Below are 230,686 nucleotides of genomic sequence, written 5' to 3'. Positions count from 1 at the left end.
ATCTAAGCCTGTTTTTACTGATGTAATGGCAACTTGTTATGCAGGATATGTTTTGGTAAAAATAAGAGATAGACGAACCACTTTAATGTGTGAATACGAATCAGTAGGAGAATGGTCAACGGTCAATAATGATACAAAGAAATTACATGATTTGTTAAAAACAAAAATCGATATTGCAAAACAGTAATATTTTTGATTATTGAAGTAAGCAAGTAATTTATAAATTGATAAAAGTAAATTGAAAAAACATATAAAATACTTAATCGCACTCTTTCTGACTTTTGTCGTGATTGCGGGCGATGGTACTTTAAATTCTCAATCTAAATCGGCAGAGTATTACGAGTCTTCGTTTGTAGTTTTAAAAAGAGAATTAAATTTTAAAAGCTCTCGTTTTTATAAATTCGGACAAGCTGTTTCTTGGAATGAAATAAGATTTTCAATTGTTTTGAATTTTCTCAAAACCAAAAATGTCTTTACTTTCCAAATCAAGAAATTGTTGAAACTTCAAAACCTGCTTTATCAAAACCTAACTTCATTTATAAAACAATGTGTTTTTATAAATGAAATAATCACTTCAAAAGACTTCGGTAAAAGTTTATACAGCGCTTAAAGAAATTTATTTCTGAGCATAGATGATTCAATAATGTCTAATCATTTATCATTTTCAAAATGTATAAACAAAATAAAAATTCTCGCTTGGAGCAATCTAGGCGACCGCTTCTTAATTGGATAAAAAGAAAATTTATAATCGTAATTACAGCCTTTATGCTAGGAATGGCAAACGGAATGCATACGGAAGATACCAGAATTAAAGGAAACCAAAATTATACTGAACAGCATAAAAAAGATTGATTTTTTAATTAGAAAATATGTCAATGAGATAATTAGAGAATTTCTTGTTGGAATTTAAATAATTAATCGGTTTAAATTTTAGCCGTGACCTTTGTCAAAGTTTTAAACTTTGACAAAGTTTTTTTTGCGCAATCTTGTCATTTCGACGAAGGAGAAATCTTCGCAAGTAACTCCGCAACGAAAATCAATCTTTGTAGAGCTACTAACTTGTCCTTCGACTTCGCTCAGGATGACAAACGGTATGGTATAAAAACAAAAAACCGAAGCAAGTGCTTCGGTTTTTATTTGGAATTTGGAATTTCAAATATTGGAATTTAATCCACCCATTTATAATATCTCGCTCCAATCAAAACAGGAATTTCTTTTTCGATTCTGTCTAAAACCCATTCGTTTTTAGGAGTTCTTACGCTTTGTTTTTGTTCTTTTTTATGAAGACTTTCGTAAGTATTGAAATCAATTTCAACGCTTTCAGCTAAATTTTTAAAAAGCTTTACATTCTCCAAAGCCGATTTCCATTCTGGCTGGATCGTTCCTTCAAAAACTTTCGATTTCGATCCGCTTCCGTAAGCTAAGAAACCGAATTTAGTTCCGGCAACTTCTTTGTTTGTATCATAAAAATGAGCCAAAGTCGATAACAATCCCATAAAGATAGAACCAGTGTAAAGATTTCCAATTAATGATGAAGCCAATTCGGCAGGTTGTAATTTCTCTGTTACAAAACTTCTGTAATCATCAGATTTTGATACGTCCTTAATTTTTGTCTGATAATCTGCTGGCGCAATATCATCGGCAATAATTTTTTCGGCACTATCTAAAGCGTAGATTTCAGATAACATTCTTCTTCCTTGGAAAGAATATGGCAAGTGCATTACAATACTATGCCAAGTGTTATATAACGTTTCGGTTGTGTTTTTTAATTTTTTGAATGAAAAGTAAGCATTTCGCGTACGATCCATATAACATTGATTTGAATATTGGCCGTCAAAAACTGGCTGATCTTTATGAATTTCAATTTCAGCTTCTAAATTATCAAACCAAGAATCGTTGTTGGAGTTTTTGGTGATTTCTTCTTTAGCAATCGTTCTATATGGTTTAAAGAAGTCGAAAACACCTTTTGTGCTTGTTGCCCAATTATCATCAAAAGCAATAATTTTCGGATCTGCAGTAATCAGCATTGCCACCGCTCCAGCACCTTGTGTGTATTCCCCTCCAGAATTTAAATCGTATTTTGCAAAATCAGACGTAACTACAATTGCTTTTTTATTTGGATTTAATTTTACAAAATCAAGACAGTTTTGCAAAGCGTCTACACCGCCAATACAAGCAAAAGTAAAATCCACAACATCGCATTCTGATAATGAATCTTCACCAAATTTCTGCTCCATTAAACTAATTAGATAAGAAGCAATGGGTTTAGAACTGTCAATGCCGCTTTCGGTACCAACATAGATTCGACTGATTTCTTTTAAGTCAATTTTATTATCAATGATAAGTTTTGTTAAAGCATTTGCTCCAAAAACAACCGCATCCTGATGTGCGTCTGGGAAAGTCATTTTTATTAGACCAAGACCTTTTTCTAGTTTATCGGGTTCAATATTTCTGGCAACAGCCAAAGTTTTTATGGGTAAATGTATGTTTGCTACGTCAAATGAAATAGCATCAATTCCTGTTTTCATTCTTATTTTTTTGAGCCGCTAAAGGTAAAACTATGTTGTGGAATGACAATTTTTTACTTTGATAAAATTTTGATGACCCTACACTTTTGAAGAAAACAAATCAAAACTTCCAATAAAATAATAATATCATAAATTTTTGGTAATCTACTTAGAGTCGAAATCCTTGATTCTGTTTTACAAAACAATGATTTGAGGTTTTCTATAGTGAATTATTTTTTATCAGTTTTAATTTTGTACGTAAAAATACGTAGAATTGCGCTATTTTAAAATCATTATAAATAACAGCGAAATGGTTGTAGTTCTTTTGTAATTGAGTTATTTTTGTCTAATTTTTTAAAACAAACTACTTAACACTTATGGCACAATCTGCACTATTGAATGCTTCCATCTTAAAGAAAGTAGCTATGGCTCTTTCGGGAATATTCTTAATCACGTTTTTAGCGCTGCATGTTTCCTTAAATTTTATTTCTATTTTGAGTGAAGATGTTTTTAACGAAGCTTCTCACTTTATGGGATACAATCCGCTGATACAATATGTAATGCAGCCAGTTTTGGCATTCGGAGTAATTTTCCATTTTGTAATGGGATTTATTCTTACCGCTCAAAATAGCGCGGCACGACCAATTGCGTACGCTAAATACAACGGAGCTGCAAACGCTTCTTGGAGTTCTAGAAATATGATTATTTCTGGATTGGTTATTTTGGCTTTCTTAGGATTGCACTTTTATGATTTCTGGTTTCCTGAAGTTAGCTATAAATATATAGCTGGTACGGCACCAGATGCTACGAGGTATTATGGTGAGTTAGTTCACAAATTTCATGACCCAATTCGTACGGCATTGTACTGTGTGTCATTTATCCTTTTAGGATTCCACTTGTGGCATGGGTTTGCATCTTCTCTTCAATCTGTAGGGATGCACAACAAGTACTCTAGATTTTTATCAAAAGTAGGTTACTGGTTCGCAGTTGTAGTTCCAGCGCTTTTTGTAATTATCGCTTTATTTCATCATTTCAATAATTAATATCAATTATAATGGCATTAGATTCAAAAATTCCAAATGGTCCTATAGCGGACAAATGGACAAATTATAAAGATCATATTAATTTAGTAAACCCTGCTAACAAACGTAATTTAGATATTATTGTAGTTGGTACAGGTTTAGCTGGAGGTTCGGCTGCGGCTACTTTAGCAGAGTTAGGATATAACGTAAAAGCATTTTGTTTCCAAGATTCTCCACGTCGTGCGCACTCTATTGCAGCACAAGGAGGTATCAACGCAGCAAAAAACTATAAAGGTGACGGTGACTCGATTTACAGATTGTTTTACGATACTGTAAAAGGTGGTGATTACCGTGCTCGTGAGGCAAACGTTTATCGTTTGGCTGAAGTTTCTGGTAATATTATTGACCAATGTGTGGCTCAAGGGGTGCCATTGGCTCGTGAATATGGCGGACTTTTAGATAACCGTTCTTTTGGAGGAACTTTGGTTTCTCGTACATTTTATGCACAAGGACAAACTGGACAACAATTATTGTTAGGAGCTTATTCTGCAATGAACCGTCAAATTGGTCGTGGAAAAATTAAAATGTACAACCGTCACGAAATGCTTGACATTGTAATCGTGAATGGAAAAGCGAGAGGTATTATCGCTCGTGACTTAATTACAGGAAAAATAGAAAGACATTCTGCTCACGCGGTAGTAGTTGGTTCTGGAGGATACGGAAACGTATTTTTCCTTTCAACAAATGCTATGGGAAGTAACGCAACAGCAGCTTGGAAAATTCATAAAAAAGGAGCGTTTTTCGCAAATCCTTGCTACACACAAATTCACCCAACATGTATTCCGGTTTCAGGAGATCACCAGTCTAAATTGACTTTGATGTCTGAGTCTTTACGTAATGACGGTCGTATTTGGGTGCCTAAAAACTTGGAAGATGCAAAAGCGATCCGTGAAGGAAAGAAAAAAGCAACAGATTTATCTGAAGACGAAAGAGATTATTTCTTAGAAAGAAGATATCCAGCTTTTGGTAACTTAGTACCTCGTGACGTTGCGTCTCGTGCGGCTAAAGAGAGATGTGATGCTGGTTTTGGAGTTAACAAAACTGGAGAAGCAGTTTACTTAGATTTCGCAGCAGCTATCAAACGTTACGGAACTGAAGATGCTTATGTAAAAGGTTTAGATGATAAAGATGCTGCTTTGGTAACTAAATTAGGAGCTGCAATCGTGAAAAGTAAATACGGAAACTTATTCCAGATGTATTACAAAATCGTCGACGAAGATCCTTATACAACACCAATGATGATTTACCCAGCAGTTCACTACACAATGGGTGGAACTTGGGTTGATTATAACTTAATGACGACAATTCCTGGATGTTTCTCTATTGGAGAGTCTAACTTCTCTGACCACGGAGCAAACAGACTTGGAGCTTCTGCTTTAATGCAAGGTTTAGCTGATGGATATTTCGTATTGCCATATACTATCGGAGATTATTTAGCTCCAGATATTAAAATGGGAGAAATTTCTACAGACTTGCCAGAATTCGTTGAAGCTGAAAAAGCGGTTGTAGATCAAATCAATAAATTTATCAATAACAACGGTAAACATTCTGTAGATTATTTCCATAAAAAACTTGGAAAAATTATGTGGAATAAAGTAGGTATGGCTCGTAACGCTAAAGGTTTAACTGAAGCTATCGAAGAAATTGCTGCTTTACGTGAAGAGTTTTATAAAGATGTAAAAGTGCCAGGAAGCGCTTACGAATTTAATCAGGAATTAGAAAAAGCAACTCGTGTTGCCGATTTCTTAGAATTAGGAGAATTGTTCGCGAAAGATGCTTTACACCGTAACGAATCTTGTGGAGGTCACTTCCGTGAGGAATACCAAACAGAAGAAGGAGAAGCACTTCGTGATGACGAAAACTTTGCATATGTTGCAGCTTGGGAATACAAAGGAAAACCAAGTGATGCAGTATTACACAAAGAACCTCTTAACTACGAAAACATTAAATTAGTTCAAAGAAGCTATAAATAGTATTTAGAAAAGTCTTAATACTTTTTTCTTAATACTTAATACTTATACAAAATGAAACTTACATTAAAAATATGGCGTCAAAAAAACGCTCAAGATAAAGGAGGGATTGTAGAATATCCTATTGACGGAATCGAGCCGGACATGTCTTTCCTTGAAATGTTAGATGTTCTTAACGAAGGTCTAATTAACAAAGGAGAAGAACCAGTAGCATTTGACCACGATTGTCGTGAGGGAATCTGCGGAATGTGTTCTTTATTCATCAACGGAGAAGCGCACGGACCAGACAGAGGTGTTACAACTTGTCAATTACACATGCGTATGTTTAAAGATGGAGATACAATTTTTATCGAGCCATTTAGAGCAAAAGCTTTCCCTGTAATTAAAGATTTAGTGGTTGATAGAAGTTCTTTTGACAGAATTCAACACGCAGGAGGATTTATCTCTGTAAATACTTCAGGAAATACAATCGACGCGAATACTATTCCGGTTAACAAAGACGATGCAGATAAATCATTTGATGCTGCCGCTTGTATTGGTTGTGGAGCTTGTGTTGCGACTTGTAAAAACTCTTCAGCAATGTTATTCGTTTCTGCAAAAGTTTCTCAATATGCATTATTGCCACAAGGTAAAGTTGAAGCAACGGATCGTGTTTTACACATGGTTCACCAAATGGATTTAGAAGGTTTCGGTAACTGTACAAATACAGGAGCTTGTGAAATAGAATGTCCAAAAGGAATTTCGCTTGAAAATATCGCACGTATGAACCGTGAGTATTTAGCAGCAAGCTTGAAAGGATAATACGCAATTTAGTATATTTTAAAAACGCTTCCGTTACGACGGAAGCGTTTTTTTGTTTCTATTCATAATACAATTGCGAAGCGCTTATTTCTTCTTTCTTTTGACCTTCTTTCTGAATGAAACAATTTAAAATTGTGCCTCCAGTTAAGTCAAAATAACTAATGTTGAGCTTGTGAAAACCTTTTTCTATTTTAACAGCGCCATAAGCTTCATTTGCCCAATGAATGTTGTCATTATTTACAATGAGCTCATCATCTATAAAAAGCTTCGATCCGTCGTCTGAAAGTGTCGAAAAAGTATAATTTCCTGTTTCTGGAATAAAGATATATCCATTAAATTTTAAGCCTATATAACGCTCTAATTTCGTTTTCCATTTTTCAGCACTTATTTTGCTTTCTAATATTCCTGAAGAAACAGGTTTTGAAAGTTCTAAATCTTGAACCTGCGAAAAATTCCCAGTAAAATATTCATATTTCAAACCATTCTTTTTAGGTTGAATTTTCAAAGCAGGTTTTAAATCTGGATTTCGAACAATGATTTTATTGATAGAACTTCTTTTGCCGCTTTCGCTAATTTGAATCGTTTTGATGATTCGATATTCTCCTTTCGGAATATTTATGGTGACAGGGTTTTGATACCAATTGGCTGTTTCATCAGGATTATAACCATCAATTGTATAAAATATCTTTCCGTTTTTGATGGTTGGTTTTAAATCTAAAATATATTTTGATGCAATTAAAGCCGTTTCATCAGCACCAAAAGGTGTTGTAACTTTATACAATCTATTTTGAAATTCCAATTTTTCTAAATGATAAGGCAGTTGATTTTGAATAAAATGGTTGTAGTCTTTGTTTTTTGGTTCTGTCCAAGCAATTTCTGCTAAAGCCAAAACACGCGGATAAAGCATATAATTCAATTTTGCTGGGCTAGTTAAATATTCAGACCAAAGATTGGCTTGAACTCCGATAATATATTTTTGTTCTTCAACAGATAAACTATCAACGGGAGTTGGATTGTAATGATACACTTTATCCAAAGTGCTCAATCTGCCTACGGTAAGCGGTTCGTTTGGCGAATAACCTTGATTGTAATCAAAATAAACCGTTCCTTCTGGAGTCATTACAACCGGATGTTTCAGTTTTGCTGCATGAATTCCGCCCGATTCTCCTCTCCAAGACATAACAGCTGCGTTAGGTGCGAGTCCGCCTTCGAGAATTTCATCCCAACCAAAAATCTGTCTTCCATTTGCATTCAAGAATTTTTCAATTCTTTTGATGAAATAACTCTGCAGTTCATGCTCGTCTTTCAAACCTAGATCTTTGATTCGTTTTTGACAATTTGGACAAACTTTCCATCTTGTTTTTGGACATTCGTCTCCTCCCACATGAATATTTTTACTTGGAAACAAAGCCATAACTTCTGTTAAAACATCCTCTAAAAAAGTAAAAGTTTCTTCTTTTCCTGCGCAGAAAACATCTTCAAAAACACCCCAAGATTCTACCACTTTATAATTTCGATCTGGAAAGCAAGCCAAATTTGGATAAGCAGTAACCGCCGCCGATGCATGCCCTGGCATTTCGATTTCTGGAATTACATTCACATAATTCTCTTCGGCAAATTTTACAACTTCTTTGATTTCTTCTTGCTTATAAAATCCTCCATAAGGATTTCCGTCAAAGAAAAAAGGAGTTCTTTCGAATTTATTTCCGACTAAAGTCTGATTTCTTTTCGATCCGATTTCAGTTAGTTTTGGATATTTTTTAATCTCAATTCTCCAACCTTGATCGTCGGTTAAATGCCAATGAAAATTATTTAATTTATAACTGGCCATTTGTGCAATAAAATCTTTTATAACATCAACGGAGAAGAAATGACGGCAGACGTCTAAATGTAAGCCTCGGTAAGAATATCGAGGGGAATCTTCGATAATTACGCATGGCAATTTTATTTCAGTATAAATTTTGTTTGGAAGGAGCTGCAATAAAGATTGAACGGCATAAAAAAGTCCTTCTTCTTGACCAGTAATTGTAATTTTATTCGGAGTAATTTCAATTTTGTATCCTTCTTTTGACGAAAGATTTTTGCTTGAATCAAATTCAATTTTAAGATTCGATTTTTTCGAATTGGCTTTCGCATTCAATACTGATTCTAAAATTTTAGCCGATTTTAATTCCTTTTCACTATAATTTTTATTTTTAAAATTAATCTGTACTTTTCCATTTATCCGAATGCTATCTCCAGTCAATTTGTACAAATTTGGAGCGGGGATAATAGAAATGTTTTGTTGGGAGTTTTGTGCTTTTCCGTTTAAAAAAGAAAGAACAAAAAATAAAAAAAGGAATTTTTTCATAGGAGAAAAACTTTAGATTTTTATTAAAAACAGTTTTAAAAACATTAAAATGCTTTTAAACTAATTTATTGAAAATTTTTATTGCCAATACGGCTTTTGGTTTCGATGAATTATTTGATGAAATGTTTATTTTTGTAATTAGAAAAAAACAATCGGCATGAGCACTGAAAATGAAGTTTTAAATTACAGTAAAGAAGAACGTAAAAATCATATTCTAAAAGAGATCAATTTGCACACGCGTGTGAGTTTTGAAACTCTTTCGGCTAAACTTGGTGTTTCCGAAGATACTGTTCGTCGTGATATTAATGAACTTGACGCTGACGCACTTTTAATTAAAGTAAAAGGCGGCGCCATGACAAAAGGATATCACTATTCTTCATCAAACCAGACTTATGCTGTCGAAGCTAAACAAGTTATTGCACAAAAAGCGGTTGGCCTTCTTCATGACGGAATGGTTTTAATTGTTGATGGCGGAACTACCATTCGAGAGTTCATCCGATTAATTCCAAACGATCTTAATTTAACTGTTTTTACGATTACGGCTTTAACTGCGGTTCAGCTTTTAGACAAACCTAATATTAAAACGATCATGATTGGAGGAAGCATTTCTTCTTATAGTCAGATGTGTGTGAGCGGAGAAGCTTTTCATCAATTGGCCAACATAAAAGCAGATCTTTTGGTTTTAGGAACAAATGCTTTAGACGTAGACGGCGGTTATTCTGATTCTGATTGGGAAACCGTTCAGGTAAAAAAAGCAATGATTCAGGCTTCTAAAAAAACGGCAGTTTTGACTATTACAGAAAAATTAAATACAGTTCTTAAAATGAAAATTGCTAATTTATCTGAAGTGAATTATGTAATTACCGAAGAAGAACCCAATCACGAAAAATTACAGAAATACAAAAGCGCCGTTCCAAGTCTGATTGTGATCTAATCCCAATGTTTTACTAAAAAATCAATCCAATTTTGATGAAAGATCTTTTTTAAATCTTCATCAGAATAACCATGATTTTTAAATATCAGAACCAATTTTTGTAAATCAGCAATCGTATCTAAATCATACGGACATTGTTCTGTTCCAAAAGCGCCATCCAAATCAGAACCAATTCCGATATGATTTGCATTTCCCGCAAGCTGGCAAATATGATCCATGTGCTGAAAAGCAGTTTCTAAGCTGCAATTCATTTTTTTAGGATCAGAAATTCCTCTTTCCCAATTTGGAACCATCATCCAAGCATCTAAAGCACCGCCAATAACGGCTCCTCTTGAAACTAAAGCTTGGATCATTTCATCGCTATATTGCCTATTATGATCAACTAAAGCCCTGCAATTGTTGTGGCTTGCCCAAACTGCGCCGTTAAAATGATTCAAGGCCTGCCAAAAAGCATCGTCGCACAAATGCGTTGCATCGAGAATAATATTTAAACGCTCCATTTCTTTCAACAAATCAATTCCGTTCTGATTCATTTTTCCAGTTGCATCCGTTCCGTTTGCATATCGGCCTGGACCATAATGTGCAGGACCAACAGCTCTCAATCCGTAATGATAAGCTTTTTCGAGATAAGAAACATTAATAATAGAATCGGCTCCTTCCAAACTTAATATATATCCAATTGGTTTTTTGTCGTTTGGAGTTCCATCATTCCATACATTAAAATGATTTAAAAGCGATTTTTTGTCTGTAATCTGCGTCATTTCTCCTGCTTCTTCCATGCTTTTATACCACGCAAGTTGACCTTGTGTTTGTGCCCAAGCTTGTTCTGGAGAATTCCACCCCGGAATTATGCTATCAGGTTTTACAAATCGTGCAATTTGAGTGGCGACCACAATTCCGATATTTCCTTTTCTAAGATCAGGAAAAGAAACCGTGGCGCGTTCGCGATCTGGTTTGTCGGTCATTCCTTTTTCTAAGTTTCGTAAAGTCGGAACATCGTTTCTCAGATCTCGATTCCATTCCATTGCATTCATGCTGAGATCTAAGTGGGCATCTAGTATAAACATAGGATTTAAAATTTAAATAGTATTTTTTCGGCCTCGGGCGCCAACTGGCCATTGCGCGTAAATTTGCTGTTTTTTGTTTACTGCCTGAAGATTATCGTACAAAGCAACAGTCGGGCAGACATGATAAGGTCCAGCATAAATAATGTCGCCAATTTCATATTCGTTTTGGCCTTTATTTTCAAGAATCAAATGTTCTTCTGAATGTGCGGTTGGAATCAAATTTTCATCATTTAGAATGGTCAATCTTTTGTCAATCGGATTTTCAGATGAAACGGCTTTATAACCAATATCTACGCAAAATGTGTTTTTAGTTGGTTTAGAAATAATAGTTCCAACGATTACTAAAGCAGGTTTGAAATCTTGTTCGGGTAAATGAATTTGATAATTCGAATCCCAAAAAACAAAAGTTCCTGGACTGCATTCTACATTTTCCTGCGCTGCATAAAACGGAAAAGTATTAGAACCGCCAGCGACAATTTTAAAGTGTTCTGCTTTATTAATAATCTGCTCAAAAGACTTAGAAGCTTCTAAATTTCGTTCTTCAACACTTCCTTTTATATGGCCGTCATAAATATGGATTCCTTCAAATTGAATATTTTTTAATTGTGAAATAGCATCAATTAACCCAGTCCAATTTTCTGAAATCGAAAAACCAGTTCGGTTCATTCCTGTATTTAAATCCAAATAAACAGAAAGAACGAGATTATTTCTTTTGGCAATTTCATTTAAATCCGAAGCTGTTTTCAGATTGTCTACAATAGTTGAAAAATGAGTTTCAGGGAATTTTTTAATTAATGAAATCCATCTTTCCGCTTTTAATCCAACAGGCTGATACGCTAAAAGAATGTCTTCAATTTGCTGATTTGTAGCAAGCTCTGCTTCCGAAATTGTGGCACATTTTATTTTCTTGATGTTGTAAATTTTAAAAAGCTCTAAAACTTCGGCATTTTTATGTGTTTTTATATGCGGACGCAATCTTTGCGTGTCGCCTTTCACATAAGAAATCAACTTTTCGATATTTTGACGTACTCGATCTTCGTAAACTGCTAAAAATGGAGTGTCGATAAGAGTTTCGGATTTTATTTCCCACCAGTTCTTTTGCATGGTTCATGGTTTTTAGCTAGTTGTAAAACATTGAGTTTATTTAAACACATAGAAACATAGATTTAGAGGCTGTTTAAGGCGTTTCACTTTCCATTAATAAGAAAATGACTTGTCTCATTTATTTCAACCTTTAAAAATTCAAATAATAAGAATCTATGTTTCTAAGTGTTTAAAATAATGTTTTAGAAAAAAATTAGTGCAATTCAAAAAGTGCCTCAACTTCAACAGGGATATTATCAGGAAGCGAACCAAATCCGACTGCACTTCTTACTCCGATTCCGTTTTCTTGTCCCCAAACTTCTGCAAATAATTCACTGCATCCATTAATCACATAAGGATGTTTTAAGAAATCAGATGTGCAATTCACCATTCCGAGAACTTTGATCACTCTTTTTACTTTGCTTAAGCTTCCAAAATTGGTTACGATTGTAGAAAGCATGGTTAGTCCAACTTGCCTTGCTGCTAATTTTCCTGCTTCAATATCCATATCTTCTCCAATGCGTCCGATGATTAATGATTTATCGTCTTGTACAGGTCCGTGTCCTGAAAGATACAAGTATTTGCCGTCTACTAAATAGGGTTTGTAAATTCCTAAAGGCTGTGGAGCAGGGGGAAGTGACAAACCTAGGCTTTCGAATTTTTCTTGCGGATTTAAACTCATGATTTTAATGTATTAAAGCGTTTAAAATAAATATAAATACAATTCCTAAAACAGAAACCAAAGATTCCATTACGGTCCAGGATTTAAAAGTGTCTTTTAGGCTAATGTTGAAATATTCTTTGAACATCCAGAAACTCGGATCGTTTACATGCGAACACATTAAACTTCCGGCACCGACAGAGAGTACAAAGAGATTGGGGTCGAGATCATTAGATTGTAGTAAAGGTAATAAAACACTCGCAGTCATTAAACCTGCAGCAGTTGCCGAACCAACACAAATACGAATGATGGCGGCCATCATCCAGGCTAATAAAAACGGATGAATATTGACTTGGTTTAAAGTAGCAACAATGGTTTCGTTTACGCCACTTACAATCATAACTTCTTTTAAACAGCCCGCGCCACCAACAATTAGGACAATTAAAGCAACATCTTTTATCGCTTGTGTATAATCGTCCATAACAGATGACATGCTTCTGTTCATTTTAATTCCTAAAGTATAAGTGCATAAAAGAAGAGACAAAAGCATAATGATACTCGGGTCTCCAATAATTTTGCAGATAGCGATTAGTTTTTCATTATCTGAAATTAAAGGTAATAGAGAAGTAATCGTTAATCCGAAAACAGGAAATAAGGCAGAGAATAAACTCAAACCAAAACTTGGAAGTTTGCCCTCGTTCGTTATTTCTTCGACATTTAAAATTTCATGATCCGATTCGGTTTTGATGTTTTTAAAGCGTGTTGAAAACCATAAACCTGCAATTAAAATGGTCGGAATGGCGATTATGATTCCGTAAATTAAAACCAAACCAATATCTGCTTTTAGAATACTGCTCAATGCCATTGGCGAAGGATGAGGCGGAAGAAAACCATGTGCCACAGAAAGCGAAGCCAGCATTGGAATCCCTAAATATACTTTTGATAATTTAAATTGATGTGCAACAGAAAAAATCAGCGGAACTAAAAGTACAAATCCAACGCTATAAAAAAGCGGAATTCCGATTATAAATCCAGTAATCATTAAGCCCAAACGAACGTATTTTCTTCCCGTCCAATTCATAACTGTTTTGGCAATGACATTTGCGGCTCCAGACGAAACGGCCAATTTTCCGATACATGTTCCAAAAACAATAATTAAAGTAATAGATCCGAGCATTTCGCCAAGACCTTTTTGCAAAACAGGTGAAATAGTTTCTATTGGCAAACCAAGAAAAAGTGCAGCCAAAAGGGAGGTAATGATAAACGCGATAAACGGATTAATTTTGAACCAAGCAATCTGTAAAATCAAGAAAATAATGCATGCAGTGAGTATGAGAATGCTCATGATTGGTGGTTGGTTTTTAGTTAGTTATAATTGTGGTTGGAATTCCAAATATATAAAATAATTCCACATGTCGCATTTTTTTTGCAAAAACTGCATTTTTTTTGCAATTGTAATGTTAAAATTATTGAGAGATAAAGGAGTAATAAGCTTATGTTTTCTACCTTTATATAAAAATTCATAAGATGAAAATTGCTTTAATCCAAACCGATCTTTTTTGGCAAGATGCCAGTAAAAACAGAGAAAATTTTGATTTGAAAATTGATGAAATTCAATCGGAAGTCAATCTCATTGTCCTTCCTGAAATGTTTTCGACCGGATTTACAATGAATGCTTCTGAGGTTGCCGAAACGATGCAAGGAGAAACGATTGAATGGATGAAATTGAAAGCAAAACAAAAAAATGCTGCCGTAACAGGAAGTGTTGTCATCACAGAAAACGAAAAGTTTTATAATAGGATGTTTTTTGTTTTTCCGTCAGGCGAATTTCAGTATTACGATAAAAGGCATTCTTTTTCTCTCGCCGGTGAAGACAAAGTGTACAGCTGCGGAAATAAAAAGGTAATTATAGATTATCTAGATTGGAAAATATGTCTGCAGGTTTGTTACGATTTGAGATTTCCGGTTTTTGTACGTAATGTAGAAAACTACGACCTTATTTTGTATGTTGCCAATTGGCCAAAAGTACGTACCAATGCTTGGGATGCTTTGCTAAAAGCACGTGCGATAGAAAATCTTTCTTATGTGGTTGGGGTAAACAGAATTGGTAACGATGCTCACGATTACGAACATATTGGCCATTCTCAAGCAATAGATTTTTTGGGCAATTATATTTTAGAGCCACAAGAAAAAAATGGTGTCTTTGTCGTAGAATTAGACAAAAACACCATGTATGAAACGCGTAAAAAATTAGACTTTTTAAGCGATAGAGATCAGTTTGAAATTAAGTTTTAAAAAGCTTTTCGTTTCTTTTCTGCTTCTTTTTTCTTTTTATCGTCTTCTTTCTTCTCCACTTCTGGATTAAAAGGAATGCTCAAGTCGATTGTTTCGTTCCGATCCCAATTGGCTCGGACATCAAATTCTTCTTGATTATAAAATACTTCTTCTGCGTATTTCTTTTCTAAGAAATTACCAGTGTCGTATTGTTTGTTTTTATTGTCGTCATAAATAATGCGTACAGTAAAAACATCAGGTTGCAAAAGGTTGAATTCTAAAGTAGTTGCCCCTTCAGAATATCCTTCGGCTAAAACTACATCTCCTTTTTTATTGGTCAATTCAACAATTATAGGAAAACGTTTGACATTTTTAAGAGTCAATATCAGATTTCCGTAATCGGCGTGTTCTTTAGTGCTGAGTTTATAGGATAAAGTATCATTTGTTTTTTCATAAAAATCGGTCAAAGCACCTGGTAAGAAAGTGAAACTATATTTATCCAATGGTTCTTTTTTGAAATCGAAATATAATTTCTGTTCAAATTCATCATATTCCGTTGTATAAGGAACAGCAACAGAATCTTTATTAACCAAAGCGATTTTAGATTTGTCAAATTTTACTAACGGAGTTTCGGTTTCCAAAGTAAAACGTTCTCTAAAATTAATCTGACCGTTTTGTACCGCTTTAATATTTAAAGTATCTTTTTTCAAGGCTTTAATCTTGAACGAAAATCTTTTTTTATAATCTCCTTTTTCAACTTCCATTGATAACGAATCGGCTTTTATTGGTTTGTACCAAACTTGAAGCGAATCTTTTTTAGGAAACTGCGTTACGATAGTTTCAAGAACTTCGTCGCCATTTTTAAGTGTAATTTTTGGTTTTGAATTTTTGAAATCCTGTTTTCCTTCATAAGGAAGAAACAAACGATTTCCTGAAGCCTGAATAGGTTTGAAAGCTTTTAATGGCAATGTTTCTTTAAATAGTTCCACCTCATAAACCGTGTCCGACGGAATTGTGATGTAGCTTTTCAAAAATCCGATTTTATCATCTTTTGGATTAAATTTATTATTTGAACCTTTATCTTTTAGTGCTACCAAAAGATATTTTCCTTCTCTTAAATTTTCAAACTGAAAAGTTCGCATACTGTCCAAAGTATTCGTAATGTAGCGCGGAAACTCTTTGTAAATGGTAGAATCTTTAAATTTATCATTTACTTCATATAACATTACAGAAACAAAATTGTCAACATACTTTCCGTACGCATCTTTAATTTTTCCGTTCAGTTTAAGTGAATCAATATGCGATCCAGTCGAAAACACATATTTAAACTGGTTTAGCGCGTTTCCTTCATTGTTGTCTGTAATCGCCTGTCCAAAATTTAAACTATAAGTTGTATTGGGCTGTAAAGTATCTCGAAGTTCGATCTTTATAAATTTGCTGACATTTGTAGGCGTAATTAATGGCTCATTTTTTAAAGGCGGAGAAATAATAAGCTGTTTATTGGTGTTTTTAAGTTTGACATATTCGTCAAAATTTAAAGTAATAGTATTTCCTTTAAAATCTGTACTGAAATTTTTAGGAAAACTAGATATTAAAACAGGAGGTAATGTATCTTTTAAACCGCCGGTAATGCTGCCTCTTTTCGCGCAGCTTATCATGGATATTAGAATTACAAATGCAATGTATTTTAAGGTGTCTTTCAACATAACGGTTTTTCAATTTGATTGCACAAAATAACGATTATATTTGCTTTAATTGAAATTTTTTATCCATTTATTAGGATTTGCGACTTTTGGAAATCTTCAAAAATTTTAGTGTTTAAAATGCTATAATTTCTTACTTTTGAATTAAAATGTAATTTTCCTAAGTTTTGTTCAAACGATTTTTCCCAGTTTTGTTTCTCTTTTTAATGCTGTCATGCACTAAAAATGAAAAGCCAGTAATCTCCTTTTATTATTGGAAAACAATCTTCAAGTTTTCTGAAACGGAAAAAGAAGCATTGAAAGAAAACAGTGTTCAGAAACTTTATGTACGATATTTTGACATTGGAATTCATCCAGAATCCAATTTTCCGATTCCCATCAGTCCTGTTCGTTTTGAAGAAAACCCGAAAGAATATGCTATTGTTCCCGTTGTTTTTATTCAGAACAAAGTGATGCTTCAGCCTAATCTTGATGTGAAGGATTTGGCGCAAAAAACCTTTGATTTTATCGAACAAATCAATTCTAAAAATAAAATTTCGTGTGAAGAGATTCAAATTGATTGCGATTGGACTTTAAAAAGTAAAGAGAACTATCTGAAATTTATAGAAGTTTTTAAAAAGCTTTCGCAGAAGAAACTTTCAGCCACCATTCGATTGCATCAGGTGAAATATTTCAAAAAAACAAAAATTCCGAATGTTGATTCGGGAGTTTTGATGTATTACAATATGGGATCGATTGCGTCCGATTCTCTAAATTCTATTTACGATAAGAAAGTGGCAGAACGATATCTTAAAAGTTTAAAAAGATATCCCCTTCATTTAGATTTTGCTTTTCCAATTTATTCTTGGGGAGTTCATATTAGAAATAATAAAGTGATCGGACTTCGTTCTAAAATGAATAGCGCAACATTAGAAAAAGATTCCAATTTTGAAAAAACAACTCCGATTTTTTTCAGGGTAAAACATTCCAATTATAAAAATGGTGTTTTTTATGAAGAAAACGATCTCTTGAAAATAGAAGAAATAAAACCAAAAGATTTAAAAGAAATGGCAGAAGATTTGCAAGATAATCTTGTAGAAAAGCCAAACGAAATTATATTTTACGATTTAGACGAATTCAATTTAAACACTTATGAAAAAAATACTTTTAAGCAGATTATTTCTTGCTTCTAGTGCCGTTTTGCTTTCTGCATTCGGAATTATATATGCCTGCGCAGATGGAGATTGGGATTATTTAGGATCTTATAATTCAAATTTTACTCCAGAAACTTTTGCTGATAAATCGTATTCGCCTTTGTTTTTATCTGGTGGTATTTTTTACGGAATTGGTTTTGACACCCAGCATAATTCTCGTTTTAATAAAAATATAAAATCAGATTGGGCAGATTATCTAAAAGGAAAAGTCGATACCACAACAGTCAATTATTTTTTGATTGGTGATGAAAAGCCTAAATATTATTCTGATGACAAAAATACCATCAAAAATAAAGAAGAAATAGAAGGTTTGCATGTTTATTATAAAACGAAAAAAGAAAATAAAAGCACGCAAAAATGGGGTAAAAAGTTGAATCTGAAAGATGAGAAAGTAAAAAACTTTGTTGAGTTTCTTTATTTGGCTCAAAAAATAGAAACAGTATCTATTGGAGACGATTATTGGAGCTACGATCCAGTTGTGGCAAAAACGTTCAATGATGCCAAAATGATTCAGTCGATAGAAAATGTATACAACACTTTGTCGGATCCGTTTTTGAAAAACAGATATTGGTTCTTGACCATGAAAGCACGTTTTTATAGTAACGACAAACAAAAAGCAATTGATTTTTTTAATAAAACAGAAAGTTCTGTTGCCAGAAATACTTTGTATTATCGCGCTTTAGCGTATGTTGCCGGAATTAATTATAAACAAAAAAAATACGCGACTTCGAACTATTTATATGCTCAGGTTTTTGATAAATGTCCAGAATTAAGAGTGGTTACAGCGTATAGCTTCAAGCCAAAAAACGAATCAGATTGGACTAAGGCTTTGGCGTTGGCAAAAGACAATAAAGAAAAAGCGGCGCTTTGGGCAATTCATGGATATTATAAAGACGAAAAACAAGCAATTGAAAAAATCTACGAATTAGATCCTAAAAGCGAACATTTAAATTATCTCGGAACAAGATTGGTTAATTCGCTAGAGCAAAAAATAAACAATTCGTTTCAGACCGACGGGCAAGGAGAAAATCAGAAACCAAAACCGCAAACTGTTGCTGAAAATAAAACAGAAAATAAGACGAAAGTTGATAATAGCGCTGTCGATTTAATTGCAAAAATTTCTGCTGCAGGAAATACCGATAAGCCTTATTTATGGGATATTTCACTTGGATATCTTCAAACGCTAAAAGGCGATTATGCTAATGCAGATAAAAATTACAGCAAAGCTGAAAAAACGCTTCCAAAAACAGAATTGGCGGGAATGCAGCTTCGTTTATTGCGTTTTGTAAATAATTTAAGCAAGATTGATAAGCTGACAGATAAAAATGAGAAAACAATTTTAGCTGATTTAAATTGGCTATACACAGAACTTCCTAAAAATTATAAAGGAGACACGTTTCGTTATCAAAATGCTTCTTCATGGAGCAGAAGCTATTTATCGCGTTTGTATAAAGAACAGGGCAATTTGGTTATGGCCGAGATTTACGGAGAATCACGCTATAGCTATTGGAATGATGGAAATGCATATTATGACAATGAAAAGAATTTGCTGGGAATAAAAAGCTTTTTGGAAAAATCGAATAAATCTGAAATTGAGAAAATTGGCGCAGGAATTTATAGTTTAAAACTGAAGGATATTAATAATTTCCAAGCAATTCAGTCCACTTTCAAAAACAAAATTCCAGAAGCAATTTCTTTTATGCAGCAAACAGATTCTGTTCAATATTATAAATTCTTAGGAAATCCGTTTAACGGAAATATAAAAGATTGCCACGATTGCGAGCACGCGGCGTATCAGAAAAGAAAATATACTTTTATGGATTTCTTGACCACTATAAAAGAAATGCAGGATAAATTGGCTCAGAAAGAAGATGTTTACACCAACAGCCTTTTGTTAGGAAATGCGTTTTATAATATTTCTCATTTTGGAAACGGAAGAACTTTTTACGAGATGAGTATTGTAGGTTATGGATCAGGCCCGTATTCGTTTAGAGATTCGATGAAAGAAATGATTACGAATAATTCGGTTTCTAAAATGTATTATCAGAAAGCTTTTGAAGCAGCTTCAAATAAAGAACAAAAAGCAAAATGTTTGTATCTGATTTCGAAATGTGAACGAAATGACTATTACAATAAAAAATACAATAAGATAAACAGCTATTGGGAAATTCAAGATGATAAAGTTAATTTTATCGCTTGGAACTCGTTCAAAGCTTTAAGAAAAGACTATTCGGATACGAAATATTATCAGGATGTAATTGCAGAATGCGGTTATTTTAGAACATATGTAAATCAATAATTTCGAAAAGATGGTAAATAAAATAGAACATATTGGGATTGCGGTAAAAAATATGGACGATGCTAATGTTTTGTTTGAAAAAATGCTTGGTGTTCCGTCTTATAAAATGGAAGCAGTAGAAAGTGAAGGGGTGTTAACGTCCTTTTTTCAGACGGGAAATAATAAAATTGAACTTTTGGTAGCAACAAATCCCGAAAGTCCTATTGCTAAATTCTTGGAGAAAAAAGGAGAAGGAATTCATCATATCGCTTTTGATGTTGATGATATCGAAGCCGAAATTGCACGTTTAAAAAATGAAGGTTTTGTCTTAATCAATGAAGTTCCGAAGAAAGGAGCAGACAATAAATTGGTTGTTTTTCTGCATCCGAAGAATACAAATGGCGTTTTGGTGGAGCTTTGCCAAGAAATTAAATAAAAAAATGTCATTTTAATTTTTGAATAAGATGTTGAAAATCAATTTCGTTTTTGAGATTCGGAGAAAGATTTAAAATTAAATTAAAATGATGTCTTAAAATATTTGGAGTGAATGAAAAATAGTAGTAATATTGCATCCTCTAAACCGGTCCTATAGCTCAGCTGGTTAGAGCACCTGACTCATAATCAGGTGGTCCCTGGTTCGAGCCCAGGTGGGACCACTTATTTTAGAACAGAAGCCTTTACAGAAATGTAAAGGCTTTTTTGTTTTTCGTGACGAGGATTTGACGACCTTCAAGTCTGGTTAATAGGTTAAAAAAAACTACATTCTATTCCATTTTTTTATTCTTTCAAATATCCGATGTTATATATTTTGGTAATTTAAACAATGAGCTAATTTATATTAACAGAAAAGGTGAAAAATATCATAGAAACGATGTTCTTGCCTGTGATTTTATTACAGCGAATAAAAATTTTAAAACTTTATCGAAGTAAAAAAAGATAAATTAGGTTATAAAATATTAGCGATATAATTTTACTTACGCGCTGATTGGTATTATTAAATATGTCAAAATAAAATAAATATTCACTTTTGCTAAGGTTTAATTTGAAAACGATGAATAAAAGACAAATTCTTGCTGTCATATATATTTTTTTTATACCCGGTTTTGTATTATTATCTGGGGCTTTTTATCTTTTTCAGCAGAAATCAAGTTTTATTGAAAAGTCAAATAGTGTTTATGGTACAGTTATAAAATCCATACCTCTTGCTGGAAATAAAAATGGATCGCTCTATTATCCCTACGTTTCATTTGTTACAAATTCAGGTAAACAAATAGAGTTCACGTCTAATAAGGGCACTTCTCTTCCTGGTTACATTGAAGGAACTCGGGTTAAGGTTTTGTACGATCCAACTAATCCGAATGAAGCTGAGATTGCTGGGGTGAACGGCTATTTTGTTCATCCGTCATTTTTGGTCTTTATTGGGGTATTTTTCGTTTTAATGGGGTTTTGGAAAATTTTTGAATCAGTATTTAAAAATAAGAAAAGTATAAAGGCTTTTACAGAGATGTAAAGGCTTTTTTGTTTTTAGTATTTTTTGAAGTGTGAAAATTGAAATTTTGCCTCATATTATTTAAACATCTATTTCTGTAAAATACCTTAACTTTATCCATCCAAAACAAATTTAATCTTCAGATGGATAGATTAACTCCCGAACAGAGGAGGAAAACTATGCAGGCGATAAAAAGTACTGCTACAAAAGGCGAAGTAAGGCTTGCTAAAGCATTATGGAAATTGGGTCACAGATACCGAAAAAACAATAAGAAAGTATTTGGAAGGCCTGATCTTACTTTTGCTAAATATAAAATTGCCATTTTTGTTGATAGTGAATTTTTTCATGGAAAAGATTGGGAAACGCAACAGCTAAGAATTAAATCAAATCAAGAATATTGGATTCCGAAAATTGAAAGAAACATACAGCGTGACGAAGAAGTTAATGCTTTTCTTATTTCTGAAAATTGGACGATTTTAAGATTCTGGAGTAAAGAGATTGAAAAAAATCTGGAAGTTTGTCTGGCAAAAATTGAAGGAACAATTATGCTTTTAAGTATTTAAACTTTTTCAGCTTTTAGCTGTCTAGCTTCAGCTTTCTCAATGCATTTGAATATTTCAGAAGCGAGCCTTTCTATAACAGGCATGCTTACAGAATTTCCAGCTTGTTTGTAAAGACTGGAATTTGAAATTTTGGGTAATTTGTAATGATCTGGAAATCCTTGAAAACGAAAACATTCTCTTGGGGTTAATTTTCTAAAGCCAAATTCAGTTGTAATGATTGGAACATTGTGGCCGCCGGTTCCCATGTTTGCAGTTAAAGTAGGGCAAACTTCTTTTTTGTTTTCTCGCACATACTGCCTCCTAAATTGATAAATTCTGTCTTCTCTCACAACGGCTTCCTTTAGCATGTTGTACATGTATTTGTCTTCGGTGTAATAGAATTTTTTATCGACTTTTTCTTTTGTAATTAAGTCGGTTACCTTTTTGGTTAATACTTCTTTCTCTGGGAAATTAAATCTAAACCCTTTTTTTACAAATTTTTTGTCAAAAGCAACCATGAAAATTCTCTCTCGATTATGCGGAATATTTCCAAAATCTCTAGTGTTTAAGATAGCACTGTCAAAAGTGTAGTCCCGTTTTTTGATTTCGCGCTGAATTACTTTCATTGTGTTTCCTTTATCGTGACCTTTTAGGTTTTTGACATTTTCAAGAAACACTACTTTAGGACGCATTTCGTCAATAAAATCTAATATTTTAAAAAAATGATTTCCTCTACTGTCTTTAAAGCCTTTTCTGTGGCCAGCTAGAGAAAAGGGTTGGCATGGAAATCCAGCTGTAAGAATGTCAATTTTATTGAGATCTTTTACGTTGAGCTGCATTACATCTCCTTCAATAAGTGTGTGCTCGAAATTGTTTCTGTATGTAACACAGGCTTTTTTGTCAAATTCATTTGCCCACTCTAATTTAAAACCTGCATTTTCAAAACCTAAACAAATACCGCCGACACCTGCGTATAAACTTCCGACTGTATATGGGTTTTTCATTTGATTAGTTAAAATTAAAAATAGATTTGAATTTGAATTTGTAAATCTTTTGGAATTGAGATGTATACGTACTTTGATTTTACAAATATATTAATTTGAGAACATTCTCTTGAATGTAATTAAAATTGAATCCAAACTTCTTTTTTTGACGTATATTCGATGAAAGACATTTTTTGAGAAAAAAATACTTTTTTAAGATAGGTAAATTCTTATAGACTTTTGAATGTTATGAATAATGTTGAAAATGAACGTTGTTCTTCTAGAACGTTTTCTGAAAAGGATTAGAAGTGTTTTTAAGAAAAATGTTAAAATTTGTTCTGGATTTTTGGTTTTAAAAGTTGGTTTTGTTTAAAAAACTTATACTTTTGTCCAAGATTTTGGAGATGGAAATGCGTTTGTGCGAAATTTCTATTAAAGAATATTTGTCAATAATTATCTAGAATTGCTGTTTGCAATAGCTTGAATTTATGAAAAATCTAAAAGCCCCATTTTTAGTAATTGCCTTATTTTTAAATGTTTTGTTAATGACTGCAGGACCTGCGCATCCGCCAGCTCCAGAAACTTCAGGAAGTACAGCTAAAAGTGCGAATGCTATGTCTACTACTGTTTGCGATGATCCAGCTTTTCCTGATTGTAATGATGGGGCGGGTTTTCCAATAGATCAACATGTTGTTTTTCTGCTATTAGGCGGTTTAGCTTTAGGTGCTACTGTAATATATAAAAATCAAATAAAAAAAGCTTCAATTTAATTGAAGCTTTTTTTTGTGGGATTCTAAACGTTACTTGTTTATTGAATAAAGTCTAGAGATGTATTTTCCAACTACATCAAATTCAAGGTTGATTTTTGTTCCGACTTTGAAATCTTTAAAATTAGTGTGTTCATAAGTATACGGAATAATTGAAACGCTAAATTCATTCGTTTTAGAATTTACAACCGTCAGGCTGACTCCGTTTACTGTAATCGAACCTTTTTCGATTGTGATATTGTTTAGGTTTTTATCGTATTCAAAAGTATAATTCCAACTTCCGTTTGCTTCTTCAATTCTAACACAGGTTCCAGTTTGATCTACATGGCCTTGTACAATATGTCCGTCTAAGCGGTCCCCAAGCTTCATTCCTCTTTCCAGATTTACAATGTCGCCAGTTCTCCAATCGCCAATATTGGTTTTTAGAATAGTTTCGTCGATTGCCGTTACGGTGTAAAGAGAATCTTTAATAGCTACTACTGTAAGGCATATTCCGTTGTGCGAAACGCTTTGGTCTATTTTTAATTCGTGGGTTATTGATGAGTCAACTGTTATGTGAAGATTGTTTTGATCTTTTTGAATTTCGTGAATCCTTCCGAGTGTTTCTATAATTCCTGTGAACATTGTGGTTTTATTTTACTAAATTTGCACATCAAAATTAGTAATAAATAAACTGAGCTCATGAATAAAAAAGCAGAAAATATAATTGTTGGAATTTCAGTTGGAGATTTAAACGGTATTGGAAGCGAAGTTATACTGAAAACATTCGAAGATTCTCGTATGTTGGAATTGTGTACGCCGGTTATTTTTGCAAATGCTAAAATTCTTTCATTCGTTAGAAAAAACTTTACGTCGACGATTCAATTTCATGGAGTTGATAAATTAGATCAAATCATTCCGGGTAAAGTAAATGTTCTGAATCTTTGGAGAGAAGGAGTTGATATTAACTTTGGAGTAAATGATCCTAAAATAGGAGAATATGCAATTAAATCTTTTGCGGCAGCAACAAAAGCTTTGAAAGATGGTGAAATAGATGTTCTGGTAACAGCTCCAATTAATAAATATAATATACAGTCTGAGGATTTTAAATTTCCTGGGCATACCGATTATTTGAATCAGGAATTAGAAGGCGATGCGCTAATGATGATGGTTCAAGATAATTTACGAGTAGGCTTAATTACAGATCATGTGCCCTTAAACGAAGTCGCTTCTCATTTGACAGAAGAATTGATAATTAAAAAAATAGAAACTATTAGAAAATCTTTGATTCAGGATTTTAGTATAGTGAAACCAAAAATTGCAGTTTTAGGACTAAATCCACATGCTGGTGATGGCGGTGTGATTGGAAAAGAAGATGATTTGATTTTGAAGCCAACTTTAAAGAAAATCTTCGATTCGGGAACAATGGTTTTTGGTCCATTTCCTGCAGATGGTTTTTTTGGAAGCAGTCAATATGAAAAATATGATGCTATCGTAGCAATGTATCACGATCAAGGATTAATTCCGTTTAAGACATTGTCTTTTGGAAAAGGCGTGAATTATACAGCAGGTTTAAATAAGGTTAGAACCTCTCCGGACCATGGTACAGCTTATGATATTGCTGGAAAAGATATGGCAGATTACAATTCTTTTAAAGAAGCAGTCTATCTTGCGATTGATATTTTTCGCTCGCGTAATCAGTATGAGGAGATTAGCCAAAAACCTCTTAAAATAAAAGAAAAACAGTTATAAACAAAAAAAGGTCAATAAGATTATTAGATTTGTAATAATTTTATATCTTTGCACCCCAATTCAGATATCTAGTTTTAGAACTGAATGGATCAAATTGATGTTGAAATGAGCAAAACAAAAGAATTTTTAATTCCTTTCGTAGGATTAAAACTAGGAAAACACCATTTTGAGTATCAAATAAATAACGAGTTCTTTAAGAATTTTGAATACGATGAGTTTCAAAGTTCGGATATTAAAGTTAATTTACTTTTCGAAAAGAAAAGTACGATGTTAGAGTTAGAATTCAAACACAAAGGAGCAGTAAATGTGCCTTGTGATCTAACAGGCGAAGATTTTGATTTACCTATAAAAGGGAAAATGAAGTTAATTGTTCGCTTTGGAGACGAATTTAATGATGATAATGAAGAATTGTTGATTTTGCCACATGGTGAACATGAGGTAGATGTAGCGCAATATATTTATGAAATGATCGCGCTTTCTGTACCTCACAAAAGAATTCATCCAGGTGTTAAAGACGGAAGTCTACAAACAGAAGCTTTGACGAAACTGAATGAGTTGAGTGTAAAAGAACAAAAGGAAGAGAGTAACAAAGAAGAAGATATTGACCCGCGTTGGGAAAAATTAAAGAAACTATTAACGGATAAATAATATAGTAAAATGGCACATCCTAAGAGAAAAACCTCGAAAACAAGAAGAGATAAGAGAAGAACACATTACAAAGCTACTGTAGCTCAAATCGCTACATGTCCTATTACAGGTGAGGCGCATTTGTACCACAGAGCTTACTGGCATGAAGGTAAAATGTACTACAGAGGGCAAGTTGTTATCGATAAATCTGAAGCGGTTGCTTAATACGTTTTTGTAAATTATACTAGAACTCTCACATAGTGAGAGTTTTTTTTGTTGATTATAATTTTCGTTTTTTAGGAAAATATAGACAAATTCGTTACGTTTTTTTTTGTAATTTTCGGGTCTTTTAAAAATTTTTCAAATTAATCATAATTTGAAAATAAATAATAGAATATAATGAATACAATCACAGCCGCCATTACCGCTGTTGGAGCTTATGTTCCTGACTTCGTTCTTTCGAACCAAGTATTAGAAACAATGGTTGATACCAATGATGAGTGGATTACCGCTCGAACAGGAATTAAAGAAAGAAGAATTCTTAAAGATGCTGATAAGGGTACATCTTACCTTGCTATACAAGCAGCAAAGGATTTAATTGCAAAAGCAAATATTGATCCGCTTGAGATTGATATGATTATAATGGCAACTGCGACACCAGATATGATGGTGGCTTCTACAGGAGTATTTGTTGCAACAGAAATTGGAGCCACAAATGCATTTGCTTACGATTTGCAAGCGGCATGTTCAAGTTTCTTATACGGAATGTCTACAGCTGCAGCATATGTTCAGTCTGGACGTTACAAAAAAGTACTTTTAATTGGTGCCGATAAAATGTCATCTATTGTAGATTATACTGATAGAGCAACTTGTATTATTTTTGGAGATGGAGCTGGAGCAGTTCTTTTCGAACCAAATTATGAAGGTTTAGGTTTACAGGATGAATATTTAAGAAGTGATGGTGTAGGGCGTGACTTCCTTAAAATACCAGCAGGAGGTTCTTTGATTCCGCCTTCTGAAGATACTGTAAAAAACAGACAGCACAATATTATGCAAGACGGTAAAACTGTTTTCAAATATGCTGTAACTAATATGGCAGATGCCAGTGAATTGATTTTACAAAGAAATAATTTGACAAATCAAGATGTTGACTGGTTAGTGCCACACCAAGCTAATAAACGTATTATTGATGCTACTGCTGGGAGATTAGAATTGGAAGATTCTAAAGTTCTAGTAAATATCGAGAAATACGGAAATACTACTTCTGGAACTTTACCATTAGTATTGGCTGATTTTGAAAATAAGCTTAAAAAGGGAGATAACATTATCTTTGCCGCTTTTGGTGGTGGATTCACTTGGGGATCTATCTATTTAAAATGGGCTTACGATAAAAAATAAATTAAAACTAAAAACGAATCATTATGGATTTAAAAGAAATTCAAAACCTAATCAAATTTGTTGCAAATTCGGGCGTTGCAGAAGTGAAGTTAGAAATGGATGATGTAAAAATCACGATCAGAACAACTTTAGAAACAAATGTAACTGAAGCAACTTACGTACAGCAATTACCTGCTCAGGCAGCTTTACCTCAAGCGGCAGTTCCACAAGTTACGGCTCCAACAGTTGTAAGTGTAACTCCAGAAGCACCAGCTGCTAACGATTCTAAATATATTACTATAAAATCTCCAATCATTGGTACATTCTATAGAAAACCATCTCCAGATAAACCAGTTTTCACAGAAGTTGGAAGCACTGTTTCTAAAGGTGATGTTCTTTGTGTAATTGAAGCAATGAAATTATTCAACGAAATCGAATCTGAAGTTTCTGGTAAAATTGTAAAAATTCTTGTTGACGATATGTCTCCAGTAGAATTTGATCAACCTTTATTCTTAGTAGATCCATCATAAATAAATTTAGATTTTAGATTTTAGATTTTAGATTGATCTGGCAGAATTAATACATCAGGCATCTAAAATTATCTAATTATCAAATTGTCTAATTATCTAATTAAAATAAGATGTTTAAAAAAATATTAATTGCGAATAGAGGAGAAATTGCACTACGTGTAATTCGTACATGTAAGGAAATGGGAATCAAAACTGTTGCAGTTTACTCTACAGCCGATGCAGAAAGTTTACATGTTAAATTTGCTGATGAAGCGGTTTGTATTGGCCCTCCTCCGAGTAACTTATCGTATTTGAAAATGTCAAATATCATTGCTGCTGCAGAAATTACAAATGCAGACGCAATACATCCAGGTTATGGATTTCTTTCTGAGAATGCTAAATTCTCAAAAATCTGTCAAGAGCACGGAATTAAATTTATTGGTGCTGCTCCAGAAATGATCGACCGAATGGGAGATAAAGCTTCTGCTAAAGCTACAATGAAAGCAGCAGGAGTACCTTGTGTACCAGGTTCAGACGGATTGTTAGAGTCTTACGAACATGCACAAAAAGTAGCTAAAGAAATTGGTTACCCAGTTATGATGAAAGCTACTGCTGGTGGTGGTGGAAAAGGAATGCGTGCAATCTGGAAAGAAGAAGAGCTTTTAAAAGCTTGGGAAAGTGCGCGTCAAGAAGCTGCTGCGGCATTTGGAAATGACGGAATGTACATGGAGAAACTTATTGAAGAGCCACGTCATATCGAAATTCAAGTTGTTGGAGATTCTTATGGAAAAGCATGTCACCTTTCTGAAAGAGACTGTTCAGTACAACGTCGTCACCAAAAACTAACTGAAGAAACACCTTCGCCTTTCATGACAGACGACCTTCGTGCTAGAATGGGAGAAGCTGCTGTAAAGGCTGCTGAATTCATTAAATATGAAGGAGCTGGAACTGTAGAGTTTTTAGTGGACAAACACAGAAACTTCTATTTCATGGAAATGAATACTCGTATTCAGGTTGAGCACCCAATCACAGAACAAGTTATTGATTATGATTTGATCCGTGAGCAAATTATGGTTGCTGCTGGAATTCCAATTTCTGGTAAAAACTACCTTCCACAATTACATGCTATCGAAGTTCGTATTAATGCTGAAGATCCTTACAACGATTTTCGTCCTTCACCAGGAAAAATTACTACACTTCATATGCCAGGAGGACACGGAGTTCGTTTAGATACTCACGTGTATTCAGGATATAGCATTCCGCCAAACTACGATTCTATGATTGCTAAGTTAATTACAACTGCGCAGTCTCGTGAAGAAGCTATCAGCAAAATGCGTAGAGCTTTGGATGAATTCGTAATCGAGGGTGTGAAAACTACAATACCTTTCCACAGACAATTAATGGATGATCCAAAATATATTGCAGGTGATTATACAACTGCATTTATGGATACATTTAAAATGAATAGTCCAGAATAATTATAAAGGCTTCCAAATTTGGAAGCCTTTTTTATTTTGTAAAGTTTTTATAAAATTCCAATCCTAAAGCTTCAGAATAAATTCCCAATTTTAGAACTTCTACTCCTCAATCTTGGAATTTGTGATTTTAAAATTTGGAATTTCTTTCGAAAGGTTACACTAAAAGTGTTTACTTATTACACACCTTTTTTCTCATTTACACACCTTTCGCGTTTTGTCTTTTTTTGTTATATTTGATGTAAAGTCTTTTAATACAGGTTTTTACGATCTTTGGCATGGCTCTTTTCTTTTACGGCATAATAATTTCATTACTTAAAGCGTAAACAACTATTAATTTAAATATATACGTTATGAAAAATTTATTTTTATCAGCCGCAATTGTTTTAGGAAGTTTAACTTCATTTGCTTCAACTACTCCAATTACTCATACAAATGTAAAAGTAGTATCTATCGCAGACGATTATACAGAAATCAAATTAGAAGAATTACCAGCTGCGATTAAAGAGTCTTTGAAAAAAGCATATCCAGAAGCAGTAATTACTAAAGCATATAAAAACGAAAAAGCACAGTATAAACTTGATGTAACTGTTGGCGACAAAGTAGGAAACTTATTTGCTAATGCAGACGGAACTTGGATTACACAATAATCTGAAAATGAAGTCTTGTGAAAATCCGGATCAAGAATACTAAGATCAAATTAACTATATTAAAAAACAACTATCATGAAAAATTTATTTTTATCAGCCGCAATCGTTTTGGGAGGTTTAACATCATTTGCTTCAACTTCGCCAATTTCAAATACAATCGTAAAAACAATCTCTATCCAAGATGATTATACAGAAATTAAATTGGAAGAAGTTCCAGCAGCAATTACAGATGCTCTTAAAAAAGCGTATCCAGATGCTGTGCTTTCTAAAGCATTTAAAAATACAAAATCTGAATACAAGCTTGAAGTAACTGTTGGAGATAAATCAGGAAATCTTTTTGCTAACGCAGATGGAACTTGGATTAAAAAATAATTAAGTCTAACCCTTAAAAACTATTACTATGAAAAAGTTAATCTTATCGGCAGCAATTGTTTTAGGCAGTTTGTCGATGAACGCAGAAACCCCTGTTGCAACCAATTTAATGGTGCAGACAGTAAATGATCAGGATGGATACAAAGAAGTAGATGGAGTTCCCGCAGCCGTAAAAAAAGGCTTAGATGAAGCTTATCCTGGTGTAGTGCTTGAGAAAGCATGGGTAAATGATAAAAAGGAGTACAAAATTGAGATAACCGTTCGAGGTGAAAAATCGATCGTTTATACAGACGCTTCTGGTAACATTCTTAAAAAATAATTAAACCACTAAATATTATGAAAAAGTTAATCTTATCAGCAGCGATTGTATTAGGAAGTTTTACAGTAAATGCTGCGGTTCTTCCAGCAGTTTCGATTTCTCAATCAGTATTCGTTCAAAGTGAATTTACTGAAGTAGCTATAGATGCCGTTCCGGCCGCTGTAAAGTCTACACTTGAAAAATCTTTCCCGAATACTAAGCTAGAAAAAGCTTATAAAAACGAGAAAAATGAATACAAACTTGAGATTTCAAGTGGAGAAAAGAAGTATACTATTTTTACAGATGCTTCTGGGAATATCATTAAGAAATAATTAAAATCAGCATCATGAAAAAACTAATCTTATCAGCAATAGTGGTTCTAGGAACTCTGTCAATGCATGCAAATGTATTGCCTGTTTCTCTAAGCACTAAAGCAACTGTAGCTATTCAGTCAGAATATACAGAAGTTACAGTAGATGCTGTGCCTGCACCTGTGAAAACAGCTTTGCAGACAGCTTATCCAGGTGCAAAACTGGATAAAGCATTTGTCAATGACAAAAAAGAGTACAAACTAGAAATATCAGTTGGAGACCAAAAGGCTACTGTTTACTCAGATGTCAATGGTAACTGGTTGAAGATATAATTAGGTGAATTTAGATTTATGTTTTTGGTGAAAAAGAGATTGCATTGTGCAATCTCTTTTTTTTTACATATTTTGCATAATTTTATGAAATAACAAGTTTAATAATATTATTTTAGCAAAAAGACCCTACAAACAAATGCCGAAGATATTACTGATAGAAGATGATATTGCGTTCTGTAAATTATTAGAGAAATTTCTAATCAAAAAAGCGTATGAGGTAACCACTACTTTCTCAGCAACAGAAGCGCGTGAAGCAGTTAAAAACGAATCGTTCGATTTGATTTTGACCGACCTTCGCTTGCCTGATTCTGATGGTATCGGACTTATGTCTGAATTTAAAAATTCTCACCCACATATTCCAGTTATTTTAATGACAGGATATTCTGATGTAAACACTGCTGTTAAAGCCATAAAAAATGGAGCGGCAGATTATATTTCTAAACCATTTAATCCAGACGAAGTTCTTCTTGTAATTACTAATGCACTACAAGCTCCAAAAGAGGAAGAAGAGCAAGCTCCTGTAAAAGAAAAAAAGACAGTAAAAAAACAGTCTTCATCAGGAGAAAATGAATTCGTGAAAGGAATTTCTGTTGCATCCAAAAAACTTCTAGATCACATTCAATTAGTAAGCCCGACAGATATGTCAGTTTTAATAATTGGTGAAAGCGGTACAGGAAAAGAAATCATTGCTAAAAGCATTCATCAGCAAAGCAGAAGAAAAGACAATAATTTTATTGCAGTAGATTGCGGAGCCATTCCAAAAGAATTGGCTGCAAGCGAATTTTTTGGACATCTAAAAGGATCTTTTACTGGAGCAATAAATGATAAAAAAGGATATTTTGAAGCTGCCAATGGCGGAACTTTATTTTTGGATGAAATAGGAAATCTTTCGTACGAAAATCAAATCCAGTTGTTAAGAGCGCTTCAAGAAAGAAAAATTAAACCGGTAGGAAGCAATAAAGAAATAAACGTCGATATACGCATTATTACGGCAACGAATGAAGATTTACGTGAGGCAGTAAAAAACGGCGATTTTAGAGAAGATTTATACCATAGAATCAATGAATTTTCAATTCAGTCACCATCTTTAAAAGATCGAGGCGAAGATTTAATGGTTTTTGCAGATTATTTCTTAGAAAAAGCCAATCAGCAATTGCATAAAGATGTGATTGGGTTTTCTCCAGAAGTGGTTTCTATTTTTCAGAACTACTCTTGGCCAGGAAATTTACGAGAATTGCAAAACTGTGTAAAACGTGCCACTCTTTTAACTCGTGGTGATTTTATCGAAAGTGATGTGCTTCCAGCAGAATTTTTTCAGATCCAAAATCAGCCTGCCGCAACTGCCGAAGTTTTCTCATTGTCTGAAAACGAAAAAGAAACTATTATTAGTGCCTTGTCAAAAACGCAAAATAATAAATCTGAAGCAGCAAAACTGCTGAAGATTACCAGAAAAACACTTTACAATAAATTGAAACAATATAATATTGAATAAAAAAAAGCAGTCTGAATTAGACTGCTTTTTTTTATTACTCCATTAAATCTCCTGTTTCAATTCCTTAAAAAGGACTTCTACTTTTTCAGATAAATCTGCGTACGTTGCTTTTATATCGATTGTATTTAAATCTTCTCTTTCTAAATTTTTTAAAATTTCGCCAATCTCATTTGCCTGAATTTGCTTGAACATGGGAGCAATACGATGCGCAATAGATTTTATTTCCTCATGATTTTGCTCTTGAACCGCAACTTTCAAAAAGCCTAAATTTTCGATCGATGTTTCTATAAAAGACTTTAGAACTTCTTTCAAAGCCAATTCATCCTGACCCAGAAAATCTTTCAAAGTTTCTAAAGAATATATTTGAGAGGCATTTTCGTTTGTATTCTCCGTAGATTCAGTTACAGGAATTTCTTCATGATCCAAAATATGCTGAATCGTTTCGAGCAAAATTTTTGGCGAGTAAGGTTTCTTTATAACGGTAGTAAAACCAGCATTTTTATAAACTGAAAGATCCAAATCGGTGCGGCCAGTCAATGCGATTACAGGCTGATTTTTGAAAATGGTATCCGGAAGTTCACGAAGTTTTTCTAAAAACAGAAATCCGTCGATTTCCGGCATTTGAATATCAGTAATAACAAAATCAAAAGGCGTGGTTTGAATGGTTGCTAAAGCTTTTGCTGGATTAGTAAAAGAATAAACCCTATGTTGTTCTTGTTTTAAAACCCCGCTTGTTAGATTCAAAAGATTAATGTCGTCATCAACAACAATAAAAGTTTGTGTTTTACTGCTTTTTGCCGTCTTAGGTTTTAGTTCGGTTGCAGTAAAGTTTTGGCTATTATCGAATAATAAAGGCAGTTTAATAATGAATGTGCTTCCTTTTCCAAAAATACTATCTAAAGTTAAATTACCGCCCAGAATAGAAATGATCTTCTGACAAATTGATAACCCTAAACCAGTTCCGCCATATTTCTTTTCAATGTTTTCATTCGCTTGGGCAAATTCTTCAAAAACCAATTTCTGATTTGCTTTTTCAATTCCAATTCCAGTATCTTGAATTGAAATGGTAAAAAACTGATCGTCATTTATGTAAGCTGCAATTCGAATATGGCCTTCCTCAGTAAATTTATAAGCATTTCCGATAATGTTAGTCAAGATTTGTTTTAAACGAAATGGATCGCCAACAATACGTTTCTGAAATTGTTCGTCTACATTTATAATAAGATCAATGTCTTTTTGCTTGTAAACCGTTTGAATATTTCTGGCAACATCTTCAATGATTTCTGGCAACGAAAATGGAACTTTTTCTATAGAAATTTTCCCTGCTTCGATCTGCGAAAAATCGAGTAAATCCTGAACCAATTGTGTAATATATTCAGACGAGTTTTTAATGTTTTTAATAAAATAGGATTGCTTCGTATTGATGTCTGAATTTCCTAAAAGTTCAGAATAACCAACAATGGTGCTCAAAGGCGTTTTTAAATCGTGACTCACTGTCGAGATTAATTGTTCACGGCTTTTTAGCAGATTTTTGGTTTTGAAATTCGCGATTTCGAGCTGTTTTTTATACAATTGAGATTTTGAATAATCGCTTACAATTAGAATCGAGAAAAAAACCGTCAGCAATAAACCGATAACTGCCGAAGCCGTTACAATTTCGTTGACTCTTTTTAATGATTTTTCTTTTAATGAATTGTTTTTGATCGAATTGATAATGATTTCTCGCTCAATAATTCGAAGTATTTTTCTAAGCTGATCTGAAATTGCAATTTCATTCTGAAGCAGTTTATTTTCTTCAAAATTTAAAGATTCTTTTTTCTTTTCGGCTTTTATTTTTACAGAACTCAAAAGCTTTTTAGAATTGGCCAAAATAGAATCGGAAGCTTTTTTGCTAAGTGTATTGGTGCTGTCGTCTGGAATATTCGAATTTAAATAATCAACATATTGCTGTAAAACACTTCGCTGATAACTCCCCAACTGATTTGGGTTTTTAGTGAAATCCTGAAGTTCGAGTTTTCTCAAATTAAACTCCATTTTCGTGATTTCATCAATAGCATTATTTACAGAAGTTTCATCGTCTGCTTTATTCTTGATTTCTCTTAACTGTTTAATGTTTTCTGTCTTTTCAGACAAAAAATATGTTACGCTATCTAGAAGTGTTTTCTGATATTCGGTAGTAACAACTTGTTTTAAAGTATCGATACGTTTGCGAAGAGAATCGGTTTCGATAAGATAATTTTTAAAATCTTTTTCGGAGTTGTTCTGAATTGTTTGCCTTGCTAAACTTTCGGTTTTATAAACATTAGAATACAATCTGCTGACTCTGATGATTTTGTTTTTTTCTAAAGCAATCTTGTCTTCCAGTTTGTTATAAACTACATTTTCAGAATAAAGAAACCATCCAACTGTAACAACCAAAGCTAATAATGCAACATAGCTGAATAAAACTTTAATTGCGGTGTAGCTTCTTTTTGTTTCCATATTTTGCTTGAAAGATTTGAGGGAATAGGGTATTATTAAAACATTGCAATTTATCTAAAAAAATCTGTTTTACGAAGCGTAAATCTACCCAATATGTTACATAATTGTAAGGTTTACAAAGAAAAACAGCCGTAGATTGTGTAAATCTACGGCTGTCAAAATATTCTTTTTATGAATTACAAAGTTTCATCTAACCATTTGAAGAATTCGCCTTGCCAAACCTGAGCATTCTGAGGTTTTAAAACCCAGTGATTTTCATCTGGGAAATAAACAAATCTACTTTTGATTCCTCTTAATTGAGCTGCTTGGAAAGCTTCCTGTCCTTGCCCGATTGGCACACGGAAATCTTTTCCTCCTTGGAAAATCAAAATTGGTTTGTTCCAATTCTGAACCAAAGTTGCAGGATTAAAAGTTGTATAAGCCTTTTGTGCTACGGCATTATCTTTTTCCCAATATGGTCCACCAAAATCCCAATTATTAAAGAAAACTTCCTCAGTAGTTCCTAACATAGAAACAGTGTTGAAAACTCCATCATGAGCAATAAATGTTTTGAAACGGTTTTTGTGAATTCCAGCTAAATAAAATACAGAATATCCTCCATAACTAGCTCCAACGCAACCTAAACGGCTTTTGTCAACATAGCTTTCTTTTGCCACATCATCGATTGCAGAAAGGTAATCGTCCATAACTTGTCCGCCCCAATCTTTACTAATTTGTTCGTTCCACTCAACACCGTGTCCTGGCATTCCACGACGGTTTGGAGCAACAACTACATAACCTTTAGCAGCCATTAGAGAGAAATTCCAACGGAAAGAATACGATTGTGTCAACGGACTTTGTGGTCCGCCTTGGCAGAATAATAAAGTTGGATATTTTTTTGAAGCATCAAAATTTGGAGGAAGAATCACCCAAACCAACATCTTTTTACCGTCGGTTGTGGTAACGTAACGTTTTTCTGTTTTGCTTAACGTTAAAGTTTTATAAGTATCTGTATTTACATTTGAGATTTGTTTCCAAGTATTTTTCTTTAAGTTGAAAGAATAAATTTCGCCTGCGTGATTCATATCCGTTCTTGTAACAATGATCTCATCGCCAGCAAAACCAACTAAATCATTTACGTCAAAATCTCCGTTAGTCAATTGACGAACATTGATCGCGATTTTAGTTAAACCAGGAAAATTAACCGAGAAAAGTTGTTTAGTTCCATCAACCGGAGCCACAAAAAATACCGTTCTTCCATCTTTACTCCAGATAAAATTATCTACAGTTCCATCCCAGTTTGCAGTTAAATTAGTTTTGATTCCTTTAAACTCGACAATAATATCGTTTTTATCAGACTCATAACCGTCGCGTTTCATTTGTAGCCAAGACAAATTTCCTGTTGGTGAAAATTGTGGCGCTGTATCATAACCTAAATTACCGTCGGTTTTATTAGTTGTTTTTTGAGTTTCTAAATTGTACTCATAAATATCTGTGTTGGTAGAAATCGCATAAGCAGTTCCTGCTTTTTTCTTGCTCACATAAAAAATACTTTTGCTGTCTGGAGACCAGATGTAATCCTCGTCACCACCAAAAGGCTTTTGCGGAGAATCAAAAGTTTCACCTTTCATGATGTCGGTTCCTTTTGCTCCGTCTTTGTTTTCTTTATAAAAAACGTGATTAAACTTTCCTTCGTTCCAAGTATCCCAATGACGGTAATCCAATCCATCATAGATTTGAGCATCAGATTTGTCAAGACTTGGGTAGAAATCTTTGCCTAGAACTTTGTCGATTTTTACTTCATCATTATAAACAACAAATTTTCCGTCAGGAGAAATATTTTTGTCTTTTAAAACGTCTTTAGTGTCTTTAATTTCAGTCGCATTACCTCCGTTTACTGGAATAATATAAAGTTTAGAAGTCGATTTGTTATCGGCTACAGAAGGTGTCGAAACCTTGTAAACAATATTTTTTTCATCTTTCGAAAGTCCGAGTGGAGTTACTCGTCCTAATTTCCATAACAATTCCGGAGACATTACATTCTGTCCGATAGCATTTAAACTCATCATTATTAAGGTTGTTACTACTACTTTTTTCATAATCAAATTATTCTTTTTTTTGTGGTGCTAAAAATACAACATTTAAAGGCCAAGTTGTTAAAATCCAAATCCCAAAAAATGTTAAAATTCCAATCTCTGCAAATTCCAAATTCCAAAGTTTGTGTAGTTTCACTTCTTGGAATTTGGAATTTTATATTTGGGATTTCATTTAGTTTTGTAATTTAACCCAAGATTGGAATTTGGAGTGTAAAGAATTTAAATTTATTTTTTAGAATAAAAAATTTATGGAACTAAGCTATTGGGAACTCAAAAATTGGTTTACGAATATAGATTATACTATTGTAGGAAGCGGAATAGTTGGTTTTCATACCGCATTACGCTTACGCGAAAGATTTCCTGATGCAAAAATTCTGGTTCTTGAACGCGGAATGCTAACACAAGGAGCAAGTACCAAAAATGCTGGTTTTGCCTGTTTCGGAAGTCTGTCTGAAATTATGGATGACTTAAAAATTCATTCAGAAGAAGATGTCGTGGCACTTATAGAAAAACGATGGAAAGGTTTGCAATTGCTCCGAAAAAGATTAGGAGACGTGGCAATCGATTTTAAACCTCACGGGGGCTATGAATTATTTTTGAAAGAAGATGAATTTGGGTTTAATGAATGTATTTCGAAAATTCCGTTTATCAATGAAATTTTAAAACCACTTTTTAAAGCTGATGTTTTTTCGAAAGAAATAGACCGTTTTGGATTTGGAAATAGTAACGAGTATTTAATTTTTAATCCATTTGAAGGACAGATCGATACTGGAAATATGATGCAAGAATTGCTGAAGCAAGCCATTGCAGCAGATATTTTAATCTTAAATCAGCAAACGGTAAAATCGTATATCGATGCAGGAAATCAGGTCGAAGTTGTAGTGAACGATTTTAGTTTTAAAACCCAAAAACTGCTTTTTGCCAACAACGGTTTTGCAGGAGAATTAACAAAAGGTGCGGTAAAACCGGCGAGAGCGCAAGTGCTTATTACAGAGCCTATTCGCAATTTAGACATCAAAGGAACGTTTCATTTAGACCGAGGCTATTATTATTTCAGAAATATTAATGACCGTATTTTATTAGGCGGAGGAAGAAATCTTGATTTTGAGGGAGAAACAACTACTGAATTTGGACAGACGAAAATTATTCAAAATAGATTGGAAGATTTACTGAAAAATGTAATTTTACCAAATCAGGATTTTCAGATTGCGCACCGATGGAGCGGTATCATGGGAATCGGAAATAGTAAGAATCCTGTCGTATCCCAACTTTCTGAGAATGTATTCTGTGGAGTGCGTTTAGGCGGAATGGGAGTGGCGATAGGAAGTTTAATAGGAACAGAATTAGCAGATTTAATAGAATGAAAGTAACCAAAAAACCGGCACCAAAAACAACTACAAACAAACCAAAACCAAAGACAGCTTCTTCAAAAAAATCGAATCGTTCTTTTGGAGAAAAAGTAAAATGGTTTTTTATCAAAGCCGCTTTATGGTTTTTTGGAATTTCAATAGGGTCGGTTGTGTTTTTTAAATATGTTCCTGTGCCGTTTACGCCATTAATGCTGATTCGTGCAATCGAAAATAAAATGGGAGGAAAAGAAGTTTACTTTGACCACGACTGGGAACCGATTGAAAAAATCTCAATGAATTTGCAAAAAGCAGTTATTGCCAGTGAAGACGGAACTTTTTTAACTCACAATGGTTTCGATTTTAAAGCATTGCAAAAAGCGTATAAAAGCAACGAACGCGGACGCCGAATTCGGGGCGGAAGCACCATTTCGCAGCAAACGGCCAAAAATGTCTTTTTATGGCAAGGAAAAAGTTATTTCCGTAAAGGTTTAGAAGCGTATTTTACAATTTTAATTGAAATTATTTGGGGCAAAGAACGCATCATGGAAGTTTATTTGAACAGTATCGAAATGGGAGATGGAGTTTATGGTGCTTACGCAGCAACAGAACATTGGTACCGCAGAGATGCTTCGAGTTTAACACCAATGCAGGCAGCAGGAATTGCAGCGATTCTTCCAAATCCAAGAAAATTTAAAGCTACAGGATCTTCAAGTTATATCAATAGAAGAAAAGAACGAATTGTACGTGAGATGCGTTACGTCGGAAAAATCAATTATAATGGAAAAGAAGAAAAGAAGAAGTAAAAAATCGCTTGTTGCTTTTCTGATATTGACCGTAACGCTCACTTTTGGACAAGGAAAAACTGCAGAAATAGGGTTTATATCTGATAACGATTTATATACATCGTCTAAGTATGATATGTATTATACCAATGGTCTAGAGCTTTTTTATCGTTTTTTATCAAAAAATGACAATCCAAAAATCAATAAAGAAATTACCGAATTTAGAATTGGACAATATCTTTACAATCCAAGGTTTTTAAACAAAGAAGCCGTTACGGTAAACGATCGTCCTTTTGCAGGTTATCTTTTTGCTGAAGTAGGAAAAAGCTTTTTTTATCAGAGCGAATCGGTTTTAAAGACCGATTTTCAAATTGGTTTTCTTGGACCGAATGCTTTGGGTGAGGAATTACAGGAAGGTTTTCATAAAATAATTGGCTACAAAAAAGTATATGGCTGGGAAAATCAGATTCATAATGCTTTAGGGGTTCAGGCTCACGCTATTTATTCTAAAAAAATGTTTCCCTCAAAACATAATGATTTTATAGATCTTCATTGGCAGTCGGAAGGTAATCTGGGAACAATTTTTTCAGGAGTTTCAACAGGATTTATGGCTAGATTCGGATTTAAAAAATTACTGCCAATTTATGACTCTAATATGCACGATGCTTCAGTAAGTGCACAAGCTCAACCAAACATTAGAGAATTTTATTTCTACGCAGCGCCAAATGTCAACTATCAGTTTTATGATGCTACAATCGAAGGAAGCATGTTTAATGACACAAGTCCGATTACTTTTGAGCTGGAACCACTTCGTTTTAATGCCGAAGCGGGTTTAAAATACCGACACAACAACTTCAATATTTCGTATTCTTTTCTTTATCGAGGAAGAGAATTGAATGATCCTGGAATTGATACTAATTCGGGATATTTTTATGGTTCGATAAGGATGGGGTTTTTATTGAGATAACGATATCTCATAGCGCTATGAGATAGTGATGTGGGGTAGTGCTATGAAATAGTGCGTTGCACTATTTTGATGTCTTTTAGGCTTTCAGCCTATAACTAAAAATAGCTCTGAAAGAGCGAAACCAATAGAATAGCGCAACGCGCTATTAACTATTAACAATAGGCCCAACCCAACCCAACCTGATATGAATATGAATATAGAGAGTTAGCCCTGAAAGGGCGAAAGCCTAATCCCAAAGATAACGTTCGTCATATTCAACATTATATTTGTTTAGAAAGGCTAAAAGTTCTTTTTTGAATGTCTTTTTTTTATGATGTTCTTCTTGGTTTTTAATGTACTTTATCACTATATCTAATTGAGAAGGATTAACAGAAAAAATACCATAACCGTCCTGCCAGTAAAAGTTTGCATAACGAGAATCTACTGTTTTTACCCATTTTGACGATTGTTTTTTTACTTCTTCAACTAATTTCATTTGCGTAATTTTTTTAGACAGCAGACATAAAATATGAACATGGTCAACATGTCCTCCTATTTGAATAGGGTTGCATTCCAAACCTTTGCAAATCCCTCCAAGATAGGCCCATAATTTTTCTTTCAGATTGTCATCAATAAATGGATAACGCTTTTTTGTGCTAAAGACTAGATGCACATATACTTTGTATAATGATTGTGGCATGTTTTTCTCTTTTGTAATTACATTTGATGAATTTTAAGCAGAAAGGTGATGATTTGAAATGCAAATATTGGATGCCTAAATATAGAATTTGGATCTTAAAAGTTTTATTTATGACACAATAGGGCATAATGTAAACTAGAACAAAAAGCCACTTCTGTTTCCAGAAATGGCTTTTTGTTATAATGAATAGATTGGCTTTTAATCCCAACGGCTCAAATTTCCTTCGGCACGTTCAAATAATTCTTCCAAAACATTTTCCAGAGATCTTTGGGGAAGACCAGATTCTAAAAAATCCAGTAATTGATCTGTAGTGGCTTTAATATTATCCTGATGGCAATAAATGTTGGTAAAGTTTCCGTTTCGATCAAAAATAACATATTCGCTGCTCTCCTCTATATCTTCTTCAGATGTCATCCAGCCAATACATTGAAAGTTTGAATTTATTTTTTCAGTTTCTTCTGGAGTAAGCAATTTGTATTTCTGAAGTTCTGGTCTGTCATTTCCCCAATAAGCAATAATCATATCGATAATACCTGTAGAATTAGGGGCAAAATCGGCTCTTTGCTTCATGTATCGGGTTAGATTTTCAGCAGAGGAAATACAAAAAATCTCATCAGATTCGATACCGCCAATGGTTTTATAAAAGTTTATTAATTCTTCGGGTAAAGGCAGAGAAAAATAAGAAGTCAATTCTTGTATTTCTTCGTCTGAAGCTGGAGACGACTCTTTTATTTCATCGTATTCAAGTTCACATTCGGCGATGCGTGTTTTTATTTGTTCCATGGTTATCTTAGAATTGATGTTGTTGCAAATGATTATTAATGACGATTATCGCATTGCAGAAAAATCTCCTCATTAGATTTGTCAATAATTGAAATATTTGGGCAGCCGAAAGACATATATTCGAAACCAAAAACAACTTCAGGTTTATTTTTAAAAAGTTTCCCTGTCCATTGGTCGATAGAATCTTCTCCATTTTCATAATTTAATGGAGAAGGAGATGTGCCTTCGCTTTGGCTGAAAAGTTTTTCGATTATAATATCTTTCGTTTTAGAATCGAGAACCAAAAGACGTCTGCCATAAATTATTTTATTGCTATCTAAGTAGTCTTGTAAAAAATATTCATAGCTTTCTGTTTTGTAAAAATACGTATTCCCTGTTACTGTGTTCTTTAGCAAAGTACGGTCGTTATTTTTCATTGCTTTTGATGGATAATCCTTTTTTGCAATTTTTTCCCACTTAATAGGCTTCAAACGTTCTTTTGAAAACGGATTTTCTTTCCCTACATATACCAAAGCATCTCTATAATATTCGCTGAACCCGCTTAAATATTTTTTGCTGATTTCAAACCCAATCATAAAATCATAATTTTGGTAGGGCCAATCTTCTTCAGAAGAATAACCATTTAACATCGCGGCGGTTTTTAGGTTTTTTACAGCAAAAGAAACGTGTTTGTTTTTAGCATAATCGATTATGAAAACAGAATCGGTTTCTGATATGTTTGTTTTAGACAAAAATCTTTTTCTGTAGTTTTTATCAAAAGTGAAATACACAGCATTGTACTTTCCTATTTTTTGGATGTTTGGTAAAGCAAGAGTATCTTTTTCGTCGTTTACAGGATAAATATCTGAAAGAGAAACAAAAGCAACATCGCTGCTGTCTTTTGGAGTAATTGTAAATAAATTGATGCTTTCTTTTCTTGTAGCATCTTCGGTTTGAAGAGTATCGGTTTCAGTTTCTGCGTGTTCTGTCACTTCAGGAAGTGCAGTTGTTGTGGTATTTTCTTTTTTATTGCAGGCAGATAATAGAATTAAAAAAGTGGTTGATAAAAAAAACGATCTTGTTGTCATTATTTAAATTTGATTTTGGATTTCGCTATGTACGAAAGTACTTTAATTTGTTTGAATTTGAAAATCAAAAGTTTAACGCTTGGATAAGTTTTAAAACTTGTTTTTATCTTTTTTCTTACAAATAAAAGGAAGCTTTTTCGTTACATTTGTTGCGACTTACATCTTTTATAGGGCGATTACTTTGCCACAATAAGGCGGATTTTTTATCTGCCCTAATAAATACGCGGTTTCGGTACCCCCGTGTGGTGCGTTAATGCGCCCACTGCCCTCTAAAGGTGTAAGTCAACGGGAAAGGCTGAAACCGTATTTTTTTGGCCGGCTAAAAAATTTCTGAAATGACTTACACAGAAAAAACAAGCAGTAAAGAGGTAGGAACTACAACTTCTAAAATCGAAAAAACCTCAAAAGTATTATCAATTAGGCGAATGAAAACTTATGCATTTTATAGGCTTTCGCGCTCTATAGGCATGTATAAAACTCAGCCTGTAATTGTACCGCAGATACGTTTGTGCGGTAATTGGCTCAAAGAAGCTGGATTTTTAATAGATGAACCTGTTGCGGTAACAGTAATGAAGGAAAACTGATTATACAGCCCATGCAAAAAGAATAAATAATAAAGCCGCTCAACTGAGCGGCTTTATTATTTTATCCCGAATGGTCAACATACAAATACCAAACGCCATTTATTTTTCGCATTATTCCTGAAAAGTTACCAGAACTGTTTTTGCCATTTGGAGCTTCGACATTAAATTTTGCGCTTACAAAAGCATCTTTTTTAGAAAGTGGTTCAACAACAAAATCGGTCATAGTTAATTTTCCCATTCTCTCTTTCGGCCAGTGTTTTTTGAAGAAATCGGCAATATTGTTTTTTCCGTATACCACACCAGCACTGTAAATCATTCGAACAGAATCTACGGGAGCATAAAAATCGAGGTAACCTTCGAGATCGCCATTGTTCCAAGAGGTTTGCTGTGCTTTTAAACGTTCGAGTACTTGTTGTGAAATTTTGTCTTGGCAAATGCCTTTAAAAGAAAGTATTAGCAAAAATGCAAGAAATAGAAATTTTAAGTGACGCATATAGTTAGTTTTTTAAGTAATTATAAAATTAATTGTTTTTTACTGCAGTAATTTTTCCTGTGTTTTTATCAAAAGTAACGGTTTTGTTTGGTCCTCCGTAAAATAAAGTGAGCGTTATTGTCGTGGCATTTTCACTTCTAAAAATGATATCTTTTGCCGTTCTGATTTTGATGTTCAAATTATCATTCATAAGCTGAGAGTCGGTGCATTTGATAATTCGTTTTTCGAATAATCCTTTCTTCTCAATTACTTCCAGCCACGGATGGCCCATCGCACTGTAACCCACAATTTGCGCTCTGTAATTTTTATTCAAATCTTTATTTTGGTACAAACCTAAAGATGTGCTTGAAAGCAATAAGGCGAAAAAAGGAAGCATCATAGCAATAATGCTAATAGCAAATGTTACAATTATTGTTGCCAAAAGAAGTTTTGCCAAGAGTTTTTTCCAAAAAACAATAATTATTACAAAGTTGCTTATCAGCCAGAGCCATGATAAAACTACATCGCTATAATAACCACGAAGACTAATTTCTTTAAAGTAATATAAAAGGCAGTCCAGCAAAAAAAGTGCCCAGATAATGAAATAGATTCGTAAAAGTATTTTTTTGCCAGAACTCATAATTTTCTTGAGATATAGTTTAAAGTAAATACTGTAACAATAGATAAAATTGAAATAGGAAGGAAGGAAAATTTAAAAGTATACCTTATTTCTTCTTTAAATAGATAAGTGCTCCAAGCAGATTCTCGATCTACAAAAATGGTGTAATTCCAGAAAAACCAAACAGTAATTAAGATTAGTAATTGAAGTATAATTTTTAGATTACTGTTTTTAATAAATGAAAGAGCCAGAAAAACTATGGATAAGAAAACAGTAGAAAATAAAGTCATTAAATAAGCATCGTCAAAAAAAGAACAATCTAAACAGCCACTTGATATTTTGTCAGAAAAGCTTCCCATTGCCCAATATATTTCAATTAAAGTAAAAACGAAAAGTAAAACTGCAATTATAAGAGGTTTCTTTATGAATGAGAATATTTTGTGTTTGAAGGTTTGATCCATTTGGAAATGTTTGATAAACTATTAAAAATAGCGTGTTTTGAATTTTGTCTCATGCAAAAATAGAAAACAGTTTTTTAAAGAAATATCTTTCAAAGAATATAATTGCATCAAAATAGGTTCTATTAAAAAATAAAATACTTAACTGTTTGATAACATGAAAGATATTTTTAATTATTTACTTTTAATTAAAAATTTAATTATGGATATCAATTGGAACATAATAGCGATTGTAGCAATATTGGTAGTTATTCTTGTTGTGCTAACAATCAGAAAAAATCAGTGGGAGAAAAAGAAATTGGAAAATTTGCTGAACAACGATTTTAAAAAAGCTGAGAAAGATAGAGTTGATGCAGATGATGCTGCGAATGAGAAATAAATTAGAAAATCTAAAAATGAACCCCTTGTAAAATTAAATTTACAAGGGGTTTTTATTTGTGGAGAATACCGGATTCGAACCGGTCACCTTCCCGATGCATCGGGATACTCTAGCCTTTTGTTTCTATTAGGGTTTCAATGTATTTCCGACTTTTCATTTTTTTTATTTGTAATTCTCTTTGATAAGCTTCACTTCTGGTAGCAAATGTTTCTGAATATTTTAATACCCAATCTTTGACAACTTTTGTGAATTTACTTCTGCTATTTAAATGATCTTTTAAACGCTGTTCAATATTTTGGCAGGAACCAACATAGTATTTGTCTAAGGTTTTTGAATATATGATGTAGATATAAAACATAAAATGTGTACTAAAAAAAATACCCAAACAGAATCAGTATCTGCTTGGGTATTTTTAAATTATTTGTGGAGAATACCGGATTCGAACCGGTCACCCCTTGCCTGCCAGGCAAGTACTCTAGCCAAATGAGCTAATCCCCCAAAGTGCTAACAAATAAAGTCAATTAATTCTCAAAAAACAAATTTCCAGAAGTTTCAAAAGAATTATTTTTCAAAAGCGTAACTTTACCTTTAAATGTAATTTTTATGAGCCTAGAAAATACAAATGGAAGCTTAGAAACTTCTTTTCAAAATAATATTGCAACTGTGCAATTTGGTCATCCTGCAAGTAATTCTTTTCCGCGTGAATTATTAAATAGACTTACAGCTGAAATTAATTCTTTAAGTCGAAATGAAGAAGTTTCGGTAATTGTTCTGAAAAGTGAAGGAGAAAAAACGTTTTGCTCAGGAGCCTCTTTTGATGAACTTTTGAAAGTTGAAAGTGAAGAGCAAGGTCTAGAGTTTTTTTCGGGTTTTGCACATCTGCTCAATGCAATGCGAAATTGTAATAAAATTATAATTGGACGTGTTCAGGGAAAAGCAGTGGGCGGTGGTGTCGGAATTATTTCGGCTTGCGATTATGTTTTTGCAACCCCGCAGAGTGATATTAAACTATCAGAATTGGCAATCGGAATTGGACCATTTGTAATTGAACCAGCGGTTTCTAGAAAAATAGGAAAAACAGCAATGACACAAATGACATTAGCGGCACATGAATGGAAATCGGCTGATTGGGCTTTTGAAAAAGGGCTTTTTTCGGTTTTATGTGACACTGAAAATCTGGATGCTGAGGTTGAAAGTTTTGTCAAAAAGCTAAGTTCATATAATCCTGAAGCTTTGTATGAGATGAAAAAGATTATTTGGGAAGGAACAGAACAATGGGAATCTCTTTTGTTTGAACGTGCAGCGATTACAGGAAAACTTGTTTTGTCTGATTTCACAAAAAACGCTTTGTTGCAATTTATAAAATAAGGTATGATATAAGTCATTGGTTTTGGACAAATAGGAACATAGTTTTGTAAAATGTTTTAAAATCAAATTTTCACTATATAAATTATTGAACATGACTATTATTTCGTTAATGCAAAAAGTTGACATTGCAGAGAAAATTAAAGATGCTCCAGACAGCGGTTATCAAATTGGCGTTGTCATTGGATCTTTCATTCCGTTTCTAGTTTTGGGCGGAATTGCTTTGTGGATGTATACTCGTGCTAAAAAAAGAGCTAAAAACGGCAATTAATTTGTAAATTTGCAAGCTTAAAATTAAAAATCGATGAGTAATATCAGAATTACAAAACAATTTAGTTTCGAAACCGGTCACGCTTTGTACGGTTACGACGGAAAATGCAAGAACGTTCACGGACACAGTTATAAATTATCGGTAACGGTTATTGGTTCGCCAATTACGGATCGATCGAATGTAAAGTTCGGAATGGTGATTGACTTTTCTGATCTAAAGAAAATTGTAAAAGAAGAAATCGTCGATCAATTTGATCATGCAACTGTTTTTAATCAGACAACTCCGCATATCGAATTGGCAAATGAATTGAAAAACCGCGGACATCACGTTATTTTGGTAGATTATCAGCCAACAAGCGAAAATATGGTGGTCGATTTTGCAGAGAGAATCGTGGCAAGACTTCCAGAAGGAATTTCTCTTTTCTCATTAAAACTTCAGGAAACAGAATCGTCTTTTGCAGAATGGTACGCTTCTGATAATTTGTAAAAAAGTTAAAAGTGAAATGTGAAAAGTAAATTGTAAAATGCTTTTTTATTTCACATCTTACATCTCACAATTCACATCTCACATTAAATGAAAAAAATATATTTTGCTTCAGATCAGCATTTTGGTGCGCCAACCCCAGAATTGAGTTTGCCGCGTGAAAAGAAATTCGTGGCGTGGCTTGATGAGGTTAAAGAAGATGCAGAAGCAATTTTTTTATTGGGAGATTTATTCGATTTTTGGTTTGAATATAAAACAGTTGTTCCAAAAGGTTTTGTACGCATATTAGGCAAGCTGGCTGAAATTCGCGACAGCGGAATTCCGATTTACTTTTTTGTCGGAAATCATGATTTGTGGATGAATGATTATTTTGAAACCGAATTGAATATTCCGGTTTATCACGATAATAAAGAATTTACCTTTAACGGAAAAACCTTTTTAATTGGTCACGGAGACGGAAAAGGTCCTGGAGATAAAGGTTATAAAAGAATGAAAAAGGTCTTTACAAATCCTTTTTCAAAATGGCTTTTCCGCTGGTTGCATCCAGATGTTGGCGTAAGTTTGGCGCAATACTTATCGGTCAAAAATAAACTGATTTCTGGTGACGAAGACGTGAAGTTTTTAGGAGAAGAAAACGAATGGCTGGTTTTGTATGCCAAACGAAAACTAGAAACCAAACATTATAATTATTTCATTTTCGGACACCGCCATTTACCAATGATTATTCCAGTTGGAGAAAACTCCGAATATGTTAATCTTGGCGATTGGATCGGGTATTTTACTTACGGTGTTTTTGACGGCGAAAAATTCGAGCTTAAAAAATTCGAAAAATAATTACTTCGCATTCGAATAAATTCCGATTTTATGCGTTCGCAGAATATATTCTGAAAGCTGTTTGCTGTTTGAAAGCTGAAATTTAATCGCTCCAGATGCTTTTTTCGGCATGTGGCATTCTACACAATTGCTCGTTAATAATTTCTCTGGCATTGTTTTTAAAGTGCTTTCTTTGTGCTTTAAGCCTTGATGACAGCTCATACAGATTTTAGAATAGGAAGCCAAGTTTTTAGAAGCATTTTCATGCGGATTATGGCAGGTAATGCAATCCATTTTATCACTTTTTATAAAACATTTACTCTGCGCCATCAATCGATATTGATTGCCATGAACATCAAAATTTGTTGTGTCATTAATGCTTTTGGTTTCGCGAAAGAACTCCGATAAATTATCTCCAGGCTTAAACTCAAAACGCGATTTTAGTTTCATTCCGTCATTTCCGGCATGGCATAATGCGCACGCATCTAACTTTTGCTGTCTGTTTAAGGTTTTATAACTCGTGATGCTATTAGCAATTTTTACGTTTGGATTTTTTAGATGAAAATCAACATGCTTTTTGGCAGGACCGTGACAGCGTTCACAGTCAATTCCATAAACAATTGTTTCTTTTCTGATGATATCTTCAACATCCATAGACATCATATTTCTTTCTTCAGAATTTTGATTCACGCTTCGACTGCTGGCATTTGAGGCGTGGCACGAATAGCAATCTTTTACTACCATACGGTCAAAATACGGTTTGTCTGCAGGAAAACCTGGACTTGTTGCCCAATTGTTTATAGAATGATAAAAAGAAACTGGCAGCTCATACGTATTATTGTCTTTCCAGTAAACAGAAGTCTGCGCGTGTTTGGTTCCAAATACAATTTCGAATTTATATTTAGCCGTTTCTTTACCGTTTTTATAAACAACTTCGTACAAACTGTCGCCACGTTTTTCCATGACTAGTTTGGTGTCTTTATCGTAAAAGAAGATGTGGTTTTTAGAATCGAAATCTCCTGAAACATTTCCTAAAATAGCTGGAGAGGTTGCTTTAAAGTGCGAACTTTTGAATGCCATTTCAGATTCTACTTTATGACATTGTATACAACTCTCAGATCCTGCATAATCGGTTCCGCGAGGATCAATATATTCTTCAGATTTGTTATTGCAACCGACAACGAGAATTGCCAGAAGTGTTAGAGTTAGTCGAAATACAGCTTTTTTCATTGCTGTAAATATACTTTTTTTTGAATTGAATCAAAATATATTTCAATAATGAAAAAATGCTGTTAAAATATTTAGAATGCTTCTTAATTCATGCCAACTCCGTAGACATATTCATCTAATTCGATTTTGAACAAAGAACCTTCAACCAAATCTTTAATCGATTTTAATTCGGTCATGTTTACAGCTAAATCTATAGAATTGCAAGGTGTTTTCAATAAAAACTTATGACAAGAATATTTCATTTCGCATGCTTCGCAACAAGCATTTTCTATCATGCTATCTTCAATCAAATCGCAAAAATGATTTAATTCCTGAACTGTAAAATAAAAGCCAGTTTCTTTAAAAACCAATTGCACTTTGTCGGAAATCGTAGTATTGTGATCTTTCCAGTAAAAAGCTATTCCAAAGTTGTTATGATATATCTGCTCAATTTCTCTCATCGTAAATCCTTTTATTTCAACAAATATAAATATTATTTATATTAATTCTAAATAAAAAAATCATAAAAGTTTGAAAAAGAATATTTGTTGAGAAAACTTTAGTTCATACCCGAACCGTAAATGTATTCATTAAGATTAAGTCGAAATAAAGAACCATCTACTAGGTCTTTTATAGAATTTAATTCAATTGGAGATATTTCTAAATCCAACGCAACATAAGGAGTCTTCAATAAAAATTTATCGAAAGCTCGTTCTACACCACGTGTATCATAATCATTATGGTCTGTTACGCAGTCTTCAATTAAATTTTGAAATTCATTTAATTCTTGAACCGAAAAATAAAATCCCATTTGTTTAAAAAGCAGTTGGATTTTATCTGATATAATTTCGTTGCCTTCTTTCCAATAAAATGAAATTCCAAAATCGTTTCGGTATATCTGTTCGATATCTTTCATGGCAATTTTTTTAGGCCACAAAGATACGCACTCTTTGTATTAATACTTGACTAAGAAAAGCATAAAAAAAAGCTAAAAAACCAATATGACTATTTGATTTTTAGTTATTTATGTAGTGTTTGTGGTTTTTCTTTTTTATGAAATCCTATCTCATAATAAGATTATTTCAGCCAATTTTTTAGCTTAGAAATAAATGCTGCCTGTTGGTCAACAAATAAATAATGCGAGCAATTATTAAGGAAAGCAAAGTGATTTTCTCCAGTAATTGCCTTAAGAGAATTAATTTGTGCCGATGAAAAAATACCGTCATCTTTTCCATAGATTCCATAAATAGGAACTCCAGCAGATTTGATTTTCTTTAAAATCGCGCGCGTATCGATGTTATTTTGTTTTTCATTTTGATAAAAAAGAAGTGGAGCATTTTTATTTCGAATATTCGTTTTATAAAATTCTCCAGCTTCATAATCAGAATAAAGCTTTTTAGATTCTGCTGTCGGATTTGGCATTTTAAAAAAGCCATTTTCACCAGCAAGTTCAAAACATCCTTTTCTATATTCGGCTGAATTTTTATCTAAGTTTTCTACAACATCGATTCGCTTTAATTGTTCAGAATCGTTGCTGTATTTTTTCTTCAGCGTATTTAATATGTGATCGTAGGTTTCCTGTTGAGAAAATAAAGCGCCAGCCAAAACCAAAGCGCTTACATTTTTAGGGTATTTATTGGTATAAAGTGTTGCAACTAAACCGCCAAAACTATGTCCTAAAAGAATTGCTTTTTTTAAATGGTATTTTTTATAAATCGAATTTAAATCCTGAAAAGCTTCTTCGTACGTGAATTTCGCATTTGGGTCTGCAGATCTTCCTTCGCCTCTTCGATCGTAAGCAATAACATAAAAACCTTGATCGGCCAGTTTTTGAGCTGTTGTTCCTTCAAATAAAGTAGCATTGCCACTTGGCCCTCCATGAATAAAAATGATGGTTTTATTCTTTTCGTTTCCGTAGGTTTTGATATAAAGATTTTGCCCTTTGGAGAAAAGGGAAAAGATTAAAAAGAAAGAGACTAAAAAGGATTTCATTTACTCCAATTTATGGTGTTCATCCATATCTTTTTTCAAATCTAAATTTCTAAATGTAGGTGATTTCAATGCAGTAAAAACTACAGTTAAGAGTGTAACACTTCCTCCAAAAACAACAGAGGTAACTGCCCCCATCAATTTGGCAGTTGCACCACTTTCAAAAGCACCTAATTCATTTGAAGATCCAACAAAAATCGAGTTTACGGCACCCACACGTCCGCGCATGTGATCTGGAGTTTTAAGCTGTAGAATAGTCTGACGGATTACCACTGAAATTCCATCAGCCAATCCGCTTAAAAATAAAGCGAAAACAGAAAGCCAGAAATAAGTCGATAATCCAAACAAGATGATGGATAAACCAAAAACAAAAATGGCAATTAAAAGTTTTTTTCCTGCATTTTCATACAACGGCACATAAGCCGAAATAAGCATCGTGATAAAAGCACCTACAGCAGGAGCGGCTCTTAAAATTCCGAAACCTTCAGAACCCACTTTCAAGATGTCTTGTGCAAACACAGGCAATAATGCAACGGCACCTCCAAAAAGGACCGCAATCATATCGAGTGATAATGCGCCAAGAACAATTTTGTTTCTGAATACAAATGTCAAGCCTTCCATAAGACTATCTTTTATAGATTCTCCCATTTTTGGGTTTACAATAGGTTTTTGACTGATTTGCGATAAGGCGATTAATGATAGAATTGAAAATCCAAAAACCAAACACATGGACCAGTGAACACCAATCCAATTGATAGAGAATCCCGCTAGTGCAGGTCCCATAACGGCTCCAATCTGCCAAACCGAACTACTCCAAGTTGCCGCATTTGGATATACTTTTTTAGGAATGATTAATGAAAGAAGAGAGAAAATTGTTGGTCCCATAAAAGAACGAACGATTCCGCCAAAAAATACTAAAGCGTAAATCGAATACAAAATAACATGTGTAGACCAGCCTCCAACAACTTTTGGCCAAGTCAATAAGAAAAGTCCAAAACTAATTACTGAAAATCCTAAAATACACTTCACCAATAAGCCTTTCTTTTCTCTTTGGTCAACAATGTGTCCTGCAAACAAAGACATTGAAACGGCAGGAATAATTTCCATTAAACCAATAATTCCTAAAGAAAGCGGGTTTTTGGTTAAACTATACACTTCCCATTCAATAACAATAAATTGCATAGACCAGGCAAAAACCATTGCAAAACGCAATAATAAAAATACGTTGAATTCTTTATATCGAAGCGCCTGATAAGGATCGGGTTTGTTGGATTTAATTTCTTCCATTTGTTCTAATGTCTTTCAGCATAAGCTGTGTTGAAACAGTTCCGTTCCATTCGTTTTCGGCAATGCAATATGCCAACTGAAACGGATTTTGATTTTTTACAATATTTAGTTTTTTTCCTAATCCGAAACCAATTGCGGCGATTCCGTCTGAGTTGTTTTGTTTGGCAAAAAGCCTTAAATGTTCTTCTTCTGCACCTAAAGTTTTAGCGTAACCTGTATCAAAAGCATTTTCAGTCATAAAAACAGGCGTCATATTCTGAGGGCCGAAAGGTTCGAATTGTTTTAGAATTCGAATTAATTTGGGTGTTATATCGGAGAAATTGATTTCGGCATCGATCTCAATTTCTGGAGTAAGCATTTCGGGTAAAATAGTTTCAGAAACCTGTTTTTCAAAAGCATCTTTAAAAGTTTGATAGTTTTCTGCTTTTAAAGTCATTCCTGCAGCGTACATGTGGCCTCCAAATTGTTCCAGATGTTCGGCGCAGGCGTCTAAAGCATTATAAACATCAAAACCTTTTACAGATCGGGCAGAGGCTGCATATTTGTCGCCGCTTTTAGTAAAAACCAACGTCGGGCGATAATACGTTTCAATCAATCTTGAAGCTACAATTCCGATTACGCCTTTGTGCCAGTCTTCTTGAAAAACGACTGTTGAAAAACGTTTTTCTTCGTTGTTTTCTATAATCTGCTGAAAAGCTTCTTTGGTGATTTTTTTATCTAAATCTTTTCGATCTGCGTTGTATTGCTCAATTTCCGAAGCAAATTGTTGTGCTTGTTCAAAATTGAATTCAGTTAACAATTCAACAGCGTGATTTCCGTGTTTGATTCTTCCGGCAGCGTTAATTCTTGGTGAAATAATAAAAACAACATCGGTAATATCGAGAACTTTCTTTTTTACCTGATGTGTTAAAGCTTTAATTCCGGGTCTTGGTTCGCTATTAATAACTTTCAATCCGAAATGTGCTAAAACACGATTTTCTCCCGTAATAGGAACAATATCTGCAGCAATTGCTGTAGCTACTAAATCTAGATAAGGAACTAAATCTTCAATCGTTTCATTTCGATTTTGTCCTAAAGCCTGAATCAATTTAAAACCAACTCCGCAACCGCACAATTCATCGTAAGGATAAGAACAGTCTTCTCTTTTTGGATCTAGAACAGCAATGGCATCTGGAAGAAATTCTCCGGGGCGGTGGTGATCGCAAACAATAAAGTCAATGTTTTTTGCTTTCGCGTAGGCGATATGATCAATCGATTTAATTCCGCAGTCTAGAGCGATAATTAAAGAAATTCCATTGTCATCTGCGTAATCAATTCCTTTATAAGAAACGCCATAACCTTCGGCATAGCGATCGGGAATGTAAGTGGCAATGTTGGGATAATGCGATTTTAGATACGAAGAAACCAAAGAAACGGCTGTTGTTCCGTCAACGTCGTAATCGCCAAAAACTAAGATGTTTTCTTCGTTCTGAATGGCTTGTTCAATTCGGGCAACAGCTTTATCCATATCCTTCATCAAATACGGATCATGTAAATGTTCTAAAGAAGGACGAAAGAAATTCTTCGCCTCATCAAAAGTTTCAATGCCACGCTGAATCAAAAGCGTTGCTACAAAATCTTCTACATTTAAGGCTTGTGCCAAATGTTTGACTTTTTCTTCAGAAGGTTTTGGTTTTAAGGTCCAACGCATTGTCGATTTTAGATTTTAGATTGTTGATTTTAGATTGTCGAAGCTATTGTTTATTAAGATTACCAAATCTTCAGGATTTTTATTTTGACTTTTTAAGTTGTGAAATTGATTATTTATTGATTCGTCCACTGCTTTTCCGTTACAGATTTTGATTAAATAAGGAAATCCTTTTTGATCGGAAACATTAAATAGCATATGAGAAATATATTCTCGATTGTATTCATTTTTAATGCTTCTACCTTCAAGAAAAACCAGTTCAATATCATCTTTAAGATTTGGAATAATATTTTTTTCTATATAATGATGATTATTTTTTCGATTATTATAACAGAAGAATTTCTTTCCTTCAATCGATACTAAATAATTACTATATCTTTTTTTGAACCGTTTTTTTTGAAAGAATTCAAAAACCGAAAAGACTATAATTAAGGGAAGAAATAATATAAACAAAGGAATTCCAATTATAAACAGAAAGAGTATAACCGCAATTTCTTTTAATTTTTCCTTCATAGATAATTAAGAATTTAAAAATATTTTTATTTCAATTCCAAAGCATTTCCTTCAAATTGAATTCCGTCCCAACCTAAATTGATGAAATTTCTAATGTTTTGGTGATTTGTTCCGTTTGGATCGCCTAAAACTTCTTCAAAATAAAATGCTCCAAAACACGCTAATGTTTCTTCTTTACTTAGATTCTGCAATTTCGCGAAAGAAAACAATTTGCAAGAACCTGAATTTTCGCCAGCTGCATTATGTTGTGTTCCGTTTTGAAAAGCGGTTGGAGTAAAGTTGTAATTTTCTTCGATTACTGCAATCGTTTCAGGAAATGTGATTTGTGTTGGAGTTTGTTTTACTTTTTCTAAAAAGGCTTGAATGCTCATGATTTATTCTTTATTTATATTTTTTGGTTCATATTTGTCACATCGAGCGGAGTCGAGAACCAAACGTGCATCTCGACTCCGCTCGAACTGACAAATGGAATTGAACTAACATTATTTTTTATTCTTCTTCGTCCTTAGAATATTTACTTTTCTTCGCTTCTTTTTCTATTGTTTTTCCAGCAACGACAACTACAATTTCGCCGCGTGGTGCTGTTTTTTCAAAATGCGCTAAAACTTCTTTTGCAGTTCCGCGTACATTTTCTTCGTGTAATTTTGATAATTCTCTCGAAACACAAACTTGTCGGTCTTCTCCAAAATATTGTACAAATTCGGCTAAAGTTTTAACGAGTTTATGCGGAGAAACGTATAAGATCATCGTTCGAGTTTCTTCGGCTAAAGCCAAAAAACGAGTCTGACGTCCTTTTTTATCAGGTAGGAAACCTTCAAAAACAAATTTATCATTTGGAAGTCCGCTGTTTACCAATGCAGGAACAAAAGCCGTTGCTCCAGGAAGACATTCTACTTCGATTTTATTTTCTACGCAAGCGCGCGTTAATAAAAATCCTGGATCTGAAATGGCGGGAGTTCCAGCGTCTGAAATCAAAGCGATAGTTTCGCCAGCTTTCAAACGTGCAATTAAGTTTTCGGTAGTTTTGTGTTCGTTGTGCATATGATGGCTGTGCATGTGCGTGCCAATTTCAAAATGCTTCAGGAGTTTTCCGCTTGTACGGGTATCTTCCGCCAAAATCAAATCGACTTCTTTCAAAACCCGAATGGCTCTAAAAGTCATGTCTTCAAGATTGCCAATTGGCGTTGGAACGATATATAATTTTGACATAATTGTTTATTCGTGAAATGTAAAATGTGAGATGTGAAAATGTTTTTAAGAGAATTTTTTCTCGATGATTCCCATAAAACGCTCTGCATAATCGTCTTTTCCTTCCCAGTTGTTATAATCAGGTTTTACCATGTTTTCGATAAACTCGTTTGCTTCTGCATAGGAATCAAAAGTTAAAAGCTGATTTAAAACACGGCTGTAATCTTCTGTGCTGTTGCCAAAAAGATTTTTAGTAAAAGCAATTCTGTCATTCAAATCAATATGAAAACCTCTTGCCAGTTTTTCGTTCAAACTTACCGATTTTGGCTGTGCAGGAGTTTCAAGAATAGCCGTTTCCACTTTTTTAGTTTCCTTAAAATCACTTATTGAAGGAGCTTGCGTTGACGGAACAGTTTCAAAACTTTCCACTTTTACAAATTGTGCATCGGCGTAATTAATGCCGAAATCTTCAAATTGAATAGTTGGCTGTGCAGGAGTTTCTGCTTTTGGCTCTTCTATAATTTCTTCTTTGATTTCTTCTTTTATCGCCTCGGTTTCTAATTCAAAAGCAGGTTTGAAATCAGGAATAGGCTTTAACTCATTTACAGTCGTAAACGAAAGATCATCGATAGGTTTTTCAGTTTCTTCTACTTTTTCAGCAATTGGCTCAACAATTTCTTCGACAATTGGCTCTTCAATAACTGCTTCTTCAATTTCGGCAGCAATTGGTTCAACAGTTTCTTCAATTACAGGTTCTTCAACTTCAACCACAGATTCAATGGCTTCGGTAATTTCTACTGGTTCTTCTTCCGAAATTTCAGGTTCATAAGATTCCTCAAGCGCAATAACTTTTTCTTCAGCAGGAGCTTCAAGTTCAATTATTGTTGGAACTGCATCTTCTTTTTCGAAAATAGTTTCCAATTCAGAAGTAATATCGCTTTGCCCAATTGTTGGTTTTGCAGAGTCGAAATTCTCTTCTACAAATTTTAATACCGTTAATTTCTCGTATAATTTCTGAGTTTCAAGGTACAATTGATTGATATCGGATTTATTTTTAAGTTTTAAAATTCGATGTGCAATGCTAATTAAATCAGCTTCCAATTTTTTTTTCATAACTGTTGAAAATTATAGTGAATAAGGTATTTTAGTGTATTTGATGTCTGAATGTTTCTATTCTCAAGGAAATTCAAAAGATAATTTTTTATTTCTGTTAATACGCTGTCGCGAATTTAAGGTTTGATAAAAATTTTCTACTTTTGAAAAAATGTAAAACAGTACATTTTTACATCAATTTATTGCCAGTACAAAGTAATAAAAACTATTCATTTTTAAAGGTAGAAAAATACAAAATGTTTCTCGAAAATACAGTAAATCACAAAGAACAATTTGGTTGGATTGAAGTTATTTGTGGATCAATGTTTTCGGGTAAAACCGAAGAGCTGATCCGAAGATTAAAGCGCGCCCAATTTGCCAAACAAAGAGTCGAAATTTTTAAACCCGCTATTGATACCCGATATCATGACGAAATGGTTGTGTCGCATGATGCCAACGAAATTCGTTCTACGCCAGTTCCTGCGGCGGCTAATATTTTAATTTTGGCCCAAGGATGCGATGTGATCGGTATTGATGAAGCTCAGTTTTTTGATGACGAAATTATTACCGTTTGTAACGATTTGGCAAATCAAGGAATTCGTGTAATTGTGGCTGGATTGGATATGGATTTTAAAGGAAATCCGTTTGGACCAATGCCAGGACTTATGGCAACTGCAGAATATGTAACGAAAGTTCATGCTGTTTGCACGAGAACTGGTAACTTAGCAAATTATAGTTTTAGAAAAACGGCTAATGATAAATTGGTAATGTTGGGTGAAACAGAAGAATATGAGCCACTTAGCCGTGCAGCGTATTTTAACGCCATGAAAAAAAATCAGGAAAAATAGATCTGTTTTCCTTGTACAAGCCTTAACAAAACAATATAAAATATGAGAAAATCGACTGGTTTATTGTTATTATTAATTGGAATTGCAGTTGCTTTTGTAGCTTATTTTCAATTTTATCTTGGCGAAAAGGAAGATGAAGTAAATACTGAAGTTAAAGAACTAGTTGTGAAATACAATAAAAGCTGTCCGCTAAATATTCAAGAAGGAATTCGTTTAGACAGTGTCACTTTGCCTCAAGAAAGAACAGTTCAATATAATTTAACCTTGATAAAGGTGGTTAAAGAAACTGCAGAGATCGGTGTAATTCAGGAAGAAATTAGAAAAAGTCTTTTAAGCACTGCGAAAGCAAATCCTGGACTGCAGGTTTTTAGAGAAAACGATTATACTTTGGTCTATAGTTACTCTGATAAAAAGAGATCTTTTTTGTTTGATGTAAAAATATTGCCAGACGAGTATAAATAATTTAACATCTTCGTAGATGTCGTTAAACCCGACAGGTTTTTTGAAACCTGTTGGGTTTGTTGTTTTAAAAATATATTTATTCATTCCGTAGGAATGTTTGGTTGGTAGATGTTTTTAATTTGATTCACCAGATACACGTTACGTAGGAACGTCTGATTGCGATTCAAAATATTCAATCGTTAGAATAATTCTCCCTACAGGACACAACCTAAATTCCGCAAATATTTTTTTCTACCGACGAGATATTCCTACGGAATATTATTTATTCTAACTAATTGATAAAAATAAAACCCGACAGATTTTAAAAATCTGTCGGGTTTGCTATTTAAATGAACTTATATTTCTTATATGGTAAAAAAGAAAAAATTAAATCTTCTTTCTCATTCTCGCCACTGGAATATCCAACTGTTCACGGTATTTTGCAATAGTTCTTCTCGCAATCGGATACCCTTTTTCTTTTAAGATTTCTGCCAGTTGATCGTCTGGAAGCGGTTTTCTCTTATCTTCTTCCTCAATTGTGTTTTGAAGAATTTTTTTGATTTCTAAAGTCGAAACGTCTTCTCCTTGATCATTTTTCATGGCTTCAGAGAAAAATTCTTTAATAAGTTTCGTTCCATATGGCGTTTCTACATATTTGCTGTTCGCCACACGCGAAATTGTCGAAATATCCAAACCAACCATATCTGCAATATCTTTTAAGATCATTGGTTTTAGTTTCGTTTCATCGCCGTCTAAGAAATATTCTTCCTGATAATGCATAATGGCATTCATGGTTACAAAAAGAGTTTCCTGACGTTGTCTGATGGCATCGATAAACCATTTAGCAGAATCCAGTTTTTGTTTGATAAACTGAACGGCATCTTTCTGTGCAGTCGATTTATCACGGGATTCTTTGTATGTCTGCATCATTTCCTGATAATCTTTAGAAACGTGCAAAGAAGGAGCATTTCTTCCGTTTAGGGTCAGTTCTAATTCGCCATCTACAATTCTTATGGCAAAATCTGGAACAATATTTTCTGTAACTTTATTGTTTCCGGTAAAAGAACCGCCTGGTTTTGGGTTCAAACGTTCAATTTCGTGAATTGCTTTTTTAAGCTGTTCGTTAGAAATGCTGTATTTCTGTAATAATTTATCGTAATGTTTCTTCGTAAAAGCATCAAACTGATTTTCGATAATGTCAATTGCTAAGTCAACATATTCAGTTGGAGTTTTATGTTTTAACTGAAGCAATAAACATTCTTGTAAATCACGCGCGCCAACACCTGAAGGTTCAAGCTCATGAATCACCGTCATCATTTTCTCGACCATTGCTTCATCAGTATAAATTCCCTGAGTAAAAGCCATATCGTCTACAATATCTGGAATACTTCTACGGATATAACCCATGTCATCAATACTTCCAACAAGGAATTCAGCGATTTCGCGCTCTTCATCATTCAAAATAAAAGTATTCAACTGATTGATTAAGTCTTGATGAAAACTGATTGGAGCTGCAAAAGGCGTTTCGCGTTCTTCGTCGTCACTGTAATTGTTTACCTGAGTTTTGTAATCAGGCATATCGTCGTCGCTTAGATATTCGTCAATGTTAATGTCGTCTGCTTCGATTCTGTCAGATTCTGCATCATCATAATCGTCGTAGTCTTCATTAGCGTATTCATCAGCTTCGTAATCGTCTTCTTTTCCAGCTTCAAGAGCCGGATTTTCGTTCATTTCTTCTAATAAACGCTGTTCAAAAGCTTGCGTAGGCAATTGAATTAACTTCATCAGCTGAATTTGCTGTGGAGATAATTTTTGGGATAATTTTAAATTTAAAAATTGCTTTAGCATTTGATTTTGTTAAAAGTTTCAAGTTTCAAGTTTCAGGTTGAGAACGTGCCGCAACTTGAAACTTGAAACCTGAAACAAATATTATTATTTTAGTTCACGCTCCAAATAACTTGAAACATGAAACCTGAAACTTTTTTAAACTAAATCGATTAAAACTCCGCGCTTCCAGGAGTTCTTGGGAAAGGAATTACGTCTCTAATGTTTGTCATTCCAGTTACAAACAATACCAAACGCTCAAAACCTAAACCAAAACCTGCGTGAGTTGCCGATCCGAATCTTCTAGTGTCTAAATACCAGTATAATTCTTCTTTATCAATTCCAAGTTTTTCCATTTTCTCAACCAAAACATCGTAACGCTCTTCTCTTTCAGAACCACCAACGATTTCTCCAATTCCAGGGAAAAGGATATCCATAGCACGAACTGTTTCTCTTCCTGGTTCAGTGTTGTCGTTTAGACGCATGTAAAACGCTTTAATGTTTGCTGGGTAATCGTATAAAATTACCGGACATTTAAAGTGTTTTTCAACCAAGAAACGCTCGTGTTCTGACTGTAAATCAGCTCCCCATTCGTTGATTAAATATTGGAATTTCTTCTTTTTATTTGGAGTTGAATCTCTTAAAATGTCAATTGCCTCAGTGTAAGAAACACGTTTGAAGTTGTTTTCTAAAACAAAGTTTAATTTCTCTAATAAAGGCATTTCGCTTCTTTCTGCCTGCGGTTTAGATTTTTCTTCTTCAAGAAGTCTTCCTTCTAAAAATGCCAAATCATCTTTACAGTTATCTAAAGCATATTTAATTACATACTGAATAAAATCTTCAGCCAAATCCATGTTGTCATCAAGGTCGTTGAAGGCAACTTCTGGTTCGATCATCCAGAATTCTGCCAAGTGACGAGAAGTATTTGAATTTTCTGCTCTAAAAGTTGGTCCAAAAGTATAAATCTGACCCAAAGCCATTGCGAACGTTTCACCTTCTAATTGTCCAGAAACCGTCAAGTTGGTATGTTTTCCGAAGAAATCTTTTTTGAAATCAATGTTTCCCTCTTCATTTTTTGGAAGATTATCCAAAGGCAAAGAAGTAACTTGGAACATTTCTCCAGCACCTTCAGCATCAGCTCCAGTAATGATTGGTGTGTTTACGTAAACAAAACCTTTTTGCTGGAAATAGCTGTGAACAGCATAAGACAATACCGAACGCACACGCATAATCGCACCAAAAGCATTTGTACGTACACGCAAGTGAGCGTTTTCACGTAAAAATTCTAAAGAGTGTTTTTTAGGCTGCATTGGGAATTTCTCCGCATCAGAATCTCCAAGGATTTCAAGTTTGTTCACCTGAATTTCATATTTCTGACCAGCACCTTTACTTTCAACCAAAGTTCCAATTACAGAAACCGCAGCTCCAGTAGTGATTCTTTTTAAAGTTTCTTCTGGTGTATTTTCAAAATCAACAACACATTGAATATTATTAATGGTAGAACCGTCATTTAAAGCGATGAACTGATTATTTCTAAAAGTTCTCACCCAACCTTTTGCATTCACTTCCTGTAACGTCGTCGTACTGTTTAATAAGTCTCTAACTTTTGTGTGTTTCATTTTTATATATAATTGATATTAAATAATATTCGTTTTGAACAACTGCAAATATAATCGATAATAATTAATTTTTGAAGCTGTTTCCCGCTCTTCGCTATATCTTTCTATTTTTAAAGGAAAAATAGAAAGGATGCCGCTTCGATCGGGGCTAGGGCATTTGGTTTCAAAAGAATCAATTTCTCTTGCTTTTGTCATTTCGATTTCTATGATAAAACCAAATCTTTTTCATAAAAGGTTTGGTTTTTTATTACTGCAAAAACTCTATGGATTATTTTGTTTCTCACAGCATTTAAAACACTCATTTTGTTTTTTCCTTCATCAACTTTTCTAATGTAATATCTTCTCAGATCATTATCGAATCTAATTGCACTCATTGCTGCCAAATGCAGAATGGTTTTTAGGTTTTTATCTGCAAGCATTGATACTCCGGGTCTTCTTTTTAATGATGTTCCAGATTGAAAATCAAAAGGCACGACTCCGCTGTAGCATGCCATTTTTCTTGGATCAGTTATAACTGTAAAACCTTCTGTTTTTGATAATAATGTCCATGATAGAACTTGGCCCACTCCAGGAACAGATCTTATCAGTTTCTGTTGCTGGCTTAAACTTTGGTCATTATGTATTACTTTTTCAATATCATTTTCAATAATCTTAATCTGTGCATCAATGCTTTTAATAAGTTTGATGTTTAAGCTTTTCAATTCTTTATCCATTGCAATGCCTTTCATTAATTTGTAGTCATGCTGCTGAACCATAAGCTGTTTTTTGATTTTTATTCTTAAAGCTCTTTCGGTTAATAATATTTTTATCTTTTTAATGGAGCAGGAACTTGGTTTCCATTCCCTATTTTCCTGATAATTTTTTTCAATAAAACTACAAATTCGCAACGCATCAATTTTATCATTTTTGCCTCTGACAAGACCTATGCTTTTCTTGATATGCAAAGCAGATATTACATAAACCTTAAAGTTGAATTTTTCAAGTGCTTCAAACAGATTCCAATTGTATCTGCCAGTATTTTCCATAGCGATCATTACATTTTCACCTGAATATTTTTTGAAAAAATGCTTTATTGCCTGAATCTTATTCTCAATAGAAAAATAATTTACTGATTCCTCTTTAACACAAATATCCAAAGTCTTGCTGCTGATATCAATGCCGATAATAATGTTTTTCATAACTTTGCTTTTACGATTCAACAAATGATTTGAGAAATTCATCATAAGCTCAACTCCTTAATAACGGGTCACTAGCCCAAATTTCTATCTGAGTCTTTGATGAAAAGGAAGCTAAAGTCTTAATCGAAATATGAGTCACAAGCTCGGAGGAACGAACAGTTTACTTTTGCTTCCTTTCTCAATCATAAATCTACTTAAAATTTCAAAAAACAAATCTAAAGGAGGAACAAGGAATCTCCGTAAGTAGCTCTACAAAGATTAGCGATCCTTGGAGCGGAGTTTCTTGCTGAGATTCCTCGTTCCTCGGAATGACAAACTATGTTTGACTTCCTAGTTTAATTCTTGTATTTCTTCAAATTTTGATTTAATACTTTCATAAGTTCAGCATGATTTATTTGCATTGAAACTGCTGAAAGGCAAAATGGCGAACCGTAATTGGTAAAATTAAATTGCGTTAATTTTTTCAGTATTAGATTCTTTTCATTTTCAATCCAATAATCGGGATTATTAATTTTAATAAGAACCATTTTTTGGCTTTGAATTTTTAGTTCTGAAAATCCTTCAATATTGTTCCATTTTATAAATTCTGATGAATTCTTTTCCGGATTAACATTGATTCCACTTTTATCAATAATAAGAAAAAGTTTGTTTTTTATTAATTGCCTAATAGCTATATAAACACCTAAGCCACAAAATAGGATCAAAATAATTCCTATTCCTTTTATAAACATTAGACTTTTAAATTTATAGGAAAGATAATGTTCAGCATTAATAAATAATTCGAAACCTAAAGCAGTGAACAGTGCACCAATAATTAACAATAAAGACGTCTTTTTTCTACTTGAATAAATTTCTATTCTCTCCATTTATTTTTAATTCGTGCCAATTAGTGAAATTAGTGTTTTACTTCTCCAATCCCTCCAATTCCTCTTTCTTAGTTTTCTTCTTCTCAAAAGTTAAAACCAATGAAGGCAATACAACTAAATTAGCAAACATCGCAAAAACCAAAGTACAAGAAATTAATCCTCCTAAAGCAATTGTTCCGCTGAAGCTTGATAGTGTGAAAGTCGCAAAACCTAAAATCAAAACCACAGAAGTATAGAAAGTACTTACTCCTGTTTCTCTCAAGGCGCTGAAAACAGATTTTTTTACTTTTCCTTTATTTTGAAGTAGATCATGTTTGTATTTCGCCATAAACTGAATCGCATTATCAACCGAGATTCCGAAAGCGATACTAAATACCAGAATCGTTGAAGGTTTTAACGGAATTCCGAAATAACCCATTAATCCAGAGGTAATGCAAAGCGGTAAAATATTTGTAATCAAAGAAGCTGCTACCATTTTGAACGAACGGAATAAATACAGCATCAAGATTGCAATAGTCAAAATCGCAAACAATAACGACTCGATTAAGTTGTGCGCTAAATAAGTTGTTCCTTTTTGGAATACTAAAGCTTTTCCTGTAATCGTAACTTCGTATCGGTCTTTAGGGAAAATCTCGTCAATTTTTTTGCGTAGTTTCCCTTCTACTTTTGCCATTTCATCTGTTCCAATATCTTTCATGAAAGTTGTAATTCGCGCGTATTGTCCAGTCGAATCAACGTAGGCCTTCATTAGGTTTTCTTTACTGTTTTTGGTTGCATTTTTAGCATAACCCAAAATAAAAGTCTGTTCCTGAGAAGTTGGCAATTGGTAATATTCAGGATTTCCGTTATAAAAAGCCTGTTTTGCATACTTAACCAAGTTTACAACAGAAACTGGTTTTGCCAGTTCAGGAATTTCAGAAATGGTATTTTGTAATTCATCCATTTTACGAATTGTCGCCGGTTTCATAACACCCTTTTTCTTTTTGGTGTCAATCATGATTTCCAGAGGCATTACACCGTTGAATTCTTTTTCGTAAAATAAAATATCTTTAAAGAAAGAGGCTGTTTTTGGCATTTCACCAATCAAACTTCCTGAAACTTTCATTTGTCTAACTCCATTCAAACTCACAATAAATAGAACAGCGTAAATGCAATAAACAATTGTCTTTTTACCTTTTACAATAGTTGTAACTGTGTTTAAAAGCGTCGAAATATAAGTTTTGTCTAAATGATATAAGTGTTTTGCTTTTGGCAATGGCATAAAACTGTAAATAATAGGCACGATAAAAAGTGTCAAAGTATAAACAGAAAGTACGTTGATAGAAGTGACCAATCCGAACTCAAAAAGAAGTTCGTTTCCAGTAATCATCAAGGTTGCAAAACCAATTGCAGCGGTTAAATTGGTCATCAAAGTTGAAGATCCAATTTTTGAAATCACACGCTGTAAAGCTTTTGCCTGATTGTTATGCAGCTTAATTTCTTGCTGGTATTTGTTAATCAGGAAAATACAGTTGGTAATTCCGATTACGATAATCAATGGTGGAATAATTGCTGTTAAAATCGTGATTTTATAACCAAATAATCCAAGCGTTCCAAAAGACCAAGTTACACCGACAATTAAAATGCAAATAGAAATAAAAGTTGCTCTGAACGAACGGAAAAAGAAAAAGAAAATTAAAGAAACGGTCAATAAAGACGCTCCAATGAAAAGTCCAATTTCGCCTTTCATATTGTCCGCATTGATCGTACGGATGTACGGCATTCCTGAAACTTTAAGATCGATTCCAGTTTCTTTTTCGAATTTATCGATTTTCGGAACTAAATCTTTTAAGATAAAAACCTTTCTTTCGGCTGTATTTACCAGCGCTTTATTCATGTAAATGGCAGAACGAACGCTTCCGCTTTCTTTGTTAAACAACAAGCCTTCGTAAAAAGGCAGATTGTGAAACAAATCATATTGTACGCTTTTTAAATAATTAGCATCCAAGATTTTACTTTCGTCAATAAATGGCGCTAGAACAAATTTTTGGTTTACGGTATCTTTTTCAAGTTTCTTTAGGTCATTTAAAGAAATTACTAAATCAACTTCTTTGGCTTTTTTTAAACCGTTCATTAATTCGGTCCAAGCCGCATAATTTTTTGGTGTAAAGAATTTAGAATCTTTGAAACCAATAACGATTAGGTTTCCTTCTTCACCAAACTTATCAAGGAATTTTTGATAATCTTTATTTGCAATATGATCTTTTGGAAGCAGGTTAGCTTCGGTATAAGTCATAGAAAGATTCTTCCACTGATAACCAAAGAAAATAGTTAAAGCAGAAAGTATAACCAGAATCGTAATTCGGTTTTTAAGTATGATTCGGGCTAACTTTTCCCAAAATCCAACTTGGATAGCGTTTTTCATAAAATCTTTAAAAATGGATGCAAATGTAGTGAAAAGTGCTCGAAATCATAAATATTCGATTCTATTTTACTTTATGTTAACACAAAATGCAAGATTTTTAAAAATGGGATAATTTACATGCTTTTTACCAATTAGTCGTTAGCTTTTGCCATATTTGCAATTCGTTTTACAGTAAAAAATACTGTTATTGTAATTTTGCACTAAAAAATAGATCAGCAACAATGCAACAAAATAATACTACAACTTTCATTTTTCTAACCATTCTTTTGCTTTTAATTGTTATTATTTGCTTTATGATTTATCAATTAATGCAAACCAAAAAAGCAAAAGAAGATGCTGAAAAAAGTTTTTATGCTTTAGAATCTAAGGTAAACGATTTGCAGTTGGAGAATTTAGAATCCAAACTAAATCCGCATTTGTTTAAGAATATCTTAAATTCAATTCAGTCGCATGCTTATCAAACTTATTTTGCTCTGGATAAATTGGCCAATGTTCTGGATTATATTTTGTACGAAAGCAAAAAGAAATTTGTAACGGCCAAAGAAGAAATAGATTTTGCATTGAATTTAATCGAAATCAACAAAATCAAAATTAGTCCGCTTTTTGAGCTTAAGGTTAAAACCAATATCAATCAAGAAGACAAATTGTACGATCAGCCTTTGCTAGCGCCTTTAATTTCGATTGATCTAATTGAAAATGCATTCAAACATGCCGATCTTCAAAGTGCAGATGCTTTTATTTCGGTAGTTTTTGAATTTAAAAACAATGCTTTTTTTATGACGGTTTCGAATAAAATATCAGATAAAAAAGTACTGAAAAAAGAACGAAGCGGTTTTGGCCATACAACGCTCGAACACCGTCTTCGCATTATTTATAAGAATAATTTTAAACTCGATAGGTTTATAGAAAACGATGTTTATATTGCCCATCTAAAAATTGATTTACTTGAATACAAAACTGAAATGCTTGCTTCTGGACGATGAACTTCCAGGATTGACTTACCTAAAAATGCTTTGCGAACAAATTCCGGAATTGGAGATCGTAAAAACATGTAATGATCCAGAGAAACTCCTGTCTGATTTTTCGAATCTTGATTTTGATCTGTTAATTTCGGATATCGAAATGCCCGGAATTGATGGGTTGCATCTGGCTGAAAAACTGCAAGATAAATTGGTGATTTTTTGTACGGCGTATAAAGAATATGCGGCCGAGGCATTTAATATCGATGCCGTAGATTATATTACAAAGCCTGTAAAATTGGAACGTTTGCAAAAAGCAGTCGCAAAAGCTTTGGAGCGTTTTGAAAAATCAAATTCAGATAAAAAATTCATTCAGCTGAATACAGACAAAGGGAAAACGCTGTTGTATTTTAATAAAATTCAGTACATAAAAACGGCCGCAAGTGATAGTCGAGACAAAACGGTACTGCTTACCGATGGAAGTTTTTTGAATTTGAAAAATGTAAAATTCGATACCCTTTTAAACGAATTGCCAGATGCTGATTTCTGTCGAGTTAATAAAAAAGAAATCGTGGCGGTAAAAGCAATTAAGTTTTTTAATCATAACGAAATTGTGCTGCACCATGTTGAAGAAAACGGCAAAAACACGACGCTAATCTTAAGCGAAACCTATAGAGCTGATTTTTTGAAAAAGGTGAAATTATAGCCATTTGCAATAAATTTATTTCTGTTAGGCTGACTATCATTTCTAAAACTTATTACAATTTTTTCCTGACTTGTTACATGTGATTGAAATTAACAAGTGAATTACTTTTTCACTAAATTCACAGTGCTGATATTTGCGTTAATTAAATCTAAAGAACGAGTTTATGAATAACGTTAAGAACTCTCTATTCTACATAACAGTTATTGGTGGTTTTACAGCGCTAATATATTGGGTAATTTCAAAAGGAGCTTCATTGGAAGTTGGGCGCAATATTGTAAAGAAAAGTGTTGAAAGCAATCATTGGAAAGACTTTCTTCATTCGATGGTCGAAAATCTACAGCATCCTTTGGCTATTTTATTAGCACAAATCGTAACCATCATTTTAGTTGCTCGTTTGTTTGGATGGTTTTTTAGAAAAATAGGACAGCCGTCGGTAATTGGTGAAATGATTGCGGGAATTGTGTTAGGGCCATCTTTGGTCGGAATGTATTTTCCAGAGTTTTCGGCTGCTTTATTTCCAAAAGAATCTTTAGGTAATCTACAGTTTTTAAGCCAAATCGGTTTAATCCTTTTTATGTTTGTTATCGGAATGGAACTGGATTTAAAAGTGCTGAAAAACAAAGCGCATGATGCAGTTGTAATCAGTCACGCCAGTATTGTAATTCCATTTGCTTTAGGTTTATCATTGGCATTTTTTATTTATGAAACCTATGCTCCATTGGGAGTTGAGTTTTCTTCTTTCGGTTTATTTATGGGAATTGCCATGAGTATTACAGCTTTCCCGGTTTTGGCTAGAATAGTTCAAGAGCGTGGCATGCAGAAAACAAGATTAGGAACCATTGCTATTACTTGCGCGGCTGCAGACGATATTACGGCTTGGTGTATTTTGGCAGTTGTTATTGCGATTGTAAAAGCGGGTTCGCTTTCGAGTTCACTTTATGTAATCGGAATGGCGATTTTGTATGTAATTATCATGCTAAAAATCGTTCGTCCGTTCTTAAAAAGAGTAGGAGATTTAAATGCAACGAGAGAGAGTTTGAATAAACCAGTTGTTGCCATTTTCTTTATAACACTTTTAATTTCGGCTTATGCGTCTGAGTTAATTGGAATTCATGCTTTGTTCGGTGCTTTTTTGGCTGGAGCGATTATGCCAGAAAACAATAAGTTTAGAAACATATTTATCGAAAAAGTTGAAGATGTTGCCATCATTGTTTTATTGCCATTGTTTTTCGTGTTCACAGGTTTGCGTACACAAATCGGATTGTTGAATGATCCTGAATTATGGAAACTTACCGGTTTGATCATTTTGGTTGCTGTAGTTGGTAAATTCTTTGGGAGTGCTTTGGCAGCGAAATTTATGGGACAGAACTGGAAAGACAGTTTAGCCATTGGAGCCCTGATGAATACAAGAGGTTTAATGGAGCTGGTTGTTTTAAACATTGGTTACGATCTAGGGGTACTATCAACAGAAATCTTTACTATGATGGTAATTATGGCATTGGTGACTACTTTTATGACGGGCCCGGCTTTAGATTTTATTGGATTCATTTTTAAAGATAAAATCACAGCCGTTCCAGAGGAAATTGGCACTAAAAGTAAGTACAAGATTTTACTTTCGTTTGCTACTCCAGAAAAAGGGAAAAAATTACTCAAAATTGCCAACAGCCTTGTTAAAAAGCAAACGGATAATTCGGTTGTAACAGCAATGCATATTTCTTTAAGTACAGAAATACATTCTTTTGATGTTAAAGAACATGAACGTAAAATGATCGGGCCAGTGGTGGAAGAATCGCAATTGTTAGATCAAAATTTAGAGAGCTTGTTTAAAGTTTCGAGTGATATTGATTCAGATATTATTGATACGGCAAACCATGGAGAATATGATTTATTATTGGTTGGTTTAGGACAATCTATTTTTGATGGAACTTTATTGGGGAAAATTCTCGGATTCACAACCAGAATTGTAAATCCAGATCGTTTGATCGATAAGTTCACAGGAAAAGAAGGTTTGTTTGAAAACAATCCGTTCGATGAGAGAACACGACATATTATTACTAAAGCGAAAATGCCAGTTGGTATTTTTATCGATAAGAATCTAGAAGAAGTAAACCAGATTTTTATGCCCGTTTTTAGTAAAGAAGATGCTTTTTTAATTGATTATGCTAAAAAGCTAATCAATAATAATGGTTCTCAGATTACAGTTTTAGATGCTGGAGGAGAAGTTAAAAATACAAGAGAAATTCAGGAAACAATTCGTTCTATCGAGCAGATTGCGCCAAATCATATCATGATAATGAATGATAGAACACTGAAGAAAGAATTTTTAGAAAGCCAAAATCTAATGATTATCAGTTTAGATAGCTGGAAAAAACTAATAGAATCTCAAAGTATTTGGCTGAATAATTCGCCATCGGTTTTAATTCTTAAACCTTAAATAGTTTTAAAATTCCAATTTAAAAATTCCAAAGTAGGGAATTTAAATAAACAAAATCCCAAATTCCAATCGACTATTGGAGTTTGGGATTTTTTAGAGGGCACAGAACTTTGTCAAAGTTTCAAACTTTGACAAAGTTTTTATGTTCAAAGAATGTAAGTTGGAATTTAAAAAAGATTTGGAATTTAACTTTTTATAGTCCCAAATCAAGAATATAAGAAATCTTAACCGCGATATTGTCTTCAAACTTCAATAACTGATTTGGTCCATATCTATAGAATCCGCCTAAACCAAAACCTTTAAAGATTCTGTTCAATTCGATTCCTGATTCAAAATAACCTTTATCCAAAGTTTTATAATCTGGGCCAACATGTTGTTCTGGATTTTCCATACTTCCCCAAGCCATTCTAGTAACTAAAACCAAAGATGGGCGAACTTTTCTCATAATTCTAATTCGGTCAAAACCGTGCTTAATTTGAAACATCAAATATTGGCTCGAGAAGAACTCGTTAAAATACATGGTTTCAAAAGCATTTCTTCCGGCAAAAGTGATGCGCTGAATAACGGTTTCCTTCGTTAAGTTATTCGGAGAGGTGTTGTATAAATGTGTAATAGGAACATCTCCCATTGCATAACCAGCCTGTAAAAGCAAACTTGTTTTCTGGCGGTTTAAATATTGTTTTTCGTATTCGGCTTTAAAATCTATTTTGCTAAAAGTAAAATCATTTTCAAAAACATTTGGCAACGACTGTGTGTATTGAAAAGTAAATCTCGGAAACTTTTTATCGCTTTCAGTTCTTCCTGTTGGAGTCTGCATATAATTGCTGAAAGGTGCCCACACAATAGAAAGCATTGCTGTGGTCATGATATAATTCGAATATAAATTCCCGTTTAGATTAAAAAGATAATCAAATTTTGGCTCGATATAATTTCGCGATAGTTCCAAAACGGCTTCGGTTTTCGGAATAAATTTGGTTTGAACATTGGCGCGCCATCCTATATATTCATAAAATGTACTAATGTTTATCGGACGCGGGTCGTAAATTTTAAAAACACGTTTATCAACAGAAAAAACGGTACTTGCAATTTCTCGCACATCATCGGTATAATAGCCATTAAACCAAGTATTGGTGTATTTGTCTAATAAAACGCCACCTCCAACACTGTATTTAAAAACACCATCTTTTGTTCCGTATGCGGTGTAGCCTTCTAGACGGAAGTTTTTAGATAATCGATCGTTTGTAATTCCACCTACGCCAAGACGAAAACCTTCGTAATTGTTATAACTTATGATTTTTTTTAAATCTAAATCGACAGGGCCAATCGGGTAGAAGCCATTAATGATTTTTCGGCCAATTCCTAAGCGTTTTTCGATTCGATTTCGAATTGAAAGGCTATCTAATAGCAAATAAGTTTTTTGGCTTTTTAAATCAAGATTTTCCTTTCGGTAGGCTTCCCAGAAACTTTCAGGTTTTTTGGCTGCATCATCTTTAATTTCGATATAAAGCGAAGGGTTTTTTATTGGACTGTCGGTGTTTACACGAATATCAAAACTATTACTTTCAGAAAGGAGATAGGTAAAATCTGAAGCCACTTTTTTTCTGGTTTCGAAATTCTCTTCAACATCTCCGTCAAATTGAATTGTACCGCCCAAAATTCGAATATCATCATCATTTTTACCTTTTACGATTTTAAAAGTGGTGTTGCTTTGAAACCATATTTTCTCTTTCGGAATATATTCAAATTCGTGGATTCCACTAATATCCAAAACGCCCTTTATGCGCATTACAGCTTTCGCGACAGCGTAATTTTCTTTATCGATATATAAAACCCCTTCTAATCCAGAGGTTCTGTGTTTTGATTTATTTTTAAAATAGATCATATACGCGTCCCGACCTCTGATGCTAACAGTGTCTAAGAGTTTATAATTGTAGTTAGAAGGCGCATTTTTCGAAATCGGATTTTCGTATTTGGTTTCGAATAATTCGTACTTAGAATCATAAATCGAAATAGATTGAAGGTTGAAAGCCAGCACTTCATAAATAGGCTGTTTGAAACCTGCAATTTTGGTTCCCAAAACGGTTTCTTTTAGCTTGTGATCTCCAAACTGATATTGAGAAACTTTCTCGGTCTGAAACAAATGCTGTTTGCTTACAATTTCTTTAAACTTATAATCGGAAGAATCGATATTGATAACTTTTTTGCTTAAATCTTTATATGCGGCCGAAGTATCGATACGTCCATCAATCGAATCGGGATTAGCAGTAACAATAAGTTTGTTATAGGTTTTATACTCAAAATTATTGAGTTTTTTCTGCGGATCGTTTGTCGCTTTATTGGCAATAACTTTTCTAATTATGGTAAGAGCAGGGTTTTCATTAGAAACAACAACTTCTTTTAGATCGTCTGTCTGCTGTAAAAGCGCTACCGAATAAAAGGTTTTGTTATTGATTAATGCAATAGTCTTAGTTTGAAAACCTACATAAGAAATTGAAAGTGATGTAGCCGAACTGCTGATTTTAAAAATAAATTTTCCATCAACATCTGTAATAGTGTTATTGCTTTCTGAAGTGGTAATGGTGGCAAACGGAAGAGGTTTGTTGTTTGAATCGGTTACGATTCCGTTTATTTGAATTTGCGCTTGAAGAGTAAGCGTAAAAAACAAAGTCAAAAAACAAAATAGCTTCATACAGAATGATATAGTTTCAAAAACGAAAAAAAAATAATTTTCGTATGCAAAAATAGCAATAAAAAAATCCGTCTGGTACAATAAACCAAACGGATTTTTTATTTTATCTCAATCTCAAGATTACACCTTCATGATTTCGGCTTCTTTTACAGCCAATAACTCATCAATTTTTTTGATGTAAGCGTTTGTTAAGTTCTGTACTTCTTCCTCGGCAGATTTGCAGATGTCTTCAGAAGTTCCTTCCTTTTCTAATTTTTTGATATCAGTATTAGCATCTTTACGAGAGTTACGAATACCAATTTTAGCATCTTCCGCTTCAGATTTTGCTTGTTTCGCTAAATCGCGACGACGCTCTTCTGTTAATGGCGGTACGCTAATGATTATCATATCTCCATTATTCATTGGGTTGAAACCAATGTTAGCGATCAAGATTGCTTTTTCAATTGCTTGCAGCATATTTTTTTCAAATGGCTGTAATGTAATTGTTCTAGCATCTGGAACACTGATTTTAGATACTTGAGAAAGCGGAGTTGCAGATCCGTAATAATCTACAAAAACACCTCCAAGCATAGCTGGAGAAGCTTTCCCTGCACGAATATTAAGAAATTCTTTCTCTAAGTGTGCAATAGTACCGTTCATTGATTCTTCAGTACTTTCTAAAATAAAGTCTATTTCTTCAGTCATTTTTTTTTTTGTTTTCAGTTTTCATTCTCAGTTTTCAGTTAAAGTCTTGCGCGACTGTAAAACTGTTACTGATGACTATATATTTACTACAGTTCCAATGTTTTCGCCTTCGCAAATTTTCAATAGGTTTCCGATTTTATTCATATCAAAAACAACGATTGGAAGTTTGTTTTCTTGGCTTAATGTAAATGCAGTTGTGTCCATTACATTTAATCCTTTTTTGATTACATCATCAAATGAGATAAAATCAAATTTTACTGCAGAAGCATTTTTTTCTGGATCAGAATCGTAAACACCATCAACACGAGTACCTTTAAGGATAACATCAGCATTGATTTCGATACCTCTTAAAACAGCAGCTGTATCAGTTGTAAAATATGGATTTCCAGTTCCGGCACCAAAAATTACAATTCTGCCTTTTTCAAGGTGACGATCTGCTCTTCTTTTAATATAAGGTTCTGCAATAGATTCCATTTTCAAGGCGGTCTGCAAACGCGTTTTCATTCCTTTATCTTCAAGAGCGCCCTGCAAAGCCATTCCGTTAATAACAGTTGCAAGCATTCCCATATAATCTCCTTGCACTCTGTCCATTCCTGAGCTTGCTCCGGCAACGCCTCTAAAAATATTTCCTCCTCCAATAACAATAGCAATTTCTACCCCTTTTGCGTGAATCTGCTTAATTTCATCTGCATATTCGGCTAATCTTTTCGGGTCTATACCGTATTGTAAATCACCCATTAAGGCCTCGCCGCTAAGTTTAAGAAGAATTCTTTTATATTTCATGTGTGTGTTGCGTTAATTTGTGCAAATATAGACATATTCTGATTTTTAAAAATAATGTTTGCAAAAAATTAATTCGTGTTACAATTTTAGGTTTAAAAAGGCCATACAGTTACTTAATTTGAAATGTGACAAATGTCATTTTCTACGTCTTCCTAAATTTCGTATTTTTATTGTAACCTAAAAATAAAAAAAATATGAAAAGCATCGTAGCCAAAGCATTATTCAATAGTCATTCTTATGTTGAATATAGAAAAATAGTAACCGACTTATTGACTGAAGGAAAATCTACAGGAAATGAACAATCTGAAAGTCTTACCAATTATTCCAAATTGAATGAAGCCAGAATGAATAGGCTAGACAAAACGATTACTATTTCAGATTCGATTGCAGAGAAACTTCAAAATTTAGACAATCATTATATTTGGCTGGTTCTTTCAGAAGGTTGGTGCGGAGATGCAGCCCAGATTCTTCCAATTTTAAATAAAATGGCTTTAGTTTCTCATAAGAAAATCGATTTAAGAATTGCATTTCGCGATGAAAATGACGATTTGATGAGCCATTATCTGACCAATGGCGGAAGAGCAATTCCTAAAGTAATCGTTATTTGTAAAGAAGCCGGAATCGTACGTGCAGATTGGGGACCAAGACCAAAAGGAGCGACCGAGTTAATGGCCAAACATAAAAGAGAAGTTGGCGCTATTGATGAAAAAATTAAAACCGATTTGCAGTTATGGTATTTAGCAGATAAAGGAATTTCAGTTCAGGATGAATTGGTTGAAATTATGGAAAACATCAAATATAATCGCCTTTAATCGGATTAATGTGTTGATAAGCAGATGATTTAGTTAATAAAATTATCTTAAAGTCTTTTTGACTTCAATAGATTTTTGTAACTTAGTGAAAGTAACCCACTTCTATTATAACTTTCAGATTTACTCTTTTTATTGGTGTTTTATTTATTGTCCAACAATTAAAATACACTATTATGAAAAAGTTATTCGAAAGGTTTTATGATTTCTTTTCTAAATTTCTATTTGGAGGGAAGAATGTGCCTCACTATTAAACAAAGATAAGTATGAGATAATTTTACTTGTTTTTAGGAGCTTGGCACATTACTTTTCAAATTGTAATGTGCTTTTTGTTTTTGATTATTTAAGACTTTCTTCAAATAATGTAATATCAATAGCATTTTTCACATCATAATCGCCAATTTTAGTTCGGCGTAAAACAGTTAAATGTGAACCTGAATTCATTGCTTTTCCGAAATCATAAGCCAGAGAGCGAATGTAAGTTCCTTTAGAGCAAACTACTCTAAAATCTATTTCAGGCAATGCAATTCTTGTAATTTCAAATTCGTGAATCGTAGTTTTTCTGCTTTCGATTTCGATAGATTCTCCAGCACGAGCGTGTTCGTACAAACGAACGCCGTCTTTTTTAATAGCCGAGAAAATAGGCGGTTTCTGATCGATTTCGCCTAAAAATTGTTTTACCGTTTCATGAATCAAAGCTTCATCGATATGATCGGTTGGAAAAGTCTGATCGATTTCGGTTTCCAAATCATAAGATGGAGTAGTGGCACCTATATAAAACGTACCCGTATATTCTTTTGCCTGACCTTGAAGTTCTGAAATTCTTTTAGTGAATTTTCCTGTACAGATTAATAAAAGTCCAGTTGCTAAAGGATCTAAAGTTCCTGCGTGACCAATTTTGAACTTTTTTGGAAGTCCAACTTTATTAATTAAAAGGTATTTTAATTTATTGACAGCTTGAAATGAGCTCCATTTTAAAGGTTTATCTATCAATAAAACCTGTCCTTCTAGATATTCTTCAGGTGTCATTATATAATCGTAAGCGGATGAATAAAAAAGTGAATCAATAATAAAATGATTCCGGCAATAATTCGATAGTAACCAAAAACTTTGAATCCGTTTTTAGTCAAAAATCCGATGAAAGTTTTAATCGCTAAAAGCGCTACAGCAAAAGCAACAATATTCCCAATAACCAACATGTTTACTTGGTCGTGAGATAATTCAAAACCAGCTTTGTAATAATCGTAGCATTTTTTGGCTGTTGCTCCCAACATAGTAGGAACGGCTAAGAAAAATGAAAATTCTGCAGCTGTCGTTCTTGATAATTTTTGAGACATTCCCCCAACGATACTAGCTCCGCTTCGAGAAACTCCAGGAATCATAGCAATACATTGAAACAATCCGATTTTGAAAGCTTGTAAATAACTGATTTCTTGAGAGGTTTCAGCTGTATTTGGATTGTTAAACCATTCGTCAACTTTCAATAAAATAATTCCACCGATTAAAAGTGAAATTGCGACAGTTACCGGATTTTCTAATAAGCCATCAATAAAATCGCTTAATAATAATCCTAAAACAACTGCTGGAATAAAAGCAACAAGAAGTTTAAAGTAAAAATCAAAAGTTTGAAAGAAACGTTTGAAGTATAAAATAACAACGGAAAGTATTGCGCCAAGCTGAATTACAATAGTAAAAAGTTTAGTGAAATCGTCATGAGCGATTCCAAAAAAAGAAGAGGCAATAATCATGTGACCTGTAGAAGAAACAGGCAAAAACTCTGTAATTCCTTCAATAATAGCAAGAACAATAGCTTGTAGTGTATTCATTTAAAATTTTAGATTTCAGATTTTAGATTTCAGATTGTCACCCTGAGCGAAGTCGAGGTGCGTTCCAATTGGAAATCTATAAATCTTTATTATTTAGATTTTTTGAATATAGAATAAATCGTGATTCCGAAACCGATTAAAACAGTTGTCGGTGCTAAACGAATACGTCTAAAGTTAAAAATATCTTCGTTAAAAACATTTGGATCTTTACTTCCTCCGCCAGACATTAAAATAAATCCTAGCGCAATTACAGCAATACCAATCAATAAAATTTTATAATTGATGCTGTCAAAAAGGAATTCTTGTTTTTGAACTTGTTGTTCTTCTTTATTATTGTTGTTTTTCATTTTTATATGTTTGTCAGCCTGAGCGAAGTCGAAGGCATTTTTTTTAAATCTAAAATCTGCAATCTAAAATCTGCAATCCAAAATTAATAAAGATCGTCGGTTCTTAAATTCAAGAAACGTTGTGTTGCAAAATGCGTGCTAACCCAAGTAATTAAAACTCCTAATCCGAAAACGGCAACCAAGACTAAACCAGTTAAAGCTTTGTCTTCTAGAATTCCTAAACCAGGGAAATTAGTATCTACGTAAAGCAACAATGCTATTAAAGCAATAATGGCCAAACCTGCGCCCAGCATTCCAAGTTTTACACTTCGCATTACAAAAGGTTTACGGATAAACGCTTTTGTCGCTCCAACCATTTGCATGGTTTTGATAATAAAACGATTTGAATGTATAGATAAACGTAGCGAACTGTTGATTAATAAAACAGCAATTACAGTCAAGAAACCGCTGATAATCAAAATCCACATACTTACTTTTCTGATGTTGTCATTTACCAGATTTACCAATTGTTTGTCGTAAACAATATCTGAAATCATAGTATTTTTGCGGAAGTTACTTTCGATCTTAACGATGCTGTCTCTTTCTACGTAATCTGCTTTTAAGTGAATATCGTATGAATTCAATAATGGATTTTCTCCCAAAAAGGTTAAAAAGTCTTCTCCAATGATGTCAGTATGGTCTTTTGCCGCTTTTTCTTTGGTTACATAAACAAAAGATCTCGCAAAAGGAGCTCTTTTAAGTTCTGTATTAAATGCTTTGATAACACTGTCGTTTGCTTCGTTTTTAAAGAAAACCGTCATAGCGATTTTTTCTTTAAAATCGTCCGCCAGCTGTTTAGAATTAATAATGAATAATCCTAGTACTCCCAAAAGGAATAAAACCAAGAATACACTTAATACTACCGAAAAATAAGAGGAAATTAACCTGCGTTTTTGAAATTTATCAAAGTTAGAACTCATAGTTTGCTTAAATTATGTGGTAAAAATAATAAAGAATTTCTTTATTTAAAGTTAATAACAAACTTTTATACTTAAAAGTACAATTTAAATCTTGAATAAATTTGTGTTTAACCGCAAAGCACGCTAAGATTTTTTAATATTTGACTTTATAACAACGCAAAGTTCGCAAAGCTTTGTATTGATGAAGCCTTGCGAACTTTGCGTTTGTAAATATATCTTTTGGTTAAAAACTTAGCGTGCTTTGCGGTTAAAAATCTTAGTAACTCAGAATCTCAGAGCCTTTACTTAACCTTATAAACTTCAATGCTTTTTAACCAATATACGTGGCGTGGTCCAGTTCTGAAATCATTGCTGCAAATCGCAATTATCTCTCCGTTTTTAACTGGTTTTCCATTTTCTTCAAAAAGGATATAAGCATTTTCTCCCGTCGGATTATTGAAAAGTTCTGCCCATGAAAAAGTAGCTTTGTAATCATCTGAAGCTCTTGCTACGATATAGAAGTTTCGGTCTTTATGATCTTCCTGCTTGATTTTGGCTTTTTCGAGAATATCTTTCAAAAGAACGCCTTTACAAGCTTTAATTACTCTTTTTACTTCTCCATTTTTTCCAGTAATTTTAAAATTGTCAAGGGTAACAACTTTCATTTTTTTAAGAGAATCGACTGTTAATTGTAGCGGAAATTCAACCTCGCCTTTTACGTCAATTTGACGATTGACTAATTTAAAGCTGTCTTCTGCCGTAAGCGTTCCATGTTCATGTTTTTTAGTTTCAGAAGTTTTTTCAGTTGAAATTTTTTCTTCTTTTTTAGATGAATTGCACATGGAGCATGAAAATGCAATAAAAAGAACGAGAATGTAATTTTGTGTTTTCATAAGAGTTGTGATTTAAATTTTACTGCTTTCCCAAACAAGTGACAAATAATATAATCCGCCAATTGATGATCCGCCGAGAATTGAAGTGTAGGGTTTGTTAAGAATATTTGTTTCGCCCAATTTTGCCGAAATTCCTTTTTTGAAAGCATAATTTACCTGAGCGTCCATTGTCCAATATGCAGGAACGGTTCCGCTGACTAGAAAAGAAACATAATCAAAATTATTTTGATAACGTGCAGTAACACTCGCTCCGAGATTTTTCCAGATATTTTGGGCAATCAAAGTTCCGTTTACATTAAATTCGGGTGTATTGAAACCGTCTTCCAAGCCATCTTTATCATCGGTTCTATCCAATTTGGTATAAGTTAAATTGGTAAGTGCACTAAAAGTGTTGTCAAAACGGTATTTCAAACCTAAACTTCCGCCATAATTGTAAATTTTACTTTTAGAATTGGTCCAAAGTCTGTAGCGATTTTGAGTGTTTTTTGAATATAAAGCAGTCGGAATCAAGTTTGGATCTGTTGTATTCGGAATGCTGGCTTCAACTTGTGCGATGAAATTTTTATAAGAGTTATAATAGAAATCGGCATCAATAAAAAGGTTTCTATTTAAAGTTATTCCTCTAAAACCAACTTCAAACGATTTGACAAATTCGGGTTCTAAATAGGTGTATGGATTTTTTTGAATCGTATTTTTATTTTTTTCGATAGCCTGCACTTGAGTCAAGCCATTTGTGTTAACATCTGTATTTACCTGCGCCTGAAATTTATCAATTGAAGCTTTGGTATAAGAGTTTTCGAAAATTCCGTCAGACATAATTCGAAGTCCGCCCACACGTTTTACGCCGCCTGAATTTACATTCGAAAACCCTTCAAAAATACTCGGAAAACGATACCCGTTTTGATACGAAGCTCTAAAGTTTAAACTTTCTTTTGGTGAATAAACTGCTGTGAACTGAGGCGTAAATTTCGCTTCAAAATAATCCGCTTTGTCCATTCTAATAGTTGCACCCAATCTTAATTTATCTGAGAAAAAATCTTTGGTTAATTGCGTGAAAGCACCAGTTTTTTGATACGTCAGATTTTCGTCAGCATGAACGGGATTAATAAAATAGTTTCCGTCGGGAACAATAATGTAATTTCTGTAATCGACACCGCTCAAAAGTTTCGCATCAATTTTTTCGAAAAAAGAAACAAAAGTTTTATCCCAATTTATCAATCCTTCGCCATGAACCAAAGTCGATTTAACTCTCAGAGCGGCACCAATATCCCAATTATTAATATTAATCAATTCGTTTTTCTTTTGTTCGTAAGTTTCCGTTCCGGGCAAAAATCTTCCTGCATCAGATTGCGTTCTGGCAATCCTGTGTGCGTCAGCAACGCTTGCTCCGCCTGTAAAAGCATTTTTATAAGCTGTGCTGTAATCGGCAAACCATCTATCATCCGATTTATAAGCGCGATCCATATTTTCTGCCAGCGAACGCATGTTGTATGAATCGCCAGTATTTTCGGTTGTTGCATAAGCTTTTACCTGAAAAAAGGGAGTATGATAATCGGCAGAAAATTGATTTAAAGTATAATTGTCTAATCTAAATCGGTTGGAACGCTGATAAATAGTATTGATTAAAGCTGTTTTGTAAGTCAGAGAAAGTTCGTGATCTTTTTTTGGTCTAAAATAGAATCCGAAATCAGCTTTGTAATTTTTGATTTCGTAGTCTGAAATATCCGTTTCGCGATAACCTGTTCTGGCAACAACATAATTTTTGCCATTTAAATTCAACGTTTTTCGATTGGCGGATTCGTTTCCGTAGCCGTTTACTTCATCATACGCTGGATTATCTGCACCAAATAAACCTGTCGAAGCATTAGCATTTGGAGCCAAATCAGTTCTGTCATCTGCAACCCAGTCTGTTCCGCCTGTAGTTGATGCATTGATTTTAAACGCTAATTTTTCATTGAAAGCTTTAGCCAATCTTAAATTAAACTGCGAATATACTTTCGGTGAAAACCGATCAATATTCCCTACATGATTTACGCCAGTTAATTGTTGAATGGCGATTCCCTGATATTCAAAAGGATTTTTGGTCTGAATATTGGCTAAACCATTAATCGCATTCATTCCATACAAAGCGGCTGCAGTTCCGGGGATGATTTCGATTTTATCAATATCCAAATCATTTGCGCCCAAAGCGTTTGCAATTGGAGCGCCCAAATGTGGAGCCTGATTATCGATTCCGTCTACCAATTGAGCAAATCTTACATTGGTAGAATTGGCAAAACCTCTTGTATTTATAACCTTAAAGCCTAAACTTGGCGTGATAATCTGGACGCCTTTTACATTTTCGAGCGCTTCGTAAATACTTGGCGATCCCATAATTTTGGCTTCCGCCGATTTTATTTGCTCGATACTAATTGGCGAATGCATTAATTTTTCAGAACGACGAGAGGCTGTAATGACAATTTCATTTAGTTCTTCTTTTTTAATGCTGTCTTGTGTTTTCGAATTTTGGACTTGAGAAAAACTTTTCAGGCTTATAAAAACAAAGAATAAATACAGTTTTTGGTTCATGGGTTTTGGCTGTTAAATTCAGTATGTTTTAAAATGAATACTGATGGTTAAAAAAAAAGTCGGTTTGGTTGGTTATTTTTTTAAACACATAGAAACATAGGTTTTTTTATCCTCAAAAGATTGTAAAAAAAGAAACTAGATTCTAAAACATAGATTTGCTATGTGTATTTGAATTAAGTGAAACGCCTTTTTACGATTGCTAAAGCTATGTTTCTATGTGGTTAAATATTTGTTTTTAAAACTTCAAATTCTGAGTTTCTTTTTGAGCAAACTCTTTAATACGTTTTTCAACTTCATAAAAAACAGCAATAGCTGTTTCTCCAGCTTCTGTTAATCGCGCACCTCCGCCACCTTTTCCTCCAAGAAGTTTTTCAACTAATGGACTTTCGGCACGCTGATTCATTTCTTCGACCAATTGCCAAGCTTGACGATATGCCATTTTCATTTCTTTTGCAGCATTGGTAATCGATCCCGTTTTCTTGATGTTTTCAAGAAGCCAGATTTTGCCAATGCCAAGAAATGCGCCTTCAGCTTCCTCAATCCAAACACGAACTTCAACATTGTATTTTTTACTGTCGGCCATTTTAATTTTTTAAATGCTATTCAAAAATAATTCTTTTCTGATAAAAATATTCTGTCTTTGCTATATATTTTCTAAGTATTAAAATGTAAATATAAGTATTTTTACGTAATTAAAAATACGTATTTTGTTATTTTATTTGTTTGTCAGTGAAATAGCTTTGCTACAATGCGCAATAAATGTAAATTTGCGGCTAAATTAATTTAGTGAAAAGCTTAGAACCTTAGTAACTTAGAATCTTAGTCACTTAGAAATGAAGTACAATCCAAACGAAATTGAAGCCAAATGGCAAAAATATTGGGCAGAAAATCAAACTTTTGCAGCAAAGAATAACTCTGAAAAACCGAAACATTATGTTCTCGATATGTTTCCTTATCCGTCTGGAGCAGGACTTCACGTTGGGCACCCACTTGGTTATATAGCTTCAGATGTATATTCTCGTTTTAAAAGACATCAAGGTTTCAATGTTTTGCACCCAATGGGATACGATAGTTTCGGATTGCCAGCAGAACAATATGCGATTCAGACTGGACAACGTCCAGAAGATACAACGCGCGTAAATATTGATGGTGGAGTAGACAAAGAAGGAAAACAAATTGCGGGTTACAGGAAACAATTAGACAAAATCGGATTCTCATTTGATTGGGCTCGTGAAGTACGTACATCAAATCCTGATTATTACAAACATACACAATGGATTTTTATCCAATTGTTCAACTCTTGGTATTGCAGAAAACAAGGACAGGCTTTTGATATTTCAGAGCTTGTAACTGTTTTTGAAGAAAGCGGAAATGCATTGGTTGAAGCAGTTTGCGACGATAATGTTACGATTTTTACGGCTGATGAATGGAAATCTTACTCTGACGATCAAAAAGAAAAAATCTTGTTGCAATACAGAATGACGTATTTGGCAGAAACCGAAGTAAACTGGTGTCCAGGCTTAGGAACTGTTTTGGCAAACGACGAAATTGTAAACGGAGTTTCAGAACGTGGAGGTTTTCCTGTTATAAGAAAAAAAATGACACAATGGAGTATGCGAATTTCTGCTTATGCCGAGCGCTTACTTCAAGGTTTAAATGATATTGACTGGAGTGAGTCTATCAAAGAATCTCAAAGAAACTGGATCGGGAAATCGGTTGGGGCTTTGGTAACTTTTAATGTGAAAAATCACGATGAAGTAATCGAAGTATTTACAACAAGACCTGATACTATTTTCGGAGTTACTTTTATGACTTTGGCACCAGAACATGATTTGGTTGCTAAAATTACAACTCCAGAGCAAAAAGAAGCTGTTGAAGCTTATATCGAAAAAACAGCAAAACGTTCGGAGCGTGAGCGTATGGCCGATGTAAAAACCATTTCTGGAGTATTTACAGGAGCTTATGCAAAACATCCTTTTACAAAAGAAGCTATTCCGGTTTGGATTGGTGATTATGTTTTAGCTGGTTACGGAACTGGTGCTGTAATGGCGGTTCCTTGCGGAGACGAAAGAGATTATGCTTTCGCTAATTTCTTTAAAGGTCAGAGCGGAATGCAGGAAATCAAAAATATCTTCGCTAATGTTGATATTTCTGAAGCTGCATATGGATCAAAAGACAATGTTGAAATCGCAGCTTCTGATTTCTTAAATGGATTAAACTACAAAGATGCGACGGCAAAAGCGATTTATAAGTTAGAAGAAATCGGACAAGGAAAAGGAAAAACAAATTACCGTTTGCGTGATGCTGTTTTCTCTCGTCAGCGTTATTGGGGCGAACCATTCCCAGTTTATTACGTGAATGGATTACCTAAAATGATCGATACGCAGCACTTGCCAATTATTTTACCAGAAGTAGAGAAATATTTACCAACAGAAGACGGATTGCCACCATTAGGAAACGCGGCTGTGTGGGCTTGGGATACAAAGCAAAATAAAGTTGTTAATACAGACTTAGTTGACAATGTTTCGATTTTTCCTTTAGAATTGAACACTATGCCAGGTTGGGCGGGAAGTTCATGGTACTGGATGCGTTATATGGATGCTCATAATGAAAATGAATTTGCAAGCAAAGAGGCTTTGGCTTACTGGGAAAATGTAGATTTATATATTGGCGGAAGCGAACACGCAACAGGTCACTTATTGTATTCTCGTTTCTGGAACAAATTCTTAAAAGACAAAGGTTTTGCTCCAACCGAAGAGCCATTCAAAAAACTGATTAATCAGGGAATGATTTTAGGTACAACGGCTTATGTTTACAGATTGGAAGGAACAAATACTTTTGTATCTAAAAATAAAATTGAAGGTCAAAATGTACAGCCAATTCGCGTTGATGTTCATTTTGTTAATTCTTCAGATGAATTAAATATCGAAAAGTTCAAAGCTTGGAGAGAAGATTTCAATACAGCAGAATTTATTTTTGATGAAAACGGAAAATACATTGTTGGTCGTGAAGTTGAAAAAATGTCGAAATCATACTACAATGTAGTAACGCCAGATGATATTTGTGCTGAATACGGTGCTGATACATTGCGTTTATACGAAATGTTCTTAGGGCCATTAGAGCAGGCAAAACCTTGGAATACTGCTGGTATTTCTGGAGTATTTGGTTTCTTGAAAAAATTATGGAGATTGTATTTTGATGATAACGGTTTAATCGTAAACAACGACGAACCAACAAAAGACAACTTAAAATCATTGCATAAAACAATCAAAAAAGTAGCAGAAGACATTGAGAATTTCTCTTTCAATACTTCGGTTTCTCAGTTTATGATTTGTGTAAACGAATTGTCTTCTCAAAACTGTCATTCAAGAGCAATCTTAGAGCCATTGGCTATTTTAGTTTCGCCTTATGCACCTCACATTGCTGAAGAATTATGGGCACAGTTAGGACATACAACTTCAATTTCAGAAGTTGCTTTCCCTGCTTTTGATGCAAAACATTTAGTGGAGACTAATAAAGAATATCCAGTTTCTTTCAACGGGAAAATGCGTTTCACAATCGAATTGCCTTTGGATTTAACCAAAGAACAAATCGAAGAAATCGTAATGAAAGACGAAAGAACTCAAAAACACTTAGATGGAAAAACGCCAAACAAAGTGATTATTGTTCCTGGAAAAATTATCAACCTTGTAGGGTAATTATTTTAAAATTTTAATATAAAAAATTCCAAATTCCAATTTTACGATTGGGGTTTGGGATTTTTTTTGTGTTTAATTTTTTGCCACGAATTGCACTAATTTACACGAATTTTTTTTTTTAAAACGCTTAGTTTGTCATCCTGAGGAACGAAGGATCACACGCGAAACTCGACAAAGATTGGCGATTCAGTTTGCGGAGCTTCTTGCGTGGTCTTCGACTTCGCTCAGACTGACAATGCACACAGTTTGTCATCCTTAGGAACAAAGGATCACACCCGAAACTCTACAAAGATTGGCGATTTTGAATGTGGAGCTTCTCGCGAAGATTTCTCCTTCGTCGAAATGACAAGATTGGGAAAAAAACTTCGCGACTTCGCATCTTTGTGAGCAAAAGAAAACTCGCGTTCTTTGCGTAAGCCTTTGTGCCCTTTGCGGTTAAAAACCCACACCAATGTTGGGATTTGAAATTTTTTATAAAAAAAAAATAAAACTTTTGTAACATTTTAATAGTTGTCGTATCAAAAGCATGGATCCGATTTAATTAACAACTTAAAACTATTAAAAATGAAAAAGTATATCATCTTAATTATCGCATTCTTATTCTCAGCATTATGTTTAAATGTTTTTGCGCAAACGAAACAATTTCCGTTTGAAGTTTTAAAAACAGGAAATGGAGATCAGTCTATTATATTTATTCCTGGTTTTGCATCTTCTGGAGATGTTTGGAATGAAACCAGAGTTACATTCGAAAATCAATTTACCTGTTATACCCTTACAATGGCTGGTTTTGCGGGAAGAAAACCACAGCCGAATGCTTCGTTCGAAAACTGGAAAAACGGAATTGCAAATTATATCAAAGAAAATAATATTGAAAAACCAATCTTAATTGGCCACAGTATGGGTGGAGGGTTAGCGCTTGCCATTGCAGCAGATTATCCAGATTTGATCAGTAAAATCGTGGTAGTAGATGCGCTTCCTTGTTTGGCGGTGTTAAGTGATCCTGCTTTTAAATCAAAAATGAATAACGATTGTTCTTCAACTGTAAATCAGATGACAGGAATGACCAATGATCAGTTTTATGATATGCAAAAAAAGACCATGCCAAGACTTTTGGCTGATGTGTCTAAACTAGATATGGTTGTAGATTGGAGTGTAAAATCAGATAGAACAACTTTTGGGCAAATGTATTGTGACTTTTATAATATTGATTTACGAGAAAGAATTGCACAGATTAAATGCCCCGCTTTAATTTTATTAGAATCTTATTTTATAAATTTAAAACCAGCTATAGAAGATCAGTATAAAAATTTGAAAACGGCCAATTTTCAGTACGCCACCAACGGATTGCATTTTATTATGTACGATGATACAGCTTGGTACTTAGAGCAATTAAGCACTTTTTTAAAATAGAAAGAATGGAATTTGAACAAATCTACAAAATGTATTGGGATCGAATTTTCAGGCTTTGCATGGGTTTCGTCAATGATTACGATGCGGCACAAGATTTAACTCAGGAAACTTTTATAATTGTTTGGCAAAAGCTGGAAACCTTTAGAAACGAATCGGCTATTGGAACATGGATTTTTAGAATAGCTTCCAATAACTGTCTAAGGCAGATAGAAAAACAAAAACGTTTTCCGAAATCAGAACTTCCTATTCATCTTTCAGAAGAAAAACAACATTCTATAGAACCTCAGATTCAATTCTTGTATAAATGTATTGCTGAGCTTCCCGAAACCGATCGTATTATTATTTCATTAGAATTGGAAGATATCAAACAAAATGAAATCGCAAAAATTGTCGGACTTTCTGAAGCTAATGTTAGAGTGAAAATTCATAGAATAAAAGAAAAACTGACTCAAAAATTTAAAGAAAATGAACAACGATAATAATATAGATTTTAAAGATTTATGGAAAAAACAATCCGTAAGTCAGCCAGACCTAACCGATTTGCTGGCGCGATTAAGTAAATTTAAAAAAGCGGCTTTACGCAGTTTATGGATGATCAATATTTTGCTTTCGGTAACAAGTGTCTTTATTGTTTTTATTTGGATATATTATCAGCCACAATTTGTTTCGACTAAAATCGGAATTGTGCTTACCATTCTGGCTATGGTCGTTTATGTATTTGTCTATAATAAGTTAATGGACGATTATAAAAACATAGATGCTACACAGGCCAATCAGGAATATCTTCAAAAACTGATTTCGATAAAAAAGAAGCAACAGTTTTTGCAAACCAAAATGATGAGTTTTTACTTTATAGCACTAACACTTGGAATTTGTTTGTATATGTACGAATACGTTAGTAGAATGAGTGCTTTAGGAGCGAGTTTAACGTACGGAATCACTTTGCTTTGGATGTTGTTCAATTGGTTTTACATTCGCCCGAAACAAATTAAAAAACAGCAGGAAAAAATAAATGCTTTAATTGAAAAGTTTGAAGAAGTCAACAATCAATTAAAATCATAAAAAAAAGAAGCTTCGTAAAATCTTACGAAGCTTTCTTTTTACCAAAAACTTAAATCTAAATTCTAAACTAATTTTTAAAGAGGAAAAACGTACGGTGTAAGAGATAATACAATTATTCCGTCGCTATTTGCCGTTGCAGTTAATTCATTCTCTAATTTTCCTCCAATGTAAAGTTTTCCAGTTAAGGTTTGTCCAGCAACTCCACCGTATCCACTTGCGCTCAGTGATGCTCCCATAGATTTTGCTTCAGCAGTAAATTCTTTAGTCCAAGGAAGTTTGGTCATATCTTCATTTAATGCATTACCTCCTTTTTCAAAATAAGTAACTGAAGCTGTTCCTGTATAATTTCCAGTTATTTCATATTTAACATCTCTTGATGCACTTCCTGAACCATTATCATCATTATCGCTGCTGCAAGAAACTGCTGTAAAAGCAAGAGTCATTACAATTGCTAAGGTTTTCAAAATTGATTTCATAATAAAATTCTTTAATTAAAATTCATAACTTAACAAAGTTAGACGCTTATCCTACGGACGGCAATACCTGATAAAATGTATTTTTTATTACCTGATATCAGGTAAAAGCAAGCGATTTTTTTTTGAAAGTCGTTAAGCTTTAATAACTTTGAGTAAATGCCACATTTATGAAGAAACTCTACGCCTTACTCTTTTTTTTATTTTTTACTGCAATTTCCAGTTCGCAAGTAATTCTTTCATTAGATGATGATACGGTTTATATTGACAGTATTGTTAAAATCACAAAAAACACAAAATCCGACAGTGTCAAAAGTTTGAATAGTTTCAGATTGTCAAAACTATTTTTAATGGCTCAAGATGCAGAAAAATCAAAGGAATACCTTGATCAAGCGAATCGTCTAAAAATTAAATTCCCTTTTTTAAAAGACGCTTCTATTTTTTATAATGCGTACAGCTTTATAGAAAAAGGTGATTTGGAAGGTTTTGAAAAAGCTTTACTAGATGCAAACGCGAAACTTAAAAAGTATCGTAATAAAGAAGCCTATAAACTTCGGGCTGTTATACTTCAGAACTACGGCATTATGCAGCAAAGGAAGAATAATGAAAACGCTTATATGAAATTGCTAGTCAACGAAGCGATTCCTATTGCTAAAAAAAGTGGTGATTATGAATTGATAAGCGCTTTAAATAAAGCTGTTGCCATTATTTTTATGAATAATGATGAACGCGAAAAAGCGTCAGAATATCTAGATCAAGCGCAGAAATATATTGAAAGTGCCACGAAAAAATCGGCAACATTAGCGGAGTCTAAGATGGAGACGTATATTATAAATGCAGAAAATTTAGTTGAGTTGAAGCATTTTTATGATGCTAAAGAAATTCTGGACAAAGCTTATGCGACATTAGAAAAATACCCAGAATCTAATCTAAATGATTCTTATTTTTATTCGGAAGGACTTTATTATGCGAAACAAAATAAGCATAATGAGGCATTGCAAAGTTTTGATAAAGGAATTAAATCGGCAGAAAAGCATCATAATGCTATAGCGGTAAATAGATTGAAGTTTGCAGAATATGAAGTGCTCTTTAAACTTAAAAATTATGATAAGGCCAAAAGCAATTTAGAATATTTAATAAAAAACACTCCTTTTATTGTAGACAAGAAAAACTATTATAAAGAGTTGTCAAAAGTTTATAACGCGACCAAAGAATATCCGAAAGCCTATTATTATTCGAATAAATACAATGTTATTAATGATAGTCTAAACGATGCGAAACTGAAAAATGAAATTGTAGAGCTTGAAGCCAAATATAAAAAAGCAGAAAGCGAAAAGAAAATTGGTTTGTTGCAATCTGAAAATGAAAAAGCGGTTTTGCAGGTTAATAATAATCGCTTGAATATGATGCTTTTTGCAGTGCTTTCGTTTGTATTGTTTTTGACTGTTTTGTTTTTGTGGAGCTGGAATAATTATCAGAAAAAAATCAGTTTTCAAAAAGAAGTAAACCATAAACAAGAACTTGAAGCATTAGAAAATCAGCAGAAATTATCTGTTTCAAATGCCTTGATTGAAGGGGAAGAAATCGAACGAAAAAGAATTGCAAGAGATTTGCATGACGGACTCGGAAGTATGCTTTCTGGATTAAAAATTCATTTGAATCTTGCTGAACGTGAAAACAATGAAAACGTTTCTAATATAAACGGAATGCTGAACGATTCGATAAAAGAACTTCGCAATATTTCTCAGAATTTAATGCCCGAAAGTTTAATGAAATTAGGGCTCGAACATGCGCTGAGAGATTTGTGTGCATCGCATTCAACACCAGAAACTGCAATCGAATTTCAGTATTTGATTAAAAAAACAACTTTACCGCAGCATTTTAAAATAATGATTTTCAGGATTATTCAAGAACTTTTAAATAATGCTTTAAAATATGCAAAAGCTTCTCAGATTTTAGTTTCCTGCTCTCAAAATAAAGACGTGTTTTTTATAACGGTTGAAGATAATGGAGTTGGTTTTAATGTAGAATATGCAGAAAAAAGAGATGGAATGGGCTTGCGAAATATAAAAAACCGCGTAGCTTTTTTAAACGGAAAATTAGAAATTGATTCTGTCCTTGATAAAGGGACTTCAACTTATATTGAATTAAAATATAACCCAAATCATGATTATGAAGTATAAAACAGTAATAGTAGACGACCATCCAATTGTGATTTCTGGAATTGATGGCTTACTTTCAGAGTTAGATAATATAGAAATTGTAGAAAAATTCGAATCGGGAATTGCGCTTTTAGATTATATAGAAGACAATAAAGTCGATTTGATTTTAATGGATATTTTTCTTCCCGTTATAAATGGAGTTGATCTGTGTAAAACAATCAAGCAAAAGCATCCTAAAATTGTAATTATAGGCATGAGTAGCCAGTCTGAAAGAAGTTTGGTTATGCAGTTTATCCAGAATGGAGGAAACGGATATATTCTTAAAAATGCTTCTTTTGATGAATTTAAAAACTGTATTTACAAAGCAATTGAGGGCGAAATTGTTTTTAGTGAAGAAGTAAAAACGATAATCAGTCAGCCTTTGTCTGAAGATTTGGAACGAATTCCGGGTTTGAGCCGCAGAGAAAGAGATATTGCATTACTACTTTCGCAAGGAAAGTCGACTCAAGAAATAGCCGATGATTTATTTTTGAGTTTTTTAACCGTTCAAACACATCGACGCAACATTCTTCAGAAATATAAAATGAAAAATGTGGCAGAATTAATTGCTTTTCTGCTTAAAAACAATATGTTGAATTAAGTCAAAAGTGGTAAAATAATGTCAAAATGACATTTTGTTAAAATGGTTCGCAATTTGCAGTTTGTTTTGTAAATTTAAAAATCAATCTAAAAAACATAAAAAAAATGGGATCAGGATATTTAATTATTGCTGGAGCTATCATGCTGTTCAGCTGGCTGGTAAGCTCGCAGCTGAAAAGTAAATTTGAATTGTATTCGAAGTTGCAATTGAGAAACGGAATGAGCGGAAGAGAAATTGCTGAAAAAATGCTTGCCGATAACGGAATCACAGATGTTCGTGTTATTTCGACACCAGGTCAGTTAACAGATCATTATAACCCTTCAGATAAAACAGTGAATTTAAGTGAAGCAGTTTACAACCATCGCAATGCAGCTGCAGCGGCCGTTGCAGCACACGAATGCGGTCACGCCGTACAGCATGCAATAGGTTACGAATGGCTGACTATGCGTTCTAAGTTAGTGCCTATTGTTAGCGTTGCTTCAAATTATGTACAATGGATTTTAATTGCAGGAATTTTAATGATTAAAGTTTTTCCGGGATTATTATTAATCGGAATCATCATTTTTGCTGCAACGACTTTGTTCTCGGTTATTACGCTTCCGGTAGAATATGATGCGAGTAATCGTGCTTTGGCTTGGCTAGAAAACAAACACATGCTTACGCAAGAAGAGCAGGCTGGAGCAAAAGATGCCTTAAAATGGGCGGCAAGAACGTATGTAGTAGCAGCAATTGGTTCAATCGCAACGTTGTTGTACTATATATCAATTTATTCTGGAAGCAGAAGAAATTAATTAATTGAGATAATTAATCAATTAGATAATTTATAGCAAACCCGACAGATTTTTAAAATCTGTCGGGTTTTGTTTTATAATGACTCTTTGATCAATTGTCAGGCTGAGCGAAGTCGAAGCCCTTATGTCTAATTAAGACTTCCACTTCGCTCAGGATGACAGTAGAATATTATTCGTTTTCAAGAATTATCTAATTATCAAATTGACGCATTATCTAATTCTAAAGCTGTATCTGTCTGTCAATCTGCTGATCTAGCGAGATAAAAGTCTCTGTTCTTGAAACCCCTTCAATTGCTTGGATTTTGTTGTTCAAAAGCTGCATTAAATGTTCGTTATCTCGACAGATAATTTTGATCAGAACCGACCAGTTTCCTGTCGTATAATGGCATTCTAAAACTTCGGGTATTTTTCTAAGTTCTTTTACGGCTTCTGAGTTTCTTGAAGCTTTATCCAAATAAACTCCCACAAATGCCATTGTATTGTAACCCAGAACTTTTGGATTTACAGTAAACTTAGAGCCAGAGATTACGCCTGATTGTTCCAGTTTTTTTAATCTCTGATGAATCGCGGCTCCAGAAATTCCGATTTTATTAGCGATTTGCAAAATCGGTTTTCGAGCATCTTCCATTAGGTATCGAAGAATTTCTTTATCGATTCCGTCAATTTCAATTAAGAGGGAGTTGATTTTCATAACTTACAATTTGAAACTATTTTTGTGATTTGGGTTTTGAATAGAAATCAAATGTAATTAAAATGCTGTAGAAATGGAAATTCCAAATTCTAATTCTAAAATTTTAAATTCAAAACATTGCCCTTTGGTTTCAATCACGGGATACGAATCGAGGAAGCTCCAAAAACAAAAAATCCAAATCCCAGTGATTAGTTGGAATTTGGATTTTCAAATTTGTATATTTTTATTCTTAGGTTATTTTCCTTTGTTGGCTTCTGCTACATATTTTTCTAAAGCCATTGTCATAGAAGGAGTTTCAGGAGTTGGAGCAAGAATGTCAATTCTTAAACCATGATCTAAAGCTTCTTTTTGCGTTGTGCTTCCAAATACGGCAATTCTGGTGTTGTTTTGTTTAAAATCTGGGAAATTCTTAAACAATGATTTGATTCCTGTTGGACTGAAAAAAGCTAAAACATCATAATAAACGTCAGCTAGATCAGATAAATCGCTCATTACAGTTCTGTAGAAAATAGCTTGTGCCCAATCTACTTTTAAACTGTTTAAGGTAACAGGAGCATCTGCATTTAATTGGTCAGATGCAGGAAGTAAAAACTTCTCGTCTTTGTACTTCTTAATTAGCGGAGATAAATCTGCAAAATCTTTTGCTCCAACGTAAATTTTACGTTTTCTGTACACAACATACTTTTGAAGGTAAAACGCAACAGCCTCAGATTGACAAAAATACTTCAATCCTTCAGGAACTTTGTAACGCATTTCATCAGCCACTCTAAAAAAATGATCTACAGCATTTCGACTTGTTAAAATGATCGCAGTGTAATGATTAAGATCGATTTTTTGTAATCGAATCTCTTTTGCGCTAACCCCTTCTACATGAATAAATGGTCTGAAATCAATTTTTATTTTGTGTTTTTGTTGGAGCTCAAAGTAAGGAGAATTCTCCACTTTAGGTTCAGGCTGTGACACCAAAATTGTTTTCACTTTCATATTATAAATATTTACTAAGCACTCCCTTTTGCTATCCAATAATAGAGAAAATAATAAGGGGCTATTTCAAGAGCGCAAAGATACAAAATAAAATAAAATAACTTACCGATTATTACGTTTTGATACGTTTTAATTGAAATAAAGTAAGAGTATACACTAATACACAGGGAAATACCTATGATTGCTAGCGGAATAATCTGCGGAATATTGTTGTAATAGAACAAAATAGCATTGATTGGAAGGATTAAAACGCCAATATAAGTCCTGTAAGTTACTTTTTGTAGGTTAAATAGCTCTACAAAATCGTCAATATTGAATGAAGCAGCTACAATTTTTTCGATTAAATACTTTCCTAAAATGAAATAAAGCAAAAAAGTGGCAATCTGAATAAATAGAACCCAGTCGGTTTTTGAAGCGTAACCAAAAGTATTCATGGTAAGCAGAATAAAAAAGGCAAACGATACAATTTGTACAAAAAATAAACCAACCGTAAAGCTGTTTTTCATGTGGCTGTTGTCGCGATAAATTTTAGCGTATTTATCGGAAAAAATAAGTTTACTAAACTCACTAAATCTTGTTTCGTAAGCAGATTTTGTCATGGCAACAACGGCAAAGGTCACCACAAATAAAAGTGTTGCCCAGTCCTTGTTTTCGATTATTCGAGGATGAAGTTGTTCAATCATAGCGATACAAAATTAGTAATTTTTTGATGCAATACTTTTATTATATATTTATTATGAATCAAATGCTATAAAAAGTTTACTTTTGCGATGAAATTACCGAGAAAAAAATGAATGATAGTATTGTCATAATTCCCACTTATAACGAAATTGAAAACATAGAAAGTATAGTAAGAGCTGTACTTTCGCAGCATAAATCTTTTCATCTGCTGATTATTGATGATAATTCTCCAGATCATACTGCTAAAAAAGTGATCGCTTTACAGGAAGAATTTCCAGGGAAACTTTTTTTAGAACAAAGAACAAAAAAGTCTGGATTAGGAACTGCGTATGTTCATGGCTTTAAATGGGCTTTGGAGCGCGACTATCAATTTATTTTTGAGATGGATGCCGATTTTTCGCATAACCCAAATGATTTAGAAAAATTATACGATGCTTGTCATTTTGGCGGAGCAGATCTTGCAATTGGATCTCGTTATGTAACGGGTGTAAATGTGGTAAACTGGCCTCTTAGCCGAGTTTTGATGTCTTACTTCGCATCTGTTTATGTGAAATTTATCACCGGAATGAAAATTCATGATGCTACTGCAGGTTTTGTTTGTTATAAAAGAGAAGTTTTGGAAAAAATTAATCTGAACAAAATAAAATTTGTCGGATATGCGTTTCAAATCGAGATGAAGTACAGAACCTATTGTGCTAAATTTCAAATTACTGAAGTCCCAATTATTTTTACAGACCGAACAAAAGGAGTTTCTAAAATGAGTAATGCCATTATTAAAGAAGCAATACTTGGAGTAATTTCACTTAGAATAAGAAAATTAGTCAATTCATTATAAACCAACCAAAATGAACAGGATTTTAATAAAGAATGCCAAAATTGTAAACGAAGGGACAATTGTTGAAGGTGATGTTTTAATTGAAAATGATCTGATTGTTGAAATTGCAGACAGCATTTCATTAAAAACTTCAGATTGCATTGTAATCGATGCTGAAGGAAATTATTTAATGCCTGGCGCGATAGACGATCAAGTGCATTTTAGAGAACCAGGTTTAACACATAAAGGAGATATCGAATCGGAATCTCGTGCTGCTGTTGCGGGAGGAATTACTTCTTTTATCGAACAGCCTAATACAGTTCCGAATGCGGTTACTCAGGAAATTTTAGAAGATAAATACCAAATTGCTTCTCAAAAATCATTTGCGAATTACTCGTTTATGATGGGAGCAACAAATGATAACTTGGAAGAAGTTTTAAAAACAAATCCAAAAAATGTTGCTGGGATTAAAATTTTCTTAGGTTCATCTACAGGGAATATGTTGGTTGATAATGAAGCTGTTTTAGAAAAGATTTTTTCAAGCACTCCAATGTTAATTGCAGTTCATTGTGAAGATGAGACTACGATTAAAAATAATCTTGCTGCTTTTAAAGAGCAATATGGAGACGATGTTCCGGTTACGGCACACAATTTAATTAGAAGTGCAGAGGCTTGTTATATTTCTTCTTCAAAAGCAGTAGCTTTGGCTAAAAGAACTGGAGCAAGATTACATATTTTCCATCTTTCAACTGCGAAAGAAATGGAATTGTTTACGAATAAAATTCCATTAGAAGATAAAAAAATTACCGCTGAGGTTTGCGTGCACCATCTTTGGTTTACTGACGAAGACTATAAAACAAAAGGAAATTTCATTAAATGGAATCCTGCAGTTAAAACTGCCGAAGATCGTGCAGAACTTTGGAAAGCTTTAAACGACGGAAGAATTGATGTAATTGCGACAGATCACGCTCCTCATACAAAAGAAGAAAAACAGCAGTCTTATTTGAATGCGCCTTCTGGAGGTCCGCTTGTTCAGCATGCAGTTGTAGCAATGTTCGAAGCGCATCATCAAGGAAAAATTAGTGTGGAGAAAATTGTGGAGAAAATGTGCCACAATCCAGCTAAGATTTTTAAAATTGAAAAAAGAGGTTTTATTAAAGAAGGATACCACGCCGATTTGGTAATCGTAAATCCAAGTTTGCCTTGGAGCGTGAAACCAGAAAACATTTTATACAAATGCGGATGGTCTCCATTTGAAGGTTTTACTTTTAAATCTAGAATCACACATACTTTTGTAAACGGTGAATTGGTTTATAATAACTTTAAAGTAAAAGATACCAGAGCAGGTAAAAGATTATTGTTTGACAGATAAAAAGCAACTATGAAGAATTTTATAGTAATAATATTGGTTATATTTCTTTCTATAAGCTGTAAAAAGGATGTTGTAAAACAGCCTGCAAAGCTTATTGAGAAAGATAAAATGATTGATATTATGTATGATTTGTCTCTTTTGGAAGCAATGAGATATCAGAAACCATTGTCTTTAGATTCTATAGAAAATGATCCGACGAAGTTTATTTTGAAAAAATACAAAGTAGATAGTCTTCAATTTGCTCAAAACAACATGTATTATGCTTCAGATTATGAGAATTATAAAGACATGTTTGATCAAGTGAACAAAAGGATTTCTGTAAACCAGCGAGCGGCAGATTCTTTAGCTAAAATTGATGAGAAAAAAGCAGCTAAGGAAACTAAAAAGAAAGCGCCAGAAGTTTCAAAAGATTCGGTGAAGAAAGTAGCTCCTAAGGTTAATATCGATTCTATAAAAAGAGCTCACATGCAAATGCAAGACAGAAGAAAAAAACGACTATAGTTTAGAGCTGCCTTTAATATATTGATGAATATTAGTAAAAACCGTTCCTAGAGCGGTTTTTATTTTTTCATTGCTATACAGATTTTTTGAGTACGAAGCTTTTGCTGTTGCTTTTGTAATGCTTCTTTTTCTAAAGAATAAAGTAGAAAATATCCCATCAATAATCCACAAGAAATTCATTAGAAAAGGCTTTGCATGAATGTGTGGTCTTTTTGCATTTAAAGCATCAGAAACGGTGTCTAAAAGATCTTTAAAAACAATATTGTCTGAGATAAGCGTGAAGCGTTCGTTTTTTATTTCGCTTTTCATCAATTCAAAACTTATTTTTGCAACATCGTCAACCGAGATAAAACCAGTGCTTCCAAGTGTGTAGAACGGAAGTCCTTTTGAAACTTTTCGATAAATTTCACTACTGCCTTCGTCAAAAATATCCATCATTTTTGGTGGACCTAAAATAACTCCCGGATTTACAATAATAACATTTAAGCCTTCTTGATGCCCACGCCAAACTTCCATTTCGGCACCATATTTAGAAATGGCGTAATCGCTGTGTGGTTTTTCAGGATTCCAATCGGTTTCTTCTGTAATATATGTTTCGTGAGGAGCAATATCGCCTAAAGCGGCAATCGAACTGATATAGCAAAATTTTTGTACTTCTTTGGCAATGGCAAAATTGACCATGTTGGCCGTTCCTTCGATATTGGTTTTTCTAAGGATTTCTTCATCTTTGGGTTCAAACGAAATAAATGCTGCGCAGTGATATACTTGTCTAATATCGATAAAAGCAGTTTCAAGGGAAGGTATGTCTAGAATATCAGCTTCAAGCCAATTGATTTTTTCAAACAAATCTGCTTTTTTATAAAAATCAAAAACCGATTTTGTTTTCTGAATGTTGTTTTGGGTTCTGTAAATTGCCCGAACATTTTCTCCATTTTCAATTAAATGAAGCAATAAATGTGCGCCTACTAAACCAGTTCCTCCAGTTACTAATATCATGTCGTAAAGATACTACTTTTGAATAAATTCAAGCCTAATTTAATAAAACACAATATAAAAAAAGCAGTTAACAGAGGCTTTAGGGTCTGTTAACTGCTTTGATAAATATATAAATAAGACTTTAAAAGCTTTTAAAAAATAGTATAAGCAATTACTAAATCAAGAGTATTGTATTTTGCAGAAAAATTGCGGTAATCTGCCATTAGTTCTTTTTTAGTATTAAACCTTGCCTCAGCACTAATTTTGTTTTTAAAGTTGTATCCAAAGCCAAAAGCTAAATTGGTTCCGGTTTTGCTATCATTACGTATATCTTCATCATATATTATAGTTGCTTTAGTTGCTACATCAAATGCAAAAGCTGCGTTTATGAACAATTTTGAACTTTTGTTAAGGAAAAGATAGTGACGTACTCCTATTGGTACTTGAACCGCGGTATATGAAATATCTACTGTATGATTTTCAACAGGTGATGTTGGGAAAAGACCAGGCAGACTATAAGATTTGTTGTTTTCATATTTTTGATACATAGGGTTTGTAAAAATGCTCCATTTGTTGTTGTTAAATGGAAGTACAAATTCAGCTTCAATTCCTACTTTGAAAAGAGTTTTACTATCTATTTTTGCATTTCTGTATGGAAGAGAAGAGCTAGTTATAGAAAGTGAAGTCGGACTGGCGGCAGCTGTCACCTTTATAAAGTACTGGCTTTTGCTTTCAGTCGATTGTTCCTTTTTCTCTTTTTTCTCGGGAACATTATTATATTTTACAAAGTATTTTGTAAGATCTGATTTGTTGTATGATATACCTTTGATGTCATTATCTGTAATATTAGCAGATCTTACATTTAAGTTTAGCTGCTGCTTATAATAAGTGTTCTCCTTAATATTTTTGCTAGCGTTTTCATTTTGTGTTTCAATGTATCTAAGGTACACAAGCTGTTCAAGAGGCACTTCTTTTGTTTCATAAAAGTATCTGAAAAGATTGGCTTCTCTATAAGAATACAATGACGCTTCGCCCGTAACTAAAACGCGAAGAAAAAGTGTGCTTTCTTCCCAAACTGGTTTTCCTGTTTGTGATATTTTAGATAAGTCATCAGTTGAACGATCTATCTTTACTTTTGCTCTTTTGAAGGCAATACTGTTTCCAATTCCAAATTCAGAAACGTTTGCAATAGTTTCGGTTACATAGTCCTTGTCATTTGGATCTATTTTGTATCTAAAATCGGTTGGGTTGTCTTTCCAGTCTAAGTTTCGGATTAAACATTCTGTTCGATTTCCATTGTTGGAAATAAAGTATCCTTTTTCAAAAGTAACCTGTGCATTGATGAAAGTGCAACAAAGAAAAAGAATAAGTAAAAAAGTTTTTTTCATTATTGTAGTTTTTTTGGGAGGCGAAACTAAAGAAAAAACAAAATACTTCTTTACGGGTTTCCGTAAATTGATTTATTTAACATGTTCCGGATGTGTATTAGAAAATAGAATAAGCAAAAACCAAATCAATTGCTTTATACTCAAGAGAAATAGTATTGAAATCGCCTAATAATTGTTTTTTAGTGTTTGTTCTAATTTCAGCACTAAATTTATTTTTAAAGTTATAACCTGCTCCAAAAGCAAAATTGGATCCTGATTTGCTTTCAAGTTCTACATTTTTATCAAAAGATAAACTTGCTTTGCCATTTATATCAAAAGAATAAGCAGCATTTATAAAAACTTTTGAATTACTATTGATTAGGAAATAATAGCGTAATCCTATAGGCACTTGTATACTAGTGTATTTAACGTCTATATTTCGAGTTGTTGCAGGAGATCCTGTAAAAGGACCTGGTCGGCTATATTGTTTGCTGGTTTGATAATTTTGGTAAACTGGGTTCAAAAATAGGCTCCATTTGTTTTTATTATAAGGCAGGAGATATTCTGCTTCCAAACCTATCTTGAAACTACTCTTACTGTCTAAATTTACATTTTTTAAAGGCGTGTCTCCATCATTCATAGACCCTGAGATAAAGCTAATTCCAGGTGTTATTTTTAAAAGAAAATGATCCTCACTTGTTTTTGATAGTACACCGTTTTTTGTTTTGTTGTCGGTATTATTGTATTTTAGGAAGTATCTTGTAAGGTCAGATTTTTTATATTTTATATTTTCAATATCGCTGTCAGTTGTATTTGCTGATCTTACATTGTTATTTAATTGTTGTTTGTAGTAATTGTTTTCTTTTAAATCTCCTGTTGATTTACCATCTTTTGTTAAGATATATCTTAAGTATACAAGCTGTTCTAATGGAGTGCTTTTTGTTTCATAAAAATATCGGATAAGATTTCCTTCTCTAAATGAATAAAGTGTTGCTTCTCCTTGAACTAACAACCGAAGAAAGAGGTTGTTTTCTTCCCATACGGGTTGTCCAGTTTCTGATAGTTTACCTAAATCATCGCTGGAACGATCCATTTTTACTTTTGCTCTTTTGAAAGTTACAGTATTATCGATTCCAAATTCTTGAACATTTGCAATGGTCTCTGTTTTGGAATCATCACCATCAATTGGGAATTTATATTTGAAATCAGTTGGATTGTTTTTCCAGTCTAAATTTTTTATTAGACATTCCGTTTTTTTTCCGTCATTGGAAATAAAGTATCCTTTTTCAAAAGAAATCTGTGCATTGATAAAAGTGCAACAAAGAAAAAGAAGGATTAAAAAGATTTTTCTCATTTTGGTAGTTTTTTGGGAAGCAAAACTAAAGAAAAAACAAAATACTTCTTTACGTGTTTACGTAAACGGATTTTATTTAATACACTCCGGTCTTCTTTTTAGAAAACAAAGTATCCAAATAAATGCATTTAATATACACTTTGCTTAAATGATTAAATTTTATAGAAATAAAAAACTTTGTGCCTTAGTGTCTTCGTGGCAGACTTTTTTGATATTGCCATTGACATTGATTACATTTGCGCAAATTATTTAAAAAAATGAAGAATCTAGTTGAAGAATTAAAATGGCGCGGGTTGTACCATGATAGTATGCCTGGAACGGAAGAACAATTGCTAAAAGAAGCAACCACTGCCTATATCGGTTTTGATCCAACGGCAGATTCACTGCACATCGGAAGTATGGTTCAGATTATTTTATTGGTTCACTTAAAGAATTTTGGTCACAGACCGATTGCTTTAGTGGGTGGAGCAACAGGAATGATTGGAGATCCTTCTGGTAAATCTGATGAAAGAAACTTGCTTGATGAAGTAGCTTTGGCTAAAAATGTAGCTGGAATCAAAAGTGTTTTGTCTCGTTTCTTGGATTTTAATTCAACCGAAGCAAATGCACCAGTAATGGTGAATAACTACGATTGGATGAAAGAATTCTCTTTTATTGATTTTGCACGTGAAGTTGGAAAAAGAATAACTGTAAATTATATGATGGCTAAAGATTCTGTAAAAAAGAGATTTAGCGGAGAAGGTGAGGGAATGTCTTTTACAGAGTTTACATACCAATTAATTCAAGGTTACGATTTTTATCATTTATATAAAAACAATAATTGCATTCTGCAAATGGGTGGTTCTGACCAATGGGGTAATATTACCACAGGAACAGAATTAGTGCGTAGAATGGGAGGAGAGAATGCTAAAGCGTACGCTTTAACAACACCTCTAATTACAAAAGCGGACGGATCTAAATTTGGAAAATCTGAAGGAGGAAATGTTTGGTTGGATGCTGATAAAACTTCTGTATACAAATTCTACCAATTTTGGGTAAACACAACAGATGTTGATGCAGAGAAATATATTAAAATCTTTACTTTCTTAGATAAAGAAACTATCGATGGATTAATCGAAGAGCACAAAGAGGCTCCTCATTTGAGAGTTTTACAAAAGAAATTGGCAGAAGAAATCACCGTTTTTGTTCATAATAGAGAAGAGTTGGAAAAAGCAATTCAGGCTTCAAATATTTTGTTTGGAAATTCGACTGCAGAAGATTTGAAGAAATTGGATGAAGCGACTTTTTTAGAAGTTTTTGACGGAGTTCCGCAAGCTGAAATCACGAAAACTGATTTAGAAAACGGATTGGATATCATCACGGTTTTAAACGAAAAAACGGGTTTCTTTAAATCAAATGGAGAAGCGAGACGTGCTTTGACAGCAAACTCAATTTCTGTAAATAGAGAAAAAATAAAAGAAGATTTTGTTTTAACAGCAAATGATTTAATTAACGATCAATTTGTGTTGTTGCAAAGCGGAAAGAAAAATTATTTTGTAATTCGCATTGTTTAAAAACGTTTAACTCTTTAATTGGTTAATTGTTTTAATCAATCTGTAAGAATCTTATAAATTAAATATATAAATCCCAATGTTCGGAAAGAATGTTGGGTTTTTTATTTTAATTCGTTGACAATGAAAATTTAAAGTTTTTTTTATTAAGTTTATTCCCTAAAAACTAACAAAACGATTATGATTGGAATTTTACTTATTTATTGGATTTGGAAAGGATATACCAATTTGGCTCTTGAATATGATAAGAACAAATGGGGTTATTTTGGAATTGGAATAGCGTCTTATTATGGAGGTACTCTCGTTTCTGGATTTGTTGTTGGACTTTTAGCTGTTCTTATCAGCGGCGTTGAAAATGTAAACGATGACAGTTTTAGTAATCCAGGATGGAATATACTTTTTGTGCTTTTTGGCGCTTTGGCTTGCTATGGAGTTTACAAGCTATTAGAAAGTAAAGGTGAAAAAGAAAAAGCGCTTCAAAAAAGAGAAGGGATTGAAAGTATCGGTGTAATAGAGGAGAATTAATTTTTTTTGTTTAATTGTTTAATCGATTTTTTGCGATTAAACAAGTCAACGATTAGATTTTTTTTTTTACAAAACCATCAAATTACAGCCACGAATATCAGAATTATCAAAACGTCCCAATACTTCAAAAGAGTTGTTGGGATTTTTTTTGCCTAAATCCTGCGTGGCAATAAAAGAACAGGAATTGATATTGGCTAAATCAATTACATTGATTCCGCCCGTTTTTCCGTATTTCACGTAAGTGAGAGCATCTTCTGGATCTCGAACCAAAATATGCATCCAAGAAGGGCATTCAAAGACACCTTCTCCTAAAGAATAGGCTTGCGCTAAAAGCTCGGTCATTCCGTATTCTGAATGAATAGAAGAAACTCCGAAGCCTTTACAAAGTATTTCATGTAATTCTTCACGAATCATTTCTTTGCGTTTTCCTTTCATTCCTCCAGTTTCCATAATAATGGTATTTTGAAGATTGAATTGGTGTTTTTCGATCAAATCTAATAAAGCGTAAGTTACCCCAATTAGAATTACATTTTGACCTGCTTCGTCCAATTTAAGAAGCTTTTTGATTAAGTCTTCGTGGTTGTGCAAATAAAACCCACTTTCAGGCTGATTAGAGAGTTTTATTAAATCTTCTACCATATAAATTAAAGAAGAGCCTTCGCGTTCTAAATAAGATGGCAAAAGGGCTAAAACAACGTAATCTTCGATATTGCCGTAAAATTGCGAAAATCCTTTGCGGTAACTTTCCTCATATAGGGAAATATCGGTCACTAAATGCCTGCTTGTAATCATTCCAGTTGTTCCACTGCTGGTAAAAGTTACTTGTGTCGGATCTGTATTAGAAACAACATCATGACTTTTGAAAAACTGAATGGGTAAAAAAGGAATTTGCTGCAGTGATTTTACTTGTTGCGGATTAACATTTAAAAAATCACAAAAATCACGATAAACTTTGTTGTTCTCGTGCTGAAAACGAAACACTTTTAATGCTATTTTTTCAAATTGTTTCTGACTTGAGATGGTAAAGATATCGTTGGCTGTGATCAAAACTTTTTTTTGCAAAGATATTGTTTTTTAGTGTTCAGTTGCAGTATTCAGTCACAGTTTTCAGCAAAGTATGTAAACTGAAAACTGCTACTGAAAACTAAAAAAAGCTCCAAAGGAGCTTTTATCTTATAATGAGTTTTCGGGTTGCCGATGCATTTTGTTCGCTTATTTTGATGATATAAACACCTGGCGGTAATTCTGCAACACTTAGCTCTCTTGATACTAAATGAGCTTGCAATACTTTTTTGCCTAAGATGTCAAACACAATAATTTCTTTCTCTAAATCGTTTTTAGATGAGATATAGACTTTTCCGTTTGTAACTGGATTAGGATACAAGCTAAGCCCCTCGATAGAAGTAGATTCTTGAGTTTTTGGTAATTGCTTGCTGTCCTGAGCCGAAACGCTTACAGTGAAGAAAAATGCCAATAAGAAAGTAATATAAAAGTAGTTTTTTGCCATCGCGTGTATTTGATTAATGTAAATATACAAAAAAAATTACAAAAAGTACGCCAAAAAAAAACATCCTAAAGAATTAGGATGTTTTTAACATTATGTTTTCGAAGCGATTAAGAGATTACATTACTTTAGAGGCGATCTACATTACTAAAAAGCAAAAAAAAACACCCTAATAAAGTTAGAGTGTTTTTACTATTTTTTGTTTTCTTATTATAGACCTTTTGTCCATCCAGCAGCCCAAGTTGGAACTCCTGATCCGTTTCCTGCTCCAGTTGCAGTTGTAGATTCTGTGTAAACTTTAGATACATCAGCAGTAAGTTTTCCTGTAGTTGTACCTTTTGATTTAGTAGGAACGTCTTCAAATTTAACGTTAGTAGCTAATAAGTCAGCTCCAACATATGAGATAGTTTCGTCATGTTCTACGTCAAATCCAGTTTTCCAACCTTTTAATACAACGTTATCAAATTTACCTTTTGTACCAACTCTTAATTTGAAAGCTTGAGACTCTGCACTTGTGTCAGTAGATCCGAAACCAATTAAAGTAAGGTTTTTGATAGTTGGGAAAGAAATTGGTGTAGCTAAGTGGTTGTTAGAGTTGTTATCAGCTTCGATACCTCTGTTACCAGCGTTAGTTCTGATTCCGTAGAAGTTTTCTCCTGTTCCACTCCATCCTTCAGTCCAGTCAAATAAATCATCACCTACAGCTGTATTGTCTTTATTAGAAACTACTAAGTGAGATGCATTTACAGTTCCACCAAACCACTCGAATCCGTCGTCAGAGCTTTCGTAAATTTGTACATAATCAATAACAGTTCCGTTTCCAACTCCAAATAAAGAAAGTCCGTTGAATTCTTTGTCACTGCTGTAAGAGAAACCTGGGTACTCAATTCTTAAATATTTAATTGATCCAGAGTTGTCGTTAGCTACAGTTCCACCGTAAGTTAACTCAGAAACTTCAGCACTAGCAGTAGTTCCTTTGTTGATAGGTGCTTTTCCACAAATTACTAAACCACCCCAAGCAGCTGGTTTTTTAGTTTCTGAAGTCATAATAACTGGACTAGCAGCAGTTCCTTGAACGTCGATTTGTCCTCCTTGTGCTACAGCAATATATCTTACTGCTTGTAATTGGTCAGCTGCTACTGCAGTTGCTTCAATGATAACTCCAGGTTTGATTGTAAGTTTAGCAGTGTTTTTAACTACTAATTTCCCTGTTAGTTTATAAGTTCCAGATTCTAATACTACCTCTCCGCTGTTGATTTCTCCTTGTAAGTTATCTCTAACTACTACGAAATCAGATTTTGGTCCCTCGTTTTTGTTGTCATCACTTGAGCAAGAAGTTGTAAGTGTTGCAAGCGATAATGCAGCTAAACCGAAAATTGTTGAAATTGTTTTTTTCATTACTTTTTTAATTAGTTTGTGTTTATGCAAAGATTAGAACTTAAGCTTTAATCAACGTTAAGCCGTTGTCATCTATTTGTTATGTGTTTTTTATTCTAACGTTAAGGAATTGATAACTCAATATTTCCAGTATGTTTCTTAGAATTGGTAGTTCATTCCCAATCCGAATGTCAGACCTTTTTTGTAGTTGAAAACCAAGACGTCTCCACCTGCATTTTCTTGAACTCTTTTGAATTCTGGATTCAATAAGTTTCTTGCTCCAAAATCAATTCCAAAGCTTTTAGTCAATTTTGTTTTTAAAATAAGGTCTAAAGATCCCATTGCTTTGTCAACTAAATTTCCTTTTCCTTCGTTTCCAATTGCGTAAAGCTTATCAGAATAATGGTTGTAAGCAAGAGTTGCCATAATTCCAGAGTCGTTTTTGAAGTTTTTAGTATACGATAAATCAGCATTTAAAATCAAATCTGAAGCTCCTGTAAATCCTGAACTACTATCTGTAGTGTTGATGTTTAATCTTCCATCTGTTTCATTTCTAACTTTTTCCGCATCAATGTCTTGATGTGTTTTCATTAAAGAAGCATTAAATCCAACAGAAAGTTTGTTAGTGTATTCTCCTTCAATTTCAAAAATATTCTTTCTTGCTTCTAACTCAACTCCATATGCGTAACCTGTATCTCCAATATTAACAAAAGAAATATCATTTGTAGAAGAAGCAATAATGATTTGGTTGATTGGGTCCATGATATATTTTCCAAAAGCAGTAACAGATAATAACTCATCGCTTTTTGGGAACATCTCCCATTTTAAATCAAGATTGTAGTTTTGTGAAGGATATAAGCTTGGATTACCAATTACAGATTCCATTACATCTTCATAGATAAACAAAGCACGTTCTTTAAACTGTGGCAATGTGTATGTTTTACTAGCCGCTAAACGAAGATTTTGTTTTTCGTTTAATTCATATTTTAAAACAGCACTTGGTAAAAATTCATTTCTTTCAAAAGTATTTGTTCCTCCACCTGCATCAAGCTGTGTTCTCCAGTTAACTGTTTGAGAGATTCTTTCGTATCTTACGCCAATAACAGAGCTTAATTTGTCAGTGAATTTATATTCGAAATTACCAAAACCTGCGTGTATATCTTGTTTTCCATCATAAGTTTGAGGAGCCATTCCTGCAAAAGATGCAGTTGAGAATAAACCACTTTCGTAATTTGCTTGGTTAAAAAAAGCATCTAAATTGTTTGGATCTACACTTGTGTTTTGACCAGTTTGGCTAATGTTGAAGTTGAATTGAATAGCTTCAAAATCACGTTTTTTAAATCTTCCGTTATAACCTGCAGTGATTTTTCCTTTAGAAGCCCCATCTTGATCTTGTAACTTGTATGAGAAGGCAAGATTGGCGGCTGCTTCATTTTCTGTAAGATCTTGGAAATATCTTTGGTTATCGGTAGTGGTTCTTTGAGCAAGTGTATAAATGTCAGTTGTTGGATTGTAGAACATTTTGTTTTGGGTTCTATCTGGCATATTACCTTTCACAGTATTGTATGAAACACCCCAATCCAAATCAATTTTATCAGTTATTTTGTCATTTCCTAAAAGCTGATTGATCATTACAGTGTTTTGTGTAAACGTACCTCTTTGAACTAAAAGACTTGCATCAGCATTGTCAAAATCACGATCACTTCCAAAATAAGTATCTCTAGTTTGCTCAGATGAGTTAACATACAAGAAGTTGTATCCAATTTTATGGTTTTTGTTCAAACGGTAGTTAGCATTGAACATTCCAGTAGTATTGGTGTTGTACGTAAATTTTTCTTGTTGGAAAGATTTTAATGAAGCACCCTGAGCATTTACACTTTGGCTAAGCCCTTCTCTATACTCGTAACCATTTCCAAAACCTGCAGTAGCAAAAAGGCTTAATTTTCCTTCTTCACCAATGTTGAAAGTTTTACCTGCTTTTAGATTGAAGTTTCCGCCAAAAGGAGATTCTTTTTTAGGATTTAAACTGTTTTCAAAACTAAAACTGGTTAAAGGATTGTTTGGAACTCCGTAAGAAACAAAACCAGATTTGTTTGGGCCTTGTTGTAATAAGAAATTGCTAGAATTTGATACTGCATTAGTGTTAACTTTTGATCCTAATGAGATTTCGAACATTCCTTTTCCGCGGTAATCTTTAGATACTATATCTACATTTCCTCCAGCAAAATCTCCATACATTTTTGCGCCGTATGATTTGTCAATTGAAATGTACTCAACAATGTCAGTTGAGAAAAGATCTAGAGCAATGTTTTTTCTTTGTGGATCATTGGATGGAATTGGCAATCCGTTCATCGAAGTCGAGTTGTAACGATCACCCAATCCTCTTACGTAAACGCTGTTGCTTCCTTCTTGTTTAGAAACTCCAGATGTTTTTGCAACAGCTGCAGCTACATCGCCCACACCTTTTCTAGAAAGTTCCTGCGCGCCAATAGTTTGTTTAATATCTACAGCATTTTTTTGTTCCAAAAGTAATGCAGTTTCTTTTTGTTTGCTTACTGCACTTGCTTGAACGACTACATCTTTAAGAGTATAACTTCCTGCTGAAAGCCCTTGATTAACCGTTACAGTTTCGTTTGCTTTTACAGCTACAGGAGCTTCTACAGATTCATATCCTAAAAAACTAAAAATTAAAGTATAATTTCCAGGATTTACGCTTAAGGAATATTTTCCATCTACGTCCGTATTTACGCTAATATTTGTACCTTTAACTAAAACATTAGCAAATGGTAGCGATGCGTTGTTCATATCTTTGTCAGTCAGAACTCCAGAAATCGTACCTTTGTTTTGCGCGATCGAAATCGTACAGATAAATAATGCAATAAAGAGAAATCTTAAATTGAATTTCATTTTTTTTCAGTGTTGTGTTTGTGTCTTATTATTTTTGTGCAAAGAAAGAACCGCTCTGTGAAGTCCATGTTACCGACTTGTTATGTTTTTGTGTTGTTAAGATTATCAAATTGTTACGAGATTAAATTACGGTTAACACCATTTTTTAAAGGTTCTTTTGTTAGTATATTTACCCTGTGAAATAAGAAATATCGAATGTTTAATGAAGAAGTTTCGATATAAAAATCTCAATTTTTGCTATTTATGAAAAAAACACAAACTAAGATTTTATTAGTTGACGACGAACCAGATATCTTAGAAATCGTTGGCTATAACCTTGCTCAGGAAGGCTATCAGATTGTTACAGCTTCTAATGGAAAAGATGCTATAGCAAAAGCACAGAAAGAGCTGCCAGAATTAATCATTATGGACGTGATGATGGCAGAAATGGACGGAATGGAGGCTTGCGAGCATATTAGAAAAATTCCTGAATTAAATAATGTTATCATAACATTTCTTACAGCAAGAAGCGAAGATTATTCTCAAGTAGCTGGTTTTGATGCAGGTGCCGATGACTATATTACTAAGCCAATTAAACCAAAATTATTGGTCTCAAAAGTAAAGGCGCTGTTAAGAAGGTTAAAAGAACAAGAAGTTGTTACAGATACTTTAAATGTAGGCGGAATCGAGATTAATCGTGAAGAATACAAAATCATAAAAGGCAATGTAGAAATTGCTTTGCCAAGAAAAGAATTCGAATTATTTTATCTATTAGCTTCAAAACCAGGGAAAGTTTTTAAAAGAGACGAAATTCTGGATAAAGTTTGGGGTAATGAAGTTGTGGTTGGAGGTAGAACAATCGATGTTCACATCAGAAAACTGCGCGAAAAAATAGGCGAAGACCTTTTTAAAACCATAAAAGGTGTTGGTTATAAATTTGAGGTTTAGATTTTAAGATGCTAAGGTTCTAAGATACTAAGTTGCTAAGTGATTTTAGAATTTTGGCAAAGATTTAAACCCTTTCAAATTCTTTTAAAAATATTCAATACATTTAAACCATATAAGAATTGAAGCTGTACAATCTTCATTTTCTTATATGGTTTTTGAGTTATTCCTTTTTTGTTTTTTGATTTATTCAAAAGAAAATAACTTAAAAGCAAAGCTTAATTTTCTTAATTTCTTAATGGCTCAATTTTTTCAATGAAAATTAATTTTAAAAAAACATACAAATTCGCCATAAAATCGGCATTATATATCAGTCTCTTTACAACAGCATTTGTATTGATGTTAATGTCATTATTTTATAAAAATCAATTAAAACATCAAGTTGCGTTTGGAATAATTTTCATTATCGTAATCTATATTTTCTCTTTTCTGGTTTTGCAATATCGTGTAGAACGATTTATTTACCGAAGAGTAAAGAAAATTTATGATGAGGTTTCGCTGTTAGAATCAACAACATTAATCAATCAGCCGATTAATACCGATATGGAAACGCTTTCGCGTGAAGTAAAAAAGTTTGCCACCGATAAAAAACTCGAAATCGAAATGCTCGAAATTCGTGAACAATATAGAAGAGAGTTTTTAGGAAACGTTTCGCACGAACTAAAAACCCCTTTGTTTACCGTTCAAGGCTACGTCTCAACTTTACTTGACGGAGCAATGGATGATAAAAATATCAGAAAAAAATATTTAAAACGCGCCGAAAAAGGAGTAGAGCGTCTTATCTATATCGTAGAAGATTTGGATATGATTACCAAATTAGAATCGGGCGATTTAGATTTGAATATGACCGATTTTGATGTTGTCGAATTAATTCAGAATGTCTTTGAACTGCTTGAAATGAAAGCTGATAAAAAGAAAATTAAATTGGCTTTTGAAAGTAAAAATATACAATCGGTAATAATTAGAGGAGATCAGGACAGAATACAGCAAGTGCTGGAAAATCTGATTGTAAATTCTATTAAGTATGGAAAAGAAGGGGGTCTGACAGAAGTTGGCGTAGTTAATTTAACGAAGAAAAAAGTCTTAATTCGTATTAGTGATAACGGAGAAGGTGTCGAAAAGCAAAATATTCCAAGGCTTTTTGAACGTTTTTATCGAGTAGATAAAAGCGGAACAAGATCGGAAGGTGGTTCTGGTTTAGGATTAGCAATTGTAAAGCATATTATTGAAGCGCATAAAGAGAAAGTTTATGTAGAAAGTGAGTTCGGAATTGGTTCAGAATTCTCTTTTACGCTCGAAAAAGCAAATAAAGCATCAAAAATCGACGTTAAAAAATCGTAACGTCGGTTTTGCTGAAAGCCCTAAAACAAAGGTGTTTAACAATAAATAAACATAGTGATTTAGGTCATAACATTAAATTTTTATTATAGTAACATCTGGTTAATGATTTCTTAACATAGGTGCTCCATCTTTGCATCCTGAAATTAAGGGAATTACAGAACTAATGATAAAAAGAAAACTTTTAGCCGTTTTATTACTGTTAGCTTGTGCTACAAATGCACAGGAAACAAATAAGCAAGAATTAAATAAACAGGATGTAAAAAACGAAGTAATGCGTATTTTAGATTCTATAAATAAAGCTAAACTTCCAGAGACAAAATCTGGAGGAGGAGTTGAAGAACATTGGTACGATAGAATCTCCTTAAGAGGTTACGCACAAATTAGATACAATGGCTTGCTTTCTACAAACGATAAAGTGTCTTGCGAACAATGTGATAGATCTTGGGGAACAACTTCTACAGCTCCAGATGCAAAAGCAAACAACGGACTTTTTATTCGCCGTGCTCGTTTAGTATTTTCTGGTCAAGTTCATCCGAATATATTCTTTTATTTTCAGCCCGATTTCGCGAGTTCACCCTCTAGTGGAATTAATAATTTCGTACAGATTCGTGACTTGTATTTTGATCTTTCTTTTGATAAAAAAAGAGAATATCGTGTGCGTGTAGGACAAAGTAAAATTCCATACGGATTTGAGAATATGCAGTCAAGTTCACAGCGTTTAACTTTAGACCGTGCCGATGGAATCAACTCTTCTATTTTAAACGAACGTGATTTAGGAATATTCTTTTATTGGGCTCCAGCTGAAATCAGACAGCGTTTTGAAATGCTGGTTAGAGATGGTTACAAAGGTTCTGGAGATTTTGGTGTTTTTGCTTTAGGTGTTTACAATGGTCAAATCGCAAATAAATTAGATGGGAACAGAGACTTAAATGTGGTGGCTAGAGTAACCTATCCTTTTGTTATTGGAAGCCAAATTATAGAACCTGGAATTCAGGCTTACACTGGTAAATGGGCTTTTACAGGAGAAGTTTCGCCTGGGGTTACGGTTAACGATCCTCAATATGTAAAAGATCAGCGCGTTGGAGCGACTTTCGTTTTATATCCAAGACCATTCGGAATCCAAACCGAATACAACATTGGTACTGGGCCTCGTTACAATACCATTACCAATTCAATAGACCAAACCGATTTGAACGGAGGTTATGTTTTGTTAAACTATAAATGGGATATTAAAAAACAGCATATTTATCCTTTCGCCAAATTTCAATATTATGACGGAGGAAAAAAATACGAAAAAGATGCTAGAAGTTATGTAGTAAGAGATTTTGAATTTGGTGTAGAATGGCAGCCAATTAAAGCCTTAGAACTAACTGCAGAATATGTAGTAGCAGACCGAACTTTTGAAGACAGCGCCTTGCCAGTAAACCGACAGCAAGGAAATGTTCTTAGAATGCAGGTACAGTTTAATTTCTAAAATCAGTACGCAGAAAACAGATTCGCTTTCGCGAAGACGCGGATAAAAACTGATTTTTTATTTGAGAAAAAATTCAAGCCTCCAGCTTTAACTGGAGGTTTTTTTATTGTAGTAATAAGGCTTTAGCCAAATTAGTTTGTTGCAATTATGCTGTTTTGTCTTCAAAAACCTTAAATAAAGAATCCCAGTCAATATTGTTTTCAAATTGAGACAATCCTTGAAACGATTTTACTTTTGATAAATCTTCAATGCTAAAGTCGTCCTGCATGGCATAAGGTACAAGATTTTCTTCCTGAAGTTTTATGGCCAAATATTCCTGTTCATATTGACCAGGTGTTGGAATAAAAAAAGCTTTCTTGCCCAGCTTTGCCAAATCCATTACAGTCGTATAACCAGATCGGCACAATACAAATTCACTTTCATTAAAAGTCTGCTCCAACTGTTTCGAGTTCATGAAATTATAATAGGTAACATTTCCAGCCTGCCATTTTTCTTGCGATTTTTCTACAATTCCCTGTACAAATACCACTTTTCCGGGATAGTTTGCTGCTTCTTTCTGTAGTTTTTCATCCAAGAAAGTACGCTGAGGTTCAGGGCCAGACAATATAATCATCAAATCATATATTTTCGGAGTATCCTTTTTCTTCATGCGGCTCAACGGGCCAATATATTTTAGATTGAGTTCATTCGATTTTAAATGACCTAAATCTCCCGTTAAGTTAACTTTTCCGTCTGTATCAGGAACCCAGCATTCATTGTATTTTTTAATAATATGCTGGTGACATTTACTCGTAAACCAAGTCGTATTTCCTGTCATTACATTCAATTGATGCGTCATAAAAACCGAAGGCACTTTTTTACTGAAAACCCCCAATCTGTTATCTGAGATTATTCCGTCAATGCCATGTTTTTTGATCCAATGATTTACCATTTTTTTCTCATCCAAAATGGCAGTAATCATTTTCGGAAGATTCTTAATCAGTTTCCATTTAAAGTTTTTACCATTCTTTGCATATTCAATATGATAAGAAGGCAATTCTAAAGTTTGTATATAAGGAAATTCTTTTCGTAATAGAGCCAGCGCAACACCATCTGAGGCGATAATCGGAATGTAATTATTCTCTTGAAGCGCTTTGATAATTGGAATGCAGCGAGTGGCATGCCCAAGTCCCCAATTTAATGGAGCTACTAAAATAGTTTTATTCGCAGAATAATCTATGCTCATTTTTAACACGTTTTAAAAACGAAGATAGACAAATATGTTTTCTGTGTTATTTCGAGGGTATTACTAAATTATTAATTTAAGGTTCTAAGTTTTGGAGTTGCTAAGCTACTAAGATGCTAAGTCTCTAAGCTCAAAGATTTTCTATTTAAAAAAAGAAAGCCGAACTATAAGTTCGGCTTAATCTTAGAATCTCAGCGTCTTAGCGTCTTAGAAACTTAATCTTGAATATACGTTTTATTTCCATTTTTGTTAATATAGTATTTACCGCCTCTTGGTCCAGTATATACTTTTTTACCATTGTATTCGCCAGTTACTTTGTCTGGAACAGATGGTGCTTTTTCGTTAGTTTCTTTTAAAGTTTTTGTGGCCGATTTTTTAGCAGCAGTTGCATCTTTCTTTGCGGCGTCAGCTTTTGCGGTCGATTTCTTTGCGTCGGCTTTGGCTTTGTCGGCAGAGCTTTTTGCTTTGTCGGCAGTAGTTTTTGCTTTATCAGATTCTACAGTAGCTTTTTTTGCATCGGCTTTAGCTTTTGCAGCTTCTTTATCAGCGGTTTTTTTTGCAGCGTCAGCAGATTCTTTCTTGGCTTTTGTTGAAGCAGCTTTTGCATCATCAGCGGCCTTTTTCGATTTTGTGGCTTCTTTTTTTGCGTCAGCCGAAGCTTTGTCCGCACTTGCTTTGGCTTTTTTTGCCGAAGTTTCTGTTTTACTTTTTGTAGTCTTTGCAGTTGTTTCCTGAGCATAAAAATTAGAAGAGAAAGCAACCATTAAACAGAGCAATACTAATTTTTTCATAAGGCTAAAAGTTTAAATTTCAATTAAAATTAAACAATTTATTGTCATCTTTTTCGTGTTACATTAAAAATATGCACGAAGCTGTATATTTCCTGTATGTATCGTATTTCCGGTTTCACTTTTTCTTCCTTGATAATTTAAATTAACATCCAAAAAAGATGTAATGTTCTTTTGCAGAAGCAGTTTCCAAACCAAATTTGATCCCGCTTGAAGTCCTTCTAGCATCTGAAAACCTACTGATGAAAATTCATTTCCGTTAAATTTATTTTTATAAAAAGAGAATTCTCCATTAACCGTAACTTTCTTTTCGCCTGCATAAGAAAAGGAAGTTCCAATTCTATTCTGGTCTAAAGTTTCCAGATTTCCAATTTGATTTTTTTTGTTTTGAAGTTCGTAAAAGAAATCCAATTTGGTGTTTTTAGAAAATAAATAACTGATTTTTGGTGCCAGCTGCCAGCCTTGAATATCATAATTTTTCTCTGTAAAATCTTTAGAAACCAAATCGGTTTTAATGGTTTTGGTAAAGAGATTAAACAGCCAGCTTTTTTGGTACAAATGGGTGTATTGAATTTGATGCGAATAATTCTGTACGTTTTGCGAACCAATAGAAAGCAGACTTTTTCCTTTATTTACCAAATAGGAATAGGTTACAGAATGTTTTTGTTTGCCTCGATTGTAAAACAAACTGTTTCTAAAACTGGAATTCAAGCCTAAAATATTTTCTTCTGAGGAATCAAACGGATTGAGTTCTAATTTTTCGCCTTCGCTTTTAACCTTTCGATCCATTATAAAAGAGGTCTGGTTATAGAAATAAGACAGCAGTTTTTTGAAGCCTTTTTCATTCTGCCATTGCAGCGGATTCAAGGTTAAAGACTGCGAAAACTTATTTTGGTTGGTTTTTATATAAACCTGATTCGGTAAAAAGACTCTAACATATCTCGCCTGATCTTGGTAGACTGCAACTTCAAATTCTTCCAATTCCTGAATTCCGTTCCCGTTATAATCGTTCCAAGTGTAAACTCCTTGACCAGTTGGAACTTCTACGTATGTAAATTCTTGTTGGGCAATAGTTCCAGAACTCGTTTCGTAAGCTGTTCCAATTTGCATGAACTGATTAAAAAAACGATCGTTATACAGAATTCTCGAATTTAAAGAAGGTTCGTTCTGCCTCAATTGGTCTGTAAAATCTAAGTTTCGATAACTTGCATAAACTGCTAAATCGGTCTTTTTGGTCTGAATTAATTTCGACTTTAAATAATACGTCTGCGAATTGTTTACATGTTGCAATAATCCGTTTTGCAAACTATCGTTGCGTCTTTGCAGAAAACCAACTTCAACGAAAACTTTGGTGCTGTCGCCACGTCCCGTAAATACGCCATATTCTGTAAATCTTTGGCTTAAAGCCGAAAACTGATTGGTCACTTTGTCTTTTTCCTGATTGTTTTCTAGTTGCATAGTGCCACCAATCCAGTTTTTACCAAAATGATATTTGGTTCTGGTCTGGTTTCTAATAAATTTTGAAGTCGAAGCTGTAGCATCAGAATTCAGGAAACTTCCGTTGTTTTCTATCGTCCAATTTTTCAATTTGAACAAAGCATTTGTGGTATGTCGAATGCCTGTGTAGCTTTCGCTAAAATCTAATTTTTCAAATTGATACGTTAGCAAACCGATATTTGAAGTCTTATTTTTAGAAAATAAATCAAAATTTAATCCCGTAACCAAAAGGCTCTGATTGCCATAAAGTGTTCCAGTTAAATTCCAATCGCGATTAAACTCAATATTGTATAAACGTTCAACCGATTTAAAATTCTGCTGCACGTATTGATAATTTGCGAAAGCGTCTAAACTCCAGTCTCTAGAAAAAAGACGTTTTTTAAGATTGGTTTTAAAAGCCACTCCTTCATTATTAGCATCATCAATTGTAGAAAATAAATTCTGGTCATTATTACTAACCGCTAATTCAAAATCAACCAACGTTTTTTCATCAGGATTGTATTTTCCTAAAAAAGTAGCCACCTGAAGTTTCATTGGCGCGACAAGCTGTACAATTGGCTCATAATTTCCTTGCAGAATTCCGTTAACAGGTTCCACATATTGATAAATTCGTTCAACAGAATTATTATTTTGAATAATATAATTTCCAGCATTTGCACCAACTTGACTAAATCTTACATTGTACAAAACATCGGCAGAATTATTCGAATATTCATAAACTTCAACAGAATTGACGAGTATTTTTCGATACAAAATTTTATTTTCAGCATAAGTATCTTCGTAAGCAGAAGGCGCTTTCATTAAATTGATGTCATCACCCGCCTGACTTAATATCTGAACTTGTTCTGAAGAAAGATTTTGTTGCAAAGGCTGATTTTTCATATCATTTTCAGAATACAAATAACCACCAAAACTCCAGTTTTTGTTTTCGTGAGTTGCTCCTGCGTATGTTACAAGACGATTATAATTTCGTTCCGAATATTGGTATTCCACATTAATACGCATTTCTGAAGTAATGGTAAAAAGCGAAGTAAAGACAATTTCTCCCGCATTATAGTCGATAACATAATCGTTGTTTTCGCCTCTTTTTAATAAAACCCCGTTTACATAAACGCGTTCTGAACCCGAAATAACGAGAACATACAATTCTCCATTCTGGCCTTTTAGTTTGTAGGGACCTTGATTTCCTTCCTGACCTGTAAAAGTACTTTTGGCATATTGGCCTTTTACAAAAGCAACCGAAGCAAAAACATTGGTTTTACTTTTTCCGGTATCAAAATCAAAGTTGGCAGAAAGTCCCTGAACCTTTTTATTAAAGCCCAAAAATTGAGTTTTCCTGTTTTCTAAAAAAACATCGCCGGCGCGAATGTTCCAGTCATCACTAAAAAGTTCGATGAAAATATTGTCAAACTGATCGAGTTTTTGCGAATAACCCCCATCTTGTAGCGGAATATTATTGTCTTGAAGTGAAGCTCTCAAACTTACTTTGTCCGAAAGTTTTCCTGTAATCTGTAAATCTAAATTGGAATTTAAAACCGTACTTTGATTATTACCAACAGTAATGCCTCGAGTAATGCTTCCAGAAGTTTCCAGACCGTCAAATGGTGTTACTCTTTTGCCGTTTGAATTGTTGTCTATTCGGTAAAGTTTTTCTGTTCCAACATCGCCGCTTACAATTTGTTCCGATTTGTAAAGACTGTATTCTTTGGTTAAGAGATCGGGATAATTAAGATAATTGACAATTAAAGTATCTGAAGCCGATTGGAAATTTTCATTTAAAAGCAAATATCCTTTTTGAAAGTCGACTTTATAAGATGTCGAATCAATCGGCTGGTTTTTAGTATTTAGAATTTGAAAAAATCCAGAATTTATAGAGACTTTTTCCAAATGAATAGTGTCTTTTGAAACGATTACTTTTTTGGTTTTGTACAGTGATTCAGTTTCCTGAGCCTGAAGCGCAGAAAACCAGAAGAAAACCGTCAAAAACAGTAATTTTTTCAACATAAATACTTTAACTCTAAAAAGTCAAAAGTAGTATTTATAATTGGGAATTGTGGTTTGTCTAACTTTAGTTTTAAGTTCTTAAATAACTCTAATTTGTGACCTATTAGCGAAGAAACAGTATGAAGATTAACAATACTAAAATTAAAATTATCATCACAGTTACCGAATTTGGATTTGCAAAGTTCGTAGTCCATCCAAATTCTTTAATTTTTTTTGGAGGAAAGAGTCTTGGATCCTGTGGATTATAATAAAACATTCCCCAAACCCAATTCTCAGGATCATTATGCCATCTGTTTTTTGTTTCTTCACTTGGTTCGTTAGTGTTTTTCATAATTTTTTGTATTAGTTGGCTATTATAAAGTTAATTGATTTTCATTTAGAAATAATCTTTTTAGCTTTGTTAGTGATATGACAAATTTAAATTATGGATACTGGCAAAGAACTTTTATTCTTTTTTAGTGCTTTAGGAGTTTTCAACGGAATTATTCTGGGCGTGTATTTCTTCTTTTTTACTAAGAAAAAATACCTGACGAATTATTTTCTGGGGGCGCTTTTGTTTGCTCTGAGTATTCGTATCGGAAAATCTGTGTTTGTTTATTTTCATCCCGAACTTCCAAAAATGTATCTTCAGTTTGGACTTACGGCTTGTTTTTTTATCGGACCATTTTTGTATTATTTCATCAAATCTGCAGTTGAAGAAGTGCACATAATGCCTAAATCATGGAAATTGATTCTGGCATTTTGGGGAATATTAATCGTTGTGGTTGGCATTTTATATCCGTACGAAGCGTATTCAAAACTTTGGGGAGGTTATTTAATAAGAATCATCTATTTTCAATGGTTTGTTTATATTGCTTTTGCTGGTTTTGAACTTCGCAGCGTTTTGAAAAAAATCCTCGGTCGAAAAGAAAAAACAACGCCAGCCGAAATGTGGTTCGGAATGCTTTTTTTAGGTAATTTTCTCTTGTTTCTATTTTATTTTCTAGCCATTATGGGAGCGCCAGGAGCTACCTATATAAGTGGAGCGGTTGTTTTTTCATTTATTTTATACTTGGGAATTTCGATTCTTTTGTACCGAAAAAAAACAGACGATTTGTTTTTATTGAATGGAAAGATTTCGAATAAAAAAATAGAATCAGCAGATGCAAGAATGTGGTCAGAAAAATTGGAGAACGCGATGTTTGAAAAAAGTTTATATAAAAATCCAAACCTGACACTTCAAGATTTATCTCAAGAAATTAATATCTCAAGCCATCAATTATCGCAGTTTCTAAATAATAATCTAGGAAAGAATTTTACCAGTTATGTAAACGAATTTCGAATTAACGAAGCGTGTAAAATTATCACTTCTTCCGATAAATTGACCTTAGAATCTGTGGGTTATGATGTTGGATTTAATTCCAAATCAACCTTTTTCGCAGCATTCAAAAAACATACGGGAACAACTCCGCTTAACTATCAGCTTCAGGCTTTACAATCCTAATTGGGTATCGATTTATAAATTCGTACTCCTGATTTCGCTTTTTGCAATCTCATTTATTGATTTTCAGATGACTTTTGTTTCAAATAAAAGTCAAACTGCTAATGTCAAAATTTATGAGATTTCTAAAATTGGTTACCCTTAATGTTTTTCTTCTGATTTTTTCATCAATAGAAATAAAAGCGCAACGCTTCAAAAATGTTAAAGACAAAAGTTATTATAGCGATGATGTAATCCTTGGAAAAAAAACATTAAAGTCTGCTCAAGATACTGTAATTATTAAAGACAAAGAGAAAGAGCACAATGAGCTAAATGAAGTGGTTATAAAGAGCCAAGTTTCATTATTAAAATACGGAGCCAACGGTAATATTGATGTCAATGTAAACGGAACTGTTCTGGCAACAAGCAGTTCGGTAAATGAATTGTTAGGAAGAGTGCCCAATGTTGTAGTTGCAGATGGAGAAATTAGCGTTGTCGGAAAAGGAGAAGCTATAATTTATCTCAACGGAGTTTTGATTAATTATGAACGTTTTGCTGCAATTCCTGTTTCGCAAATTCAAAAGATAGAAGTTATTTCTAATCCTTCTGCAAGATATGATGCCGAAGGAAAAGCGGTTATCAATATTATAACCAAAAAAAATATAGAAAGCGGTGTAATGGGAACTGTCAATCAGCATATAACCGTTTCTAAATTTGGTGGAACCATTTATAATACGCTTGTTGATTTTAATTATTCTAAAGGAAAGTTCTCGTTTGTAACCAATTACGGTTTGCAGTTAGGAAGAAATCGCGAGTTGTTGTACACCACAAGAACACGCCCAGATCCTGATGATTTTATGAAATCTGAATTGACAACCGATTGGAAAAGAAGATTTAACAATTATTCTAATTTCGGATTCGGACTTCAGTATAGTTTTTCTCCAAGCAATTATATTTCATTGGCTTACAGTGGAAATGTAAATGATTTGGGCGGAATTACAGAAAGCAGAAATTCGATAACCAATAATTTTGGAAATAGTTTTTATGCCACAGACGTTGACCGAAATGATGTCTTGCTAAATCAGTTTGTTAATTTGAATTATAACTGGACAACGGCTAAAGGTTCGACATTATTTATAGGATCACAATTTTCAAATTACAATCAAACTATAAGAGATTTTATTGACGAAAATAGTCTGATTGAGGAAACAGATTCTGAACGATTTTTAAAGAATAATGTGGGTAGCCGGATTAATATAATTGCAGTTCAAGCCGATTATTCTAAGAAAATAAATGAAAAAACAAAACTCGAAATAGGAGCGAAGTTTAGCCACGCGACAATAAATTCTGGAACAGATTTCTTGATTTCTGATGATGAGATTAATTTTGAGCTGGATGACGAACTTTCAAGCGATTTTGAATACAACGAAAAAATTGCTGCTGCGTACTTTAATTATATCGGGACATTGAACGAAAAGATTCATTTTTCGCTTGGCGTAAGAGGCGAAAAAACAAGTTATGATTTATTTACAAATGCCAATGGAATTCAGAAATTTGATAAATCGTACGGCAATTTTTTCCCCAATGCACTTTTAAACTTTAATCTTTCAGAAGATTGGAAAGGACATTTCTCTTATGTTTCCAGAATTACAAGACCGAGATATCAGGCTTTAAATCCGTATGTGATTTATCAGGATCCGTTTACTACGATTGAAGGAAATCCGAATTTGCTTCCAGAAAAAACACACGCTTTTGAAATAGGAACGATGTACAAAAAGTTCGATTTTAAAGTGGGCTATACTTATAAAATCGATCCCATTTCTGCGGCGGCTTTGCGCGGAGATACGCCAAACAGCTACATTTTAAGAGCATTAAATTTAGAAAAAGGACATACTTTTTTTACTTCACTATCCAGAGCTTTCAATGTCAAATGGTGGAATTCTGTTAACACAGCAAGCATTACCTGGCAGAAATCGGTAGACAATTATTATGAATTTGCTTTTAGTCCAGTAGAACCCCAAATTTATTTATATACTAATAATACATTTACAATCCCTAAACTTTTTAAACTGCAACTTTTGGCTTGGTATTTAAGTGATAGAAGCTACGGGTTAGGAAGCGAAAACGGTCGTTCAACAGTCACTTTAGGAATAGAGCGAAACTTTTTAAAAGATGCACTAAAACTCAATTTTACAGCCAATGACATCTTCCATAAGTTTATGGTCTCTGGTGATTATAATGTAGGACAGACTCAAATTTACTATCACCGAACGTATAGCACTAATTATTTTAAATTAATTGCAACGTATAGTTTTGGAGATTCAAAAAAGACCACTTATAAAAAATCGGAAGTTGAGCAGTCGGAGAATAATAGGGCGAGGTAAATAATTAATTTTTTCTCCTTTTCAGTTGTGTATAGGTAATGAGAATAGCAACTGTAGAAAGAAAAGGGCCAATCACTAATTTAAAATCGGAGTAAGAAATATCTTTGATGTTTTTTGTAAACAATGGGCTTAAAGATATACTGATGTATAGTAAACCAAGGATAATGAAAACGAATAAAAAGCTCTTTTTGCTCATTTTAAGTTCTTTAGAAAGAAAGTAAATATAATCAAAAACAAGTTAAGTGAAGAAAATTCTTTCGAAATAAAAAAGGCTTCACTTAATTGTGAAGCCTTTTCAATAATTTTTGAATTAAATAATTACCTTTTATAAAGCAATATTAGATTAATTCTTTCGTCACAATCTGCATGGTTTCGCGGCTAACTTGTTTCAATAAAACTTCTTTGTTAGCTTCAACAGTCTGCGCAGCTTCTTCTGTAAAGTGACGAATGGTATATAAGGTTACATTTTCGCTGTATTCTACTTTGAATTTTTTAGAAAGAATCGAATTCAATTCTGGGAAATTTCCAAATTTATCTTCAACACAAACAGAGAAACTAATAGCAGAGTTCTGAATTAAGTTTACTTTGATTTTGAATTCGTGGAATAAACCGAAAATCTCACTGATGTTTTCCTCCATAATAAAAGAGAAATCAATTGATGAAAGCGAAATTAAAAGCTGTTCTCTTTTTACGATAAAACATGGATATTGTGGTTCCAAATCGACTCCTTTAGAAACACAAGTTCCTTTTAATAATGGATTGATAAACGATTTTACGTATAATGGAATTTCTTTCTTCTGTAACGGCTGTAATGTTTTTGGGTGAATAACCGTTGCTCCGTAAAATGCTAATTCGATAGCTTCACGATATGAAATCTGGTTCAATAAACTTGCATTTTCAAAATAACGCGGATCGGCATTCATAACTCCTGGAACGTCTTTCCAGATCGTTACACTTTCTGCATTTAGGCAGTAAGCAAAAATTCCGGCTGTATAATCAGAACCTTCACGACCAAGAGTGGTAGTGAAGTTATTTTCGTCGGCACCTAAGAATCCTTGTGTAATATTTAATTGTTTTCTAGGTACATTTTTGCTGATGTTTTGTTGCGTTGTTTCCCAATCAACCTCTGCATCTCTGTAGTTTGCATTGGTTTTGATGAAATTGCGAACGTCAAGCCATTGCGTCTGAATTCCCATGAAATTCATAAAATGACTTAAAATATTAGTCGAAATCAACTCACCAAAACTAACAACCTGATCGTAAACAAAGTTATAATTTGGAGATTTATTATGTGCTAAGAAATATTCTAGTTCAGCAAATTGTGCATTTACAGCTGCAAAAACGGCATGATTTTCATCTTCAAACAAATCCAATAAGATCTGATTGTGGTATTTTTTGATTTCCTGAACAGAAGAATTCAATTCTGTCGATTTTTCAAAGTAATTCTTGATTACTACTTCAAGAGCATTTGTTGTTTTTCCCATAGCCGAAACTACAAGAATTACGTCTTCGTAACCTACTTTTTGTAAAACGTCGTATACGTTTTTAATTCCATCTGCATCTTTTACCGATGCTCCTCCAAATTTAAATACTCTCATTTTTAATTAATAGATTTTTAGATTTTAGATTTCAGATTCAAATCGAAACCTAGTATTTTGTTTTTTGCCACAGATTAAAATGATTTAGACAGATTTTAAAATCCTTTTAATCCTTACAGTCTGTTGCAAACTGTTTTTTTATAATTTTTCTAAGAACGAATTAACTCCTGCTTCATCCATTTGAACCACTTGCCAGTCTTCTAGAATTCTTGCGCCAGAATTCTTGTAAAAATTAACAGCTGGCGTGTTCCATGCCAAAACATTCCACTCAACTCTTCTCACATTATCTTTTTTTCCTTGCTTCATGATTTCAGCATAAAGAGCAGAACCTAAACCTGTGCCACGCATCTTTTCTTTTACAATCAAATCTTCAAGATGAATTGTCTTTCCTTTCCAGGTAGAATAGCGATAATAATACAATGCAATTCCAACAATTTCTTTCTGTTTTTCTTCGTTTTCGATTTCTGCTACAAAAACGTGAAATAATGGATTTTCACCAAAACCGTCACGTATTAAATCTTCTTCAGTAATGACAACCGCCTCAGGCTCTTTTTCGAATATAGCCAGCTCCTGAATAAGCTCTAACACCGATTTCATGTCTTCAGGATTTCCTTTTCTAATATTCATATATTCCTATTTTTAACTATTTAATATCTAAAAAAGCTTCATTTTATTGGTCGCTTTTTGCAGATTATTAGCAAATATACAATAGTAACAAACTAACAAAATAATTTTTAAATCATTCTCACAAAATAGACGATATTTGTGACTTAAAAATAAAACTATAACGATTTAGCAATGGAAGAACGCAATAAAACACTGGGAGAGTTTATTATTGAGCACCAAAAAGCATTTCAGTATTCGTCGGGAGAACTTTCCCGAATTATTAACTCGATACGTTTGGCAGCAAAGGTTGTCAATCATAAAGTTAATCAAGCAGGTTTAGTAGACATTATTGGCGCCGCAGGCGAACAGAATGTTCAAGGAGAAGACCAGCAAAAATTAGATGTCTATGCAAACGAAGTATTTATCCAGACGTTAATAAACCGTGAGATTGTCTGTGGTATTGCTTCTGAAGAAAACGACGATTTTATTACAGTTCAGGGGAGCGACAACTGTCATAATAATAAGTACGTGATCTTAATGGATCCGCTTGACGGATCTTCAAACATTGATGTGAATGTTTCTGTCGGAACTATTTTTTCTGTTTTCAGAAGAATTACCCCAATAGGAACTCCGGTAACTAGCGAGGATTTTTTACAGCCGGGAATCAATCAAGTTGCAGCAGGCTATGTAATTTATGGAACTTCTACAATGCTGGTTTATACGACTGGACATGGGGTGAATGGTTTTACACTAAATCCTGCGATAGGTACATTTTACCTTTCGCACCCAAACATGAAATTTCCAGAAAATGGAAATATTTATTCGGTAAACGAGGGGAATTATGTTCATTTTCCGCAGGGGGTAAAAAATTACATTAAATATTGCCAGCGTGAAGAAGAAGACAGGCCGTACACTTCAAGATACATCGGAAGTTTAGTAGCCGATTTTCACCGAAATATGATTAAAGGTGGAGTTTATATTTATCCAACAAGTTCAAAAGCTCCAAAAGGAAAATTACGTTTATTGTACGAATGTAATCCGATGGCGTTTTTAGCAGAACAGGCAGGAGGAAAAGCAACAGATGGTTTTGGAAGAATTCTAGAAATCCAGCCAACTGAACTGCACCAAAGAGTTCCTTTTTTCTGCGGAAGCTATAATATGGTAGAAAAAGCAGAGGAATTTATGGCGGCTGAGTGAGTGATCAGTTTTTAGTTTTCAGTCACAGTCGCAGTTTTCAGTCTGGACTATAAATAGCAAACCCGACAGGTTTTTTAAAACCTGTCGGGTTTTTGTTTTTTAATTTTCATTATCAGTCAAGTTTCAGCATAAAAACTGAACACTGAATTTTATTTATGCATGTGCTGCATTTCATAGATAAAAGTATCTGCATCCACTTTTTTGTCAACCAATGACAATGCTTTTGCAATAATGTAATCTACGTTGCTTGGTGTGAATCCTAGCGCAACACTTATTTTTTTCAATAATACTTCTTGTTTATCTTCAAGATGATGATCAACATGAACCATTCTTGTTAAATCATATAAACGCTCTAAACGTTGAACATATGAATAAGGTGGATTGATAGGATATTTTAATGGATCGCTAAGAATTTCTTCGTATTCCGATTCTGTAATTTCTAAACGAGAAGCAAGTTTGTCCAAAAAGGCTTTTTCCTCTGGATATACAACTCCATCTGCTAATGCTACACGAACGATAGCAGAAAAGTGTCCTTTGTTTCTTTGCTTGAATTCGCTATCAAATAATTCTGAAAATGACATAATTATTAAGTTTTTATATCACAAATATAAATTTTATTTTACATTAACGATTTTAAATTTCTCATAAAATTTAACTTATTTTTATTGCAGGAATTGGAAACTTGAATCTTTAATTTTGAAAATTAATCGTAAGTTTACAACCCCTAATTATTTAATTACAATATACCTATGTCACAATTTTGGATTTATTTTCAAATAGGATTAAAACACGTTTTAGATATCAATGCTTACGATCACGTTCTTTTTTTAATCGCCTTAACCGTTCCGTATCTTTTTAAAGACTGGAAAAAGATTTTTCTTCTGGTTTCTATTTTTACAATTGGTCATACTTTGGCTCTAGTGCTTTCTGTTTACGGTATCATTGCCATAAAAGTAGATGTTGTAGAATTCCTGATTCCGATTACAATTCTCGTAACCGCTCTTTATCATTTGTTTACGGCCGGAAAGACCTCAAAAAATGATGGCGTAAATCTGGTATTTTTCATAACTTTATTCTTTGGAATTATTCACGGACTAGGTTTTTCTAATTATTTCAAAACAATTTTAGGCGGTTCTGCAACCTCAAAATTGTTACCTTTGGGAGAGTTTGCCTTAGGAATAGAAGCTGCTCAGCTTGTAGTGGTTTTTGTTGTTCTGGTAATTTCATATATAGTGCAGACGGTTTTTCGTTTTTCAAAACGCGACTGGGCACTTGTAATGTCGGCTTTCATTATTGGAGTTGTAATTCCGATGATTATTGAAAGTCCAATTTGGAACAGATAAATTAAATGGAAGTAAAAAAGCTGAATAAATACGATAAAGCATATCTGCGAATTGCAAAAGAGTGGAGCCTGCTTTCTTACTGTAAACGTAAACAAGTTGGTGCAATTATCGTAAAAGACAGAATGATCATTTCTGATGGCTACAACGGAACGCCGTCTGGATTTGAAAATTGTTGTGAAGACGAAGACGGATTAACACGCTGGGATGTTTTACACGCCGAAGCAAATGCGATCCTGAAAGTAGCCAGATCAACGCAGTCTTGCGAAGGCGCAACATTGTATATTACGCTTTCGCCTTGCAAAGAATGTAGCAAATTAATACATCAGTCAGGAATAAAAAGAGTGGTGTATAAAGATGGATATCGTGATGATTCTGGAATTCAATTTTTAATAAAAGCAGGCATAGAAGTAGAACATATTCCTGTTTTAGAAGAGTAATGAAATTTAACTCAAAATATTTACCCATAGTAATAGGAGCCACTTTTGCTCTTGGAACAATTGCCGGAAGCGTTATGAATGCTCCCGCAAGCGACCAGCTTTTGGCTAAAAATTACTCAAAAACCAAGCTTAACAAACTTATTGATTTTATTAATACAGAATATGTTGATAGCGTCAATACCGATTCGATTGTAAATCTTACGGTCGATAATATTCTTTCTAAATTAGATCCCCATTCGGTTTATATTCCGCCAAGTGAACAAGCTGAGGTTGCCGAAAGCATGAAAGGTGATTTTGTCGGAATCGGAATCAATTTTTATATGTATAAAGATTCGGTTGCGATTATAAAACCAGTTGAAAATGGACCTTCGGCAAAAGCGGGAATAAAATCTGGCGATCGTATTTTATTTGCTGGAAAAACGAAATTATACGGTAGAAAACTGCCTTCAGATAGTTTGTTTTCTAAATTAAAAGGGCTTCAGGGTTCAGAAATCGAGCTGACTGTTTTTAGAAAATCAGAACAAAAGAAACTCAAGTTTAAAGTAAAAAGAGATATTATTCCAATTAAAAGCGTAGACGCGTCTTTGCTAATTGGCAACAATGTAGGTTATATCAAAATTAACCGTTTTGCAGAAACTACTTTTAATGAATTCAAAACGGGTTTAACAAGATTAAAACAAAAAGGAATCCAGTCGCTTGTAATTGATCTTCGTGATAATGGCGGTGGTTATATGGAAGAAGCTATTGCTATTGCCGATGAATTTTTGAAAGACAAACAGTTGATTGTTTTTACAAAAAGCAAAAACGGTTCTACTGAAAAGACATATGCTACAAAAGCAGGAAGTTTTGAAACTGGAAAAGTGTATGTTCTTATTAATGAAAATAGTGCTTCTGCAAGCGAAATTTTAGCAGGTGCTATTCAAGATAATGACCGCGGAACTATCGTTGGTCGTCGTTCTTTCGGAAAAGGATTAGTTCAAAGAGAAATGGATTTTAACGACGGATCAGCCGTGAGATTGACCGTGGCGCGTTATTATACGCCAACAGGAAGATCAATTCAGAAACCATATAAAAAAGGAAACGAAGAATATTTTAAAGAATCTGAATCTAGAATTGCTACTGGAGAATTTTATGCAAAAGACAGCATAAAAGTGGCAGATTCTTTAAAATTCAAAACTCCAAAGGGTAAAATAGTTTACGGCGGTGGCGGAATTGTTCCAGATGTTTTTGTGCCTTTAGAAGCAGAGCACGGGAATGAAAATGTTGCTTATTTGCTGCAAACAGGAATTGTGGGGCATTTTGTTTTTGAAGAATTAGATAAAAACAGAAATGCTTTTGCAGGGGATAGTTTTGCTGATTTTTTAGCTAAAATGAAAAGCTCAGACCTATATTTCAAAAAATTTAAGAATTATATCTTGATGACGGGTCTGGATTTGAAAATGGATAAAACAAAAGCACTTGTCAACCGTCATATTACGGCTGAATTTGCTCGACAGCTTTATGGAGAATTGTACTATTATGATGTAATCTTAAAAGAAGACGCCATGATAAAAACAATTCTGACTCCGAAGAAATAACTTCAATCTTTATATCATGAAAATAGAAACCGTTGTTAATGCAGAAATCGAACTTTTAACTGCCATTAAAAAATCGGATGTTTTGGCTTTGGATACCATCCTTCATGATGATTTATTATTCAACATGCCAGACGGACAAACCATCACTAAAGATTTTGATTTGCAGACCTATCGTTCTGGAAAGATTAAAATAGATTCTTTGGAAGGTTCTGATCAAATCGTTAACATAATTGGTGATTCGGCTGTAGTTACTGTTACAGTCGCTTTAAATGGGACTTATGATAACACTCCGATTAATGGCGTTTTCAAATACATAAGAGTTTGGAAAAAAATAGGAAAAAATCTAAAAGTTATTGCAGGAAGCTGTGTTCAGCTGGCATAAAGTTTGAAGCTGGAAAAATAATATTAACTTAAAACGTAATTAAGCAATCTGAGTGTAAATAAGAGCTTAATTTGCGGTAAAATAAATTATATGAAAAATCTAAAAAGAATAAGTTTATTATTGATTTTAATAACTTTTGTAATCTCTTGTAAAACAATGAAAAACGATCCAAATACTGCAGTTTCTGGAAAAGTAGATTCTATTGAGGCAGGAAAAGACGGTTACACAGCAAAAATTACTACAGACGCCAAAGAAGTCTATTTTGCTACTATTAGCATTGTAAATGTTGGCGGTCCTCAAAACTACAAACAATTAAAAATTGGAGATGTGGTATCTGTAAAAGGAGAAAAATGGAAAAGTGAAGACGAAAATCATATTAAAGTAACTCAAATCGTTTCAGTGAAGTAAAGATTGAATTTAATTAAAAGAGAGATTAGTTTTATTGTATGAAAAAACTTCTGATAGGTTTGATATTTTTTAGTTTTGGATGTTCTTCAAATCAGAAAGATATTAGAAGTATTGAACTTATCTGTTATAACTGGGATTTAAAATATCCTACAGAGTCTTTTAGAGGGAAATTTTATATTCAGCCAAAATTATATTCGATTATAAATTTAAATGGGGAGAATCAAACTTATGTCTGCGAATTCTCTCCAAATAAAACTGAATTTTATTTTCATTCGAAGGTTGATGCGAAATTAATAACTGATTTGGTGAAGTGTTTACCTGAAATTGATAAAAACAAAGCTCTTATAAGTTCGTATAAACAAGATGGATGTATGGAAAGTTCTCCAACGTTTAGGCTAAAAGTGGTTTGTTCTAACAACGAAGAAAAGTATTATGAATATTATTTTCAGAAAAAGAACAATATAGATTCGGTTATAAAGAAATTATATGTCGCTTTAAAAACAAATCAGATTGAGAGAAAATATGAAAAGATAAAAGACACTCTTTCTTTTGCTGAAAAAAAGAAAGCGATAATATCTTTTTCAATGCATAAAGATACGTTGGCAATGCCTTTACCAGGATTGCCAATTTATAATAAAGTGAAATTCAAATAGTAATTTTATCGAATACTATCGTGAGCGTGAGTTTGCACGCCATTATTCCATAAAGTAAGAATATCTGTTGCTACTGCAGCGCCACTTCCGGCAGCAATTGCCAATTGACTTCTCCAGCCCGCTAAAGTTCCGATTACATAAATGCCGTCAGTAACTTTATGGTCTTCATTTTTAAGCTGAATACGTTGTTTTTCTGGTAGTGCTTTTTTATGTGGTTCAATGTATTGCATTAAACCTTCAATGTCGAAAGTATTGGCAGAACCAATTCCGACTACGATATTTTTTGTTTGGTATGAATTCTTGTTGGTTACAACAGTAAATTCAGGATAACTGCCCTCAATTTTCATTACTTTTTCATTTGGAATCTGAGCAATGTGTGGGTAAGTTGTAGCTAAATCCTGTGTGCTTTCAGTTAAAAGTTCAGAACCTAATTTTCCTGGTGTAATTCCGTAAGCGTTATAAAATATTGCTTCTTGTAAAGAAGAATTTTTCTGGTGGGTAAAAATTCCGATTTTTTTATCAGTAACAAAAGTTTTGTTTTTTGCGGACCCTAAGACAAGAGCACATGACATTCCTGATACTCCTCCTCCGATAATTAAAACATCAAACATATTATCTGTTGTCATTCATTTTTTCTTCAATTCTTTTTGAAATTCTAAAAATCAAAAGAATCAAAACAGCGCAAAATGAAGCGGCGATTCCAATAAAAGCTACCATACTATCTCCTTGAAAAGGGTTCTGAAAGTCTAATAGCGTAATATTAAAAACAATTAAAGCTAGTGCCAAAAGCACTAAGATTGAAGTGAAAATTTTCATAAGGTTGTTTTGTTTTTGCCTAAAATAATAAAGTAGAACTTTAATGGGGAAAATGCCTTAAAGTTGTATTTTAGAAATTTTACGGGGTAAATTTATAAAAATAAAATTTAGACAAACAAACCTTTAACATTAGCAGCGAATAATTTAACAGCAATCGCCAAAAGTATTACTCCAAATGTCTTGCGAACTACTCCAAGTCCGTTTTCTCCCAATAGATTTTCGATTTTTTTAGAAGACTTCAAAACGATGTAAACCAAGATAATATTTAGAACAATCGCGATGATGATATTAATGGTGTGAAATTGAGATCGAAGCGATAACAAAGTCGTCATTGTTCCTGCTCCAGCAATTAGCGGGAAAGCCAAAGGAACGATAGAGGCAGATCCTGGTTCTTCGTCACGGTAGATTCTGATTCCTAAAATCATTTCTAAAGCAAGAAAGAATAAAACGAAAGATCCAGCAACGGCAAACGAGTGAACGTCGATACCAATTAAGTTTAGTAAACCTTCTCCAACAAAGAGAAAAACAATCATAATAGCTCCTGCAACGATAGAAGCTTTTTCAGATTCTATGTGTCCGACCTTAGCTCTTAAATTCACAATAATCGGAATTGAACCAACAATATCAATTACGGCAAAAAGCACCATACTAACGGTAATGATTTCTTTAAAATCGATTTCTAACATATCGCTTTGATTTTTAGGGTTTAAAAAACTGCTGCAAAAGTAGTTAATAAAGTTAGGTGTTTTTTCGTTACAGTGTATTTTTGTTATAAAAACATCTTTTATATATGTAAAATGTGATATTTGTAACAATATGATGTTTGAGTTGTTGAATTGAGGAAAAAAGCACGTTTTATTTTTGAACTTAATTTATTTGCATTCTCCATTTTGTAAGGTTCATGAAATCAAACGTTAAAAAGTATAACTTACTGAAAATCAATTACTAAATTTGTTGTAATTTAAAAAGGAGGGGTTATGAAAAAGAGGATGTTTGTTATAGTTTTCTTGTGTTTGTTGGTTTACAATAGTTCACAAGCCCAAATCTGGCAGCAAATTAAAAAAGCAGCAGAGCAAAAAGCGCAAAATAGCAGCGGAAGTGCGGATAAAAATGCAAGTATAGAAAATGCTGTTTTAAATTATGGGAAAAACAAGGTTGATCCGTCGGCGGTTCCAGATTCTTATTCTTTTAGCTGGAAATATATTATGGAAATTAAAACAGATGAAGGCAAGACTATGAATGCAAATTATTTTCTAGAACCTAATGCTTCTTATTTTGCAATGAATATTGATCAGGGAAAAGGCCAAAATATGCTGATGATTATGGATTCTAAAAATAGTATAACGGTGACCGGTTTTGGCGATGGTAAAAGTAAAATGGCGACGGCTTCAAAAATGCCAGATTATTCATCGATGGCTAAAAAGGAAGGAGAAAAGTCAAAGTACACGATTAAGACATTGCCAAATAAAACTTTTTTAGGATACAATTGCAAAGGAATACAAATGACCAATGACGAACACGATATTATTTGTTATTACACAAGTGAAGCAAAAGTGAGTTTTGGCGATATGTTTAAAAATCAAAAAGGCTGGAAAATGCCAGACGAGTTCCTTAATTATTTCAAACCCGATGAACGCACTTTGCTAATGGATATGACTATGAAAGATCTAAAAAGCAAAAAAGTGATAACAATGAAATGCGTTAGTTTAGAAAAGAGCGCTTTTGTCTTCAATAAATCAGATTATAAATTCATGTAAAAAGGAGTTTGTAAGTCAGGTTATTTAGACTAAGAACATATATTTGGTGGCGGTTTTTATTTCCTGAATCTTTAGTTACCTTTGCAAAATGTTTCAATTAGGAAAAACCATAGTATCAGAGGATATCCTCGAAAAAGAATTTGTGTGTAATTTATCAGCGTGCAAGGGAGCTTGTTGTGTTGATGGAGATGCCGGCGCGCCCTTAAACGAAGCCGAAACAAAAATTTTAGAAGAAATTTATCCAAAAGTAAAGCCTTTTTTAAGAAAAGAAGGAATCGAAGCAATCGAAGCTCAGGGTACCTGGGTAAAAGGAACCGATGGAGATCTCGAAACTCCGCTTATCGATAATAAAGATTGTGCTTACGTAATTTTTGACGGAAAAACGGCTCTTTGCGGAATCGAGCAAGCTTATAATCAAGGACTCGTTGATTGGAAAAAACCAGTTTCTTGTCATTTATATCCAATTCGTGTAAAAGACTTCACAGAATTTGCTGCGGTCAATTATGATAAATGGGATATTTGTGATGATGCTTGTTCGTTAGGTAAAGAATTAGAAGTTCCAGTTTACAAATTTGTAAAAGAAGCGCTTATTAGACGCTTTGGCGAAGATTGGTATTTGGAGCTAGAAAAAGTAGCCGAAGAACTTAAAAATTCATAAAAATCTACAGTTAAAATTATAGTCTTTTTGACTATATCTTTTAACTCAAAAAAATAAAGTTTTGACTCAAAAAAAACTTTTTAAAACTATTTAAAATTTCTTGCTTTTTATTCGAAAAAGTCTATATTTTACGGGGCTTTTGAAGTATAAAATAGCTTTTAAATCATTCATTTGCAGTAAATTAATTATTGTCTGAAAAGTTTTTCAAATTTTAAGCTTTGTTAAAAACTACGTCCGATTGTGAATAAGTTTGGCTTTTATTTTTGCCGTTAATTGACAATCTTTGTAGTGCACTGAATGTGTAAAAATTCAATAAAAAAATTAACAGAATCTGTCATGTCACAAATCGAACCAATATTACAAGAAAATAAAAATCGTTTCGTTATTTTTCCGATTAAGCATCATGATATTTGGGAGTGGTATAAAAAGATGGAAGCAAGTTTTTGGACTGCAGAAGAAATCGATTTACACCAAGATTTGACAGACTGGAATAACAAATTGAATGACGACGAAAGATATTTCATTAAACATATCTTAGCATTCTTTGCTGCTTCTGACGGAATCGTAAACGAAAACTTGGCTGAGAACTTTGTAAACGAAGTTCAATATGCTGAAGCGAAGTTTTTCTATGGTTTCCAAATTATGATGGAAAACATTCATAGTGAAACGTATTCACTATTAATTGATACTTACGTAAAAGACGAAGCAGAAAAAGCAGAATTATTTAATGCTTTGGAAGTATTCCCAGCAATTGCTAAAAAAGCAGAATGGGCTTTAAAATGGATCGAGTCAGATTCATTTGCAGAAAGACTAATCGCTTTTGCTGCTGTTGAAGGAATCTTTTTCTCAGGAGCCTTCTGTTCCATTTATTGGTTGAAAAAACGTGGTTTAATGCCAGGTTTAACATTCTCTAATGAGTTGATTTCTCGTGACGAAGGCGTACATTGTGATTTTGCGGTTCACCTGCACAATCATCACTTGGTAAACAAAGTGCCAAAAGACAGAATTAAAGAAATTATTGTAGATGCCTTAGATATCGAAAGACAGTTTGTTACAGAATCTCTTCCGGTAAGTTTAATTGGTATGAACGCTGGGTTAATGACACAGTATTTAGAGTTCGTTGCCGATAGATTATTAGTAGAGTTAGGTTGCGAGCGTGTATACGGTTCGGCAAATCCATTTGATTTCATGGACATGATTTCTCTTCAAGGAAAAACTAATTTCTTTGAAAAACGTGTTGCAGAGTATCAAAAGTCAGGTGTTATGAACAATGACAGTGATGCTCAAAAAATTTCATTTGATGCAGATTTTTAGACAACAAAAAATACTTTTAGCGTCTATCTTCTAGAGACGCTAAAAAAAGATTACAGGAATATTTTAAAGGTTGAATCTCTTTCCCCAAGTCGCAGATTCAATAGCAATTTTTGACGCATTTAAATTCGAATTTCGAATTTGAAATGAGTAACTATTGAGAATTTGGTAATTCTCCAAAATTAATTTAAAAACACGCAATGTTTAAGTACTAGGGCTCGTTCTCTAGATACTTTCATTTTTTCAATAACTAATAAAGGTAAGCTTATGTATGTAGTAAAAAGAGATGGCCACAGAGAGCCCGTAATGTTTGATAAGATTACAGAAAGAATCAAAAAATTGTGTTACGGCTTAAATGAGCTTGTAGATCCAGTTAAGGTAGCGATGAGAGTTATCGAAGGATTGTATGATGGGGTTTCGACTTCTGAGTTGGATAATCTTGCAGCAGAAACGGCGGCTTCTATGACAATTGCGCATCCAGATTATGCTCAATTGGCAGCTCGTATAGCTATTTCTAATCTACATTCAAATACTAAAAAATCTTTCTCTGAAACGATGAAAGATATGTACAACTATGTGAATCCAAGAAATGGACAAGACGCTCCATTAATTGCTGACGATGTGTACAAAGTAATTCAAGAAAATGCTGCTTTTTTAGATTCTCATATTATTTATACAAGAGATTTTAATTACGACTACTTTGGTTTTAAAACTTTAGAGCGTTCTTATCTTCTTAAAATAAACGGAAAAATCGTGGAGCGTCCACAGCACATGTTAATGCGTGTTTCTGTTGGTATTCACTTAGACGATTTAAAATCGGTAATTGAAACTTACGATTTAATGTCTAAAAAGTTCTTTACGCATGCAACGCCAACGTTGTTTAATGCAGGAACTCCAAAACCTCAAATGTCTTCTTGTTTCCTTTTGGCAATGCAAGATGATAGTATTGATGGTATTTACGATACATTAAAACAAACAGCAAAAATCTCGCAATCTGCGGGAGGAATTGGACTTTCTATTCACAACGTTCGTGCAACTGGATCTTATATTCGCGGTACAAACGGAACTTCAAACGGAATTGTTCCGATGTTGAGAGTTTTCAACGATACCGCTCGTTATGTAGATCAAGGTGGTGGAAAACGTAAAGGAAGTTTTGCGATTTATATCGAAACTTGGCATGCTGATATTTTTGATTTCTTGGATTTGAAGAAAAATACAGGAAAAGAAGAAATGCGTGCGAGAGATTTATTCTTCGCGATGTGGACTTCAGATTTATTCATGAAACGTGTTCAGGAAGATTCAACTTGGACTTTAATGTGTCCAAACGAATGTCCAGGATTATATGATGTTTACGGAGATGAATTCGAAGCATTATATACTGATTACGAATTTAGAGGAAAAGGAAGAAAAACAATCCGTGCTCGTGAATTATGGGAGAAAATCCTAGAATCTCAAATCGAGACAGGAACGCCATATATGTTGTACAAAGATGCAGCAAACCGTAAATCGAACCACAAGAATTTAGGAACTATTCGTTCTTCTAACTTGTGTACAGAGATTATGGAGTTTACTTCTAAAGATGAAATTGCAGTTTGTAACTTAGCTTCTATCTCATTGCCAATGTTCATCGAAAATGGACAATTTGATCATCAAGCACTTTACAATGTTACAAAACGTGTAACTCGTAACTTGAACAAAGTAATCGACAGAAACTACTATCCAGTAAAAGAAGCAGAAAACTCTAACATGCGTCACCGTCCGGTTGGATTAGGAGTGCAAGGTTTAGCTGATGCTTTCATTATGTTGCGTATGCCGTTTACAAGCGATGAAGCTAAAAAATTGAACCAAGAGATTTTTGAAACTTTATACTTTGCAGCCGTAACCGCTTCTATGGAAATGGCAAAAGAAGAAGGACCATATTCAACTTTTGAAGGTTCTCCAATGTCACAAGGAGAATTCCAATACAATATGTGGGGAATGAAAGATGAAGAATTATCAGGCCGTTGGGACTGGGCTTCATTAAGAAAAGAAGTGGTAGAGCATGGAGTTCGTAACTCGTTGTTAGTTGCGCCAATGCCAACTGCATCGACTTCACAGATTCTTGGAAACAACGAAGCTTTTGAACCATATACATCAAACATTTACACACGTCGTGTATTGTCTGGAGAGTTCATCGTGGTAAACAAACATTTACTAGAAGATTTAGTAAAACTAGGTTTGTGGAACGAAGATTTGAAACAAGAAATTATGCGTCATAATGGTTCTGTTCAAAACATCAATATCATTCCGCAAGACTTAAAAGATCTTTACAAAACAGTTTGGGAAATGTCGATGAAAGATATTATCGACATGTCACGTCAAAGAGGATACTTTATTGACCAGTCTCAATCTTTGAACTTGTTCATGCAGGATGCAAACTATTCTAAATTGACTTCAATGCACTTCTACGCTTGGCAGTCTGGTTTAAAAACAGGAATGTATTACTTAAGAACAAAAGCGGCTGTAGATGCGATTAAATTCACATTGAACAACGATAAAAAAGAAGAAACAGCTCCATCTTTAGTTGCAGAAACGGAAGCAATCAGTGTTGAGGATTATAAAGCAATGCTTTTAAAAGCACAAGCGGCAGATCCAGAAGATTGTGAGATGTGTGGGTCTTAATCTTTTTTAGAAGAAAGAAAATAGAGTAAAGAGGAAAGATTTATTCTTTGTAATAGAAAGCAGTTATTGTAATGATAGCTGCTTTTTTTGTTAAATTGTATTTAAACAATGTGTATGAATAAGATTTTAGGGTTAGTTTTTTTATTGTGCCTTATTTCATGTAAAGAAAAGGTGGAGCACGTGCAAACTCAAAAAGAAAATAATATAGAGGAAATTAATCAAGATGAGGTTAGAACTATAAGTTCTAGGACAACAAATTATGATACATTAATTAATCGGGTTAAAAAGCATGGTGATGTTGATGCTTATGATGAACTTTTTTATAGTTTTAAAGATTGTTGTTTTCGTGAAAGTACAGATAGTGTAATGGTGTACGCGAAAATTATGGCGGAGAATTTTAATTATGAAAGAGCTTACTATGATTATTACGATGCTATTTTAGAGAAACATGCAATAGATCATACCAATTTTCCTCAAATTGATATTAGTAAAATGGAAAAAAAGGATAAGCAAAAATTAGAAAACTGGTTTAAGTTTATGATAGAAAGAAAGCAAATTAATCAACAAACATTGGATTCTATTAAAAGATAATAGGTCAATTTTTTAATCAAAAAATTATGAATGCTAATTTACATGTCACTAATAATAAAAATGAATATTATCAATTGGCAATGCAATATTTTCAAAATATAAATCGCGCGGAATATGGAGATATTAATTATGATGACATTCTTTCAAAATCTATTTCAATTTTAATTGATCATGGTTTTATTCCTACTCCTTGTATTGAAATCAAATTAGAACTTTCTAAAGCTGAAAAAAAGATTGGTAATTATTTTCTTTATGTTGATGAAAATAAAAAATTTATAGATGAATTTCTAATAATATAGCCCGTGGTTGAAACCACAGGCTATGTTTGATTATAATTGTTTAATATTCTGAAAACAATATCCCCAAAAATTCCCCGTTCTAATTATTACCAAAGACTTTTCAAAACTCAGCACCTTAGAATCTCAGCGACTTAGCATCTTTAAAAGAATTAAACCTTTAAAAGAAACTCAAGTCTTATTGTAATAATTTCTGAACAATGAAAAAAAGCAGTCTTTGGTCCCTTCGATTAGGTTTTTCAGGAAAACAAACTTCAAAAATTGAAAAACTCGGCTTAGAAAAATTTCTAAAGCAATCCTATAAATCAAAATTTGATACAACAGTTCCAGACTTTCTGCAAGATCAGCCTAAAACCACTTTGGAGCTGAAACAAGTTCGGGAAATAATCAAGACTTCCGGTCCCGAAACCAAGAAAGAAATTCAGAAAAAAGAAAATCAAGCCACTGCCGAATTTAAAAGATGGTGGATTGCGAAAATGCGTAATGACGAATTACCGCTTCGCGAAAACATGGTTTGTTTCTGGCACAATCATTTTGTTTCGACTTCTCAAAAAGTAAAAATCAATTACTGGATTTATCAGCATAATATGATTTTGCGCGAAAATGCCTTTGGAAATTTTAAAGAATTAACCAAACAGATTCTAAAATCAAATGCCATGGTTCGGTATCTCGATAATGGAGATAATAAAAAAGGTAAAGTGAATGAAAACCTAAGCCGTGAATTACTCGAATTGTTTACAATCGGAATTGGAAATTATACCGAAGACGATATTAAAAACGGCGCAAAAGCTTTGGCCGGTTTAAATGTCGGAGATGAAGGTGCAGTTTACAGAAAAAATATAGAAGATAATAGCGATAAAATCTATTTCGGAAAAACCGGAAATTGGAAAGCGGATGATTTAGTCGATATTATTTTCGAACAGAAAAACATTCTGTATCTCATTACACGAAAAATCCTGAAATGGTTTATTTATGATAATCCGCCCGAAGATTTAGTAGTTTATTATGGCGATTATTTCCGAAAGCAAAAGTTTGAGATCGAACCTTTATTGACTAAAATCTTTACGGAAGAATTCAAAAAAGAAAATTCTGGAAATAAAATCAAAAATCCGCTGGTTTATATTTTACAGCTTTGCGACGAGTTGCAAATTGAAAATGTTGATGATGCCGCAATTATGGCGTTTATAAAACAGCAGGGAATGGATTTGTACAATCAAGTAAATGTAAAAGGTTGGGACGGCGGAAATTCTTGGCTGACTTCGCAGATTTATCTTCAAAGGAGCAATACAGCCGATTTATTGTGCAGCGGAAAAAGTCTGAATCGAAGAGTTTTGAAAACAATGATGAACGGAGTTGAAAAAGAAAAATCGGAATATGAAAAAACTGCTGTAAAAGTCGCTTTTGATTCGGATGGAAATAATAAAACGATTATTTCTGAATTGTCAGACCGATTATTATTTGCCGTTAATGATTCGGAACAAAAGGATATGGAGAATCTGCTGAAATACGATTTTGATCCTAAAGATCCACACGCCGATTTTGCTGTGGTCCGACTTTTAAATTATATCTCAAAACTTCCCGAATATCAATTAATCTAAAAAGCAGTAATCATGAACAGAAGAAATTTTCTAACACTGACCGGAACTTTTACAGGCGGACTGCTGGTGCTTCCTGATTTTTTACATGCTTTTGGTTCTCAGAACAATTTGATTGTGGGAGAGCAATGTGTCGTTTTTGTACAGCTGAATGGCGGAAACGATGGTTTAAATACTTTTATTCCGTACGATGATCCGTTGTATTACGATTTAAGAACGAAGATTGCTTTAAATAAAGATTTGGTTGTTGGAAAGAATAAAGGAATGGCCTTTCATCCTTCGTTAAAAGATTTTGCTCAAATGCAGCAAAATGGAGATTTAACGGTAATTCAGAATGTGGGTTATCCAGAACCTATTCGTTCGCATTTTAGAAGTCAGGAAATCTGGCAGACGGCAACCGATTCTAATAAATATATAAATGAAGGCTGGCTTGGAAGATTTCTGGATTTGCAATGCAACGGACATCAAGCGACGGCTGGAATCAATTTAGATTCGATTGATAATTTGGCTTTAAAAGGAGTGGAGCCGAATTTTATAACGGTAAAAGATCCAGACCGATTTAAGGTAAAATCAAAAGATGAAGATGTAACTTTATCTAAAAATCCGCATTTGGATTTTGTTCGAAAAATAGCCAATTCGGTTACGGAGGGTTCAGATGAAATCCAGAAAGCTTTAGTGAAGTCTAAAACGGAAATCAGTTATCCGAAAATAGAATTATCTAAAAACTTGGAATGGATTGCTCGATTAATAAAAGGGAACTTAAATTCAAAAGTATATTACACATCGCTTAACGGATTTGATACACACGATAATCAGCTCTCAATTCACGAAAGAAAATTGACAGATTTAAATGATTCCTTATATAGTTTTTATTCTGATTTAAAACAATCGCAATTATTGCAGAATGTTACAGTCGTAGTTTTCTCCGAATTTGGAAGACGAGTAAAAGACAACGGAAACGGAACCGATCACGGAACTGCAGCGCCAATGTTTATCATCGGAGGAAATAATAAAGGAACCATTTTAGGAAAAAACCCAAATTTAGCCGACTTAGATAATGGCGATTTGAAATACGAAATAGATTTCAGAAGTGTTTATGCTTCTTTATTAAAAGAAAAAATGGACTTCGATTATTCAAAAATCGGGATTTCTAATAAACCAGTTTTAGGGCTGTTTGCATAATCGCAATCTTTGTCGATTTACGAGTGTGATTTCTCCCTTCGGTCGAAATGACAATAACACTAAGTAATCTGTGTGATTAGATCTAATTTTACAGAGATTTGCGCTAATTCGGGGATTCGTGGCAAAAAAAAACTTAGCATCTCAGCAACTTAAAACCTCAGAATCTCGTTTTAATATTCTCATTTTAAGTCGATTTTTTTATATTATCATACAAAACCTCCTAAATTTGTTAAGAAATCCCTTTTTGTTTCATAAAATGCAATCTTTTTTTTGGCGCACTAAAAATAATTTATACATTCGCAGAGAATTTAAAACAAAACACAAACAAAATGGCAAGTAACCGTTTTTATTTTAGCAACTCTTTTTATTTCTTCTTTAGTAGAAGTGAGGATTGTGCTATGGTTATTTGAGAAAATTTAAGACAAATAAAACTAATATACAATCCTGATGCAAATCAGGATTTTTTTTTGACTATATGACAACGAAAATTGCAATACAAGGTATTAAAGGATCATTTCATCATCAAGTTGTGAAGGAGTATTTCTCTGAAAATGTGGATATTGATGAGTGTTTGTCTTTTGAAGAATTGATCGACAGCCTTATTGCCGGAAAATCTGATCAGGCGGTTATGGCGATCGAAAATTCGATTGCAGGGCCAATTATTCCGAATTATGCATTGATTGACAAGAATAATTTGCACATAATTGGAGAGCATTATTTAAACATTCAGCAGAATTTAATGGCTTTAAAAGGTCAGAAAATCGAAGATATAAAAGAAGTTCATTCGCACCCAATGGCACTTTTGCAGTGTATGGATTTCCTGAAACAATATCCAAATATCAAATTGGTTGAGGATAAAGATACAGCCGAAACGGCAAGAAGAATTCAGGAAAAACAATTGACTGGTATTGCAGCAATTGCAAGCGTAACGGCTTCTGAAATGTATGATTTGGATATTATTGCATCATCGATTCAAACGATCAAAAACAATATGACCCGTTTCGTAATCATCAAAAAACAAAATTCATTTTTGCCAGAAAGCGAAATCAATAGAGCCTCTGTAAAATTTGAATTAGATCATAAAAGAGGAAGCTTAGCAGCAGTTTTAAATGTAATGAGCGACTGCAAACTGAATTTGACAAAAATTCAGTCGCTTCCAAAAATTGAAACGCCTTGGAAATATTCATTCTTCGTTGACGTAACATTCGAGAAATACGAAGATTTTGCAAAAGCCAAAGCATTATTAAACATCATGGCAGAATATTTTAAAGTGTTGGGAGAATATAAAAATACGAAACCATAAAAAAGGAAATTCCAAAATTTTGAAATGCCAAATTCCAATTGTCAGGCTGAGCGAAGTCGAAGCCCACGTTCCAATTGGAAAGCCCTTTGACTTCGCGCAGGAGGATAAAAAAAGAAAAAGCACATAGCTTACGGCCTAAAGCCTAAAGCATTTTTTAATAAAAAATAGAAATGATTACAACAGCAAAACGATTAGACACAGTTGAAGAATACTACTTCTCATCAAAATTGAGAGAAGTTCGTCAGTTGATGTCTGAAGGAAAATCGATCATCAATATGGGAATTGGGAGCCCTGATTTGAGTCCGTCAAAAGCAGTAATTGAAGCAGTCGCTGCGGCAATTCAAGATGAAAACGGACATGGTTATCAAAGCTATCAGGGATTACCAGAAATGAGGCAGGCGATGGCAGATTTTTATCGTGATCAGTTTGGTGTTGAAGTGAATCCGAATAATGAGATTTTACCTCTTATGGGTTCGAAAGAAGGAATTATGCACATCTCGTTAGCATTTTTAAATGAAGGCGATCATGTTTTAATTCCGAATCCAGGTTATCCAACTTATACTTCGGTAACTAATTTGGTTCAGGCAGTTCCAGTTTATTATGATTTGAAAGAAGAAAATGGATGGGAACCTGATTTTGAAGCTTTAGAAAAATTAGACCTGTCAAAAGTAAAAATTATGTGGCTGGGTTATCCGCATATGCCAACAGGAGCGAGAGGAAGTTTAGCGTTATTTGAAAAATTGGTTGCTTTTGCTAAAAAACACAACATATTATTGATCAACGACAATCCGTATAGTTTTGTTTTGAATGATAATCCGATGAGTTTATTGCAGGTTGAAGGCGCGAAAGAAGTAGCTTTAGAATTGAATTCACTTAGTAAAACGTTCAACATGGCCGGATGGAGAGTAGGAATGGTTTTAGGAAATCCTGAAATTATCGATGCAGTCCTAAAAGTAAAAAGCAACATGGACAGCGGAATGTTCTACGGAATTCAAAAAGGAGCAATCGCCGCTTTAAAATGTGATAAATCTTGGTTTGAAGATCAAAACAAAATTTACAGACGCCGTAGAGAATTGACGGAGAAACTAGCAGAAAAATTAAACTGCAAAGTGTATAAAGAAGGAGTTGGACTTTTCGTTTGGGCAAAACTTCCAGAAGGAATAGAATCAGCAGAGAAGTTCATTGACGAAATATTATATGAGAAACATATTTTCATTACACCGGGAACCATTTTTGGAAGCAACGGCGAAGGTTATATCAGATTCTCATTGTGTGTGAAAGAAGAAAAAGTACAGGAAGCGATAGATCGATTTTAGTATTAAGACTTTAGAATTAAGTATTAAGATTTTATCCAGATTGTCAGGCTGAGCGGAGTCGAAGCCCTTGGCAATTGGAACGCCCTTCGACTTCGCTCAGGGTGACAAATTGAAAAGTAAGATCTGGAATTTGGACCCGAGCGATAGCGAATAGACGAAGCAATTTTAAAACTTGGAATTTAAAAAAGATATGAGAGTATACGTAATAGGAATAGGGTTAATAGGCGGTTCGATGGTGCTAGACATAAAAGGACGTTATCCTGATGCGACTATTTTAGGAATCGATAGTAACGAACAGCATTTGCAGCAAGCAATTGAGTTGGGAGTTATTGATGAAGCTGGAAGTTTTGAAGATTTGCAAAAAGCAGATTTTGTAATTGTTTCGGTTCCAGTAGATGTAGCGCTGACGGTTTTGCCTAAAGTTTTGGATTCGGTAGGAGATAAAACAATTGTTTTTGAAGTAGGATCGACTAAAAAGCCAATTTGTGAAGCAGTAGCCAATCACCCAAAAAGAAGAAATTTTATTGCAACGCACCCAATTGCCGGAACAGAGTTCTCGGGACCATCAGCAGCGATAAGAGGCTTGTTTCAAGGAAAAACAAACATTATTTGCGAAGTCGAAAAGACAGCTTTTAAATTACAAGAAAAAGCATTAAATCTTTTTACTTCAATCGGAATGAGAATTCGATATATGGATCCCATTTCACATGATAAACACATTGCCTATGTTTCGCATTTATCGCACATTAGTTCGTTTATGCTAGGAAAAACGGTAATGAATAAAGAAAAAGACGAACAGGATATTTTTGATATGGCGGGGAGTGGATTTGAAAGCACTGTTCGTTTGGCAAAAAGTTCGCCCGCAATGTGGACACCAATATTTAAACAAAATAAAGAATACGTTCTTGAAACTTTAGAAGCTTATATATCAAACCTGAGTCGGTTTAGAGATTTGCTAAAAGAAGAAGATTACAACGCCATTTTTGAAGAAATGGAAAGCACAAATAAAATAAAAGAAATACTAAACGGATTAACAACAACTAAAAAGTAAATTAGAATTAAGATGGAAAATAAGAAAGAAATGAGAAAGTGGTTAGAAGATTTCAATTTAAATCACCCACTTGTGATAGCTGGACCTTGTAGTGCAGAAACTGAAGATCAGGTTTTGAAAATCGCTCACGAATTAAAAGATTCAAAAGTTAGTGTATTCAGAGCTGGAATCTGGAAACCAAGAACTCGTCCAGGAGGATTTGAAGGTGTTGGTGAAATCGGATTAAAATGGTTGCAAAAAGCAAAAGCTGAAACTGGTTTATTAATGGGAACTGAAGTAGCAACTGCAGCTCACTGTAAACTAGCTTTAGAACACGATATCGACGTTTTATGGGTTGGTGCTCGTACAACTGCAAACCCTTTCGCAGTTCAAGAAATTGCTGATACGTTGAAAGGTACAGATAAAATTGTTTTGGTTAAAAACCCAGTAAACCCAGATTTAGCTTTATGGTTAGGTGGTGTTGAGCGTTTACACATGGCTGGAATTGAGAAATTAGGTGTTATTCACAGAGGTTTCTCTACTTACGAAAAAACAAAATACAGAAACATTCCAGAATGGCAGATTGCTATCGAATTGCAAAATAAATTCCCTGATTTGCCATTAATCATCGACCCATCTCACATTACAGGAGATCGTAAAATGATTTTTGAAGTAACTCAAGAGGCTTTAGATTTGAACTACGATGGTATGATTATCGAAACGCACTACGATCCAGATAATGCTTGGTCTGATGCTGCGCAACAAGTAACTCCAGATTCTTTGAAACAAATCATTAAAGATTTGACGATCAGAAAAACGGATGATACTACAGACGAGTACAGCCAAAAAATGACTAAGTTAAGAGCTAACATCGACGTTTTGGATGCTAACTTATTAGAATTGCTAGGAAAACGTATGAAAGTGGCTGACGAAATTGGTCAAGTGAAAAAAGATGCAAACGTTGCGATTCTTCAAAACAACCGTTGGAACGAAATCTTAGGAAAAATGATTTTGGAAGGTGAGAAAAAAGGTCTTACTGAAGAATTTGTTTTAAGAATGTTCAAAGCAATTCACCAAGAAAGTATTGGTCACCAAGAGAAAATTTTCAACGCATAATTTTCTTTCAAACCATATAAATGATATAAGTTAAATTAAGTTTTGAAAAAAACTTGTTATTGGGTTCAATTATATCACACATTTAAAATTAGATTGTTTTTTATATTAAATCTCCATTGCTTTCGGGCTTTGGAGATTTTTTTTTGAAAATAAGTAATATCTTCCCAACCTTTTATCGTTTTTTGTTCTCTATAACAATATGAACCTTAATTTTTGTATCATGAAATTAAAATTGTTTTCGTCTATGCCGCGCATTTTTCAAATGAATTTGAAGGTATTGTTTTTCTTTCTCGTTTTTACGGGCACAAAAACTTTTGCACAAAGTCCGGAGCTTACCGTTAAAGGAGAGGAAGCTGAGAAAGTAAGAATGAGTCAATTGAAAGTCAATGTGAAAATCGTTGGCAATATTGCTTACACTACAGCCGAAATGCATTTTTTTAATTCGGGAAATCGTCAAATGGAAGCAGAGCTTATTTTTCCGTTGCCTGAAAATGTTTCGGTTTCTAGATATGCGATTGATATTAATGGAAAACTGCGAGAAGCTGTTCCGGTAAATAAAAATAAAGGGAAACAAGTTTTTGAAGCCATCGAACATCGTCGTGTCGATCCAGGATTGTTGGAAAAAGTCGATGGGAACAATTTTAAAACTAGAATTTATCCGTTAATGCCAAATGGTGAACGAATTGTTGTTATTGGTTACGAAGAAGAACTTTCGGCTTCAGACAAAGATAATTTGGCGTATCAGCTTTTGAGCCGTTATCCTAAAAAGTTAGATAAATTTGAAATTAATGTTTCGGTTTTAGGTGCCGCTGCAAAACCTGTTGTGACGGGAGATTCTGAAAAAGAAATTGTTTTCTCAAAATGGAATCAATCTTTTGAAGCTTCTGAAAAGAAAGAAAACTATCAACCTGCTGAAAAATTACTTTTTAAAATTCCAATTCAGCAAGATATTCCGAGTGTTGTAATGCAGAATGCTGGTGGGCAATATTATTTCTACGGAAATGCTTTTGTCGATGGAGCTAAAATGGCAAAGAAAATTCCAAGTTCAATTGGTTTGATTTGGGACAATTCATTGAGCTGTCAAACGCGTGATTTGAAAAAAGAATTGGATTTGTTAGAAGCTTATTTTCAGAAAATAAAAAATACGAAAGTGACTTTATACTTTCTGAATTATACTTTCGAAAAACAAAAAGAATTTGTGATTTCAAATGGAAATTGGTCTGAATTAAAAGCAGTTTTAGAAAAAACAAAATATGATGGAGGAACACGTTATTCGCAGATTAGTTTTGAAAATCAGAGTGAATATTTGTTTTTCTCTGATGGATTATCTTCATTGAGTGACAATCTTTTGCCAAAAACTAAAAAACCTGTTTATGCCATTACCTCTTCTGTTTCTGCAGATTTTGCTTTTTTGAATTTTTCTTCAATGAAAACGGGAGGTAATTTTATCAATTTAAATCAGATAAATGCAGAAACGGCTTTGGATAAATTAACAAATACAAATTTGAAGTTTCTAGGCATAAAAGAGAATTTAACCGTAACCGATTTATTTCCAATGGAAGGAACTTCGGTTTCGGGGAATTTTAGTTTTTCAGGTATTTCTTTGAATCCAAAAAATGAAATTACCTTGTTATTTGGCTATGATAATGAAGTTACTTTAGAAAAGAAAATTACGCTTGATGCAACTGTTCAAAATTCTAATGATGTGAATGTTGAAAAACTTTGGGCACAGAAAAAAATTGCCAATCTTGAATTGCAATACACTAATAATGCAGATGAAATTGAGCTTCTTGGAAAGAAATTCGGAATTGTAACCAAAAACACATCATTGATTGTTCTCGAAAATGTTCGTGATTATATTATGTACGATATTTTACCGCCAGCAGAATTACGTACTGAATTTGATTTAATTAAAAAGCAGGAACATGATACAAGTCTTGCACAGCAAAAGAATAATTGGGACAGTATCGATAGTTATTTTTCAGGATTAAATACTTGGTGGAAAAAAGATGTTAAATACAAAGGACAAAAAATTGCATCTAAGTATAAACACAAAGGACAAGTTCCACCGCCACCCCCAGGGGCAAGACACAGAGATGGGGATATAACAATTGGAACTGAAACTATAAAAGGAGATCCAGATGCTGTTTTAACGGTAGATGAACCTGTTGGTAGAGGAATAGCTGTAGCTGTTGAGGAAGATAATAATGTATATAATATGGCTCCTCAAGACAATTCTACACCTGTAGTTACTGAATTAAAAGATAAAAAAGTTGGAAGTGAGGAAATAGTAGTCGTAGGGTATGGAACTCAAAAAAAATCAGAGGTAACTGCCGGTTATGTTGCAGAAAAAGCAATCGTATCTGGACTTACAAATAATACAGCACAAGCACTGGAAGGGAAAGTCGCAGGAGTTGATGTTCAGTCGGCAAATGAAACATCACTAACATTTAATTACTCTGTTAGTGATACATTGACCTTTGATTCCAAAAACAAAGACAAAAAATGGAATCCAGACAGATTGTATTTAAAGGCTTTAGCAAAAGCTCCAAAAGAAAAACAATACGATTTGTATTTCGAATTGAGAAAAGCTCAGGAAAGAAATCCAAGTTTTTATTTTGATGTGGCGTACTTTTTCTACAATCAGGGAGATGTTAAAAAAGCATTGCTGGTTATCAGTAATATTGCCGATTTAGGTTTAGAAAATCATCAGCTTTATAAAACATTGACTTATACTTTGAGACAATGGAAAGATTATGACGATGCCTTGTTTACTGCAAAACAAGTTGTAAAATGGAGATCTCACGAACCTCAGAGCTTAAGAGATTATGCTTTGGCGCTTGAAGATGCTGGAAAATATCAAGAAGCGTTTGATGAATTGGTAAAATCGCTTGAAGTGAATTATTATGGAGAAATGAGCGGACAATACGAAGGTATTGAAGATATTGTTTTGATGGATGTTAATCGTTTAATGTCTGAGCATTCTGGTTTAAAAACGGGAAAACTAGACAAAAAATACCTTGCTAAAATGCCGGTTGATATCAGAGTTATCATGAACTGGAACCAAATGGATATTGATTTAGATTTACATGTAATTGAGCCAACAAATGAAGAATGTTATTACAGCCATACTTCAACACAAATTGGAGGAAGATTTTCAAAAGACTTCACAGAAGGTTACGGCCCAGAGCAATATATCATCAGAAATGCGATAAAAGGAAAATATCAAATCAAAACTGATTATTTTGGTGAAAGCGAATTAACCGAAAATGGTCCAGCAACAATTATGGTTGAAATTTATACCACAAAAGCGGGCAAAGTATCGCGAACTTTAAAAACAATTCAGCTAGGAAAAGTAAAAGAGAATGAAACTTTAGCCGAAATAGTTTGGTAAAGTCTGCAAATTAAGGATATGTCTCTCAAATTTAAAAGGCGAAATTGCGTTGTTCCATTCTAAAAACGTAATTTTGCCTTTTATTTTTTAGGTTTTAAAGCGTAATCTAAAATCTAAAATTTACAATCTAAAATTAAAGAATGACAGGAACCGTTTATAAATCTACAGGAAGCTGGTACACCGTAAAATCTCAAAATGGAGATTTTGTGGAATGCCGTATGAAAGGGAAATTCAGAATAAAAGGTATTAAAAGTACTAATCCTATTGCTGTAGGTGATATTGTTGATTATGAGTTGGATGAAACTTCAGATGCCATTACAGGAACAATTCATACTATTCACGAAAGAAAAAACTATATCGTTCGTAAATCGGTTAACTTATCAAAACAGATTCATATTATTGCTTCTAATATCGATCAGGTTTTTTTATTGATCACAATTGATAATCCGCCAACAACGACAAGTTTTATTGATCGTTTTTTGGTTACTGCAGAAGCATACGGAATCGAAGCCATTCTTGTTTTTAATAAAATAGATACTTTAACAGATCAGACTTTAGACGATCAGCTTTATTTGCAGCATATTTATTCTGAAATTGGATATAAATGTCTTCGTATTTCTTCGACAGAAAACAAAGGCGTTGACAAGCTAAAAGAAATGATGATTGGTAAAGTAAGTATGTTTTCTGGACACTCTGGTGTTGGAAAATCAACTTTGGTTAACGCACTAGAACCAAGTCTTCATTTAAAAACTTCGGTAATTTCAGAACAAAGCAAGCAAGGGCAGCACACTACAACTTTTGCTGAAATGTATGATTTGTCTTTTGATGCTCGAATTATCGATACGCCTGGAATTAAAGGTTTCGGAATTGTTGATATGGAGCCTTCAGAAATCAGCGGTTATTTTCCGGAATTCTTCAAACTGAAAGATCAATGTAAGTTTAACAACTGTTTACACAAAGAAGAACCGCATTGTGCCATAAAAGCAGCTTTAGAAAAAGATGAAATTGCTTGGTCACGATATAATAGTTACCTTAAAATTCTTGAAGGCGACGAAGAGCATTACCGCACCGATACGTATGGTGAAGATCGCGCTGCGAGTGATGAAACACGTAAGTAATTGTGAATGGTAAATTGTGAATTGTGAATTTTGAATTATGGCTGATAACATAATTAAAACAAAGTCTTTTAATTTTGCACTTAGAATTATTAAACTTTTTCAATTTTTAAAAGATGATAAAAAGGAGTATGTTTTGAGTAAACAATTACTTCGCAGTGGTACGGCGATAGGTGCATTAATTAGAGAATCTGAGCAAGCAGAAAGTAAAAAAGACTTTATTCATAAACTTGCAATTGCACAAAAAGAAGCAAATGAAACAGATTATTGGCTTGAATTGCTTTTTCAATCCAATTACTTAAATGAGATTCAATTTCAATCTGTAAAGTCTGATATTGTGGAAATAAATAAAATTTTAGCTTCAATTATTATAACCTCCAAGCAAAAACTAAGCACTACATAATTCACAATTTACCATTCACAATTCACAATTTTCTATGAGAGTAGTTATTCAAAGAGTTTCCCAAGCATCAGTAGCAGTTGATTCTAAAATTGTTGCCAACATTCAAAAAGGTTTATTGGTTTTAGTCGGAATTGAAGATGCCGATACACAAGAAGATATTGATTGGTTGGCTGGGAAAATCATTAAAATGAGAATTTTTGGAGACGAAAATGATGTTATGAATTGTTCGGTGCAGGATATTGACGGCGATATTATTGTTGTAAGTCAGTTTACACTTCATGCATCCACTAAGAAAGGAAACCGTCCTTCTTATATAAAAGCCTCAAAACCAGATTTTGCAATTCCGACGTACGAGAATTTTGTTCAAGCAATAGAAAAAGAGTTGGGCAAGAAAGTGCAAACAGGAATTTTTGGCGCCGATATGAAAGTCAGTCTTCTCAATGACGGGCCCGTTACCATTGTAATGGATAGCAAAAACAGGGAGTAAAAATATTATTAAACATTTGTTAAGGATTTCTGAAAATAATATATATTTGATGAAAATCCCTACTAATGAAAAACCTTTTTTTTGCGTTATTTTTATTCTTAACAACCCTTAATTCATTCGCCCAAAAGAGCAATTATCCTATTCTTTCTATTCCAGATAGTTTAAAACAGAATGCCAATGCTGTTCTTCGTTTAGACCAAATGGATATTGTTATTGCTTCGCAAAGAAGTATGAATATTAAGACCCAAAGAGTGGTTTCTGTTTTAAATGAAAAGGGTCTAAATGATATTGACGCATACTGTCATTATGATAAAACAACTTCAATAAAAAATATCGAAGCTGTAGTTTATGATGCATTGGGGAATGAGATAAAAAAAATCAAAAGAAAAGATTTTAAAGATCAGAGCGCTGTAGGCGGAAGTACTCTTTTTTCTGACAATCGAGTGCTTTATTTAAATTATACACCCATTTCCTATCCTTTTACAATTGCTTATACCAGCGAAGTTGAAACTTCAAATACTGCATTTATACCAAAATGGTATTTTATTGGAGGTTATTATTTGAGCGTAGAAAAATGCGTTTTGAATGTAACTTTCCCGAAAGGATTGGGCTTTAAGAAAAAAGAGTTCCAATTTGATAACTTCAACATAACCAAAACAGCCGATACAGATACAAATCTAAGTTATACAGCAACAAATATCGCGGCTCAAAAACAAGAAGATCTTAGCCCTTCTCCTTCAGATCTTTTTCCTAAAGTCATGATGGGATTAGAAAACTTTCACTTAGAAGGAGTGGACGGAAATGCTACTACTTGGGAAGCATTCGGAAAATGGTATGAAGATAAAATCTTAACTGGTACGACTGTTTTGACAGAAGAGACCAAAGCAAAAATTAAAGCATTGGTTGGAGATGAAAAAGATCCTATAAAGAAAGCTAAAATCATTTACGATTATGTGCAAAAAAAATCGCGATATGTAAACATTGCAATTGGCATTGGCGGTTGGAAACCCATGTTAGCCAACGATGTTGACCGTTTAGGATATGGAGATTGCAAAGCGTTGTCAAACTATACAAAAGCGCTTTTAGAGGTTGTAGATGTTCCATCTTATAATACTATTTTATATGGTGATCGTTACAAAGAAAATATTCAATCTGATTTTGTTTCGATGCAAGGGAATCATATGATTTTGGCGATTCCTAATAAAGATAATTATATCTGGTTGGAATGTACAAGTCAGGACGATCCGTTTGGATATCAAGGAATTTTTACTGACGATCGCGATGTTTTGGTTGTAAAACCTGAAGGAGGGCAAATTGTACGAACTAAAATCTACGATGATAAAGGAAACACGCAAGTAGGGAAAGGCGTTTACACAATTGATCCAACTGGAAATTTTTCTGGCACTTTAAAAATAGCCTCTCAAGGAAGTGTGTATGCTTCTAAATCTCGAGTAGAAACTATGCAACCAAATGAAAAAGAGGAACATTACAAAGAGTATTGGGATAATATCAACAACTTGAAACTAGGTAAAATTACTTTTACAAATGATAAAGAAAATATTCGTTTTACCGAAGATGTTCAGATAAGCGCTGTAAATTATGGAGCTATTACGGGTAACAAAATGATTTTTGTAGTCGATGCTTTCAATCAATATACAGGAAACGTAAAACGCATTAGAAACCGAAAAAATCCTTTTCAAATACAACGTGGTTTTTTAGATACCGATGAAATTGAAATCAATCTTCCAGAAGGTTTCAGTATCGAATTCCTGCCTTCCAATTATGAGCTAAAAGGCAAATTTGGCGAATACAAAACCGAAATCATTAAAAAAGACAATAATAAACTGACTTATAAAAGATCGATGTTTTTAAATAAAGGAAAATATTCGAACAAAGAATATGATGAGTATCGCCTATTTATGGAACAAGTCTCGAGAAACGATAACGCCAAAATAATATTAACCAAAAACTAACAAGTGTAACCAAAGTAAACCAAAAATTACCAATGAAAATTATTAAATTATTTAGTCTCACTGTGCTTTTATTGATCGCTTCAAAAGCGATGTCGCAGGAATTTAAATTAGGAAAAGTATCCATTGCAGAATTAGAACAAAAGTCGCACCCGAAAGATTCGGCAGCGACAGCCGCTATTTTGTATAAAAAAGGAACAGCAAGAATTGAGTATGATGTTAATGATGGTTTTGTCACAGTGACAGATGTAGAAACCAGAATTAAAATTTACAAAAAAGAAGGCCTAGATTGGGCAAACCAGGATGTTTGGTTCTATAATTATTCTGGTCTAAGAGAGAAAGTGTCTTTTTCGGATGCTGTAACTTACAACATAGTTGGCGGTAAAATTGAAAAAACGAAGCTTAAAAGTGATGGCGTTTTTGAGGAAGTACTAAATAAATATAAAAGCTTAAAAAAAATAACAATGCCTAATGTAAAAGAAGGTTCTGTTATTGAATTTAAATATAGTATTAAATGTCCACAGGAAATAATAAGAGATTGGGATTTTCAAACGAGTATTCCAGTGAACTATTCTGAATTTTCAACATTCATTCCCGAATATTACACTTTCAGTCCAAGACAAAAAGGTTATTTTTTTCCTAAGGCAACAACAGCAAGGGTTGCCAAAAGTATCACTTTTAATAACAAGGAAAGATCGGGTGGACGTGTGACATCGACTAATTTTTCTACTGATTATTTAAGTTATATGGAAGATCAAGTTACGTACAAAGCGGTAGATTTTCCAGCAATGAAAGATGAGGCTTATGTTAACAATATTGATAATTATACATCGTCTGTTGCTCACGAATTATCAATGACGAAATTTCCAAATCAGGTGCTTAAAGAATATTCTGCAGATTGGGCTTCGGTTGTAAGAACAATTTATGATTATGATGATTTTGGTCCTGAGCTTAATAAAACAGGTTATTTTGAAGATGATTTGAAAAAAATACTTTCAGGAATCAATACGCCTGAAGAGAAAATCTTAGTTATTTTAAATCACGTAAAATCAAACGTAAAATGGAATAAATATTACGGTTATGGCTGTGATAATGGAGTTAAAAAAGCGTACAAAGAAAAAACGGGAAATATTGCCGATATAAATTTAATGCTTACAGCGATGCTTCGTTATTCAGGATTAACAGCAAATCCAGTTTTGGTAAGTACACGTTCAAACGGAATAGCGTTGTTTCCTAACAGAACGGCATTCAATTACGTAATTGCTGCGGTAGAAACTCCAAACGGATATGTTTTACTAGATGCGTCAGAAAAATTTACGGTTCCGAATGTTTTGCCACTTAGAGTTTTAAATTGGTCAGGAAGATTAATTAGAAAAGATGGTTCATCAGAAGAAATTAATTTAATGCCAGAGAAAACTTCTGTTGATAATGTTTTTATGAATTACAGTATCGATAGCGCTGGAAAAGTTACCGGAAAAACAAGAAGACAATACATGGATTATAACGCCATGATTACGCGTGGCAATATTGAAGGTTTAAAAGAAGAAGAATATTTAGAAAAGCTAGAAAACAAAAATAAAAAAATCGAAATCAGCGATTATTCAAAAACAAACGAAAAGGATATTCTTCTTCCTATTATAGAAAGCTATTCTTTTACAGGAAATGATTTGTGCGAAGTTATTGGAGGTAAAATTTATTTGAATCCAATGTTGTTTTTTGCGACAAATAATAATCCGTTTAAGCAGGAAAGTAGAGAATATCCAGTAGATTTTAGTTTTCCATTCACAGATAAGTACAGTATTAATATTGAAATACCAGAAGGCTTTGTGGTTGAAACATTGCCAGCCCCAGCTGTTGTAACAATGGAAGATAATTTGGGTGTTTTTAAATTTAATATAGCGGCAAACGACAATAAACTTCAGTTGTCTATTTTGCATCAAATAAATGAAGCTATTGTTTCTGCTGAAAAATATGAGATGCTGAAAGAATATTATAAAACAATGGTAGAAAAAGAAACGGAAAAAATCGTTTTGAAACGTATTTAATTATGCTGAGATTCCTTCTAATTTGTATCACCCTTTTGGGAAGTACAATAACTATTCAAGCTCAAAATTATGACTTGGGAAAAGTAACTATTGCAGAGTTAAATGAAAAAGTTCATCCTAAAGATAGTAGCGCACCCGCTGCTATCTTGTTTAAAAAAGGAAGAACTTATTTTGGCTATAATAAAGATGTTGGATTTTATGCCAACCATGTCTGCGAAGTGAAAATCAAAATTTATAAAAAAGAAGGTTTAAGCTGGGCCGACCAGAAAGTGCGTTTTTATATCGGTTATGATAAGTTAAATGAAGATCGTTTGGAATTTTCAGATGCAGTGACCTATAATTTAGAAAATGGCAACATCGTAAAAACTAAATTAAATAATCAGGGCGAGTTTAAAAACAAAATCAATCAATATTGGAAAGAAAAGACGATTACTTTGCCCAATGTAAAAGTAGGTTCTATTATTGAATACAAATATGTTTTAAGATCTGAAAATCTGGTGAAGTTTCCCGATTTTGATGTTCAGTTCAGTATTCCTGTTGACTATTTTTATTACAAAACACAGATTCCAGAATTTTATATTTATAAACCCATTTTAATTGGAGGAATTCCGTTAGAAACAGAATCTAAATTTACAGGCGCTAGTCAGAGTTTTGATAATGCTTACAGTCAGACAAGCTCATTTAATTATAAACAGATTGAAACCTTTTACAAAGGAAAAGATGTTCCAGCATTAAAAGAGGAACCTTACATTAATAATCTTGAAAATTATCGCGGAAGCATTCAGCAAGAATTAGAAAGAGTGCGTCTTCCTGATCAGCCTGTAAAAGATTACAGTTTAACTTGGGAAGGTGTGGCAAAAACTATTTTTAAAGATGACAGCTTTGGAAAACAATTAAATCAAGGCAGTTTATTTACAGATGATCTGAATAAATTATTGTCTAACGTAGAAGATAAAAAGGAAAGATTAAATCTGATTTTTACGTATGTTAAAAATCGAATGAATTGGAATGAGATTAATAGCTGTTATACAGAAAAAGGAGTCGAAAAAGCTTATAAAGATCAAACTGGTAATGTCGCAGAAATCAATTTTATTCTGATAAATATGCTTCGTGCGGCTGGTATAGAAGCCAATCCTGTTTTGGTAAGTACTATACAAAATGGACTTCCAGTGTATCCAACAAGAACGGGATTCAATTATGTAATAGTTGCGGCCGAAATTGATGGTAAAAAAACTCTTTTGGATGCAAGTCATAAACTTACGGCGCCAAACATTTTACCATTAAATGTTTTAAATTGGAACGGAAGATTAATCAAAAAAGATGGCAGTTCTGAAGAAATTCAATTAGATCCAACACAACAGTCTAAAGAAATTTACAGTCTTATAGTCAAAATAAATCCTGACGGAAAAATGAATGGTCAGGCTCGAGTTCAACGAACAGATTATGATGCATACAGTTTTAGAGAAGAAAATAATACTAAAACGGAAGACGCTTATCTTGAAAAATTAGAGAATAGATTGGGAGGTTTAGAGATTTCAAATTATGCAATCGAAAATCAGAAATCAAACTTAGATCAGTCGGTCATAGAAACTTTTTCTTTTGCTTCAAGCAACCGTTCGGATATTATTGATGGGAAGATTTTTGTAAACCCTTTATTGTTTTTTACCCAAAGTAAAAATCCGTTCAATCAAGAAAAAAGGCAAATGCCTGTTTATTTTGGATATAAAAACATAGAAAAGTTTAATTTGAATATTGAAATTCCGCAGGGATATACTGTAGAATCACTTCCTAAACCATTTAGAATATCTTCAGAGGACAAGCTGATGTCTTTTATTTTAAATTTTTCGGTTTCTGAAAACAAAATTCAAATTGTGAGCCAAAAAGAAATCAACAGTAGTATTTTTGTAGCCGAGTATTACGGAATGATAAAAGAGTTTTTTCAGAAGATGATCGTAAGCCAAAATGAAAAAATAATTCTTAAAAAGATATAGAATATGGATTTGAAAAATGCACAATTAGCTGTTGATACTTGGATAAAAGAACATGGTGTTCGCTACTTTAACGAATTGACCAATATGGCACAGCTGACAGAAGAAGTTGGCGAGGTTGCTAGAATCATTGCGCGCCGTTATGGAGAACAATCTGAAAAAGAAAGTGATAAAAACAAAGATTTAGGAGAAGAATTGGCCGATGTTGTTTTTGTTGTACTGTGTTTAGCCAATCAAACAGGAATCGATTTACAAGCATCTTTCGATAAAAAAATGGATCTAAAATCGGTTAGAGATAAAGATCGTCACAAAAACAATGATAAATTGAAATAATTGTGAAATATCATTCATAAGTTCTGAATTATGAGTTTTGAATTTTGAATTATGAATGGGGAGTGGTAAATTGCGGGGCTGAATTATGTTTCTAATCATTCCTAATTCATAATGCACAACTTACAATTAAAAAAATGAATTTAAAATTAAGCACGAATTCAATATTCACTATTGATGATTCGCAACTAAATATCACCGGTTCTAAAAGTGAAACGAACCGCTTATTGTTATTAAAAGCATTATTTCCAAATATTACTTTAGCCAATACTTCCAACTCAGACGACAGCGAAGTAATGCAGAAAGCATTGGCAGGAAATGATGAAATTGTAGATATTCATCACGCAGGAACAGCAATGCGTTTTCTTACTGCTTATTTTTCGGTTAACGAAGGTAGAGAAGTGGTTTTGACAGGTTCTAGCAGAATGCAGGAGCGTCCGATTAAAATTTTAGTGGAAGCTTTGGCACAATTGGGTGTTGAGATTTCATATGAGAAAGAAGTAGGTTATCCGCCAATTCGAATTAAAGGAAAAAAAGTTACAGATTCAAAAGTAACTTTGGCAGCCAATGTAAGCAGCCAATATATTTCGGCACTTTTATTAGTAGCTTCAAAATTAGATAATGGTTTAGAGTTGACTTTAGAAGGAGAAATTACTTCGATTCCGTATATCAAAATGACTTTAGCTTTGCTAGCTGATTTAGATATTAAAACGAGTTTTGAAGGAAATGTGATTAAGGTATTCCCTAAAGAATCAGTTGAAACTAAAGAAATGGTGGTAGAGTCAGACTGGAGTTCGGCTTCTTATTTCTTTAGCCTTGTAGCTTTGTCTGATGCGGCTAAAATTACTTTAAGCAGTTATAAAGAAAACAGTCTTCAAGGAGATTCTGAATTGGTTTCTCTTTATGAGAAGATGGGGGTGAAGACTACTTTCCAAAACAACAAAATGACTTTGGAAAAAGTTTCTGGATTCAATTACGAAGATGTAAATTTTGAATTGAACAATACGCCAGATATCGCTCAAACTATCGTAGTTACTTGTTTAGGTTTAGGAATTGGATGTCATCTAACAGGACTTCATACTTTAAAAATTAAGGAAACAGACCGACTAGAAGCTTTAAGAATTGAGCTTACAAAATTAGGAGCTAATATTTCTGTTACTAATGATAGCTTGACTTTATTGCGTTCTGGCGATATTAATCATGATGTGCATATTGCAACATACAACGATCACCGCATGGCAATGGCATTTGCACCATTAGCAATAAAAGTTCCAATTATTATTGATGATGCCGAAGTAGTTTCTAAATCTTACCCAGATTTCTGGAACGATTTAAAAGCTTTAAACTTTCAAATAACAGAATTGTAAATTTTTTTGAACCATATAAGTAATAGTAAGTTCAATTAAAATTCAATAAAACATAGCCTCTGGTTTTAACGAGAGGTTTTTTTATGCGTGAATTTGATTGTACTCACAAAGTTTGTCATTTCGACGAAGGAGAAATCTCCGCAAGAAGCTCTACAAAGATTAGCTTATTGGAATGGAGTTACTTGCGGAGATTTCTGCTTCGTCAAAATGACAATAATAGGTTGAAAATGTTTTTTGTAGAAAAAAAGCATTTTTTAGCCATCTCGAAACCTCACAAAATCAAGGACTTTTGAAAATAAACGTCAAAAGACTTGACAACGCCTATCTCACAATCGTATATTTGCAACCGATTTAAAATTTTAGATAAACAAATCTAAAAGCTACACTCTAAAATCAACAATTCAAATATGAAATTATCACACTTCAATTTCAATTTACCGAAAGAACTTTTGGCTGAATTCCCAGCAGAAAATAGAGATGAATCTCGTTTAATGGTAATTGACCGTAAAAAAAACACTATCGAACATAAAATGTTTAAAGACGTGATCAACTATTTTGATGACGGAGACGTTTTAATTCTTAATAATACAAAAGTTTTCCCTGCACGTTTGTACGGAAACAAAGAAAAAACTGGAGCTAGAATTGAAGTTTTCTTATTAAGAGAATTAAATTCTGAGCAACGCCTTTGGGATGTTTTGGTTGATCCCGCTAGAAAAATCCGTATCGGAAATAAACTTTATTTTGGTGATGACGATTCGTTAGTTGCTGAAGTAATCGATAATACAACTTCTCGTGGTAGAACATTACGTTTCTTATACGATGGGTCTTACGAAGAATTCAGAAACAAATTGACAGAACTTGGAGAAACTCCAATTCCTAAATACATCAACAGAGAAGTTACTGCTGAAGATGCTGAAAGATACCAAACAATCTATGCAAAAGAAGAAGGAGCTGTAGCGGCACCAACTGCTGGTTTACACTTCTCAAAACACCTTTTGAAGAAATTAGAAATCAAAGGAGTAAATTTTGCTGAGGTAACTTTACACGTTGGTTTAGGGACTTTTAACCCAGTTGAGGTAGAAGATTTATCTAAACACAAAATGGATTCTGAGGAATTGATCATCACTCAAAAAGCTTGTGATATTGTAAACGAAGGAAAAGCAAAGAAAAAACGTATTTGCGCAGTCGGAACAACTTCTATGCGTGCAATTGAAAGCTCTGTTTCTTCTGCTAATACTTTGAATCCTTACGAAGGATGGACAAATAAATTTATTTTCCCTCCTCACGATTTTAGTATTGCAAACTGTATGATTACAAACTTCCACACACCAAAATCAACATTGTTAATGATGATTTCTGCTTTCTGTGGACACGATTTAATGAAAAAAGCATACGATGAAGCGATTAAAGAAGGATACAAATTCTATTCTTACGGAGACGCGATGTTAATTCTTTAATTAGAATTTATATTATAAAGAAGACTCGACAGTTTTTTAGAAGCTGTCGGGTTTTCTGTTTTTTAATGGTTTCAAGTTTCAGGTTTCAAGCTTCAAGTTAATATACTTTGTGTCTTTTAACCGCAAAGTTCGCAAGGATTTTTATCTAAGCTAACGTTTACAAACGCAAAGTTCGCAAAGCTTTGCGTTCTTTTGCACGTGGCAAACACAAACTGAGTAAAAAAACCTTGTGACCTTTGCGTTTAAAATCGCAAAGTTCGCAAAGCTTTGCGTTCTTTTACATTCGGCAAACACAAACTGAGTAAAGAAAACCTTTGCGAACTTTGCGGTTAAAAGCCACAACGCATATTAACCTGAAACAAAACAAACAATTTTTGTTATTTTAGCATCCAAAACAAAAACACAATGACTTTTCAAAATACACGCGAATTTGCACGAGAGCTAGATTCGAAAGACACACTAAACCACTATCAGGAACAATTTATTTTTCCAAAAGTAAACGACAAACGAGTAATTTATTTTACAGGAAATTCACTAGGCTTACAGCCAAAACGCACCAAAGCTTATGTTGATGAAATAATGGATGATTGGGCAAATTTGGCAGTTGAAGGTCATTTTTATGCCGAAAAACCTTGGTGGGATTATCAAGAAAGATTTGCAGAACCTTTGAGTAAAATTGTGGGTGCGCTTCCATCTGAAGTTACGGTGATGAATACTTTGACTGTAAATCTTCACTTACTGATGGTTTCTTTTTACCAGCCAAAAGGGAAGCGTTATAAAATTATATGCGAAGAAAAAGCTTTCCCGTCAGATCAATATATGTTTCAAAGTCAGGTCAATTTTCATGGTTATAAAACTGAAGATGCAATTGTAGAAATCAAACGTCGTGAAGGAGAACACAATATTCGTCTAGAAGATGTCTTAGCAAAAATTGAAGAAGTTGGAGACGAACTGGCTTTAGTTTTAATTGGTGGAGTTAATTATTATACCGGACAAGTTTTTGATATTAAAACCATCACTGCCGCCGGACAAAAAGCTGGAGCCAAAGTAGGATGGGATTTAGCACACGCGGCAGGAAATATCAAATTAGAACTTCATGATTGGAATGTAGATTTTGCTGCTTGGTGCAGTTATAAATATATGAATTCAGGCCCAGGAAATGCTTCGGGTTGTTTTGTTCACGAAAAACATCATAATTCAGACTTGCCAAGATTTGCAGGATGGTGGGGACACAACAAAGAGCGCCGTTTTAAAATGGAACCTAATTTTGATCCGGTTCACGGTGCAGATGGATGGCAGATTAGTAATCTTCCGGTTTTATCTTTAGCACCATATTTGGCTTCAGTAGAAATGTTTGCTGAGGTTGGAATGGATACTTTAATTGCAAAACGCGATCATATTACTTCTTACTTGGAATTTATTCTTCATGAAATTGATAAAGAAGTAGAAAGTACCTTCGAAATTATTACACCTTCTAACCCAGAAGAAAGAGCTTCACAATTATCTGTTTTCCTTCACGGAGAAGGAAGAGCCTTGTTTGATTATTTAATGAAAAATGGTGTCATTACAGATTGGCGCGAACCAAACGTTATTCGTCTAGCACCAGTTCCGTTATATTGCTCTTATGAAGATATGTATGATTTCGGGCAAATTCTGAAAAAAGGAATTTTAGGGAAGTAAAAAATTAATCTCGCAAAGGCGCGAAGGCGCAAAGTTTTTTTAAGCCACAGATTAAAAAGATTTTTTTCTCAATAGCCTCCAGCTTTAGCTGGAGGTATTAAAGATGAAGTTAAGAGGGCTTTAGCCAAACGAGTTCAGTTTAGCTAAAGCCTTTTCTTTTGATGACTTTTTCATCCAAGTTTTAGCTGAATGCTATTAAACTTAAAAATAAAAACTTTGCGCCTTCGCGACTTTGCGAGCATAAATCATTCAGCTTGAAAAATAAAACACAGCGAGAAACAAACATCAATCTTCAAATCTTATAAACTTTCATAAGAATTCTGTAATAAACATTATAGCAGATATTCCTTAATTTGTAATGTATAATTTTAAAAAATTACAATCATGAAAGGCTTATATATTTTATTGACCGTGATATTTTTAACTTCTTGCCAAAATCAAAGCAAAGAAGATATAAATAAAGCTAAACAAGCCAGCATTGATTCAATGAAAGTTGAGATTAACAAACAGCGTGTTATCGATTCGATGAAGACTGAAATGGCGAAATTAAACGAGGAAAAGATCGAAGCTCAAAAAGAGAAAGTTGTAGTAGTGCATCAGCAAGCCGCCGCTACAACAACAGCTGCACCAGCTAAAAAGAAAGGTTGGAGTGCAACCGCTAAAGGTGCTGTAATTGGTGCTGGAGTAGGTGCTGCAACTGGCGCAATTGTCAGTAAGAAAAAAGGAGAAGGTGCGATTATTGGAGGTTTAGCTGGAGCTGCGGTAGGAACTGGAACAGGAGCTGTTATTGACAGTAAAAACAAAAAGAAAGAATAGTTATTCTATAAATAAAAACAAACCCCAAATTAGATAATAATTTGGGGTTTTCAATTTTAAACCAACTCTGAAACGGGAATTTTAATACCAACTAATTCTGATTTACAAGAATCGAGTTGATCAAGATGACCCTTAAAGACTGACGTCGATTCAAATAAATTTTTATAATACTCAATTCCATCTAACAGATTAGATTTAAAAGAATTCAATTTTTTAAGCTGAGCTACTGTAAGTTCTCCAGAAATAGATTGAATTTCATTTCTAAAATAGGTAATATACATTTTAAGCTCTTTTATAAACAAGTTTGGGCGCTCAATTCTAATAACCGATTTGCCTTGATAAATATGCTGGATCATTTCTTTTAAAGAAACTTCCTGATCAAAATAAGCTAAGTTTGGCCCAGGGCAAATTACTACGCCTTGTGCCTGACCTTTTATTTTAATGTCATTTTCTAGATAAGAAGCATTGGCCAAGCCAACACAAAGACAGGATTTTTCGGTGATTTTGATTTTGCTTTTCTCAAATTCATCTGAAGAAATCGAATTCTTTTTTGCTTCTAATTCTTCCAGCTTAATATCCTGATATTTTTTTGAAGCTGTGCAAATTCCGTGTGGGTCGTATTCTTTGCTTAAAGCTAAAAATTTCTTCGGACAAGAACTTCCTGCTTTGTTTTCATGAATTCGCTTTTGCTTTAAAAATTCATTTGTAGTTCCTTTCAAAGTATTAAAAGGAACTCCCAAAGGAGAAATATTGCTTAAATAAAAATCATCTTCTTTGGCATTCATTAATAAATTACGAGTTTCTTTATCGACAGATGTCGCTTCTGGAACTAATAAAAATGGCGAACCCCAGCCTACAGAATCAACGTTATATTCGTCTAATAAAAACTCATGTTCTGCTGCAGTTCCAACGCCGCCTTGAACCGTAATTTTTAATTCTAACGGATTTTCAGGAATAGGCTGATTTTTTGCCTGTAAAGCCTTAATCATTAAATCGTGGGCCGATTGTACCAATTGTTCTTTTTTCTGCTTGAATTCTTCTAAAATCGTGCCCAATAAGAGTCCGTCGGTAGCAAAGGCATGTCCGCCGCAGTTTAATCCCGATTCTATTCGATATTCTGAAACCCAAAGCCCTTTTTTGGCCAAGAAATTTCCTTGAATCATAGCCGATCTAAAATCACTTACTTTTAAGATAATTTTCTTTTTCAGTTCGTTATTTTCATTTGGAAAAAAATCTTTGAAGTTTTCGAAGTAACCAAACAATCTCGGATTCATTCCAGCAGAAAGCACTACAGAAGATTCTAGATTACTTTTGGCAAAACCTCTTAAAGCAGCATGTGCATCATTAAACTCAATTGGAAGCTGTTCATTTTTAACAAAATTATCTTTGTCCAATTTGGTCATAATGTTAACATCGATTTCTCCTGGAAAAAGATTGGTTTCGATATAATTTTGGATGTTCTCTTTAAAAGCAATTCCGTCATCCAATAAATTCTGAAATCCTTTTTTAATGTCAGAAGTATTTGGCAGCATTGACATAAAGTTTTCTAAAGCTGTTTTGCTTTCTGCCAATTCTGTTTTGAAATTTTCGAATTTCTCTTTTACAATTTTATCGATTAAATTTAAATAAGAGGTAATTCTTTCAGCGCGGTAGTCGTGAAATTTTTGAGTGATTTCTTCGTAAGGAATATTGAATTTTGTGCTGTAAAAATTACGCATCTTCTCAATCAGATCATCGTCTGCTAAAGCAACAACAGATGAAATTCCGTACTGCGCTACTCGAATAGGGCTGTCTATGGTATAAGCCAATCCCATTACTGGAATATGAAAAGTATGCAGGTTATTTTTTGTCATTTGTATTCGGATTAAAATAGGAACAAATGAAGAAAAATAAATTTTCCTAAAACCTGATAATTGTCAGGTTTGAATGGGATTGCGGATAGTGTAAAAAGATTGTCACGAATTGCATAAATTTTCTCGAATTTTTCTTTTTTTACACTGCGAATAAAAAATTAGTGCCAATTCGTGCAATTTGTGGCTGAAAAATAATATTCTAAATCAAAATCTTCTTCAATGATTCTGCAATACTTCTCCACAAAAGATTGTAGAACGATCGATCTTGAAGCCGTTCAACTTCGACTTCGGCGGTTTTGGGTTTTTCTTTCGAATCGTTTTTAACTAATAAATTAGCAACTGCCGTTTTGAGTTTGGCTTCTTTTTCTGGGCTTTTCTTTTGGTATAATTTTACTTTCAGATCTTCATAATCCAATGAAGCATTTCCTTTCGATCCGTTGTCGTTTCCGTAGAAATTAAAACGGTATTTATTGAAAGTTCCGGTAAAAGTACTGTTGATGTAGGGTTTAGTGAATTTTGTCATAGCTCCAACATCAAAATTTGAAATCATGCCTTGAATATGAAATCCGTCACTTTTGTCCAGAACATTAAAACGCCAATCGACATCAAGCGGAGAATTCTTCATGAAAATACATTTGACTTTAATTTTTACATCATCCGTTTTTTTCAGACCAAAACCGCTTCGCAGATTCGTTGCTTGTAAATTGAATTTGTCAAAAGTTAGCATTCCTGGCCCTTTAGCAAAATCAAGTTCTTCTTCATAAACCAATTTCGATTTAAGAACTTGCAAAGTGTCAATTTGAAGAGGGAATTTTAGATTTCGCAATAAATGATTGTAAAGATATTTTTTGCTTGGATCGTCTTTTACCATTTTTCCGCGGTAAATATTAGCATCAAAATGATTAATCACCAGCGAATTGGCTTTAAAATAAAAGCGGTCGTTTTTAAAGCCCCAATCCATTTTTTCAACCTGTGCTGAGTCAAATTTTAAATTGTAAATATCCTTTTCTTTTTCAAGACGTTTTGTAAATTCTCTTCGGCTAAACTGAGGAAGATTAGAGAAATTATTAATCTTTAAAAAATTCTTTTCGGTACTTATTTTTCCGATGTTGATGTGGTAGAAAATATTTGGTCTGTAAAACAAACTGTCACAGACCAAGGCATAGCTTTTATATTGAAGCGGAATTTTTTCTTTTAGTGTAGCATCAGTAATTAATATACCTTCCAGTTTTAAAAGAATTTTTTTAATGCTGAAAATCGGCTTGTCCGTATCCAGAGAAACCACATCGACCGTTCCATCGTTCAGGTAAATATTGGAAACGGCTATAATTTTACGAAAAGGATCTACAATTTCGGTTCTAATACTTTTGCTGTTGTTTATGAGCTTTTCGCCTTTTTTGTACAAAATCACTCGAGGTTTATTGATGATGATGCTTTCGGCTTGAATAATATCGCGAAATGCTAAATCCCAAATATTAAAATGTTTAATCGTAATAGACTCAATTTTGGCGAAAAGCCCATTTTTACTGTCTTTTGGCTCATTTTTAGGGCTTACCAATAAAGTCTGTGCATTAATATTTCTAGAAAAAAGAGATACTTCAATTTTTTCATAGTTAATATTATATGCGGTTTTATTTTTTTCGTGAATAATGATTGGAAGCTGTTTTTTGATCCAGTAATTCAGCCCGATGTTGGCAAGAATTACAAGTGCAAAAAGAGAAATTACAACAATCGCTATTTTTTTATATACAGACATTTATAGGATTAATTTTAAATACATAAATTTAGACTTTTAAAGACTGTTGTCTCTTATAAGATTTTGAAGAAAAGTTACATTATTACGAATTTCATCCTTTTTTAAAATATGAGAATAATTAAAAAAATCCTGCTGACATTATTGGTGGTTATTGTAATTCTTGCGATTGGTTTGTGCGCTTATATTTTTCATCTAAAACCAAAATATGAAGGTTCTGTACAATTGAGTAATCTGGAAAAAGAAACCACAGTTTATTTTGATGATTTTGGAGTACCTCATATTTATGCAGATTCTGAAAAAGATGCTATGACTGCACTTGGTTATGTACACGCGCAGGAAAGATTATGGCAGATGGAATTGTTACGCCGAATTGCGCCTGGACGTTTGTCTGAAATCTTTGGAGGTGTTGCGCTTAAAAATGATACCTTTTTTGCTGGGATTGGAATCGAAGAAGCTTCGGCGAAAGCCATTGCCAAATTGGATAAAAACAGCGAAAGTTATAAACTGACTCAAGCTTATCTGGACGGAATTAATCAATATCTGGAGGAAGGAGTGACGCCAATAGAATTTACTTTGGTTGGTGTAAAAAAACAAAAATTTACTATAAATGACGTTTATAATATTTTTGGCTACATGTCTTTCAGTTTTGCTATGGCTCAGAAAACAGATCCTTTATTGACAGATATTAAAAATAAATATGGTGCTGCTTATTTGAAAGACTTAGGTATTGAAGGAGAATTTAATAATACGAAAATCAAAATTTCAAAAGAGAAAACAGAAGAATATAGCGAGATTTCAAAATCTATAACTGCAATGCTGGATCAGTCTCCGATTCCTCCATTTGTTGGAAGCAACAGCTGGGTTGTTGGGCCGCATAAATCGAAAACAGGAAAGGTTATTTTTGCTAATGATCCGCATATCGGGTTTTCGCAACCCGCAACTTGGTACGAAGCACATATTGTAACGCCACAACAGGAATTATACGGGTGTTATTTGGCTGGAACTCCATTTCCGCTTTTGGCACACAATAGAGATTATGCTTATGGTTTAACAATGTTTGAAAATGATGATATCGATTTTTATCAAGAAAAAAATAAAGCAGACGATGCTTCTCATTATCAGACCCCAACAGGTTTCAGTAAATACGAAATCAGAAAAAAAACAATAAAAGTAAAAGATTCTTCAGATGTTGTCTTGACAGTTAAGATTACACGTCATGGTCCAGTTATGAATGATTTTATAGATCGTTTAGAAAAGAAAAATCCAATTGCAATGTCTTGGACTTATACCAGAGAGCCAATTCAGATTTTAGACGCGGCTTATGGACTTTCGCATGCCAAAAATACTGACGATTTTAAAAAGGCAGTGAGTTTAATTGCCGCACCGGGATTAAATGTAATGTATGGCGATGCAAAAGGAAATGTGGCTTGGTGGGCGAGCGGGAGATTGTACCGACATAATGAAGGCGTTAACACGCATTTAATTTTGGACGGCTCAAGCGGTAAAGATGATATCACTAAATTTCTAGATTTCGAGCAAAACCCGTCGGCTGAAAATCCAGAATGGGGATATGTTTATTCAGCCAATAATCAGCCAGAAGCTATAGATAATGGTTATTTATATCCTGGATATTATTTGCCAGAAGATCGCGCCAAAAGAATTTCTGGGATTTTAGATGCGAAATCAGATTGGGATAAAGAAGCTATCAGTAAAATGATTTATGATAATACTTCGGATGTTGCAGTTGAAGTTTCGAAAAATTTAATAGCAAGTTTAGACAACAAACCACTTTCTAGTAAAGAAAAAGAAATTATAAATGTTTTGAAATCTTGGAAAGGAACCACAAATGTAGAAGACGTTGCGCCTACGATTTACAATAAATGGATTTATTTGTACCTCAAAAATACATTTGAAGACGAAATGGGCAAGGATAACTTCAATTTGTTTTTGGGAATTTCTTTAGGAAAACAAGTTATTGCCAATCAGATAAAAAATGAAAATTCGGTTTGGTGGGATAATATCAAAACAAAAAATGTAAAAGAAACCAGAACAGACGTTGTTTCAAAATCTTTTCATGATGCTGTTGCTGCCTTGCAGAATCAGTTGGGAGAAAATGTTTCAGAATGGAATTGGGGAAAAGTACATACGGTAGAACACGAGCATCCATTAGGAAAAGTCAAAGCGCTTCGCGGATTGTTTAATGTGGGGCCTTTTAATTCTCCAGGTTCAAATGAAGTAATCAATAATTTATTCTTCGGATTTAATGATGAAGGAAAGTATTACACGAAAGGCGGACCTTCAACAAGAAGAATTGTCGATTTTGCCGATATAGAAAACAGCTGGAGTATTTTACCAACAGGACAATCTGGAAATCCTTTCAGTAAACACTACGACGATCAAGCCGAAATGTACAACGAAGGTAAATTCAGAAAAATGAAATTGAACAAAGACGAAATCATAAAAACATCGACGAAACTGATTTTGAAACCTAAGAAGTAGTTTTTTTGTTTCAGGTTTCAGGTTTCATTTTTGAAGTTTCAGGTTACAACCTTTGTCAAAGTTTTAAATTTTGACAAAGGTTAAAAATCTCAGCATCTCATCATCTCAGCACCTTAGCACCTTACTTAGAAATATACTTCCCAAGTACAATATCATTTGCAAAAATGTTTAGATTATTAATTAAAACTTTATTGTTGGTCATAACATTTTGGGTTTGATAAGTTGGGTCTTTTTCATAGGCTTTTAATAAAGTTTCTAGTTCAACTTCGTCAAATACAACAAAACTGTTGTAAATCGCATCTCTAAAATTTTTGTAATTAATGCTTTGGGTAATTTCCATTGCCTTTTGGTCATTCCAACCTTCTTTTGCTGTAGCTTCATTTATTTTTGAAAGGCAAAAATCAATAACATAGTTTTTATACAGAGTTGCTTCAACAATTTTATCGATTATGATTTTGTTTTGCTGACTTGGCATCAATGGCTGATTGCTTTGAGATAAAGATTTAGAAGAAATAAAAAGACACAGGAACGCAACCAGAAAATGGTGTTGGTTTAGATTTTTCATAAGTTATTCAATTATTTTGGGTGGGGCTAAAATACTATTTTTAAAAAATAACTTCCCAATTTTGAATGTCCCAAGTTGTAACAAAAAACTCCGATACAACAACTGCTAGAGCTATTGTATCGGAGCCATTTTAAGAATTTAATCTAGAATACGCTGTCTTTATTTTTTAGAAAGTTCTTCTAAAACTTTTTTTCCGCCTTCATTTGTAGGATCCAATTCAACCGATTTCTTGTAGTTAGCAATGGCCAGTTTTTTATCTCCATCAGCCAAATAAGCTTCGCCTAAACTATCGTAAGCATTTCCAGATTTTGGGAAAGTATCCACGTTGATTTTGAAAACTTCGATAGCTTCTTTCTTTTTTCCAGTTTGAAGCAATTGATATCCAACTCTGTTCATATCGCCTTCTTTAATGGCATAAGTTGGATCGTTTTTTAGTTTTTTATAAGTTTCTGTTCCTGCTACTGCACCTTTTTCGTTATAAACATCCAATAGATCAAGAGCCAGCGATTTCTTTGGCTGATTAAAAGGCTGATTGTATAATATTGAACGTATTGCAGTATTCATTTCTCCCAAAACAGTTCCTCCAGTATTATTCAATAAAACCACAAGATTTTTGTCTTTCGGAATACGAGAAATAATAGTGTTAAATCCGTTGATACCGCCACCGTGTTCAATAACAGTTAATTTATCATTTCCGTTTGGAACTTCGTAAGTTGACCATCCGTATCCGTAAAAACCATTCCATGCTTTAATGTAAGGTTTGAACAAAGATTCCATTGATTTTTCAGAAAGCAATTTATTGGTGTAAAGCGCTTGATCCCATAAATACAAATCTTCTACAGTAGAATATAAAGATCCTGCAGCGTACGGAATACTCATATCAATATAGGCCGCATTTACTATTTTCTTTCCTTGTTTTTCATAACCAGCAGCTCTGTTTTTTAAAATAACTTCGCTATGATCGTAACCAGAATTAACCATTTTTAAAGGTGTGAAAATCGTTTCTTGTAAATTCTGCTCGTACGTTTTGCCTGTAATTTTTTCGATAATGTAACCCAATAAAAAATAACCCGAATTGCTGTAATTGAATTTTTCGCCTGGAGTAAATTCAAGTGGCAGATTAGAAAATGTCTTTACAAAAGCTTCTGGAGCATATGGATTTCTTGCTTTATCTTTAAAGAAGTTTGGTGCGCTGGTGTAATTTGGAATTCCAGATGTATGAGTCAATAAATGGTGAATGGTGATTTTATCACCGTTTTCTTTTGGATAATCTGGAAGATAAGTGGTAATAGGCACATCTAGTTTTATTTTTCCGTCTTCTGCCAGTTTTACAATTAAAAGAGCCGTAAACTGTTTACTGATAGAACCCAATCTGAATTTGGTATCAGGTTGATTCTGAATATTCCATTCCATATTGGCAGAACCAAAACCTTTTTTGAAAATTACTTTTCCGTTTTCTGCCACCAAAGCCGAACCGTTAAATTGCCCGTATTCGGTGTATTTGTTTAAAAGCTGTTCGATTTGCTGTGCTTTATCTTGAGCAAATGTGCTAAATGAGGAAAGCTGAAAAGCGACAAAAAGCACAATAAGTTTGATTGATTTTTTCATAGTGGATTGATTATGGTTTTAGATTAATGAAATTTGTTTTTGATTGATGATTGAAACTTCTTGAATGAAATAAACAGATGTCCTAAAAGGTTAGACGATTGTTTTGTGATTTGGTTTCAAGATTAATCCAAAATTTTTATTTTTTTTCGGAATATAAAAAAGTAGAGCACAGACCATTTACTTAAAAAGTAGGCCTATGCTCATAACTAACAGATATTTTTAGTGCTCTTAAGCAGTTAAAATTTTACTTATGTATACTAATAAAAGGATAAATAATTTGAACATGTTACTCAGATTAAAATTAATATCTGATGGCGATAGCAATTATTTGGTTTCGATATCGACTATTTTTCGGCCATTTTCTCCTAGATAATGAACGACTATATTTTCATAAACTTTGTAGCCATCATCAACATTGGTAAAAATGATTAAACCTTGTTTCGTTTTCGGAAGAAGAATAAAAATAGTCTGAACACCTTTATCAGCTCCGCCGTGAGAAAGCGCATAATTTTCGTTTCCTAAATCATAGATTTCAAAACCCAAACCAAAATATTTGTTTTTTTTCGTCTGGACTTGATGCGAAATCATATCGTCAAAAACCTTTTTGCTTAAGCCTTCGCTATTCATTATGCTAGATAAAAATCTGCCATAATCTTCAACTGTAGTCAAAAGATCGTCTGCAGCGCTTGCGGTTTTATTTTTAGTCGGGTCGTAAGCATTACCGTCTTTGTCATAATTAACGGCATATCTCGAAAGATCAATTTTATCATTCCATATAAATTGAGAATCGTTCATCTTTAAAGGATCAAAAACTAATTCTGAAGCCAATTGATCTAATGTTTTGTGAAATTTTTTCTCTAATGCTTTTCGCAGATATTCAAAACCTTCTCCAGAATATTGGTATTGCGTTCCCGGTTTAAATTTGAAATCTAATTTTTTAGATTCATTAAAATCCCTCCAATTCGGAAAACCAGTTTGATGGCTTAAAACAATTCTTGTCGTCAATAATTTATGATTCGGATCTTTAGCAATATCTGGATCAATCCAATATTTATTAAGCGGTTCGTCTAAATTCCATTTTCCTTGCGAAACCAATTTCAAAGCAACAATTGCAGTTACTGGTTTGGTTAGCGAAGCAACATTCCAAATCGTGTTATAAGGTGCGGGAACATCACGTTTCAGATTACCAAAAGTTTTTATTTGTTTCAGTTTTCCATCCGAAATAATTCCAATTCCTAAAGCAGGAACATTATTTTCTTTTAGCCATTTTTCCGTCACCTGATCATTGTCAAAAAGACCAGATAAGCCCGCTGTAGAACTAGTCATTTGATGATTGTAGCTTAGCGATCTTGCCAATTTCCACTCTTTATTTTTTAAGAGCCAAAGATGCGTGAATTTGGCAAAGCTTCCTGCTTGTTCAGCATTACCAGCAGAAGTTTCATAAAAGCGATGCGTTCCCATTTGAATCGCACCGTATAAAATGCCATTTTTAAATAACGGATAAATTTCGGTGCTTCCAGAAATTAATTCTCTGCGATAATTATATTTTCTAGTTGGAGAACAAATACCACTTTTAAAAGTCTTTAAAAATCTCGCTTTATCCGAAACACTGTCTTTGTCATGATAAAACTCAAAATCTTCAGTATATAAATTTTCGAATTGTTTTACATCGCAAGTATTAAAACCAATATCAAATAAAAGACTGTCTTTTGAAATAATAGTTTTATATAAAGCAGAGGTTTTTTCTTCTTGAGAAAAACCCATTTGTATTTGAAAGAGTAAAATTCCAACTAAAATAGTTTTTAATTGAAACAAAATAGGATTGATGATTTTCATTTTGATGATTGATTGATGATTATTGATTCTGCAAGAATACTTCAATCAAAAGTACCAAAATTGTATAAAAGCGAAATTTTATCTTTTTTGCGAAAGAAAATACAAATCAGGATTGAACATTTTTGGAGTTGTTTTAGTCACATCTTTAAACTTTCTGATAAAATGTGATTGATCGAAGTACTTATTATAAAGCGCAATTTCGGTTAAACTCATTTTCTCTAAATCGGCGTTCAGCATTTGATCGACCGATTTTCTGAATTTTAAAATCTGAATGTATTTTTTAATTGTAAGTCCAGTCGCCGTTTTAAATTTTATTTGAAGTAATCGCTGCGAAGAATGTAGCAACTTTCCTATTTCTGAAACCGAAATTTCATCTTCGCGAAGTCTTATGATTTCGCAGATTTTTTCAATTATATTTTGATTAGAGTCTGCTAATGCTTCAAAATAAGTATTAATTGTTTTTAATAGTATTTCAATATCAGATTGAATCTCCATTTTAAAAGGCAATTCAACTGAATTAATTTTAATAATCGAATCTGTAAAATTGCTCAAATCGTATTTAGGAAACAGAGAAAGCGTCCAAGTATGAAGCTGGATTATGGTAACTTTTGTTTTCGGCTGGATATTAACGAGCACTTTATTAGTCATTTGAGAGCAAAAATAAATGCCTTCTTTCATTTCGTATTTGTTTTTACTCGTATGAACTTCAATAGAATTGCCTTTAACAATAGCAAGATTAAAACAGCCGTTTGGCAAAACCAATTTATTTTCAATCAGGCTTTCGCCGATGCTGTTATCGAGACACCAAATTTTATTGACAAATCGTTCTGCTTTAGGACTGACGTAATGTTCTGAATATAATTGCATTTTTGGATGAGACTTTTTAATATTGATTTGCAATTGAACTTCAAATTTAGGTTAAAAAAAGTGATGTGGTAAAAATGAGATCCAAAAGATGATTTTGAATAATGTCCAGATTTTGTGGTTTTATAATAATTTTATAGTACCAAACCTAGAAATGGTATTAACTCCATATAAAAACCCAGCTGTAAAGCTGGGTTTTTAGTTTAATATTTATTTCTTTCCTGTAAATATATCAACCGTTGATGTTTTCTTAAACGGGTCATTAAAAAAACTCGTAACAATTAAATTGAATAATTCTGGTTTTTCATAAGCTCCAAAATGTGTTGCGCCTGGCATTACAAAAAAGTTCGAATTCGGAATATTATCAAATATTTCTATAGAATGTTCGAGTCTAATAGCATCTCGATCTCCTGACATTATCAACACAGGACATGTTATTTTCTGTAGATCCTTCTTAGAAATATTAGGCTGTTTTGCCAATAAAGTATATAAGTTTTTTGTGTGAGGATCTTTCGTGGCTTTTAAGGTGTCTAAAACCAATTGATCAATTTCGCTGTAAACTGCTTTTTTTCCAGGATATAAATTAGCTCCAAAAACAGCAACTTTTTCTGTTTTGTCCGGATGATGGATAGCAAGTAATAAACCTAAAATTCCACCATCGCTTTGTCCCCAGATGTAGGCATTTTTTATTTTTAACGAGTCAAGTAAAGCGCTCACATCATCTGCCATTTCGTTATAATTCAATTGCTTGTTAGAAGGATCAATAGATTTTCCGTGCCCTCTGCTGTCAATTGCAATAACCTGAAATTGCTTTTTAAAATATTCAATTCTTTTGCTGTGGCCTTTAATAGAACCGCCATTGCCATGAAGTAAAACCAAAGGTTTTCCGGTTCCATAAATTTCGTAGTACATTTTAAAGCCGTTAATTTCTTTATAATTTCCAGCTTCCTTGTTGTTGCCATATTTTATTGGTTCTGTTTGAGCATAAACAGCTACTGCAGATAAAAAGGCCATTAATAGTAAAAGAATTGATTTTTTCATGGTTTTGATTGATTAGTGTGAAATGGATTAAAAAGTAAGACGCGCAATTGTTCCATTTGTTTCATTTTAATACAATCTAATTGGAAAGAGAATGATGATTAGTAAAAGTTCAATTCAATTAAAAACCCCAGCTTTATGGCTGGGGTGTGTTTTTTATTCTTTAAATAATCGTGTGCTACTTTAATAATGTAATGGTGTAATTGTCTTTATTGTATTTGTCGCTAACAATTAATTTTGTATCTAACTCAGAAATCGTTATTTGTAAACTATTCGTAGTTAAGTTTACTTCGTTTACAATTTTATTAGTGCTGACCGATTTACTGTTTTTTAAAACTAGTTTAGTACCTTCATTAGAAAAATTTAGTATTAGATTTTTATTCTTGAAATCTAATTTAATTTCAATCGAATTAACTGGAAATGAATGTTCTTCATTTAGAATATCTAGATATTGATTAGGCACTTTTAAAAAGCAACTTTTGTTTGTATTGATAAGAATTTTTTGTTGCAAAACGTCATCAACAGATTCTGTAATATTTTTAGAAAATAATTTGCTTAAATTTTCAAAAGTCTTTTTATCATCCGTTTTCTCTAGTACAAAAGTATTAAAGAGCACTTGGTGAAACTCTTCATCAAATTGGTCTTTTAAAGATTCAACTATTTTTTCAATTTTTTCATCGTTGCTTAGTTCTTCCTCTTCTCCAAAAACCTCTTTAGGCGAAGGATTATCAAGTTTATATTTACCGTTTATTTTTTTTAGAAAGAGCGAAAATCTTTTTTCAAAAGAAGGCTCAACAAATAAATTTGTCAAAATTTGCTTTACGATTTCCTTATCCGAATACTCATTGATTTCAGTCGCTAGATTAAAATAAGAGAAAGCCGAAAAGGTATTTTTGTCTAAAACAAACTCAGGTTTATATTTTAAATAATCAAAAGAATAATCAACATATAATGTGTGCTCTTTTAAAGGTTTTTTAGTTTTAAAATCTATAAAATAAAGCGATAATCCATTTGTATATGGCAATTCATAATTTAAATCTGATGTAGACTTTAATTTAAATTGATAATTCGAACTGTAAGTATTATTGCCGCCAACAATCAAATCATAAATAAGGATGTCAGAACATAATTTGTCAATAAACATTTTAGCTCTTTTCATCTCCGCAGGAAAATTGTCTTCTATATCATATACGCTTTTGAGCGTGTTTTGAGAGTTTATAGAAATGGAAAAAAAGAATATGAATAATCCAGGCATTAATTTTCTAAAAGTCATTGGGATTTAGTTACGTTAAAAGTCAAAAATAGTGATTTTAGTTTCCTAAAATATATTTTTACTATATTCTCTAAAATAATCCTGTTTAGTATTTTCCCATTCTTCAGAAATAATACTAAAATAAACGTCATCTTTACTTTTTCCCTCAGAATCGACGTAATTGTTTCTGAAAACGCCTTCTTTTACAGCGCCTAGTTTTTCAATTGCTTTTTGCGATCTTATATTTTCAAGATCGGCGCTGAATTGTATTCTTCTAAATTGAATTTGTTCGAAACCAAAATTCAGCAATTCAAATTTGCATGCTTGATTTAATCCCGTTCCCTGAAAAGCTTTGCCGTACCAAGTCCATCCAATTTCGCATTTTTGGCTAGCGTTATTTAAGTAACCGTAGCGTGTACTTCCGGCAACTTTGTTAGTTGCTTTGTCAATTATTAAAAAAGGATAACAAATGCCGTCTGCTTTCTGTTTTAATGTACTTTTTATATAGTTTTCGAAATCTTGATCGTTTCGAACATACATTCCCATATATTTCCAGATTTCATCGTCAAATATGATTTCTTTGAGTTCTATATTTCTTTCGTTTTCAAAAGGAATCAAAAGCACTTTCTCGTTTTCTAAAATAATCTCCGATTGGATAATTTCGCTGTTCATGAATTTTGTTTTTTATGGAATGAATTAAATCGAAAGTAAAATTAGTTGTTTAATTTTTGTGAATAAATCGAATAAAATAACAATTTGTTATATTTTTAAAAAATCAAAAAACAGGATAATCTTTGTGAATCACTATTTACAAACAATTTGTTCATTTATTTTAAGGCTCATGTACAATTATTAGTTATTTTTACGACCCAATATTAGATTTTCCCTCGATGCAAACATCTTTAAAAATTGCTGTTGTTGGTTCTGGACTTGTAGGATCGTTACTGGCAATTTATCTTAAAAAAGCTGGTCACTCTGTTCATGTCTATGACCGTAGTCCAGATATCCGAAAAATAAATTTTTCTGGCCGTTCTATTAATTTAGCAATGTCCAACCGTGGCTGGAAAGCTTTGGATGCAGTTGGTGTTGGCGATTCGGTTCGAGAAATTGCAATTCCGATGGATAAACGTGCCATTCACTTGGTAGACAAACTAAATTTTCAGAATTACGGTCAAGAAGGAGAATCAATATATTCTATTTCACGAGGAAAACTAAACAGAAAAATGATCGATCTTGCCGAAGAAGCTGGAGCTGAATTTCATTTTGAACAGAAAGTTTGGGACGTTACGTTGAGCGATGCTACGCTTCATATTGGCGAAAGCGAAAGAGGCGAGTGGGAAGAAAGAAAGTTCGATATGGTTTTTGGTGCCGATGGTGCTTTCTCTAGAATCCGCCACAGAATGCAGCGCCAGAGCATGTTCAATTATTCTCAGGAGTTTTTGAATATGGGATATAAAGAATTAAATATTCCAGCAAATCCAGACGGAACACATAAATTAGATAAAAACTCATTTCATATTTGGCCACGAGGCGAGTACATGTTAATTGCACTTCCTAATCTTGATGGAAGTTTTACTTGCACTTTGTTTATGCCTTTTGAGGGCGAAAACTCATTTGAATCATTGATAGACCGTAAAATGGTAGAAGATTTCTTTGAGAAAAATTTTCCAGACTCGATTGAAGTAATTCCAGAATTGGCAAATGATTTCTTTAAAAATCCAACCAGTACTTTGGTTACCATGAAATGTTTTCCGTGGACTTACGAGAATAAAATTGCCTTAATTGGTGACGCTTGCCATGCCATAGTTCCATTTTACGGACAAGGAATGAATGCGGGTTTTGAAGATATCACCGTTTTGAGCGAAATGATTGAAAAGTACCAAGACGATTGGAAAAAAATATTTTCAGAATATCAGATCTCAAGAAAACCAAATGCAGATGCCATTGCAGAACTTTCATATCGAAATTTCTTAGAAATGAGTACCAAAACAGCAGATGAAAAGTTCCTACTGCAAAAGAAAATAGAAAAAGTCTTTTCAGACAAACATCCAGACAAATGGATTCCGCTTTATAGCCGTGTTACTTTTAGTGATCGCCCGTATGCTGAAGCTTTGGCAATCGGAGATTATCAAAACGGAATTATGGAAGAGGTTCTTAGAATGGAAAATATAGAAAACATCTGGAACAGTCCAGAAGTTGAAAACAAGATTTTAGCATTATTAGAGCAGGCTTAAGTTTTTATACCTATTTATATAAGTAAATATAATCTTTACACATAATAATAAACCCGACAGATTTTCAAGAATTTGTCGGGTTTTATATTTTAGGTTGGTTAAGTCCTTTTATTTTTTAAAGATTTTAGTCAAAACTCCAAACACACCTCTTATAAAAGTAGCGCTTGTTACGACTTTTAAAACAGACTTTGTAACAACTTCTGTAGTGCTTGGTCCTGTTTTTGAAGATTTGGTAGGAGCTTGCGCTTCTTGTTGTGCTGCAGCTTCTGTCGCTTCTGCCAGTTTTTTGTTTAAAATTTCAAAAGCACTTTCGCGGTCAATTTCTTCGGCATATTTTTTAACTAGTTTCGATTTGCCGTTTATTTCATCAATTTCAGATTGAGATAAAACATCCATTCTGCTCATTGGCGCACGCATCATGGTCGCAACAAGAGGGGTTGGGATACCTTTTTCATTAAGCGCCGTAACTAAAGCCTCTCCAATTCCTAAACTCGTTAACAATTCATCGGTCTTATAATAAGGAGAAGTAGGGTAGTTGTCGGCTGTCTTTTTAATTGCCTGACGGTCATTGGCTGTAAAAGCTCTTAGCGCATGCTGAATCTTTAGTCCTAACTGAGCTAAAACACCGCTTGGAACATCCATCGGGTTTTGGGTAACAAAATAAATTCCAACACCTTTAGAACGAATTAATTTCACTATTGTTTCGATTTGCTCTAATAGCGCTTTACTCGCCTCATTAAAAATTAAATGCGCTTCGTCAATAAAGATGACTAATTCTGGTTGCTCTGCATCTCCTTTTTCGGGCATTTTCTGATAAATTTCAGCCAAAAGACTTAACATGAAAGTCGAGAATAATTTAGGCTTATCTTGAATATCCGTTAAGCGGATGATATTAACGTAGCCTTTTCCGTTTTCATCAATTCGCATTAAATCATCGGTTTCAAAAGACAATTCGCCAAAAAACAAATCACCGCCTTGCTGCTCTAGTTCTATAATTTTTCTAAGAATGGTTCCTGTTGTGGCAGTTGAGATCTTACCGTAACTAGCAGCAATTTCATCTTTACCTTCCTCAGTAATATAATTAATTACTTTTTTGATGTCCTTTAAATCCAATAAAGGCATTTGATTATCATCGCAATATTTAAAGATAACCGCTACAACTCCGGCCTGTGTATCATTTAGGTCTAAAATTCGAGAAAACAGTACAGGGCCAAATTCAGAAACCGTAGCACGAAGACGAACTCCATTCTGTTTAGAAAGCGACATTAATTCGACAGGAAATGCAGCTACATTATAAGGTACATTTATTTTAGCATGGCGTTCTGTAATAAAACCTTCCTCTTTACCTTCTTTGGCTATACCGCTAAAATCTCCTTTAATGTCCATCATTAATACAGGAATTCCGGCATTAGAAAGTTGCTCCGAAAAAACCTGGATTGTTTTGGTTTTTCCGGTTCCAGTTGCACCAGCAATTAATCCATGGCGATTTAAAGTTTTCAGCGGAATTTTGACATGTGCTTCCGCAATTGGCTCACCGTCAAGCATTGCGCCTCCAAGTATGATGCTGTCTCCCTTTGAAGAATACCCTGTATTTATATCTGCAATAAAATTCTCTTTTTTATTCATGTTTTTATTTGTAATTTAGATTGTTATATGAGTATTGCTTTGTTTTTGGATACTTTTTATGTGGTTTTTTTTAGTAAGAAAAAGCTTTTTTTGATTGAAAAATTAATAAAAAAAAAATTCGCAGCTTTTTAAGAAGATATCAAAGGAATCTTTGAATATTTACTAAAACGTTGTAATTTTTCTAATTATCGTCCTTTTTTTTGTTTTATTTAAAAAATGACGCCGCCAATTTAATGAGATATTTTTTAAATCGAAGTTAAATTTCGGTCAATTAAATTAAAAAAAGTTTTTTTATTTAAACTAAACGTATAAATTTGCTCCTCTACAAGTTAAATATAACTAAAAAATAAAAATTATTTAAAACTATTAAAATTAAAAAAAATGGCAAACGTTAAAGTTAAAAAAGAAAGCACTTCAAATGGCGGAGGAATGATCACAGGAATCATTATTGTAGCGTGTATCTTAGTAGGGGTGTTTATTTGGAAAGTAATCATGGGGGATTCTGCTAACTTCGAAGGAGGTAATCCAGAAACAGGACATCCAATCAATACATTAGGACAAGTATATAAAGGAGGTTTCATCGTACCAGTATTATTAGGTATGTTTTTAATGGTTGTTGTTTTTTCTATCGAAAGATTTATTGTTATTGGTAAAGCTGCTGGAAAAACTAACCTTGACAAATTCATGAAAAGTGTTCAAGGAAGTATTAAAGAAGGAAACATCGAAGCTGCTATCGCTTCTTGCGATAAACAACAAGGTTCAGTTGCAAACGCAATTAAATCTGCTTTGGTAAAATACCAAGATGTTAAAAAAGAAGGATTCAACAGTGAAGAAGCTTCTGAAGTAATCCACAAAGAAATTGAAGAGGCAACTTCATTAGAAATGCCAATGTTAGAGAAAAACATGACTATTATCTCTACTTTAGTATCTTTAGGTACATTAGGAGGATTGTTAGGAACTGTATCTGGTATGATTAAAGCGTTTGGTGCGTTAGCTTCTGCTGGTACTCCTGACCAAGCTGCTCTTGCAACAGGTATCTCTGAAGCACTTATCAACACTGCTACAGGTATCTCTACTTCTATCTTAGCAATTGTTTCTTACAACTTCTTTACTGCTAAAATTGACGATTTAACTTACTCTATCGATGAGGCTGGTACTACAATCGTGAATACTTACAGAAAATTCAGAGGAAGTTTAAGACAATAATTAATTTTTGATTTTATATCAAAAAAATAAAATAAAAGATAATGGCTAAAATAAAAATGAAAAAAAAGTCTACATCGACAGATATGACTGCGATGTGTGATGTAGCGTTCCTTTTGCTAACGTTCTTTATTTTGACCGCTACTGCTAAAGTGCCTGAGGCATTGCCTGTAGATATGCCTGCTTCTGTTGCAATAAGTAAACTGCCAGATACTGATTTGGCTATTATTACAATAGGAAAAGGGAAAGTATTTTTTGACATCAAAGGAAGAGAAGTTCGTAAAAGAACTCTTGAAGGAATGGGTGCAAAATATGGTATTGAATTTTCAGAAGAAGATAAAACCAAATTTGCTCTTATGGATGATTTTGGTGTGCCAATTACAGGTTTGAAGCAAATCATTGATATGAAAGCGGCTGACAGAACCAAAGCAAACCAGCCTGGAATTCCTTTGGACTCATTAGATAATCAATTAAAAGAATGGCTTCTAATTTCTAGAAGAGCTACAATTGATTTGGATGACAAAGAATTGCAGATTGCGATTAAAGGAGATGCTAAAGAAGAATATCCAAGAATTAGAAAAATTATGGATATTTTGCAAGATCAGAAAATCAATTCCTTTAACTTAGTTACTGGTAAGAGAGGAAGAGACTTTTAATTAAAAAATATACACTAAGATGGCTGAATTAAATACCGGCGACGGCGGTGGTGGTAAAGGTGGTAAAGTAAGAAGTAAAAAGCAGAATTCGAAAGTCGATTTAACAGCGATGGTGGATTTGGCATTCTTATTGATCACATTCTTTATGTTAACTACTTCGTTGTCAAAACCTCAATCGATGGATTTGTCATTGCCAAATAAAGATGATGATCCAACTAAGAAAACTGAGGATACCAAAGTAGACGAGAATCGTACTATGACAGTAATGTTAGGTGGCGATAATAAAATGGTTTACTATATGGGGTTATTGGCGACACCAAAAGTGGGGCCAAAAGATATTGCATATGGTAAAGATGGTATCCGTAGAGAATTGTTGAAACAAAAGAAAAATGTTTTAGCATATTCTGCAGCTTTAGGGAAACCTAAAAACGGAATCATTGTGATCATTAAACCAACTAAAAAATCAAATTACCGTAATTTGGTTGATATTTTGGACGAAATGGCTATCACTGGAGTTGAGACGTATGCAATTGTTCCTGAGTTTACACCAGAAGAAGCAAAAGTGATAGATAAAAAATAAGAGTGATCTTAGTTTTATCGACTTAAAAATCAAGAAGTATGAAATTAGATATTATAAAAAATCAGTGGCTTGATATCGTATTCGAAGGACGTAATAAGATATATGGAGCATACGAGCTGAGAAAATCAAACGGAAAAACAACTGTGAAAGCACTTGTTATTGGTTCTCTTATCTTTAGTGCTGCTGTTGCTGCTCCTCTTATCGCGAGTTTGTTGCCAGACTCAACAGAAGAAGAAGAGGTAAAAGAGGTTAAGATGGCTGCGGTAAAATTACCTCCTAAAAAAGAGGAAATTAAGCCTAACATGCCACCGCCACCGCCACCGCCACCAAAAGTGGATCAGGTTAAATTCGTTAAACCTGTGGTTGCAAAAGCGGAAGAAGTAACTGAAGACCCGCCAAAAATTGTTGAGTTAAAAGACAAAAAAGTTGGTGCTGAGACTATCAAAGGAGATCCAGATGCAGTTTTAACTGTTGATGAGCCAGTTGGAAAAGGACCAGTAGCAGAGGTGGTACAAGAAGATAACACTGTATATAACACAGCTGGTATCGAAGTAAAACCAGACTTCCCAGGAGGTATTGAGAAATTCTACAAATTCGTAGGAAACAACTACAAAACTCCAGAAGAAGAAGGTTTAAAAGGTAAAGTTTACGTTACGTTTGTAGTTGAAAAAGACGGGTCATTAACAGATATTAAAGTTTTAAGAGATATCGGTTATGGTACAGGGGCAGAAGCAATTCGTGTTCTTAAAAAATGTCCAAAATGGACTCCCGGCGAGCAAAATGGTAAAAAAGTTAGGGTATTATACTCTCTTCCTATTACTATTCAATCTGCAGAATAATGTTAAAAGATATGCTTAATAATATTCAGAAGAAATCGCTCAAAGAGCGATTTCTTCTTGTTTTAGGAATACTGTTTTTTTTAATTTATCTTGTGCTCGGTTTAATGATTATGTTTTGGGAAAAACTCCCGCTTAACATGGAACCAAAATACAGATATGCTTTTGGTGGATTACTAGTAGTGTACTCTGCAATAAGATTTTTAAGATTAATTAATTCAAAAGAATAATAATTATGTTGAAATATAGTAAGCCTTTAGGTTTGGTTGTTTTTGTCTTTTTGTTTGCCATGTGCAACCAAAAAAGCAAGAATGAAACTGAAAAAGAGACCATTTTGAAAGGATCACTTGATCTTGCGGTTGACGAAACAGTAAAACAAATTGTGGACGATCAGGTTGCTGTTTTTGAAGGTACTTACTATGATGCGAAAATTAAAGTAAAACCAGAATCAGAAGCTGAAGTGATTAATGATTTGTTAAATCAAAAGGCTAAGGTCGCAATTACAACTCGCGATCTAACTGTAGAAGAAAAAGCTCGTTTTGACAAAAGTAAAATTAATCCAAGAGTAACTCCTTTTGCTCATGACGCTATTGCTTTTATTTCAAGCAAAAGCAATAATGATACATTAATCGCGTTGAAAACTGTGATTGATTTCATGCAGGGCAAAACAGATGGCAAAATTAAAGGCCTTGTTTTCGATAATCCTAATTCAAGTACGGTTCGTTACATGAAAGAATTAGCAAAAGTGAATGAAATACCTAAATCGGGAGTTTTCTCATTTAAAACAAATAATGAGGTAATCAAATTTGTTTCAGAAAATGAAGGAATGATTGGTGTTATTGGTATTAATTGGTTTTATCAGCCAACTCCTGATATGACAGAGACTATTAATAAAATTAATGTTCTTTATGTTAAAGGTTTGAACAGTAATGAATATTATAGTCCAACTCAAAATGACTTGGAAATTGGGAAATACCCTTTGGCACGTGATTTGTTTATTATCAATTGTCAAGGTTATTCTGGGCTAGGAATGGGGTTTGCTTCATTCATAGCAGGTGACATTGGCCAAAGAATAATTTTGAAATCAGGCCTGTTACCATACAAAACTCCAGGGCGAAAGCTAAAAATTAGAAATGAAATTATAAAAGATAAAGAATAAATTAATTACAATAAAGATGAATAAATTTAAAATTTTAAGTCTTGCATTAGTTGCTTCGGCTACCGCGGCAAGTGCGCAAGATATCAACCAAGCAAAGAAGGCAATTGATGCTGAACAATTTGATAAAGCAAAAACGATCCTTAAATCAATCATCAAAGCTAAACCTTCAGATGGGGAAGCAAATTTTGTTTTAGGAAATGTTTATTTAAATCAATCAGTTGTCGATTCTGCAAAAATCTATTACAATAATGGATTACAAGCTTCAGATAAGAAAAATTTAAGCTACATTGGTTTAGGACAATTAGACCTTGATGCAAAGAATACTGCTGCTGCTCAAGCTAATTTTACTTTAGCAACCAAAGACATGAAGAAAAAAGATGTAAATGAATTTATTTACATCGCTAGAGCTTATATGAATTCTGAGAATCCAGATTATAAAAGTGCTACTGACATCTTGAAAAGAGCTTTATTGGTAGATCCTCAAAATGCACAAGCGCTTTTGGCAATTGGAGATGCTTACTACGGAGCAAACAACCAAAACGATGCTTACAAAGCATATCGTGATGCTTTTACAGCTGATAATACTTTGTTGAGAGCGAAAATGCAATTAGGAGTTTTATTAAAAGGTGCTAAATCTTACGATGAAGCAATTAAATCTTTTAATGAAGTTATCGCGCTAGATGCTAATTACGGACCAGTTTACAGAGAACTTGCTGAAACATACTACAAATGGGCAAGAAACAAACCTTCTACTGCTAAAGTTAACTTGCAAAATGCAATTACAAACTACGAGAAGTACTTAAGTTTGACAGATTACTCTCTTGATTCTAAAATGCGTCATGCAGATTTCTTAATCTTGGTTAAAGATTACAAACAATTAGAAACTGTTGCAAACAAAATGATTGCTCAGGATAAAGTAAATCCTAGAATCTACAGATATTTAGGATATGCTGCTTACGAAAATGGAAATGTTGATGTAGCTATTAAATCTATTGAAGATTACATTAAAGCTCCAGGAAACAAAGTTATCGGTAGAGATTACTACTATTTAGGTCTAGCTAAAATCAAAAAAGGAACTGCAGCTGATGGTACAGTAGATCAAGCAGCTTTTGATGCAGGTTTAGCTGATATCAAAAAAGCAGTTGAATTAGAGCCTTTAGTAGTAGAAGAATTCGCTGATTTTGGAAAAGAGTTATTTGGTAAAAAGCAATACGCACAAGCTGCTGCTATTTTTGAACTTGGAGCAGGTAATTCTGAGTCTAAAAATTACTTAGATGACAGCGTTTATTATGGAATTTCTTTATACTATGGTAATGCTAGTAAACCAAAGGAAAGCCGTGATACTGCTGCTTTAGGGAAAGCTGATGCAGCTTTTGATAAAATTTTAGTAACTGCTCCTAGCTATGATGAAGCATACTTGTACAAAGCAAGAATTAATTCGTTATTGGATAAAGATGATTTAATCATTAAAAACTACGAAGAATACGTTACTAAAATTTCAGCAAAAGGTGCTGAAGAAGTGGCTAAGCCAGCTGTAACTAAGAAATTTATTGAAGCTTACAATGGTATTGGTGCAGCTTATGCTAATACAGATAAAGCTAAAGCTATTGAATATTTTAATAAAACTTTAGTTTTAGATCCTGCAAATTCATACGCTACGCAATCTATAAAAGCTTTAAAATAATTAGAAAGTTTAAAAAGAATATAAAAACCGATAGTTCAAAAAACTATCGGTTTTTTTGTTCCGTATATTATTGACTATCTTTGCACTCTTAAAATATTAAAATGTTACCAAAAGAAATACAATTAGAAGTAAATAAAGGAGCAATGCTTCCTTTGATGGAAGAGTTTTATACCATCCAAGGAGAAGGTTCACATACAGGACGAGCCGCTTATTTTATTAGAATTGGTGGATGCGATGTAGGATGTCATTGGTGTGACGTGAAAGAAAGCTGGAACGCCGAGCTTCATCCGCCAACAAGTGTGGATTTAATTGTTGAAAATGCTGCAAAATATGCCGATACTGTTGTAGTGACTGGTGGAGAGCCTTTATCTTGGGATATGACATTTTTAACAAAACGATTAAAAGAAAAGAATCTAAAAGTTCATATTGAAACTTCTGGAGCTTTTCCGTTATCAGGAACTTGGGATTGGATTTGTCTTTCGCCAAAAAAGAACAAACTGCCAACACAAACCGTGTATGATAATGCTCATGAGTTAAAAGTGATTATTTATAATAAACACGATTTTATTTTTGCAGAAGAGCAAGCAGAATTAGTAAACGATAATGCAATTTTATTCCTTCAGCCAGAATGGAGCAAAAAAGAAGAAATGACTCCGCTTATTGTTGATTATGTAATGAACAATCCAAAATGGAGAGTTTCATTACAGACACATAAGTATCTTAATATTCCATAAAACAAAAAATCTCTTCTATTGAAGAGATTTTTTGTTTTATACAAGTATACAGTTTTGTGTAAAAAGTAAACGCCAGATTATCTCCAGTTTTTATAGTTTTTCAAAGCGGTAATATGTGCCAGGTGGTGGTTTCCATGCCAAGCATACATTCCGATAATTTTTTTGAGTTTGTTTTCCGAATTATCTGAAGGATGTATAAACGTTTTTTCTAAATCAGATTCAGATAAATTTTTCATAAGATAGCCTAGTCTGAAATGAAGTCCTTTCAATAATTCCAAAGTTGGTTGAATAGGCATTGTTAAGCTATCATTTAATTCAGACCAAAGAACTTCGTCGTAAGCTTTAATAACTGGATTGTTCTCTGTTAATGTCCACTTAATTCTGATAAAACAATGCATATGGCTTTCGGTACAATGATGAATGACTTGTCTTACGCTCCATCCGTCAGGACGATAGGGCGTGTCTAATTGTTCATCTGTTAAATGAATCGTTTCTTTTGCTAATCTTTCTGGAAGAGTTTCAATTTCTTTAATTTTTTCAGAAAGATATTCTGCTGAAAAAATTTCTGGAGCAATAAATTTTCCGATAGGATATTTTAATTTCTCTAAATCTAGTTCTTTCATAGGTTTTTTATGGTTTGTTTTTAAATGGTAAGTCTAGCTAAATAATCATAATGCTCGCCCTCTAGAACAAGTTCACAATTTAAATCATTAGCAATCGCTGCATTTTGAAGCGTGTTATAATCCAAATACAACCAATCAAAAGGTTCTTCTTTTTCTCCTTTATAGCTAATGTTAAAAACGAGCTCTCCATAATAATCATTTTCAGATGGAATCCATTTTCCGCCATCTTCATCCTCATCAAACATATAAATGATATCCGAACTGTCAATTAAAATTTGTCCGCCGGGATTTAAAAGAGATTTTAGTTTAGTTAAATAGGAATTGCAGTTTTTTAACTGGCCAAAAATCCCTGTTCCGTTCATTAGAAGTAGGATTGTATCGAATTTTTCTCCATTAAAATCGAGAATATTTTCAACTTTAGCGTTTTTTATTCCTCGAAGACGGCAAGTCTCAATTGCTTTTTCCGAAATATCAATAGCGGTTACATCTAAACTGCGTTCATTTTGCAGGGATAAAGCATGACTTCCAGCTCCGCATCCTACATCCAATATTTTTCCTTTTGCCAATTGCAGAGCCTTTTGCTCAATTTTCGGCATTTCGTTATAAGAGCGGAAAAGATATTCGACACTCATTTCATCTTCTTCAGAAATAGAAGTTTCAGTAATAATGTCTTCAGGTGAATTTTTGGTGTAAAAATCAAATATTGCTTTCCCAAAAAGATCTTTCATTGTTTTAGTTCAAAGTTTAAGGTTTCAAGTTCAAAGTTGTTTAATTTTGCAAATCAACTTTAAATACTAAACTTGAAACAGATTTTAAATAATTTAAGTAAGTTAGCCAAAGATAAGCATAACGAGAATAAAAAGTATTTCGATAAGCTTAAAAAGAAACCTCCAAAGAATTTAGATTACATTATGCAGGATTTGCATGATGCCGAATTTAAAAGGACGGATTGCTTGAAGTGTGCTAATTGCTGTAAAACGACAGGACCATTGTTTACTTTGGCAGATATAGAACGAATTTCTAAACACTTTAGACAAAAGCCTCAGCAATTTATTGATCAGTACTTGCGAATTGATGAAGACAAAGATTATGTTTTGCAAAGTGTTCCATGTACGTTTTTAGATAATGAAAATTATTGTATGATTTATGATGTTCGTCCGAAAGCCTGTAGAGAGTTTCCTCACACAGATCGAAACAAATTTTATCAGATTTCTAATTTAACTTTGAAAAACGTCGAAATTTGTCCAGCAGCATTCAACATCGTCGAGGAAATGAAAAAGAAGCTGCCGTTATAATGGAATAAACAGGCAATTGTTTCTACGAATATCTTGATTTCCTTTTTTAAGATGTATTTTTGAGAAAGGAAATAATTAAACAACATAAAGAAAACTCATAATTTGAATTTAGAATATTTCATAGCCAAAAGACTTATTACTGCAAAAGATTATAAAAGCAGTATCTCGGCGCCGATTATAAAAATTGCGATTTCTGCAATTGCAATCGGAATAATCATGATGATGGTTTCTGTTGCCACGGGAATAGGCTTGCAAAAGAAAATTCGCGATAAAGTTTCTGCTTTTAATGGCCAAATCATAATTTCTAATTATGACAATAATAATTCAGAAGTTACAACAGTTCCAATTTCAAAGCAACAAGATTTTTATCCTAATTTTAAGTCAGTTCCAGAAGTAAGCCATATCCAAGCAGTGGCCAGTAAAGCTGGAATAATTAGAACAGAAAATGCTTTTGAAGGAATTATATTTAAAGGTGTAGGAGCAGATTACGATTGGAATAATATTAAAGAATATATTGTTGATGGTAAACTTCCAGATTTTGCAAAAGCATTGAATGAAGATGTTATTATTTCAAGATTTCTTGCAGATCGTTTAAATTTAAAAATTGGAGACCCATTCAATACTTTTTTTATAAAGGAAGAGCAAGGTAAACTTCCAAATAGTCGTAGATTTAAGATTGTAGGAATATTTAATTCCGGATTCCAAGATTTTGATGCAACATATATTATCGGAGATATCCGCCATATTCAAAGAATCAATAAGTGGAGTGAGAGTCAAGTTGGAGCTTTTGAGGTTTTTGTAAAGGATTTTAATGAAATTAAATCCACAGGAAATAAAATTTACGAAAAAACCTCTTCTAATCTAGATACACAAACTATTGTAGAAAAATACAGTTATATTTTTGACTGGCTTAAGCTCTTTGATTTTAATATAGTAATCATTTTAGGGGTCATGATTCTCGTTGCAACAATTAATATGGTAGTGGCATTGCTGGTTCTCATTTTAGAAAGAACTCAAATGATTGGAATTTTAAAATCAATGGGGGCCAATAACTGGTCAGTACGTAAGATATTTTTATATAATGCCTTTTATCTAATTCTGCGTGGACTATTCTGGGGAAATTTGATCGGAATTTCAATTCTGTTAATACAGCAGCAATTCGGTATAATTAAGCTCAATCCTGAAAACTATTATGTAAATCAAGCACCAGTTTATCTAAATTGGATGTATATACTATTGTTAAACCTGCTTACGGTTGGTGTTTGTTTCTTGGTGCTATTAATACCTTCTTATATAATAACAAAAATATCACCTGTAAAAGCGATCCGTTTCGACTAATTAAAAAGTAAAGCACAATATCCAACCCGACAGTTTTTCAAAACCAGTCGGGTTTATTGTTTATACATATATAAGGAGGAAATCTATATTGTCCGTCTGAGTGAAGCCGAAGCCCTTCTAGCGGCAGCATTTGGAATTTTGGATTTTAAAAAATTGAGATTTGGCATTTATCAGGAGCTTAATCCCGCTATCCGCTCCAATCTTTTGTGCCGAACCCCGGCACAAAAGGATTTCCGCTTCTATCGGGGCTAGGGCGCCGGTTTTCAGAGGCGGCTTAGAGGGGAAAAGGGCGGGTTTTGGAAGGGAGGGAGGGAAAAGCTTCGCGCCTCTGCGCCTTTGGGGGATTAAAAACGGAAGATGTCTGCTTTTGAAAACATGGAATTTCTTCAAAAAATGGGCTTAAAGGCTGAAAGCCCCATAAAAAGCGAATGCCGAAACGGGCGGAAAATGCCAAAACAGCAGGGCTGTGCAGAAAAACCCTACAAGCCTTAAGAAAAGTTTGAACTGTAAACGGCGAGTTATTAGAATGTTAAGAAAAACATGGAAAAAATATCAAAAAAACTCATCGGAAAAGCTTGCGTAAGCGGAAAAAGGTTCTACTTTTGCACCCGCAACAGCGAAGGCGTTCATCGAAATACTGGCAGGAAAGGAGAATCAGACGAAAAGAAATTTTCAAAAAAAAGATTCGAAAAAGCTTGCGAGATTTGAAAATGCTTTCTACATTTGCACCCCGCAAAACAGGGAAAGTTCATTGAGAGATTGGGAGGGAAATTAGAGAAAACGGGATTGAAAAAATCTCAAAAAAAACTTTAAATTTTTCTTGCAGGAAACAAAAAGAAGTTTTAGTTTTGCACCCGCTTTGAGAGACAAGCGAAAGACAAAGGAATTACGTTCGTAGACATATTGAATTGACAGCCGTTCTGAAAGAGATTTCAGAACAAAAGAATAAGAGCAGTAGAATCGCAAGATTCGAAAAGAACCGATAGAAATAGCATCGATTATATAATATTAAAATATACGATGAAGAGTTTGATCCTGGCTCAGGATGAACGCTAGCGGCAGGCTTAACACATGCAAGTCGAGGGGTAGGGGCTTTCGGGCCTTGAGACCGGCGCACGGGTGCGTAACGCGTATGCAATCTGCCTTTCACAGAGGGATAGCCCAGAGAAATTTGGATTAATACCTCATAGCATTACAGGATGGCATCATCCTGCAATTAAAGTCACAACGGTGAAAGATGAGCATGCGTCCCATTAGCTAGTTGGTAAGGTAACGGCTTACCAAGGCGACGATGGGTAGGGGTCCTGAGAGGGAGATCCCCCACACTGGTACTGAGACACGGACCAGACTCCTACGGGAGGCAGCAGTGAGGAATATTGGTCAATGGACGCAAGTCTGAACCAGCCATGCCGCGTGCAGGATGACGGTCCTATGGATTGTAAACTGCTTTTGCACAGGAAGAAACACTCCGACGTGTCGGAGCTTGACGGTACTGTGAGAATAAGGATCGGCTAACTCCGTGCCAGCAGCCGCGGTAATACGGAGGATCCAAGCGTTATCCGGAATCATTGGGTTTAAAGGGTCCGTAGGCGGTCTTGTAAGTCAGTGGTGAAAGCCCATCGCTCAACGGTGGAACGGCCATTGATACTGCAGGACTTGAATTATTGGGAAGTAACTAGAATATGTAGTGTAGCGGTGAAATGCTTAGAGATTACATGGAATACCAATTGCGAAGGCAGGTTACTACCAATTTATTGACGCTGATGGACGAAAGCGTGGGTAGCGAACAGGATTAGATACCCTGGTAGTCCACGCCGTAAACGATGGATACTAGCTGTTGGGAGCAATCTCAGTGGCTAAGCGAAAGTGATAAGTATCCCACCTGGGGAGTACGAACGCAAGTTTGAAACTCAAAGGAATTGACGGGGGCCCGCACAAGCGGTGGAGCATGTGGTTTAATTCGATGATACGCGAGGAACCTTACCAAGGCTTAAATGCAGACTGACCGATTTGGAAACAGATCTTTCGCAAGACAGTTTACAAGGTGCTGCATGGTTGTCGTCAGCTCGTGCCGTGAGGTGTCAGGTTAAGTCCTATAACGAGCGCAACCCCTGTTGTTAGTTGCCAGCGAGTCAAGTCGGGAACTCTAACAAGACTGCCAGTGCAAACTGTGAGGAAGGTGGGGATGACGTCAAATCATCACGGCCCTTACGCCTTGGGCTACACACGTGCTACAATGGCCGGTACAGAGAGCAGCCACTGGGTGACCAGGAGCGAATCTATAAAGCCGGTCACAGTTCGGATCGGAGTCTGCAACTCGACTCCGTGAAGCTGGAATCGCTAGTAATCGGATATCAGCCATGATCCGGTGAATACGTTCCCGGGCCTTGTACACACCGCCCGTCAAGCCATGGAAGCTGGGGGTGCCTGAAGTCGGTGACCGCAAGGAGCTGCCTAGGGTAAAACTGGTAACTAGGGCTAAGTCGTAACAAGGTAGCCGTACCGGAAGGTGCGGCTGGAACACCTCCTTTCTAGAGCCCTATGTGTTAGCGGAAACGCACGCTGGGGAAATAAGATGCCGGACTAAAGGTTTGGAATCTGAGATTGTATTGCTCTTGCTGTTAATTTAAAAAAATGATAAAAATTAAGTAAAACAGAGTCTCGTAGCTCAGCTGGTTAGAGTACTACACTGATAATGTAGGGGTCGGCAGTTCGAGTCTGCCCGGGACTACTATTTAACTTAAAAAAGGAAATTCTAGAGTTGAGTTCTTATGAATAATCATTCATAATTCATAATTCACAATTCATAATTAGATTGGGGGATTAGCTCAGCTGGCTAGAGCGCCTGCCTTGCACGCAGGAGGTCAACGGTTCGACTCCGTTATTCTCCACTGTCCCGATAAATCGGGAAAAAGTTCATTGACATATTGAGATAAGAAAATAATAAGAAAGTAGAAAGCGTTTTTTGCAATTTATTGCAAAAGACAAAACAAAACGGTCTTGTTTTAATTAACAAGATTGGTGCAATAAGCAAAATAAGGGCGCATGGGGAATGCCTAGGCTCTCAGAGGCGATGAAGGACGTGATAAGCTGCGAAAAGCTGCGGGGACTGGCACACACAGATTGATCCGCAGATATCCGAATGGGGCAACCCGCTATGTTGAAGACATAGCACACCGATAGGTGGGCAAACCCGCTGAACTGAAACATCTAAGTAGGCGGAGGAGAAGAAAACAAAAGTGATTCCGTAAGTAGTGGCGAGCGAACGCGGATTAGCCCAAACCAGTTATGTTACGGCATAGCTGGGGTTGTAGGACCGCGACATTTCATGCATGAGGAACCGGAAGCTTCTGGAAAGGAGCGCCACAGAGGGTGACAGCCCCGTATGGGCAACAAATGTAATGGATAGCGGTATCCTGAGTAGGGCGGGGCACGTGAAACCCTGTCTGAATTTGGCGGGACCATCCGCTAAGGCTAAATACTCCTGAGAGACCGATAGTGAACCAGTACCGTGAGGGAAAGGTGAAAAGAACCGTGAATAACGGAGTGAAATAGATCCTGAAACCATGCGCTTACAAGCGGTCGGAGCCCTTTCGTGGGGTGACGGCGTGCCTTTTGCATAATGAGCCTACGAGTTAACGCTGCTGGCAAGGATAAGTGGTTAAGCCATGGATCCGCAGCGAAAGCGAGTCTGAATAGGGCGCTTTAGTCAGTAGTGTTAGACGCGAAACCGTGTGATCTACCCATGGGCAGGTTGAAGCTGTGGTAACACACAGTGGAGGACCGAACCGGTTGACGTTGAAAAGTCTTCGGATGACCTGTGGGTAGGGGTGAAAGGCCAATCAAACTCGGAAATAGCTCGTACTCCCCGAAATGCATTTAGGTGCAGCGTTATTTTAGTTATATAGAGGTAGAGCTACTGATTGGATGCGGGGGCTTCACCGCCTACCAATTCCTGACAAACTCCGAATGCTATATAATGATTGATAACAGTGAGGGCTTGGGTGCTAAGGTCCAAGTCCGAGAGGGAAAGAACCCAGACCATCAGCTAAGGTCCCCAAATATATGCTAAGTTGAAAGAACGAGGTTTGTCTGCCCAGACAGCTAGGATGTTGGCTTGGAAGCAGCCATTCATTTAAAGAGTGCGTAACAGCTCACTAGTCGAGCGGACGAGCATGGATAATAATCGGGCATAAGCATATTACCGAAGCTATGGATTTGCATGTATGTGCAAGTGGTAGGGGAGCATTCTGACAGGGCTGAAGGTGTATCGTAAGGTATGCTGGACCGGTCAGAAAAGAAAATGTAGGCATAAGTAACGATAATGCGGGCGAGAAACCCGCACACCGAAAAACTAAGGTTTCCACAGCTATGCTAATCAGCTGTGGGTTAGTCTGGACCTAAGGCGAACCCGAAAGGGACAGTCGATGGCCAACGGGTTAATATTCCCGTACTTCTTATTGCTGTGATGGGGTGACGGAGTGATGAAAGCGCCGCGAACTGACGGAATAGTTCGTTAAAGCACCTAGCTATAGGGTCTCTAGGCAAATCCGGAGATCTTGGTGAAATGCGATAGTACTCGGAGTCTTCGGACAAAGAGATAGTGCGCCTAAGGGCTTCCAAGAAAAACCTCTAAACTTCAGGCAGTAAGAACCAGTACCGTAAACCGACACAGGTAGTTGAGGAGAGAATCCTAAGGTGCTCGAGAGATTCATGGCTAAGGAATTAGGCAAAATAGACCTGTAACTTCGGGAGAAAGGTCGCCAGCAGCAATGCTGGCCGCAGTGAAGAGGTCCAGGCGACTGTTTATCAAAAACACAGGGCTCTGCAAAATCGTAAGATGAAGTATAGGGCCTGACACCTGCCCGGTGCTGGAAGGTTAAGAGGAGATGTTATCTTCGGAGAAGCATTGAATTGAAGCCCCAGTAAACGGCGGCCGTAACTATAACGGTCCTAAGGTAGCGAAATTCCTTGTCGGGTAAGTTCCGACCTGCACGAATGGTGTAACGATCTGGACACTGTCTCAGCCATGAGCTCGGTGAAATTGTAGTAACGGTGAAGATGCCGTTTACCCGCAGTGGGACGAAAAGACCCTGTGCACCTTTACTATAGCTTAGTATTGACCTTGGATAAATGATGTGTAGGATAGGTTGGAGACTATGAAGCGGCGTCGCCAGGCGTTGTGGAGTCATTGTTGAAATACAACCCTTTGTTTATCTGAGGCCTAACCCCGCAATGTGGGGGACAGTGCTTGGTGGGTAGTTTGACTGGGGTGGTCGCCTCCAAAAGAGTAACGGAGGCTTCTAAAGGTTCCCTCAGTACGCTTGGTAACCGTGCGTAGAGTGCAATGGCATAAGGGAGCTTGACTGAGAGACATACAGGTCGATCAGGTACGAAAGTAGAGCATAGTGATCCGGTGGTTCCGCATGGAAGGGCCATCGCTCAAAGGATAAAAGGTACGCCGGGGATAACAGGCTGATCTCCCCCAAGAGCTCATATCGACGGGGGGGTTTGGCACCTCGATGTCGGCTCGTCACATCCTGGGGCTGGAGAAGGTCCCAAGGGTTGGGCTGTTCGCCCATTAAAGTGGCACGCGAGCTGGGTTCAGAACGTCGTGAGACAGTTCGGTCTCTATCTACTGCGGGCGTTAGAAATTTGAGTGGATCTGATTCTAGTACGAGAGGACCGAATTGGACAAACCTCTAGTGTATCTGTTGTCCCGCCAGGGGCACCGCAGAGTAGCTACGTTTGGAAGGGATAAGCGCTGAAAGCATATAAGCGCGAAACCCACCACAAGATGAGATTTCTTTTAAGGATCGTGGAAGATGACCACGTTGATAGGCTACAGATGTAAAGGCAGTAATGTCATAGTCGAGTAGTACTAATAATCCGTAAGCTTATGCACAAACTTTTCCCCCCGGGCAATCGGGGGGAGGAAACTTTCTAAAATAATGCTTATTTGTTTCTTTATCTCAGTATGTTAAAATATTGTTTAATTGATAATTAACAATTTATAATTGATAATTAATGATTAAAAGCTGCTTGCAGCGAATAGCCTTAAGGTGGTTATTGCGGCGGGGCTCACCTCTTCCCATCCCGAACAGAGAAGTTAAGCCCGCCTGCGCAGATGGTACTGCAGTTTTGTGGGAGAGTATGTCGTCGCCTTTCTTTTGAAAACCCTATCCAATTCGGATAGGGTTTTCTGTTTTTGAAAAATATTGAAATTGCGCAAGAGCACTTCCTTTAAGAATCCCTCCCGATAGATCGGAAGGGGTTTTCTGTTTTTTTAGATGGTTTACTTTATCAGGTTAATCGTAAAGAAAGGAATGATTCTTCTTGTGAATTATGAAGAAGGCAAACCTGTGTTGAGATCTGCATTGGGATGTGGTTGCAAAGAGCATAGCGAATTATTTTATAGTCCTTGAGAAGTAATAAAGCTTGCAAGTTTTTAATCTTTGGAGTTTTATTCTTAAGTTTTAGAATTAGAATTGCCTTTGAAAATAGATGTCTTTTTTATGTGGGATCGCGTTAGGGGTAGAGGCGGTATCATTTTGTGAAATGCTAAACTTTTGGTCGAGCCTTGCTCTAAAACCTTTTTCGCAAAAAAAAAAATAACAGGCAGCTAGACCTGGGAGAAATTCTCAAATTATTATGGCAAGTATTTACTATTTGTTGTTTTTTGAAAACAATGTACGTGGTAATTTTGTGAATTGTTAGGGTTTTACTCGACACTTCTGGGTTGAATTTATTTTGGTTAATAATCTTTTATTTATGCAGGATTCTTCTGAATGAAGGGAGTGTTCTTTTTTGATGTTTGTATTTCCGTGGAGCTTGGGTAAACTTTTCTAGAAAAACGACGTATAGCCTGATCAGGTGTGAGGTGTTCAAATGATTCTGTTTAATTTTTAGAATCGATTTTTGACGAAGATCTTCCCATAATTTTCATCTTTACTTTTTAGATTTAATTATGAACTGACAAAGTTGGTCTTTTTCTTTCTGTCAAGATATTTTGGGTATTGGGTAGGTACTTTTATTTTGGTCTGGTAAAAAATATAAAAGAATGAAGCAATTTCTTTGTAAATAGATGTTGTTTTAAATTTTTGGATAGAAACGTATTCTATTTAGTTATGTTTTAATGTTCAAAATAGGTGGGTGCATTTTTGATAGATTAGTATTTGTATTGCGTAGTGTAGCGATTGTATTCTGTTAATGTGGATTATGAAAAAAAAATAGAGATTGAGGAGGTTGTTATGGTTGAAATGAAGGGTTCAGATGAATTTTATGGAGTAATTGATTTTTTATAATTTATGATTCTTTGTTGAAAATTTAATTATTGTTTTTATGCTAGGATTTTCAGTATTGAATGTTTTTTATTTCTGCCTTCGAATCTTTGTGTTTAGTTCTGGCTAAAAGAGTTTCTTTTAGAGGGGTTAGTTAAATTGTTTTTTGTGCGATTTTATCTTTTTGAATACTGATAAAAGATGGTTTTTGTTTTTTGGTGAGTTTGTAAAGTTAGATAATGGAGAAAATGGTTGCATTTGGTGGCTTTTTGATTTCAGGCAAAATAATTATAAGAGGTTAAAATATTGCTTTTTTAGATGTTTGCTATTTAGTGAAAGTTTATATGTTTATTAGTAAGTAATTTTTAAAGTCTGAAAAAATATGTGAAGTCTATAAAACTTGGGGTTTTTCGGCAGGACTTATTATGAAAAGAACAATGTAATTAAGAAAAACCCTACAAGCCTTAAGAAAAGTTTGAACTGTAAACCGCCAGTTATTAGAATGTTAAGAAAAACATTGAAAAAATATCAAAAAAACTCTTTGGAAAAGCTTGCGCAAGCGGAAAAAGGTTCTACTTTTGCACCCGCAACAGCGAAGGCGTTCATCGAAATACTGGCAGGAAAGGAGAATCGGACGGAAAGAAATTTTCAAAAAAAAAGATTCGAAAAAGCTTGCGAGATTTGAAAATGCTTTCTACATTTGCACCCCGCAAAACACGGAAAGTTCATTGATAGACTGGGAGGAAAACAAAAGAAATGAGGCGAAAAAAAAGCTTCAAAAATTTTTCAAGTTTTTCTTGCAGGAAACAAAAAGAAGTTTTAGTTTTGCACCCGCTTTGAGAGACAAGCGAAAGACAAAGAAATTACGTTCGTAGACATATTGAATTGACAGCCGTTCTAACAGAGATGTTAGAACAAAAAGAATAAGAGCAGTAGAATCGCAAGATTCGAAAAGAACCGATAGGAATAGCATCGATTATATAATATTAAAATATACGATGAAGAGTTTGATCCTGGCTCAGGATGAACGCTAGCGGCAGGCTTAACACATGCAAGTCGAGGGGTAGAGGCTTTCGGGCCTTGAGACCGGCGCACGGGTGCGTAACGCGTATGCAATCTGCCTTTCACAGAGGGATAGCCCAGAGAAATTTGGATTAATACCTCATAGCATTACAGGATGGCATCATCCTGCAATTAAAGTCACAACGGTGAAAGATGAGCATGCGTCCCATTAGCTAGTTGGTAAGGTAACGGCTTACCAAGGCGACGATGGGTAGGGGTCCTGAGAGGGAGATCCCCCACACTGGTACTGAGACACGGACCAGACTCCTACGGGAGGCAGCAGTGAGGAATATTGGTCAATGGACGCAAGTCTGAACCAGCCATGCCGCGTGCAGGATGACGGTCCTATGGATTGTAAACTGCTTTTGCACAGGAAGAAACACTCCGACGTGTCGGAGCTTGACGGTACTGTGAGAATAAGGATCGGCTAACTCCGTGCCAGCAGCCGCGGTAATACGGAGGATCCAAGCGTTATCCGGAATCATTGGGTTTAAAGGGTCCGTAGGCGGTCTTGTAAGTCAGTGGTGAAAGCCCATCGCTCAACGGTGGAACGGCCATTGATACTGCAGGACTTGAATTATTGGGAAGTAACTAGAATATGTAGTGTAGCGGTGAAATGCTTAGAGATTACATGGAATACCAATTGCGAAGGCAGGTTACTACCAATTTATTGACGCTGATGGACGAAAGCGTGGGTAGCGAACAGGATTAGATACCCTGGTAGTCCACGCCGTAAACGATGGATACTAGCTGTTGGGAGCAATCTCAGTGGCTAAGCGAAAGTGATAAGTATCCCACCTGGGGAGTACGAACGCAAGTTTGAAACTCAAAGGAATTGACGGGGGCCCGCACAAGCGGTGGAGCATGTGGTTTAATTCGATGATACGCGAGGAACCTTACCAAGGCTTAAATGCAGACTGACCGATTTGGAAACAGATCTTTCGCAAGACAGTTTACAAGGTGCTGCATGGTTGTCGTCAGCTCGTGCCGTGAGGTGTCAGGTTAAGTCCTATAACGAGCGCAACCCCTGTTGTTAGTTGCCAGCGAGTCAAGTCGGGAACTCTAACAAGACTGCCAGTGCAAACTGTGAGGAAGGTGGGGATGACGTCAAATCATCACGGCCCTTACGCCTTGGGCTACACACGTGCTACAATGGCCGGTACAGAGAGCAGCCACTGGGTGACCAGGAGCGAATCTATAAAGCCGGTCACAGTTCGGATCGGAGTCTGCAACTCGACTCCGTGAAGCTGGAATCGCTAGTAATCGGATATCAGCCATGATCCGGTGAATACGTTCCCGGGCCTTGTACACACCGCCCGTCAAGCCATGGAAGCTGGGGGTGCCTGAAGTCGGTGACCGCAAGGAGCTGCCTAGGGTAAAACTGGTAACTAGGGCTAAGTCGTAACAAGGTAGCCGTACCGGAAGGTGCGGCTGGAACACCTCCTTTCTAGAGCCCTATGTGTTAGCAGCAATGCACGCTGGGGAAATAAGATGCCGGACTATGGTTTTGGAATCTGAGATTGTATTGCTCTTGCTGTTAATTTAAAAAAAATGATAAAATTAAGTAAAACAGAGTCTCGTAGCTCAGCTGGTTAGAGTACTACACTGATAATGTAGGGGTCGGCAGTTCGAGTCTGCCCGGGACTACTATTTAACTTAAAAAAAGGAAATTCTAGAGTTGAGTTCTTATGAATAATCATTCATAATTCATAATTCACAATTCATAATTAGATTGGGGGATTAGCTCAGCTGGCTAGAGCGCCTGCCTTGCACGCAGGAGGTCAACGGTTCGACTCCGTTATTCTCCACTGTCCCGATAAATCGGGAAAAAGTTCATTGACATATTGAGATAAGAAAATAATAAGAAAGTAGAAAGCGTTTTTTGCAATTTATTGCAAAAGACAAAACAAAACGGTCTTGTTTTAATTAACAAGATTGGTGCAATAAGCAAAATAAGGGCGCATGGGGAATGCCTAGGCTCTCAGAGGCGATGAAGGACGTGATAAGCTGCGAAAAGCTGCGGGGACTGGCACACACAGATTGATCCGCAGATATCCGAATGGGGCAACCCGCTATGTTGAAGACATAGCACACCGATAGGTGGGCAAACCCGCTGAACTGAAACATCTAAGTAGGCGGAGGAGAAGAAAACAAAAGTGATTCCGTAAGTAGTGGCGAGCGAACGCGGATTAGCCCAAACCAGTTATGTTACGGCATAGCTGGGGTTGTAGGACCGCGACATTTCATGCATGAGGAACCGGAAGCTTCTGGAAAGGAGCGCCACAGAGGGTGACAGCCCCGTATGGGCAACAAATGTAATGGATAGCGGTATCCTGAGTAGGGCGGGGCACGTGAAACCCTGTCTGAATTTGGCGGGACCATCCGCTAAGGCTAAATACTCCTGAGAGACCGATAGTGAACCAGTACCGTGAGGGAAAGGTGAAAAGAACCGTGAATAACGGAGTGAAATAGATCCTGAAACCATGCGCTTACAAGCGGTCGGAGCCCTTTCGTGGGGTGACGGCGTGCCTTTTGCATAATGAGCCTACGAGTTAACGCTGCTGGCAAGGATAAGTGGTTAAGCCATGGATCCGCAGCGAAAGCGAGTCTGAATAGGGCGCTTTAGTCAGTAGTGTTAGACGCGAAACCGTGTGATCTACCCATGGGCAGGTTGAAGCTGTGGTAACACACAGTGGAGGACCGAACCGGTTGACGTTGAAAAGTCTTCGGATGACCTGTGGGTAGGGGTGAAAGGCCAATCAAACTCGGAAATAGCTCGTACTCCCCGAAATGCATTTAGGTGCAGCGTTATTTTAGTTATATAGAGGTAGAGCTACTGATTGGATGCGGGGGCTTCACCGCCTACCAATTCCTGACAAACTCCGAATGCTATATAATGATTGATAACAGTGAGGGCTTGGGTGCTAAGGTCCAAGTCCGAGAGGGAAAGAACCCAGACCATCAGCTAAGGTCCCCAAATATATGCTAAGTTGAAAGAACGAGGTTTGTCTGCCCAGACAGCTAGGATGTTGGCTTGGAAGCAGCCATTCATTTAAAGAGTGCGTAACAGCTCACTAGTCGAGCGGACGAGCATGGATAATAATCGGGCATAAGCATATTACCGAAGCTATGGATTTGCATGTATGTGCAAGTGGTAGGGGAGCATTCTGACAGGGCTGAAGGTGTATCGTAAGGTATGCTGGACCGGTCAGAAAAGAAAATGTAGGCATAAGTAACGATAATGCGGGCGAGAAACCCGCACACCGAAAAACTAAGGTTTCCACAGCTATGCTAATCAGCTGTGGGTTAGTCTGGACCTAAGGCGAACCCGAAAGGGACAGTCGATGGCCAACGGGTTAATATTCCCGTACTTCTTATTGCTGTGATGGGGTGACGGAGTGATGAAAGCGCCGCGAACTGACGGAATAGTTCGTTAAAGCACCTAGCTATAGGGTCTCTAGGCAAATCCGGAGATCTTGGTGAAATGCGATAGTACTCGGAGTCTTCGGACAAAGAGATAGTGCGCCTAAGGGCTTCCAAGAAAAACCTCTAAACTTCAGGCAGTAAGAACCAGTACCGTAAACCGACACAGGTAGTTGAGGAGAGAATCCTAAGGTGCTCGAGAGATTCATGGCTAAGGAATTAGGCAAAATAGACCTGTAACTTCGGGAGAAAGGTCGCCAGCAGCAATGCTGGCCGCAGTGAAGAGGTCCAGGCGACTGTTTATCAAAAACACAGGGCTCTGCAAAATCGTAAGATGAAGTATAGGGCCTGACACCTGCCCGGTGCTGGAAGGTTAAGAGGAGATGTTATCTTCGGAGAAGCATTGAATTGAAGCCCCAGTAAACGGCGGCCGTAACTATAACGGTCCTAAGGTAGCGAAATTCCTTGTCGGGTAAGTTCCGACCTGCACGAATGGTGTAACGATCTGGACACTGTCTCAGCCATGAGCTCGGTGAAATTGTAGTAACGGTGAAGATGCCGTTTACCCGCAGTGGGACGAAAAGACCCTGTGCACCTTTACTATAGCTTAGTATTGACCTTGGATAAATGATGTGTAGGATAGGTTGGAGACTATGAAGCGGCGTCGCCAGGCGTTGTGGAGTCATTGTTGAAATACAACCCTTTGTTTATCTGAGGCCTAACCCCGCAATGTGGGGGACAGTGCTTGGTGGGTAGTTTGACTGGGGTGGTCGCCTCCAAAAGAGTAACGGAGGCTTCTAAAGGTTCCCTCAGTACGCTTGGTAACCGTGCGTAGAGTGCAATGGCATAAGGGAGCTTGACTGAGAGACATACAGGTCGATCAGGTACGAAAGTAGAGCATAGTGATCCGGTGGTTCCGCATGGAAGGGCCATCGCTCAAAGGATAAAAGGTACGCCGGGGATAACAGGCTGATCTCCCCCAAGAGCTCATATCGACGGGGGGGTTTGGCACCTCGATGTCGGCTCGTCACATCCTGGGGCTGGAGAAGGTCCCAAGGGTTGGGCTGTTCGCCCATTAAAGTGGCACGCGAGCTGGGTTCAGAACGTCGTGAGACAGTTCGGTCTCTATCTACTGCGGGCGTTAGAAATTTGAGTGGATCTGATTCTAGTACGAGAGGACCGAATTGGACAAACCTCTAGTGTATCTGTTGTCCCGCCAGGGGCACCGCAGAGTAGCTACGTTTGGAAGGGATAAGCGCTGAAAGCATATAAGCGCGAAACCCACCACAAGATGAGATTTCTTTTAAGGATCGTGGAAGATGACCACGTTGATAGGCTACAGATGTAAAGGCAGTAATGTCATAGTCGAGTAGTACTAATAATCCGTAAGCTTATGCACAAACTTTTCCCCCCGAGCAATCGGGGGGAGGAAACTTTCTAAATAATGCTTGTTTGTTTCTTTATCTCAGTATGTTAAAATATTGTTTAATTGATAATTAACAATTTATAATTGGTAATTAATGATTAAAAGCTGCTTGCAGCGAATAGCCTTAAGGTGGTTATTGCGGCGGGGCTCACCTCTTCCCATCCCGAACAGAGAAGTTAAGCCCGCCTGCGCAGATGGTACTGCAGTTTTGTGGGAGAGTATGTCGTCGCCTTTCTTTTGAAAACCCTATCCAAATCGGATGGGGTTTTCTGTTTTTTATATGTTTTGGGAAAACTGCCTGATGGCTGATAATGGCTGCTTATCAATAGATGGCCGCGTTAGTGATGGGAGCGGCATCCTTTTGCGGGGCACGAAGGGCTTCTTTTTCCCATAAACATTCTTCCGCAAAAGATACAGCGGACAGCACGGCCCGCAGGGAAACGACATAAAAATATCATTGTTTGTTGTTGAAGTTATTCTTTGTGTTTTAATTCGGTTAATATTTATTCTTAAAGGCGCTACCTCAAATTATTATCGTTAGATCTTTAAAGTTCTTAAAATCTATTAAAAACAACGGTTTGTTATTAGGTTTTAGCTTTTCTCTTAAATTCGTTTTAAATTTGGTTATTATGAAATAAAAATGGATGGAAAAGTTAATTGAGATTATAAATAGTTTTGAGAAATTAGATTCGGAGACAGAGCTTGCTATTATTGAAAGTTTTTTCGAAGAAACTTTCAATAAAGGAGAGTTTATTGTTGAAGAGGGTAAAGTTTGCAATAAAATTTATTTCATTAAATCAGGCGCGATTAGAAGATTTTGTATTGAAGACGGGATAGAAGTTACGAAGTGGATTTATACCGATAACCAATTTGTAACTTCAATGAGTAGTTTTTTTGAACAAAAACCTTCATTTGAAAATTTTCAAACCTGTGAAGAAACATTAGTATATTCATTATCTTATTCGGATGAACAGACTTTATTGGAATATCCCATATTTATAAAATTTCATATTAAGCAACTTCGATACTACCTTTCAAATATAAATGAGTTTAATCATTTATTCCGTTTAATGACTGCAGAGAAAAAATATTTATTTCTTTTAGAGTCATTTCCGCAAATTATTAAAAAAGCCAAATTGAAGCACATTGCGTCATTAATTGACGTAAGTCAGGAAACTTTGAGCAGAATTCGTGCATCAATTATTTGATATTACATCAATAAAAAATATTTAGGGTTTTTCAACTTTTGTAGCTAACTAAAGATGCAAAAATTGAAAGAAACTTTTATTGATAAAAATGCTATTCTAGGTAATAACATTTTCATAGGAAATAGTGTGACTATTGAGAAAGATGTCGTAATTGGAAATAATACGCAGATAGGTAACAATGTAACGATTTTAAGTGGATCAAGAATAGGAGAAAATTGTCAAATCCATTCTAATGCTGTCTTGGGCGGCGTACCTCAGGATTTAAAATTTAAGGGAGAATATACTCTTCTTGAAATTGGAGATAATAATATAATTAGGGAGTTTGTGACTATTAATAGGGGAACAATCTCAAAAGGTAAAACCTGTATTGGTAATTCCAATCTGATTATGTCTAATGCGCATATTGGGCATGATTGTGTAATTGGTAATAATTCTATTATTGGATTTAGTGTCGGAGTGGCTGGTGAAGTAATTGTTCAGGATTGGGTAAATATAAGTGGATTAACTGCAATTCATCAATTTTCGGTTATTGGCGAACATGCTATGATTAGTGGTTTAAGCCGAGTAGTTAAAGATGTTCCTCCTTATGTGGTTGTTGCGCATGAACCTTTGAGGTTTGCGGGGGTAAATTCTGTTGGATTAAAGAGGAGAGGATTTAATTCTCGAAAAATTGACGAGATTCGATCAATTTATAGAATTATATTTCAAGAGTAGAGAAATACAAAATTTGCTTTGGATATAATCAATGAAGAATTTGAGCAAACGGTTGAACGAGATAAAATTTTAAATTTCGTTCGTCAATCTAAAAGAGGAATTATTAAAGGTTTTGAAATTTAAATATATAAAAATGCTAAATTTATATTTATAAATTAACTCGTCATGACAAAACATAGTACAAACTCTAAAGTTGATTTTTATTTCGAAAAAGCTGAAAAATGGAAAGCCGAAATCGAACAAATGAGGGGAATTGTTTTAGACTGTCATTTGTCTGAAGAATTGAAATGGGGATCTCCTTGTTATACTTTCGAAAAAGCAAATATTGTATTAATTCATTATTTTAAAGAATATTGTGCTTTTTTGTTTTTCAAAGGTACTTTAATGAAAGATCCTGATAATATCTTGATCCAACAATCAGATAATGTACAGGCGGCTCGTCAAGTTCGATTTACGAATGTTCAAGATATTTTAGCTAAAAAAGAAATTCTAAAAAAGTATATTTTTGAGGCAGCCGAAATTGAGAAATCGGGACAAAAAGTAGAATTGAAAAAAGTTTCCGATTTTGAAATTGCAGAAGAGCTTCAGCATAAATTTAATTCTGATGCTGATTTTAAAAAAGCTTTTTATGCTTTAACTCCTGGAAGGCAGCGAGCCTATTTACTCCATTTTTCTCAACCTAAGCAATCTAAAACTAGAGAGGCTAGAGTAGAAAAAAATATTCCGCGAATTGTAGACGGAAAAGGATTAAATGATTGAAAAAATAAATAAATAAAAAGAAAAACTCCTTTGTGTAAAAGGAGTTTTTTGTTTTTATAATTCTATGAGATTTGCTCTGTGATGGTGTTTTTCTTTCGAATAGAAATTAAAGATTGGAAAAGAACGGAAGTCATAACCAAACTTATTCCTATGTAAAAAGAGAAATTGACCGACTGGCCTTCATTAAAAAACAAAAAGGCTAATATTATCGAATAAATTGGCTCTAAGTTGAATGTTAGATTTATGGTAAACGCAGGGATTTTTTTAAGGGATTCTGCAAACATTACATAAAGCGCAACGGTACAGCATGAAGCTAAAATTAGTAAATAGAAAATGTCTTTTAAGTTCGGAATAAAAACCTGTTCTGGAAAATTGTAAAAATAAAACGGAAGAGCAAGCCCTAAAACTAAAGTTCCTCCAAGCATCTGATAAAAATTAATGAGCTTGCTGTCATAAAATTGTACAAGTCTTTCGTTGTAAATAGTGTACAAGGCAGCAAATGCTGATGAAATTACTCCGAGTAAAATTCCAAGCTGATAAGAAGAATCAAAATGAAAAATCAAGCTTATTCCTAATAAGGTTAACATGCTTAATAAGACCTGAGTTAGATTGAATCTTTTTTTATTGAGAATAGGTTCAAAGAAAGCTGTAAAAAAACTGGTAAGACAATAGCAAACAACGCCAATTGATATATTAGAATATTTAATGCTGGCATAAAAGAAAACCCAATGAATGGTAATCAAGATTCCAGCTTTAGAAATTTTTACTGCTTCAGAAAATGATTTTAGCATTTTAAGATTGTAAATTTTTAAAATGAAAAAGAGAATAATAGAAGCAAATAATACTCTATACCAAACTAAAGTAATTTCGTTAAGAGAAATAAGTTTTCCGAAAACGCCAGTAAAACCAGCAAGTAAAACTGCAGAATGCAGTATCAAATAGGATTTTTTCATAAGAAGTTGTCTATCCTTTTTTTGGAGGATATTTTTTGAATATTAATAATGTGATTGAGGTAAAGACACAACTAATCGGACTGAAGATTCAGTCAAGTGTCAATACTAAAGAAGCATTATTAATTTATGGAGGAGGAAGACAACCTTTAAAACTCATAATAAAATTTGATTTTTGGTAAAATTAATAAAAAAGCATTCTTTTAAAAAGTGTAAAAAGTTATTTAAATGTGAAACTTTAAACAATTTAACAGCTGAATTGAATAAATCTGATTTTGATTTGAATATTTATTTGTAGAACTTGCAACGATACCAAATTACCTAAAATTATAAGTTTATTACAATCTAATGAGTACAAGCCAGTCAACTACAGCAGTTCTTGAAACTAAACAACATTTTGAAATTTTAGACGGATTAAGAGGCATTGCAGCTTTTGCTGTTGTTGTTTTTCATTTTATGGAATGGATTTTTACTGATCCAAGCCAGAATTTTATAGGACACGGATTTTTGGCTGTCGATTTTTTCTTTTGCCTTTCGGGATTTGTAATAGGATATGCTTATGATGATCGTATCGCAAAAATGGGACTTCGTAACTTTTTTATCTCAAGAATAATAAGATTGCATCCTTTAGTTATAGCTGGGTCAATATTAGGATTGTTGGCTTTCTTGTTTGATCCGTTTGGCGGACATTTGGAATTATATAGTACTGGAAAAATTATTTTGACATTTATTTGTTCTCTATTTCTTATTCCGTTTCCAGTTATTGCAGACCGTGGTTTCAATTTATTTAGTTTTAATGCGCCAGCATGGTCACTGTTTTGGGAATATATAGCCAATATCGTTTATGCATTTGTCCTTTATCGAATTGGCAGAAACTTTTTACTGCTGTTAACGATGTTATCTGCAATCGCAATCTGTTATGTCGGATATAATTCAGGTAATTTGTTAGGAGGCTGGAGCGGGCCAACTTTTTGGGATGGATGCGCCAGAATTTCGTATTCTTTTTTAGCCGGATTACTTATTTATCGCTCTAACTGGATCATAAAAAATAAACTTGGTTTTGGTGGATTAACTATATTATTGCTGTTAGCTTTCATTATGCCATTTTCAGAATATAATTGGATTTCTGAACCATTGGTTGTACTGCTTTATTTTCCATTGCTAATTTCTTTAGGTGCGGGAGCTGTATTAAAACCAGGATTGAAAAAAGCCTGTATCTTTTCTGGAAAAATATCTTATCCGCTATACATGACGCATTATGCGGTTTTATGGATGTTTGGAAATTATTTTACCAACTACAAACCAGATACAACGCAACTGACTTTTGTTGTAATAACTTCAGTGATTTTGTTGGTTGGGTTTGCTTATCTAGTAATGGTAATATATGATATCCCAGTTAGAAATTATTTGAATAATAAAAGAAAGAAAAATATAGCGACAAATTCTTAAATAAGAACTTTCGGTATAAGGTCTTATGTATTTATTTTTTGTGTTAAAATATTAAAACTACTATCCTTTGGAAAAACATAGTATATTAGCTTTATAATCTTACAAATGTTTTAGTAACTTAAAATGAATAAACTTGAAAATTAATATTGTAATACAGTACCTGTTTCTTTTTTTAACATTGCAGACATTTGGACAAAATGCCTCTTTCAAAATTAAATATTCGGAGCAGCTGGCAGTTTTTGTTTTTTTAGAAAATCTATCCGAATATTATCCAGACAATGTTTTTAAAACAGAGTTTCAAAAATCAAAATACAATATTGAGAAATATAAAAACCTAATCTCAAATTTTGAGCAATTGTCTATTTCTTATAGCTTCCGATTTGAAGATTTTCCGTACGGATCAAAGAAAACAATGCAAACGCAGGATATTTTGAAAAAGAGTTTGATTGAAACCGATAATTTAAATGATTTTAAAATTCGTTCTGCAGGAATGATTCCCAATAAAACGCTTAGTGATTTAGGAGAATGTATTTCAGAATTTACTCCCATTTACAATGAATTGATCTATAATCCGAACAAAGAAAAGTTTGAAAAACAGTTAGATGAAATTCAAAAATATTCTAATGATCACAAGATTGAAAATTATTTTAAAACGGGATTAGTATTTTATAATTCCAGTTGGGATAATTCAATCCCTTTTGTGGCGGCTTTTTATCCTTTACCTAATTCTAAAGGATTTACAGCTTCTGCATTTTGCAATAATTTCGTTAGTGCTATTCAAACTGATTTAAAATCACATAAAGATTTATTTAGTGTAATGATGCATGAGACCTATCATATCATTTACGACGAACAATCCCTTGAAGTAAAAAAAGAAATTGACACTTATTTCAAAACGAATAAATCAACGTGCAGTAATTACGCTTATCAATTATTGAATGAAGTTCTGGCGACGGTATTGGGTAATGGTTATGTTTATGCAGAATTAGAGGGTAAAGTAGATTCTGGAGATTGGTATAGTAATAAATACATCAATTTGATGGCAAAGCAGATTTATCCGTTAGCTAAAGAATATATCGATCAAAAGAAACCTATTGATAAGAATTTTATAGATAGTTATATTCAGCTTTACGAAACCAATTTTCCAGATTGGATAAATGAATTAAATAATATCATGACATATCGTTATGTGATTACAGAAAATGAAAAAGATTTTAAGGTTATAAATAAAATGTTTCGTTATCGTTCCAGAACAGAATATGAAGATCAAATTACGGAGAGCAGTATTGAAAAAATGAAGCATACACCGCTGACTAAAATGGTGATTATTTCAAAAGACAGTAAGGAAAAAATTAAACTCCTAAAGAATAAGTTTAAAGAATTGAAGAACTGGAAAGCAAATCCTGATAAAGAATTTGTAGAGAAAATTCTTTTAGACGATAAAAGTCAATTGATAATTGTGAACCAGAAAAAAACGGAATTGGAAACATTAATTAAATCTATAAATGAAAAAAGTAAATAGTTATTTAGTATTAGTTATTTGTATCTGTTTTTCGTCAGCAACCGCCTTTAGTCAAATAACATCACAAAATATTGATGTATTGATGGAATCTGCCTTGGCGAAATTTAAAGTAGCAGGAGCATCAATTGCAGTTGTTAAAGATGGAAAAATAATTCATTTAAAAGGCTACGGAGTTGGTTCGATAGAAACAAAGAAAGCTGTAAATGAAAATACTAATTTTCAAATTGCCTCAAATAGCAAAGCATTTACAACGGCAGCACTTTCTATTTTGGAGGATGAAGGAAAATTAAAATGGACCGATAAGGTAAAAGATTATGCTCCTGAATTTAAAATGTATAATGATTATGTGACGGAGAATTTTAATATACAGGATTTGCTGACTCATCGTAGCGGATTAGGATTGGGAGCAGGTGACTTGATGTTTTTTCCTGACGGTACTAATTTTACCATTAAAGATGTCTTGACAAGTTTTCAGCATTTTAAGCCTGTTTCAGCTTTTCGAACTAAATGGGATTATGATAATTTGCTTTATGTCGTAGCCGGCGAAATAATTGCAAGAGTAAGCGGTATGAGTTATGAGGAATTTGTACAAAAAAGAATCATTGCTCCTTTGCAAATGAACAATACTTTTGTTGGAAGTAGTTTAATAAAAGATACATCTAATTTTGCAGTTTCACATTCGTCTGAATCTGGAACGATAAAGAAAATTGAAGGGTTTAATGATCAAATTAATGCCGCTGCGGGTGGTATGTTTTCTAATGCTCAAGATATGGCGAAATGGATGATAGTCCGTTTGAATAAAGGTCAGTACGGACCAGATTTGAAAACGACGCTTTTTTCCTTAAAGAACCACAATGAAATGTGGAGAATACATACTGTTCAGGAAACAGATCAAAATCCTAGGTACAATTCTCATTTTAATGGTTATGGTTTAGGTTGGCAATTATCAGACGAAAAAGGATATTTAAAAGTATCGCATACTGGAGGTTTGCCTGGAATGCTCTCTATTGTAACCATGTATCCAGATTTAAATTTGGGGATTGTAATTTTAACCAATACTGAAAATGGAGGAGGTGGACTTTTTACAGCAGTTAGCAATACCATTTCTGATAGTTATTTAGGTTTAGATGATTTTGGATGGACCGATAAATTGGTAGAATGGATGAGTGAAGACAGAAATTCGGGTGATGATGTAACCAAAAAAGTATGGGAAAAAGTAAAGCTGGCAAAAAATGTAAAAATAAAAAATGAAGATTTTATAGGTGTTTATGCTGATAAGTGGTTTGGCGAAATTGAAGTATTTGAAAAAAATAAACAATTATGGTTTAAATCATACCGTTCACCTAAATTAAATGGTCCAATGGCTTTTTATAATGCTAATACATTTGCCATAAAATGGGAATATCAAGCGATGAATTGTGATGCAATGGCAATGTTTTCTCTGGATGAAAATGGCAAAGCTCAATCTATTAAAATGAAAGGCATCTCTCCAAACATTGATTTTAGTTTTGATTTTCAGGACTTAGATTTAGTAAGAGTAAAATAACAATTAGTGTAATAAAAAAACTCCATTAGAAATAATGGAGTTTTTTTTATTGGATTTAATAAGGTTGTAATTTAATAAGCTATTGCATTGTTTTACAAATTATCTTTAATTCGTTTTGTTATCTCTTCAATTTTACCCATCCCGTCAAAAGTCAAGACTTTAATTTTTGACTTCATATATTCGATTGCTGGTCTGGTTGAGCTTTCAAAAACTTCGATTCTTTTAATATGAATGTTGGCATCTTTATCGTCTTTTCTGTTAGAAGTTTCGGCTCTTTTTTGTGCTCTTTTTAAAAGTTCTTCCTTTGGAACATCAATATTAATTACTTTTCCAATTTCCAGATTTTTAGATTTAACAAGTTCTAATAAATCATTTACTTGTGGTTCGGTTCTCGGGTAGCCGTCTAAGATAATTCCGTTTGCATTTCTGTTTTCATCCAATATTTTACTGAAAAGATCTTTCATTATAGAATCAGGAACCAAATCTCCTTTTTCTTCATATTGAGACATTATTTTTCCAATTTCCGTTTCATTTTGTTTTTCCAAACGGCATCTGTCTCCAGTTGAAATATGCTCAAATTTAAGTTCGTCTTTTAAAATTTCGCATTGTGTACCTTTTCCAGAATAAGGAGGGCCAGTAATTATTAATATTTCCATTTTAAGTTGTGAAGTTTTTATTTTTTTGATTTTTTAAAGGTACGAATGATTTATTCTAGCCTAACAAAGAATCGTGTACTTATAAGAAAAAAACATCTTCTTTATAAAAACCAGCTAAAAACTTCAATAGCTGAGATATGGATAAATAAATCGTAGAAGAATAGAACAATTCATCTTCTAGAAACGACAATTCGGTCAATAAAAATTGAATCTTGTGCCGAATAAAAATATTTTTACATCAAAATCAAAACAACCATAATCTATAACCATGAAGAAAATTTTAAAATTTATCAAAATCACGTTTATTAGCCTTTTGAGTATTATTTTACTTTTTATTGCCTATTTGTATATCAGCAATAAATTATTTTTAGAATCGAAAGATGATGATAATATAAGTTATTTGTCAAAAAATAAAGTTCAGATTGGGGCTTCTATCGATGAAAAGTTGTTTGATGATGAGTTTTATAAATCACAGGTTTTCTTATTAGGAGAAATTCACGGTTATGCGGATAACCAAAAGATAGATCAGGAAATGCTTTTTTTCTTGAATAAAAAATTAGGAATCAAATATTATATTGCCGAAATGGATAGCTTGACAGCTAAAAAATTGAATGCTTTTTTATTTTTAGAAAAAGAAAAAAATAAAGTGGCTTTGAGAGAAGTTGTTGAATCAATTAAAAAAAGAATTCCGCAACAGTCAAGTCAGGAATTATTTGATAAATGGAGCGCGGTGCATGATTACAATCAAAATTTGGCTGATTCTCTAAAAATTACCGTAATCGGAATTGATAAAAACTTTGATGACGAATCAAAAGGTTCAAGAGACGAAGCAATGGTGAGTAATTTTAAAAATGCAATTCAGAAAATGCATCTTGAAAATGAAAAATTCTATGGGCTTTTTGGATTTTTTCATACACTGCAAAAGAAAACAGAATCGGGCAGAGCAACTTTTGCCGCAGGACTAAAAGATTCGGAAGTAAAAGTGACAAGTTTGGTAAGCTATACAGTTGATAGTGAAATGTATCTTCCTAAAACCCCTCAGTTTCCAACTCCTGAAAATGAAAAAGTAGATTGGATAAATGCTGACGGCCCATTAATGCTCGTAAAAGGAATTAATGATCTAAAAGAATTGAGCAAGCCAGAATCAATTACACTTTTTAAACTTAACGGGAAAAATTCACCTTACTTGAAGTCGCAAAATTTAATAACAGTAAAATCTAGAGCTTTTGGAGAGAATATTGTGCCTCTAAAAGATTCTGCTACAGCGGATTATTTTCAATATGTGTTTTTGCTGAGAAATTCTGTAGCGTTGACAAAATTGAAATAAAGACTTTAGTATGATTTTAATAAAAAAGCTCCATTAGAAATAATGGAGCTTTTTTATTATTGAGAAAGTAATGCTATTTATTAAGTATGGATTCTATTGAATTACTAATTTCCTCCAAATTATTTTGTTTGTTATTGGTCATCAGAATAATCGTCAAATTAGGATTACTGATTAATAAAGCCTGATAATTAAAAGCGGCACCATCGTGTATGTGACTCGTTATTTTTCCGTTTTCGATAGTTCCACTACCAAGACCTGTTTGATTGTCTTTAGAAAAAGGTTCAAAAAGTTCATGCGTAGATTGCTTATTAATAATTTTAAAAGAATTAATAGCTTCAGACCATTTGTAAAAATCCGTAAGATTTAAGGCAGTCCAACCCGAAATGTTATATTTTAGAAGATCTTGTTTACCTTCTTTATTAAAAGATTTTGCAAAAAGAGGTTCTTTGTCGTCAGGATCTACAACTGCATTTTTAATTCCGATGGGTTTTAAGATTTTCTTCATCACAAAAGAATTAAAAGTCATGTTGGTAATTTTTTCAATAATACGTCTTTGTAAAAACACATTATTGTTGTTGTAATCGTATTGAGATCCCGGTTCAAATTCTAAATTTAAGGTCTTTTGTAGAAAAGCCATATTGTCTGAATCTTGATTGACTTCATTCCACTTTATTTGAGGAAGTCCGCTGGTGTACTGAAGCAAATGGATAATCTTAATCCTATTAGCCCAAGATGGAAGTTCAGGAAGAAATTTAGAAATCGAGTCGTTAAGTTTTAATTTCCCTTGCTCTTTTAACATCATAATTCCAACAGCGTTAAACTCTTTAGCAATTGAACCAATATGAAAACGGTAATTTTTATTTAATGGTATTGTGTTGCTCGCATCGGCTTGACCGAAAGCCTTTTCGTATATGATCTTCCCTTTACTAGCAACTAAAACATTTCCGTTAAAAGTTTTTGATTGAAGTGCTTTTTGAAATAAAACATCTAGTTCGGTTTCCGGTTTATTTGTTTGAGCGTAAAAATAGTTACACATTGTAAATGCGATAATAAAAGCTGCAATTCTGATTTTTTTAATGACGTTGCTCATTTTGGAAGTTTTGATAAAAGTAAACAAAAACTTCATTAGAAATAATGGAGTTTTTTTATGAAAACATTTTAATTCTGTTGTGTTTTCTGTTTCGAAAATTGTTTTTCTCTCATTTTTTATGGTTTAAAATTTTAAAACTAAAAACAATTAGTATATTTGTAACCAAATAGTATAGACTATACTCTATACTTTGTTGTTTTTTATTGAAAAAAATAAATGTTATGCTTGTAAACGAACTATCAAAAAAGACAGGATTGTCGATTCATACTATTAGATATTACGAGAATTTAGGAATGATCAAAGGATTGGCGGATGAAAAGGTGACATCTAATAACTATAAACATTACGATGCTAATACTATTGAGCGTTTAGAAATTATTATAGAAGCAAGAGAAGTTGGTTTTACTTTAGCAGAAATAAAAAAAATATTGATTAGCTGGTTCGAAACGACTGACTCAAAACCCGAAACGCTAGAGCTTTTTCAAGCTAAAATAAAAGAGATTGATGATAAAATGAGATATTTCAAACAGACTAAGAATCTTCTTGAAAAAGTATGTGAGAAAATACAAAAGCAATAATGGTAGATTGTTAAAGTCTAAAAGCGTAGAAAAACTCCTTAAGAAATTGAGGAGTTTTTTTGTGGTTCTTAAAGCTATTATGTGAGATTTGAAGAAACTTGTAACTTAGAATATTAATTTTTTATGTAGTATTTAAGAAATTAATAAGAGGTTTTACAAATAGTATTATATTCGCTTTTAAATAAAAGTTGGGAACTAAAGCGAAAAAATGATTGCATTTATTTAATGAATTTAGTGATTTTCGATAATGCCACTAATTGAATAGATGCGAATGAAACAAGTATATGTTTCTGATTTTGAACTCATAGAATTGAATAACGTACTAAAGTAAACTACAAATAACAACCAAAGTTAAAATTAGAAAACTAAATTATGCAAGAAGAAATAACCAAGCATTCAAACAAAATTTACAAAGCTGTGAAAAAGCCAGAACACACAGTAGGTGAGAAAGTAAAAGAGATTATTATAGAAATATGCATAATCGTTTTCGCTGTTACACTTTCAATATCGCTGCACAGTTGGAGCGAACATAGGCACCAGCAAGAAGAAGTACATGTGTTTCTGGCTAATTTAAAAAATGATTTAAAGAATGATATAGAAAGTATTGACAGAGAAGTGGGAATGTACCAAAAAACAAACGGAGACTACGAAAAAATTTTGGCATTAACGCCTTCTCAACTAGATAGTATTTATAAATCTAAGAGTAAAGTTAATTTCCCAATTCATTCACATGGGCAAACATTGACTATAGGTAATTATGAAAGTTTTAAATCAAGTGGTAAACTTGGCTATATTGAAGACGAAAAATTGAAGCAGAAAATCTTAAACTATTATCAAATATTTGTTCCAGCTGCTAATGAAGTGGACAAAATGTACACTGAATTTTTGTTTAAGTGTTTTGATAAAGAAATAGAAAATGCAGATAAGCCAGAAAAAGAATTATATTCAGACCCTAAATATAAAAAGACACTCGAATATCTTGTTAAACTAGGTAGGAATAACATAAGGGTTTATAAAGAAAATACAAAACCGCTCGCAGTTGAACTTATTAAAGAAATTGACAAAGAGTTGGGCAAATAAAAAAAGTTAAAGCACAAAAAAAACTCCATTAGAAATAATGGAGTTTTTTTTGTGCTTTAAAAGGTTATTTTCCTTTTACTATTTTTTCGAGATATTCAACTTTATCTTTTTCGGCTTGGATTAAGCGTTCGTAAAGTTTTTCTTTTTCTCCGTAAAGTTCTACAATTTTATCAAGCGGATTAAAATTGGGTTGAACATTAATTGAATTAATTGTTGAACTATCGTGGCTAGTATTGGTAAAAGTATTGTTTATGATATTTAATACCATATCATCACAATAATTTTTAATAGCCTCTACAGTCACGCCAAGCGCTTTTGCAACTTCAGCTAGTCTTGTGTCGTCTATAGTTTCACTGTTTTCAATAGCAGAAACCGTTTGCTGGCTTGTGCCTAAAGCTTGCGCCAAAGCCTCCTGTTTCATGTCGCGAAGTTCACGAATACGGCTAATATTTCTTCCGATATGTTTTGGTCTTGATAGTGTGCTCATAATTCAAAGATAATAATTAAGTGAATAAACCAGAACTGTAAAAAACAGATTTTAAATGTATGTTACAGATTTTCTTTGGGAGCGGTAAACAAAAATACAATTTTTATGGTAAGTATTTTGGGATTGTAGATTTTGTATTTGAAACTTAAATTTTAGATAAAGATTTGTAGCATGTTAATCAATATTAAAATTATTCTTGTTTTCAATGAAATACATGCTAAATGTAAATGCCAAAAGTGAACAAGACATTGAAAATCTATTTGATAATTTTTAAAGAAATGTTTTTATATTAGTAATGGATAAGTTTAAATTTATTAGACCTATATCTAAATTTAAATAAGATTTTACGAAATATGATAAAAAAAGAAGATATAGAAACAAGTTTAGTTGTATCAATTGCAAAATCAGATTTAAAAGAAATTGTAAATGATATAGCAGAAATATCTTTGGATACATTTTTTGATGACGGAATGATTAAAGATGTTCCAATAATCGGATCATTGGCTAAGCTTTATTCTGCTGGAAAAAATATTCAGGAAAAGATATTTGAAAAAAAGATCATAGCGTTTTTACTTGAAACTGAAAAGGCAAAAAAAGAATCTAAAAATAAATTTTACGATGATTTAAATAATGATGAATCCTTAAGAAAAAAAGTTGGAGAACAAATACTTGTAATTCTAGAAAAGATAGATGATTTAGAAAAACCAACTATACTTGGAAAGCTATTTAAAAATTTTATGGAAGAGGAAATAAATTTTGAGATGTTTCACAGACTTGCTACAATTATTGCAAATTGTTTCCTGCCTGATTTAAAAAAACTTTCTATTTATAAAGATAAGAGCCAGTTCAATACTTTTACTTCTATTTCATTAGAAAATTCAGGATTGGTTTATATGTATCATGTTAGACCAGAGATTTTCGATGCTGATGGTAATCAAACCGGTGGTAGTCTGTATAGAATAACAAAGCTTGGGCAAGAATTGTTAAAATTAGGTATTATATAAAATCAGATAATTTGGATTGAATTTGTAATTCGTGTCTGTAAAATGCATAAAAAAAACTCCTTAATTTCTTAAGGAGTTTCTTGGTGGGCGATGAGGGGTTCGAACCCCCGACCCCCTCGGTGTAAACGAGGTGCTCTGAACCAGCTGAGCTAATCGCCCTATTTTATTAGGTTGCTATCGTTTGTGATTGCGAGTGCAAATATACGTTTGTTTTTGAGTTCTGCAAACAATTTTTAATTTTTATGAATTTTTAAATATTCTTTTCAGTCCTCTTATTTAAAACAAAACTCCTTAATTTCTTAAGGAGTTTCTTGGTGGGCGATGAGGGGTTCGAACCCCCGACCCCCTCGGTGTAAACGAGGTGCTCTGAACCAGCTGAGCTAATCGCCCTATTTTACTAGGTTGCTATCGTTTGTGATTGCGAGTGCAAATATACGCTTGTTTTCGAGTCCTGCAAAGAAAAAAGAATAAAAAATAAAACTTTTTTAAAAATAACTCATATCTATTTGTTTATGAATTTGTTATTAAAATGAATTTTTTAAAGTTTTTTCTAGATCAAAAGTATATTTTAGTTCAAAGGCAATTCGGCAACGACAAAAGTGCTTCCGCCAACATAAATAAAATCATTTTCCGATGCCTTTTTCTTCGCTTCCGCGAAAGCGATGGCTACAGAATCGTATTTTTCTCCAATCAAATCATGTTTTTTTGCTTCGCTTTGTAAAGTTTCGGCAGGCAAAGCTCGTGACGAATCTGGATTGCAGAAATAATATATAGCTTCTTTTGGGAAAAGAGGCAAAATAGAATCCAGATCTTTATCATTTACAACTCCTAAAACTACATGAAGTCTCTCGTATTTTTCATTCTTCAGCTGATTCATTACAACCGTTAACCCGTGTTTGTTGTGAGCCGTGTCGCAAATAATTTTTGGGTTTTCTCCCAATTGCTGCCATCTTCCTTGCAAACCCGTATTTTTTACAACATGCAATAAACCTTCTTTCAACTGTTCGATCGAAATTTTAAAATCGGTTTCATTATTCAAAATCGAGATCGTCTGCTGAACCGTTTTTTTATTATGAAACTGATAATCTCCAATTAAGTCCGATAAATAAATCTGATCAATTAAATCTGAAGCAAAAGAAATCGGTGCGTTGTTTTCTTCGGCTTTAGCCAAAAATACTGGTTTAGTTTCATCGGTATATTCGCCAATAACAACAGGAATATTCGGTTTTATAATTCCCGCTTTTTCTCCAGCAATGGCTTCCAATGTATTTCCTAAAAACTGAGTATGATCTAAACCAATATTGGTAATTACCGAAACCAAAGGCGTAATAATATTAGTAGCATCCAATCTTCCGCCCAAACCAACTTCGATAATCGCAATATCTACTTTTTCTGCAGCAAAATAATCAAAAGCCAAACCGACCGACATTTCGAAGAAACTCATATCATTTGCTTCAAAAAAATCTTTGTGTTTTGCGATAAATTCAATCACGAATTCTTCTGAGATTTCTCTACCGTTTATTTTTATTCTTTCCCTAAAATCTTTCAAGTGCGGAGAAGTATATAATCCGACTTTATAACCTGCTTCTTGTAAAACAGACGAAAGCATATGTGAGGTAGAACCTTTTCCGTTTGTCCCCGCAACGTGAATACATTTTAGCTCGTTTTGCGGATTATCAAGATGAGCCGCCAACAATTTGATATTCGTTAAATCTTCTTTATACGCCGAAGCACCTTGCAATTGGTACATTGGAAGTTGATTAAACATCCAATTGGTGGTCTCTTGATAGTTCATTTGTTTAGATAAAATGGTTGTTGATTGAAATAAATTTCGATTTTTGTAGTTTAATATTACAGCGAAAATTATCTTTATTGCAAATTTCAAATATTTTTTAGAATTAATTATTAAAAACCAGAATTAATATATGTTTAGTTTTATTCAGTTACAAACAGATACAATCGCAAATGCTTCAAATGTAGTGATCGAGAAGATTGCAGCGCCGCAAAATGAAATTTCAATGTTTGGTTTCATCATGAAAGGGGGAGTGTTTCTAATTCCGATTGCGATTTTATTGTTTTACACTATTTACTTGATTTTTGAACGTTATATGTACATAAGCCGAGCATCTAAAATTGATAGCAGATTAATGCAAGATATTGGCGAGAAATTACATTCTGGAAATATTGAATTAGCAAGAACAATTGTAGAAAGAAATAATACTGCGGCCGGAAATATTTTAAAAGAAGGTGTTTTGGTAATCGGAAGACCAATTTCAGAAATTGAAGCCAACATGGATCGTGCTGCCGATATCGAAATTGGCGAAATGGAAAGACATTTAGGTCATCTTGGACTTATTGCTGGTATTGCACCAACGTTAGGTTTCATCGGAACGATTTCTGGGGTTATTAAAATTTTCTATAGCATTTCGGTTACAGAAAACATTAGCATCGGAAACATTTCTGGAGGTTTATACGAAAAAATGATCAGTTCTGGTTCTGGATTAATTGTGGGTATTATTGCGTATAGCGCTTACCACTTGTTGAACGGAAAGATTGATAATTTTGCTTTAAAAATTCAGAAACAGATTTTAGAATTTGTCAATATAATTCAAAGAGCATAAGTCATGTCTATTAAAAGAAAAAGAAGATTTCACGCCGAAGTTGCAACTTCATCTTTGAGCGATATCATGTTTTTCCTGCTGTTGTTTTTCTTAATTATCTCAACACTGGCAAATCCGAATGTGATTAAGATGACATTGCCAAAAGCTAAAGCGAATGAAAAGACCAATAAACAATTAATTAGTTTATCGGTTACCGAAGATAAAAAGTTCTACATTGACAAACAGGAAGTAGATTTTGAAAATCTAGAAACGAGTTTAATGTCAAAAATAGGAACAGATAAAGAACAAACTGTTGTGGTTCGAATTCCGTTTAACCTACAAGTTCAAGACTTGGTAGATGTTTTACAGATAGGAGTAAAGAACAATCTGAAGTTTGTAATTGCAACAAGTCCGAAATAGATTTAATATTAGGGCGTGACAATAAAAAAATGGGCCAATCAACGTTACGCTGATTGGCCCATTTTTTTATTCGAACAAAAAGAAAACAACATAATCTTGTCATTTCGACGAAGGAGAAATCTTCGCAAGTAACTCCGCAACGAGAATCCAATCTTTGTATAGCTTCTCACGAAGATTTCTCCTTCGTCGAAATGACAAACTGGACGGAAACAAAAAGGCTTTCAGAATTTCTGAAAGCTTTTTTTATGTTGTTTTAAGTTTTTAATCCAAACTGAAATTGTAAATAATTTTTCCAACTTGTTTTGCAGGAGCATCACTATCAGATTCCCATTTGGTATTCATTGCTGCAATTCTTGCTTGATCTAATAAACATTTTGCAGTATTGGTTGTTCCTTTAATTCCTGCAGTCGCACTTATTGTTTTACCATTTTGATCAACGCTTACTTCAACAACGACTTTTCCTTCTTCGTTGCAAGTATATTTTGGTGCAGGTTTAGAAAGGGCTTTTCTGTTTCCTAAAGAATATCCAGATCCTCCACCAGAACCGCCCCCACTTCCAGCTCCGTAACCGCTTCCTGTGCCAATACCATTTCCAGTTCCGTTACCGCCTCCAGTTCCTCCGCCAGAGCCACCAGATCCGTAATATCCGTTAGAGTTTAAACTTCCGTTCGCTTTTCCTTTATTTCCAGCTGCTTTATCATCTCCATCGCCACCTTTATTAGAACCTTTCATAATACTAGCTAAAGCATCATTTGTTGAGTTAGAAACTTTTGGTTTTTCTGGTACCGGTTTTTGTATCGGTTTTTCAACAGGAACAGGTTTTTTCGGCTTCTCTTTGGTCGGAATAACAACATCATTATCAGCAGTTGTATTTTCTTGACTAATTATAGCTTCTTCTTCGGGAGTTGCTTTTGCAGGTGCTTGTTTTACATTGTTTTTTACATCCAGAACTTCGCTTTTATAATTGGCACCAGAGCCTAAATCGCTGTCTCCGAAATTTACAGTTACGCCACCGCCACCTCCGCCGCCATCAGCAAGAGCTACATTGTTTTCTGGATTATAAGGAGGCCAGAAACGTATAAAAAGCAACAATAGAATTATTGCCGCATATATAGCTGTTGTGAATAGCAATGATTTCTTTTGATCTGTAGAAATAGACGAACTCATTTAGATTCTGAATTTTGAAATGTATTATTTTAAAAACGTTTAAAAGTAGTAAAAATTGTTTAGAATGAAAGAGAGAATTTAACCGCTAAGTTCGCAAAGGTTTACGCAAGGTTCGCAAAGCGATTTGTTTTTAAATCTCGCAAAGTCACGAAGTCGCAAAGTTTTTCTTTTTTTAGTTTTTTTGTGACTTCGCGACTTTGTGAGAAATAACCTAACGTTCTTTGCGTAAACCTTTGCGAACTTTGCGGTTAAAAAAACGAGCCAACAATAATGCGGCTCGTTTAGATTGAGATATAAATCAATTTACACTAACTGTTTCAATGCAATTTCAAAAGCAGTTGCGCTGATATTTGTTTTTGATTGACTTAAAGCATGAGCTTTTACAATCGCATTTTTAATTGTGTCTGAAGTATCGTTAAAAATAGCCTCATCTGTCATTTGAACTTTTTTCTCCATGAAATAAGCAAAAACTCGTGCCATTCCACAGTTTGAAATAAAGTCTGGAATTAAACTTACCTTACGGTCAACTTCTTCCATAATAGAACCAAAGAAAATTTCCTTGTCAGCAAAAGGAACATTCGCACCGCAAGAAATAACTTCCAATCCATTTGCAATTAAACTATCAATTTGCGCTTGAGTTACCAATCTAGATGCAGCACATGGAGTGAAAATCTCTGCGCCGATTGTCCAGATTTTAGAATTGATTTCATCAAACGGGATCATATTATCCGCAACCAATTTATTTCCGTCTTTATTTAAAAACAACGTTCTAATTTCTTCAAAAGAGAAACCTTCTTCTTTTATTAATCCACCGTCGCGATCGATGATTCCGATAACTTTTGCGCCCATTTCGGCTAAATAAAAAGCAGCTGCAGAACCTACGTTTCCAAAACCTTGTACGATTGCTTTTTTACCTTTTATGTCTCCGCCATAAGTTGCGTAAAAATGACGAACCGCTTCGGCAACGCCATAACCCGTAATCATATCGGCAACTGTATATTTTCTAGTTACGTCTGGAGAGAATTTAGGGTTTTCGATAACCTTAATTACACCCTGACGTAATTGACCAATTCTATTGATTTTATCAGCTTCTGTTGGTTTAAAGTGTCCATTGAAAACACCTTCCTGCGGATGCCAAACACCACATTCTTCTGTCATCGGAATAACTTCGTGAATCTCATCAACATTCAAATCTCCTCCAGTTCCATAATAGCTTTTCAATAACGGAGAAACGGCTTTGTACCAACGTTGCAAAACACCTTTTTTGCGAGGATCGTTTGGGTCAAAGTTAATTCCAGATTTAGCTCCTCCAATTGCAGGACCAGAAACTGAGAATTTAACTTCCATAGTTTTTGCCAATGACAAAACTTCATTCATGTCTAAGCCTTTTCTCATTCTTGTTCCTCCACCCGCAGCTCCTCCACGAAGTGAATTAATTACAGTCCACCCTTCGGCTTCTGTTTCAGAATCTTTCCAATTGAAAACAATTTCAGGTGCTTTGTTTTCAAATTGTTGTAATAAATCTTTCATTTTGTTGTGATATGTTTATTTTGCGTAAATGTATAAAATAGAATAATGCGAATAATGTATTTTGCAGCAAATTTAGCAAACAAAAAAGAAAAGCCGAAAACTATCTGGTTTTCGGCTTTCTGAATATTTAAAAAATTAAGAACTATTGTCCTAATAAGTGTTTTTTCAAAGTTTCGTCAACTGGTTTGTCAGAAAGCCAGATTCCGAATAATGCTTTTTTGAAATCAAATCCAGGAATTTTTCCTTTCAAAACTTCATTTTTAGAAACGTAAACATTTTGGTCAAAAGGGTTGTAAGCTAAAACAAATACATCTTTTTCTGTAATTACGTCACTTAAAAAACTTTTTAGCTGTTCAATTCTAGGGCGTAGTTGTTCAAGATTTGCTCCAGCAGATTTTTCAAAACCTGTGTTCATTGCTTTTGTCAGTTTGTTTGAAGAAACCATAGAAGAAGTAATTTCAATTCTGACAGCCATTTCAGTATCACTATCAATAATGAATTGCGGATCTTGAGCTAATTGAGATAAATACAATGCCTGAACATATACTTCCAGCCACATTTTTGATCTTCCGCCTGCTCCGTTTAATTGTAATGACTTGCCTTGAAATTCTATTTTTCTAGGAACTGTCACACCGTTAACTTCGATTTGAGTTTGTGCTGAAACAGTAGAAAATGGTAAGCTTAAAAGGATTATCAGTAAAAGTAAAATCTTTTTCATATTCTATCAATTTATTATTTTTAAGGCAAAAATAATAGTAATTTATTAATATTTGGTTCATTTTTAGAATGTTTTTTTTCTGTAAAATATACATTTAATTTTTCTATTACATTAAAAATCAAATTAGTAGGACTAGTTTTACGTAGATTTACGTGTTTTAAGAATTGTTTAAGGATTGACTGATATAAATCCTTCATAAATGTTCGTTTTTTTAAGCTTTAAAAAGAAAAATTGGCTTTTAAATTTTAAAAGAATTGTTGCGAGATTAATGCTGATTTGAAGAAAAAGCTAAATAATCACGAAAACGTTATCGTAATCTTTGCTGATCTATTAATTTTATATGCGCGCATTGTAATTACACTTTTAAAAAGTATCTTTGGAAGCCTTTGAACTGAAAAGTTTTAGGAGCTGAAAAAAAACAAAAACATAAAAAACCATCAACTGAAATTTGTTTTGAAATTTTGGTTGAAAAAACTTTAAAGAATACTACTATGGATTTTAATCTTACCGAAGAACATTTAATGATTCAGCAGGCAGCAAGAGATTTTGCTCAAAATGAATTATTGCCGGGAGTTATTGAACGTGACGAACACCAGACTTTTCCAACGGAGCAAATCAAAAAAATGGGTGAGCTTGGATTTATGGGAATGATGGTTGATCCTAAATATGGAGGAAGCGGTTTAGACGCTATTTCTTATGTTATTGCAATGGAAGAAATTTCTAAAGTAGACGCTTCTGCATCTGTTGTAATGTCTGTAAACAATTCATTAGTTTGCTGGGGATTGCAAGAATATGGTACTGAAGAGCAAAAACAAAAATACCTTCCAGGTTTGGCTTCTGGAGAAATTCACGGAGCTTTTTGCTTAAGTGAACCTGAAGCAGGAAGTGACGCAACTTCTCAAAAAACAACTGCGGTTGATATGGGAGATCACTATTTAGTGAACGGAACTAAAAACTGGATCACAAACGGAAATACAGCATCTGTATATTTAGTAATTGCACAAACACATCCAGAATTAAAGCACAAAGGAATTAATGCTTTGATTATGACTAAAGATATGCCAGGTTTTTCAGTTGGTCCGAAAGAACAGAAAATGGGAATCCGCGGTTCTGATACACATTCATTAATGTTTTCTGATGTTAAAGTTCCAAAAGAAAATAGAATTGGTGAAGATGGTTTCGGATTTAAATTTGCAATGAAAACTCTTGCAGGCGGAAGAATTGGAATCGCTTCGCAAGCATTAGGAATTGCTTCAGGAGCTTATGAATTGGCTTTAAAATATTCTAAAGAACGTAAAGCTTTTGGAACTGAAATTTGCAACCATCAGGCAATTGCTTTTAAATTGGCAGATATGGCAGTAAATATCGAAGCAGCGCGTCATTTATGTATGAAAGCAGCTTGGGATAAAGACAATCATAAAAATTACGACGTGAGCGGTGCAATGGCAAAATTATTTGCTTCGCAGGTTGCAATGGATACTTCAGTTGAAGCTGTTCAAATTCACGGAGGAAACGGGTATGTAAAAGAATACCACGTAGAGCGTTTTATGCGTGATGCTAAAATTACTCAGATTTACGAAGGAACTTCTGAAATTCAGAAAATCGTAATTTCTAGAGCAGTTATTGCTGGATAAATAGATTTCAAAATAAATTTTAAAACCCTTTCAGCTTTTAGTTTGAAAGGGTTTTTTTATGAATATTCTATTACTTTTCATAAGTTTATAGTCCAATAATAGTATTATCAATTATCAATAAAAACAGAAAACCATGAGAAAGCTATACTTTTTGCTTCCATTTATTTTTTTAGCGTGTAAATCGGGAACTTCAACTTCAAATGAAAGTGGAGCAAAAACAGATTCAAAGCCATTAGAAATTAGCTATAAAGTAAAAGAATCTGAAATTTCAGATTTTCTAAAATATCTTTCTTCTGACGAATTGGAAGGCCGTGAGACAGGAACGCAAGGAATTGAAAAAGCTGCGGTTTTCTTGGAAGACTTTTTAAAGAAAAATAAAATCAAACCCTATTTTAAAACCTATCGCGATACTCTGACTAATTTTGATTTGCCAGCTTTCAACATTGTTGGAGTTATTGAAGGAACAGATCCTCAATTAAAAAAAGAATTTGTGGTCCTGAGCGCACATTACGATCATATTGGTTTAGAGAAAAAAGAACAAGCCGATAAAATAAATAATGGGGCAAACGATGATGCTTCTGGAGTAACTTCTGTAGCTGCGATGGCAAAATATTTTAGCGAAACTAAAGCGAATAAACGAAGCATCTTAATTGTGTTTTTTGCTGGAGAAGAAAAAGGATTACTAGGTTCAAAAAGTTTAGTAGAGAAATTGAAAAAACAAAATTTCAATCTTTATACACAATTAAACATAGAAATGATTGGTGTGCCAATGAAACGAGATTATTTGGCTTACATAACTGGTTTTGATAAATCGAATATGGCGCAAAAAATAAACGAATATACAGGAAAAAACACCATTGGATTTTTACCGAAAGAAGCAGAATATCAATTATTCTACCGCTCTGATAATTATTCGTTTTTTCAAGCTTTTGGAAAACCATGCCAATCCCTAAGTACTTTCGATTTTGAAAACTTTGATTATTATCACCATGTTTCAGACGAATTTAAATTAATGGATATTCCTCATATCACAGCATTTACACAAGAATTATTGCCTGCAGTAATCAAAATTGCGGTTTCGCCAACGCAAGAAATAACGATGAACAAATAAGAGGCTGTTTTACAGCATTTGATTATTTTTGCTACATGAAAAATATTATCGTTACAGGAACAAGCAGAGGAATTGGTTACGAATTAGCCTTGAAATTTGCCGAAGCAGGTCATCAGGTTTTGGCCATTTCCAGAAAAATACCGCAAGCACTTTTAGAACATCAAAATGTAAGTTGTCTGTCTGTTGATTTGGCAGATGAAACGGCTTTGGATCAGGTTGACAATTTTCTTTCTTCAACCTGGAAAAAAGTAGATGCAGTGGTTCATAATGCGGGGGCTTTGCTTTTAAAACCTTTTGAGCAAACTACGCAGGCAGATTTTGAAAATATTTATAAAGTGAATGTTTTTGCTGTTGCCAATTTAACTCGTATCTGTATTCCTTATTTAGAAAAAGGAAGTCATGTTGTAACAATTAGTTCAATTGGTGGAGTTCGCGGAAGTTTAAAATTTGCTGGATTAGCGGCTTACAGTTCGAGTAAAGGAGCCGTAATTACTTTAACTGAATTATTGGCTGAAGAATATAAAGAAAAAGGAATTTCATTTAATGTTTTGGCTTTGGGTTCTGTTCAAACTGAAATGCTAAATGAAGCTTTCCCTGGTTATCAAGCTCCAATTTCTGCTGAAGGAATGGCAACTTATATTTATGATTTTACATTAAATGGAAATAAATATTTTAACGGAAAAGTTTTAGAAGTTTCTTCAACAAATCCGTAAATTAAATTCCAAAATAAAAAATCCAAATTCCAATTTTAAAACGTCTAACATCTAACAGATAACATTTAACTTTAAATTGAGCGAAACTTTAGCTAAATATATTCCTGAACACGCGGTAAAACCTGTTTTCGATTTGATAGTGGCCAATCAGGTTCACTTGAAAATTGTAAACGAGCGTCAGACGCGTCACGGTGATTATAGGAGAGGACCAAGTGGAAAGCATGAAATTACGGTTAACGCAAGTTTGAATAAGTATCGTTTTTTAATTACGCTGATTCATGAAATTGCACATTTAGTTGCTTTTGAGAAATTCGGACGAAATATAAAACCGCATGGAAATGAATGGAAATATACTTTTCAGCGTTTAATGGTTCCGTTTATTCGGCCAGAAATATTTCCAGGACAGATATTACCGCTTTTGGCAAGACATTTCAAAAATCCTTCAGCGAGTAGTGATACCGATACTACTTTGTCTTTGGCTTTAAAACAATATGACAAAGAAAATGATAAAAATTACGTGTTTGAAATTCCGTACGGAAGTATTTTTAGAATTAAAAATGGTAAAGTTTTTAAAAAAATAGCCGTTAGAACAAAGCGTTTCGAGTGTTTAGAAATCAGCTCTGGAAAGACTTATCTTTTTAATCCGAATGCAGAAGTAGAATTGATCAATTAAATTCCAAGTAAGAGAGAATAAAAAATCCCAAATTCCAAAGTTTACTACAATTGGAATTTGGGATTTTTAATATTGGAATTTTTAAAAGGACTAGCCTTTTAAATAGGCTTCTCTTACTTTTTTGAAAAGGTTTGAAGAATAAACAAATTTAACTACTGCCTCATTGTCGGTCGTAAAGATTTCTTCTTTTGTTCCTTGCCAAGCTTTCAGACCTTTCTTTAAGAAAATAATATTCTCACCGATTTCCATTACAGAGTTCATATCGTGAGTATTAATTACAGTTGTAATATTGTATTCTTTTGTGATTTCTTGAATCAAGTTATCAATCAAAGTCGAAGTATTTGGATCTAAACCAGAGTTAGGCTCATCACAAAACAAATATTTCGGATTGTTTACAATTGCGCGAGCAATAGCCACACGTTTCTGCATTCCTCCAGAAATTTCAGAAGGCAGTTTCTTGTGTGCATCGATTAGATTTACTCTTTCTAAAACAAAATCAACGCGTTCTTTGATTTGCGCTTTGTTGTTATTAGTGAACATTTTTAATGGGAAAGCTACATTTTCTTCAACAGTCATTGAGTCAAATAACGCACTTCCCTGAAATACCATTCCTATTTCGGTTCTCAAGTCACGTTTTTCATCTTTGTCTAAATCAGAATAAACCCTTCCGTCAAATTCAATTGTTCCTGAATCTGGCGTGTGAATTCCTAATAGCGTTTTTAATAAAACTGTTTTTCCAGATCCACTTTGTCCAATAATCAAGTTGGTTTTTCCAGTTTCAAATACCGTCGAAACGCCTTTTAAAACTTTGCTATCCCCAAATGATTTTTCTATATTTTTTACTTCTATCATTATCCTAATAATAATTGAGTTAATATATAATTAAAAAGAATGATACAAACAGAAGTCCATACGAATGATGTTGTACTTGCTTTACCAACTTCTAATGCACCACCTTTCATATAATATCCGTGAAAAGATGGGATTGTTGCCAATAGCATGGCAAAGATTAAAGTTTTAATAAAGGCATAAGTAATATGGAACGGTATGAAATCTTTTTGAGCTCCCATAATAAAATCTGCACCAGTTGAAAATCCTCCGTAAGCACAAGCTATCCATCCACCAAAAATTCCTAAAAACATACTAATCCCGATTACGAAAGGATACATTAATAAAGCGATTATTTTTGGAAAAACAAGATAGTTTACGGAGTTAACTCCCATAACTTCTAACGCATCAATCTGTTCTGTAACTCGCATTGTTCCGATACTTGAAGTAATGTAAGACCCCATTTTTCCGGCCATAATTACCGAAATAAAAGTAGGGGCAAACTCTAAAACTACAGATTGACGTGTAGCAAAACCAATTAAATATTTTGGAATTAAAGGATTGGTTAAGTTTAATGCTGTTTGAATGGCAACAACTCCTCCGATGAAAAAAGAGATAAAGCAAACAATTCCTAGTGAGTCAATAATAAGATCATCAATTTCTTTTAGGATTAGATTTTTCATAACAGGCCATTTAGTCTGTTTGTTGAAAATTTCTTTCAGCATTAAAAAATATTTCCCTACTTGGGATAAATAACGGATTAGCATCATAATTTTTAAATATTGGCTAAATTAAGGATTAGTTTACAGTTTACCGTTTCAGCTGGGCAGTTTTTTAATTTTTTTAAGATTAAAAAAGCTTTTGTTTCATTTTTGCAAAACGATAATTCCTAATAAATTTAGCCTGTTCGGGGGTAACTAATAAAGGAGTATTGGCTTTTTTGGCTTTCCAAAATCCTCTGATATAATCTAAAAACAGAAATGGTTTTTTCTTCATCATCGCCAATTTTGCCGAAGCAATTGCGGTAATCCAAAACCCATAACCTAAAGTGTAAAAAGCTTCGCCTTGTTTGTAACGAGCTGTTTTATTGTAATTTGCTCCCGTTGGTTTTAAATGTTTTACATGTAAAGATTGGTCAGTTACAATTTTCCAATTGTAATATTTACAAAGTAATTCATCAACAGTATCCCAACCCATTGCTGGACGTAAACCGCCAATTTGTTGATAGGTTTCTTTTCTATACGCTTTTAAGGCTCCGCGAATATGATCTTTATCGGTAAGGTTTTCTAAAACCCATTCACCATTTTTATCAATGTAGCAGAATCCTCCAGCCATTCCAACTCTTTCATCTGATTCGAAATGTTTAATAATGGTCTCAAAATAGTTTGGAGGGAAAATTAAATCGCC

The 230,686-nt window shown here is 34.0% G+C and carries 204 protein-coding genes, 8 tRNA genes, 6 rRNA genes and 1 pseudogene (2 of these 219 cut by a window edge); 127 read left to right on the top strand and 92 right to left on the bottom strand.

The genetic code is table 11. From position 1 onward, the window contains the following. Window positions 1-187 carry the end of a hypothetical protein gene (locus QLQ95_RS06690; protein ID WP_482503136.1) on the top strand. It extends 302 nt beyond the left edge of the window, so 187 of the gene's 489 nt are visible here — the last part of the coding sequence; its start codon lies beyond the left edge, outside the window; it ends in the stop codon at window positions 185-187. A gap of 51 nt (window positions 188-238) precedes the next feature. Continuing rightward, complete coding sequence (locus tag QLQ95_RS06685; protein WP_141248116.1) at window positions 239-610, top strand: hypothetical protein; 372 nt, start codon at window positions 239-241, stop codon at window positions 608-610. A gap of 556 nt (window positions 611-1,166) precedes the next feature. On the opposite strand, the gene QLQ95_RS06680 is transcribed toward QLQ95_RS06685, so the two are convergent. Further along, the gene (locus tag QLQ95_RS06680) at window positions 1,167-2,528 is read right to left on the bottom strand and encodes a hydroxymethylglutaryl-CoA synthase family protein (protein WP_482503134.1); all 1,362 of its coding nucleotides are present in this window, start codon (window positions 2,526-2,528) and stop codon (window positions 1,167-1,169) included. A 356-nt stretch (window positions 2,529-2,884) separates the two neighbouring features. Between QLQ95_RS06680 and QLQ95_RS06675 the strand changes: the two genes are divergently transcribed. From QLQ95_RS06675 to QLQ95_RS06665, 3 genes are read left to right on the top strand one after another with little or no spacing between them, the layout of a single operon-like run. Then, window positions 2,885-3,550, top strand: coding sequence for a succinate dehydrogenase cytochrome b subunit (locus QLQ95_RS06675; protein ID WP_248728545.1), 666 nt, complete (start codon window positions 2,885-2,887; stop codon window positions 3,548-3,550). Between the two features lie 11 nt (window positions 3,551-3,561). After that, a complete protein-coding gene (locus tag QLQ95_RS06670; protein WP_095928370.1) occupies window positions 3,562-5,562 on the top strand; it encodes a fumarate reductase/succinate dehydrogenase flavoprotein subunit in 2,001 nt (666 codons plus the stop codon). Between the two features lie 51 nt (window positions 5,563-5,613). After that, window positions 5,614-6,360: a succinate dehydrogenase/fumarate reductase iron-sulfur subunit gene (locus tag QLQ95_RS06665; protein ID WP_095928369.1), complete on the top strand. Its 747-nt coding sequence runs from the start codon at window positions 5,614-5,616 to the stop codon at window positions 6,358-6,360. A gap of 58 nt (window positions 6,361-6,418) precedes the next feature. Here QLQ95_RS06665 and QLQ95_RS06660 read toward each other — a convergent pair whose 3' ends face one another. Continuing rightward, window positions 6,419-8,710, bottom strand: coding sequence for a family 20 glycosylhydrolase (locus tag QLQ95_RS06660; RefSeq protein ID WP_482503131.1), 2,292 nt, complete (start codon window positions 8,708-8,710; stop codon window positions 6,419-6,421). 157 nt (window positions 8,711-8,867) lie between these two features. On the opposite strand from QLQ95_RS06660, the gene QLQ95_RS06655 reads away from it, so the two are divergent. Further along, on the top strand, window positions 8,868-9,644 hold the full coding sequence (locus QLQ95_RS06655) for a DeoR/GlpR family DNA-binding transcription regulator (RefSeq protein WP_095928367.1): 777 nt from the start codon (window positions 8,868-8,870) through the stop codon (window positions 9,642-9,644). On the opposite strand, the gene QLQ95_RS06650 is transcribed toward QLQ95_RS06655, so the two are convergent. From QLQ95_RS06650 to QLQ95_RS06635, 4 genes are all read right to left on the bottom strand, one after another. Beyond that, window positions 9,641-10,711, bottom strand: coding sequence for a dipeptidase (locus QLQ95_RS06650; RefSeq protein WP_095928366.1), 1,071 nt, complete (start codon window positions 10,709-10,711; stop codon window positions 9,641-9,643). The two genes, QLQ95_RS06655 and QLQ95_RS06650, sit on opposite strands and share 4 nt — an antisense overlap. 12 nt (window positions 10,712-10,723) lie before the next feature. Then, window positions 10,724-11,815 carry a D-TA family PLP-dependent enzyme gene (locus tag QLQ95_RS06645; RefSeq protein ID WP_482503128.1) on the bottom strand — a complete coding sequence of 364 codons (1,092 nt, stop codon included), beginning with the start codon at window positions 11,813-11,815 and terminating at the stop codon, window positions 10,724-10,726. A gap of 193 nt (window positions 11,816-12,008) precedes the next feature. After that, window positions 12,009-12,476: a RidA family protein gene (locus QLQ95_RS06640; RefSeq protein WP_482503126.1), complete on the bottom strand. Its 468-nt coding sequence runs from the start codon at window positions 12,474-12,476 to the stop codon at window positions 12,009-12,011. 4 nt (window positions 12,477-12,480) lie between these two features. Further along, window positions 12,481-13,800, bottom strand: a complete 1,320-nt coding sequence (locus QLQ95_RS06635; RefSeq protein WP_482503124.1) for a GntP family permease — start codon at window positions 13,798-13,800, stop codon at window positions 12,481-12,483. A gap of 182 nt (window positions 13,801-13,982) precedes the next feature. Between QLQ95_RS06635 and QLQ95_RS06630 the strand changes: the two genes are divergently transcribed. Further along, window positions 13,983-14,750, top strand: coding sequence for a nitrilase family protein (locus QLQ95_RS06630; RefSeq protein ID WP_482503122.1), 768 nt, complete (start codon window positions 13,983-13,985; stop codon window positions 14,748-14,750). On the opposite strand, the gene QLQ95_RS06625 is transcribed toward QLQ95_RS06630, so the two are convergent. Then, window positions 14,747-16,435, bottom strand: coding sequence for an Ig-like domain-containing domain (locus QLQ95_RS06625; RefSeq protein WP_482503120.1), 1,689 nt, complete (start codon window positions 16,433-16,435; stop codon window positions 14,747-14,749). The genes QLQ95_RS06630 and QLQ95_RS06625 overlap by 4 nt on opposite strands. Before the next feature lie 293 nt (window positions 16,436-16,728). Between QLQ95_RS06625 and QLQ95_RS06620 the strand changes: the two genes are divergently transcribed. The 6 genes from QLQ95_RS06620 (at window position 16,729) to QLQ95_RS06595 (ending at window position 21,955) form a co-directional block, all read left to right on the top strand. Beyond that, window positions 16,729-17,604 carry a hypothetical protein gene (locus QLQ95_RS06620; protein WP_482503118.1) on the top strand — a complete coding sequence of 292 codons (876 nt, stop codon included), beginning with the start codon at window positions 16,729-16,731 and terminating at the stop codon, window positions 17,602-17,604. Continuing rightward, entirely contained in the window at window positions 17,564-19,924 is a 2,361-nt protein-coding gene (locus tag QLQ95_RS06615; protein WP_482503117.1) for a hypothetical protein, read from the top strand. The genes QLQ95_RS06620 and QLQ95_RS06615 overlap by 41 nt, the downstream gene beginning before the upstream one ends. A 10-nt stretch (window positions 19,925-19,934) precedes the next feature. Beyond that, on the top strand, window positions 19,935-20,339 hold the full coding sequence (gene mce / locus QLQ95_RS06610) for a methylmalonyl-CoA epimerase (protein ID WP_095928359.1): 405 nt from the start codon (window positions 19,935-19,937) through the stop codon (window positions 20,337-20,339). A 146-nt stretch (window positions 20,340-20,485) separates the two neighbouring features. Further along, window positions 20,486-20,559: transfer RNA gene (locus QLQ95_RS06605), tRNA-Ile, on the top strand. 395 nt (window positions 20,560-20,954) lie between these two features. After that, window positions 20,955-21,413, top strand: a complete 459-nt coding sequence (locus tag QLQ95_RS06600; protein ID WP_482503115.1) for a DUF3592 domain-containing protein — start codon at window positions 20,955-20,957, stop codon at window positions 21,411-21,413. Window positions 21,414-21,535: 122 nt separating this feature from the next. Continuing rightward, window positions 21,536-21,955 carry a very short patch repair endonuclease gene (locus QLQ95_RS06595; RefSeq protein WP_095928357.1) on the top strand — a complete coding sequence of 140 codons (420 nt, stop codon included), beginning with the start codon at window positions 21,536-21,538 and terminating at the stop codon, window positions 21,953-21,955. Here QLQ95_RS06595 and dcm read toward each other — a convergent pair. Further along, window positions 21,952-22,938: a DNA (cytosine-5-)-methyltransferase gene (dcm, locus tag QLQ95_RS06590; RefSeq protein ID WP_482503113.1), complete on the bottom strand. Its 987-nt coding sequence runs from the start codon at window positions 22,936-22,938 to the stop codon at window positions 21,952-21,954. The genes QLQ95_RS06595 and dcm overlap by 4 nt on opposite strands. Window positions 22,939-23,405: 467 nt before the next feature. On the opposite strand from dcm, the gene QLQ95_RS06585 reads away from it, so the two are divergent. Continuing rightward, window positions 23,406-23,687 carry a hypothetical protein gene (locus QLQ95_RS06585; RefSeq protein ID WP_482503111.1) on the top strand — a complete coding sequence of 94 codons (282 nt, stop codon included), beginning with the start codon at window positions 23,406-23,408 and terminating at the stop codon, window positions 23,685-23,687. Between the two features lie 30 nt (window positions 23,688-23,717). Here QLQ95_RS06585 and QLQ95_RS06580 read toward each other — a convergent pair whose 3' ends face one another. Next, a complete protein-coding gene (locus QLQ95_RS06580; protein ID WP_095928354.1) occupies window positions 23,718-24,308 on the bottom strand; it encodes a riboflavin synthase in 591 nt (196 codons plus the stop codon). 57 nt (window positions 24,309-24,365) lie between these two features. Here QLQ95_RS06580 and pdxA point away from each other — a divergent pair, with 57 nt between their 5' ends. The 12 genes from pdxA to QLQ95_RS06520 all read left to right on the top strand — a co-directional run bounded on the left by pdxA (window position 24,366) and on the right by QLQ95_RS06520 (window position 32,858). Beyond that, complete coding sequence (gene pdxA / locus QLQ95_RS06575) at window positions 24,366-25,415, top strand: 4-hydroxythreonine-4-phosphate dehydrogenase PdxA (protein WP_320494252.1); 1,050 nt, start codon at window positions 24,366-24,368, stop codon at window positions 25,413-25,415. A 105-nt stretch (window positions 25,416-25,520) separates the two neighbouring features. Then, complete coding sequence (locus QLQ95_RS06570; protein WP_428237723.1) at window positions 25,521-26,063, top strand: YceD family protein; 543 nt, start codon at window positions 25,521-25,523, stop codon at window positions 26,061-26,063. Window positions 26,064-26,072: 9 nt separating this feature from the next. Then, on the top strand, window positions 26,073-26,267 hold the full coding sequence (gene rpmF, locus QLQ95_RS06565) for a 50S ribosomal protein L32 (RefSeq protein ID WP_008465217.1): 195 nt from the start codon (window positions 26,073-26,075) through the stop codon (window positions 26,265-26,267). A 174-nt stretch (window positions 26,268-26,441) separates the two neighbouring features. Beyond that, window positions 26,442-27,440, top strand: a complete 999-nt coding sequence (locus tag QLQ95_RS06560) for a beta-ketoacyl-ACP synthase III (protein WP_095928351.1) — start codon at window positions 26,442-26,444, stop codon at window positions 27,438-27,440. 23 nt (window positions 27,441-27,463) lie between these two features. Further along, window positions 27,464-27,949, top strand: a complete 486-nt coding sequence (gene accB / locus QLQ95_RS06555) for an acetyl-CoA carboxylase biotin carboxyl carrier protein (RefSeq protein WP_095928350.1) — start codon at window positions 27,464-27,466, stop codon at window positions 27,947-27,949. 110 nt (window positions 27,950-28,059) lie between these two features. After that, entirely contained in the window at window positions 28,060-29,406 is a 1,347-nt protein-coding gene (gene accC, locus QLQ95_RS06550) for an acetyl-CoA carboxylase biotin carboxylase subunit (protein ID WP_095928349.1), read from the top strand. Between the two features lie 350 nt (window positions 29,407-29,756). Continuing rightward, window positions 29,757-30,053 (top strand): hypothetical protein, encoded by a 297-nt coding sequence (locus QLQ95_RS06545; RefSeq protein ID WP_095928348.1) that lies wholly within the window; start codon window positions 29,757-29,759, stop codon window positions 30,051-30,053. 75 nt (window positions 30,054-30,128) lie between these two features. After that, the gene (locus tag QLQ95_RS06540; protein WP_248728511.1) at window positions 30,129-30,425 is read left to right on the top strand and encodes a hypothetical protein; all 297 of its coding nucleotides are present in this window, start codon (window positions 30,129-30,131) and stop codon (window positions 30,423-30,425) included. A gap of 28 nt (window positions 30,426-30,453) precedes the next feature. After that, entirely contained in the window at window positions 30,454-30,744 is a 291-nt protein-coding gene (locus tag QLQ95_RS06535; protein ID WP_248728510.1) for a hypothetical protein, read from the top strand. Window positions 30,745-30,761: 17 nt separating this feature from the next. Then, on the top strand, window positions 30,762-31,055 hold the full coding sequence (locus tag QLQ95_RS06530) for a PepSY-like domain-containing protein (RefSeq protein ID WP_320494234.1): 294 nt from the start codon (window positions 30,762-30,764) through the stop codon (window positions 31,053-31,055). A gap of 14 nt (window positions 31,056-31,069) precedes the next feature. Further along, entirely contained in the window at window positions 31,070-31,366 is a 297-nt protein-coding gene (locus QLQ95_RS06525) for a PepSY-like domain-containing protein (protein WP_095928344.1), read from the top strand. 136 nt (window positions 31,367-31,502) lie between these two features. Next, the gene (locus QLQ95_RS06520) at window positions 31,503-32,858 is read left to right on the top strand and encodes a sigma-54-dependent transcriptional regulator (protein WP_320494232.1); all 1,356 of its coding nucleotides are present in this window, start codon (window positions 31,503-31,505) and stop codon (window positions 32,856-32,858) included. A 42-nt stretch (window positions 32,859-32,900) separates the two neighbouring features. Here the strand turns inward: QLQ95_RS06520 and QLQ95_RS06515 are convergent, their stop codons facing one another. The 3 genes from QLQ95_RS06515 to QLQ95_RS06505 all read right to left on the bottom strand — a co-directional run bounded on the left by QLQ95_RS06515 (window position 32,901) and on the right by QLQ95_RS06505 (window position 37,550). Further along, a complete protein-coding gene (locus QLQ95_RS06515; RefSeq protein ID WP_320494230.1) occupies window positions 32,901-35,339 on the bottom strand; it encodes a hybrid sensor histidine kinase/response regulator in 2,439 nt (812 codons plus the stop codon). A gap of 176 nt (window positions 35,340-35,515) precedes the next feature. Beyond that, entirely contained in the window at window positions 35,516-37,417 is a 1,902-nt protein-coding gene (locus QLQ95_RS06510; RefSeq protein WP_482503107.1) for a S9 family peptidase, read from the bottom strand. A 7-nt stretch (window positions 37,418-37,424) separates the two neighbouring features. After that, window positions 37,425-37,550 (bottom strand): hypothetical protein, encoded by a 126-nt coding sequence (locus tag QLQ95_RS06505; protein WP_482503105.1) that lies wholly within the window; start codon window positions 37,548-37,550, stop codon window positions 37,425-37,427. A 112-nt stretch (window positions 37,551-37,662) separates the two neighbouring features. On the opposite strand from QLQ95_RS06505, the gene QLQ95_RS06500 reads away from it, so the two are divergent. Genes QLQ95_RS06500 through QLQ95_RS06490 form a run of 3 tightly spaced genes read left to right on the top strand, consistent with a single transcriptional unit; the run spans window position 37,663 to window position 40,512 of the window. Beyond that, the gene (locus QLQ95_RS06500; RefSeq protein ID WP_482503103.1) at window positions 37,663-38,778 is read left to right on the top strand and encodes an NAD(P)/FAD-dependent oxidoreductase; all 1,116 of its coding nucleotides are present in this window, start codon (window positions 37,663-37,665) and stop codon (window positions 38,776-38,778) included. Continuing rightward, window positions 38,775-39,566 (top strand): monofunctional biosynthetic peptidoglycan transglycosylase, encoded by a 792-nt coding sequence (gene mtgA / locus QLQ95_RS06495; RefSeq protein ID WP_320494225.1) that lies wholly within the window; start codon window positions 38,775-38,777, stop codon window positions 39,564-39,566. Before QLQ95_RS06500 ends, mtgA begins: the two co-directional genes overlap by 4 nt. Continuing rightward, on the top strand, window positions 39,541-40,512 hold the full coding sequence (locus QLQ95_RS06490) for a lipid A deacylase LpxR family protein (protein ID WP_482503101.1): 972 nt from the start codon (window positions 39,541-39,543) through the stop codon (window positions 40,510-40,512). Before mtgA ends, QLQ95_RS06490 begins: the two co-directional genes overlap by 26 nt. A 226-nt stretch (window positions 40,513-40,738) precedes the next feature. Here QLQ95_RS06490 and tnpA read toward each other — a convergent pair whose 3' ends face one another. The 3 genes from tnpA to QLQ95_RS06475 all read right to left on the bottom strand — a co-directional run bounded on the left by tnpA (window position 40,739) and on the right by QLQ95_RS06475 (window position 43,041). Next, window positions 40,739-41,191: an IS200/IS605 family transposase gene (gene tnpA / locus QLQ95_RS06485; RefSeq protein ID WP_482503099.1), complete on the bottom strand. Its 453-nt coding sequence runs from the start codon at window positions 41,189-41,191 to the stop codon at window positions 40,739-40,741. A gap of 198 nt (window positions 41,192-41,389) precedes the next feature. Next, window positions 41,390-41,974 (bottom strand): SMI1/KNR4 family protein, encoded by a 585-nt coding sequence (locus QLQ95_RS06480; RefSeq protein WP_482503097.1) that lies wholly within the window; start codon window positions 41,972-41,974, stop codon window positions 41,390-41,392. Between the two features lie 35 nt (window positions 41,975-42,009). Further along, window positions 42,010-43,041: an oxidoreductase gene (locus QLQ95_RS06475; RefSeq protein WP_095928335.1), complete on the bottom strand. Its 1,032-nt coding sequence runs from the start codon at window positions 43,039-43,041 to the stop codon at window positions 42,010-42,012. Window positions 43,042-43,376: 335 nt separating this feature from the next. On the opposite strand from QLQ95_RS06475, the gene QLQ95_RS06470 reads away from it, so the two are divergent. Further along, window positions 43,377-43,625 carry a SymE family type I addiction module toxin gene (locus QLQ95_RS06470; RefSeq protein WP_095928334.1) on the top strand — a complete coding sequence of 83 codons (249 nt, stop codon included), beginning with the start codon at window positions 43,377-43,379 and terminating at the stop codon, window positions 43,623-43,625. Window positions 43,626-43,686: 61 nt separating this feature from the next. Here the strand turns inward: QLQ95_RS06470 and QLQ95_RS06465 are convergent, their stop codons facing one another. The 3 genes from QLQ95_RS06465 to QLQ95_RS06455 are packed head-to-tail and all read right to left on the bottom strand — an operon-like array spanning window position 43,687 to window position 45,177. After that, window positions 43,687-44,118, bottom strand: a complete 432-nt coding sequence (locus QLQ95_RS06465; RefSeq protein ID WP_320494217.1) for a YybH family protein — start codon at window positions 44,116-44,118, stop codon at window positions 43,687-43,689. Window positions 44,119-44,146: 28 nt separating this feature from the next. Then, on the bottom strand, window positions 44,147-44,737 hold the full coding sequence (locus tag QLQ95_RS06460; RefSeq protein WP_095928332.1) for a hypothetical protein: 591 nt from the start codon (window positions 44,735-44,737) through the stop codon (window positions 44,147-44,149). Then, window positions 44,734-45,177: a hypothetical protein gene (locus QLQ95_RS06455; protein ID WP_095928331.1), complete on the bottom strand. Its 444-nt coding sequence runs from the start codon at window positions 45,175-45,177 to the stop codon at window positions 44,734-44,736. The genes QLQ95_RS06460 and QLQ95_RS06455 overlap by 4 nt, the downstream gene beginning before the upstream one ends. 154 nt (window positions 45,178-45,331) lie before the next feature. Between QLQ95_RS06455 and QLQ95_RS06450 the strand changes: the two genes are divergently transcribed. Next, window positions 45,332-45,553: a hypothetical protein gene (locus tag QLQ95_RS06450; protein WP_095928330.1), complete on the top strand. Its 222-nt coding sequence runs from the start codon at window positions 45,332-45,334 to the stop codon at window positions 45,551-45,553. Between the two features lie 109 nt (window positions 45,554-45,662). On the opposite strand, the gene QLQ95_RS06445 is transcribed toward QLQ95_RS06450, so the two are convergent. Together QLQ95_RS06445 and QLQ95_RS06440 are read right to left on the bottom strand one after the other, a co-directional pair. Continuing rightward, the gene (locus tag QLQ95_RS06445) at window positions 45,663-45,911 is read right to left on the bottom strand and encodes a GIY-YIG nuclease family protein (protein ID WP_095928329.1); all 249 of its coding nucleotides are present in this window, start codon (window positions 45,909-45,911) and stop codon (window positions 45,663-45,665) included. 66 nt (window positions 45,912-45,977) lie between these two features. Further along, window positions 45,978-46,051 (bottom strand) — tRNA-Ala (locus QLQ95_RS06440). Between the two features lie 105 nt (window positions 46,052-46,156). On the opposite strand from QLQ95_RS06440, the gene QLQ95_RS06435 reads away from it, so the two are divergent. The 4 genes from QLQ95_RS06435 (at window position 46,157) to QLQ95_RS06420 (ending at window position 48,506) form a co-directional block, all read left to right on the top strand. Next, window positions 46,157-46,921: an enoyl-CoA hydratase/isomerase family protein gene (locus QLQ95_RS06435; protein ID WP_482503094.1), complete on the top strand. Its 765-nt coding sequence runs from the start codon at window positions 46,157-46,159 to the stop codon at window positions 46,919-46,921. Window positions 46,922-47,012: 91 nt separating this feature from the next. Beyond that, complete coding sequence (locus QLQ95_RS06430; protein WP_008465178.1) at window positions 47,013-47,189, top strand: hypothetical protein; 177 nt, start codon at window positions 47,013-47,015, stop codon at window positions 47,187-47,189. Between the two features lie 33 nt (window positions 47,190-47,222). Then, on the top strand, window positions 47,223-47,675 hold the full coding sequence (locus QLQ95_RS06425) for a 6-pyruvoyl trahydropterin synthase family protein (protein ID WP_111365769.1): 453 nt from the start codon (window positions 47,223-47,225) through the stop codon (window positions 47,673-47,675). A gap of 87 nt (window positions 47,676-47,762) precedes the next feature. Beyond that, complete coding sequence (locus QLQ95_RS06420; RefSeq protein ID WP_095928326.1) at window positions 47,763-48,506, top strand: UDP-2,3-diacylglucosamine diphosphatase; 744 nt, start codon at window positions 47,763-47,765, stop codon at window positions 48,504-48,506. Here QLQ95_RS06420 and QLQ95_RS06415 read toward each other — a convergent pair whose 3' ends face one another. From QLQ95_RS06415 to QLQ95_RS06370, 10 genes are all read right to left on the bottom strand, one after another. Beyond that, on the bottom strand, window positions 48,507-49,715 hold the full coding sequence (locus tag QLQ95_RS06415; RefSeq protein WP_482503091.1) for a cytochrome c3 family protein: 1,209 nt from the start codon (window positions 49,713-49,715) through the stop codon (window positions 48,507-48,509). A gap of 83 nt (window positions 49,716-49,798) precedes the next feature. Further along, complete coding sequence (locus QLQ95_RS06410; RefSeq protein WP_111425144.1) at window positions 49,799-50,155, bottom strand: hypothetical protein; 357 nt, start codon at window positions 50,153-50,155, stop codon at window positions 49,799-49,801. Between the two features lie 98 nt (window positions 50,156-50,253). After that, the gene (locus QLQ95_RS06405) at window positions 50,254-50,610 is read right to left on the bottom strand and encodes a hypothetical protein (protein ID WP_482503090.1); all 357 of its coding nucleotides are present in this window, start codon (window positions 50,608-50,610) and stop codon (window positions 50,254-50,256) included. A gap of 161 nt (window positions 50,611-50,771) precedes the next feature. After that, entirely contained in the window at window positions 50,772-51,686 is a 915-nt protein-coding gene (locus QLQ95_RS06400; protein ID WP_320494202.1) for an alpha/beta fold hydrolase, read from the bottom strand. Further along, window positions 51,687-52,970, bottom strand: coding sequence for an MFS transporter (locus QLQ95_RS06395; protein ID WP_320494201.1), 1,284 nt, complete (start codon window positions 52,968-52,970; stop codon window positions 51,687-51,689). After that, on the bottom strand, window positions 52,957-54,660 hold the full coding sequence (gene recJ, locus QLQ95_RS06390) for a single-stranded-DNA-specific exonuclease RecJ (protein ID WP_320494200.1): 1,704 nt from the start codon (window positions 54,658-54,660) through the stop codon (window positions 52,957-52,959). The genes QLQ95_RS06395 and recJ overlap by 14 nt, the downstream gene beginning before the upstream one ends. 15 nt (window positions 54,661-54,675) lie before the next feature. Next, a complete protein-coding gene (locus tag QLQ95_RS06385) occupies window positions 54,676-55,170 on the bottom strand; it encodes a hypothetical protein (protein ID WP_320494199.1) in 495 nt (164 codons plus the stop codon). Between the two features lie 26 nt (window positions 55,171-55,196). Next, window positions 55,197-55,541 carry a HopJ type III effector protein gene (locus tag QLQ95_RS06380; protein WP_213259964.1) on the bottom strand — a complete coding sequence of 115 codons (345 nt, stop codon included), beginning with the start codon at window positions 55,539-55,541 and terminating at the stop codon, window positions 55,197-55,199. A gap of 118 nt (window positions 55,542-55,659) precedes the next feature. Next, window positions 55,660-56,379 (bottom strand): 16S rRNA (cytidine(1402)-2'-O)-methyltransferase, encoded by a 720-nt coding sequence (rsmI, locus tag QLQ95_RS06375; protein WP_250834968.1) that lies wholly within the window; start codon window positions 56,377-56,379, stop codon window positions 55,660-55,662. 45 nt (window positions 56,380-56,424) lie between these two features. Further along, a complete protein-coding gene (locus QLQ95_RS06370; RefSeq protein ID WP_482503087.1) occupies window positions 56,425-57,471 on the bottom strand; it encodes a hypothetical protein in 1,047 nt (348 codons plus the stop codon). A gap of 236 nt (window positions 57,472-57,707) precedes the next feature. Between QLQ95_RS06370 and QLQ95_RS06365 the strand changes: the two genes are divergently transcribed. Continuing rightward, entirely contained in the window at window positions 57,708-58,298 is a 591-nt protein-coding gene (locus QLQ95_RS06365) for a thymidine kinase (protein ID WP_095928508.1), read from the top strand. A 42-nt stretch (window positions 58,299-58,340) separates the two neighbouring features. Next, window positions 58,341-58,760, top strand: a complete 420-nt coding sequence (locus QLQ95_RS06360; RefSeq protein ID WP_428237741.1) for a hypothetical protein — start codon at window positions 58,341-58,343, stop codon at window positions 58,758-58,760. A 366-nt stretch (window positions 58,761-59,126) separates the two neighbouring features. Here the strand turns inward: QLQ95_RS06360 and rpoN are convergent, their stop codons facing one another. The 6 genes from rpoN to QLQ95_RS06330 form a co-directional block, all read right to left on the bottom strand. Further along, a complete protein-coding gene (gene rpoN / locus QLQ95_RS06355) occupies window positions 59,127-60,587 on the bottom strand; it encodes an RNA polymerase factor sigma-54 (protein WP_095928315.1) in 1,461 nt (486 codons plus the stop codon). 149 nt (window positions 60,588-60,736) lie between these two features. Beyond that, on the bottom strand, window positions 60,737-62,182 hold the full coding sequence (gene asnS, locus QLQ95_RS06350) for an asparagine--tRNA ligase (RefSeq protein WP_095928314.1): 1,446 nt from the start codon (window positions 62,180-62,182) through the stop codon (window positions 60,737-60,739). Window positions 62,183-62,200: 18 nt separating this feature from the next. Then, a complete protein-coding gene (locus QLQ95_RS06345; RefSeq protein WP_320494192.1) occupies window positions 62,201-62,377 on the bottom strand; it encodes a hypothetical protein in 177 nt (58 codons plus the stop codon). Between the two features lie 8 nt (window positions 62,378-62,385). Then, window positions 62,386-63,360, bottom strand: coding sequence for an IS110 family RNA-guided transposase (locus QLQ95_RS06340; RefSeq protein ID WP_320494668.1), 975 nt, complete (start codon window positions 63,358-63,360; stop codon window positions 62,386-62,388). A gap of 335 nt (window positions 63,361-63,695) precedes the next feature. Next, window positions 63,696-64,226 carry an STM3941 family protein gene (locus tag QLQ95_RS06335; protein ID WP_095928313.1) on the bottom strand — a complete coding sequence of 177 codons (531 nt, stop codon included), beginning with the start codon at window positions 64,224-64,226 and terminating at the stop codon, window positions 63,696-63,698. 37 nt (window positions 64,227-64,263) lie between these two features. Further along, complete coding sequence (locus QLQ95_RS06330; protein ID WP_320494190.1) at window positions 64,264-66,630, bottom strand: efflux RND transporter permease subunit; 2,367 nt, start codon at window positions 66,628-66,630, stop codon at window positions 64,264-64,266. A 221-nt stretch (window positions 66,631-66,851) separates the two neighbouring features. Here QLQ95_RS06330 and QLQ95_RS06325 point away from each other — a divergent pair, with 221 nt between their 5' ends. The 3 genes from QLQ95_RS06325 to QLQ95_RS06315 all read left to right on the top strand — a co-directional run bounded on the left by QLQ95_RS06325 (window position 66,852) and on the right by QLQ95_RS06315 (window position 70,729). Then, window positions 66,852-67,613, top strand: coding sequence for a sensor histidine kinase (locus QLQ95_RS06325; RefSeq protein WP_095928311.1), 762 nt, complete (start codon window positions 66,852-66,854; stop codon window positions 67,611-67,613). Beyond that, on the top strand, window positions 67,576-68,295 hold the full coding sequence (locus tag QLQ95_RS06320) for a LytR/AlgR family response regulator transcription factor (RefSeq protein ID WP_095928310.1): 720 nt from the start codon (window positions 67,576-67,578) through the stop codon (window positions 68,293-68,295). The genes QLQ95_RS06325 and QLQ95_RS06320 overlap by 38 nt, the downstream gene beginning before the upstream one ends. A 163-nt stretch (window positions 68,296-68,458) precedes the next feature. After that, window positions 68,459-70,729, top strand: coding sequence for a cation:proton antiporter (locus QLQ95_RS06315; RefSeq protein ID WP_095928309.1), 2,271 nt, complete (start codon window positions 68,459-68,461; stop codon window positions 70,727-70,729). 193 nt (window positions 70,730-70,922) lie between these two features. On the opposite strand, the gene QLQ95_RS06310 is transcribed toward QLQ95_RS06315, so the two are convergent. From QLQ95_RS06310 to pyrH, 3 genes are all read right to left on the bottom strand, one after another. Then, on the bottom strand, window positions 70,923-73,418 hold the full coding sequence (locus tag QLQ95_RS06310) for a DUF5686 family protein (RefSeq protein ID WP_482503082.1): 2,496 nt from the start codon (window positions 73,416-73,418) through the stop codon (window positions 70,923-70,925). Window positions 73,419-73,538: 120 nt separating this feature from the next. Then, complete coding sequence (gene frr / locus QLQ95_RS06305; RefSeq protein WP_320494188.1) at window positions 73,539-74,102, bottom strand: ribosome recycling factor; 564 nt, start codon at window positions 74,100-74,102, stop codon at window positions 73,539-73,541. Between the two features lie 75 nt (window positions 74,103-74,177). After that, window positions 74,178-74,885 (bottom strand): UMP kinase, encoded by a 708-nt coding sequence (pyrH, locus tag QLQ95_RS06300; RefSeq protein ID WP_320494187.1) that lies wholly within the window; start codon window positions 74,883-74,885, stop codon window positions 74,178-74,180. A 194-nt stretch (window positions 74,886-75,079) separates the two neighbouring features. Between pyrH and QLQ95_RS06295 the strand changes: the two genes are divergently transcribed. Further along, window positions 75,080-75,697, top strand: coding sequence for a thioredoxin family protein (locus QLQ95_RS06295; protein ID WP_320494186.1), 618 nt, complete (start codon window positions 75,080-75,082; stop codon window positions 75,695-75,697). 336 nt (window positions 75,698-76,033) lie between these two features. Here QLQ95_RS06295 and truB read toward each other — a convergent pair whose 3' ends face one another. From truB to QLQ95_RS06260, 7 genes are all read right to left on the bottom strand, one after another. Next, window positions 76,034-76,723: a tRNA pseudouridine(55) synthase TruB gene (truB, locus tag QLQ95_RS06290; RefSeq protein WP_428237745.1), complete on the bottom strand. Its 690-nt coding sequence runs from the start codon at window positions 76,721-76,723 to the stop codon at window positions 76,034-76,036. Then, window positions 76,723-77,520: an undecaprenyl-diphosphate phosphatase gene (locus tag QLQ95_RS06285; RefSeq protein ID WP_095928299.1), complete on the bottom strand. Its 798-nt coding sequence runs from the start codon at window positions 77,518-77,520 to the stop codon at window positions 76,723-76,725. The genes truB and QLQ95_RS06285 overlap by 1 nt, the downstream gene beginning before the upstream one ends. Before the next feature lie 89 nt (window positions 77,521-77,609). Continuing rightward, the gene (locus QLQ95_RS06280) at window positions 77,610-77,867 is read right to left on the bottom strand and encodes a DUF3098 domain-containing protein (protein WP_095928298.1); all 258 of its coding nucleotides are present in this window, start codon (window positions 77,865-77,867) and stop codon (window positions 77,610-77,612) included. A gap of 83 nt (window positions 77,868-77,950) precedes the next feature. Further along, the gene (locus QLQ95_RS06275; RefSeq protein WP_095928297.1) at window positions 77,951-78,826 is read right to left on the bottom strand and encodes a cell division protein FtsX; all 876 of its coding nucleotides are present in this window, start codon (window positions 78,824-78,826) and stop codon (window positions 77,951-77,953) included. A 281-nt stretch (window positions 78,827-79,107) separates the two neighbouring features. After that, window positions 79,108-79,698 carry a molybdopterin-binding protein gene (locus QLQ95_RS06270; protein WP_482503078.1) on the bottom strand — a complete coding sequence of 197 codons (591 nt, stop codon included), beginning with the start codon at window positions 79,696-79,698 and terminating at the stop codon, window positions 79,108-79,110. A gap of 12 nt (window positions 79,699-79,710) precedes the next feature. Next, window positions 79,711-82,266 carry a TonB-dependent receptor gene (locus QLQ95_RS06265; protein WP_482503076.1) on the bottom strand — a complete coding sequence of 852 codons (2,556 nt, stop codon included), beginning with the start codon at window positions 82,264-82,266 and terminating at the stop codon, window positions 79,711-79,713. A 235-nt stretch (window positions 82,267-82,501) separates the two neighbouring features. Then, window positions 82,502-82,849, bottom strand: a complete 348-nt coding sequence (locus tag QLQ95_RS06260) for a winged helix-turn-helix domain-containing protein (protein WP_320494179.1) — start codon at window positions 82,847-82,849, stop codon at window positions 82,502-82,504. A 250-nt stretch (window positions 82,850-83,099) separates the two neighbouring features. On the opposite strand from QLQ95_RS06260, the gene leuS reads away from it, so the two are divergent. From leuS to QLQ95_RS06240, 4 genes are all read left to right on the top strand, one after another. After that, window positions 83,100-85,964: a leucine--tRNA ligase gene (gene leuS, locus QLQ95_RS06255; protein ID WP_428237747.1), complete on the top strand. Its 2,865-nt coding sequence runs from the start codon at window positions 83,100-83,102 to the stop codon at window positions 85,962-85,964. A 564-nt stretch (window positions 85,965-86,528) separates the two neighbouring features. After that, window positions 86,529-87,374, top strand: a complete 846-nt coding sequence (locus tag QLQ95_RS06250; RefSeq protein WP_482503074.1) for an alpha/beta fold hydrolase — start codon at window positions 86,529-86,531, stop codon at window positions 87,372-87,374. Between the two features lie 5 nt (window positions 87,375-87,379). After that, entirely contained in the window at window positions 87,380-87,853 is a 474-nt protein-coding gene (locus QLQ95_RS06245; RefSeq protein ID WP_248728467.1) for an RNA polymerase sigma factor, read from the top strand. Further along, on the top strand, window positions 87,840-88,436 hold the full coding sequence (locus tag QLQ95_RS06240; RefSeq protein ID WP_320494175.1) for a hypothetical protein: 597 nt from the start codon (window positions 87,840-87,842) through the stop codon (window positions 88,434-88,436). Before QLQ95_RS06245 ends, QLQ95_RS06240 begins: the two co-directional genes overlap by 14 nt. Before the next feature lie 74 nt (window positions 88,437-88,510). On the opposite strand, the gene QLQ95_RS06235 is transcribed toward QLQ95_RS06240, so the two are convergent. Beyond that, on the bottom strand, window positions 88,511-88,912 hold the full coding sequence (locus tag QLQ95_RS06235; protein WP_095928290.1) for an MmpS family transport accessory protein: 402 nt from the start codon (window positions 88,910-88,912) through the stop codon (window positions 88,511-88,513). A 167-nt stretch (window positions 88,913-89,079) separates the two neighbouring features. On the opposite strand from QLQ95_RS06235, the gene QLQ95_RS06230 reads away from it, so the two are divergent. The 3 genes from QLQ95_RS06230 (at window position 89,080) to QLQ95_RS06220 (ending at window position 92,502) form a co-directional block, all read left to right on the top strand. Beyond that, on the top strand, window positions 89,080-91,092 hold the full coding sequence (locus QLQ95_RS06230) for a histidine kinase (protein ID WP_482503071.1): 2,013 nt from the start codon (window positions 89,080-89,082) through the stop codon (window positions 91,090-91,092). Further along, complete coding sequence (locus QLQ95_RS06225) at window positions 91,082-91,711, top strand: response regulator (RefSeq protein WP_482503069.1); 630 nt, start codon at window positions 91,082-91,084, stop codon at window positions 91,709-91,711. Before QLQ95_RS06230 ends, QLQ95_RS06225 begins: the two co-directional genes overlap by 11 nt. 104 nt (window positions 91,712-91,815) lie before the next feature. Beyond that, window positions 91,816-92,502, top strand: coding sequence for a zinc metallopeptidase (locus QLQ95_RS06220; RefSeq protein WP_095928287.1), 687 nt, complete (start codon window positions 91,816-91,818; stop codon window positions 92,500-92,502). Window positions 92,503-92,722: 220 nt separating this feature from the next. Here the strand turns inward: QLQ95_RS06220 and QLQ95_RS06215 are convergent, their stop codons facing one another. From QLQ95_RS06215 to QLQ95_RS06205, 3 genes are all read right to left on the bottom strand, one after another. Continuing rightward, window positions 92,723-93,193 carry an Lrp/AsnC family transcriptional regulator gene (locus QLQ95_RS06215; RefSeq protein ID WP_095928286.1) on the bottom strand — a complete coding sequence of 157 codons (471 nt, stop codon included), beginning with the start codon at window positions 93,191-93,193 and terminating at the stop codon, window positions 92,723-92,725. A 234-nt stretch (window positions 93,194-93,427) separates the two neighbouring features. Then, window positions 93,428-94,177, bottom strand: a complete 750-nt coding sequence (locus QLQ95_RS06210) for a uroporphyrinogen-III synthase (RefSeq protein WP_008465120.1) — start codon at window positions 94,175-94,177, stop codon at window positions 93,428-93,430. Window positions 94,178-94,191: 14 nt separating this feature from the next. Further along, window positions 94,192-94,860 (bottom strand): DUF4271 domain-containing protein, encoded by a 669-nt coding sequence (locus tag QLQ95_RS06205; protein WP_428237752.1) that lies wholly within the window; start codon window positions 94,858-94,860, stop codon window positions 94,192-94,194. Between the two features lie 107 nt (window positions 94,861-94,967). Between QLQ95_RS06205 and QLQ95_RS06200 the strand changes: the two genes are divergently transcribed. From QLQ95_RS06200 to QLQ95_RS06190, 3 genes are read left to right on the top strand one after another with little or no spacing between them, the layout of a single operon-like run. Further along, the gene (locus QLQ95_RS06200) at window positions 94,968-95,693 is read left to right on the top strand and encodes a polyprenol monophosphomannose synthase (RefSeq protein ID WP_095928284.1); all 726 of its coding nucleotides are present in this window, start codon (window positions 94,968-94,970) and stop codon (window positions 95,691-95,693) included. 10 nt (window positions 95,694-95,703) lie between these two features. Continuing rightward, window positions 95,704-97,044, top strand: coding sequence for a dihydroorotase (locus QLQ95_RS06195; protein ID WP_482503066.1), 1,341 nt, complete (start codon window positions 95,704-95,706; stop codon window positions 97,042-97,044). 9 nt (window positions 97,045-97,053) lie between these two features. Then, complete coding sequence (locus tag QLQ95_RS06190) at window positions 97,054-97,545, top strand: DUF4296 domain-containing protein (protein WP_482503064.1); 492 nt, start codon at window positions 97,054-97,056, stop codon at window positions 97,543-97,545. Here the strand turns inward: QLQ95_RS06190 and QLQ95_RS06185 are convergent. The 3 genes from QLQ95_RS06185 to QLQ95_RS06175 all read right to left on the bottom strand — a co-directional run bounded on the left by QLQ95_RS06185 (window position 97,540) and on the right by QLQ95_RS06175 (window position 101,241). Then, window positions 97,540-98,541, bottom strand: a complete 1,002-nt coding sequence (locus QLQ95_RS06185; RefSeq protein ID WP_482503063.1) for an NAD-dependent epimerase/dehydratase family protein — start codon at window positions 98,539-98,541, stop codon at window positions 97,540-97,542. The two genes, QLQ95_RS06190 and QLQ95_RS06185, sit on opposite strands and share 6 nt — an antisense overlap. Before the next feature lie 131 nt (window positions 98,542-98,672). Next, window positions 98,673-99,908 (bottom strand): porin family protein, encoded by a 1,236-nt coding sequence (locus QLQ95_RS06180; protein WP_482503061.1) that lies wholly within the window; start codon window positions 99,906-99,908, stop codon window positions 98,673-98,675. A 97-nt stretch (window positions 99,909-100,005) separates the two neighbouring features. After that, window positions 100,006-101,241 carry an outer membrane beta-barrel protein gene (locus QLQ95_RS06175; RefSeq protein ID WP_482503059.1) on the bottom strand — a complete coding sequence of 412 codons (1,236 nt, stop codon included), beginning with the start codon at window positions 101,239-101,241 and terminating at the stop codon, window positions 100,006-100,008. A 257-nt stretch (window positions 101,242-101,498) separates the two neighbouring features. On the opposite strand from QLQ95_RS06175, the gene tyrS reads away from it, so the two are divergent. Further along, entirely contained in the window at window positions 101,499-102,794 is a 1,296-nt protein-coding gene (gene tyrS / locus QLQ95_RS06170) for a tyrosine--tRNA ligase (RefSeq protein ID WP_482503057.1), read from the top strand. 177 nt (window positions 102,795-102,971) lie between these two features. After that, window positions 102,972-103,316, top strand: a complete 345-nt coding sequence (locus QLQ95_RS06165) for a hypothetical protein (RefSeq protein ID WP_428237756.1) — start codon at window positions 102,972-102,974, stop codon at window positions 103,314-103,316. Window positions 103,317-103,382: 66 nt separating this feature from the next. Here QLQ95_RS06165 and QLQ95_RS06160 read toward each other — a convergent pair whose 3' ends face one another. The 4 genes from QLQ95_RS06160 to QLQ95_RS06145 all read right to left on the bottom strand — a co-directional run bounded on the left by QLQ95_RS06160 (window position 103,383) and on the right by QLQ95_RS06145 (window position 109,104). Further along, the gene (locus tag QLQ95_RS06160; protein WP_482504054.1) at window positions 103,383-104,363 is read right to left on the bottom strand and encodes a LuxE/PaaK family acyltransferase; all 981 of its coding nucleotides are present in this window, start codon (window positions 104,361-104,363) and stop codon (window positions 103,383-103,385) included. Between the two features lie 121 nt (window positions 104,364-104,484). Next, a complete protein-coding gene (locus QLQ95_RS06155) occupies window positions 104,485-104,823 on the bottom strand; it encodes a T9SS type A sorting domain-containing protein (protein ID WP_095928275.1) in 339 nt (112 codons plus the stop codon). A 207-nt stretch (window positions 104,824-105,030) separates the two neighbouring features. Continuing rightward, complete coding sequence (locus tag QLQ95_RS06150; RefSeq protein ID WP_095928274.1) at window positions 105,031-106,218, bottom strand: hypothetical protein; 1,188 nt, start codon at window positions 106,216-106,218, stop codon at window positions 105,031-105,033. Window positions 106,219-106,356: 138 nt separating this feature from the next. Continuing rightward, on the bottom strand, window positions 106,357-109,104 hold the full coding sequence (locus tag QLQ95_RS06145; RefSeq protein ID WP_095928273.1) for a TonB-dependent receptor: 2,748 nt from the start codon (window positions 109,102-109,104) through the stop codon (window positions 106,357-106,359). 243 nt (window positions 109,105-109,347) lie between these two features. Between QLQ95_RS06145 and QLQ95_RS06140 the strand changes: the two genes are divergently transcribed. The 3 genes from QLQ95_RS06140 (at window position 109,348) to QLQ95_RS06130 (ending at window position 112,843) form a co-directional block, all read left to right on the top strand. Then, entirely contained in the window at window positions 109,348-110,031 is a 684-nt protein-coding gene (locus QLQ95_RS06140; RefSeq protein ID WP_008465097.1) for a response regulator transcription factor, read from the top strand. A gap of 252 nt (window positions 110,032-110,283) precedes the next feature. Further along, the gene (locus tag QLQ95_RS06135; protein WP_250835000.1) at window positions 110,284-111,369 is read left to right on the top strand and encodes a sensor histidine kinase; all 1,086 of its coding nucleotides are present in this window, start codon (window positions 110,284-110,286) and stop codon (window positions 111,367-111,369) included. A 163-nt stretch (window positions 111,370-111,532) separates the two neighbouring features. After that, complete coding sequence (locus QLQ95_RS06130) at window positions 111,533-112,843, top strand: porin (protein WP_482503054.1); 1,311 nt, start codon at window positions 111,533-111,535, stop codon at window positions 112,841-112,843. A 145-nt stretch (window positions 112,844-112,988) separates the two neighbouring features. On the opposite strand, the gene QLQ95_RS06125 is transcribed toward QLQ95_RS06130, so the two are convergent. The 4 genes from QLQ95_RS06125 to QLQ95_RS06110 form a co-directional block, all read right to left on the bottom strand. Beyond that, window positions 112,989-114,068, bottom strand: a complete 1,080-nt coding sequence (locus QLQ95_RS06125; RefSeq protein WP_320494151.1) for a glycosyltransferase — start codon at window positions 114,066-114,068, stop codon at window positions 112,989-112,991. Between the two features lie 215 nt (window positions 114,069-114,283). Next, window positions 114,284-114,859, bottom strand: coding sequence for a hypothetical protein (locus tag QLQ95_RS06120; RefSeq protein WP_320494150.1), 576 nt, complete (start codon window positions 114,857-114,859; stop codon window positions 114,284-114,286). Between the two features lie 63 nt (window positions 114,860-114,922). Next, window positions 114,923-118,357, bottom strand: coding sequence for a hypothetical protein (locus QLQ95_RS06115; protein ID WP_482503052.1), 3,435 nt, complete (start codon window positions 118,355-118,357; stop codon window positions 114,923-114,925). 103 nt (window positions 118,358-118,460) lie between these two features. Beyond that, complete coding sequence (locus QLQ95_RS06110; RefSeq protein WP_482503050.1) at window positions 118,461-118,688, bottom strand: DUF5808 domain-containing protein; 228 nt, start codon at window positions 118,686-118,688, stop codon at window positions 118,461-118,463. Window positions 118,689-118,781: 93 nt separating this feature from the next. On the opposite strand from QLQ95_RS06110, the gene QLQ95_RS06105 reads away from it, so the two are divergent. Continuing rightward, a complete protein-coding gene (locus QLQ95_RS06105; protein WP_095928267.1) occupies window positions 118,782-119,840 on the top strand; it encodes a helix-turn-helix domain-containing protein in 1,059 nt (352 codons plus the stop codon). 113 nt (window positions 119,841-119,953) lie between these two features. Further along, window positions 119,954-122,200 (top strand): TonB-dependent receptor domain-containing protein, encoded by a 2,247-nt coding sequence (locus tag QLQ95_RS06100; protein WP_482503048.1) that lies wholly within the window; start codon window positions 119,954-119,956, stop codon window positions 122,198-122,200. A gap of 338 nt (window positions 122,201-122,538) precedes the next feature. Here the strand turns inward: QLQ95_RS06100 and QLQ95_RS06095 are convergent, their stop codons facing one another. Together QLQ95_RS06095 and QLQ95_RS06090 are read right to left on the bottom strand one after the other, a co-directional pair. Continuing rightward, complete coding sequence (locus QLQ95_RS06095; protein WP_095928265.1) at window positions 122,539-123,798, bottom strand: aspartate kinase; 1,260 nt, start codon at window positions 123,796-123,798, stop codon at window positions 122,539-122,541. 138 nt (window positions 123,799-123,936) lie between these two features. Further along, a complete protein-coding gene (locus tag QLQ95_RS06090; protein WP_482503047.1) occupies window positions 123,937-124,425 on the bottom strand; it encodes a GNAT family N-acetyltransferase in 489 nt (162 codons plus the stop codon). A 171-nt stretch (window positions 124,426-124,596) separates the two neighbouring features. Here QLQ95_RS06090 and fbp point away from each other — a divergent pair, with 171 nt between their 5' ends. Then, window positions 124,597-125,601 (top strand): class 1 fructose-bisphosphatase, encoded by a 1,005-nt coding sequence (gene fbp, locus QLQ95_RS06085; RefSeq protein ID WP_320494131.1) that lies wholly within the window; start codon window positions 124,597-124,599, stop codon window positions 125,599-125,601. A 149-nt stretch (window positions 125,602-125,750) separates the two neighbouring features. Here the strand turns inward: fbp and QLQ95_RS06080 are convergent, their stop codons facing one another. Next, window positions 125,751-126,182, bottom strand: coding sequence for a TerB family tellurite resistance protein (locus QLQ95_RS06080; protein ID WP_095928262.1), 432 nt, complete (start codon window positions 126,180-126,182; stop codon window positions 125,751-125,753). A gap of 168 nt (window positions 126,183-126,350) precedes the next feature. Here QLQ95_RS06080 and QLQ95_RS06075 point away from each other — a divergent pair, with 168 nt between their 5' ends. The 6 genes from QLQ95_RS06075 (at window position 126,351) to QLQ95_RS06050 (ending at window position 130,401) form a co-directional block, all read left to right on the top strand. Then, window positions 126,351-126,944, top strand: coding sequence for a HupE/UreJ family protein (locus QLQ95_RS06075; RefSeq protein ID WP_095928261.1), 594 nt, complete (start codon window positions 126,351-126,353; stop codon window positions 126,942-126,944). 5 nt (window positions 126,945-126,949) lie between these two features. After that, window positions 126,950-127,381, top strand: coding sequence for a deoxycytidylate deaminase (locus QLQ95_RS06070; protein WP_095928260.1), 432 nt, complete (start codon window positions 126,950-126,952; stop codon window positions 127,379-127,381). Further along, complete coding sequence (locus QLQ95_RS06065) at window positions 127,381-128,958, top strand: S41 family peptidase (RefSeq protein ID WP_320494128.1); 1,578 nt, start codon at window positions 127,381-127,383, stop codon at window positions 128,956-128,958. The genes QLQ95_RS06070 and QLQ95_RS06065 overlap by 1 nt, the downstream gene beginning before the upstream one ends. A 16-nt stretch (window positions 128,959-128,974) precedes the next feature. Beyond that, on the top strand, window positions 128,975-129,340 hold the full coding sequence (locus QLQ95_RS06060) for a nuclear transport factor 2 family protein (protein ID WP_095928258.1): 366 nt from the start codon (window positions 128,975-128,977) through the stop codon (window positions 129,338-129,340). Window positions 129,341-129,430: 90 nt separating this feature from the next. Continuing rightward, window positions 129,431-129,748 (top strand): hypothetical protein, encoded by a 318-nt coding sequence (locus QLQ95_RS06055; RefSeq protein WP_320494126.1) that lies wholly within the window; start codon window positions 129,431-129,433, stop codon window positions 129,746-129,748. A gap of 38 nt (window positions 129,749-129,786) precedes the next feature. Continuing rightward, window positions 129,787-130,401, top strand: coding sequence for a hypothetical protein (locus tag QLQ95_RS06050; RefSeq protein WP_320494124.1), 615 nt, complete (start codon window positions 129,787-129,789; stop codon window positions 130,399-130,401). Between the two features lie 5 nt (window positions 130,402-130,406). Here the strand turns inward: QLQ95_RS06050 and QLQ95_RS06045 are convergent, their stop codons facing one another. From QLQ95_RS06045 to QLQ95_RS06035, 3 genes are all read right to left on the bottom strand, one after another. Then, window positions 130,407-131,012 (bottom strand): FAD-dependent oxidoreductase, encoded by a 606-nt coding sequence (locus QLQ95_RS06045; RefSeq protein WP_428237804.1) that lies wholly within the window; start codon window positions 131,010-131,012, stop codon window positions 130,407-130,409. A 1-nt stretch (window position 131,013) separates the two neighbouring features. Beyond that, window positions 131,014-131,217 carry a hypothetical protein gene (locus QLQ95_RS06040; RefSeq protein WP_095928256.1) on the bottom strand — a complete coding sequence of 68 codons (204 nt, stop codon included), beginning with the start codon at window positions 131,215-131,217 and terminating at the stop codon, window positions 131,014-131,016. Window positions 131,218-131,324: 107 nt separating this feature from the next. Beyond that, window positions 131,325-131,903 (bottom strand): MarC family protein, encoded by a 579-nt coding sequence (locus QLQ95_RS06035; RefSeq protein WP_008465051.1) that lies wholly within the window; start codon window positions 131,901-131,903, stop codon window positions 131,325-131,327. 291 nt (window positions 131,904-132,194) lie between these two features. Between QLQ95_RS06035 and QLQ95_RS06030 the strand changes: the two genes are divergently transcribed. From QLQ95_RS06030 to QLQ95_RS05915, 24 genes are all read left to right on the top strand, one after another. After that, window positions 132,195-132,974 carry a hypothetical protein gene (locus QLQ95_RS06030; protein ID WP_428237776.1) on the top strand — a complete coding sequence of 260 codons (780 nt, stop codon included), beginning with the start codon at window positions 132,195-132,197 and terminating at the stop codon, window positions 132,972-132,974. A gap of 88 nt (window positions 132,975-133,062) precedes the next feature. Then, entirely contained in the window at window positions 133,063-133,632 is a 570-nt protein-coding gene (locus QLQ95_RS06025; protein WP_095928254.1) for a DUF3109 family protein, read from the top strand. Window positions 133,633-133,968: 336 nt separating this feature from the next. After that, window positions 133,969-134,946: a ribonucleotide-diphosphate reductase subunit beta gene (locus tag QLQ95_RS06020; RefSeq protein ID WP_428237777.1), complete on the top strand. Its 978-nt coding sequence runs from the start codon at window positions 133,969-133,971 to the stop codon at window positions 134,944-134,946. 264 nt (window positions 134,947-135,210) lie between these two features. Next, complete coding sequence (locus QLQ95_RS06015) at window positions 135,211-137,604, top strand: ribonucleoside-diphosphate reductase subunit alpha (RefSeq protein WP_482503042.1); 2,394 nt, start codon at window positions 135,211-135,213, stop codon at window positions 137,602-137,604. Between the two features lie 114 nt (window positions 137,605-137,718). Continuing rightward, entirely contained in the window at window positions 137,719-138,195 is a 477-nt protein-coding gene (locus QLQ95_RS06010; RefSeq protein WP_320494115.1) for a hypothetical protein, read from the top strand. A gap of 26 nt (window positions 138,196-138,221) precedes the next feature. Then, window positions 138,222-138,494, top strand: a complete 273-nt coding sequence (locus QLQ95_RS06005; RefSeq protein ID WP_320494114.1) for a hypothetical protein — start codon at window positions 138,222-138,224, stop codon at window positions 138,492-138,494. 197 nt (window positions 138,495-138,691) lie between these two features. Next, window positions 138,692-140,089, top strand: coding sequence for a DUF1800 domain-containing protein (locus QLQ95_RS06000; protein WP_482503039.1), 1,398 nt, complete (start codon window positions 138,692-138,694; stop codon window positions 140,087-140,089). Between the two features lie 12 nt (window positions 140,090-140,101). Continuing rightward, the gene (locus QLQ95_RS05995) at window positions 140,102-141,268 is read left to right on the top strand and encodes a DUF1501 domain-containing protein (protein WP_482503037.1); all 1,167 of its coding nucleotides are present in this window, start codon (window positions 140,102-140,104) and stop codon (window positions 141,266-141,268) included. 475 nt (window positions 141,269-141,743) lie between these two features. Then, complete coding sequence (locus QLQ95_RS05990) at window positions 141,744-142,571, top strand: prephenate dehydratase (RefSeq protein ID WP_482503036.1); 828 nt, start codon at window positions 141,744-141,746, stop codon at window positions 142,569-142,571. A gap of 170 nt (window positions 142,572-142,741) precedes the next feature. Next, window positions 142,742-143,887 carry a pyridoxal phosphate-dependent aminotransferase gene (locus QLQ95_RS05985; protein ID WP_482503035.1) on the top strand — a complete coding sequence of 382 codons (1,146 nt, stop codon included), beginning with the start codon at window positions 142,742-142,744 and terminating at the stop codon, window positions 143,885-143,887. 190 nt (window positions 143,888-144,077) lie between these two features. Next, on the top strand, window positions 144,078-144,938 hold the full coding sequence (locus QLQ95_RS05980) for a prephenate dehydrogenase (protein ID WP_482503033.1): 861 nt from the start codon (window positions 144,078-144,080) through the stop codon (window positions 144,936-144,938). A gap of 12 nt (window positions 144,939-144,950) precedes the next feature. Beyond that, on the top strand, window positions 144,951-146,033 hold the full coding sequence (locus QLQ95_RS05975) for a bifunctional 3-deoxy-7-phosphoheptulonate synthase/chorismate mutase type II (RefSeq protein WP_095928247.1): 1,083 nt from the start codon (window positions 144,951-144,953) through the stop codon (window positions 146,031-146,033). A 220-nt stretch (window positions 146,034-146,253) separates the two neighbouring features. Continuing rightward, window positions 146,254-149,427 carry a VIT domain-containing protein gene (locus QLQ95_RS05970; protein ID WP_482503032.1) on the top strand — a complete coding sequence of 1,058 codons (3,174 nt, stop codon included), beginning with the start codon at window positions 146,254-146,256 and terminating at the stop codon, window positions 149,425-149,427. Window positions 149,428-149,567: 140 nt separating this feature from the next. Beyond that, window positions 149,568-150,545, top strand: coding sequence for a ribosome small subunit-dependent GTPase A (gene rsgA, locus QLQ95_RS05965; RefSeq protein WP_095928245.1), 978 nt, complete (start codon window positions 149,568-149,570; stop codon window positions 150,543-150,545). A 37-nt stretch (window positions 150,546-150,582) separates the two neighbouring features. Further along, window positions 150,583-150,945 (top strand): four helix bundle protein, encoded by a 363-nt coding sequence (locus QLQ95_RS05960; RefSeq protein WP_320494105.1) that lies wholly within the window; start codon window positions 150,583-150,585, stop codon window positions 150,943-150,945. A 34-nt stretch (window positions 150,946-150,979) separates the two neighbouring features. Next, on the top strand, window positions 150,980-151,432 hold the full coding sequence (gene dtd, locus QLQ95_RS05955; RefSeq protein WP_482503030.1) for a D-aminoacyl-tRNA deacylase: 453 nt from the start codon (window positions 150,980-150,982) through the stop codon (window positions 151,430-151,432). A gap of 65 nt (window positions 151,433-151,497) precedes the next feature. Further along, window positions 151,498-153,405, top strand: a complete 1,908-nt coding sequence (locus QLQ95_RS05950) for a DUF3857 domain-containing protein (RefSeq protein ID WP_482503029.1) — start codon at window positions 151,498-151,500, stop codon at window positions 153,403-153,405. Between the two features lie 32 nt (window positions 153,406-153,437). Next, window positions 153,438-155,447, top strand: coding sequence for a transglutaminase domain-containing protein (locus tag QLQ95_RS05945; protein WP_482503028.1), 2,010 nt, complete (start codon window positions 153,438-153,440; stop codon window positions 155,445-155,447). 35 nt (window positions 155,448-155,482) lie between these two features. Continuing rightward, on the top strand, window positions 155,483-157,438 hold the full coding sequence (locus QLQ95_RS05940; protein ID WP_482503026.1) for a DUF3857 domain-containing protein: 1,956 nt from the start codon (window positions 155,483-155,485) through the stop codon (window positions 157,436-157,438). 3 nt (window positions 157,439-157,441) lie between these two features. Next, the gene (locus QLQ95_RS05935) at window positions 157,442-157,768 is read left to right on the top strand and encodes a nucleotide pyrophosphohydrolase (protein WP_095928239.1); all 327 of its coding nucleotides are present in this window, start codon (window positions 157,442-157,444) and stop codon (window positions 157,766-157,768) included. Between the two features lie 134 nt (window positions 157,769-157,902). Beyond that, window positions 157,903-159,132, top strand: a complete 1,230-nt coding sequence (locus QLQ95_RS05930) for a 3-phosphoshikimate 1-carboxyvinyltransferase (RefSeq protein ID WP_095928238.1) — start codon at window positions 157,903-157,905, stop codon at window positions 159,130-159,132. Window positions 159,133-159,539: 407 nt separating this feature from the next. Further along, complete coding sequence (gene queA / locus QLQ95_RS05925) at window positions 159,540-160,589, top strand: tRNA preQ1(34) S-adenosylmethionine ribosyltransferase-isomerase QueA (protein WP_095928237.1); 1,050 nt, start codon at window positions 159,540-159,542, stop codon at window positions 160,587-160,589. 405 nt (window positions 160,590-160,994) lie between these two features. Then, entirely contained in the window at window positions 160,995-162,269 is a 1,275-nt protein-coding gene (gene kynU, locus QLQ95_RS05920; protein ID WP_320494097.1) for a kynureninase, read from the top strand. Between the two features lie 384 nt (window positions 162,270-162,653). Then, a complete protein-coding gene (locus QLQ95_RS05915) occupies window positions 162,654-163,085 on the top strand; it encodes a YMGG-like glycine zipper-containing protein (protein WP_320494096.1) in 432 nt (143 codons plus the stop codon). Window positions 163,086-163,141: 56 nt separating this feature from the next. Here the strand turns inward: QLQ95_RS05915 and QLQ95_RS05910 are convergent, their stop codons facing one another. Together QLQ95_RS05910 and QLQ95_RS05905 are read right to left on the bottom strand one after the other, a co-directional pair. Further along, window positions 163,142-164,938: a hypothetical protein gene (locus QLQ95_RS05910; RefSeq protein ID WP_428237788.1), complete on the bottom strand. Its 1,797-nt coding sequence runs from the start codon at window positions 164,936-164,938 to the stop codon at window positions 163,142-163,144. 199 nt (window positions 164,939-165,137) lie between these two features. Beyond that, window positions 165,138-166,694, bottom strand: a complete 1,557-nt coding sequence (locus QLQ95_RS05905; RefSeq protein WP_482503023.1) for a hypothetical protein — start codon at window positions 166,692-166,694, stop codon at window positions 165,138-165,140. Between the two features lie 108 nt (window positions 166,695-166,802). Here QLQ95_RS05905 and QLQ95_RS05900 point away from each other — a divergent pair, with 108 nt between their 5' ends. Further along, window positions 166,803-169,193 carry a penicillin acylase family protein gene (locus QLQ95_RS05900; RefSeq protein ID WP_482503021.1) on the top strand — a complete coding sequence of 797 codons (2,391 nt, stop codon included), beginning with the start codon at window positions 166,803-166,805 and terminating at the stop codon, window positions 169,191-169,193. Between the two features lie 121 nt (window positions 169,194-169,314). Here QLQ95_RS05900 and QLQ95_RS05895 read toward each other — a convergent pair whose 3' ends face one another. The 7 genes from QLQ95_RS05895 to QLQ95_RS05865 all read right to left on the bottom strand — a co-directional run bounded on the left by QLQ95_RS05895 (window position 169,315) and on the right by QLQ95_RS05865 (window position 177,028). Beyond that, window positions 169,315-169,758 carry a hypothetical protein gene (locus tag QLQ95_RS05895; RefSeq protein ID WP_428237791.1) on the bottom strand — a complete coding sequence of 148 codons (444 nt, stop codon included), beginning with the start codon at window positions 169,756-169,758 and terminating at the stop codon, window positions 169,315-169,317. Between the two features lie 159 nt (window positions 169,759-169,917). Next, window positions 169,918-171,366 carry a serine hydrolase gene (locus QLQ95_RS05890; protein WP_482503019.1) on the bottom strand — a complete coding sequence of 483 codons (1,449 nt, stop codon included), beginning with the start codon at window positions 171,364-171,366 and terminating at the stop codon, window positions 169,918-169,920. Between the two features lie 324 nt (window positions 171,367-171,690). After that, complete coding sequence (locus QLQ95_RS05885; RefSeq protein ID WP_482503017.1) at window positions 171,691-173,202, bottom strand: serine hydrolase domain-containing protein; 1,512 nt, start codon at window positions 173,200-173,202, stop codon at window positions 171,691-171,693. A 78-nt stretch (window positions 173,203-173,280) separates the two neighbouring features. Further along, the gene (locus QLQ95_RS05880) at window positions 173,281-174,069 is read right to left on the bottom strand and encodes a helix-turn-helix domain-containing protein (RefSeq protein WP_482503016.1); all 789 of its coding nucleotides are present in this window, start codon (window positions 174,067-174,069) and stop codon (window positions 173,281-173,283) included. Window positions 174,070-174,276: 207 nt separating this feature from the next. Beyond that, window positions 174,277-175,107 carry an alpha/beta fold hydrolase gene (locus QLQ95_RS05875; protein WP_482503014.1) on the bottom strand — a complete coding sequence of 277 codons (831 nt, stop codon included), beginning with the start codon at window positions 175,105-175,107 and terminating at the stop codon, window positions 174,277-174,279. Window positions 175,108-175,282: 175 nt separating this feature from the next. Further along, window positions 175,283-176,377: a hypothetical protein gene (locus QLQ95_RS05870; RefSeq protein ID WP_482503012.1), complete on the bottom strand. Its 1,095-nt coding sequence runs from the start codon at window positions 176,375-176,377 to the stop codon at window positions 175,283-175,285. A 45-nt stretch (window positions 176,378-176,422) separates the two neighbouring features. After that, window positions 176,423-177,028: a GNAT family N-acetyltransferase gene (locus QLQ95_RS05865; RefSeq protein WP_482503011.1), complete on the bottom strand. Its 606-nt coding sequence runs from the start codon at window positions 177,026-177,028 to the stop codon at window positions 176,423-176,425. 218 nt (window positions 177,029-177,246) lie between these two features. Here QLQ95_RS05865 and QLQ95_RS05860 point away from each other — a divergent pair, with 218 nt between their 5' ends. Continuing rightward, window positions 177,247-178,590, top strand: a complete 1,344-nt coding sequence (locus QLQ95_RS05860; RefSeq protein ID WP_482503009.1) for an FAD-dependent oxidoreductase — start codon at window positions 177,247-177,249, stop codon at window positions 178,588-178,590. A gap of 108 nt (window positions 178,591-178,698) precedes the next feature. On the opposite strand, the gene QLQ95_RS05855 is transcribed toward QLQ95_RS05860, so the two are convergent. Further along, complete coding sequence (locus QLQ95_RS05855) at window positions 178,699-180,216, bottom strand: helicase HerA-like domain-containing protein (protein ID WP_482503007.1); 1,518 nt, start codon at window positions 180,214-180,216, stop codon at window positions 178,699-178,701. 381 nt (window positions 180,217-180,597) lie between these two features. On the opposite strand from QLQ95_RS05855, the gene QLQ95_RS05850 reads away from it, so the two are divergent. The 8 genes from QLQ95_RS05850 to QLQ95_RS05815 all read left to right on the top strand — a co-directional run bounded on the left by QLQ95_RS05850 (window position 180,598) and on the right by QLQ95_RS05815 (window position 187,068). Continuing rightward, on the top strand, window positions 180,598-181,422 hold the full coding sequence (locus QLQ95_RS05850; RefSeq protein ID WP_008464979.1) for a MotA/TolQ/ExbB proton channel family protein: 825 nt from the start codon (window positions 180,598-180,600) through the stop codon (window positions 181,420-181,422). A gap of 41 nt (window positions 181,423-181,463) precedes the next feature. Further along, window positions 181,464-182,075 carry an ExbD/TolR family protein gene (locus QLQ95_RS05845; RefSeq protein WP_095928222.1) on the top strand — a complete coding sequence of 204 codons (612 nt, stop codon included), beginning with the start codon at window positions 181,464-181,466 and terminating at the stop codon, window positions 182,073-182,075. Between the two features lie 19 nt (window positions 182,076-182,094). Continuing rightward, window positions 182,095-182,655, top strand: a complete 561-nt coding sequence (locus QLQ95_RS05840) for an ExbD/TolR family protein (protein WP_250835046.1) — start codon at window positions 182,095-182,097, stop codon at window positions 182,653-182,655. A 38-nt stretch (window positions 182,656-182,693) separates the two neighbouring features. Next, complete coding sequence (locus QLQ95_RS05835; RefSeq protein ID WP_095928220.1) at window positions 182,694-183,494, top strand: energy transducer TonB; 801 nt, start codon at window positions 182,694-182,696, stop codon at window positions 183,492-183,494. Beyond that, on the top strand, window positions 183,494-183,721 hold the full coding sequence (locus QLQ95_RS05830; RefSeq protein WP_482503005.1) for a hypothetical protein: 228 nt from the start codon (window positions 183,494-183,496) through the stop codon (window positions 183,719-183,721). Before QLQ95_RS05835 ends, QLQ95_RS05830 begins: the two co-directional genes overlap by 1 nt. Window positions 183,722-183,726: 5 nt before the next feature. Then, complete coding sequence (locus tag QLQ95_RS05825; RefSeq protein WP_320494081.1) at window positions 183,727-184,650, top strand: PstS family phosphate ABC transporter substrate-binding protein; 924 nt, start codon at window positions 183,727-183,729, stop codon at window positions 184,648-184,650. A 16-nt stretch (window positions 184,651-184,666) separates the two neighbouring features. Beyond that, window positions 184,667-186,334: a tetratricopeptide repeat protein gene (locus QLQ95_RS05820; protein WP_482503003.1), complete on the top strand. Its 1,668-nt coding sequence runs from the start codon at window positions 184,667-184,669 to the stop codon at window positions 186,332-186,334. Window positions 186,335-186,435: 101 nt separating this feature from the next. Then, the gene (locus QLQ95_RS05815) at window positions 186,436-187,068 is read left to right on the top strand and encodes a 7-carboxy-7-deazaguanine synthase QueE (protein ID WP_248728404.1); all 633 of its coding nucleotides are present in this window, start codon (window positions 186,436-186,438) and stop codon (window positions 187,066-187,068) included. 77 nt (window positions 187,069-187,145) lie between these two features. Here the strand turns inward: QLQ95_RS05815 and QLQ95_RS05810 are convergent, their stop codons facing one another. Together QLQ95_RS05810 and QLQ95_RS05805 are read right to left on the bottom strand one after the other, a co-directional pair. Beyond that, a complete protein-coding gene (locus QLQ95_RS05810; RefSeq protein WP_482503001.1) occupies window positions 187,146-187,691 on the bottom strand; it encodes a YfiT family bacillithiol transferase in 546 nt (181 codons plus the stop codon). A 20-nt stretch (window positions 187,692-187,711) separates the two neighbouring features. After that, complete coding sequence (locus tag QLQ95_RS05805) at window positions 187,712-188,419, bottom strand: class I SAM-dependent methyltransferase (protein ID WP_428237800.1); 708 nt, start codon at window positions 188,417-188,419, stop codon at window positions 187,712-187,714. Between the two features lie 72 nt (window positions 188,420-188,491). On the opposite strand from QLQ95_RS05805, the gene QLQ95_RS05800 reads away from it, so the two are divergent. The 15 genes and pseudogenes from QLQ95_RS05800 to QLQ95_RS05730 all read left to right on the top strand — a co-directional run bounded on the left by QLQ95_RS05800 (window position 188,492) and on the right by QLQ95_RS05730 (window position 206,196). Next, on the top strand, window positions 188,492-188,986 hold the full coding sequence (locus tag QLQ95_RS05800; protein ID WP_198855503.1) for a YkgJ family cysteine cluster protein: 495 nt from the start codon (window positions 188,492-188,494) through the stop codon (window positions 188,984-188,986). A gap of 102 nt (window positions 188,987-189,088) precedes the next feature. Beyond that, the gene (locus QLQ95_RS05795; protein WP_482502999.1) at window positions 189,089-190,324 is read left to right on the top strand and encodes an ABC transporter permease; all 1,236 of its coding nucleotides are present in this window, start codon (window positions 189,089-189,091) and stop codon (window positions 190,322-190,324) included. 1,017 nt (window positions 190,325-191,341) lie between these two features. Further along, window positions 191,342-192,855: ribosomal RNA gene (locus tag QLQ95_RS05790) — 16S ribosomal RNA — on the top strand. 126 nt (window positions 192,856-192,981) lie between these two features. Next, window positions 192,982-193,055 (top strand) — tRNA-Ile (locus QLQ95_RS05785). A gap of 86 nt (window positions 193,056-193,141) precedes the next feature. Beyond that, window positions 193,142-193,215: transfer RNA gene (locus QLQ95_RS05780), tRNA-Ala, on the top strand. Between the two features lie 132 nt (window positions 193,216-193,347). Further along, a 23S ribosomal RNA gene (locus QLQ95_RS05775) occupies window positions 193,348-196,229 on the top strand. Between the two features lie 153 nt (window positions 196,230-196,382). After that, window positions 196,383-196,492: ribosomal RNA gene (gene rrf / locus QLQ95_RS05770) — 5S ribosomal RNA — on the top strand. The 16S, 23S and 5S rRNA genes sit together here with 2 tRNA genes alongside, the layout of an rRNA operon. A gap of 2,107 nt (window positions 196,493-198,599) precedes the next feature. Continuing rightward, window positions 198,600-200,113: ribosomal RNA gene (locus QLQ95_RS05765) — 16S ribosomal RNA — on the top strand. Between the two features lie 126 nt (window positions 200,114-200,239). After that, window positions 200,240-200,313 (top strand) — tRNA-Ile (locus QLQ95_RS05760). A gap of 87 nt (window positions 200,314-200,400) precedes the next feature. Then, a tRNA-Ala gene (locus QLQ95_RS05755) sits at window positions 200,401-200,474 on the top strand. A 132-nt stretch (window positions 200,475-200,606) separates the two neighbouring features. Further along, window positions 200,607-203,488: ribosomal RNA gene (locus QLQ95_RS05750) — 23S ribosomal RNA — on the top strand. A 152-nt stretch (window positions 203,489-203,640) separates the two neighbouring features. Beyond that, a 5S ribosomal RNA gene (rrf, locus tag QLQ95_RS05745) occupies window positions 203,641-203,750 on the top strand. A 409-nt stretch (window positions 203,751-204,159) separates the two neighbouring features. Beyond that, the gene (locus QLQ95_RS05740; RefSeq protein WP_320495848.1) at window positions 204,160-204,723 is read left to right on the top strand and encodes a Crp/Fnr family transcriptional regulator; all 564 of its coding nucleotides are present in this window, start codon (window positions 204,160-204,162) and stop codon (window positions 204,721-204,723) included. A gap of 54 nt (window positions 204,724-204,777) precedes the next feature. Continuing rightward, window positions 204,778-205,560, top strand: a pseudogene (lpxA, locus tag QLQ95_RS05735) (acyl-ACP--UDP-N-acetylglucosamine O-acyltransferase). Between the two features lie 42 nt (window positions 205,561-205,602). Beyond that, window positions 205,603-206,196 (top strand): YdeI/OmpD-associated family protein, encoded by a 594-nt coding sequence (locus tag QLQ95_RS05730; protein WP_320495850.1) that lies wholly within the window; start codon window positions 205,603-205,605, stop codon window positions 206,194-206,196. A gap of 62 nt (window positions 206,197-206,258) precedes the next feature. On the opposite strand, the gene QLQ95_RS05725 is transcribed toward QLQ95_RS05730, so the two are convergent. Beyond that, on the bottom strand, window positions 206,259-207,149 hold the full coding sequence (locus QLQ95_RS05725) for a DMT family transporter (RefSeq protein ID WP_320495851.1): 891 nt from the start codon (window positions 207,147-207,149) through the stop codon (window positions 206,259-206,261). Between the two features lie 345 nt (window positions 207,150-207,494). Here QLQ95_RS05725 and QLQ95_RS05720 point away from each other — a divergent pair, with 345 nt between their 5' ends. From QLQ95_RS05720 to QLQ95_RS05710, 3 genes are all read left to right on the top strand, one after another. Then, entirely contained in the window at window positions 207,495-208,595 is a 1,101-nt protein-coding gene (locus QLQ95_RS05720) for an acyltransferase family protein (protein ID WP_482502996.1), read from the top strand. A 133-nt stretch (window positions 208,596-208,728) separates the two neighbouring features. Continuing rightward, window positions 208,729-210,117, top strand: coding sequence for a hypothetical protein (locus QLQ95_RS05715; protein WP_482502994.1), 1,389 nt, complete (start codon window positions 208,729-208,731; stop codon window positions 210,115-210,117). Further along, complete coding sequence (locus QLQ95_RS05710; protein ID WP_482502992.1) at window positions 210,101-211,663, top strand: serine hydrolase; 1,563 nt, start codon at window positions 210,101-210,103, stop codon at window positions 211,661-211,663. The genes QLQ95_RS05715 and QLQ95_RS05710 overlap by 17 nt, the downstream gene beginning before the upstream one ends. Window positions 211,664-211,755: 92 nt before the next feature. On the opposite strand, the gene QLQ95_RS05705 is transcribed toward QLQ95_RS05710, so the two are convergent. Beyond that, window positions 211,756-212,319, bottom strand: a complete 564-nt coding sequence (locus QLQ95_RS05705; RefSeq protein WP_428238760.1) for an adenylate kinase family protein — start codon at window positions 212,317-212,319, stop codon at window positions 211,756-211,758. Between the two features lie 268 nt (window positions 212,320-212,587). On the opposite strand from QLQ95_RS05705, the gene QLQ95_RS05700 reads away from it, so the two are divergent. Continuing rightward, on the top strand, window positions 212,588-213,646 hold the full coding sequence (locus QLQ95_RS05700) for a hypothetical protein (protein WP_482502990.1): 1,059 nt from the start codon (window positions 212,588-212,590) through the stop codon (window positions 213,644-213,646). Between the two features lie 73 nt (window positions 213,647-213,719). On the opposite strand, the gene QLQ95_RS05695 is transcribed toward QLQ95_RS05700, so the two are convergent. Beyond that, a complete protein-coding gene (locus tag QLQ95_RS05695; RefSeq protein ID WP_172426965.1) occupies window positions 213,720-214,736 on the bottom strand; it encodes a serine hydrolase domain-containing protein in 1,017 nt (338 codons plus the stop codon). Between the two features lie 221 nt (window positions 214,737-214,957). Between QLQ95_RS05695 and QLQ95_RS05690 the strand changes: the two genes are divergently transcribed. Together QLQ95_RS05690 and QLQ95_RS05685 are read left to right on the top strand one after the other, a co-directional pair. Continuing rightward, window positions 214,958-215,314, top strand: a complete 357-nt coding sequence (locus tag QLQ95_RS05690) for a MerR family transcriptional regulator (RefSeq protein WP_095931802.1) — start codon at window positions 214,958-214,960, stop codon at window positions 215,312-215,314. Window positions 215,315-215,686: 372 nt separating this feature from the next. Further along, window positions 215,687-216,394 (top strand): DUF6090 family protein, encoded by a 708-nt coding sequence (locus QLQ95_RS05685; protein ID WP_482502988.1) that lies wholly within the window; start codon window positions 215,687-215,689, stop codon window positions 216,392-216,394. A gap of 64 nt (window positions 216,395-216,458) precedes the next feature. Here QLQ95_RS05685 and QLQ95_RS05680 read toward each other — a convergent pair whose 3' ends face one another. Next, on the bottom strand, window positions 216,459-216,881 hold the full coding sequence (locus QLQ95_RS05680; RefSeq protein WP_482502986.1) for a helix-turn-helix domain-containing protein: 423 nt from the start codon (window positions 216,879-216,881) through the stop codon (window positions 216,459-216,461). A gap of 353 nt (window positions 216,882-217,234) precedes the next feature. Here QLQ95_RS05680 and QLQ95_RS05675 point away from each other — a divergent pair, with 353 nt between their 5' ends. Beyond that, window positions 217,235-217,885 carry a hypothetical protein gene (locus QLQ95_RS05675; protein WP_482502985.1) on the top strand — a complete coding sequence of 217 codons (651 nt, stop codon included), beginning with the start codon at window positions 217,235-217,237 and terminating at the stop codon, window positions 217,883-217,885. Window positions 217,886-217,966: 81 nt separating this feature from the next. On the opposite strand, the gene QLQ95_RS05670 is transcribed toward QLQ95_RS05675, so the two are convergent. From QLQ95_RS05670 to QLQ95_RS05660, 3 genes are all read right to left on the bottom strand, one after another. Next, window positions 217,967-218,044: transfer RNA gene (locus QLQ95_RS05670), tRNA-Val, on the bottom strand. Between the two features lie 153 nt (window positions 218,045-218,197). Continuing rightward, a tRNA-Val gene (locus tag QLQ95_RS05665) sits at window positions 218,198-218,275 on the bottom strand. Between the two features lie 178 nt (window positions 218,276-218,453). Further along, window positions 218,454-219,680 (bottom strand): bifunctional folylpolyglutamate synthase/dihydrofolate synthase, encoded by a 1,227-nt coding sequence (locus tag QLQ95_RS05660; RefSeq protein WP_482502983.1) that lies wholly within the window; start codon window positions 219,678-219,680, stop codon window positions 218,454-218,456. A gap of 130 nt (window positions 219,681-219,810) precedes the next feature. Between QLQ95_RS05660 and QLQ95_RS05655 the strand changes: the two genes are divergently transcribed. Together QLQ95_RS05655 and QLQ95_RS05650 are read left to right on the top strand one after the other, a co-directional pair. After that, window positions 219,811-220,506, top strand: coding sequence for a MotA/TolQ/ExbB proton channel family protein (locus tag QLQ95_RS05655; RefSeq protein ID WP_095931805.1), 696 nt, complete (start codon window positions 219,811-219,813; stop codon window positions 220,504-220,506). Between the two features lie 3 nt (window positions 220,507-220,509). After that, on the top strand, window positions 220,510-220,905 hold the full coding sequence (locus tag QLQ95_RS05650) for an ExbD/TolR family protein (RefSeq protein WP_008464192.1): 396 nt from the start codon (window positions 220,510-220,512) through the stop codon (window positions 220,903-220,905). 261 nt (window positions 220,906-221,166) lie between these two features. Here QLQ95_RS05650 and QLQ95_RS05645 read toward each other — a convergent pair whose 3' ends face one another. The 3 genes from QLQ95_RS05645 to QLQ95_RS05635 form a co-directional block, all read right to left on the bottom strand. Beyond that, window positions 221,167-222,072, bottom strand: coding sequence for an energy transducer TonB (locus tag QLQ95_RS05645; protein ID WP_250837510.1), 906 nt, complete (start codon window positions 222,070-222,072; stop codon window positions 221,167-221,169). 303 nt (window positions 222,073-222,375) lie between these two features. Continuing rightward, window positions 222,376-223,602: a Glu/Leu/Phe/Val dehydrogenase dimerization domain-containing protein gene (locus QLQ95_RS05640; RefSeq protein WP_095931807.1), complete on the bottom strand. Its 1,227-nt coding sequence runs from the start codon at window positions 223,600-223,602 to the stop codon at window positions 222,376-222,378. A 142-nt stretch (window positions 223,603-223,744) separates the two neighbouring features. Beyond that, on the bottom strand, window positions 223,745-224,320 hold the full coding sequence (locus tag QLQ95_RS05635) for a chalcone isomerase family protein (RefSeq protein ID WP_320492964.1): 576 nt from the start codon (window positions 224,318-224,320) through the stop codon (window positions 223,745-223,747). A gap of 491 nt (window positions 224,321-224,811) precedes the next feature. On the opposite strand from QLQ95_RS05635, the gene QLQ95_RS05630 reads away from it, so the two are divergent. The 4 genes from QLQ95_RS05630 to QLQ95_RS05615 all read left to right on the top strand — a co-directional run bounded on the left by QLQ95_RS05630 (window position 224,812) and on the right by QLQ95_RS05615 (window position 228,451). Beyond that, window positions 224,812-225,954, top strand: a complete 1,143-nt coding sequence (locus tag QLQ95_RS05630) for an acyl-CoA dehydrogenase (protein ID WP_320492965.1) — start codon at window positions 224,812-224,814, stop codon at window positions 225,952-225,954. A gap of 133 nt (window positions 225,955-226,087) precedes the next feature. Then, window positions 226,088-227,065 carry a M20/M25/M40 family metallo-hydrolase gene (locus QLQ95_RS05625; protein WP_482502980.1) on the top strand — a complete coding sequence of 326 codons (978 nt, stop codon included), beginning with the start codon at window positions 226,088-226,090 and terminating at the stop codon, window positions 227,063-227,065. 35 nt (window positions 227,066-227,100) lie between these two features. Then, window positions 227,101-227,778, top strand: a complete 678-nt coding sequence (locus QLQ95_RS05620; RefSeq protein WP_482502979.1) for an SDR family NAD(P)-dependent oxidoreductase — start codon at window positions 227,101-227,103, stop codon at window positions 227,776-227,778. A 76-nt stretch (window positions 227,779-227,854) separates the two neighbouring features. Further along, window positions 227,855-228,451, top strand: a complete 597-nt coding sequence (locus QLQ95_RS05615) for a SprT-like domain-containing protein (protein WP_095931812.1) — start codon at window positions 227,855-227,857, stop codon at window positions 228,449-228,451. Between the two features lie 90 nt (window positions 228,452-228,541). On the opposite strand, the gene QLQ95_RS05610 is transcribed toward QLQ95_RS05615, so the two are convergent. The 3 genes from QLQ95_RS05610 to QLQ95_RS05600 all read right to left on the bottom strand — a co-directional run. Beyond that, a complete protein-coding gene (locus QLQ95_RS05610; protein WP_482502977.1) occupies window positions 228,542-229,303 on the bottom strand; it encodes an ABC transporter ATP-binding protein in 762 nt (253 codons plus the stop codon). After that, window positions 229,303-230,049, bottom strand: a complete 747-nt coding sequence (locus QLQ95_RS05605) for an MlaE family ABC transporter permease (RefSeq protein WP_250837501.1) — start codon at window positions 230,047-230,049, stop codon at window positions 229,303-229,305. Before QLQ95_RS05605 ends, QLQ95_RS05610 begins: the two co-directional genes overlap by 1 nt. A 79-nt stretch (window positions 230,050-230,128) precedes the next feature. Beyond that, a protein-coding gene (locus tag QLQ95_RS05600; protein ID WP_428238870.1) for a glycosyltransferase family 2 protein crosses the window boundary here: on the bottom strand, window positions 230,129-230,686 show its 3' portion. The gene runs 291 nt beyond the window's last position; only the last 558 of its 849 coding nucleotides appear in the window; its start codon lies off the right edge, out of view; the stop codon is at window positions 230,129-230,131.

Source organism: Flavobacterium sp. B330r, assembly GCF_056824325.1.
Note: the sequence above shows the minus strand (reverse complement) of the source record. Positions and strands in the feature narration are given on the sequence as shown.

Excerpts from the sequence above, each read along its gene's own strand:
- QLQ95_RS05885 (WP_482503017.1), bottom strand. The coding sequence starts at position 173,202 with ATGAAAATCATCAATCCTATTTTGTTTCAATTAAAAACTATTTTAGTT.
- QLQ95_RS05985 (WP_482503035.1), top strand. The coding sequence starts at position 142,742 with ATGATTACAACAGCAAAACGATTAGACACAGTTGAAGAATACTACTTC.
- QLQ95_RS06345 (WP_320494192.1), bottom strand. The coding sequence starts at position 62,377 with ATGACAAAAGCAAGAGAAATTGATTCTTTTGAAACCAAATGCCCTAGC.
- accC (WP_095928349.1), top strand. The coding sequence starts at position 28,060 with ATGTTTAAAAAAATATTAATTGCGAATAGAGGAGAAATTGCACTACGT.
- QLQ95_RS05915 (WP_320494096.1), top strand. The coding sequence starts at position 162,654 with ATGAAAGGCTTATATATTTTATTGACCGTGATATTTTTAACTTCTTGC.
- QLQ95_RS06330 (WP_320494190.1), bottom strand. The coding sequence starts at position 66,630 with ATGAAAAACGCTATCCAAGTTGGATTTTGGGAAAAGTTAGCCCGAATC.
- QLQ95_RS06250 (WP_482503074.1), top strand. The coding sequence starts at position 86,529 with ATGAAAAAGTATATCATCTTAATTATCGCATTCTTATTCTCAGCATTA.
- accB (WP_095928350.1), top strand. The coding sequence starts at position 27,464 with ATGGATTTAAAAGAAATTCAAAACCTAATCAAATTTGTTGCAAATTCG.
- QLQ95_RS05805 (WP_428237800.1), bottom strand. The coding sequence starts at position 188,419 with ATGAAAGATCTTTTTGGGAAAGCAATATTTGATTTTTACACCAAAAAT.
- QLQ95_RS06100 (WP_482503048.1), top strand. The coding sequence starts at position 119,954 with ATGAGATTTCTAAAATTGGTTACCCTTAATGTTTTTCTTCTGATTTTT.
- QLQ95_RS06270 (WP_482503078.1), bottom strand. The coding sequence starts at position 79,698 with ATGAAAACACAAAATTACATTCTCGTTCTTTTTATTGCATTTTCATGC.
- QLQ95_RS05830 (WP_482503005.1), top strand. The coding sequence starts at position 183,494 with ATGTTAAAAGATATGCTTAATAATATTCAGAAGAAATCGCTCAAAGAG.
- QLQ95_RS06260 (WP_320494179.1), bottom strand. The coding sequence starts at position 82,849 with ATGGCCGACAGTAAAAAATACAATGTTGAAGTTCGTGTTTGGATTGAG.
- QLQ95_RS06145 (WP_095928273.1), bottom strand. The coding sequence starts at position 109,104 with ATGAAATTCAATTTAAGATTTCTCTTTATTGCATTATTTATCTGTACG.
- rsmI (WP_250834968.1), bottom strand. The coding sequence starts at position 56,379 with ATGTCAAAATTATATATCGTTCCAACGCCAATTGGCAATCTTGAAGAC.
- QLQ95_RS05630 (WP_320492965.1), top strand. The coding sequence starts at position 224,812 with ATGGATTTTAATCTTACCGAAGAACATTTAATGATTCAGCAGGCAGCA.
- truB (WP_428237745.1), bottom strand. The coding sequence starts at position 76,723 with ATGACACCTGAAGAATATCTAGAAGGACAGGTTTTATTGATAGATAAA.
- pdxA (WP_320494252.1), top strand. The coding sequence starts at position 24,366 with ATGAATAAAAAAGCAGAAAATATAATTGTTGGAATTTCAGTTGGAGAT.
- leuS (WP_428237747.1), top strand. The coding sequence starts at position 83,100 with ATGAAGTACAATCCAAACGAAATTGAAGCCAAATGGCAAAAATATTGG.
- QLQ95_RS06480 (WP_482503097.1), bottom strand. The coding sequence starts at position 41,974 with ATGGAACAAATAAAAACACGCATCGCCGAATGTGAACTTGAATACGAT.
- QLQ95_RS05825 (WP_320494081.1), top strand. The coding sequence starts at position 183,727 with ATGTTGAAATATAGTAAGCCTTTAGGTTTGGTTGTTTTTGTCTTTTTG.
- QLQ95_RS06325 (WP_095928311.1), top strand. The coding sequence starts at position 66,852 with ATGCAACAAAATAATACTACAACTTTCATTTTTCTAACCATTCTTTTG.
- kynU (WP_320494097.1), top strand. The coding sequence starts at position 160,995 with ATGACTTTTCAAAATACACGCGAATTTGCACGAGAGCTAGATTCGAAA.
- QLQ95_RS06420 (WP_095928326.1), top strand. The coding sequence starts at position 47,763 with ATGAAAAAAATATATTTTGCTTCAGATCAGCATTTTGGTGCGCCAACC.
- QLQ95_RS05730 (WP_320495850.1), top strand. The coding sequence starts at position 205,603 with ATGACAAAACATAGTACAAACTCTAAAGTTGATTTTTATTTCGAAAAA.
- QLQ95_RS06380 (WP_213259964.1), bottom strand. The coding sequence starts at position 55,541 with ATGAGCATTCAAGCCTTTTTAGAAAAAGTAAAACAAACTCCAACACAA.
- QLQ95_RS06365 (WP_095928508.1), top strand. The coding sequence starts at position 57,708 with ATGTTTCTCGAAAATACAGTAAATCACAAAGAACAATTTGGTTGGATT.
- QLQ95_RS05970 (WP_482503032.1), top strand. The coding sequence starts at position 146,254 with ATGAAATTAAAATTGTTTTCGTCTATGCCGCGCATTTTTCAAATGAAT.
- QLQ95_RS06185 (WP_482503063.1), bottom strand. The coding sequence starts at position 98,541 with ATGATATTAGTAACTGGAGGAACTGGTTTAGTAGGCGCACATTTATTG.
- QLQ95_RS05860 (WP_482503009.1), top strand. The coding sequence starts at position 177,247 with ATGCAAACATCTTTAAAAATTGCTGTTGTTGGTTCTGGACTTGTAGGA.
- QLQ95_RS06385 (WP_320494199.1), bottom strand. The coding sequence starts at position 55,170 with ATGAAGGAAAAATTAAAAGAAATTGCGGTTATACTCTTTCTGTTTATA.
- QLQ95_RS06205 (WP_428237752.1), bottom strand. The coding sequence starts at position 94,860 with ATGATTGAACAACTTCATCCTCGAATAATCGAAAACAAGGACTGGGCA.
- QLQ95_RS06000 (WP_482503039.1), top strand. The coding sequence starts at position 138,692 with ATGAAAAAAAGCAGTCTTTGGTCCCTTCGATTAGGTTTTTCAGGAAAA.
- QLQ95_RS06280 (WP_095928298.1), bottom strand. The coding sequence starts at position 77,867 with ATGAAAAACAACAATAATAAAGAAGAACAACAAGTTCAAAAACAAGAA.
- QLQ95_RS06285 (WP_095928299.1), bottom strand. The coding sequence starts at position 77,520 with ATGAATACACTACAAGCTATTGTTCTTGCTATTATTGAAGGAATTACA.
- QLQ95_RS06225 (WP_482503069.1), top strand. The coding sequence starts at position 91,082 with ATGAAGTATAAAACAGTAATAGTAGACGACCATCCAATTGTGATTTCT.
- rpmF (WP_008465217.1), top strand. The coding sequence starts at position 26,073 with ATGGCACATCCTAAGAGAAAAACCTCGAAAACAAGAAGAGATAAGAGA.
- dtd (WP_482503030.1), top strand. The coding sequence starts at position 150,980 with ATGAGAGTAGTTATTCAAAGAGTTTCCCAAGCATCAGTAGCAGTTGAT.
- QLQ95_RS06235 (WP_095928290.1), bottom strand. The coding sequence starts at position 88,912 with ATGAAATCAATTTTGAAAACCTTAGCAATTGTAATGACTCTTGCTTTT.
- QLQ95_RS06600 (WP_482503115.1), top strand. The coding sequence starts at position 20,955 with ATGAATAAAAGACAAATTCTTGCTGTCATATATATTTTTTTTATACCC.
- QLQ95_RS05740 (WP_320495848.1), top strand. The coding sequence starts at position 204,160 with ATGGAAAAGTTAATTGAGATTATAAATAGTTTTGAGAAATTAGATTCG.
- mtgA (WP_320494225.1), top strand. The coding sequence starts at position 38,775 with ATGAAAGTAACCAAAAAACCGGCACCAAAAACAACTACAAACAAACCA.
- QLQ95_RS05820 (WP_482503003.1), top strand. The coding sequence starts at position 184,667 with ATGAATAAATTTAAAATTTTAAGTCTTGCATTAGTTGCTTCGGCTACC.
- QLQ95_RS05980 (WP_482503033.1), top strand. The coding sequence starts at position 144,078 with ATGAGAGTATACGTAATAGGAATAGGGTTAATAGGCGGTTCGATGGTG.
- QLQ95_RS05815 (WP_248728404.1), top strand. The coding sequence starts at position 186,436 with ATGTTACCAAAAGAAATACAATTAGAAGTAAATAAAGGAGCAATGCTT.
- QLQ95_RS06670 (WP_095928370.1), top strand. The coding sequence starts at position 3,562 with ATGGCATTAGATTCAAAAATTCCAAATGGTCCTATAGCGGACAAATGG.
- QLQ95_RS05850 (WP_008464979.1), top strand. The coding sequence starts at position 180,598 with ATGGCAAACGTTAAAGTTAAAAAAGAAAGCACTTCAAATGGCGGAGGA.
- tyrS (WP_482503057.1), top strand. The coding sequence starts at position 101,499 with ATGAAGAATCTAGTTGAAGAATTAAAATGGCGCGGGTTGTACCATGAT.
- QLQ95_RS05945 (WP_482503028.1), top strand. The coding sequence starts at position 153,438 with ATGAAAATTATTAAATTATTTAGTCTCACTGTGCTTTTATTGATCGCT.
- QLQ95_RS06570 (WP_428237723.1), top strand. The coding sequence starts at position 25,521 with ATGAGCAAAACAAAAGAATTTTTAATTCCTTTCGTAGGATTAAAACTA.
- QLQ95_RS05710 (WP_482502992.1), top strand. The coding sequence starts at position 210,101 with ATGAAAAAAGTAAATAGTTATTTAGTATTAGTTATTTGTATCTGTTTT.
- QLQ95_RS06210 (WP_008465120.1), bottom strand. The coding sequence starts at position 94,177 with ATGAAAGTGAAAACAATTTTGGTGTCACAGCCTGAACCTAAAGTGGAG.
- QLQ95_RS06500 (WP_482503103.1), top strand. The coding sequence starts at position 37,663 with ATGGAACTAAGCTATTGGGAACTCAAAAATTGGTTTACGAATATAGAT.
- QLQ95_RS05810 (WP_482503001.1), bottom strand. The coding sequence starts at position 187,691 with ATGAAAGAACTAGATTTAGAGAAATTAAAATATCCTATCGGAAAATTT.
- QLQ95_RS05605 (WP_250837501.1), bottom strand. The coding sequence starts at position 230,049 with ATGATGCTAATCCGTTATTTATCCCAAGTAGGGAAATATTTTTTAATG.
- QLQ95_RS06335 (WP_095928313.1), bottom strand. The coding sequence starts at position 64,226 with ATGGAGAGAATAGAAATTTATTCAAGTAGAAAAAAGACGTCTTTATTG.
- QLQ95_RS06405 (WP_482503090.1), bottom strand. The coding sequence starts at position 50,610 with ATGAAAGATATCGAACAGATATACCGAAACGATTTTGGAATTTCATTT.
- QLQ95_RS06400 (WP_320494202.1), bottom strand. The coding sequence starts at position 51,686 with ATGAAATCCTTTTTAGTCTCTTTCTTTTTAATCTTTTCCCTTTTCTCC.
- QLQ95_RS05635 (WP_320492964.1), bottom strand. The coding sequence starts at position 224,320 with ATGAAAAAGATTTTACTTTTACTGATAATCCTTTTAAGCTTACCATTT.
- QLQ95_RS06115 (WP_482503052.1), bottom strand. The coding sequence starts at position 118,357 with ATGTTGAAAAAATTACTGTTTTTGACGGTTTTCTTCTGGTTTTCTGCG.
- QLQ95_RS06110 (WP_482503050.1), bottom strand. The coding sequence starts at position 118,688 with ATGAAAAACACTAACGAACCAAGTGAAGAAACAAAAAACAGATGGCAT.
- QLQ95_RS06665 (WP_095928369.1), top strand. The coding sequence starts at position 5,614 with ATGAAACTTACATTAAAAATATGGCGTCAAAAAAACGCTCAAGATAAA.
- QLQ95_RS06640 (WP_482503126.1), bottom strand. The coding sequence starts at position 12,476 with ATGAGTTTAAATCCGCAAGAAAAATTCGAAAGCCTAGGTTTGTCACTT.
- QLQ95_RS06030 (WP_428237776.1), top strand. The coding sequence starts at position 132,195 with ATGAAAAAGAGGATGTTTGTTATAGTTTTCTTGTGTTTGTTGGTTTAC.
- QLQ95_RS06075 (WP_095928261.1), top strand. The coding sequence starts at position 126,351 with ATGTCACAATTTTGGATTTATTTTCAAATAGGATTAAAACACGTTTTA.
- QLQ95_RS06540 (WP_248728511.1), top strand. The coding sequence starts at position 30,129 with ATGAAAAATTTATTTTTATCAGCCGCAATCGTTTTGGGAGGTTTAACA.
- QLQ95_RS06180 (WP_482503061.1), bottom strand. The coding sequence starts at position 99,908 with ATGAAAAAAACTTTTTTACTTATTCTTTTTCTTTGTTGCACTTTCATC.
- QLQ95_RS05900 (WP_482503021.1), top strand. The coding sequence starts at position 166,803 with ATGAGAATAATTAAAAAAATCCTGCTGACATTATTGGTGGTTATTGTA.
- QLQ95_RS05660 (WP_482502983.1), bottom strand. The coding sequence starts at position 219,680 with ATGAACTATCAAGAGACCACCAATTGGATGTTTAATCAACTTCCAATG.
- QLQ95_RS06275 (WP_095928297.1), bottom strand. The coding sequence starts at position 78,826 with ATGAGTTCTAACTTTGATAAATTTCAAAAACGCAGGTTAATTTCCTCT.
- QLQ95_RS06445 (WP_095928329.1), bottom strand. The coding sequence starts at position 45,911 with ATGTTTTATATCTACATCATATATTCAAAAACCTTAGACAAATACTAT.
- QLQ95_RS06645 (WP_482503128.1), bottom strand. The coding sequence starts at position 11,815 with ATGCAAAAGAACTGGTGGGAAATAAAATCCGAAACTCTTATCGACACT.
- QLQ95_RS06090 (WP_482503047.1), bottom strand. The coding sequence starts at position 124,425 with ATGAATATTAGAAAAGGAAATCCTGAAGACATGAAATCGGTGTTAGAG.
- QLQ95_RS06515 (WP_320494230.1), bottom strand. The coding sequence starts at position 35,339 with ATGGAAACAAAAAGAAGCTACACCGCAATTAAAGTTTTATTCAGCTAT.
- QLQ95_RS06680 (WP_482503134.1), bottom strand. The coding sequence starts at position 2,528 with ATGAAAACAGGAATTGATGCTATTTCATTTGACGTAGCAAACATACAT.
- QLQ95_RS05725 (WP_320495851.1), bottom strand. The coding sequence starts at position 207,149 with ATGAAAAAATCCTATTTGATACTGCATTCTGCAGTTTTACTTGCTGGT.
- QLQ95_RS06475 (WP_095928335.1), bottom strand. The coding sequence starts at position 43,041 with ATGACAACAAGATCGTTTTTTTTATCAACCACTTTTTTAATTCTATTA.
- QLQ95_RS05995 (WP_482503037.1), top strand. The coding sequence starts at position 140,102 with ATGAACAGAAGAAATTTTCTAACACTGACCGGAACTTTTACAGGCGGA.
- QLQ95_RS05685 (WP_482502988.1), top strand. The coding sequence starts at position 215,687 with ATGCAAGAAGAAATAACCAAGCATTCAAACAAAATTTACAAAGCTGTG.
- QLQ95_RS06460 (WP_095928332.1), bottom strand. The coding sequence starts at position 44,737 with ATGAGTTCTGGCAAAAAAATACTTTTACGAATCTATTTCATTATCTGG.
- QLQ95_RS06095 (WP_095928265.1), bottom strand. The coding sequence starts at position 123,798 with ATGAGAGTATTTAAATTTGGAGGAGCATCGGTAAAAGATGCAGATGGA.
- QLQ95_RS06135 (WP_250835000.1), top strand. The coding sequence starts at position 110,284 with ATGAAAATTAATTTTAAAAAAACATACAAATTCGCCATAAAATCGGCA.
- QLQ95_RS06595 (WP_095928357.1), top strand. The coding sequence starts at position 21,536 with ATGGATAGATTAACTCCCGAACAGAGGAGGAAAACTATGCAGGCGATA.
- recJ (WP_320494200.1), bottom strand. The coding sequence starts at position 54,660 with ATGCGTTGGACCTTAAAACCAAAACCTTCTGAAGAAAAAGTCAAACAT.
- QLQ95_RS06050 (WP_320494124.1), top strand. The coding sequence starts at position 129,787 with ATGAAAAAACTTCTGATAGGTTTGATATTTTTTAGTTTTGGATGTTCT.
- QLQ95_RS05620 (WP_482502979.1), top strand. The coding sequence starts at position 227,101 with ATGAAAAATATTATCGTTACAGGAACAAGCAGAGGAATTGGTTACGAA.
- QLQ95_RS06055 (WP_320494126.1), top strand. The coding sequence starts at position 129,431 with ATGAAAAATCTAAAAAGAATAAGTTTATTATTGATTTTAATAACTTTT.
- frr (WP_320494188.1), bottom strand. The coding sequence starts at position 74,102 with ATGACTGAAGAAATAGACTTTATTTTAGAAAGTACTGAAGAATCAATG.
- QLQ95_RS05950 (WP_482503029.1), top strand. The coding sequence starts at position 151,498 with ATGAAAAACCTTTTTTTTGCGTTATTTTTATTCTTAACAACCCTTAAT.
- QLQ95_RS05930 (WP_095928238.1), top strand. The coding sequence starts at position 157,903 with ATGAATTTAAAATTAAGCACGAATTCAATATTCACTATTGATGATTCG.
- rpoN (WP_095928315.1), bottom strand. The coding sequence starts at position 60,587 with ATGCTAAAGCAATTTTTAAATTTAAAATTATCCCAAAAATTATCTCCA.
- QLQ95_RS06530 (WP_320494234.1), top strand. The coding sequence starts at position 30,762 with ATGAAAAAGTTAATCTTATCAGCAGCGATTGTATTAGGAAGTTTTACA.
- QLQ95_RS06635 (WP_482503124.1), bottom strand. The coding sequence starts at position 13,800 with ATGAGCATTCTCATACTCACTGCATGCATTATTTTCTTGATTTTACAG.
- QLQ95_RS06245 (WP_248728467.1), top strand. The coding sequence starts at position 87,380 with ATGGAATTTGAACAAATCTACAAAATGTATTGGGATCGAATTTTCAGG.
- QLQ95_RS06625 (WP_482503120.1), bottom strand. The coding sequence starts at position 16,435 with ATGTTGAAAGACACCTTAAAATACATTGCATTTGTAATTCTAATATCC.
- QLQ95_RS06650 (WP_095928366.1), bottom strand. The coding sequence starts at position 10,711 with ATGTTTATACTAGATGCCCACTTAGATCTCAGCATGAATGCAATGGAA.
- QLQ95_RS06295 (WP_320494186.1), top strand. The coding sequence starts at position 75,080 with ATGAAAAGCATCGTAGCCAAAGCATTATTCAATAGTCATTCTTATGTT.
- QLQ95_RS05960 (WP_320494105.1), top strand. The coding sequence starts at position 150,583 with ATGGCTGATAACATAATTAAAACAAAGTCTTTTAATTTTGCACTTAGA.
- QLQ95_RS06455 (WP_095928331.1), bottom strand. The coding sequence starts at position 45,177 with ATGGATCAAACCTTCAAACACAAAATATTCTCATTCATAAAGAAACCT.
- QLQ95_RS06675 (WP_248728545.1), top strand. The coding sequence starts at position 2,885 with ATGGCACAATCTGCACTATTGAATGCTTCCATCTTAAAGAAAGTAGCT.
- QLQ95_RS06065 (WP_320494128.1), top strand. The coding sequence starts at position 127,381 with ATGAAATTTAACTCAAAATATTTACCCATAGTAATAGGAGCCACTTTT.
- QLQ95_RS06535 (WP_248728510.1), top strand. The coding sequence starts at position 30,454 with ATGAAAAAGTTAATCTTATCGGCAGCAATTGTTTTAGGCAGTTTGTCG.
- QLQ95_RS05880 (WP_482503016.1), bottom strand. The coding sequence starts at position 174,069 with ATGCAATTATATTCAGAACATTACGTCAGTCCTAAAGCAGAACGATTT.
- QLQ95_RS06190 (WP_482503064.1), top strand. The coding sequence starts at position 97,054 with ATGAAGAATTTTATAGTAATAATATTGGTTATATTTCTTTCTATAAGC.
- QLQ95_RS06395 (WP_320494201.1), bottom strand. The coding sequence starts at position 52,970 with ATGGAAGAAATTAAATCCAACAAACCCGATCCTTATCAGGCGCTTCGA.
- QLQ95_RS06070 (WP_095928260.1), top strand. The coding sequence starts at position 126,950 with ATGGAAGTAAAAAAGCTGAATAAATACGATAAAGCATATCTGCGAATT.
- QLQ95_RS06220 (WP_095928287.1), top strand. The coding sequence starts at position 91,816 with ATGGGATCAGGATATTTAATTATTGCTGGAGCTATCATGCTGTTCAGC.
- QLQ95_RS06150 (WP_095928274.1), bottom strand. The coding sequence starts at position 106,218 with ATGAAAAAAACAATTTCAACAATTTTCGGTTTAGCTGCATTATCGCTT.
- QLQ95_RS06080 (WP_095928262.1), bottom strand. The coding sequence starts at position 126,182 with ATGTCATTTTCAGAATTATTTGATAGCGAATTCAAGCAAAGAAACAAA.
- QLQ95_RS05840 (WP_250835046.1), top strand. The coding sequence starts at position 182,095 with ATGGCTGAATTAAATACCGGCGACGGCGGTGGTGGTAAAGGTGGTAAA.
- asnS (WP_095928314.1), bottom strand. The coding sequence starts at position 62,182 with ATGAAACACACAAAAGTTAGAGACTTATTAAACAGTACGACGACGTTA.
- mce (WP_095928359.1), top strand. The coding sequence starts at position 19,935 with ATGGTAAATAAAATAGAACATATTGGGATTGCGGTAAAAAATATGGAC.
- dcm (WP_482503113.1), bottom strand. The coding sequence starts at position 22,938 with ATGAAAAACCCATATACAGTCGGAAGTTTATACGCAGGTGTCGGCGGT.
- QLQ95_RS05680 (WP_482502986.1), bottom strand. The coding sequence starts at position 216,881 with ATGAGCACACTATCAAGACCAAAACATATCGGAAGAAATATTAGCCGT.
- QLQ95_RS06360 (WP_428237741.1), top strand. The coding sequence starts at position 58,341 with ATGAGAAAATCGACTGGTTTATTGTTATTATTAATTGGAATTGCAGTT.
- QLQ95_RS06140 (WP_008465097.1), top strand. The coding sequence starts at position 109,348 with ATGAAAAAAACACAAACTAAGATTTTATTAGTTGACGACGAACCAGAT.
- QLQ95_RS05625 (WP_482502980.1), top strand. The coding sequence starts at position 226,088 with ATGAGAAAGCTATACTTTTTGCTTCCATTTATTTTTTTAGCGTGTAAA.
- QLQ95_RS05870 (WP_482503012.1), bottom strand. The coding sequence starts at position 176,377 with ATGACTTTTAGAAAATTAATGCCTGGATTATTCATATTCTTTTTTTCC.
- QLQ95_RS06410 (WP_111425144.1), bottom strand. The coding sequence starts at position 50,155 with ATGAGAGAAATTGAGCAGATATATCATAACAACTTTGGAATAGCTTTT.
- QLQ95_RS06545 (WP_095928348.1), top strand. The coding sequence starts at position 29,757 with ATGAAAAATTTATTTTTATCAGCCGCAATTGTTTTAGGAAGTTTAACT.
- QLQ95_RS05695 (WP_172426965.1), bottom strand. The coding sequence starts at position 214,736 with ATGAGCAACGTCATTAAAAAAATCAGAATTGCAGCTTTTATTATCGCA.
- QLQ95_RS06630 (WP_482503122.1), top strand. The coding sequence starts at position 13,983 with ATGAAAATTGCTTTAATCCAAACCGATCTTTTTTGGCAAGATGCCAGT.
- QLQ95_RS06165 (WP_428237756.1), top strand. The coding sequence starts at position 102,972 with ATGATTGGAATTTTACTTATTTATTGGATTTGGAAAGGATATACCAAT.
- QLQ95_RS06200 (WP_095928284.1), top strand. The coding sequence starts at position 94,968 with ATGAATGATAGTATTGTCATAATTCCCACTTATAACGAAATTGAAAAC.
- QLQ95_RS05845 (WP_095928222.1), top strand. The coding sequence starts at position 181,464 with ATGGCTAAAATAAAAATGAAAAAAAAGTCTACATCGACAGATATGACT.
- fbp (WP_320494131.1), top strand. The coding sequence starts at position 124,597 with ATGGAAGAACGCAATAAAACACTGGGAGAGTTTATTATTGAGCACCAA.
- QLQ95_RS05935 (WP_095928239.1), top strand. The coding sequence starts at position 157,442 with ATGGATTTGAAAAATGCACAATTAGCTGTTGATACTTGGATAAAAGAA.
- QLQ95_RS06655 (WP_095928367.1), top strand. The coding sequence starts at position 8,868 with ATGAGCACTGAAAATGAAGTTTTAAATTACAGTAAAGAAGAACGTAAA.
- QLQ95_RS06470 (WP_095928334.1), top strand. The coding sequence starts at position 43,377 with ATGACTTACACAGAAAAAACAAGCAGTAAAGAGGTAGGAACTACAACT.
- QLQ95_RS06310 (WP_482503082.1), bottom strand. The coding sequence starts at position 73,418 with ATGAAGCTATTTTGTTTTTTGACTTTGTTTTTTACGCTTACTCTTCAA.
- QLQ95_RS06450 (WP_095928330.1), top strand. The coding sequence starts at position 45,332 with ATGAAAGATATTTTTAATTATTTACTTTTAATTAAAAATTTAATTATG.
- QLQ95_RS05865 (WP_482503011.1), bottom strand. The coding sequence starts at position 177,028 with ATGAACAGCGAAATTATCCAATCGGAGATTATTTTAGAAAACGAGAAA.
- QLQ95_RS06105 (WP_095928267.1), top strand. The coding sequence starts at position 118,782 with ATGGATACTGGCAAAGAACTTTTATTCTTTTTTAGTGCTTTAGGAGTT.
- QLQ95_RS06615 (WP_482503117.1), top strand. The coding sequence starts at position 17,564 with ATGAAAAAAATACTTTTAAGCAGATTATTTCTTGCTTCTAGTGCCGTT.
- QLQ95_RS06155 (WP_095928275.1), bottom strand. The coding sequence starts at position 104,823 with ATGGCAAAAAACTACTTTTATATTACTTTCTTATTGGCATTTTTCTTC.
- QLQ95_RS06585 (WP_482503111.1), top strand. The coding sequence starts at position 23,406 with ATGAAAAATCTAAAAGCCCCATTTTTAGTAATTGCCTTATTTTTAAAT.
- QLQ95_RS05890 (WP_482503019.1), bottom strand. The coding sequence starts at position 171,366 with ATGAAAAAATCAATCAAACTTATTGTGCTTTTTGTCGCTTTTCAGCTT.
- QLQ95_RS06045 (WP_428237804.1), bottom strand. The coding sequence starts at position 131,012 with ATGTTTGATGTTTTAATTATCGGAGGAGGAGTATCAGGAATGTCATGT.
- QLQ95_RS05990 (WP_482503036.1), top strand. The coding sequence starts at position 141,744 with ATGACAACGAAAATTGCAATACAAGGTATTAAAGGATCATTTCATCAT.
- QLQ95_RS06230 (WP_482503071.1), top strand. The coding sequence starts at position 89,080 with ATGAAGAAACTCTACGCCTTACTCTTTTTTTTATTTTTTACTGCAATT.
- QLQ95_RS06265 (WP_482503076.1), bottom strand. The coding sequence starts at position 82,266 with ATGAACCAAAAACTGTATTTATTCTTTGTTTTTATAAGCCTGAAAAGT.
- QLQ95_RS06465 (WP_320494217.1), bottom strand. The coding sequence starts at position 44,118 with ATGCGTCACTTAAAATTTCTATTTCTTGCATTTTTGCTAATACTTTCT.
- pyrH (WP_320494187.1), bottom strand. The coding sequence starts at position 74,885 with ATGAAATATAAAAGAATTCTTCTTAAACTTAGCGGCGAGGCCTTAATG.
- QLQ95_RS06120 (WP_320494150.1), bottom strand. The coding sequence starts at position 114,859 with ATGAAAAAATTAGTATTGCTCTGTTTAATGGTTGCTTTCTCTTCTAAT.
- QLQ95_RS05675 (WP_482502985.1), top strand. The coding sequence starts at position 217,235 with ATGATAAAAAAAGAAGATATAGAAACAAGTTTAGTTGTATCAATTGCA.
- QLQ95_RS06005 (WP_320494114.1), top strand. The coding sequence starts at position 138,222 with ATGAATGCTAATTTACATGTCACTAATAATAAAAATGAATATTATCAA.
- QLQ95_RS06035 (WP_008465051.1), bottom strand. The coding sequence starts at position 131,903 with ATGTTAGAAATCGATTTTAAAGAAATCATTACCGTTAGTATGGTGCTT.
- QLQ95_RS05975 (WP_095928247.1), top strand. The coding sequence starts at position 144,951 with ATGGAAAATAAGAAAGAAATGAGAAAGTGGTTAGAAGATTTCAATTTA.
- QLQ95_RS05905 (WP_482503023.1), bottom strand. The coding sequence starts at position 166,694 with ATGTCTGTATATAAAAAAATAGCGATTGTTGTAATTTCTCTTTTTGCA.
- QLQ95_RS06215 (WP_095928286.1), bottom strand. The coding sequence starts at position 93,193 with ATGAAAATCAACTCCCTCTTAATTGAAATTGACGGAATCGATAAAGAA.
- QLQ95_RS05645 (WP_250837510.1), bottom strand. The coding sequence starts at position 222,072 with ATGAGTTCGTCTATTTCTACAGATCAAAAGAAATCATTGCTATTCACA.
- QLQ95_RS06560 (WP_095928351.1), top strand. The coding sequence starts at position 26,442 with ATGAATACAATCACAGCCGCCATTACCGCTGTTGGAGCTTATGTTCCT.
- QLQ95_RS05650 (WP_008464192.1), top strand. The coding sequence starts at position 220,510 with ATGTCTATTAAAAGAAAAAGAAGATTTCACGCCGAAGTTGCAACTTCA.
- QLQ95_RS06060 (WP_095928258.1), top strand. The coding sequence starts at position 128,975 with ATGAAAATAGAAACCGTTGTTAATGCAGAAATCGAACTTTTAACTGCC.
- QLQ95_RS05690 (WP_095931802.1), top strand. The coding sequence starts at position 214,958 with ATGCTTGTAAACGAACTATCAAAAAAGACAGGATTGTCGATTCATACT.
- QLQ95_RS05875 (WP_482503014.1), bottom strand. The coding sequence starts at position 175,107 with ATGAAAAAATCAATTCTTTTACTATTAATGGCCTTTTTATCTGCAGTA.
- QLQ95_RS05655 (WP_095931805.1), top strand. The coding sequence starts at position 219,811 with ATGTTTAGTTTTATTCAGTTACAAACAGATACAATCGCAAATGCTTCA.
- QLQ95_RS06010 (WP_320494115.1), top strand. The coding sequence starts at position 137,719 with ATGAATAAGATTTTAGGGTTAGTTTTTTTATTGTGCCTTATTTCATGT.
- QLQ95_RS05835 (WP_095928220.1), top strand. The coding sequence starts at position 182,694 with ATGAAATTAGATATTATAAAAAATCAGTGGCTTGATATCGTATTCGAA.
- QLQ95_RS06525 (WP_095928344.1), top strand. The coding sequence starts at position 31,070 with ATGAAAAAACTAATCTTATCAGCAATAGTGGTTCTAGGAACTCTGTCA.
- QLQ95_RS06040 (WP_095928256.1), bottom strand. The coding sequence starts at position 131,217 with ATGAAAATTTTCACTTCAATCTTAGTGCTTTTGGCACTAGCTTTAATT.
- QLQ95_RS06195 (WP_482503066.1), top strand. The coding sequence starts at position 95,704 with ATGAACAGGATTTTAATAAAGAATGCCAAAATTGTAAACGAAGGGACA.
- QLQ95_RS06580 (WP_095928354.1), bottom strand. The coding sequence starts at position 24,308 with ATGTTCACAGGAATTATAGAAACACTCGGAAGGATTCACGAAATTCAA.
- QLQ95_RS06425 (WP_111365769.1), top strand. The coding sequence starts at position 47,223 with ATGAGTAATATCAGAATTACAAAACAATTTAGTTTCGAAACCGGTCAC.
- QLQ95_RS06340 (WP_320494668.1), bottom strand. The coding sequence starts at position 63,360 with ATGAAAAACATTATTATCGGCATTGATATCAGCAGCAAGACTTTGGAT.
- QLQ95_RS06520 (WP_320494232.1), top strand. The coding sequence starts at position 31,503 with ATGCCGAAGATATTACTGATAGAAGATGATATTGCGTTCTGTAAATTA.
- QLQ95_RS06435 (WP_482503094.1), top strand. The coding sequence starts at position 46,157 with ATGAGCCTAGAAAATACAAATGGAAGCTTAGAAACTTCTTTTCAAAAT.
- QLQ95_RS05640 (WP_095931807.1), bottom strand. The coding sequence starts at position 223,602 with ATGAAAGATTTATTACAACAATTTGAAAACAAAGCACCTGAAATTGTT.
- QLQ95_RS06020 (WP_428237777.1), top strand. The coding sequence starts at position 133,969 with ATGTCACAAATCGAACCAATATTACAAGAAAATAAAAATCGTTTCGTT.
- QLQ95_RS06175 (WP_482503059.1), bottom strand. The coding sequence starts at position 101,241 with ATGAGAAAAATCTTTTTAATCCTTCTTTTTCTTTGTTGCACTTTTATC.
- QLQ95_RS05720 (WP_482502996.1), top strand. The coding sequence starts at position 207,495 with ATGAGTACAAGCCAGTCAACTACAGCAGTTCTTGAAACTAAACAACAT.
- queA (WP_095928237.1), top strand. The coding sequence starts at position 159,540 with ATGAAATTATCACACTTCAATTTCAATTTACCGAAAGAACTTTTGGCT.
- QLQ95_RS06130 (WP_482503054.1), top strand. The coding sequence starts at position 111,533 with ATGATAAAAAGAAAACTTTTAGCCGTTTTATTACTGTTAGCTTGTGCT.
- QLQ95_RS05705 (WP_428238760.1), bottom strand. The coding sequence starts at position 212,319 with ATGGAAATATTAATAATTACTGGCCCTCCTTATTCTGGAAAAGGTACA.
- QLQ95_RS05700 (WP_482502990.1), top strand. The coding sequence starts at position 212,588 with ATGAAGAAAATTTTAAAATTTATCAAAATCACGTTTATTAGCCTTTTG.
- QLQ95_RS05910 (WP_428237788.1), bottom strand. The coding sequence starts at position 164,938 with ATGACAAAAAATAACCTGCATACTTTTCATATTCCAGTAATGGGATTG.
- QLQ95_RS06510 (WP_482503107.1), bottom strand. The coding sequence starts at position 37,417 with ATGAAAAAAGTAGTAGTAACAACCTTAATAATGATGAGTTTAAATGCT.
- QLQ95_RS06660 (WP_482503131.1), bottom strand. The coding sequence starts at position 8,710 with ATGAAAAAATTCCTTTTTTTATTTTTTGTTCTTTCTTTTTTAAACGGA.
- QLQ95_RS06490 (WP_482503101.1), top strand. The coding sequence starts at position 39,541 with ATGGAAAAGAAGAAAAGAAGAAGTAAAAAATCGCTTGTTGCTTTTCTG.
- tnpA (WP_482503099.1), bottom strand. The coding sequence starts at position 41,191 with ATGCCACAATCATTATACAAAGTATATGTGCATCTAGTCTTTAGCACA.
- QLQ95_RS06125 (WP_320494151.1), bottom strand. The coding sequence starts at position 114,068 with ATGAGCATAGATTATTCTGCGAATAAAACTATTTTAGTAGCTCCATTA.
- QLQ95_RS06015 (WP_482503042.1), top strand. The coding sequence starts at position 135,211 with ATGTATGTAGTAAAAAGAGATGGCCACAGAGAGCCCGTAATGTTTGAT.
- QLQ95_RS06315 (WP_095928309.1), top strand. The coding sequence starts at position 68,459 with ATGAATAACGTTAAGAACTCTCTATTCTACATAACAGTTATTGGTGGT.
- QLQ95_RS06240 (WP_320494175.1), top strand. The coding sequence starts at position 87,840 with ATGAACAACGATAATAATATAGATTTTAAAGATTTATGGAAAAAACAA.
- QLQ95_RS06025 (WP_095928254.1), top strand. The coding sequence starts at position 133,063 with ATGTTTCAATTAGGAAAAACCATAGTATCAGAGGATATCCTCGAAAAA.
- QLQ95_RS05610 (WP_482502977.1), bottom strand. The coding sequence starts at position 229,303 with ATGATAGAAGTAAAAAATATAGAAAAATCATTTGGGGATAGCAAAGTT.
- QLQ95_RS06430 (WP_008465178.1), top strand. The coding sequence starts at position 47,013 with ATGACTATTATTTCGTTAATGCAAAAAGTTGACATTGCAGAGAAAATT.
- QLQ95_RS06415 (WP_482503091.1), bottom strand. The coding sequence starts at position 49,715 with ATGAAAAAAGCTGTATTTCGACTAACTCTAACACTTCTGGCAATTCTC.
- QLQ95_RS06370 (WP_482503087.1), bottom strand. The coding sequence starts at position 57,471 with ATGAAAAAAAAATTGGAAGCTGATTTAATTAGCATTGCACATCGAATT.
- QLQ95_RS05855 (WP_482503007.1), bottom strand. The coding sequence starts at position 180,216 with ATGAATAAAAAAGAGAATTTTATTGCAGATATAAATACAGGGTATTCT.
- rsgA (WP_095928245.1), top strand. The coding sequence starts at position 149,568 with ATGACAGGAACCGTTTATAAATCTACAGGAAGCTGGTACACCGTAAAA.
- QLQ95_RS05895 (WP_428237791.1), bottom strand. The coding sequence starts at position 169,758 with ATGAAAAATCTAAACCAACACCATTTTCTGGTTGCGTTCCTGTGTCTT.